Source organism: Pseudomonas sp. JUb42, from assembly GCF_024807945.1.
Classification (GTDB): domain Bacteria; phylum Pseudomonadota; class Gammaproteobacteria; order Pseudomonadales; family Pseudomonadaceae; genus Aquipseudomonas.
This window is the reverse complement of record NZ_JANUFD010000001.1, coordinates 56,456-287,141: the sequence shown is the minus strand read 5'-3', so window position 1 is coordinate 287,141 and position 230,686 is coordinate 56,456. Positions and strand designations below refer to the sequence as shown.

Below are 230,686 nucleotides of genomic sequence, written 5' to 3'. Positions count from 1 at the left end.
TAACAACAGCGGAAAATTTAGTGACATAGGACCTGACTATTCCAACCTGAGCACAGCAAGGAAGGCTTCCTGTGGAATTTCCACGTTGCCGACCTGCTTCATGCGTTTCTTACCGGCCTTTTGCTTTTCCAGCAATTTACGTTTACGGCTGACGTCGCCGCCATAACATTTAGCCAGTACGTTCTTTCTGAGCGCCTTGACGGTTGTCCGCGCAATGATCTGACCACCGATGGCGGCCTGAATCGCTACGTCGAACATCTGCCGCGGGATCAATTCTTTCATCTTTTCCGTCAACGCACGGCCTTTGTAGGCCGCGTTGTCGCGGTGCACGATCAATGCCAGGGCATCGACCTTGTCACCATTGATCAGTACATCCAGCTTCACCAGGTTGGCTGACTGGTAACGATCGAAATGGTAATCCAGCGAAGCGTAGCCACGGCTGGTCGACTTCAGGCGATCGAAGAAGTCCAGAACCACTTCGTTCATCGGCAGGTCATAGGTCACCTGGACCTGGGTGCCGAGGAACAGCATGTCGTGCTGGATACCGCGCTTTTCGATACACAGGGTAATAACGTTGCCCAGGTGTTCCTGCGGAACCAGGATATTGGCCCGCACGATCGGCTCGCGCATGTCTTCGATGCTGGACAGATCAGGAAGTTTGGACGGGTTATCGACGTAGATCGTTTCACCGGTCTTGAGCACCAGTTCGAAGATTACCGTCGGTGCCGTGGTGATCAGGTCCAGGTCGTACTCGCGCTCGAGGCGCTCCTGAATGATCTCCATGTGCAGCATGCCGAGGAAGCCGCAACGGAAGCCGAAGCCCAGTGCGTCGGAGCTTTCCGGCGCATATTGCAGCGACGAATCGTTTAGCGTGAGCTTTTGCAGGGCATCACGGAAGTCTTCGAAATCTTCGGAACTGACCGGAAACAGACCGGCATAGACCTGCGGCTGGATGCGTTTGAAGCCAGGCAGCACTTCAACGTCCGGCGTGGTGCTCAGGGTCAGGGTGTCACCCACCGGCGCACCGTGAATGTCCTTGATACCGGCGATGATGAAGCCTACTTCCCCGGCTTTCAGGTCGGCAGTGGCGCTGTGCTTGGGGTTGAATACACCAACGCTGTCCACCAGGTGGAGCTTGCCAGTGGACTTGACCAGGATCTTGTCGCCTTTCTTGACCCGGCCATGACGCACGCGCACCAGGGACACAACGCCCAGGTAGTTGTCGAACCAGGAGTCGATGATCAGCGCTTGCAGCGGGTCTTCGATGTTGCCGGTCGGGGCCGGAATGGTCTGGACCAGACGCTCCAACACCTCATCGACACCCATACCGCTCTTGGCGCTGCATGCAACAGCGTCAGTGGCATCGATGCCGATGATCTTCTCGATCTCTTCCTTGACGCGGTCCGGATCGGCCTGCGGCAAGTCCATTTTGTTCAGTACCGGCATGACCTCAAGGCCTTGCTCGATAGCGGTGTAGCAGTTGGCGACGGATTGCGCCTCCACGCCCTGACCGGCATCGACGACCAGCAACGCACCCTCGCACGCCGCCAGGGAACGGCTGACTTCATAGGTGAAGTCCACGTGACCGGGGGTGTCGATGAAGTTGAGCTGGTACGTCTTGCCGTCTTTGGCCGTGTAATACAGCGTAACGCTATGGGCCTTGATGGTGATCCCGCGCTCGCGCTCAAGGTCCATGGAGTCAAGTACCTGCGCTTCCATTTCGCGCTCGGTCAAGCCACCGCACATCTGAATGAAGCGGTCGGCCAGCGTCGACTTGCCATGGTCAATGTGGGCGATGATGGAGAAATTGCGGATATGACTCAAATCACTCACGGATCAACACTCAAAAAGGTTGCAGGCAGATTGCCCGCCGAAAAATAGCCGGGAATTGTACCTGAAGGAAGACTGGGGCGTCACGTCAAGTGGCGACCCTGACTGTCGGGATTCAGGCGACATGCACAAAAAAGGGCGGTCGCGCCGCCCTTTTTCGTACCTGTTACTCCGGCTAGTGTTACTCAGCCAGTTTGAAGGTGATGAAGCTTGCACGGCCCTGACGCAGTACGCGCATGGACACGGAGCGATTCTTCGGCAGATCCTTGGCGATATCGGTGAAGTTCTTCGCCGAGGCAATGGACTGGTTGTTCAGATGAGTGATGACATCACCTGGCTGCAGGCCGATCAGCGCCGCAGGACCATCCTGAACATCCTTGATGACCACGCCACCCTTGAGCTCGAGGGTTTTCTTCTGCTCGGCGGTCAGGTCGACCACGGAAACACCCAGGCGATTGCTGTTGCGCTCGACGCCCGGTGCCGAATCACCCATTTCCTGGCCTTCGTCCGGCAGTGCACCGACGGTCACGGTCAGGGTCTTGCGCTTGCCGTCACGGATGACTTCCAGGTCGGCCTTGGTGCCGTCCTTGAGGTTGCCGATCAGGTGCGGCAGGTCGGCCGACATCACGATAGGCTGGCCGTTGGCGCTGAGAATCACGTCACCAACCTGCAGGCCACCCTTGGCTGCGGGACCATCTTCCAGGACCTGGGCAACCAGGGCGCCGGCCGGCTTGTCGAGGCCGAAGGACTCAGCCAGGTCTTTGCTGACTTCCTGAATCACGACGCCCAACCAGCCACGATTGACCTTGCCGCTGGCCTTGAGCTGATTGGCCACGTCCATTGCCACGTCGATCGGAATCGCGAACGACAGGCCCATGAAGCCGCCGGAACGAGTGAAGATCTGCGAGTTGATACCCACGACTTCGCCAGCCATGTTGAACAGCGGACCGCCGGAGTTGCCCGGGTTGATCGCTACGTCGGTCTGGATGAACGGTACGTAGGTGTCGTTTGGCAGACTGCGGCCCTTGGCACTGACGATACCTTTGGTCGCCGAGTGGTCGAAGCCAAATGGCGAACCAATGGCCAGTACCCACTCACCGACTTTGAGCTTGTCGGAATTGCCCAGCTTGACGGTAGGCAGGTCCTTGCCGTCAATTTTCAGCACGGCCACGTCAGTACGCGGATCAGTGCCGACCAGCTTGGCCTTCAATTCGTTACGGTCGGACAGGCGCACGATAATTTCGTCAGCACCGTCGATGACGTGGTTGTTGGTGAGAATGTAACCATCTGCCGAAATGATGAAGCCCGAACCCAGGGACTGCGCTTCACGCTGGCGATCACCGCCACCACCGCCCTTGCCTGGCGCACGCGAGCCTGGCGGCATGCTGCGCTCGAGGAACTCACGGAGCATTGGCGGCAGGCCCTCGAGGTCTGGCTGGTTACCGGCGACTGAACGCTGGGGCATTTTCTGACGGGTACTGATGTTCACAACGGCAGGCGAGGCCTGCTCCACCAGGCTGGTGAAGTCCGGCAGGGCTTCTGCCTGGGCAGCGGCGACCTGACCCAGCATGAGCAGGGCGGCAACCAGAGAAAAGTAAGATTTCAAGCGTGGTATCGACATACGGCTCCCGTTCACAACGAGGATAAGTAAGCAGTACGCAGGCAAGAAGATATCCCGTGGATATCTTCTTGCCTGCGTTGAATGGACCCGGAAACAACAAAGGCCAGAGCTGCGAAGCTGTGACCTATAGAAGAAAAATTCTTACGATTTTGCAACGTGAAAACATCTCCAGACATTTCAACGTGGTAGCCCCAGGCCCTGCAAACGCCTGTCTTACGGCCACACAAGGGCAAAATGAAACCTTTTACATCTTGGCCTTTCAACCCCTTGCACCGACTACTTGCTAACCGGTGTATCGGCACTGCGCATCGATAGCGCGATGCGTTCAGCCGTTCCCAGGGGAATCTCGCCCACAACCGTAACCATTACGTCGCCCTTGGGCGTGGTCAGGCGGCGGGAAACTGCAACCGTCGGCCCCAACTGAGTACGGATATCCGTGACTGCGGCACCGCTCAACGCCTCAATGAACACCGAAAAACGCGCCAGGCCATCGTCATACATCATGCTGGTGACGGTGGACTTGGTCGCAGGCTCCTTGCGCACCGAACTGTTGGTCAGCTCAAAACCTGGCGGCAACCAGTCGGAACGCCAGCCCAGCGGCTTAGCGGCGGCGTTCGAACTCGCCTTGACGGATTCCACAGGCTTGCAGTCAGCACTGGCCTGTAGCATCGCATCGGTAGGCGGGTCGAAAGTATTAAGCCCGGTGAACTGGAAACGCTCCAGCAACTGACCCTTGTCGCCAAGCAACAGCGATTTGAGCAGCAAGCCGGTCTCGTTATCGATATGCAATTCGATACCGTAACGGTGCGGATCCTTGGGTGTCAGAGTGATAATGGTTGCCGGTCGGGCGGCCACTCGCGAGGTTCCGGCGACCTTTAGGTCGTACCAGTTCGCCAGTTTCCTGGCATCCAGACCATGGGCGGGAGAATCAGGCAGATTGCTCACGCCATCGGCAAGCGTGCCACTGACGCATTGAGTCACGCCATCGACACGCAAGAGTTCCTGGGCAGAGCCATCGAGCTGCAGAACGTGCTCACGGACCTTGCCGTCAGCGACGCGATGCCAGATCCGATGGCTGGAGAAGCTGCCATTGCGCTCGTAGACGAACGTACCCTGGAAGCTCTGCTGCTGCTCGGCCTGCGCAAGACGCTTGAGCATGTCCTGCGCATCATCGGCATGTACTGGGAGGACCAGCCATCCACTCAACAGCAAAGGCAATAGACGGATGGCTTGCATGATCCTCCTTAACGGTTTTCCAGGCTGGCAGCACGTGCGTAAGGCAGGGCGCTTTCAGTACCCTTCAATGCTGCTTGCTGAGCGTGCTGACGCAGATAGCCTGGCAGACGCTGATCCTGCCAACCGGCCTGACCCTGCATCACACCATTGACCATGGGGCCGCTGGCTTGCTCGGAGCTTTCAGTATAGCCAGCCAGTACAGCCGGACCTTTAACTTGTGGAACCGACAGATTGGCAGGCTGCGGAGCCTGTTGCGCCAACTGCGCACCAGCGATGTCGTCATGGTTGTACAGACGAACACCCGCCAGAACGGCGACAGTAACTGAAGCAGCGACGGCCAGGCGACCCAGGGTACGCCAAGGACCACGACCGGGCTTGAGCGGGCTGATTTCATCGGCGATAGCGGCAGATACAGCTGCCGAAATATCCAGATGAGGAACCAACAGCTCTTTATGCATTGCTGCACGAGCCAGCTGATAACGCGACCATGTGGCCCGTGTATCCGCATCGTCGATGGCACTCAGTACCCGACGTAATTCCAATTCGTCCGCTTCGTTATCCATCACCGCGGACAGCGATTCCTGCAGGGCTTCACGACTCATGGCGGTTTCCTCTCTTGGCTATCGCCGCTGTCTCAGGTTTCCTGCAACAAAGGTTGCAGGGCTTTATCGATGGCTTCCCGAGCGCGAAATATGCGAGAGCGCACGGTACCCACCGGACATTCCATGACGCTGGCAATGTCCTCATAACTCAGACCATCGAATTCGCGCAAAGTTAACGCTGTACGCAAATCTTCTGGTAGTAACTGGATAGTTCGATGGACAGTGCCTTCGATCTCATCCCGCAACAATGACCGTTCCGGTGACTCGATGTCCTTGAGGCCATGATCGCCGTCGTAGAACTCCGCGTCCTCAGACCTGACATCGCTATCCGGCGGCCGCCGACCGCGCGACACCAGGTAGTTCTTCGCCGTGTTGATGGCGATACGGTACAGCCATGTATAAAAGGCGCTGTCACCGCGAAAATTTCCAAGTGCACGGTAGGCCTTGATAAAGGCCTCTTGTGCGACGTCCTGGGCTTCATGGGTGTCGTGCACAAACCGCACGATCAACCCGAGAATCTTGTGCTGGTATTTCAGCACGAGCAGATCAAACGCTCGCTTGTCACCGCGCTGTACGCGCTCGACCAGCTGCTGATCCTCTTCCTGGGTTAGCATGAACACTCCTCATTGAGCTTGAAGGAGCATTGCCTCAGCGATTGTTCAGGCTTGCAAACATAGACTCGGGCTTTTGGCAAAAGTTCTCCCCCTTCAAGCAAGTTTCCTGCGGACACTGATTTGGCCTGCACGAAAAACGCAGCTCGACCTAGGTCGGCTGCGTCAATAATCTTGTCGTCGAATTCGCCGGCGGTGGCTGCTTTCGAGCCCCGCGTAAAGCCGACGCTGTCCCTTTATAGGCAACCGTCTATTGAACGTGGGCGCTCACGAAAAGTTCCCAGGTTTTGCAGTCGGTTGTAAAAACTCAGCGGTCCGATCGGATTACGCCCAAGTCATCGTACGACACCAGCACTTTTCTCCTCCGGAAAAACAATATGCAGGGTGTATCTGACTGGCGCACAATCCGAGCCCGCTGTGGCCTCACAATGCCAATAAAGCGCAGCTATTGTGCCGGTCCACCCCTACATATACTAGTGGCCGCGACTCGCGGAAATAAGAAATGAGCCAACATTTTCAGCACGACGTTCTAGTCATTGGCAGCGGTGCAGCTGGGCTCAGCCTGGCCCTGACCCTGCCCGGCCATTTGCGTATCGCGGTATTGAGCAAGGGCGACCTGGCAAACGGCTCCACCTTCTGGGCCCAGGGCGGCGTTGCTGCTGTGCTGGACAACGCCGATACCGTGCAGTCCCACGTCGAGGACACGCTCAACGCCGGTGGCGGCCTGTGCAATGAAGAAGCGGTGCGATTCACCGTCGAGCACAGCCGCGAGGCCATCCAGTGGCTGATCGACCAGGGCGTACCCTTCACCCGTGACGACCAGTCCACGGTGGAAGACGGCGGTTTCGAGTTTCACCTGACCCGCGAGGGCGGCCACAGTCATCGACGCATCATTCACGCGGCTGATGCCACCGGCGCGGCGATCTTCAAGACGCTGCTGGCCCAGGCCCGTACGCGATCGAATATTGAACTGCTGGAACAGCGCGTTGCCGTCGACCTGATCACCGAGCGGCGCCTGGGCCTGGAAGGCGATCGCTGCCTCGGCGCCTATGTGCTCAACCGCACCAGCGGCGAAGTCGATACCTACGGCGCGCGCTTCGTCGTACTGGCCTCGGGCGGGGCGGCAAAAGTCTACCTTTATACCTCCAACCCGGACGGTGCCTGCGGCGACGGCATCGCCATGGCCTGGCGCTCCGGCTGTCGGGTGGCCAATCTGGAGTTCAACCAATTTCACCCGACCTGCCTGTATCACCCGCAAGCCAAGAGCTTCCTGGTGACCGAAGCCCTGCGCGGCGAAGGCGCCTACCTGAAGCTGCCCAACGGCGAACGCTTCATGCAGCGCTTCGACGAGCGCGCCGAACTGGCCCCACGGGATATCGTCGCCCGGGCCATCGACCATGAAATGAAGCGCCTGGGCATCGACTGCGTCTATCTGGATATCAGCCACAAGCCCGCCGAATTCATCAAGAGCCACTTCCCGACGGTGTACGAACGCTGTCTGGAGTTCTCCATCGATATCACTCGTCAGCCAATCCCGGTTGTACCTGCTGCGCATTACACCTGCGGCGGCGTGGTAGTGGACAGCCATGGCCGCACCGATGTGCCCGGCCTGTACGCCATCGGCGAAACCAGTTTCACCGGCCTGCATGGCGCCAACCGCATGGCCAGCAACTCGCTGCTGGAGTGCTTCGTCTATGCGCGCTCCGCCGCCACCGACATCATCGGCAAGTTGTCGACGGTCGACGTACCAAAAAGCCTGCCGGGCTGGGATGCCAGCCAGGTCACCGATTCCGACGAAGACGTGATCATTGCGCACAATTGGGACGAACTGCGGCGTTTCATGTGGGATTACGTCGGCATCGTGCGCACAAACAAGCGTTTGCAGCGCGCCCAGCATCGGGTGCGTCTGCTGCTCGACGAGATCGATGAGTTCTACAGCAACTATAAGGTCAGCCGTGACCTCATCGAGCTGCGCAATCTGGCCCAGGTGGCCGAGCTGATGATTCAGTCAGCCATGGAGCGCAAGGAATCCCGCGGCCTTCATTACACCCTGGATTATCCGGACATGCTGCCCGAAGCGCTGGACACTATTCTGGTGCCGCCCACCTTCGTCGGCTGAACTTCAAACGCAGCCGCAGGCGCCGGTGATCGTCCGGCGCCAGGGCATCGGCCGGGATGCACACGCTACGCACCCTGCCCCGGCCCGCCAGACGAAAGCGCAAGACAATCAATAAAGGCAGGGCCAGGCTGTCGCGGCGTAACTGCACCGGTCGCCAACCCTGTTCTGCATTCCATAACTGCCAACCGTCACGGTCGCGGCGCAGGCCGGTAAAAGCCTGCGGACTACTGAATATGATTGCGCGCGCAAGCATGTAAGCCCCATGCAGCAGGCAGACAAAAACCCCGAGCACCAGGGCCCGGGGTGGAATATCAATCCAGAAGAGGGAAAACAGTGCCAGGCACTGGGCGCCCAGATAAGCCGTCAGCAGCCACCGCGAGGCGCGCCAACGGCACTGGAAGAAATCACTGCGGCTGGACACGATCCAGAATCATGCGAACCATGCGCTGCAGCTCAGCGTCTTCCGACTCAGCACGCTGCATGAACCAGCCGAACATATCCTGGTCTTCACAGGTCAATAGACGGCGATACAGATCGCGATCGACGTCGTTGAGGGTTGGATAGACTTCACGGACAAAAGGCACCAGCAGGCAATCCAGTTCGAGCATGCCGCGGCGGCTGTGCCAGTAAAGGCGATTGAGTTCGACTTCTTCGACCATGGAGGGGCTCCTCAAAATAGGCCGCGAGTATACAGCCACAAGGCGCTTGCGCGAATGGCCCAATGGTCGCAGCAGTTTTCATGTACCCATAATCAACACTCGGCACTATGATGTGCCCCAGACTTTTTTCCTGCGATGAACCATGGCCGACTCAGCTTTCTTCTGCCCGCTTTCCCACGAAGGGGTTCTTGCCGTTCGCGGCGTGGACGCCAGCAAATTCCTGCAAGGCCAATTGACCTGCAATATGGACTACCTGAGCGACGCCAAGGCGACCCTGGGTGCCCGTTGCACGCAAAAAGGCCGCATGCAGTCGAGCTTCCGCATTCTGCTGCAAGGTGACGGCTGCCTGCTGGCCATGGCCAGCGAACTGATCGAGGCACAACTGGCCGATCTGAAAAAATACGCAGTGTTCTCCAAATCCAAATTGACCGACGAAAGTGCCGCCTGGGCCCGCTTCGGTCTTCAGGATGGTGATGGGGCGCTGGTCAGCCTGGGTCTGGAACTGGCTCACGACACCGATGCCGTCACCCGCGCCAACGACCTGATCGCCATTCGTGTCTCGCCCAACCGCACCGAACTCTGGGTGCCGGTTGCACAGGCCGCCGACGTGCAGTCGCGCCTGGCCGCGCAATTGGCTGAAGGCTCGCTCAACGACTGGCTACTTGGGCAGATCCGCGCTGGCATCGGCCAGGTGTTCGCTCAGACCCGGGAAGAATTCATTCCGCAGATGATCAACCTGCAGGCCGTCGGCGGTGTCAGTTTCAAGAAAGGCTGCTACACCGGGCAGGAAATCGTTGCACGCATGCAGTACCTGGGCAAACTCAAACGCCGCCTGTATCGCCTGTCTCTGGACGGTAGCGACCTGCCGGAAGCGGGCGCTGCGCTGTTTTCCCCGGTGCATGCAAGCTCGGTAGGCAACGTGGTGATCGCCGCGCAAGGCGAGCAAGGTATCGAGCTGCTGGCCGTGTTGCAGGCAGACGCGGTGGAAAATGGTGATATCCGTCTCAACGCCGCCGACGGTCCGGCATTACACTTGAACGAACTGCCATACGCCCTGGACAGCAAACTCGAAACCCAGCGTTAAGCCAGCCATGGCCCCTGCCCGCCCCTGTCCGAGACCGGCGGGCATCTCACCACCCCAATGCCCAAGAGATGCAAGATGAGCAAGATGGCTGACGAGGTGCAGAGAAATTTGATCAAGGCCATCGATAGAGATGCCTTGTTCCTGCCGACCTTGCCTGAAGTAGCACTGAAAATCCGCCTCGCCGCAGAAGATACGGAAATCAGCGTCGCCGCCTTGAGTAAAGTCATTGGCAGCGATACCGCGTTGTCGGCGCGCCTGATCAAGGTGGTAAACAGCCCGCTGCTGCGCCCCAATTTCGAAGTCAGCGACGTCAATACCGCGATTACCCGGTTGGGGGTCAACTACACCTGCAACCTGGCCATCGGCCTGGTGGTGGAGCAGATGTTCCACGCCAAGTCCGGGGTTATCGAGCAGAAAATGCGCGATATCTGGAAGCAGAGCCTGCAAGTAGCGGGGATCAGCTATTCACTGTGCCTGAACATTCTCAACCTCAAGCCGGACCAGGCGACCCTGGCGGGTTTGATCCATCTGATTGGCGTACTGCCGATCCTGACCTACGCCGAAGACCATTTCGAATTACTGTCCGACCCGGTCAGCCTGAATCATGTGATCGAGCACATTCATCCGATCATTGGCGAGCGCCTGCTGCGCTCGTGGGATTTCCCCGAACATCTGGCCACAGTCCCGACGCAATACCAGAACTTCGAGCGAGTTTCGGCCAGCGCCGACTATATCGACCTGGTGCAGGTGGCGACGGTGCATACCTATCGCGACACGGGACACCCGTTCAGCCAGATCGATATCAGCAGCCTGCCCGCCTTCCATGCGCTGCATCTGGATCTGGCCGGCGGCCAGTTGGCGGCGCAGATGGACGAAGCCAAGGTCATGCTCTACTGAGCAGACCCGGCAAGGTCAGCTCAGGGATGCGGCGACGAAACTGACCCGCACCTTGAGCCCGTGGGGCTCGCCGTCATGCAGACTGATCTGGGCCAGATGCGCCCGGCAGATCTCGCCGACAATGGCCAGGCCCAGCCCCGAGCCAGCGCTCTGCGGGTTGCGCCGATAAAAGCGCTCGAACACCCGCGCACGATCGGCCTCCGGAATACCGGGGCCATCGTCCTCCACCTCAAGAATCCCCGGCGCATAGACCCGCAGAATCACATTGCCACCCACTGGCGTGTGAGCCAGGGCATTGTCAATCAGGTTGCTCAAAAGCTCGTTGAGCAACGTCGGCTCACCGCGCAGCCAGACCGGCTCGTCAGCCTCCAGCGCCAGGGAAACGCCGCGACCGTAGGCCAACGGTGCCATGGCCATGCCCAGTTCACGCGCCAGTTGAGACAGATCCAGACTCTGGGCACCGCCCTCGGCAATCGCCCTGGCACCATTCTCGATGCGGGCCAGAGACAGTAGCTGATTGGCCAGATGAGTCAGGCGGTCCGTGCCCTGGGCAGCCGCTTCAAGGGTCGTACGCCAATGGCTCGGCTCCGGGTCGCGCAACCCCAGTTCGACCCGGGCCTTGAGCGCAGCCAGGGGGGTTCGCAGTTCATGGGAGGCATCGGCGATGAACTGCCCCTGCCGCTCGAATTGCAGGCGCAGGCGCTCGGTAAAATGGTTCAGCGCGCTGACCAGCGGACGCAATTCATGCTGCACTTCGACCATGGGCAAGGCGCGCAAGTCATCCGGTTGACGCTCTTCTACTGCGGTACGGATCCGTTCGAGTGGACGCAATGCGGCGCTGACAGTAAACCAGACCAGCAGCAACGCCCCCGCGCCGAGCATGCCCAGACGCAGCAAGGTATCGGCCATCAGGCTGCGGGCCATCTTCACTCGCGCTTCTTCCGTCTCGGCGACCCGGATCTCCGCCATGCCCTGCATGTCCGGCTCGCTGACCGGCTTGAGCAGGCTGACCACGCGCACGTCCTGCCCTTGATAGCGGGCGCTGTAGAAACTGGCCAGGGCCGGATAATCGTCGGTGCGCAGGGTGCCCGGCGGTGGCGGCGGCAGGTTCTCATAGCCGGAAATCAGCTTTTTATTGATGTCATTCACCTGGTAGTAAATCCGCCCTTCGCTGTCGTAGGCAAAGGTATCCAGGGCGATATAAGGAACGTCGGCACTCAGGGTGCCATCGCGCTGCGAGACCCCGGCCGCAATGGTCCGGGCCGAGGCCAGCAGAGTCCGGTCATAGGCTGTGTCGGCCGCCTCACGACCATTCCAGTAAGCACTCAAGCCACTGGCCAGCATCAATACTGTCAACAACAGCCCCAGGTTCCACAGCAGCCGCCAGCGCAGGCTGTCCTGATTAAGCATCGCGGCTTTCCAGGAGGTAACCGAGACCGCGGAAGGTCACGATGGCAATCGGCTGACCGTCGAGTTTTTTACGCAGGCGGTGAACATAGATTTCGATGGCGTCGGCACTGGCTTCTTCGTCCAGGCCAAATACTTGAGCCGCCAGTTGCTCTTTGCTCATCACCCGCCCTGGCCGGGCGATCAGCGCTTCCAGCACCGACTGCTCGCGGGAGGTCAGGGTCAGCAACTCATCGCCCAGGCTGAAGCGCCGGGTGTCCAGGTCATAGACCAGTACACCGCAACGCTGCTGTCGCTCGCCGCCGAGTACACTGCGCCGCAGCAAGGCCTTGACCCGCGCTTCCAGTTCGGAAAGCTCGAACGGTTTGGCCAGGTAATCGTCGGCACCCAGGTTCAGGCCATGGACCCGATCCTTGACATCGCTGCGTGCGGTCAGCATCAGCACCGGCAGATTCTGCCCACGGCTGCGCAGGCGAGCGAGCACTTCGAAGCCGTCCATGCGCGGCAGGCCGACATCGAGAATCGCCACGGCATATTGTTCGCTGCTCAGGGCCAGATCGGCGGCGACGCCATCGTGCAGCACATCGACGGTCAGCCCCGCGCCCTTGAGCGCCTGGGCCACGCTATCGGCCAGTTGCAGATGGTCTTCGACGAGAAGAACACGCATCGACGTCTCCTGTTTTATAGGTGTGTGGGGAGATTGCCCGGTGGCGGAGTTTACCGTCGTGCTCCGGCCTGTGAAGCCCGTCAGCAAGTAAAATCGGATTCGCGGTGTTTGCAAGGTAGCTGAAAGGTTTGCGAAAGCTTCGCCACTTAACATCAAGAAACAGAAGGTGCCGCAGATGCGCTTTCGTTAATAAAAACAATAAACGGAGTTATCAAATGATGCAGATCCTGCACTCTCGCCCCCGTTCATCCGTGTCTACCTCAAGCCTTACCCGCCTCATTCAGTCCGCCACTCTGGCCGTCGGCTGCGTGCTGTTCGCTTCCCAACTGTCCGCCGCCGAACCCAAGCGGCCTGAATGCATCGCCCCGGCAGCGCCGGGTGGTGGCTTCGACCTGACCTGCAAGCTGGCCCAAAGCGCACTGGTCAACGAGAAAATCCTGACCAAACCCATGCGCGTGACCTACATGCCCGGCGGCGTCGGCGCAGTAGCCTACAACGCCGTGGTCGCCCAGCGCCCGGCCGATGCTGGCACGCTGATCGCATGGTCCAGCGGTTCGCTGCTCAATCTGGCCCAGGGCAAGTTCGGTCGTTTCGATGAAAACGCCGTGCGCTGGCTGGCCGCCGTCGGCACCAGCTATGGCGCCATCGCCGTGAAAAGCGACTCGCCGTACAAAAACCTCGACGATCTGGTCAAGGCCCTGAAAGCCGATCCGAGTAAAGTCGTGATCGGCTCCGGTGGCACCGTCGGCAGCCAGGACTGGATGCAGACCGCCCTGATCGCCAAGGCCGCCGGGATCAACCCGCGTGACCTGCGCTACGTCGCCCTCGAAGGCGGCGGCGAGATCGTCACCGCCCTGCTCGGTGGTCACATCCAGGTTGGCAGCACCGACATTTCCGACTCCATGCCGCACATTCTCAGCGGTGACATGCGTCTGCTCGCGGTGTTCTCCGAGAAGCGCCTGGAAGAACCTGAAATGAAGAACATTCCTACCGCCAAGGAACAGGGCTACGACATCGTATGGCCTGTGGTTCGCGGCTTCTACCTCGGCCCGAAAGTGACCGACGAAGAGTACGACTGGTGGAAGGCTTCGTTCGACAAACTCCTCGCCTCGGAAGACTTCGCCAAGCTGCGCGACCAGCGTGAGCTGTTCCCCTTCGCCATGACCGGCCAGGAACTGGACACCTACGTCAAGAAACAGGTCGCCCAGTACAAGAGCCTGGCCAAGGAATTTGGCCTGATTCAGTAAGCACTGATCTCTGTGGAAGCAAATTCATTCGCGAATAGGCCGGAACATTCAATGCATCTTCATTGTTTGAATACCGCTTTCGCGAATGAATTCGCTCCCACAAAAATCTCATCCCAAATCATGGGCTGATTTTTTAGCTCAGGAGTTTCCATGGTCCTGCAAAGAATCTTCACCGGCGCCCTGCTGCTGGTGTGCATCGCCCTGGCCGTCATGGCCTGGCCCTACAAAGCGTCGTTTTCCTACGAACCCGTCGGCCCGCGGGCCTTCCCCTTGCTGATGCTGGGGTTGATGGGCCTGGCGCTGCTGTACCAGCTGATTCGCCCGACGCCCATCGTCCACAGCGAAGACGAACCGGCACTGGACCGCGAGACCCTGATCAAAATCAGCGTCTGCGTCGTCCTGCTGCTGGTTTTCGCCGGCCTGTTCGAACCCCTGGGCTTCATTCTCAGCAGCATCCTGATCGGCATCCCGATGGCCCGTCTGTATGGCGGCAAATGGCTGGCGAGCACCGTGGTCGTCATCCTGATGAGCATCGGCCTGTACCTGTTGTTCGACAAAGCCATGGACGTTCCATTGCCCTTGGGCCTGCTCGAATTCCTGGAGAATTAATGTGGATACTTTTGGTTATCTCGGCCAAGGCTTCGGCGTTGCGCTGACCCCTTACAACCTCATCACCGCACTGTGCGGCACACTGATCGGCACCGTCGTCGGCCTGTTGCCGGGCCTTGGCCCGATCAACGGCGTGGCCCTGCTGATCCCCATCGCCTTCGCCCTGGGCCTGCCACCAGAGTCGGCGCTGATCCTGCTGTCGGCGGTCTACCTGGGCTGCGAATACGGCGGGCGGATCAGCTCGATTCTGCTGAACATTCCCGGCGAAGCTTCGACAGTCATGACCACCCTTGATGGCTACCCAATGGCCCGTCAGGGGCTGGCAGGCGTGGCCCTGTCGCTATCGGCCTGGAGTTCGTTCATTGGCGCGCTCATCGCCACGTGCGGCATGGTCCTGTTCGCGCCGCTGCTGGCGAAATGGGCGATTGCCTTCGGCCCGGCGGAATATTTCGTCTTGATGGTGTTCGCCATTGTCTGTCTTGGCGGCATGGCCGGTAACCGTCCGCTGAAGACCTTCATTGCGGCGTTGATCGGCCTGTTTCTGTCGAGTATCGGCATCGACGCCAACAGCGGCGTCTATCGTTTCACCGGCGACAGCGTGCACTTGGCCGACGGCATTCAATTCGTCGTACTGGTACTGGGCCTGTTCTCCATCAGCGAAATCCTGCTGTTGCTGGAGAAAACCCACCACGGCCAGGAAGCGGTCAAGGCCACCGGGCGCATGATGTTCAACATCAAGGAAGCGTCTTCGGTATTCGTGGTCAACCTGCGCTGCGGCTTGCTCGGCTTCATCATGGGCGTATTGCCGGGTGCCGGTGCAACCCTGGCCAGTGCCGTGGCCTACATGACAGAGAAACGCCTTGCGGGTAAATCCGGCAAATTCGGCCAGGGCGACATGCGCGGTCTGGCTGCGCCGGAAACCGCCATCGGCGGCGCAGCCTGTGGTGCTCTGGTGCCGATGCTGACCCTGGGTGTTCCGGGTTCCGGCACCACCGCTGTGATGATCGGCGCCCTGTCGCTGTACAACATCACCCCCGGCCCGATGCTGTTCCAGCAACAGCCAGACATCGTCTGGGGCCTGATCGCCTCGTTGTTCATCGCCAACGTTATGCTGGTGATCCTCAACATCCCGATGATCCGCGTCTTCACCCGCATCCTCGCCGTGCCGAACTGGGCACTGGTGCCAGTCATCGCGATCATCACCGGGATCGGTGTCTACGCCGTGCACGCCACCACGTTCGACCTGTTCATGATGGTTGGCATCGGCATCTTCGGTTACATCCTGCGCAAGCTGGACTTCCCGCTGTCGCCGATCTTGCTGGGCTTTATCCTTGGCGGCCTGATGGAGCAGAATCTGCGTCGCGCGCTGTCGATCTCCAACGGTGCGCTGGAAATTCTCTGGTCCAGCCCGATCACCCTGAGTGTCTGGGTACTGACGGCCATCATGCTGTTGATGCCAGTAATACGTATCTGGCGTAGGCGTTCGGTAAAGGCAGACGATGCGTTGAATAATGTCTGACAGGCCACTCAAGCTTTGGCTGGCCACCCCTCTGGTCGGCCTGGCGGGCGGTTATCTCGCCAGCCAGGTCGGCTGGCCACTGCCCTGGATGATCGGCTCGTTACTGGCGATCATCCTTGTGCGCTGTCTGACGCCCTGGCAACTGGCGGAAATTCCCGGCGGTCGCAAATGCGGGCAGTGGATTGTCGGCATCGGTATCGGCCTGCACTTCACCCCTGTGGTGATGGAGCAGGTGCTGGCTCACTTCGGCCTGATTTTCTTTGGCGCGCTGGTGACCAGCGTTTCCAGCGTGGTCGGCGTATGGTTGATGCGCCGCACCGGTGAGGACCGCGCCACGGCGTTCTTTTCCAGCATGCCAGGTGGTTCGGGGGAGATGGTCAACCTCGGCGCACGCAACGGCGCACAACTGAGCAGCGTCGCGGCGGCCCAGAGCCTGAGGGTACTGGCCGTGGTCTTGTGCGTGCCGGCCATCTTCAAATACCTGCTGGGCAATGGCGCACCGAACCCGCAAACGGGCACGGTGGACTGGACCTGGCTGGTGCTGCTATTCCCGGCAGGCGCCCTGCTGGCCTGGGGCTGGCAACGCCTGAAACAACCCAACCCCTGGCTGTTCGGCCCGCTGTTGCTCAGTGCCGCAATCAGTATTGCCTGGAACCTGCACATTGCTCTGCCACCGGGCGGCAGCCAGATTGGTCAGTGGCTGATCGGCAGCGGCCTGGGCTGCCACTTCAACCGCTCGTTCTTCCGCCGTGCGCCGTCGTTCATGGCGCGCACCCTGCTGGGCACCGCCCTGACCATGCTTATCGCCGCCCTCGCCGCCCTGGCGTTGAGCGCCATGACCCATCTGGACCTGCGCTCACTGACCCTGGGCATGATGCCCGGTGGTATTGCCGAGATGAGCCTGACCGCGGAGGTGCTGCAACTGTCGGTGCCACTGGTGACGGCGATGCAGGTGATGCGTCTGCTGTTCGTACTGTTTCTCGCCGAACCGCTGTTCCGCTACTGGGATCGCGAACCTGGCTGATGACTCAGACCGGCGGCAAGCGCCAGTCAATCGGCGTCATGCCGTTCTGTTCCAGATAGGTGTTGGCCCGGCTGAAATGCCCGCAACCGAGGAAGCCCTTATAGGCCGACAGCGGTGACGGGTGCACCGACGTCAAGACCAGATGCTTGGTAGGGTCAACCAGCTTGCGCTTGCCCTGGGCATGGGCGCCCCAGAGCAGGAATACCAGGTGCGGCTGGTGGGCGCTGACGACCTCTATCACTTTGTCAGTGAAATGCTGCCAACCGCGACCGGCATGGGACGCGGCATTGGCGCGCTCGACAGTCAGCGTTGTGTTGAGCATCAATACGCCCTGATCGGCCCAGGATTGCAGGTGGCCGTGACTGGGGATGTCGATATTCAGGTCGCGCTTAAGCTCTTTATAGATATTGACCAGCGAAGGCGGCGCAGGCACCCCCGGCTGCACCGAGAAGCACAGGCCGTGAGCCTGGCCTGGGCCGTGATACGGGTCCTGACCGAGGATCACCACCTTGACCTGATCCAGCGGCGTGGAATTAAGCGCGTTGAAAATCAGCGGCCCCGGCGGATAGATTTCCTTGCCCGCAGCGTGCTCCTGGCGCAGAAACTCGCGCAACTCAGCCATATAAGGTTTGTCGAACTCCTCACGCAGTGCGTGCTTCCAGCTGGGTTCGAGTTTGATACGGTCGTCGCTGGTCATGGTGGCATCCCTGAAACAATGGGCGCACCCTAGAAAACACAGACGCCAATGTCAAATGCCCGGCAACAAAGCAGTCATTTCCTACACTCAGATGCAAATAGCCCGTTCGCTTTCGGCTATCTGTATCGTTTCGATGAGGTCACGATGAATCTGCAATTCGAGGAAATACCCACTCAGGACGATGCCCGCATCGGCATCGCCACCCTGGACGCCGAGCAATCGCTCAATGCCCTGTCCCTACCCATGCTGATCACCCTTCAGGAACGCCTGGACCACTGGGCCAGCGATCCGCAAATCGTCTGCGTGCTCCTGCGCGGCAACGGCACCAAGGCCTTCTGCGCCGGCGGCGATGTGCGCAGCGTGATCCAGGCCGGTCGTACTCATCCCGGCGAAGTCCCACCTTTGGCGGCGCATTTTTTCGCAGCAGAATACCGTCTGGACTACAGCCTGCACACCTACCCCAAGCCGCTGTTCTGCTGGGGTCACGGCTATGTTCTGGGCGGCGGCATGGGCCTGCTGCAGGGCGCCAATGTACGTATCGTCACTCCGAGCAGCCGCCTGGGCATGCCGGAAATCAGTATCGGCCTGTATCCGGATGTCGGCGCCAGCTGGTTCCTCTCGCGTCTGCCCGGCAAACTGGGCCTGTTCCTCGGCCTGACCGGCGCCCTGATCAACGCCAAGGACGCCCTCGACCTGGGCCTGGCCGACCGTTTTATGCTCGACGAGCAACAGGACGCGCTGATCGACGGCCTGCAACAACTGAACTGGCAGGAGCAGACCGACATTCAGCTCAACAGCCTGCTCAAGGCCCTGCAACAGGAAGCCATCGGCCACCTGCCCGCCGCGCAATGGCTGCCTCGTCGTGAGCGTCTGGATGCTTGCCTGGACGTGGGCAACCTGCTCGGCGCCTGGAATGCCATCAGCCTGCTGCAACACAGCGACGACCCGCTGCTGGTCAAGGCGGGTAAAACCCTGTTCGACGGCTGCCCGCTGACGGCTCATCTGGTTTGGGAACAGATCGCCCGGGCCCGCAACAAATCCCTGGCTGAAGTGCTGCAGATGGAATACGCCATGAGCCTCAACTGCTGCCGCCACCCCGAATTCGCCGAAGGCGTACGCGCGCGCCTGATCGACAAGGATCACAAACCCCACTGGCACTGGCCGGAGGTCGGCAGCGTGCCACAGGCGGTGATCGATGCGCATTTCAGCAAGGCGTGGGAAGGACGGCATCCGTTGGCGGATTTGACCGAGTACTGAAACAAAAAGAGCTGAGGTCCGAAGACACTCAGCTCAATTGATCCGGCTGGCAATGGGCCTCAGCGATTCCCGCCCCCCGGCCCACCATGTCCCCCGCGCCCCTGATGCCCGGGCCCATCGGACTCATGCCCGCGACCGCTGTAGTTGTCATCGCGAGTGGGCGATGGACGATATTGCGGCGGTGGAGGTGCTGGCGGACGGCCAGGGTTGCCCTGGAAATGTCCACCGCCTCCGCCACCACCGCCCCAGTTGCCACCGCCTCCACCACTGCCACCGCCATTCCATCCGCGATCAGGGCGTGGCTGGTAATAACGCGGCGGAGGAGGAGCCTGGTAATAACGCGGTCCCGGCGAGTAGTAACGACGCGAAGGTTCTACGTAGATGCGTTCCTCCCGATACGGGCTGTAATAGCCGCCGTCGTAGACCGCACCGCCGTAAACCGGTTGTGAGTAGCTGGGTGATGAGTAGTAGCCGTCTGAGTAGCAACCGGCCAGAGACGAAGCCAACAAGGCAATAAGCAAGGGTCGTCGATACATGGCGGCCTCCTGGACCGCGATAGAGCACACACCAGCGACGCTGGCGGGCGTTCGCCATAATCTGGCGGACATGAAATAAGACCGGCTAACTGCCATCAAGTGCCACTCACCTAAAACAAAATTTAATAATTCCGACGACCTGCAACGGTGCGCGCGCGCACCAATTCAACGCAATCATCGCCCTTTTTTTATTCTTCCCATCCCGGTGAGGCCCGGAAACCGGTGCTTGCGGCGACTTGGCACAACTCTCGCTTAGCCCTTGGTGTGCAGGAGTCAACACGCTTCGCGGCACCACAATTTGCAATAGCTGACTAGGGTTCCGGCTCGCTTACACAGCGAGTGGCTGGTCCGAGAGTTGGCGACCTCCAGTAGAGGTTACACGGCGGGATAAAAGCCCGGGAGACAGGACACCTGTGGTGTCGCGTTGCTCCTGGCCGCCCCTTTTACTACTGGAGGTACTTCAATGCAAAAGTCCCGTCTGTTCAGCCTCATCACCGCCGGCGTTTTCGCCGCTGTCTGCCTGGGCGCCAATGCTGCCGCCAAGAAAGACTTCAATGTCTGCTGGACCATCTACGCCGGCTGGATGCCTTGGGAATACGCAGGCAGCCAGGGAATCGTCGATAAGTGGGCGAAGAAGTACGGCATCACCATCAAAGTCACCCAGCTCAACGACTACGTCGAGTCGATCAACCAGTACACCGCCGGCCAGTTCGATGGCTGCACCATGACCAACATGGACGCCCTGACTATCCCTGCCGCAGGCGGCGTGGACAGTACCGCCCTGGTGGTCAGCGATTTCTCCAACGGTAACGACGGCATCGTCATCAAGGGTAGCGGCAAGAAGGTCGCCGACTTGAAGGGCATGAACGTCAATCTGGTCGAGCTGTCGGTTTCCCACTACCTGCTGGCCCGGGCCCTGGACAGCGTCGATCTCACCGAGAAAGACCTGAAAGTGGTCAACACCTCCGACGCCGACATCTCCGCCGCCTTCAACACCGACGACGTCAAGGCCGTGACCACCTGGAACCCGATGCTCGCCGATATCAAGGCCAAGCCCGGCGTGACCGAAGTGTTCGACTCGAGCAAGATCCCCGGCGAGATCATGGACATGATGGTGGTCAACAGCGAAACCCTGAAAGACAACCCGGCCCTGGGCAAAGCCCTGACCGGCGCTTGGTTCGAAGTGGTCGCGCTGATGAACGCCAAGTCGGCTGAGAGCAAGCTCGCGCTTGAGCATATGGCCAAGGCCTCCGGCACTGACCTGGCCGGTTTCCAGTCGCAACTGGACACCACCAAGCTGTTCGCCACGCCCAAAGAAGCCCTGGAGTTCGCCAACAGCGCGCAGTTGCCGAAGACCATGCGCAAGGTCGCCGACTTCTCCTTTGAACACGGCCTGCTCGGCCAGGGTGCCAAGGACTCCAGCGCCATCGGCATGTCTTTCGCCAAGGGTGTGATCGAGGGCGACAAGGCCAACGTCAAGCTGCACTTCGACCCTGGCTACGTGCAGATGGCCGCCGACGGCAAGCTGTAAACCGCGTCCCGGACAAAGGTCTTTGCCATGCGTTTGATAAACCGCCGCCCGGATCGCGCCAGCCGTTTGATTCTGGTGATCCTGCCGTTCGCCCTGTTGCTGTTCGCCTATTTCATGGGCTCGGCCACGCGGCTGACGGAGAACCCCAACGACAAGCTGCTGCCCAGTGCCGTGCAAATGACCGACTCGATCAAGCGCATGGCCCTGATGCCTGACACCCGCACCGGCGAATACCTGTTGTGGGCGGACACTGCGTCCAGCCTGCAACGCCTGGCGATTGGCCTGGGGATCAGCGCGCTGTTGGGCCTGTGCCTAGGCATCGCCTCGGGGGTGCTGCCGCTGTTTGGCGCGCCTCTGTCGCCGCTGCTGACGGTGCTGTCCATGGTGCCGCCACTGGCGATTCTGCCGATCCTGTTCATTGTCTTTGGTCTTGGCGAGCTATCGAAGGTGATGCTGATTGTCATCGGTATCACCCCGGTACTGGCCCGGGACCTGGAACAGCGCGCGCGGGAAATCCCGGTGGAGTTGCTGATCAAGGCACAGACCCTCGGCGCCTCGACCTGGACCCTGATCCTGCGGGTGGTGCTGCCGCAATTGCTGCCGCGCCTGTTGATCGCTCTGCGTCTGGTATTGGGTTCGGCCTGGCTGTTCCTGATCGCGGCTGAAGCCATTGCTTCCACCGATGGCCTGGGCTACCGGATCTTCCTGGTCCGGCGTTATCTGGCGATGGACGTGATCCTGCCCTACGTGGTGTGGATCACCCTGCTCGCCTGGCTGATGGACTGGGGCCTGAAACTGCTTACGCGCAAGGCTTTCCCCTGGTACGAGGGAGCGCGGCCATGAGCTTTATTTCGGTCAATAACGTCTGGCAACAATACGACGATCAGGTGGTGCTCGAAGGCCTGAACCTGAGCGTGGCCGAGGGTGAGTTCTGCACCCTGGTCGGCGCCTCGGGCTGCGGCAAATCGACCTTTCTGCGCCTGCTGCTGGGCCAGGAAGTACCGAGTCGCGGCAGCATTCTGCTCGACGGCCAGGCCCTGGCCAGCGAGCCGGATGCCAGCCGTGGCGTGGTCTTTCAGCGTTACTCGGTATTTCCCCATCTGTCGGTGCTGGATAACGTCGCTCTGGGCCTGGAACTGCCCCGTTCGGCGCTGCTCGGCCGGCTTTTCGGCAGTGCCAAGCGCGAAGCGCGGGAACAGGCATCGGTGCTGCTGCACAAGGTCGGCCTTGGCCATGCGCTGGACAAGTACCCGTCGCAGCTGTCCGGCGGCATGCAGCAACGTCTGGCAATTGCCCAGGCGCTGATCATGAAGCCCCGCGTGTTACTGCTCGACGAACCCTTCGGCGCCCTCGACCCCGGCATTCGCAAGGACATGCATACCCTGCTGCTGGAGCTGTGGCGCGAGACCCGGCTGACCGTGTTCATGGTCACCCATGACCTGTCCGAAGGCTTCAACCTCGGCACGCGCCTGATGGTGTTCGACAAGGTCCGCCACGACCCTCACGCACCCGGCGCCTATGGCGCGCGCATCACCTACGACATTCCCCTGAACATCGACCGCCGCGCCGCTCGCGCGGCGATCGAAGCCCTGCAAACGGCTTAAAGGACCTTACACATGACTGCATCAACCACGCTCTTTCCGGTATTCGCCGAAGAATTGCTGCCCGCTGGCGGCCACCGCTCTTTCGTGCTCAAGCGCGGCGAACTGCTGCGCCTGACTGACCTCAACGGCAACGCCAATGTCAGCCTGACAATGCTCAACGCCAACGAAAAAACCGAGCGTCTGAACCTGCCCGACAGCCTCAAGTGCCAGCACACCGCCAAGCTCACCAACGGCCACTGTCTGTACTCGGACATGGGCCGCGTCCTCGCCGCCATTACCGCTGATACCTGCGGCTGGAGCGACAGCATCGGTGGCGTGCTGTGTGCCGAAGAAGTCGAAGAAAAATACGGCCAGGGCCGCTATCAGGAACTGCGCAACGGCTTCTTCCGCAACGGCGCCGACAACCTGCTCGTAGAACTGGGCAAATGGGGCCTGGGCCTGTCCGACCTGTTGATGACCCTGAACCTGTTCAGTCGGGTCAACGTCGACGACGCCGGGCTGCTGCATTACGTACCAGGCAATTCCAAGGCCGGCGACTACATCGAGCTGTACGCGCCCATGGACACTCTGGTGGTGCTGACCGCCCTGCAACATCCCATGGACCCGAACCCGCAATACGCCCCGCAACCGGTGCAACTGACCTGGATGAAAGCCGACGCCAGCGTCGCTGAACACTGCCGTACTTCGCGCCCGGAAAATGAGCGCGGCTTTATCAACACCGACCGTCTGTTCGCCTGAGGAGCCTTGTCATGATCCATAAATACGCCAATCAGCATGCCGCTTCGCAGATCCTCGCGCCCAAGCTCGCCCGTGCCCCGATATACCGCGCCACCATCCCGGCCGGCGAGCCGTGGATGAAAGAGATCAAGGCCGGGCAAACCCTGCGCATCCTCGATCTGGAAGGCAACCAGGCCGTAGACACCCTGTTCTACAGCGCCGCCAATCCGCGTGAACGCTATGACGTACAACGGACATTGCGTCGCCAGGGCCGGATCTACCTGAGCACCGGCAGCGTGCTGTATTCCAACCTGGGCCACGCCATGCTGACCATCGTCGACGACACTTGCGGTCGCCACGACACCCTTGGCGGCGCCTGCGCCCAGGAGAGCAACACCGTGCGCTACGCCCTGGACAAACGCCACATGCACAGCTGCCGCGATAACTACCTGCGCGCCTGTGCCCATGACGGGCGCCTGGGCAAGGGCGACATCGGGCCGAACATCAACTTCTTCATGAATGTGCCTGTCACCGCCGACGGCGGCCTGACCTTCGAAGACGGCATCTCGGCACCGGGCAAATACGTGGAACTGCGCGCGGAAATGGACGTGATCCTGCTGATCTCCAACTGCCCGCAACTGAACAACCCGTGCAACGGCTACAACCCGACGGCGGCTGAATTGTTGATCTGGAACTAAGCCAAGGCAAATTCCGGAGCTGCTCTGGCTATTGCGTTCGCGGATGAATCCGCTCCCACAAAGATATCCGTTTCCTGTGGGAGCGGATTCATCCGCGAAAGGAGCACCACAGATCTACCAGAACACGCCATGACGGACGACCGTCATGCAGCACCACCCATAGCGGGACGGCCCGCTTCCCATAGCGAGACCAACGATGATTGGTCTGCGGGGGTTATGCCATGTTCGACAAACTGCTGATTGCCAATCGCGGCGCCATTGCCTGCCGCATCCTGCGCACCCTGCGTGACCTCAAGGTTCAGGGCGTTGCGGTGTATTCCGAAGCCGACGCCGCCAGCCTGCATCTGCTCCAGGCCGACGAAGCCCATAGCCTGGGCGAAGGCGCGGCAGCGGGCACTTACCTGGCCGTGGACAAGATCCTCGCCATCGCCAAGGCCACGGGCGCCAGGGCCATTCATCCCGGCTACGGTTTTCTCTCGGAAAACGCCGCCTTTGCCCAGGCCTGCGAAGACGTCGGCATCGCCTTCGTCGGCCCGACGCCCGAGCAACTGAGGGTGTTCGGCCTCAAGCACACCGCACGCGCCCTGGCCAAGGCCCACGGCGTGCCGATGCTTGAAGGCACCGAATTGCTCGACAGCCTGGCCGACGCCCTGACGGCCGCCCAAGCCATCGGCTACCCAGTGATGCTCAAGAGCACCGCAGGCGGTGGCGGCATCGGCATGCGCGTGTGCCGCGACGCCGACGAGTTGAGCGAATCCTTCGAAGCGGTCAAGCGCCTGGGCCAGAACAACTTCAGCGACGCAGGCGTGTTCATCGAGAAATACATCCAGCGCGCCCGCCATCTGGAAGTACAGGTGTTCGGCGACGGCCGGGGTGAAGTCATCGCCCTGGGCGTGCGCGATTGCTCGGTGCAGCGGCGCAATCAGAAAGTCCTCGAAGAAACCCCGGCCCCTAACCTGCCTGAAGGCATGGGCGAAGCGCTGTGCGCGGCGGCGATCAAGCTGGCCAAGGCAGTCAGCTATCGCAGCGCCGGAACCGTGGAGTTTGTCTTCGACAGTGATGATCAGCGGTTCTACTTCCTCGAAGTGAACACCCGCCTGCAGGTCGAACACGGTGTCACCGAACAAGTCTGGGGTGTCGATCTGGTCAGCTGGATGGTGCAACTGGCCGCCGGTGACCTGCCACCTTTGCAGCAACTCAGGGCCGGATTGCAACCCGGTGGCCACGCCATTCAGGCGCGGTTGTACGCGGAAGATCCGGGCAAGGATTTCCAGCCAAGCCCCGGCCTGCTGACCGCCGTCGAATTCGCCCCGGCAGACGGCAAGCATCTACGCATCGATACCTGGGTCGAAGCCGGTTGCGAGATCCCGCCGTTTTTCGATCCGATGATCGCCAAGGTCATCAGCTGGGCGCCAACCCGGGAGCAGGCGCGCCTGGATCTCGGCAAAGCCCTGCACGACAGCCGCCTGTATGGCGTGGAAACCAACCGCGACTACCTGCGGCAGATCCTCGATGATCAGCCCTTCGCCAACGGCCAGCCGTGGACCCGCTGCCTGGAAGGGCTGGTCTATCAGGCCAGCACCTTCGAAGTGCTCAGCGGTGGCACCCAGACCAGTGTGCAGGACTACCCTGGCCGCCTCGGCTATTGGGCAGTCGGTGTACCGCCGTCCGGGCCGATGGACAGCCGCGCCCTGCGCCAGGGCAACCGTCTGCTGGGTAACGCAGAGGGTTGCGCTGCCCTGGAAATCACCATGAGCGGCCCGTTGCTGCGCTTCAATTGCGACGCCGTGGTGGCCGTGACCGGCGCAACCATCGAGCTGACACTGGATGGACAACCCCAGACCATGAACACGGCCCTGCTGATCCCGGCCGGTGCAACCCTGGCTTTAGGCAGCATCAGCGGCGCCGGAGCGCGCAGCTACCTGTGCCTGCGCGGCGGTCTCGACGTACCGGATTATCTGGGCAGTAAAAGCACCTTCACCCTCGGTCAGTTCGGTGGTCATGGCGGTCGCGCCCTGCGTGCAGGCGACGTGCTGCATATCCAGCCACTGCATGAGCGGAGCGCCGGGCAGAGCATTCCTGCCGATCAGCTCGAAGACCTCGCCGAGGTACGCAGCATCCGGGTGATCTACGGCCCCCACGGCGCACCGGAATACTTCACCGAAGCCTACATCGCCACCTTCTTCGCCACGCAATGGGAAGTGCACTTCAACTCCAGCCGCACCGGCGTACGCCTGATCGGCCCGAAACCGGAATGGGTCCGCGCGGACGGCGGCGAAGCCGGGTTGCACCCCTCGAACATCCATGACAACCCCTATGCCATCGGCGCCGTGGACTTCACCGGCGACATGCCCGTGATCCTCGGCCCGGACGGCCCGAGCCTGGGAGGCTTTGTCTGCCCGGTGACCATTATCGAGGCCGACCTGTGGCAGCTCGGCCAGCTCAAGGCCGGGGATAAGGTGCAGTTTTGCGCAGTGAGTGTCGCCGAGGCCCGCAGGATTTTTGCAGCCGCCACAGTACCCTGTGGGAGCGGATTTATCCGCGAAGAGGCCGGCACATTCAATCCATCCCTATCGCCTGAAATGCCACCTTCGCGGATAAATCCGCTCCCACAGATTTCCCACACCCCACACATGACTGAACTGGTTTCACCCATCGTTTTGGATATCGGCACCGCCGACACCCGCCTCGTCGCCCGCCTCAGCGGCGACACCCACCTGTTGCTGGAAATCGGCGCGCCGGAGCTGGACCTGGTCCTGCGCTTTCGCGGCCATGCTCTGATGCAGGCGCTGGAAGCCAAGGCCCTGACCGGGGTGATCGACCTGACGCCGGGGATTCGCTCGTTGCAAGTGCATTACCAACCCGAACAACTGCCGTTGGCCGAACTGCTGGCCATCGTCAGCGGCGAATGGGACGCAGTGTGTGCCAGTCGCAACCTGGAGGTGCCCTCGCGCATCGTTCACTTGCCGCTGTCCTGGGACGATCCGGCCTGCCAGTTGGCCATCGAGAAATACATGACCACCGTGCGCAAGGACGCGCCGTGGTGCCCGAGCAATCTGGAGTTCATACGCCGCATCAACGACCTGCCCAATCTCGATGAAGTGCAACGCGCAGTATTCGAGGCCAGCTACCTGGTCATGGGCCTGGGTGACGTCTACCTCGGTGCACCGGTGGCTACCCCCCTGGACCCACGCCACCGTCTGGTGACAACCAAGTACAACCCGGCACGCACCTGGACCGCGGAAAACTCCGTGGGCATCGGTGGCGCCTATATGTGCGTGTACGGCATGGAAGGCCCCGGCGGCTATCAATTCGTCGGTCGCACCCTGCAGATGTGGAATCGCTACCGCGCCGTGGCCGCTTTCGATGGCAAGCCCTGGCTGCTGCGCTTCTTCGACCAGATCCGCTTCTACCCGGTCAGCGCCAATGAGCTGCTGCGCATCCGCCGGGATTTCCCCCTCGGTCGCTACCCGCTGTCCATCGAGCACAGCACCCTGAACCTTGCCGACTATCAGGACTTCCTCAGCGCCGAAGCTCAGGGCATCGCCGCGTTTCGTCAGCAACAACAGGCTGCGTTCCATGCCGAGCGCGAACGCTGGATCGCCAACGGCCAGGCGGATTTTGTCAGCGAAGAAGGGGTTGCACCTGCCGCCGATGAAGTGCCACTCGAAGCGGGCCAGTACGGCGTCGAAAGCCCGATTGCCGGCAACCTATGGCAAGTGCAGGTCGAGGCCGGGCAGCGGGTCGCGGCGGGCGATGTGCTGGTGATTCTGGAGTCGATGAAGATGGAAATCCCGGTACTGGCCTCCATGGCCGGTGTGGTCCGGGAAGTCCGGGTGCAACCCGGTTCGGCGGTGCGTGCCGGGCAACGGGTCGTCGTACTCGACAGCGAATGACACGGATTACTTCTTATGACTTTTCAACGGAATTTTGCCATGAGCCATGACTTGCCCAACCTGCAACTGGATACCGTGCGCGCCGCCTACCGGTCCGGCGAGCTGACCCCGCGCCAGCTGATCCTGGCACTGCAGGAAAAAGCCTCAGCGCTGAACCCCGAGTACAACCTGTTCATCTACCTGCTCAGCCGCGCCGAGCTGGAGCCTTATCTCACGGCGCTGGAAGGCAAAAGCGTCGATGATCTGCCGCTGTTCGGCGTGCCGTTCTCGATCAAGGACAACATCGACTTGGCCGGTATTCCTACAACCGCCGCGTGCCCGGCCTACACCTACACGCCAGAACGGTCGGCCACCGTGGTCGAGCGCCTGCTTGCCCTGGGTGCAATCCCCATGGGCAAGACCAACCTCGATCAATTCGCCACCGGCCTCAACGGCAGCCGCTCGCCCTACGGCGCTTGCCCCAACAGCGTGCTCAAGGACTACCCATCGGGCGGCTCCAGCGCCGGTTCATCCCTGGCGGTGGCCCTTGAAGTCAGCAGCTTTGCCCTCGGCACCGACACTGCCGGTTCCGGTCGCGTGCCCGCCGCGCTGAACAATCTGGTGGGTATGAAGGCCAGTGTTGGCCTGATCTCCACCGGCGGCGTGGTCCCGGCCTGCCGCACCCTGGATTGCGTCACCACCTTTACCGCCACCGCCCGGGAAGCCAGCCAGCTTCTGGGCTTGACGGCGCAACCCGACCCGCGTGACGCCTACAGCCGCAGCAACCCGCTGTGGAACGCACCCTCAGCCTTCGGTGCACCCAAGCCGTTTCGCTTTGGCGTACCTCGTGATGAAGACTTGGAGTTTTTCGGTTGCACCGAAGGGCCACAACTATTTGCCGACGCCATCGCCCACTTCTCCGCCCTCGGTGGCGAAGCCGTGCCCCTCGATCTGTCGCCGTTCCTCGAAGCCGCACGGCTGTTATACGAAGGCCCGTGGGTTTGCGAGCGCTACAGCGTCGCCGGTGAATTGATGGAAAATGATCCCGAGGCGGTGCTGCCGGTAATCCGCGCGGTCCTGGCCAAAGCCCCAAGCGTGACCGGGGTGGACACCTTCCGGGCGCAATACCGTTTGCAGGAACTCAAGGCCATCTGCGACAAGGCCCTGCAAGGCCTGGATTGCGTCATCACCCCAAGCATCGGCCGCCCGGTCAGCTGCGCCGAGCTGCAAGCCGAGCCAGTGCTGCGCAACTCCGAATTGGGTTATTACACCAACTTCGTCAACCTGCTGGACTACGCCGCCGTCGCTGTCCCTAGCGGTTTCATGGCCAACGGCCTGCCCTGGGGCGTGACCCTGTTCGGTCGGGTCTTCACAGATCAATACCTGCTCAGCCTGGCCGACGCCCTGCAACGCCAGACTGCCTTGCCGTTGATTGGCGGACAGGCAAGCACGCTGAGCAAACCGGCGACCGGCGCGCAGCATGACAGGGCTCGGCTCGTGGTCTGCGGCGCGCATCTGGATGGCCTGGCGCTCAACTGGCAACTCAAACAGCGTGGCGCCCACCTGCTGGAAAGCACCCTCAGCTCACCCGACTATCAACTGTATGCCCTGGCAGGCGGCCCGCCGCTGCGCCCTGGCATGGTCCGGGTCGATCAGGGCGGCGTCGCCATTGCCGTGGAAGTCTGGGAACTACCGAGCAGCGAACTGGGCTCGTTCCTCACCGGTATTCCGGCGCCCCTGGGGCTGGGCAAGGTGCAACTGGCCGACGGCCGCTGGGAAACCGGCTTTATCTGCGAACCCTACGGCCTGCAAGGTGCAACCGATATCAGCCACCTGGGCGGCTGGCGTGCCTACCTGCAACAGCGCTGAGTCCTACACGGCGCGTCCGTAGACGCGCCGAACAAAATACATAATTAGCCTTTTTCGTGCGTGTCGAGCGCCATAGTGCAGGACCATTTCTCACCGTCATCGGCCACCATGCAAGAACACTGGAAACCCGCGCCCAAGGATCGGGCACTGCATCTGCTTGGCGAACACAGCCTAGAACTCGACCCGCGGATCGACCCTTCAACCGCTCAAGGCCCAAGCACCGACGCACTTGACCCGGATCAACTACGCGCCCTGCAACGACTCAAATCCCTGCGCAAAAGCCCCGGTTTCAAGCTGATCGCCCATTCGGTGCTGTTCCTGCAAGCCTGGCAACTGGACATCGATTACCCACCGTCCCTGCGCGCCTACGTGCGCAAACGCCTGCGGCACATGCTCGAAGACCACAGACCTGAATCACCCTCGCCCGACGACACCCACATAACCTTCATCACCGAGGACGATCCGGCTATCAGCAATGACGGCAGCGAACAGTTCAGCCTGCGCCTGTCCCTGACCGAACTGGGCATGACCTGTTTCGACACACCCAGCTTCGTCGCCCTGACCCGTTGCCCGATCGAAGACGACGAGCTATCTCCTGCAATACCTGGCCTGCCCGCCTCAAAACTGATCGATCTGCTGCGCGACAGCACCTGGCAGGCCGACTATGACACGTGCTTCCAGAATTTCTGGCACCGTCATGAAAAGACCTACCGCGCATTAAGCAAACTGGCATTTCTCGATCAACTGGCCCGCCAGCTCGCACGCAAAAGGATCAGTCGCGACGGTTACCTGCTCGCCCTGGATGCCATGGGTCTGAACAGCTTCCCGACCTCACCCGCCTGCCTGACCGAAGTCGCCCGCGGGCAATTGGCCGAACTGCACATGCTGTCGGTGAACGGTAATCCGGTGCCGGGCCTTTTTCAGCTCAGGTCGAAAAACACCTCCCACTGCTTCATTCATGTACTTGGCAGCAAGAGCGTCGTCGAATACATCAGCGACGACCCTCGGCATATGGCCGCAAGGCTGCTTGAAGCCCTGAGAGCGGCACGCGGTCTAGTACCGCTGCCAGATGACTCAGCCATCACCGAATACCGCGCGACCCTCGTGCAGGGTGATCTGTTCGATAACCTGACCCGCCTGCAGAAACAACGCTCACTCACAGAAGACAGCGGTGATCCCCTGGAGCCGCCGAGCAGCGTCGATCTGCTCAGGCCCATCAAGCGCAGTCTGGCCCTGATCAGCGCCGCCGATCTGTGGAATGTGCAGCCGGATATCCTCAGGCACCTCCCCGTCGTGCAGCGCAGCGCCGCCAAGGCCATACGCAGCGCCCTGTTTGATCGCTACGGCCTGCTGCTCAACCCCTATCATGTGTTTATCCGTTATCTGCCAGGCACCTCGACCACGCCCCTGGGCAACGCGCGCCTGCCAAGCAACTTCGTATATGTGCCCGATACCAAACCCATCAGCCTGGGCAAGGCGCTGATCAACAATTATCGGGTCGAACAATCTCTGGGCTATCTCGATAACGGCGGGCGCAGCGTGGTTTACCTCGACGCCACCGGCAAAGGTGAATGGGCGCCTGAGCGCCTGCTATCGATCAGTCCCGAGGCCATAGAAGACACGGTCAAGAGCATCGACTTTCTTGCCTTGATGTCCGCACAGGTCATTCACTTCTGGGAGCAGCACAAAGACAGTATCGAGCAGGCATTTCAGGCAGGACTTGTCGCCCAGGCGGTCATCGCACTCAAACGTGGCAACCTCACCCGAAGCGGATTCGACGCAGTGGTCCAAGCTCTCGCAGGCAACGAAGGGGCGCAATGGCAGGCACTGGGTTTCAATGTTTTCAGCCTGTTGTTCGAAGGCGTCGAACGGCAATATTGCGCCGGGTTGCTGGTTCTTGAAGAGCAGGACAAACCGCGCAGAATTCTCTATCAGGCAGGCAGTGCCAGGGCATTCATGGAGTTTCAGAGCCCTGCACAACTCGTCGATCATCTACGCAGCAGTGCAGCGGACGAGCAATGGCGCCAGTCGGTTCTGGACTACATCCCCGCCCGCCATCAAACACGCCTCGATTACCTGCTGAGGATATGGGGCGGTGTGCAACCCTGCGACGATGCCGTCTCCCTGCTCAGGCCCTGGGCCGAGGGTATCTACAACCCCGATGTGCAGGACGCCAAGGCATACAAGCTGTACGAAACCACGCTTATTGATTCGCCCTTTGCCTTCATGCACCGAACGCTGAGGGACAACCAGTTGCAAGAAGCGCAGACGCAGATCGTTACGTCACGAGAAGTGTCCCTGCGCTACTGGACCCGTCACCTCAGCCACCTGCAACTGCTGCTCGCGCCCATGTCGCTGCTGCTGACTCCGGTAGCGCTCGCGTCCCTGGCGATAGAGGTCGCGCTGCTGTCGCTGCATGTTGCTTCGGCTGCCCTGCCCGGCTATCGCGGCTCGGAAAAACAACAGGCGATATTGGCCGCACTGAGTCTGGGTTTACTGGACTTGTCACCGGCGACGCCACGGCTGTTGCAAGCGCTAAGAAGGTTGCACCGGGCACCCGGGAGAACCTCCGTGGCACCGGTTTTAACCCGCAGATCGCCCTCCCGGCTGAAGCCGGTCCTACAGAAAAACACTGATGAGCCCATTGGCCAGATTGAGAAAGGAGGCTTCACCGCCATCCTCAATCACTGGACGCACTCACGCCGAACCCGCCTGGAGCGCTTCTTTCACACTGACAGCCTGCTCAAGAGCTGGACGGTGCCGGGGAACCCGTCGATGCGGCGTCTACCGGTAAAAGTCTGGAAGCTGGGGCGCAAATTCCTGCTCTGGACCTCAAACAAGCACCAGGCCACAACCCTGCTGGTCAGCACCCATGGTTACTACCTGCCCTGGAGCCGCACCGTCGCGCTGCCCAACGGCACTCATGTCTACACCTATGCGCCTCATGGTTCTGCCCTGGTCGACCCAGGCCTGCGTCAAGTTGCTCACCGCCGGATAAGGCCCTATGCGACTTCCAACAGTGCAGGCAATACGCCATTATCACTGCCGCCGCTGGTCCTGACCGACAAAATGATGGCCGGCACAGCAAAGTCCGGCCATATGAAAAACTACGTCCTGGCGAAGTTTCAGGGCCGCTGGGAAACCTACGATGACATCAGCGAAGTCGTCAGCAGCACCCACCAATCGCCATTCAAAGGCCAATTGCCGGCTACGCCGACGGATGTGCTGACAGTCAGAAATCGCTTCGGCATGACGGCGCCTGATCTGGAAGAGCTGTTCACGCGGCTGTTCGACACAGGCATCCATTACGACAAGATCCTGCTGGTGCACTGCCGTTGCACAGCGCTCGACACGCTGCTCAAGCAAGGACCGTCCTACACTGCGCCAAATCTGCCACCTCGGGTCATTCCATGATCTGGCAGGAATGCCGCCCATTATCGGATGTCATACGAAATATCGATCAACCGATAAGAAATGAGATGGCGCGAGGCGGTAGCGACGAGCTAGCATTCGCCCCTTCAAAAATGCTCACAACACCGGGTCCGTCATGCCTTTTCGCTCCTCGATCACATCACAACGCTCATTGATGCTGACGTTGCTGATTCTCCTGGGAAGCGGCTTCATGGCGACTTCGCTGCTCAGCTACAACGCTTCCCGCGACTCGATCCGCAACAACATCGTTAACACCGAGCTGCCGCTGACCTCCGATACCGTGTACTCGGAGATTCAGAAGGACTTGGTGCGGCCGGTGCTGATCTCCTCGATGATGGCCCGGGACACCTTCATGCGTGACTGGGTGGTCAACGGCGAAAAAGACACCGACCAGATGACCCGCTATCTCAAGGAGGTCATGGATCATTACGGCGCCTACACCTCGTTCTTCGTCTCCAACGCCAGCCTGACCTACTACCAGGCCAAGGGCGTGCTGAAAAAGATCAGCGCCACCGAACCCCGGGACACCTGGTACTACCGCGTACGCGACATGGCCGCGCCTTATGAAATCAACGTCGACCCGGACATGGCCAACAAGGACAGCCTGACTTTTTTCATCAACTACAAGGTCATGGACTACAACGACAACTTCATCGGCGCCGCCGGTGTCGGTCTGACCGTGGATGCGGTGATCAAGCTGATCGACCGCTACCAACAGCGTTATCAGCGCAGCGTCTACTTCGTCGACAACTTCGGCCGCCTGGTCCTGACCGGTGAAGAAGGCGGCCCCCAGGGCGCGACAGTGGGCCAGTCCATCTATCGGCTGCCGGATATGGAGGACCTCAAGAACAAACTGCCCAAGCCCATCGGCGGCAGCTATGAGTATGAAAGTCAGGGCCAGAGCCATTTTCTCAATGTGCGCTATATCCCCGAGCTGAACTGGTATCTATTTGTCGACAAGCGCGAAGACGGCGCACTCACCGCAGTGCGGCAATCGTTGTACCTGAACCTGCTGATCTGCCTGATCGTGACCGGTGTGGTGATGTTGCTGCTGCACCGCATCGTGCGCCGCTTCCAGTTCAAGATCGCAACCCAGGCTACCCTCGACAGCCTTACCGGACTGCCCAACCGGCGCGGCTTCGACGTCATGGCCATGCGTGCGCTCAAGCAGGCGCAACGGGACGGCAAGCCACTGACCGCCGTGCTGCTCGACCTCGACAACTTCAAACAGTTGAACGATACCCATGGACATCTGGCGGGTGATGCCGTGTTGATGGGCTTTGCCGATGACCTGAAGAGCTGCCTGCGCCAGTCCGACATCATCTGTCGCTGGGGCGGCGAGGAATTCATCATCCTGCTCAAGGACAGCGACCGCGAAGGCGCCCGCCGGGTGGCAGAGAGTATTCGCGTGCTGGTCGAGCACCATGCCTACGCCTTCTCCGGCAGCACCCTGAACGTCACCGTCAGCCTCGGCCTGGCCCAACTGCAGGCCGACGACAGCCTGCAAAGCCTGATCGCCCGGGCTGACAGAGCGCTGTACCATGCCAAGCAGAGCGGACGTAACCGCGTCAGCGACGATATTGCGCAACTGGCATGAGCACTCAAACGAGCCCTCCATCGAAGACCCCACAGAACTGCCCGGTCTGCGGTTTCAGCAACAGCTGCATCCTGGCCGACCCACGCACGGTGGCACAGCCCTGCTGGTGCTTTTCAGTCAGTATCGAGCCGGAGCGACTGGCCCGGCTGCCCGCTGATCTGCGTGACAAAGCCTGCCTTTGCCCACGCTGCGCCGGCATCGAACAAGTCGCCGCCCAAGTCATCGAAGCGCCCGATGCGCCTTGACCGCTTCCTCAGCAATCTGCCGCGCCTCAATCGCAAGGATGTGCGCCTGGCACTGGCCACCGGGCGTGTGCAGGTCGACGGGCAGCCCGTCAACAATCCTCATCACGAAGTGCGCGAGTTCAGCAGCATTCAGCTCGACGGTGAAACCCTGCAAGCCGCAAAGGCCGCCCGCTATTTCATGCTGCACAAGCCCCAGGGTTGCGTCAGCGCCACCCGCGACCCTGTACACCCTACCGTGCTCGACCTGCTCAACGAGCCGGACAAGGACGAACTGCACATTGCCGGACGTCTGGACTTCAACACCACCGGGCTGATGCTGATCACCAACGACGGCCAGTGGTCCCGCCGCCTGACCCAACCCCAGACCAAACTGCCCAAGGTCTACTACGTCGAAACCGAGCAGGTGATCGACGAGCGCTACGTGGAAAAATTCGCCGAAGGGTTCTACTTTGCCTTCGAAGATCTCACCACCCAGCCTGCGCAACTGACCCTGCTAGGACCGTACGTCGCCCGGCTGAGCATCGTCGAAGGACGCTACCACCAGGTCAAACGCATGTTCGGCCACTTCGACAACAAGGTCCTGCGCCTGCACCGCGAAAGCATGGGCCCATTGCTGCTGGACCCCGCGCTAGAGCCCGGGCACTACCGTGCCCTGCACGCCGCAGAAATCCTGCTGGTCTGACGACTGGCGACCGCCCGGCAGAACGATCCGATCAATGTACGAACGGCACTTGCGGGTTCCGGATACGGCTGCTTGAATCCAACCGTCGGTCCTCATGTGACCGCCGAGTCATGAACATACTCTAAGAAATCCTTTTGCCACCCGAGACCCGGTCCGGATGGCAAATCGCCCGCCAATAACAATACCTGTCGGACAGCTTGTTCCGGATCGACACAGGGCCATTCCCAGGCGCATGCCTACCTGTCACGAAAACCCGTGCAATTTCGGTTGCGCGCTAATCCGTCCACGTCAGGAGACATACGATATGAGGCCAGAAATTTCTGTGCTTGATATACAGGGCCAGTTCCGGGTCTACACGGAGTTTTATCGCGCAGAGGCGGCGGAGAAGACCATTGTCATGGTCAATGGGTCATTGGCCACGACCGCATCCTTTGCCCAGACCGTCCGCAACCTGCATCCGCAATTCAACGTCGTGCTGTACGACCAACCCTATGCAGGCAAATCCAAGGCCCACAACCTGCACGAAAAGCCGCTGACCAAAGAAATGGAAGGCCAGATCCTGCTGGAGCTGATCGACCACTTCGCCGCCGAACATGTGATGTCCTTTTCCTGGGGCGGCGCCGCCACCCTGGTCGCCCTGGCACATCGCCCACGGCGTATCGAAAAGGCGGTGATCAGCTCGTTCTCCCCGGTGATCAACGCACACATGCGCGACTACCTCGAGCGTGGCGTGAAACACCTGGGCGCGCGGGATCGTTTTGAGGTAGGCAACCTGGTCAACGACACCATCGGCAAGCACCTGCCCTCATTGTTCAAGCGCTTCAATTACCGGCATGTCAGCAGCCTGGACCTGCACGAGTACGACCAGATGCACTTCCATATCAGCGAAGTCCTGACCCTCAATGAAAGCAACTACCTGAGCACCGCCAGCAACATCAACGTGCCGGTAATGTTCATGAACGGTGAGTGGGACGAATACACCGCCGCCCAGGACGCCCGATTGTTCGGGCAATGCGTGCAGAAGAGCACCTTCAGCACCATCCAGAGCACCGGCCACTTCCTTGACATGGAACACAAAGCCGCCTGCCGCGACTCACGCAACGCCGTACTGGACTTCCTCAAGACCGATCAACCCGGCAGCCAGCCAAGCCGCCACCGCCTCCATCAACCTCAGGAGCAACATGCATTTGCACTCTGAATCAACCGCCCGACCGAGCACCGGAATCATTCGCCAACGAGCCACCCAAGGCACTTGGCGAATGACTTCCGCGCGGCGACACCGATCAACGAGGCAAAATTAGCGCTTCAAATAATGGGCCGCTTCTGGTACAAAGTCAGCCGCTCAAAGCGGGTGTCGTATAATGGCATTACTCCAGCTTCCCAAGCTGATAACGAGGGTTCGATTCCCTTCACCCGCTCCAATTTTCAAACGTCTCCAGCGCAGTCCCCGGACATCCAATAGCGGTTGGTGACGACTCCCCCCTTAGCAGTATTCCCTCCGATTCTCCCCGCGTCCTCCAAGCTGCACGCCTCTTCTGAAAAACTTGTAACCTTTTTATATGAGCGTCGGGCCGTTTGTATCACCCGATTTTCAGTGAGCTGCTGCGGTAATCTTTAAGCACTTTTTGACTGGACATCCCGCTAGGTCAGGTTCAACCCGCCATCTGACAGGAGTATCTCGCCGGTCAGGTAGTCCGAATCAATTAACATTGCTACCGCCTTGGCGATGTCGTCCGGGCTGGCGCTCCTGCGCATCGGAGCGCGAGTTCGCCACAACGCTTGGGCATCGGTCCACTCTGCGGTCAGAGGCGTATCGACCAAGCCAGGCGCTACAGCATTGACGCGGATATCGGGCCCAAGCGACACCGCGAGTAAACGGGTCATGTGATTAAGCGCAGCTTTGCTTACCGCGTAGGGTATCGATGCGCCTTTAGGACGGACACCGGCATGCGAACTGATGTTTACGACGCTACCCGCCCGGCGGTAACGGGCGGCTTCACGCAATGCCGGCTCGGCCAGTGCGATCAGATGGAATGGCGCCACGACATTAACCTCGTTAAGTTCGCGCCACACCGCCGAAGTGGCAGAGGTAAGGTCGTCATGCGCAATGACTTTACTGATACCGGCGTTATTAACCAGTACGTCGAGTTGCCCCCACTCGGCGATAGCCTCATTGATAAGCCTGACCCTGTCAGCCTCTAAAGCAAGATCAGCCTGCACGTAAACAGCCTGCTTCATTTCGGCAGCCATAGCGCGCCCCGTATCCGCAGAACTTCGCGAATGGAGCACCACCGCATAGCCTGCCCGACTTAGCGCACGGGCAATGGCCGCACCGATACCGGAAGTGGATCCTGTAACCAACGCGACGCGTAGCACGTTATCAATTGTCGAATTGGGCTCCATAGGGATATCTCGATATTGGTTGCCAGAGAGCCATCACCGTAGCACCAAGCGGGCCGGATCGGCGCCGGGCGATCGCAAGAAATACGCTTTAGTCCTCTGTCTTTTCTGTCCGCAGCTTCCCGGTTAACGCAACAAGCCCCCCACCAACCGCGCCCAAAAAGACCCGCGCATAGCCTCCCCCTGAACCTGCACCAACTCCGGCAAATCCCGCATTTTCAGCCACAGCTCCCCTCGCCATCGCAGGGCGTTCATCACACCGCCCTGCCAACGCATTTCAACCGATGCCGGCCCCGTCTTTGAGCGTTCGGCATCCAGTGCGGGCAGGACGTCCTGTGCCAGCCAGCGGCGCAGGGCGCGGATTTCCGGGATGTAGTGGTGGATCAGCAAGGCGAAGACGCCGGACTCGCTGATCATCAGGCATTTCTCCCAATGCCCACTGGTCAGCAGCCAGGCCATGCGGCGTTGATCGGCATCGAGCTTGAGGGTGCTGCGCTCACACAGGCGTATGCCCATCAGACGGGCGATATCGATCAGGGGGAACCAGGCCTGGGCGTCCAGGGTGATGGCGCGCAGCATGCGGTGGTGGCGGATAAAGAGCGTGGGCTCGAAGGTGTCGGTGCAGGGTTGGTAGGGTATCTGAGGGTCCATAAGGGCGAGGCTCCTGAGTCGGGCCACCCGTTACGTGATTGTTTGTATAAGGGTGGCAACTGTGTGGCGGTTAGCGAACCGGCCTTAGAGCAAGCAATCACCGGCAGACCCGAAGGTCTCCGACACACAGTCACCATAAAACATGCTTCAGGCGTGATCGGCCCAATGCAGACAGTGGATGCTTGCTCAAGATTCGGATCGCTAAATCCGGTCGCTGATTTTGCAGCGACGGCGCACCATAGATCGCCTGATCACCTCAAACAATAGGGTGGAACAAACTCGGAAATTTCACTCAAGGCGCAACGAGTTTCCTCTCGTCCACCAACATAGCGTTCATGAAAAAAACACTGCTTTGCCCCGCGTTTTCACCACACCCACAGCGGTGTTTCCTACACTCAACGTCCCCAACAGGCCGTTGTATCGCTCGATGTATGACCTAGAATTAATGTACGCCATTGACGTATAGTGGGCATCGCATGATCTTCATCGAGACACCCATTTTTACATCGGACGTACGGGAGCATTTGGCCGATGAAGAGTACGGCAATTTGCAGCAGCACCTCGCGGCGCACCCTGAGTCAGGCTTGGTCATTGAGGATACCGGGGGACTACGAAAAGTCCGCTGGTCAGCACGTGGTAAGGGCAAGAGTGGTGGCGTCAGGGTGATTTACTATCACGTCGCGTCGGTGCACCAGATACGTATGATATTGATCTATCGAAAGGGGATCACGGACACCCTGACCGATAAGCAGAAGGCACAGCTCCGCTCAATCAATAAAGGATGGAAATGATGGAAAAACATCTCTTTGATCGCCTCGTGGAAAGTATGACGCAGATGGATGAGATTGACCGTGGTGAGCGTCAGCCATCACGGGAATTCCATATCGATGCAATCCAGGTAAAAAAGATTCGCCAGGCCACCGGTCTCTCTCAAGTCAATTTCGCCAAGCGAATTGATGTAGCGGTTGGCACCCTACGCAACTGGGAACAAGGCCGACGTGAGCCCGAAGGGCCTGCTCGTGCGCTACTGCGCGCCATACTCAACGACCCTGTGCATGTTCTTGCGGCTCTGAGTTGAGCTGCGCCCTTTACAGGCGTGTGGCAAATTTTGGTTAGATTATAAATTATGGACGACTCTACGGAAGCTCAGCCAGTGAGCAAACGGATTTACATCATCGGCGCCTCTGGAGCCGGCGTTAGCACCCTGGGAGCGGCCTTGGCATTTCGGCTTCAGGCCCCGCACGTCGATGTTGATGACTATTACTGGTACCCCACCGATCCGCCCTTCGAACAGCCGCGCTCCGCCACTGACAGAATCGCTCTGCTCAAGACTGATCTTGCAGTTGGCCAATGGGCGCTGTCCGGCTCCCTGGATGGCTGGGGCGACGAACTGATTCAGGACGCCGACCTGGTCGTATTTATCGATACGCCCACAGAAGTTCGAATTGAACGGCTAAAAGCGCGCGAATCTCAGCGCTATGGTGAGCGGATCCTGCCCGGTGGAGATATGCACGCCAATCACATGGCGTTCATATCGTGGGCCGCTGATTACGACCAAGGCACCCAGTTTGGCCGCAACCGCCCACGGCATGAGCGCTGGCTCGAACAGCTGGTGCTGCCGTTTATTAGGATTAATGGCGCGCTGCCAACTGAGCAGTTGCTAGAACGAGTGATGGCTGCAATTTCGGACTGACGACTGCATCGGTGTTGTAGGGAAAACCCCCAGCCTGCTGGGCTACTCCAATGAACTAATACGCCTTTTCGCGGCCAAGATGGAGACCCCACCCAACGCGCAGAGCCCGTCATGCCACGCTCAAGCCCGAAAAAAAACTTCCCCGTTGCCAATATCCGCCACTTCCTCGAGCCCGGTCCGATTGTGCTGATCTCGTCGAAATGGCAGGGCCAGACCAATATCATGACCATGGGCTGGCATATGGTCATGGAGTTCACGCCGTCGCTGGTCGGTTGCATCATTGCGGGCGGCAATCACAGTTATGAAATGGTGCGCAATAGCGGCGAATGCGTGATCAATCTGCCAAGCGCTGAAATGGTGGATACCGTAGTTGGCATCGGCAATTGTTCGGGCGCCGACGTCAACAAATTTGCCCAGTTCAAATTGACCGCAGATAAAGCAAGTAAGGTCGACGCGCCGTTGATTCGTGAGTGCCCTGCGAACTTCGAGTGCCGCCTTTATGACGACTCGATGCTGGAGCGTTACAACCTGTTTATCTTCGAAGTGGTGAAAGCCCATGTCAGTGCTGCGGCCGAGAAGATCGAGTCGCTGCATTATCAGGGGATGGGGCAGTTCATGTTGTCGGGCAGGACGACTGATCGTGCAGGGTTGTTCAAGCCGTCCATGTTGACCTGAGCAGCGTGGCCCGTGATGCGCCTAAGCAAAAAATCACTTCATATCGAACTGGAATGCGATATCGGTAGGACTGGTTTTAGCCGGGAGGACACCTATGAGGCAGGTGACGCTCTCCCGGCTAAAGCCGGTCCTACAGTCGGGTGTTGCGCAATTTCTCCAGGCGCATCCCGGCGGCCCTGACACCGATTCAGTTCTGCTCCTCATGACAAACCGCCTCGATATTATGCCCATCCGCATCCCGCACAAATGCGCTGTAGTAATTAGGATGGTAGTGCGGCCTCAGGCCCGGCGCTCCGTTGTCGATGGCGCCAGCGGCCATCGCGGCCTGATAGAAGGCGTCGACCGTGGCCCGGTTTTTTACGCGAAAGGCCACATGCATCGGTGGCTGGTTGGGGGTTCCGCCGCTGACCCAGAAGTCGGGCTTGCCCTCTTCGCCGAAGCCGGCGAAGTCTTTGCTGCCAGACTGGGCTGCGGTTACTTGCATCAGCAATTCGTAGCCGATGGCAGCCAGCGCTTTGCTGTAGAACGCCTTGCCCTGTTCGAAATCGCTGACGATAACGCCGGTGTGGTCAATCATGAGAACTCCCTTATCAATATAACCCGCTAAACAAACGCATTTTCGTTGTGATGACCGAGCAGAGCCATTGGTAAAATTAACGAATGTTCTTGTATAGATCTAATAGACCCCAACTGCCAGTCCATAAATCGCCAGACCATGGGCTAAAGTGGCGGCGAGCAGGCCCGAGCGCCAATGGACGAAGCCGGCGACCCAACCTTCCAGCCCAGTAAATATCAGATCACGATCACCCCGCCGGCTTGATAGAGATCAGATAACTGAACAGTGCTGGCATCCATGAACATCATGGTCAATAACGCGATTTATTAGCCTTAAATTTTCGAGCCGAGTTTCAATATTCCGGTCGCGAGGAATCAGCCTGCTATCCTCCTTGATAACCCCTTGCAACATACCTCACCTGCAAACAAAGACATCACCTGAAGTCGTTATTCAAGCACTATGGTGCGGGCACGCTTGATGCTTCTGACGAGGAAAAAACATGTCGATTAGAAATGTGAACATCGCACCACGGGCCTTTATCAGTTTTGCCCTGATTGCGGCCCTGGTCGTGCTGTTGGGTGTATTTGCCCTGATGCGCATGAGTCAGATCTACAACGCGTCCACCGCCATGGCGACCAACTGGCTGCCGAGTATCGGCTACCTGGGCGACATTTCAGAAAGCACCCTGCGTTTGCGTATCACCTCGCTGAGAGTGGCGATGAACCGCGATGCAACGACCCTGACCGACACTTATAAGCGCCTGGACGAACTCAGCGACAAGCTCAAGGGTTTCCAGGGCAAATATGCGGCGTTGATCGACTCCCCGACGGAAAAAACCGAGTACGAAACCTTCAAAAGCGTGCTGGCTGAATACCTGCAACTGCAAGGGCAACTGGTCGACTTTTCACGCCAGGACAATCAGCAGGAAGTGCTGTCGCTGCTCAATAACAAGATGCGCGTCGCTTCGCTGAAGATGAGCGAGCAGATCAGCAAGCTGGTCGAGTTGAACAAGTCCGCCGCTAATGCCTCAGCCAGCAACGCGAAAAATCAGTACGACAGCGCATTTACCGGTGTCGTCGTGGTGATTGTGGTGACGGCGGCCTTGACCATCTTGCTTGCCTGGCTGCTGACCCGAAGTATCGTCGCGCCCATCGGCAGTGTGCTCAAAGCCGCCGAAGGCATGGCCGCAGGCGATTTCACCCGCACGATTGATATTCAAGGCAAAGACGAATTGTCCCGCCTGCTGAGCGCCCTGGCCGGGATGCGCAATAATCTTCGCGACACCATCAAGCAGATTTCCAACTCGGCCCTGCAACTGGTCGACGCCTCGGAGAAACTCAGCCAGGTCACCGATCAGGCGGCCCATGGCATGCAACGCCAGAACGGTGAAATCGAGCAGGCGGTGACTGCCGTGACCGAAATGACCGCAGCCGCCGAAGAAGTGGCGCGCAATGCGGTGTCCACTTCGGAATCGTCGAAGCATTCCACCCTTGCCGCTCGCCAGGGCCGCGAGCAGGTCATGGCGACGGTCAATGCCATCAAGCGCATGAGCGAGGAAATGCAGGCGTCGACGCAACTGGTAACCGGGCTGGCCACGCAGGCGCAAGACATTGGCCAGGTGCTGGATGTGATTCGCTCCGTGGCCGAGCAGACCAACCTGCTGGCGCTCAATGCGGCCATTGAAGCTGCCCGTGCTGGCGAGGCTGGCCGGGGCTTTGCCGTGGTCGCCGACGAGGTCCGCGCCCTTGCCCATCGCACACAGAAGTCCACTCAGGAAATCGAGCAGATGATCAGTGCGATCCAGAGCAGCAGCGGTCAGGCTGTGGAGTCAATGCAATTGAGCAGCAGCTTCAGCCAGACCACACTGGAAACCGCTACTGCGGCAGATACGGCTCTGGATCAGATCGCCCGGACCATTGGCCAGATCAACGAAAGCAACCTGATCATCGCCAGTGCTTCCGAAGAACAGGCGCAGGTTTCGCGGGAAGTGGATCGCAACCTGGTCAATCTGCGTGAGGTGGCGATTCAGTCCCAGGCAGGGTCGGATCAAACCCGGTCGGCGAGTCATGATCTGTCGCGCCTGGCGGCGGATTTGCGCGCTACTGTGGCGCGGTTTGTGATTTGAGCCACAAAAGCACACATCTCCTGTAGGAGCCGGGCTTGCCCGCGAAGGCATCAACGCGGTGTGCCTGATGTATCGCGTCGCCCAATTCGCGGGCAAGCCCGGCTCCCACATAACAGCGCCGACTCACTTCAAGCCTTGAGCGTTCGTTCCACCACTATCTGCGGCAAATCAGTGCGGCGCATATACACCCGCAACGGTTCGGTAATGCGCAAACGGTCGTCGATATTCTGCTCGAACAGAATGCCAAGGCGCTGACGATCCAGGCTCATCAACCCTTCATGAGCTTGGGACCAGACAAACTCGCTGGCTGGCGTGATGTCATCGTCGGCGACGTCCATGCCGAAGGAATCCTCACTGAAACGCACGATGTAATGCTGTGCCTTACGGTGATAGCCGACAAAACCTTGAAGGTTGTCGGCGGCTTCGCAGATGTCGCTGGAGCTGGTTTTTATCATGGTCTGCCCTCTGGAAAAGTGCGCCCGCAACCCCGCCGATCGCAGGCGCCATATGGTCAAAGCGCCCGGCGGAAAATACCTTCGATCTGTGCCTGATCGGCCTTGCGTGGATTGGTCAGGCCGCAAGCGTCTTTCAGCGCGTTGGCGGCGAGGATCGGGAAGTCTTCCTCGCGCACACCCAGGGCAGTCAGGCCCGCCGGAATATCGATATCCCGGGACAGGTTACGTATGGCGTTGATAGCTGACCGGGCGCCGTCTTCGGGCGACAGGCCGCGAGTGTTTTCGCCCATGGCGTGGGCGACATCAGTCAAACGGCTCGGGCAGACGCTGGCGTTGAAGCTCTGTACATGGGGCAGCAATACCGCGTTACAGACGCCATGGGGCAAGTCGTAGAAACCACCCAATTGGTGAGCCATGGCATGCACGAAGCCCAGGGACGCGTTGTTGAACGCCATGCCCGCAAGGAACTGGGCATAAGCCATGTTTTCCCGCGCGGCCATGTTCGAACCATCGTTCACCGCCTTGCGCAGATTGCCCGCGATCATGGAGATCGCCTTTAGCGCACAGGCATCGGTAATCGGGTTGGCGGCAATGGAGACGTAGGCTTCCACGGCGTGGGTCAGGGCGTCCATGCCGGTGGCCGCGGTCAGCGACTTGGGCATCGCGGCCATCAGCGCCGGGTCGTTGACCGACAACAGTGGGGTGACGTTGCGGTCGACGATGGCCATTTTGATGTGGCGCACTTCGTCGGTAATGATGCAAAAGCGGGTCATCTCACTGGCAGTACCCGCTGTGGTGTTGATGGCGATCAGCGGCAGCTGGGGCTTTTGCGAGCGGTCCACGCCCTCGTAATCGCTGATATGGCCGCCGTTGGTGGCGACCAGGGCGATGCCCTTGGCGCAATCATGGGGCGAGCCGCCGCCCAGGGAGATAACGAAGTCGCAGCGATGAGCAGCCAGCATCTCCAGGCCCTTCTCGACATTGCCCACAGTCGGGTTGGGCCGCGCGCCATCGTAAATCACAGAGTCGATGCCCTGTTCGACCAGCAGCCCGGCAATCTGCTGCGCCAGCCCGGCTTTGGCCAGACCGGCGTCGGTGACGATCAGGGCCTTGAGATAACCATATTTGCGAATCGCCTCCATGGCTTCGTCCAGGCAATCGATGCCCATCATGTTCACAGGGGGAATGAAAAAGGTGCTGCTCATGACTGATCCTCATCGCTACGCTGCAGTCGACTTCGGGTGACATCCGACGCCGGGAAGTTCCTTAAGCATCGGCGTTGCAGCAGCGCGGCGACTTGATCCAGCGCAACGAATCATCCGCCAGAGTCCGGCACTGGAGCCTTGCCCGGACAACTGAGCAGATGCAGGGCCTTGAAGTCGAATTTCGATCTGGTTTTCGTCAATTGCCCGGTGTGATCAAAGTAGAAGCTGTAGAGCAGCTGCATGCCGGGTTCGCAGCCTTTATAGCGCTCCGGTGAAGGCACGGGATTGCTGTAAGTCCACAAACGCGTGACCACGCAGTTCATGAGCGTGTCGGAATACAAGGCGTTGCAAACGCCAGCGTTGTCATGAAACAGCTCTTCGATTTCCTCCCGGCGCTTATCTCTGATCAGGTCAAAGGAAAGTTTGTACCCCGCCCCCAGATTGCCGGACTGATAGCCCGAATGGCCCCGTACTTTCTTGAACACGGGGGTGAAAACATCCTGCGGCAGTTGCGAGAAATCGGGACGCTGCGCTGGCGTGTGGGTGCAGCCCATGAGGATAAAAAGGGTCAGTATTGCGGCTGAAATCCTGTACATGGCGGATTTGAATTCCTTGTCCGGCTGAATAAAAGCGTTTGGTGAAAAGCAGAAAAACTCTGAACGAGAAGCACACGACTGCCCACCCCGACAGATGTCGGAATATCGCGCCAACGCGCTATTTAGAGGTGGCAATTAAATATTTAAGAACGCTCTTACAAACTGTACGGACGATTCTGTCAGCAACTGTCATTTCAGCCGGCAAGACTTTGCGGCTAGATTCATTGTTCCTCTTTCTGACATAACAAAAAACGAGCTTTAATCATGTCTTCCCGTGAAAACACCGGCATGGTCCTGGGCCTGCTGGGCGTAGTGATCTTCAGCCTTACCCTGCCCATGACCCGCATCGTCGTGCATGAAGTAAACCCCTTGCTCAATGGCCTGGGCCGCGCCCTGTTCGCGGCGATCCCGGCGGCGGCGCTGTTGCTGTGGCGACGTGAGAAGTGGCCGAACCGCGCCCAAATCAAGGGACTGTGCCTGGTGATCCTCGGCGTGATCATCGGCTTCCCGGTACTGTCGTCGTGGGCCATGCAGAGCCTGCCCGCCTCCCACGGCGCCCTGGTCAACGGGCTGCAACCGCTGTTCGTGGCGATCTATGCGGCGTGGCTGTCCCACGAACGGCCGTCAAAAGCCTTCTGGGCCTGTGCGGCATTGGGCAGTGCATTGGTACTGGGCTATGCGGTGATCAGCGGTGCGGGCAGCATTCAGACCGGCGACATATTGATGGTGGCTTCCGTGGCCATCGGTGGTCTGGGTTACGCCGAGGGCGGACGCCTGGCCAAGGAACTGGGCGGCTGGCAGGTGATCTGCTGGGCACTGGTACTGTCTGCCCCGCTGTTGCTGGGGCCGGTGGTGTACCTGGCGTCGCAGCATCAGGGCCCGATCTCCAGCGGCGCCTGGTGGGCATTCGCCTATGTGGCGATGTTCTCCCAGTTCATCGGCTTCTTTGCCTGGTATGCCGGGCTGGCCATGGGCGGTATTTCCCGGGTCAGCCAGGTCCAGCTGCTGCAAATTTTCTTCACCATGGCGTTTTCAGGGCTGTTCTTCGGTGAACATATCGAGCCCATCACCTGGATCTTCGCCGTGGGCGTGATCATCACCGTGATTCTTGGGCGCAAGACCACGGTCATTGCACCCAAGCCAGTCAGCCAGACGATTTAAGCGGCGTCGCCAAGAAATCCGTCGGCCAGGAGCAGGCTTTCCAGACACTGCTCCTGAATGCCGTAAAAGGTTTTCAACTCCTGGATCCGCGCCAGCAACTCGGCAGGCTTGGCCGCTTCTGCGCGTTTCACGGCCAGGATCATCTTGTTCTTGTTGGTGTGCTCCAACGAGATGAACTCGAAAACTTTGGTTTCATAGCCACAGGCCTCCAGCAGTAACGCGCGCAGGCTGTCGGTGACCATCTCGGCCTGCTGGCCCATATGCAGGCCGTATTGCAGCATCGGACGCAACAGGCTCGGGCTCTGGATCTGCAAGCGAATCTGCTTGTGGCAGCACGGCGAGCACATGATGATCGACGCCCCGGAGCGTATGCCCATGTGAATGGCGTAGTCGGTGGCGATATCGCAGGCGTGCAGGGCGATCATCACGTCGAGGGCACTGGGCGCGACGCTGCGCACGTCACCATGCTGGAAATCCAGGCCCGGATGCTCAAGTCGGGCGGCTGCGGCATTGCACAGGGTCACCATGTCTTCGCGCAGTTCGACGCCAGTCACCTGACCTTCGGCGCTCAGGGTGTTGCGCAGGTAGTCATGGATGGCAAAGGTCAGGTAGCCCTTGCCCGAACCGAAGTCCGCCACTTTGATCGGCTGATCCAGCTGCAACGGCGAGGACGTCAGGGCGTGGGAAAACACCTCGATGAACTTGTTGATCTGCTTCCACTTGCGCGACATCGCCGGAATCAGCTCATGCTGTTTATTGGTCACGCCCAGGTCGGTCAAGAACGGTCGGGTCAGTTCCAGATAGCGTTTCTTCTCTCGATCATGACCGGCCGACGGCGCCTCGCGAAGTTGCTGCGCCTTGCTGGTGAACAGCGTGCTCTTGCCCTTCTTGCCGAACTCCAGCTGCACTTCTTCGGTGAGGGAGAGCAAATGGGCGTTCTTGAACGACTCCGGCAGCAGCCCGGCAATCATCTGCATGGCTTCGGCCAGGGGCAGGTTTTTGGTGATATCGCGGGTCTTGTAGCGATAAACGAAGGACAGGCAAGGCTGCTGCTTGATGGTGGTCGGCTTGATGATCAGCCGTTGCAGCTCGGCCTCGGTGCCAACATAGCGGGCCAGCACCAGCTTGATAAAGGCGTTTTGCGACAGACTGGTGTCCAGCAGGTCGAGAAATTGCGCACGATGATCCGGCGCGGACTGAACAGCAGAATCGGGTGTGGCCGACATGACGAGGTGCCTTTGGTCCCTTGGGACTTGGAAAATAACAGGCGTGCATTCTAAGCGTAAAACGCACTCGTTGGAGCGAGGCTTGCCCGCGAAAGCCTCGTCGCGGTCCGGCAGAGACACCGCGTCGGCTGATTCGCGGGCAAGCCTCGCTCCAACGGTCCCAAGGCACCCGCGTTCTAAAACTTCACCTGCGGCACCTTCTGCGCATCGGCACTGGTCGCCTCGAAGGTCGGACGCAGTTGCAGATCGCTGTACATCATGCGATGCCACAAACTGCCGGGAAAGGTGCGGATTTCGGTGTTATAGCGCGCCACGGCGGCAATGAAATCACGCCGAGCCACGCTGATACGGTTCTCGGTGCCTTCCAGCTGGGATTGCAGGGCGAGGAAGTTCTGGTTGGATTTCAGATCGGGATAACGCTCCGAGACCACCATCAACCGGCTCAACGCACCGCTCAACTGGCTCTGGGCTTCCTGGAACTGCTTGAGTTGTTCCGGATTGTTCAGGGTATTGCCATCGATTTGGATCGAGGTGGCCTTGGCCCGGGCCTGAACCACCGCAGTCAGGGTTTCCTGCTCCTGTTTCGCGTAAGCCTTGACCGTTTCCACCAGGTTGGGGATCAGGTCGCTGCGCCGCTGGTACTGGTTCTGCACCTGAGCCCACGCCGCCTTGGCCTGCTCGTCGTAGGTCGGAATGTTGTTGATCCCGCACCCGGCCAGCACGGTACTCAACAGCATCAGCAGGCTGGTGGCCCAGGTATAGCGACGCCCCCTGAAATGTTCACAGCGCTCGATTTGCATCTTGTATTTCTCTCCCCGTTACATTTTGACATCCGCCGATCGTCGTCACTTTAGCCAAAACAACAGATCCCCGGCATAATCCGTCGCCAACACTGGCTACCCGGCGCGCAATCGGCTAAAACACGCTGCGCTGAGAACCTGGCACGGATAAAGAGTTCAGCGGTCCAACGACCCGGAACAACAATAAATACCGAAGGTTTAACCCTAATAATCGGCTGTCCAGCATTCGACGTCTGTTACTGGCATATGCCTTGAGAAAATCATTCATGAATAAACTGTGTGTACTCGGTCTTCTGGTCAGCCTGGCCAGCCAGTCGGTTTTGGCCGACAACAATGCCAACAGCACCGCAGCTGCGACGTTGCAAGGCAAGAACGCTTTTATCACTAATCTGATGAAGCAAATGACCCTCGACGAGAAAATCGGCCAATTGCGCCTGATCAGTATCAGTTCCGAGATGCCACAGCCCAAGATTCTCAAGGAAATCGCCGCCGGCCGGATCGGCGGCACTTTCAACTCCGTCGTACGCCGGGAAAACCGCCCGATGCAGGACGCCGCTGTCGTACAGAGCCGCCTGAAGATTCCGATGTTCTTCGCCTATGACGTGATCCACGGCCACCGCACCATTTTCCCGATTCCCCTGGGCATGGCGGCCAGCTGGGACATGGACGCGATTGCCAAGACCGGCCGTATCTCGGCCATCGAGGCCAGTTCCGACAGCCTGGACATGACCTTCGCGCCAATGGTCGATATTTCCCGTGACGCCCGTTGGGGCCGCAGCTCCGAAGGCTTCGGCGAGGACACTTACCTGGTCTCGCGCATTGCCGACACCATGACCCGCTCCTTCCAGAACGACAACCTCGCTGCTCCCGACAGCCTCATGGCGGTGGTCAAACACTTCGCTCTGTATGGCGCCGTCGAAGGCGGTCGCGACTACAACAGCGTCGACATGAGCCCGCTGCGCATGCAGCAGGATTACCTGCCGCCGTACCACGCCTCGATCAAGGCCGGCGCCGGGGGCGTGATGATCGCCCTGAACTCCATCAATGGCGTGCCGGCCACCGCCAGCACCTGGCTGTTGCAGGACCTGCTGCGCAAGGACTGGGGCTTCAAGGGCGTAACCGTCAGTGACCACGGGGCGATCAAGGAACTGATCGAGCACGGCGTCGCCAAGGACTACCGCGAAGCAGCCAAGCTGGCGATCAAGGCCGGCGTGGACCTGAGCATGAATGACCAGGCCTACGGCAATGAGCTGCCGGGTCTGGTCAAGGATGGCGAAGTGTCGATGCAGGAAATCGACAGCGCCGTGCGCGAAGTACTGGGCGCCAAGTGGGACATGGGCCTGTTCGCCGACCCGTACCGCCGCATCGGCGTGGCCTCTCAGGACCCGGTCGACACGGCCGCCGACAGCCGCCTGCACCGCGCAGAAGCCCGCGACGTCGCGCGCAAGACTCTCGTACTGCTGTCGAACAAGAACCAGACCCTGCCATTGAAGAAACAAGGCACCATCGCCGTGATCGGCAGCCTGGCCCAGAGCAAGCTGGACATGCTCGGCAGCTGGTCGGCCCGTGGTCTGCCTGATCAAGCGGTGACTGTTTTTGAAGGCCTGGCCAATGCCGTCGGCGACAAAGCCAAGTTGCTGTATGCCCGCGGCGCCAATGTCAGCGACAACCCGGAAACCCTCGAATACCTGAACTTCATCGAGCATGAAGTCGAAGTCGATCCGCGCTCTGCTGACGATATGATTGCCGAAGCGGTGAAGACTGCGCAGCAGGCTGACGTCGTAGTGGCGGTGGTCGGTGAGTCCCGTGGCATGTCCCATGAGTCGGCCAGCCGTTCGACCCTGAACCTGCCGGGCCGTCAGCAGGACCTGGTCAAGGCCCTGAAAGCCACTGGCAAACCGGTGGTACTGGTACTGATGAACGGTCGACCGCTGGTCCTGGGTGACGAGCTGGCAGGCACCGATGCCATGCTGGAAACCTGGTTCCCCGGCACCGAAGGCGGCAACGCCGTAGCCGACGTGCTGTTCGGCGACTACAACCCGTCCGGCAAGCTGGCCGTGTCCTTCCCGCGTTCCATCGGGCAACTGCCGGTCTATTACAACCACCTGAACACCGGTCGCCCGTTCATCGAAGGCAAACCCGGCAACTACACCTCGCACTACTTCGAGGAGCCCAACGGCCCGCTGTTCCCGTTCGGTTATGGCCTGAGCTACACCCAGTTCGACGTCTCGGACATCAGCCTGTCGGCCAAGGACATGTCCCGCACCGGTCACCTGACCGCCAGCGTCAAGGTCAAGAACACCGGCAAGGTCGCCGGCGCTACCGTGGTTCAGCTGTACCTGCACGACGTCGCCGCGTCGGTGAGCCAGCCGGTCAAGCAACTGAAGAACTTCGAGAAGATCACCCTGCAACCGGGTGAAGAGAAAGTCGTCAGCTTTACCCTGAGCGAGGACGATCTGAAGTTCTACAACCAGGCGATGCAACGGGTTGCCGAGCCGGGCGCGTTCGATGTGATGATTGGCCTGGATTCGGCCTCGGTGAAAAAAGCCAGTTTCAATCTGTTGTAACGGAGCCCCAAAGGCTGTGAGAGAGATACAACATCTTTCATAGCCTTCGCAATTTTTATCAGACGCCCCAAAATCAACTGATAGAAAAGCGCTTTTGTGGGAGCGAATTCATTCGCGAAAGAGGTGTTGCAGGCGATGAAGATGCGTCGAATGTACCGGCCTATTCGCGAATGAATTCGCTCCCACAGATTTGCCACCTGCCCCGGTTAGTGTTTGCTGCGTGACGGTGTCGCAGACGGGTCGGGATCTCCCACAGACTCGTTCCCACGTTGGCCTGACAATGCCCTCTATCCCCCGCCCCCTGCGCATCTCGCTCTATACCCTGCTAATCCTGGCCGGCGCCCTGCTGGCCGCAGGCGTGGCCATGCAGCAGGCACGCCAGCAGGCCCTGGTCGATGATGCCGCGCAGGCGGGTCTGCAGTTGTCGCTGTACGCCAACAGCCTGCACACCTTGATCGAACGCTACCGTGCCCTGCCCGCCGTGCTGGCCCTGGACCCGGAACTGCGCGATGCCGTCAGCGCACCGATCAATGCCGAACAGCAACTGGCGCTCAATCAGAAACTGGAACGTATCAACGATGCGGCCCATTCATCCACTCTGCAGCTGATCGACCGGGATGGCCTGGCCATCGGCGCCAGCAACTGGCAATTACCCAGTAGTTATGTAGGAAACAACTACGGCTTCCGTCCGTACTTTCTGCAAACCCAGGCCTCGGGTAGCGGACGTTTTTATGCCGTTGGTGTGACCAGTGGCATACCCGGTTATTTTCTTTCCAGCGCCGTGCTGGACAACGCCAACCAGTTCATTGGCGCCATGGTGGTCAAGCTGGAGTTTCCCGAACTGGAACACGAATGGGCGCAGAGCAATGACCTGCTGCTGATCAGCGATGCCAAGGGCATTATCTTTCTGGCCAACCAGCCCGGCTGGAATTACCGGGAGTTGCTGCCGATCTCGGCCACCGATCGCGCCGAACTGGCCAGTACCCGACAATATGACAAGCACCCGTTGCAGCCCCTGTCGCGTCAGACCTTGCGCGAGTTCGGCGAGCACGGGCAGTTGAGCCGGGTCGACGGCCCGGACGGCAAGGTCGATTACTTGTGGCAGTCGCTGCCTCTGGCCGCCGAAAACTGGACCCTGCACCTGTTGCGCAAGCCGCGCCTGGCTGACGATGAAACCCGCAATGCCGGGCTTGCCGCAGCAGGAGTGTGGCTGACGCTGGTGTTCCTCGGGCTGTTCCTTTATCAACGCTGGCGCCTGGCGCGGATCCGCGAGCGCAGTCGTGACGAGCTGGAACGCTTGGTCGAAGAACGTACCCAGGCGCTGAAAACCGCTCAGGACGGTCTGGTGCAATCGACCAAGCTGGCGGCGCTGGGGCAGATGTCTGCGGCCCTGGCCCACGAAATCAACCAGCCGTTGACCGCCCAACGCATGCAACTGGCCAGCCTGCGCCTGCTGCTGCAACAGGGCCGCCTCGATGCCGCCGACAAGGCCTTGAGCGCCCTGGATCAGCAACTGATGCGCATGGCCGGACTGACCGGACACCTCAAGACCTTCGCCCGCAAAAGCCCCGGTGGCCTGCGCGAGCGTCTGGAATTGGCCGCCGTGGTCGATCAGGCCATGCTGCTGCTCGATGCCCGTCTGCGCGATGAAGACGTCACCTGCGTGTTGCATCTGGCTCGCCCGGCCTGGGTCCGCGGCGATGCGATCCGCCTGGAACAGGTGCTGATCAACCTGCTGCGCAACGCCCTGGACGCCATGCACGACAAACCGCTCAAGCGTCTTGAGGTGCGTATCGAAGCCCAGGCCGAGCGCTGGCAGATCAGCGTGCGCGACAGTGGTGGCGGTATTGCCCCGGAACATCTGGGCCAAGTGTTCGATCCGTTCTTCACCACCAAACCGGTGGGCGAAGGGCTGGGCCTTGGCCTGGCGGTGTCCTACGCCATCGTTCATGAGTTGGGCGGACACCTGTCGGTCGAGAATGACGACCAGGGCGCGGTGTTTTGCTTTAGCCTGCACAACGACACCCTGGAAGCGGAACCTGCACAGTGAACTCAGTCATAGTAGTGGACGACGAAGCGCCGATTCGTGAAGCGGTCGAGCAATGGCTGAGCCTGTCCGGTTTCGACGTGCAGGTTTTCAGTCGCGCCGAAGACTGCCTGGCGAATTTGCCGGAGCACTTTCCCGGTGTGATCCTCAGCGATGTGCGCATGCCGGGCATGAGCGGCCTGGAACTGCTAGCCCAGGTACAGGCGCGCGATGCCGACTTGCCGTTGATCCTGCTTACCGGCCACGGCGACGTACCCATGGCCGTGGAAGCCATGCGTGATGGCGCCTATGACTTTCTGGAAAAACCCTTCGGCCCCGAAGCGCTGATCCTCAATTTGCGCCGGGCTTTGGAAAAACGTCGACTGGTTCTGGAAAACCGTCGCCTGCACGAACAGGCCGACACCCGTACTCAGCTCGAAGCCACCCTGCTCGGCGTATCTCCGGCCCTGCTGGCCCTGCGCCGCCAGGTCCTGGACTTGTCGCAGTTGCCGGTCAATGTGTTGATCCGTGGGGAAACCGGCAGCGGCAAGGAACTGGTCGCCCGTTGCCTGCACGATATGGGCCCCCGCGCCGACAAGCCCTTCGTCGCGCTGAACTGCGCGGCCATTCCCGAGCAACTGTTCGAGGCGGAGTTGTTCGGTCACGAAAGCGGCGCCTTTACCGGGGCGCAGGGGCGGCGCATCGGTAAGCTGGAGTACGCCAGCGGCGGCACTCTGTTTCTCGATGAGATCGAAAGCATGCCCCTGGCCCAGCAGGTCAAGTTATTGCGAGTGCTGCAGGACCAGCGCCTTGAACGTCTGGGCTCGAACCAGAGCCTGACGGTGGACCTGCGCATCATCGCCGCGACCAAGCCCGACCTGCTGGAGGAAGCCCGGGCCGGGCGCTTTCGCGAAGACCTCGCCTACCGCCTGAACGTCGCCGAACTGCGCCTGCCGCCGTTGCGCGAGCGCCGCGAAGACATCCCCCTGCTGTTCAGCCATTTCGCCCGCACCGCCGCCGAACGCCTCGGCCGCCCGGTGCCGGAGTTGAGCGGCCAGCAGCTGGCGCAACTGCTTGGCAGCGACTGGCCCGGCAATGTCCGGGAACTGGCCAACGCCGCCGAACGCCAGATCCTCGGCCTCGGCACCCCCGCCGCAGATCTGCCCCAGGCCGGGCAATCCCTGGCCGCCCAGCAAGAAGCCTTCGAAGCCCACTGCCTGCGCTCAGCCCTGAGCCGGCACAAGGGCGACATCAAAGCGGTGCTCAACGAACTGCAACTGCCGCGCCGCACCTTGAACGAGAAGATGCAGCGCCATGGGTTGTTGCGCGAGATGTTTACCTGACATCAGCCAAGCAGCGAGCGTGGGTTGCCCGCGAGAGGCCATTACATCCGATAAAAGTCTGGCGGCAGAGTTACCGCCTTCGCGGGCAAGCCTCGCTCCAACGCCAGCAGTGAGGAATCGGCGACTTTTCGCTTACAACGTCGCTGACGATAAGCGGAAACCCGCTTACAAAATCGACTAAACCCCTCTAAACCGGGCCTTTCAAGTCTGGCACAGCTCCTGCTATAGCCCTTTCAAGGCCGCCTCGAAGCAGCCCACTCTAAAAACAATGATTGAAAGGAACATGATGGATACCTCACAGACTCTTTCGACAGCAGCGGTCGGTACGCCTGCCGCTGAAAAAACCACTGCCAGCCGAATCAAATCCATTTTCAGCGGCTCGGTCGGCAACATGGTCGAGTGGTACGACTGGTACGTCTACGCCGCCTTCTCCCTGTACTTCGCCAAAGCCTTCTTCCCCAAGGGCGACAGTACCGCCCAATTGCTCAACACCGCAGCGATCTTTGCCGTCGGCTTTCTGATGCGCCCGATCGGTGGCTGGCTCATGGGCCTGTATGCCGACCGCAAGGGCCGCAAGGCTGCGCTGATGGCATCGGTGCTGTTGATGTGCTTCGGTTCGCTGGTCATCGCCCTGACTCCCAGCTACGAAACCATTGGAGTCGGTGCACCGATCCTGCTGGTACTGGCGCGCCTGATGCAAGGTTTGTCGGTGGGGGGCGAATACGGCACTTCGGCTACTTATCTCAGCGAGATGGCGACCAAGGAACGTCGCGGCTTCTACTCCAGCTTCCAGTACGTGACCCTGATTTCCGGTCAGCTCATCGCCCTTGCAGTACTGATCGTGCTGCAACAGTTCCTCACCACCGAGGAGTTGTATGCCTGGGGCTGGCGTATTCCGTTCGTGATCGGCGCGCTGTGTGCGGTGATCGCGCTGTTCCTGCGTCGCGGCATGGAAGAGACCGAGTCTTTCACCCGCAAACAAGACAAGGAAAAGCCCAAGACCAGCCTGATGCGTACCCTGCTTCAGCACCCTAAAGAGCTGATGACCGTGGTCGGCCTGACCATGGGCGGCACCCTGGCTTTCTATACGTACACCACCTATATGCAGAAATACCTGGTGAACACCGTCGGCATGAGCATCACCGACTCCACCAGCATTTCCGCCGCCACCCTGTTCCTGTTCATGCTGCTGCAACCGGTGGTGGGCGCACTCTCGGACAAGATCGGCCGTCGTCCGATTCTGATCGCCTTCGGTGTACTGGGCACCCTATGCACCGTGCCGATCCTGACCTCGCTGCACACCGTACAAAGCTGGTGGGGCGCGTTCTTCCTGATCATGGCGGCACTGATCATCGTCAGCGGCTATACCTCGATCAACGCTGTGGTCAAAGCCGAACTGTTCCCGACAGAAATTCGTGCCCTGGGCGTAGGCTTGCCCTATGCCCTGACGGTGTCGATCTTCGGCGGCTCGGCGGAATTCATTGCCCTGAAGTTCAAGGAAGCAGGGATCGAGACCGGCTACTACTGGTACGTCACGGCCTGCATCGCCTGCTCGCTACTGGTGTACGTGTTCATGAAGGACACCCGTAAACACTCGCGAATCGATACCAACTAAGGCAAAAACCGCGACTCATCGTGGTGCAAAAAACGCCAGCCAACTCTGTTGACTGGCGTTTTTTTTGGAAAAATGCATGCCATAGAAAATATGTCAACTGAAAAAAACCTTACATATAAACAATTACGCACCAAAATAGAACAAAAACGAATAAGACGCCCGAAATCCGGGCCCTGTAGAGAACTATCATTTTCAGCGATGATCGTTAGCAACCTTATTAACTTCTGCTTAATCCGTGGGCGCGTAACATTCACTCCATACCTAGCGACAAACATATTTCTAGCGGTGGAGTAACTACCATGAAAACCAACAAACTGATCTTCGGTCTGGCCTTCTCTCTTCTGGCATCGAGCGCATTCGCTCTGCCGACCGTAGTCGCTGAAGGCGGCTCGGCTCACACTAACGCTCGTCACGTTTCGGTTGATGTTGACCACGTAGGCGCTGCAAGTCTGGCCGCTGACGGCGCTGACCGCGTAGGCGCAAATCGCCAAGCCGCTGATGGCGCTGACCATATCGGTGCCAATCGTCTGGCCGCTGACGGCGCTGACCGCGTCGGTGCAAATCGTCAAGCCGCTGATGGCGCTGACCATATCGGTGCCAATCGTCTGGCCGCTGACGGCGCTGACCGCGTCGGTGCAAATCGTCAAGCCGCTGATGGCGCTGACCATATTGGTGCCAATCGTCTGGCCGCTGACGGCGCTGACCGTGTAGGCGCAAATCGTCAGGCTGCTGATGGCGCTGACCATATTGGTGCCAACCGTCTAGCCGCCGATGGCGCTGATCGCGTCGGTGCAAACCGCGTAAGCTGATCAATCAGCGACACCTGTCAAACCCGGCCCTTGGCCGGGTTTGGTCGTTTATGGCGTCGTGAAACTCTGGAAATTCCCGACCAGCCCCAGCACTATGGCGCTTTGTGCTGTAGCCACCAGGACGTTCGCATGTCAGACGATATTCACTTCTACGAACCCGCCAAAGGCCACGGCCTGCCCCACGATCCGTTCAACGCCATCGTCGGTCCGCGGCCCATTGGCTGGATCTCTTCGCAAAGCGCCGAAGGCCAGCTGAATCTGGCGCCTTACAGCTTCTTCACAGCCTTCAACTACGTCCCGCCAATCATTGGTTTCAGCAGCATTGGCCGCAAGGACAGTCTGAACAATATCGAGCAGACCGGTGAGTTCGTCTGGAACCTGGCCACCCGCTCCCTGGCCGACGCCATGAACCAGAGCTGCGCGCCGGTGGCGGCTGAGGTCAATGAATTCGAACTGGCCGGCCTGACGCCGGTGGCCTCGAAAGTAGTGGCCGTGCCGCGTGTACTGGAGACTCCAGTGTCGTTCGAGTGCAAAGTCACCCAGATCATTCAACTGCAACGTGCTGACAAAGAAGTCGTGCCGACCTGGTTGATCCTGGGGGAAGTGGTGGCGGTGCATATCGCCAAGGCGCTGCTCAAGGACGGCGTCTACGACACGGCCGCTGCCGGGCATATCCTGCGTGGTGGTGGCCCGGCGGATTACTTCCAGCTGGGGCCGGAATCGCTGTTCAGGATGTTCCGGCCGAAGGCCTGATGCTGAATCGATGCAATAGTGTGGGACCGGCTTTAGCCGGGAAGGCGATATTTCAGACACAGATACGGGGTGGTACTGACGCCCTCCCGGCTAAAGCCGGTCCTACCCTGCGTGATCAGTTACTGGCGGGAAACACCAACTGCCCCTCGGCATCCACACCGATCAGCCGTGCCAATTGCTGATTTGCGGCTTGGTCGGCCTCAAGTGCGGTCTTGAATTTCTGTCCGGCCAATACCTTGTGGAAGGTCGGTGAACCGGCGAAGTGAAGGGGTTTTACAGCGATTGCGGCGTCATAGCCTTCTGGGCTCGGAACCATTGCGGAAACGGCTTCAAACTCGTCGAACTCTCTGCGTGCCATGGGTCATTGATCCTGCTGGGCATTGAAAGCCCGGGATTCTACCACTCAGGCCACGCACAGCTGCTCCATCGCGGTATCACCTGCTGCGGCGAAGGTGTGGAAGTCCAGGCTGCGCACGATCATTTCATGCACCAGCGCGGAAAACACCTGCAACTCCGGCGAGGCAAACCAGGCATTCATCGCCTGTTCGCTGCTCCAGGAGCCGGAGATCGACCATAAGTCCGCATCCTGCATGGATTGCTGCAAGGCAAAGCGCAGGCAACCCGGCGCGCTGAGAGACGGCTTGATCAAGTTCTGTAAACGCTGGCCCAGCTCGCTGCTGCGACCGGCCATGGAACGGACAAAGACGAGATGACTGACGGGGGTGGATAAAGCCATGATCTGCGCTCCTTGGTAAGCCGCGTAAGAAATGTCGCGATGCGGCTACGGGAACAGAGATTAAGGCCTGAGGGAATATTGCGTTAGCTAGTTCCTGCGAGGTTCTTGCCTAATCCTGCTCGTGGTCGCACGGTCACGATTCACCATAACGCCTGTATTGGCGCGGATAGGTATAGGTTGATTGCTGGTTCCTGCCGGACACCTGAACTGCCGACAGGATCAGGCAAGGATTCGACAGGATCGGCCTAACACTTGCCGCCCGCCTCGAATAACCTTCATGGCATCGCTCAGCAGCAGAGGAACCCACGGCATGTCGCAACTGGACGGAGCACAGCAACAGTCACGCGAACAGTTCTGTTCCGATATCGAGCGACAGCGTGCCGAGCTGGCGGCGCTGATCGACCGCTATGCACCGCGCAACGGTTCCTACCAGAGCGTGATCGCCCCGCTGTTTCTGGTGCGTTATAACGAGCCCGTGCATTCGTTCCCGTCCCTGACCCGCCCGGCTTTGTGCATTTTGGCCCAGGGCAGCAAGGAAGTGCAGCTTGCCGACGAGTCCTACACTTACGATCCGCTGAATTACCTGGTTGTGTCGGTGGAAATGCCGGTGCGTGGCAAGATCGTCAACGCCAGTGAAGAGCGCCCCAACCTGGCCCTGCGCCTGGATATCGACCCGGCGGAAATCAACGCCCTGATCGCCGAAGCCGGCCCGATGAGCGTGCCGACGCGTCCCCGGTCCAGTGAACGCGGCCTGTACACCGACAAGATCGACACGCAACTGCTGGATGCGGTGTTACGCCTGGTGCGTTTGCTCGATACACCGAAAGACATTCCCATGCTGGCCCCGCTGATCCGCCGCGAAATCCTCTACCGCCTGATGCGCGGGAAACAGGGATATCGGTTGTATGAAAGCGCGATCAGCAACTGCCAGACCCATCGTGTCACCCAGGCGATCAAGTGGCTGAACAGCAACTATGAACAGCCCCTGCGCATCGATGATATGGCCCGGGAAGTGAACCTCAGTGTGTCTACTCTGCACCACCGCTTCAAGGCGGTTACCGGCATCAGCCCATTGCAGTATCAGAAACAACTGCGCCTGCAGGAAGCCCGGCGGCTGATGCTCAACGATGGCCTGGAAGCGGCAGCGGCGGGTTACCGGGTCGGCTATGAAAGCCCGTCCCAGTTCAGCCGCGAGTACAGCCGGTTGTTTGGCGCGCCGCCGTTGCGGGATCTGGCGCGGTTGCGTCAGCAGGTGTGAACACAATCCCACGGTGAGAGCGAACTGTGGGAGCGAATTCATTCGCGAAAGCGGTGTCTCAGACGCTACATATGCGTGGAGTCCCCCATCCCCTCGCGAATGAATTCGCTCCCACAGAATTCACTCCCATGGAATTCGCTCCCACAGTTCACTCCTACCCCGGCCAGGGCCACCGGGTTCAGGCGCCCAACACCCGGCAAGCCTCGGCCGGCAAGGTAATCGAGACCGGATGCCCGACGCCCAGGCCAAAGGCCTGGCTCGGTGTAGTCAGGGAGGTCAGCGAAACGCCGCCGCACTCCACCGTGGTTTCAATGGTCGCGCCGATATCGCGAATAAAGGTCACGGTGCCTGCCAGGCGATTGCCCTCGGGCGCCTGATGCGGCGACAGCTGCACGTCCTCGGGGCGAACCAGCATCTTGATCGCCGCCCCCGCCACCAACGGTGCGCTGCCTGGCACCTCCAGGGTCCCGCCACCTGGCAAGCCGACCTGACCATTGCCAAGAGCGACTGCCGCAAAGATATTGCCCGAGCCAATAAAGTCAGCGACGAATTCGTTGGCCGGGTTGCGATAGATCTCGATGGGCGTGCCCACCTGCTGCACCCGATGCTCACCCAACACGACGACGATATCAGCCATGGTCATGGCTTCACGCTGGTCGTGGGTGACGAGGATGGTGGTGATGTTCAGACGCTGTTGCAGCTGACGAATTTCCACCTGCATCGACTCACGCAACTTGGCATCCAGGGCCGACAACGGCTCATCGAGCAACAGCAGTTTCGGGTGTGCAGCAATGGCCCGGGCAATCGCCACGCGCTGACGCTGACCGCCTGACAGCTTGGCCACCGGCCGGTCGAGCATCTGTTGCAACTGGATCATCTCCAGCAACTCAACGACACGGGCCTGTTGCCCGGCCTTCCTCACGCCGCGCAGTTTGAGCGGGTAGGCAATGTTCTCGCCCACGGTCATGTGCGGGAACAGCGCCAGGGACTGAAACACCATGCCGAAATTGCGCTCATGGGCCGGGGTGTGGCTGACGTCCTCGCCATCCAACAGAATCTCGCCGCTGCTCAGGCTTTCCAGCCCGGCGATCATGCGCAGCAAGGTGGTCTTGCCGCAGCCTGACGGGCCAAGAAAGCACACCAGTTTGCCGGCCGGAAGGTGCAGGTTGACGTCTGTCACCGCACAAGCCGAGCCGTAGTATTTTTCGACGTTTTGCAGAATCAAGCCTGTCATCTTGCACCCCGGATCAGAAAGAAACCCCGCCCTCGCCCACCAGTTTTTCCAGCGCCCAGATCAGTGCGAAATCGATCAGCACGATCAGTACGGCAAAGGAAAAAACGGTCGGATCGAGGGAGGACACCGTGCGGCTGTACATCCAGATCGGCACAGTCATCACATCGATGTTGTAAAGGAAGTAGGTCACGGTGAATTCGTTGAACGAGACGATAAAGGCCAGCAGCATCCCGGCCAGAATCCCCGACTTCATCAACGGCACCACCACATCGACAATCGCCCGTGTCGGCGAGGCGCCGAGCATTTGCGCGGCCTCTTCGACTTCGCTGCCGATGGAAACCATGGCCGCCGTGCAGTTCTTCACCACGAAGGGCAACGCCAGAATCACATGGGCGATCACCAGACGCGATACGTCCATATGGAACGGCAGGCTGTCGAAGACCAGCAGCAGCGCCAGGCCCAGCACGACCATGGGGAAGACGAGTGGCAGCGACATGAGTTGCAGCGCCACTGCCTTGCCGCGGAACTCGCACCGGGTCAGGGCATAGGACGCCGGCACCGCCACCAGAGTGGCGAGAATCATGGTCAGACAGGACACCCACAGGCTGGTGCCCAGGGCCTTGCCGAGGCTGAGTACGTCGCTGGAATCCGGCGAAACAAAGGTGTGCCAGGCCGCCTGATACCACTTGAGGCTGTAGCTGGCTGGCGGGAAGTCGAGGTTGGACGCGCCGCTGAAGGACATGACGATCATGGTCAGGATCGGCATCACCGCCAGCAGCAGAATGAGCCAGGACAGGGTCGAGGCAAAGCGTCCGGTTTCGCCGGGCAGGAGCATGCGGGTTTTCATAAGGCCACCTCTGGCTGACAGGGTTCCCACAGGTTCGGCAGGTATCTGAGGATTTTTCATTGCGAAGCCTCCAACCGCCGCCGACGACGCCCGGTGAACAATTCAGAAAGGCTCATGATCAACAAGGTCGTGATGATCAGCACCACCCCAGCCGCCGACGCCGCCGGCCAGTTCATCAGCGGGGCGATCTGGTCATGCACCATCACCGCCAGCATTGGCACGCGACGACCGCCCAGCAGCAAGGGCACGACAAAGCTGCTGGCGTTGTAGGCAAATACCAGGGTCGCGCCGGTGATAATGCCCGGCAGGCTCATGGGCAGAATCACCTGCCGGAACACCTGGAAGCGGCTTGCACCAAGGGTCGCGGCGGCCTCTTCGTAGCTGCGCGACACGCCGCGCATGGCGCTGGCAATGGGCAACACGGCAAGGGGGAACGCGGTCTGCACCAGCCCCATCAGCACGCCGTTTTCGTTGTAGAGCATCATCACCGGCCGGGTGATCAGGCCCAGGCCCTTGAGCGCCTGATTGAGCATGCCGGCTGGCCCCAGGATCACCAGCCAGCCATAGCTTTGCAGCAGCAGGTTGACCAGCAACGGCAGCAGTACGGCAGCGAGGAAAATCCTGCGCAGTAATGGCGATTGCAGACGCGCCATGGTGTAGCCCACCGGGATCGCCAGGACCACGGCAATCACCGCACTGATCAGCGCCAGACGCAGAGTCAGCAGCAGCGATTTCAAATAATAGGGTTCCAGCAACTGGGCATAACTGGCCAGGCTGAAACCGCTCCATTCCGCGCCCTTGGTTCCGACGCTCATGCGCAACACCAACAGGCTGGCCGTGATCAGCACGGCGAGAAACAACATCGACGGGGTCAGGAACAGCCAGGCCCGCAGGGTCGGGGATGAGCGCTTCGGGGAGGATGTAGTCATGGGTCATCTCAGCACAGAAGCCCGTGGGCACGACCGCTTTAACGGCCACGCCCACGGGTGATTACGGGATCATCAGGAAGAGAAAATCTCGGTGTAGCGGCGAATCCACTGCTCATGCACCGTCGCCAGGAAGGCGTTGTCGTGCATGATCGCCTTATCGGCAATCTGCTCGGGCGTGAGGATGTACGGGCTCTTGCGCGCTTCGGCAGAAATGATCGCCTTGGCGTTGACCGGGCCGTTGTAGATGTCTTCGGCCATCTTGCCCTGCACCAGCGGGTCCAGGGAGTGGTTGAGGAAGGCGTAGGCCAGGTCGGTGTCGCCGGGGCGATGCTTGGGCATGACCGACTGCATCAGGTCGGTGTAGAAGCCTTCTTTCATGCCGAAGGTCGCACCCAGGCCGTAAGCCGGGTCGCGGATCTGGTTGGGGAAGAACGCCGGCGCATACAGGCCGCCCATATCCAGAGAGCCGGTGCGGAACAACTCGGCAATCTGATTGGGGTTTTCGCCCAGGGTCACCACACGGTCCTTCAGCTCGGCCAGCTTCTTGAAGCCCGGCTCGATATTGTGCTCGTCACCACCGGCCAGTTTCGCAGCGATGATGATCAGGTCCATGGCCTCGGTCCAGTTCGGCGGCGGCAGGAAGATATTCGGCGCCATGTCCTTGTCCCACAGCGCGGCGTAGCTGGTCGGCGCTTCTTTGACCGTGCGCGTACTGTAGATCAGGCTGTTGCACCAGAGCAGGTAACCGATGCCGTGGCCGTTGGCGCCGGTGCGGTATTTCTCCGGGACGTCGACGATATTGGGGATACGGTTCAGGTCCGGCTTTTCCAGCAGCCCGGCAGCCGCCAGGCCCTCGGCGCCGACTCCGGCCAGGGTGATGATGTCGTATTGTGGACGATCACCACCGGCCTTGAGCTTGGCGACCATTTCCGAGGTGCTGCCGGTGCGGTCGGCAATGACCTTGGCGCCGGTCTTGGCTTCGAAGGTCGCGGCGATATTGCGTAATGCAGCCAGGCCCGTGTCGTCGGACCAGGTCAGCAGGCGCAGGGTCTTGCCCTGGAACTTGGTGTCGCTGGCGTTGGCCCGGATAAAGGGCATCGACATCGTTGCGGCCGCCACCGAAGCGACGCCCACTGACTTGATGAACTGCCTTCTGTTCAGATCATGCTGGCCCATTCAGGACTCCATGTTTTTGCTGCTGCATGTTGAGGGGCATCGCCTCTGCGATGGCGCGGTCGTGTGGCCGCCAGCCCCGTAATCCGGGAACAGCGCGTTGGCGGCGGGGTCATCCTGCGATGACGGACCACCCTCAACAATCGAAAAAAAGTCATTGAAGCCATGTGCTTCGTGCATGCCTTGCAACGAGGCATGCACGAGCCATTTTCGGTCAGTCAGACCGAGCGAATGACGTGCTTGAGTTCCTGGAAAGCCGCCAGCCCCCAAGGCCCCAACTCACGTCCCAGACTGCTCTGTTTGTAGCCGCCCCAGGCTGCCTGGGGGAAGATCACCTGGGGTGCGTTGATCCACACCAGCCCCGCCTGCAAGGCATTGGCGACCCGCTCGGTGGCCTCGGCATCGCGCCCGACCACACTGGCCACCAGGCCGAAGTCACTGTCGTTGGCCAGGGCGATGGCCTCGCGCTCGGAGGTGAAACGGCGCACGCATAACACCGGGCCGAAAATCTCCTCCCGCCACAGCGCACTATCGAGGGGCACATCGGTGAAGACCGCAGGCCGTAAAAAATAACCGACCGTGCGTTCAACAGGCCGCTCGCCACCACACAGCAGGCGCGCACCGGCCTTTTTCCCGACATCGATATGGGCCATGACACGCAGGTATTGCGCCTGGCTCGCCAGGGGACCCATCTCGGTGCCGTCCTCCAGCGGATTACCGACTTGCACGGACTGGGCCTTTTGCGTCAGACGCTGGAGGAACTCATCGAATAGAGGCTCGGCAACCAACACCCGACTGGTCGCCGAACACATCTGCCCGGCATTGAAAAAGCCGCCGCCACTGGCCAGGTCCACAGCCAGGTCGAGATCGGCGTCCGCAAGCACGATCAGCGCGGATTTGCCACCCAGTTCCAGGCTCACGCCCTTCACCGTTTCCGCTGCCCGTTGCATGACCTGCACGCCCACGGCATTGCTGCCGGTGAAAGAAATCTTCGCCAGCCCCGGATGCCCGGACAACGCAGCACCGACCGCACGCCCCGTGCCGCAGACCAGATTGAACACGCCCTTGGGCAGGCCGCTTTCGGCAATGATTGCCGCCAGTTCCAGCTCCGGCAGCGGCGTGACTTCCGAAGGCTTGAGCACCACGCAGCAACCCGCAGCCAGGGCCGGTGCCAGTTTCCAGGCCGTGGTGACCATGGGGAAATTCCACGGCACGATCAGGCCGACCACGCCACAGGGTTCACGGCGAATACGCGCGGCAAAATCCTCACTGGGCAAGACCAGCGCCTGATCCTGCTGCCCGTCCAGGGCTTCGGCGAGACCGGCGTAGTATTCAAAGGTAGCGATCACATCATCGACGTCGATGGCCGCTTCGCTCAGGGGTTTACCGCTGTTGCTCGATTGCAGATGCATCAGGCGCTCACGGCGCTCTGCTACGCCAAGGGCAATGGCGCGCAGGACTTTGGCCCGTTGCGCGCCGCTGGTTTGTGCCCAGTCGGCAAACGCACTGCGCGCGGCCTGCACCGCCGTGTCCACCGCTTCGGCATCGCCGCTGGCCACCTGGGCCAGGCAAATTTCTGTGGCCGGATTGATCGCGCTGAGCAGTTCATGCCCCGACTGCCACTGCCCATCGATAAACAGGCCCGGCAGGATTTGCGGCATCAATGCCGCACCGCTCAACATGCTGCGGCCTCGCGCCAGGACGCCATCCAGTTGTGCTGGTCGATCTCGATCAGGGTCGGGCCCTGATGGTCATTGGCAGCCAGGAGTGCGGCCTTGAGTGAGTCGGCAGAGTTCGCGGTAGCTGTGGCGCAGCCGAAGGACTTGGCAATGCCGATAAAGTCCGGGGTGTAGATATCCACGCCCACGGGTTCGATGGCGCGGTTGACCATGTATTTCTTGATCTCTTCGTAGCCCTGGTTATTCCACAGCAGGACGATGACCGGGGTGCGCGCTTCCACGGCACTGGCCAGTTCCGGCAGGGTAAATTGCAGGCCGCCATCACCAATCAGGCAGGCCACCGGCTTGCGTTGCCCGGCATCCACCGCACCGAGCCAGGCACCGATGGCGGCAGGCAGGGCATAACCCAGGGTGCCGTAGCCGGTGGATGAGTTGAACCAGCGCCGTGGTTGGTCGAGGTTCAGGGTCAGGTTGCCGGAGTACACCGGCTGAGTTGAATCGCCGACCAGCACTACCTCTGGCAGCACGTCGAGAACGGTTTGCAGAAAGGCAGTCTGACCGAGCATCGGCTCATCCCATGACGCCTCATTGATCGCCCGCAGGCTGGCAGCACGCTTGTGGCCCCAGTCATCACGGCGCGGCGCCAGGCTATGCCCGGCCAGTTCCGCCAGTAGCGCCTCGGCGGCGATGGTCGAATCGGACACCAGGGCGACTTTCGGCGGGTAGTTGCGCACGGTCTGATCGGGGTCGATATCGATGCGCAGCAGGGTGCCAGGAATCTCGAAGCCACCGGCAAAAGTGATGTCGTAGTCGGTTTCCGCCAGCTCCGTGCCAATGGCCAGGACCACATCGGCCTCCGCCACCAGTGCCCGGGTCGGCACCAGGGATTGAGTGGAGCCGATCAGCAAAGGATGGCGCGACGCCAGCATGCCCTTGGCGTTGATGGTCAGTGCGACCGGCGCATCCAGTTGTTCGGCCAGCCGGGTCAACGCCGGGGCCGCATCGATGGCACCGCCACCGGCAAGGATCAACGGACGCTGGGCAGTGGCCAGCAGGCGGGCCATCTGCGCAATGGCGGCCGGCGCGGCACCGGCAGGCGAAATACTGACCGGCTCGCTGTCGAGCAAGGCGTCGGCGTTTTCCACCAGAACGTCCAGGGGAATCTCGATATGCACCGGGCGTGGCCGCCCGGCCTGGAACACGGCAAAGGCCCGGGCCAGCACGGCGGGCAGCTCGGCAGCGGACATCAGCGTGTGGGAAAACGCCGCGACCCCGGCCACCAAGGCGCCCTGAGAAGGCAGCTCATGCAGCTTGCCACGTCCGCCGCCCAGCTGGCTGCGCGATTGCACGCTGGAAATCACCAGCATCGGGATCGAGTCGGCATAGGCCTGGCCCATGGCGGTGGTGATGTTGGTCATGCCGGGGCCGGTAATGATGAAACACACCCCCGGTTTGCCTCGGGTACGGGCATAGCCGTCGGCCATGAAGCCAGCGCCCTGCTCATGGCGCGGGGTGACGTGGTTGATCGTCGAGCTGGCCAGGCCGCGATACAGCTCCACGGTATGCACGCCGGGAATGCCGAATACCTGCTCGACGCCATAGCCTTCCAGTAACTTGACCAGCACTTCACCGCACGTTGCCATTTTGCAAATCCTTGATCGATTCCGTATGGGCTAATTGGACAGTGCCCACATATCTGTGACAACGTAAAAAATGTCATGCTTAGGCATGTCCTCCATGCATGCCTGATGACTGACTCGATGAAACGCCTGCCCCCGCTACCCGCCCTGCACACGTTCCTGATCACTGCCCAGTGCTGCAATTTCACGCGGGCGGCGGAGCTGTTGCATATCACCCAAGGCGCGGTCAGCCGGCAGATTTCCGGGCTGGAGAGCCATCTGGGCTACCCACTGTTCCAGCGCCAGGCCCGGGGCTTGAGCCTGACGGCACAGGGGCGGGAACTGTTTCCACGGATCCAGCAAGTGTTCGCCCTGATCGATGAAGCGGTGGAACAGGTCGGGGTCAAGCGCGACGCCCTGCAACTCAAGGCCCCCACCTGCATGATGCGCTGGCTGCTGCCGCGCTTGTTGCAGTGGCAGAAGGAACGCCCGGATGTGCCGGTGGAGCTGACGACCACCGTGCAGCACGCGGTGGATTTTCGCCGCGAGCAGTTCGATGCCGCTGTGGTCTACGGGGCGCCGCCAGACAACGCCATGGAAGTGCACCATATCTTCGATGAGCTGCTGACCCCGGTCTGCTCGCAACAATTGCTCGACGGCCCGGTGCCAATCCAGGACCTCAGCGACCTGGAACAGCACATGCTGCTGCACCCGACCCGGGACCAGCGTGACTGGGAGCAGTGGCTCAAGGTCGCGGGCACCACCCTGAGCAATATCAGCAAGGGCCAGCATTTCGACACCCTGGACTTGGCCATGTCGGTCGCCTCCCAAGGCACGGGCGTAGCTATTGGCGACTGGTCGCTGATCGGCGAAGACCTGGGCGCCGGGCGCCTGGTCATGCCGTTCGAACTCAAGGTGCGGACCGGCGCGGCTTATTATTTCGTCTTCCCGTCACGGCCCGACGCCTCGCCGCAGTTGCGCGAGTTGATTGACTGGTTGTTGGTGCAGGCCAGGGAGCGGGTGGTTGGCTGACGAGTAGCAGCGATTTCGGGGACGCTATTGTGGGAGCGAATGTGGGAGCGAATTCATTCGCGAAAGCGGTGTGCCAAGCGATGAAGATGCGTCTAATGTACCGGCCCCTTCGCGAATAAATTCGCTCCCACGCGATTTGCCACCTGCCCAGATTAGTGATTACTGCGTGACTGCGCGGCGTCGTAGGCGGGGCGGGATCTCCCAAAGAGTTTGCTCCAGACTTTCTCTACTCAGACTCTAACGAGTGACGGAATTCAAGTGACCGATCGTCTGCTTCTTTCCTACACCCGCGCAAATCCTGTCCTACAATTTCCTTAGGTCGTTTCTCAAGCAAGATCGAGGAAAACGTCATGAGGATAACAACAAGAAAATGCTTGGCCGTCATCGCTGCAACTGCCGTCCTGGCCATTTACGGTGCCGGTGCCTACCGGATTGAGATGGCGCGCCAGAGCCCGCATCTGGCCAGCTGCAATTTCGGGCATTGTTACCCGACGTCAGCAACCTTCGCCGCCCTGCGATGACGTAAAAAAACCGGATTTCGCGGTGCCAAGGCAGCTACCGATTAGCCTGCTATCGGATTAGACTGGCATGACTTCTCCCGCCCTTTTGCGGGTCATTGTCTGCCGAGTCCTGCCTTGACCAACCTCAATCAGACCACGCCCTCCATCCGCAGCGTTCTGTTCGCGTTGATGATGGCGGTGTTTCTCAGCGCCCTCGATCAAACCATCGTTGCCGTGTCGATACCGGCTATTTCCGCGCAGTTCAGGGATTTTGACCTTCTGGCCTGGGTGATTTCCGCCTATATGGTTGCGCTGACCGTGGCCGTGCCGATTTACGGCAAGCTCGGCGACCTGTACGGGAGGCGCAAGATCATGTTGTTCGGCCTGGGCCTGTTTACCCTGGCCTCGCTGTTCTGCGGCATGGCGCAAAGCATGGAGCAACTGGTGTTGGCGCGGGTGCTACAGGGGGTCGGCGCGGGCGGCATGGTGTCGATCAGCCAGGCGATCATTGGCGACATCGTGCCGCCTCGCGAACGTGGCCGTTATCAGGGCTACTTCAGCGGCATGTACGCCCTGGCCAGTGTCGCCGGGCCAGTGCTGGGCGGGGTCATGACCGAGTATGTGTCCTGGCGCTGGGTATTTCTGATCAACCTGCCGCTGGGCCTGCTCGCCTGGATCACTGCCCAGCGCACGCTGCGCGGCCTGCCAGTGCCCAATCGCAAACCGGTGATCGACTACGTCGGCACACTGTTGATGATCGTCGGCCTGACCGCCCTGCTGCTGGGCATCACCGAAATCGGTCAGGGCCATGACTGGCGTGATCGGCAGGTGCTCGCCCAACTGGGCGTGGCGCTGCTGGCGCTGATCGTCTTCGTGACGTTTGAACGGCGTACCCGCGAACCGCTGCTGCCCATGCACCTGTTCGCCAATCGCAGCGCGGTGTTGTGCTGGTGCACGGTGTTCTTCACCAGTTTCCAGGCCATTTCCCTGATCGTGCTGGTGCCGCTGCGCTTCCAGACCGTAACCGGCGGTGGCGCTGACAGTGCGGCCATTCACCTGCTGCCGCTGGCTCTGGGCATGCCCATGGGCGCCTTCATGGGCGGGCGGCGCACATCGCTGACCGGGCGCTATCAGCCAATCATCCTCACCGGCGCCCTGCTGATGCCCCTGGCCATCCTCGGCATGGCCTTTACCCCACCGGAGTCGGCCCTGCTGACCGGGCTTTTCATGCTGCTGACGGGCATCGCCTGCGGTTTGCAGTTCCCGACCTCACTGGTCGGTACACAGAACTCGGTGGCGATACAGGACATGGGCGTCGGCACCAGCACCACCAATCTGTTCCGCTCCCTGGGCGGCGCCGTGGGCGTGGCCTGCATGTCGACGATTCTGCTGGCGATGTTGCAGGGCACCGACCTGGCTCATCTGACGGGAGCAGGCATTGGTGTCGAGGGCAGTTCAGGGAATGTACTGATGGACAGCCTCAATGCCGCCAGCGGTCCGGCATTGCTGCATTTGCGCGAGGAACTGGGCATAACGTTTCGCCAGTTGTTCATGATCAACGCCGGTATTGCCCTGCTGGGTCTGGCAGCGGCGCTGGCAATGCCGAATAACCTGCTGCGTGGGAGAGGTCACAAGGATAACTGACGCCGTTGGAGCGAGGCTTGCCCGCGAATAAAGCAATGCGGTGTGTCAGGTATACCCTGTCATCGCTCTTCGCGGGCAAGCCTCGCTCCAACGGATTGTGATACCGCATTCGTCACTGGCTGTAATACCCCACTGCCACCAGGTAATGGCCCACCTTGCGAATATAGGCATGCTTGTTCTCGACCTTACCGGTCACCGGGTTGCGCCAGTGGTATTCGTACTGCCCTTCATCCTGCTTACGCGCCAGCGCGAGGATCGGCGCCCCTACCGGCTTACCCTGAGGATCCTTGACCTTATTGAAGTCGGTATTGACCAGGCGCAGATTGGTGCCGTGGGCGACATAGCGGTTGTCGTCGAGATTGACCACAAACACGTAGAGATCGTCCTGGATAAAGCCGCCACTGAGGTTGTTGATCGCTGCCAGGGTCGCGCTTTCGTCGCGCTTGAGGGCATCGCTGGCTTTGTCCAGCAGGACCCGGGCCTGCTCGGCCGAAGCACGAGGTACGTAGTAACCCACCGCAAGGATGCGTTCACCCACGCGCTGGAAATACACGCGTTTGCGCTCGACTTTACCGTCAGCCCAATTATTCCAGCGGTACTCGGCCTGCTGGATGCCCTTGCTTTCCGGGGTCTGCAACACGTCCTTGAAGGCTTTCTGCAAGTCCGGCTCGAGCACCTGGGATACATCGCGCCCGATCAAGGCCACTGATGGACCGCCGCTGGCCAACATCACACCCTTGGTATCGACTACGAAGACATAGCGCTCACCATCAATGAATTCGCCCTGGCGGCTGAAAGCGGCAAACGCCTTGTCGCCGTCGTTCTGATAACGCGCCACCGCCCGCTCCAGCAACGCCTTGGCCGCTGGCGCCTGGTCGGGGCTCGCAGCCCCGGCCACAGCAGGCCCCGCCAGGACAAGACCCAGCCAGCTCAAGACAGAGGTGAGAACGACATTTCGTGACAGCCGCCGCATGGCAAATCCTCAAGGGTAGGTTTGCGCAACAGCTTAGCCGCAGGCGTTCTATGGGGAAGCATTCACACGGAGGGGCGACGGCTTTCGGCTGGAGTTTGTCTCGAATGCCGCTTTGGAACGCAGAATATTCCTACAGATGTATCAGAAGATTTCCTGAATATTCACTGAAGATTCTACGAAAACCTATAGCCTGCGGGGCATTGTCCGCGAACATGAAGATAGGTAAGGACTGGGTAAAGCCGCTGTCTCAATGCTCCATACTTAGATATAGATGCAGACGAAGCAGCATAAGGCTATATTGGCCAATCGCTGCCATGGCAGCGATTATTCGGTCAGTCACGCAAGGCTGGACTCAGGCGCAACATATCGAGCCCGGCATCCACCAGCCGTTCGGCGTCCTGACACAGGCAATAGGCATCACCGATCAGCAACCATTGGCGCAGGATGCCGTCGATGTAAGCGTGCAGGCAGATCGAGGCACGCGCGGTATTCAGGGAAGCGGGCAACTGGCCCTTGCGTACGGCATTACTCAGCGCCAATCCAATCCGGCAGTTGCCTTCGAGCAAAGCCGCCTGACGCTGGCGACGCAGGTCACACATCTCATCGGTAAATTCGCATTTATGGAACAGGATTTCATTGATGCGACGGGTTTTCGGGTCCAGGGCAACTTGATGAAACAGGTGAATCAGCAGTTTTTTCATACAGCCAAGCGGGTCGGCTTCGTCTTCGCTTTCGCTGGCCTGGGCAAGCGCCTCCAGGGGTTCGTGAATGCTGTCGAGCATCGCCTGGACCAGATCCGCCTTGTTACTGAAATGCCAATAGATAGCACCACGGCTGACGCCCGCGAGGTTGGCGATATCGGCAAGCGTGGTACGGGAAACCCCGCGCTCATAGAACGCTTGCTCGGCAGCTTCGAGAATCTGGCTGCGGGTAGCCTGCGCTTCCTCTTTGGTACGTCGGACCATGGCAGTAAAACCTCAATGAAAATGCCGCACGCTGCCTCTATGGGTAACGTCGGAGTAACGCGAGCGATGCTAAATGATGCCCGCCCGGCTATTTACAAACAACCGTGAATGTAAGTATATTCATTAGCATGCTACTTATCCAGTTTCAATTTCTGCCCTATCACTTTTCTTGAGCACCAGGCTCCTGACCCGAGGATCTTCATGCAATTCAAGCCAGCTGTTACCGTACTGGTCACCGCCGTCGCCTTGGCATCACTGCTCAGCGGATGCGGCAAAAAAGAAGAAGCGGCTCCCGCTTCGGCACCCCCGCCTCCTCAGGTCGGCGTAGTCACCCTCAAGGCTCAGTCCTACACCCTGACTTCCGAGCTGCCGGGGCGTACCACCGCCTTCCGCATCGCTGAAGTCCGGCCGCAGGTCAACGGCATCATTCTCAAGCGTCTGTTCACCGAAGGCAGCGACGTCAAGGCCGGTCAGCAGCTGTATCAGATCGACCCTGCTCTGTATGAAGCCACCGCCAACAGTGCCAAGGCCACGCTGCAATCGGCCAAGTCCCTGGCTGATCGCTACAAGCAACTGATTGCCGAACAGGCCGTCAGCCGCCAGGAACTGGACAACGCCCAGGCCACCGCACTGGAAGCCCAGGCAGCCCTGCAAACCGCCGAGATCAACCTGCGCTACACCAAGGTGCTGGCGCCGATTTCCGGCCGTATCGGTCGCTCTTCGGTGACTGAAGGTGCCCTGGTTAGCAGCTCCCAGGCCGATGCCATGGCAACCATCCAGCAACTGGACCCTATCTATGTCGACGTCGTGCAGTCTTCGGCTGACATGCTGCGCCTGCGCGCCGACCTGGAAAGCGGCAAGTTGCAGAAAGCCGGTGACAACGCCGCCAAGGTCAAGCTGACCCTGGAAGACAACAGCGTCTACGGCCAGGAAGGCAAGCTGGAGTTCTCGGAAGTCTCGGTTGACCAGACCACCGGCTCTGTCACTCTGCGCGCCGTGTTCCCCAACCCTGACCATCGCCTGCTGCCCGGTATGTTCGTCCACGCCCGCCTGCAGGCCGGTGTGAATGACTCGGCCATTCTGGTTCCGCAACAAGGCGTGACCCGCGACCTCAAGGGCACTCCGACCTCGCTGATCGTCAACAAGGACAACAAGGTTGAGTTGCGTACCCTGGTCGCCAACCGCACCGTCGGCAGCGAATGGCTGGTGGAGAAAGGTCTGGATGCCGGTGATCGTGTCATTACCGAAGGCCTGCAGTTCGTCAAGCCAGGCGCGGAAGTGAAAGTCACCGAAGCGAGCAACGTGGCCAAGCCAGCGGCCCCTGCCTCGGCATCTGAAAAAGCCTCAGGCAGTAAAGCGGAGTAATTCATGTCGAAATTTTTTATCGACCGCCCCATTTTCGCCTGGGTAATTGCCCTGGTGATCATGCTGGTCGGGGCTCTGGCAATCTTCAATTTGCCGATCAACCAATACCCGGCCATTGCGCCACCGGCCATTGCCATTCAGGTGACCTACCCAGGTGCGTCTGCACAGACCGTGCAGGACACCGTGGTTCAGGTGATCGAGCAGCAACTTAACGGTATCGATAACCTGCGTTATGTCAGCTCGGAAAGTAACTCCGACGGCAGCATGACCATTACTGCGACCTTCAATCAGGGCACCAACCCCGATACGGCCCAGGTTCAGGTGCAGAACAAGCTGAACCTGGCCACCCCGCTGCTGCCGCAAGAAGTGCAGCAGCAGGGTATCCGTGTAACCAAGGCCGTAAAGAACTTCCTGATGGTGATCGGCCTGGTGTCCGAGGATGGCAGCATGGCCAAGGAAGACTTGGCCAACTACATCGTTTCCAACATGCAGGACCCGATCTCGCGGACCTCCGGCGTGGGTGACTTCCAGGTCTTCGGTGCCCAGTACGCCATGCGTATCTGGCTCGATCCGGCCAAGCTGAACAACTTCCAGCTGACGCCGGGTGACGTGAAGACAGCGGTTGCCGGCCAGAACGTGCAGATCTCGTCCGGTCAATTGGGCGGCCTACCTGCGGTGAAGAACCAGCAGCTCAACGCCACGATCATCGGCAAGACCCGCCTGCAGACTGCCGAGCAGTTCGGCAACGTATTGCTCAAGGTCAACCAGGACGGTTCGCAAGTGCGTATCCGTGATGTCGGCACCGTCGGCCTGGGCGCTGAAAACTACAGCGTCGATGCTCAGTTCAACGGTAAGCCTGCTTCCGGTCTGGCGATCAAGCTGGCCACCGGCGCCAACGCCCTGGACACCGCCAAGGCCATCCGTGCCACGGTTGCCAAGCTGGAGCCGTTCTTCCCGCCGGGCATGAAAGCGGTTTATCCGTATGACACCACGCCCGTGGTCAGCGAATCGATTACCGGGGTCGTCCATACCCTGGGTGAAGCGATCATCCTGGTGTTCCTGGTGATGTACCTGTTCCTGCAGAACATTCGCGCCACGATCATCACCACCATGACCGTACCGGTGGTACTGCTGGGCACCTTCGGCATCCTTGCCGCAGCCGGCTTCACCATCAACACCCTGACCATGTTCGGCATGATCCTGGCCATCGGCCTGCTGGTGGACGACGCCATCGTTGTGGTGGAGAACGTCGAGCGGGTGATGGCCGAGGAAAAACTTTCGCCCCGCGATGCGACGATCAAGTCCATGGGCCAGATCCAGGGCGCTCTGGTCGGTATCGCCATGGTGCTTTCGGCGGTACTGCTGCCGATGGCGTTCTTCGGCGGCTCCACCGGTGTGATCTACAAACAGTTCTCCATCACCATCGTCTCGGCCATGGCCCTCTCGGTACTGGTAGCGCTGATCTTCACTCCAGCCCTTTGCGCCACCATGCTGGCGCCGATCGACCACGAGAAACACGGCCAACCCCGCCGCGGTTTCTTCGGCTGGTTCAACCGTACCTTCGACCGCAGCGTACTGAGCTATGAGCGCGGCGTGGGCAACATGCTCAAGCACAAGATCCCGGCGCTGTTGGTCTATGCGCTGATCTTCGCCGGCATGATATGGATGTTTACTCGCATCCCGAGCGCGTTCCTGCCGGAAGAAGACCAGGGCGTTATTTTCGCCCAGGTACAAACCCCAGCAGGTTCCTCCGCTGCCCGAACCCAGGACGTTCTGGACAAGGCGCGCGAGTACCTGCTCACCGAAGAGAGCGGCGCGGTCAAGTCGGTATTTACGGTAAACGGTTTCAACTTTGCCGGTCGCGGTCAAAGCTCGGCACTGGCCTTCATCCTGCTCAAGCCGTGGGATGAGCGTAATTCAGACAACAGCGTATTTGCCTTGGCCAAACGCGCTCAGGCGCACTTCGGCACCTTCCGCGACGCCCTGTCCTTCGCCGTGGTTCCGCCGTCGGTACTGGAACTGGGTAACGCCACCGGCTTCGACCTGTACTTGCAGGATCAGGGCGGCGTGGGTCACGCCAAGCTGATGGAAGCGCGCAACATGTTCCTCGGCATGGCTTCGCAAAGCAAAATCCTCGCAGGTGTGCGTCCGAACGGCCTGAACGATGAGCCCCAGTACCAACTGGTGATCGATGACGAACGCGCCAGCGCCCAGGGCGTCTCGCTGACCGATATCAACACCACACTGTCCATCGCCTTCGGCGGCAACTACGTCAACGACTTCATCGACCGTGGTCGGGTGAAGAAGGTGTACGTACAGGGCCAACCCAATGCGCGGATGAAGCCTGAGGACCTGAAGAAGTGGTACGTGCGCAACAGCGCCGGGACCATGGTGCCGTTCGACTCCTTCGCCACCGGGCAATGGGTCTACGGCTCGCCGAAGCTGTCGCGCTACAACGGCGTACCGGCCGAGGAAGTCCTGGGTACTCCGGCACCGGGCTACAGCTCCGGCCAGGCCATGGCGGAAGTCGAAGCCATCGTCAAGAAACTCCCGGCGGGCATCGGCTACTCCTGGACCGGCCTGTCGTACGAAGAGCGCCTGTCGGGCTCCCAGGCGCCAGCGCTGTATGCCATTTCGATCCTGATGGTGTTCCTCTGCCTCGCGGCCCTGTATGAAAGCTGGTCGATTCCGATCGCGGTCATCCTGGTCGTACCGCTGGGGGTTATCGGTGCGTTGATGGCCACCAGCCTGCGCGGCCTGTCCAACGACGTGTTCTTCCAGGTGGGTCTGTTGGTGACGGTGGGTCTGGCGGCGAAAAACGCCATCCTTATCGTCGAGTTCGCCAAAGAACTGCATGAACAGGGCAAAGGTCTGGTCGAAGCGACCATCGAGGCCTGCCGGATGCGTCTGCGTCCGATCATCATGACCTCCATGGCGTTCATCCTTGGCGTTGTGCCACTATCGATCTCCACAGGCGCCGGTTCGGGTAGCCAGCACTCCATCGGTACTGGTGTAATTGGCGGTATGATCACCGCCGTTGTCCTGGCGATCTTCTGGGTACCGCTGTTCTTCGTGGCGATCTCCAGCCTGTTCAAGGGCAAGCAGAAACAGCACGCAATTTCACACGATGAGGCTGGCCAATGAGCAAGTCCCTGATCTCTCTGGCAGTCACCGCGTTCATTCTCGGCGGCTGCTCACTGATCCCCGAATACAACCAGCCCAAGGCGCCGGTCGCCGCGCAGTACCCGCAAGGTCCGGCCTACTCGCCGACCGAGTCGGCCAACGTCGCGGCGGCCGAACAGGGCTGGCGGCAGTTTTTCCATGACGCGGCCCTGCAACAGTTGATCCAGACGGCCCTGGTCAATAACCGCGACCTGCGTGTCGCGGCCCTGAACATCGACGCCTACCGCGCGCAGTACCGCATCCAGCGTGCCGATCTGTTCCCGGCCGTGTCCGCCGATGGCAGCGGCAGCCGCCAGCGGGTTCCGGCAGATCTGTCGACCAGCGGTAAAGCCGGCATTACCAGTCAGTATTCGGCTACCGTAGGCGTCAGCGCCTACGAGCTGGATCTGTTCGGTCGTGTGCGCAGCCTCAGCGAGCAGGCACTGGAAACCTACTTCTCCAGTGAAGAAGCCCGTCGCAGCACGCAGATCAGCCTGGTGGCCAACGTCGCCAACGCTTATCTGACCTGGCAGGCGGACAAGGAGCAGCTCAAGCTCACCGAAGACACCCTCGGTGCCTTCGAGCAGAGCTTCAAGCTGACCTCGCGCAGCAATGAAGTCGGTGTCGCTTCGGCGCTGGACCTGGCCCAGTCACGGACCTCGGTGGAAAGCGCCCGGGTCAAGCTGGCCCAGTACCAACGCCTGGTGGCCCAGGACCTGAACAACCTGACCCTGCTCTTGGGCACCGGCCTGCCAGCCAACCTGCCAGCAGCGCAGCCGTTAAGTGCTGACCTGCTGACGCCACTGCCAGCAGGCCTGCCGTCGGAGCTGCTGCAACGTCGTCCAGACATCCTCCAGGCCGAGCACCAGCTCAAGGCCGCCAACGCCAATATCGGCGCGGCGCGGGCTGCGTTCTTCCCGAGCATCAGCCTGACCGCCAACGCCGGTACCCTCAGCCCGGATCTGTCCGGGTTGTTCAACGGCGGTTCCGGCACCTGGTTGTTCAAGCCGAGCATCAGCCTGCCGATCTTCAACGCCGGTAGCCTGCGTGCCAGCCTGGACTACTCCAAGATCCAGAAAGACATCGGCGTGGCCAACTACGAAAAATCCATCCAGACCGCCTTCCAGGAAGTCTCCGATGGCCTGGCCGCACGCAAGACCTACAGCGAACAGCTGCAGGCCCAGCGTGATTTCGTCAACGCCAACCAGGACTACTACCGTCTGGCCGAGCGTCGCTACCGCATCGGGATCGACAGCAACCTGACCTTCCTCGATGCCCAGCGCTCGCTGTTCAGCGCCCAGCAGTCGCTGATCAGCGACCGCCTGTCCCAGCTGACCAGCGAGGTCAATCTGTACAAGGCCCTGGGTGGCGGCTGGAACGAGCAGACGCAGAAGGTCCAGCCGATCTCTACCGAGAAGCCGGCAGTGCAACTGTTCTAATTCATGGTTGTTGATTAAAGCTGTAACCAAAATGCCCCGACTTGTTCGGGGCATTTTGGTTTGTGCCGGATGACAACAACCACCGTTGGAGCGAGGCTTGCCCGCGAATGATTCACCGCAAGGCATCTGACAATCCACATCGTCTGGTTCGCGGGCAAGCCTCGCTCCAACGAGTATCCCCATCCCCAAAAAAAACCCACCTGACTCGGTGGGTTTTCTTATTTCTGCCTACCGCTCAGATCAATGATCGTGATGCAGGTACGCCGGTTGTTTCGGCAGGCGCAGGCTGAACAGGAAGGCCACGGCCATCATCACCGTCACGTACCAGTAGAAGTTGTTTTCCACCCCCTGGGCCTTCAGGCTCAGGGCCACGTATTCAGCCGAACCGCCGAATGCGGCGTTGGCCACCGCGTAGGAAAGGCCAACACCCAGGGCGCGGATCTGTGGCGGGAACATCTCGGCTTTTACCAGGCCGCTGATAGAGGTGTAGAAGCTGACAATGGCCAGGGCCAGGGTGATCAGCAGGAACGCCATGAACGGGTCGGTGGTGGTCTTGAGAGTCATCAGCAACGGTACGGTGCAGAGAGTACCCAGGCCGCCGAACAGCATCATTGAGTTACGCCGACCGATGCGGTCAGCCAGCATGCCGAACAGTGGCTGCATGCACATGTACACGAACAGCGCACCGGTCATGACGTAGCTGGCGGTCTTGGCATTCATGCCGCCGGTGTTGACCAGGAACTTCTGCATGTAAGTGGTGAAAGTGTAGAAAATCAGCGAGCCGCCAGCGGTGTAGCCCAGCACGGTAATGAAGGCGGCTTTATGGTTGCGGAACAATGCCGCCATGCTGCCTGCGTCCTTGTCCTGACGGGTTTCCTTGCTGGTGGTTTCCTTGAGCGAGCGACGCAGGAACAGGGAGATCACCGCCGCAATGGCGCCGACCACGAACGGGATGCGCCAGCCGTAGGCCTTGAGCTCTTCAGTGCTGAGGAATTGTTGCAGGATCACCACGGTCAACACTGCCAGCAACTGGCCGCCGATCAGGGTCACGTACTGGAACGAGCCGAGGAAGCCGCGCTGACCGCGCATGGCAACTTCACTCATATAAGTTGCAGTAGTGCCGTATTCGCCACCGACCGACAGGCCTTGCAGCAGTCGCGCCAGCAGCAACAGCGCTGGAGCCAGGGCACCAATGGAGGCATAGGTCGGCAAACAGGCGATGATCAGCGAGCCGCCGCACATCATCAGGACCGAGATCATCATCGAATTCTTGCGCCCGTGCTTATCGGCCACACGACCGAACAGCCAGCCACCGATCGGCCGCATCAGGAAGCCTGCGGCAAACACACCGGCCGTGTTGAGCAACTGCACAGTCGGGTCGTCGGACGGGAAGAAAGCCGGTGCAAAGTAAATCGCGCAAAAGGCGTAAACGTAAAAGTCGAACCACTCGACAAGGTTGCCCGAAGAAGCACCCACGATCGCAAAGATTCTGTTCTTGCGCTCTTCAGAGGTATACGGCGTTGTCGTTGTCATTATTTTCCCCAGTTTTATTTAATCGCACGTTCCTGGATACAATCTGTAACATCCTTGCGCCACCAGCACAATCGCCCAGACCATCGCGCTGCCCTTTCGTGGAGGCAGCCCGATAGCCCGGGCGGTTGTAACGATGTGGGTTGTGCAGGCCTATCGCTCGATAGCCAAAGCCAACCCCTGTCCTACTCCTACACACATAGTGGCAAGGCCTTTACGCCCGCCGGTTTTTTCCAATTGATGCAGCGCGGTCAAGACCAGACGTGCACCGCTCATGCCCAGTGGATGCCCCAACGCGATGGCCCCGCCATTCGGATTGACCTGGGGTGCATCGTCCGCCAGGCCCAGTTCGCGCAGCACCGCGAGCCCTTGGCTGGCAAAGGCTTCGTTGAGTTCGATGACATCGAAATCGCTCACCGCCAGGCCCAGACGCTCGACCAGCTTGCGCACCGCCGGGACCGGGCCGATGCCCATGACCCGAGGCGCCACGCCTGCGCTGGCCATACCGAGAATCTTCGCGCGCGGCGTCAGACCGTGTTTCTTCACCGCGTCGGCCGAGGCCAGGATCAAGGCGGCGGCGCCATCATTGACGCCAGAAGCGTTGCCTGCGGTGACGGTCTTGTCCGGGCCGTTGACCGGTTTCAATTTGCTCAGGGCTTGCAGGGTCGTGTCAGCCCGTGGATGCTCATCCTGCTCGACGATGGTCTCGCCCTTCTTGTGGGCAACCCGCACCGGCACGATCTCGTCAGCGAAAAAACCTGCGGTCTGAGACGCTGCCGCGCGCTGTTGGCTGCGCAAGGCAAAGGCATCCTGATCGGCGCGGGAAATGCCAAAGTCATCGGCCACGTTATCGCCAGTCTGCGGCATCGAATCGACGCCATACTGAGCCTTCATCAACGGGTTGATAAAGCGCCAGCCGATGGTGGTGTCTTCCAGCTTCATAGTGCGCGAATAAGCCGAGTCGGCCTTGCCCATGACGAATGGCGCACGGGACATCGACTCCACGCCACCGGCAATCGCCAGTTCCATCTCGCCGCTGGCAATGGCGCGGAACGCCGTACCGATGGCGTCCATGCCCGAGGCGCACAGACGGTTCAACGTCACCCCAGGGATAGTCTCCGGCAGGCCAGCCAACAAGGCGGCCATGCGCGCGACGTTGCGGTTGTCCTCGCCCGCCTGGTTGGCGCAACCGAGGAACACCTCGTCCACGTCATTCCAGTTCACCGACGGGTTGCGCTCCATCAACGCCTTGATCGGCACGGCGGCCAGGTCATCGGCACGGACCGTGGCCAGGCCACCGCCAAAGCGGCCGATGGGGGTGCGAATGGCATCGCAGATAAAGACGTCACGCATCAGGCTTCTCCCGGCGCTTGGCCGTGGGCGGCAGCGGTGCGCGCTTCCAGATCACGCAGGGCACTCAGCTCGGTTTCGGTTGGCTCGACGGAGTACACCACTTCGTCGGCAAAGCGCACGGCCCAACCGGTGGCGGCGACGACCTGTTCGCGGGTCACGCCCGGATGCAGTGTCGTCACGACAAATTCATGGGTACCGGCTTCCGGCTCCATCACACAGAGGTCGGTGATGATGCCCACCGGCCCGGCGCCAGGCAGGCCGAGGCGTTTGCGCGAGTCGCCGCCTTCGCCGTGGCCAACCGAAGTCATGAAGTCCAGCTTGTCGACGAACGAACGCGACGACTGCTTGAGGATGATCAGCACCGACTTGGCGGAACCGGCAATTTCTGGCGCGCCACCGGCACCCGGCAGGCGCACTTTCGGGTTGTGGTAATCGCCGACCACGGTGGTGTTGATATTGCCGAAACGGTCGACCTGAGCCGCACCGAGAAAGCCCACATCAACACGGCCGCCCTGCAACCAGTAACGGAAGATTTCGCTGGTGGCGACCACAGTATCAGCGGTTTCCGCCAGCTCGCCGTCACCAATGGACAGCGGCAGCACATTGGGCTTGGCACCAATCGGGCCCGATTCGTAGATCAGCACCACGTCAGGAGCCGAGGTCAGGCGGGCCAGGTTGGCGGCCTTGGAAGGCAGGCCGATGCCGACAAAGCACACCGCGCCATTGCGCAGGCGACGGGCAGCAGCCACGGTCATCATTTCATTAGTCGTGTAAGTCATTACTTTGCCTCCGCAGCAGTGGCCGCCAACTTGCTCTGGAATTCGCTGAAATCCTTGGTGCCGTGAATGTATTCGTTGATCCAGGCGGTAAAGGTCTCGCGGTCACGGGCGATCGGGTCCCACGCCTGATAGAACGGGTTATCACGCTCGTAGTAGCCGTGAGCGTAGGACGGATGTGCGCCACCAGGGACATGGCAGACCGCGCTCAAGGCCCAGGTCGGCAGCACGCAGGCGTTCATCGGTGCCTTGAGGTCGTCGACTATTTCTTCCACGGTGACGATGCAGCGCTTGGCGGCCAGGGCGGCTTCTTTCTGCACACCGAGAATCCCCCATAGCAGCACATTGCCCTTGCGGTCGGCTTTCTGCGCATGGATCACGGTGACATCAGGGCGCACGGCAGGCACGGCGGCCAGCACTTCACCGGTAAACGGGCAGGTCACGGTCTTGATCAACGGGTTGACCTTGGGCAGGTCCGAACCGGCGTAGGCACGCAGCACCGCGAATGGCAGTCCGGACGCACCGGCAACATAGGCATTGGCCAGGTCGGCATGGCTGTGTTCTTCGATTTCCAGGGCGTGGGGCCATTGTTTTTCCACGGCATCGCGCAGGCGATGCAGCGAACCGACACCTGGGTTACCGCCCCACGAGAAAATCAGCTTTTTCGCACAGCCCGCGCCGATCAACTGGTCATAGACCAGATCCGGCGTCATGCGTACCAGGGTCAGGTCTTTCTTGCCCTGGCGAATGATTTCGTGGCCAGCGGCGTTGGGGATCAGATGGGTGAAGCCTTCCAGTGCAACGGTGTCGCCATCGTTGACGAATTGCTTCACGGCATCGTGCAGAGAAATGACTTCAGCCATGAGGTGCTCCCAAACTCAACATCACAATCAGTGGATGGCGCAGGTGCGCCGGGATGTGATTGAGGTTAAGCCTGGGCTGGCGGCTGGACAATCCGATAATCGACTAAGTGTTCGTTAATCGCACAATTCTATTCGAGCAACCCGTTGGAGCGAGGCTTACCCGCGAAGGCTTCGACACGGTGTACCTGCTATATCGCGTCGAAGCCTTCGCGGGCAAGCCTCGCTCCCACAGGGCTGGTTCAATCAGCCAGAGGTTGTCCCCAATATCAGGTAAACAACTGCGTACTCAAATCGCGACTGGCATCAAGCATGATAGGCAGAAAACGTTGTTCCAACTCGCTGCGCGCCACGCGTCCGGCGCTGGTACTGACATTCAGCGCCGCCAGCACCTGGCCCGAAGCGTCGTACACCGGTACGGCAATCGAACGCAGGCCCTGCTCCAGCTCCTGATCGACGATGCACCAACCCTGCTGGCGCACCAGTTGCAGGCATTCCAGCAAGGCTTCGGGCGTGCGCAGGGTGCGGCTGGTCTTGGGTTGCAGGTCGACGTGGTCGAGGTATTCGTGCAGGGACACATCATCCAGCGCCGCCAGCAAAATCCGCCCCATGGACGTGCAATACGCCGGCAAACGGCCGCCGACTGACAGATCCACCGAGATCAGGCGCTGGGTCGTGGCTGAACGGGCGATATAAAGGATGTCGTCGCCCTCAAGGGTCGCCATGTTGCAGGCTTCGTGCAGCTCGTCGCTCATGCGGTCCAGATAGGGCTGCGAGGACACCGCCAGGGGCGTGGAGGACAGATAGGCATGACCCAGGGTCAAGACCTTGGGCAACAGCGAGTAAGTCCGCCCGTCGGTGGTGGCATAACCGAGCTTGATCAGGGTATGCAGGCAGCGCCGCACGGCCGCACGGGGGATCTCGGTGCGGTGGCTGATCTGGGCGATGGTCAGATGCCGTTTGCGCTCCTGGAAGGCATGGATGACCGCCAGACCACGGGCCAGCGAGGTCATGAAATCCGGGTCACCGGTCAGTGCCTGGATCCGCTTGGCGGGCGATGCCACGATGGGCGGCGCCAGAGAAGCAAAAGAATTTCGCAGTTCATCGTTCATCCCGACACCTCATCACGTCCACGCAGGCCCTGTAAACAGGGGCTTGCAGGATTTTTATGCTAATGCCCCGCATTCGCTTTGGGCGATTATCGAACGACTGGCCGATAATCGCAATTGACCCGTTGCAGAGATGCTTATACCTTTACACCTGCCTTACAGTGACTTCTTGGAAATACTGGTCAGGTACCCACTGAGAAGTCCAAGGCACGGCCTTGCTCATGAAGCAAGGCCGTTTTTCTTCCCTCGGCCAACTCCGGCCGCGCCAGGCGCAATTTCTTGCCTTTAATACTGGCTAGTCCATCGTCCTGAAACCCTTGTCAGAATGTTGCCATCGCGCGCCAATATTTCGTGGGTAAAAGTTTTGTCATATCTATCAGCTGACCAAAACTTCAGAAACGTCGTACAGAAAAACAGTACCCCGGTAACTCATGCAGTAGTCCGGCAACATATAGAGTTGACGTCAACCAAGTTCTTGGAGATAGTGACAAGCACTTGACTGGCTATTACTCCTGCCGGAATTGCGTCCGCATCTATGCCGGACGTGGTGCAGATCGATTGTATCGAAGTCGCTACACAGCGAATTCGCCGTCACCCGGCCAGAACCTCCAGTCAGGCAGCCCCAAATGAATGATTGTCGCTACGACAACGGTATGTTCTGGTGCCCGTAGCCGCGAGCTGCAAGAACGTGTTCGCCCTGTCGCGAGAAGGTCCGCCAGCCGGGATTGTTCAACGAACTCCCCGGCTCAATATGAAAATGGTCTTCCTGCGACGCGACACTTCCCGCGCTCTGCGTTAACACCGGATTAAACTCGACTTAATCAGGTAACAAAGTGACTAAAGATGAACTGCGCGCGGAACTTGAGCGCCAGGAACAACGCTACAAGGAAGTATACGGCGGGGAAATCACCACCTACGCCGCGCAACCCGAACCCGAACGCAAGCCATGGCGCAAAAAAGCCAGCGTGCTGGATCAGGCATTCAAGAATGAACTGCAGAAAATGGAACAGGATCTGAAAGAAGAATCCTGATTCAGGCTGCTTGCGAGAAGCCCGGGCAACTCGGACGGACACGAGGGTCGTCGGCTCTGCATTGGTTTTACACAAAACCACTGCACTGCCACCTGCTCATTCAACGCAGGACGGCCGCCGGGCGTTGTATACAAAAGTTGTTATCGCGTGATTTCCCACGCGTCTTGACGACTGACCCTGATCAAAAAAGCGCACGGTCGGCAGATACCAATCAGCGGCTGTCATATCGGTCTGTATTTTTTCTGTCATAATCCCGCCCCCTTCAGACCGGGTCAGAAAACCTTCATGATCGATTTATTCAGCGGGCTAGATGCTTGGGTGCTTGTGAGCCTGTTGCTCGCCCTGGCCTTCGTCCTCACCTTCGAGTTCATCAACGGCTTTCATGACACCGCCAACGCGGTGGCGACAGTCATTTACACCAAGGCAATGCCCCCGCACCTGGCGGTGTTCTTTTCGGGCGTGTTCAACTTCCTTGGTGTGCTGCTGGGCGGTGTTGGCGTCGCTTATGCCATCGTCCATCTGTTGCCGGTCGAGTTGCTGATCAACGTCAACACCGGCCACGGCCTGGCCATGGTGTTCTCCCTGCTGGCGGCGGCCATTGCCTGGAACCTGGGCACCTGGTATTTCGGCATTCCGGCTTCCAGCTCCCATACGCTGATCGGCTCGATCCTCGGTGTCGGTCTGGCCAATGCCCTGATCAACGATATTCCGCTGTCCGAGGGCGTGAACTGGCAGAAAGCGATTGATATCGGTGCGTCCCTGGTGTTCTCGCCATTGGCCGGTTTCATCGTTGCCGGCCTGGTGCTGCTGGCCCTGAAAGCCTGGCGCCCGCTGTCGAAGATGCACAAGACCCCGGATCAGCGTCGCAAGCTGGACGACAAGAAACACCCGCCGTTCTGGAATCGCCTGGTTCTGGTGATCTCGGCCATGGCCGTCAGCTTCGTGCACGGCTCCAACGACGGCCAGAAAGGTATCGGCCTGATCATGCTGGTACTGATCGGCATCGTTCCGGCGCAGTTCGTCCTCGACCTGAGCAGCACCACCTATCAGATCGAGCGCACCCGTGACGCGGCTCAACATATGAGTCAGTTCTATCAGCGCAACAGCGATACCCTGGGTGAATTCCTGGCGCTGGGCAAAGCCCCTGCCGGTGACCTGCCAGGGCGATTCAGCTGCAACCCGGAGCAGACCGAAGCGACCATCGCGGCCCTGCTGACGACCCTCAACGGTGTGACCGATTACCACTCGCTGACCGCTGAGCATCGCATCGAAGCCCGTCGCTACCTGCTGTGCCTGGATGACACCGCACGCAAGGTCGGCAAGCTGCCCGCCCTGGCGGCACGGGAAAAATCCGACCTGGACAAACTGCGCAAGGACCTCACTGCGCCTACCGAATACGCGCCCTTCTGGGTGATCCTGGCCGTAGCCCTGGCCCTGGGCGTCGGCACCATGGTCGGCTGGAAACGCGTCGTCCTGACCATCGGCGAGAAGATCGGCAAGCAAGGCATGACCTATGCCCAGGGCATGTCGGCGCAGATCACCACGGCAAGCGCCATCGGCTTGGCCAACGTGTTCAGCCTGCCGGTGTCGACGACCCATATCCTGTCGTCCGGCGTCGCCGGGACCATGGTGGCGAACAAAAGCGGCCTGCAGGGCGGCACCATCCGCAACATCCTCATGGCCTGGGTCCTGACCCTGCCCGTGACCATCGGCCTGGCCGCCGGCCTGTTCTGGCTGGCTTCCAAAGTCCTGGCCTGATCAGTGACCGCAAGGCGATGCCCACGGGCATCGCCTTGTTGCTTCAGCGCCGCCGCTTGCTGCCCAGCAACGAACCCATCAAGCCCCTGACCAATTCGCGGCCAATCTGACTGACGGCCTGACGCATAGCCGATTTCAGCGCCTGTCCGGCCACCCCGCCCAGAAACTCCCCGGCCATATCGCCCAGTCCCTTCTCCTCGGGCACCGCTACCTCAGGCTTGGCCACCGACGCTTTGCGAGCCAGCAGCTCATAAGCCGACTCACGATCAAAGGCCTGATCGTAACGTCCGGCCAGGGCCGACTGACGCATCAGCGTCGCTCGCTCTTGCTCGCTCAACGGGCCGATACGCGACTGCGGCGGCGCAATCAGCACCCGCTGGACCATGGCGGGCGTGCCCTTCTCTTCCAGAGTGCCGACCAACGCCTCGCCGGTGCCCAATTGAGTCAATGCGGCCAAGGCATCGATGGCCGGATTGGGCCGAAAACCGTCGGCTACGGCGCGCAGGGACTTCTGTTCCTTGGCAGTAAATGCCCGCAAGCCATGCTGAATGCGCAGGCCCAATTGTGCGAGCACGTTGTCCGGCAAATCGCCGGGAGACTGGGTAACAAAAAACACCCCGACGCCCTTCGAGCGAATCAACCGCACCACCTGTTCCAATCGTTCGCGCAAAGCCACCGGGGTCCCGGTAAACAGTAAATGAGCCTCGTCAAAAAACAGCGCGAGCAACGGCTTGTCGGCGTCGCCGCGCTCCGGCAATTGCTCGAACAACTCCGCCAACAGCCATAACAGGAACGTGGCATAAACCTTGGGCGACTCATGCACCAGGCGACTGGCTTCCAACAGATGAATACGCCCCCGGCCACTGCTGTCCGGATGCAGCAGGTCTTCGAGTTGCAACGCTGGCTCGCCGAACAAGGCTTCAGCGCCCTGCTGCTCAAGTACTGCCAGGCGCCGCAGTAACGCCTGGCTCGAACCGGTGGTCATCAGCGCGCTGTCTTCCCCCAACAGTTGCGGGTTGTCCTTGAGGTGATTGAGTAGCGCCTTGAGGTCCTTTATATCCAGCAGCAACAGGCCCTCGCGATCCGCGACCTTGAAGGCGGCGTACAGGGTCGATTGCTGGCTGTCGGTCAGCTCCAGCAGATTGCCCAGTAGCAACGGCCCCATATCCGACAAAGTGGTGCGCAAAGGATGTCCTGACTGACCGTGCACATCCCACAAGGTCACCGGATAAGCCCGGGACTCATAATCCAGCCACGGCATGCCGGCAATCCGCTCGGCCACTTTGCCCTGAGGCGCACTCGGCGCGCCCAGGCCGCACAGGTCACCTTTTATATCGGCGGCGAACACTGCGACACCGGCATCACTGAAGGCTTCCGCCAGGCGTTGCAGGGTGACGGTCTTGCCGGTCCCGGTCGCCCCCGCGATCAGGCCATGACGGTTACACAGGCGCAGGGCCTGACTCACCGCCAGCCCGTCAGGACCGGCACCAAGGACAACAGAAAGAGACTCAGACATGACATCACCCATATTGAGCCGTGGAAGATTGGTCAAGTATTGACCAGCTTTGCCAAGGTCACACGCGCTCCTGCTGCTCGTCCCCTGTGGCGAACCATCTATTCTCAACGGTGGTCAACCCTTGAACCCTGCGTTGCAGCAGGCCGCCCTGGAGGATCGATTCCCGTGCACATCGCCGACATGACCATGTTCTACGCCCCGGCCAGCGGCGGCGTGCGTACCTATCTGGATGCCAAGCATCGCTGTCTGGAGCGCTACCCGGATGTGCGTCACAGCCTGTTGATTCCTGGCGCCCGGCTGAGCCAGCACGACGGCATCTATCAGGTGCCGACCGCCGCCGTGCCCTTCGCCAACGGCTATCGTTTCCCGATGCGCATGCACCAGTGGCGCAAGGCAATTGAGGCCCTGCAGCCCGACCTGATCGAAGTAGGCGACCCGTACCTGACCGCTTGGGCCGCCCTCGATGCCCGGCGACAACTGGACGTGCCGGTCATCGGCTTCTATCACTCGGACTTGCCCATGCTGGTCAGCAATCGCGTCGGCCATTGGCTGGGCAGCAACGCCGAAACCTATATCAGCAAGCTCTACGGCCATTTCGACCGGGTGCTCACGCCCAGTAGCCTGATGGCGGAAAAGCTGATCGAAATGGGCATCAATAACGTCCATGTGCAGCCGCTGGGCGTCGATCTTGAGACCTTCAACCCGGACAAATACGACCCGACCCTCAGACGCGGCCTCGGCCTGGACGAAGACACGCGCCTGCTGGTGTTCGCCGGGCGTGGCGCAAAAGAGAAGAATCTGCCGGTGCTGCTGGAGTGCATGAAGCTATTGGGGCCCAATTACCACCTGCTTTTGATCGGTTCCCATATGCCGGGGCAAGTGCCGGATAACGTCTCGGTACTGGAACGCTTTCGTCCGGTCGAAGACGTCGCCCGACTACTGGCCAGCGCAGATGCGTTGTTGCACGCCGGCGATCAGGAAACCTTCGGCCTGATCGTGCTCGAAGCCATGGCCAGCGGCATTCCGGTGGTTGCCGTGGCGGCCGGGGCCTTCAATGAAATCGTGCCGCCTGCCTGCGGCATGCTCTGCGAGCCGAACCAGCCTGATGCCATGGCCAGTGCCGTGCGCGAGCTGTTCGCCAACGGTGCGAAAAACAAAGGTGAAGTGGCCCGCGCCTATGTCGAAAATCACTTCGCCTGGGACAAGGTGGTCGAAGGCCTGATGGGCCACTATCAGGATGTCCTTGGCAGCAGCCTGCCGGAACGGGTCCGTGTCTGACGACCGTAGCGTCCTGCTGGTCCTGCATGACGTCAGCCCGGCGAGCTGGGCTGATTATCGCGACTTCGTCCATGAGGTCGATGCACTCGGCAGCATTGCGATCACTTGGCTGGTGGTGCCGAACTTTCACAAGCGCCACGCCCTGGAACAGGACCCCGGGTTCTGCCAAATGCTTGAACAGCGCCTGAACCGGGGCGACGAACTGGTGCTGCACGGCTATTACCATTGTGACGACCAACCCTCCCCACGCACACCACGCGACTACTTCATGCGTCGCGTCTACACCTGGGAAGGCGAGTTCTACAAACTGACAGCAGCACAGGCCCGAACGCGACTGGAGGCAGGGATCGAGCTTTTTCAACGGTTTGGCTGGCCATTGCATGGCTTCGTCGCACCGGCCTGGTTGATGAGCCAGGGTTGCCGCGAAGCCCTGCGCCACCTGCCATTGGATTACACCAGTGACGCGCGGCACTTTTACCGGCTGGCAGATTTCCAGGCGCTGCCAGCACCCGGCATCGTCTGGAGCGCAGGCACAGCCTGGCGCCGGAGCCTGTCAAAAGTTATCGGGGACTTTCGCGAAATGCGGCTGAAACAGGCCGCAACCCTGCGTCTGGGCCTTCACCCAGTGGACATGCGTCATGATTTTTCCCGCCGCTACTGGCTGCAATTGCTGCAACGGTTGCTGGAAGACGGTCGTCAGCCCATGACCAAGTTTGGCTGGTTGCAGACTCAAGGCTTTTGCTTGCCCGACGCTTCATCGCTGGCGTCTGCCACAGGCTGCAAGCTCTCCCAGAGTTCGGCAGCGCCTTCGAATTCAGTGCCGTTTTCCGGCGTCAAGGCATCGGGGTCATAACGGCTCAGACAGCCCTCGCCGAGAGTGGCCGGGGCGCTGGAGGTGGCTTTGTCGAGTGGGTCGGACATCCAGGATCTCCTGGCACATTATGTTGTGGGAGCGGATTCATCCGCGAAAGCGTCGGCACATGCGGCCACTATGTCGCATGTGGATCCGACTTCGCGAATGAATTCGCTCCCACACAAAATCAATCAGGTCAGTACAGATCAGTCAAAAACCACAGTCTTGTTGTCGTGCACCAACACACGGTCTTCCAGATGCGCACGCAGGCCGCGCGCCAGGACCATCTTCTCTACGTCACGACCGAAGCGCACCATGTTTTCAATGCTGTCGCGGTGGCTGACGCGAACGACGTCCTGCTCGATGATAGGACCTGCATCCAGCTCTTCGGTCACATAGTGGCAAGTAGCGCCGATCAGCTTGACGCCGCGCAACGACGCCTGATGGTACGGTTTGGCGCCGACGAAAGACGGCAGGAAGCTGTGGTGGATGTTGATGACCTGATGAGCATAGTCACGGCACAGTTGCGGCGGCAGGATTTGCATGTAGCGCGCCAGAACCACAACATCGGCCTGATGGTGCCCGACCAGACGCGAGACTTCGGCAAATGCCGGCTCCTTGTCCTGAGGGTCGACCGGAACATGGTAATAAGGAATGTCGTGCCACTCCACCATACTGCGCAAGTCCTGGTGGTTGGAGATCACGCAGGCAATCTCGCAGTCCAGTTCATCGCTGTGCCAGCGGTGCAGCAGGTCGGCCAGGCAATGGGACTCACGGCTGGCCATCAGCACCACACGCTTTTTCTGCGCGGAGTCGGTAATGCGCCAGTCCATGGCGAACTCTTCGGCAATCGGCGCAAACGCCTCACGAAAGCCTTCTAGTTCAAATGGCAATGTATCGGCACGAATCTCATGGCGCATAAAAAACCAGCCGCTGAGATTGTCCGAATGGTGGCTCGCTTCGGTAATCCAGCCGTTATGGGACGCCAGAAAATTACTGACTTTGGCAACGATGCCAACACGGTCCGGGCAAGCAATCACCAGACGAAAAGTGCGCATGAGGGAAACTCCAGAACTTCGCAAAGGCGGCCATTCTAGCGAGTGCGCGGCAAAACTGCACAGTACTCCTTCGGTTCTGACGATGTGAGGCCCTGGCATACCAGCCACGGGCGAACAAGCAGGCCTGGCCCAAGGCCGCTGCCGGGCATTTAAGAACCTCGGAACGGGACTATCTTTCGTACGTAAAGGTCTGACGTCTAGTTCCTCAGCGCTGTAGGACCGCTCTATATTTCTAAATAATTCAAATAAAACTTTTATTTAATGTTTACTTGGACAAAGAGCATGACTATTATTGCCCCACAGATCCCTGCCCACATCACAACATAAGGTCTTCCTCATGTCTCTGATCAACGAATACCGCGCCACAGAAGAAGCTATCAAAGAACTGCAAGCCCGTTTGAAGAACCTGTCGGAAGACGACAAACTGCAAAAAGAGCTGGAATTCGAAGGCAAACTGCGCACCCTGATGGCTGAGTATCAGAAGTCCCTGCGCGACATCATCGCCCTGCTCGATCCTGACGCTAAAGTTAATAAAGCCCCTCGCGGCATCGTCAAGACTACCGGCACCAAGCGTGCACGCAAAGTCAAGCAATACAAAAACCCGCACAACGGTGAAGTCATCGAAACCAAAGGTGGCAACCACAAGACTCTGAAAGAGTGGAAAGCCAAGTGGGGCGGTGACGAGGTTGAAAGCTGGGCAACTCTGCTGGGCTAAGCCCGGACAAGATCGCCGATCTTTCGCCACACCCGAAAACGCCAGCCTGCTGGCGTTTTTTATTGCCCACGAAATATCCGATGGAGGTCAGAGCCCCAGCCGCTGACGCAATAACTGCACATGCTGCTGCCATTCGCCCAACACCTGGAGTTGCGCAGGAGTCGCAGCAGGAGACAACTCGGCCAACGCTTGGGCAAAACCTTGCAAAGTATTAGGCGCGCCCTTCCCGGCGTCTGTCAGGCGCTCCTGACAGAAAACCCGCCAGCGCTGCAGCTCTTGCGCAGTCAAGGTGTCAGAGAAGTTGCGAGCCCGGTAACGAAACAATAATTCAGGTAGCCGCGCATCATCAAAAGGCCACGCGCCGCTCGCCAACTGTTCTGGCTCGGCAATGCGCACTTGTTCACATAAACGACGATCCCGATCACCAATAAAGCCGTCATACAACTGTTGTTCAGGATCCTCGGTGCCCGCGAACTCCTCGGGGCCATAAACGACCTGGAGTTTTTCCTGCCATAGTTCCCGGGTCTCGGCCAAGCGTTGTGCACGCTGCTGATAGCCCGCCATATCCAGTTGCAGGCGCTGAATATCTTCGCTGCGCAGGACGCCCAGCGGCGCCACCACCGGGCAGCGATTTATATGCAGCAATTTTAGCGGCACCGGCAGTTCGCCTTCTGCCAGATCCTCACGTCGCGTATATAACCGCTGTCTTAATATTGGCGCCTGCTCTTGCAACAGCGGAGCATGATCCAGATGCAAGTCGCAGACAATCAACGCATTACGGTTTTTCGGATGCCACGCCAGCGGCAACACGACGCCCAGGTAGTTACGCGCCGCAGAGAAACGTCCGGAAATATGCACCAACGGCTGCAACAGGTGAATCTGCTCCTGAACCTTCTGTTTACTGCGAAGATGAAATAAAAAGTCATAAAGCCTGGGTTGTTTTTCACGAATCAAGCGCGCAAGTGCAATGGTTGCGCGAACATCGGATAAAGCGTCATGCGCCTGACCATGGTCAATACCGTTGGCTGCAGTCAAACGCTCCAGTTTCAAGGTGACCCGCCCATCCTCCTCAGGCCAGACAATCCCTTCAGGCCTCAGCGCATAAGCCGTGCGCACTACATCAATCAAATCCCAACGACTGTTACCGCCCTGCCATTCACGACCATACGGATCGAAAAAGTTGCGATACAGGCTGTAGCGCGTCACCTCATCGTCAAAGCGCAGCGTGTTGTAACCGGCGCCACAAGTACCCGGCTCGGCAAGTTCAGCGTGCACCCGGGTCATGAACTCGGCCTCGCCCAACCCCTGTTCGGCCAGGCGCGAGGGAGTGATGCCGGTAATCATGCAGGCTGCCGGATGGGGCAGGATGTCATCACTGGGCTGGCAATAAAGATTCACCGGTGCGGCGATCTCGTTGAGTTGGTCATCGGTGCGAATACCGGCAACCTGCAAGGCCCGGTCATTGCGCGGGTTGATGCCGGTGGTTTCGTAGTCGTACCAGAAAATGCTGGAAGTCACGGGCTGATCCTGAACAGAAGACCGCCGAAGTGTAGGGCCGAGTTCAGGCAAATGGCGAATTGGATAACGTGCTGATACATATATCAGACGTTTCCTAACGGTCATGGCGGCGCAATGACAGAAAAATTAATAGTCATTTTCATGACTCACCACTAGGATCAGTCTTTCCCCCAGGAATACCCATTCCCGACAATGTCATCCCCGCACGCTTTGCCAAGGACTGCGCCATCGCCTGCGCCGCTGGACACCCGCATCCGCATCGAGACCCCGGAAGGTATCGATCTGATCTTGCGCCCTGCGGGCCTGGTTCCGCGAGCCATGGCATTCGCCATTGACCTGGGCATTCGCGGCATCACCCTGCTGATCCTCGCCGTGCTGCTGCACCCTCTGGAAAAGTTCGGCGCGGGCCTCACCGCCCTGGCCCTGTTTCTGGTGACCTGGTGGTATGCCGTGTTGTTCGAGATGCTCAATCAGGGCCGCACACCCGGCAAGCAGATCATGGGCCTGCGGGTGATCCACGATGATGGCACCCCCATCGGCTGGACCGCTTCACTGATCCGCAACCTGCTGCGCTTTGTCGACATGCTGCCGGTGGGTTATTGCGTGGGCGCCGTTGCCTGCCTGCAACAATCCATGTTCAAGCGCCTGGGCGATCTCGCCGCCGGCACGCTGGTGGTCTATCGCGACATCCCGGTCAAACGCCCGAGTCTGCCCGAGGCCAGCGCACAGATCGCTCCCTTCGCCCTGAGCCTGGACGAACAACGCGCCGTGCTCGGTTTCGCCGAACGCCAGGGCGAACTGAGCAAGGAGCGTACTGAAGAACTCGCCAGTATCGTGGCCAAGCCCTTGCGCGTTCATCCCACCCAGGCGGTCACCCGACTCAACGGCATCGCCCGTGGACTGTTGGGCCCACCATGAAGCAGAGCGTGTTTGAAAGTCGTCATCAAGAAGACTGGCTGCGCTTCGCCACGCAACTGGATGCCCTCGAGCGCGGCAAAACCAAGGGCAAATCCCATGATGCCTTTAGCGCAGACTACCGGCGCCTCTGCCAACAACTGGCTTTGGCGCAGGAGCGCGGCTACAGCAGCCATATCATCGACCCGCTGCAACAACTGGCCATGCGTGGTCACCAGCAGTTGTATCGTCATCGCAGCCAGATGGGCGGCAAACTGCTGAGTTTTGTCCTCGCCGACTTCCCGCGCCGGGTACGCACTGAATGGCGTTTCGTATTGGTCGCCAGCCTGCTGTTCTTCGCCAGCCTGATCGTCATGGCCGCGCTGGTCTACGGCTTTCCCAATCTTGTCTACAGCGTCGTCAGCCCCGAACAGGTGGCCGAGATGGAAAGCATGTACGACCCGTCGGCAGCCAGAATCGGCCAGGCCATCGAGCGCGAATCCAGCGACGACTGGCAGATGTTCGGTTACTACATCATGCACAACATCGGCATCGGTTTTCAGACCTACGCCTCGGGGCTGCTGTTCGGCCTGGGCAGCCTGTTCTTCCTGCTGTTCAACGGCCTGATGATCGGCGCGGTTGCCGGGCATCTGACCGGCATCGGCTTCGGCCAGACCTTCTGGTCATTTGTCGTCGGCCACGGCGCCTTTGAACTGACCGCCATAGCCCTGGCCGGTGCCGCCGGCCTGAAACTCGGCGCCGCCCTGCTCGCCCCCGGCCCCAGGCCGCGCGGCGAAGCCCTGCGTCTGGCGGCCAAAGACAGCGTGGAACTGATCGGCGGCGTCATTCTGTTGCTGTTGATCGCGGCCTTTATAGAAGCCTACTGGTCCTCCATGGCCTGGCCCTCGCCCACGCTGAAATACAGTGTCGGCGGCGGCCTGTGGCTGTTGGTACTGAGTTACCTGACCCTTGCCGGACGCACCCGCCATGCGCCTGACTGACGCCAGCGTGGCCATTCGCCCGCGCAACCCGTGGGAGTCCATCGACCTGGGCGTCCTGCTGGCTCGGGAGCATCGCGGCCTGCTAATGGGCAGTTGGGCTCTGGTGACGCTGCCGATCTTTTGCCTGCTCAGCGCCGTGTTCTGGGAATACCCGTCCATTGCCCTGTTTGTGTTCTGGTGGCTCAAGCCGCTGTATGACCGCCTGCCGCTCTTGATTCTTTCGCAGGCTCTGTTCGGCAATACACCGAGCCTCAAGGAGGCGCTGAAAGCCTGGCCACGCACGCTCAAATCGCAATGGCTGGCCAGCCTGACCTGGCGCCGCCTGGGTGCCAGCCGAAGCTTCCTGCTGCCGGTCCAACAGCTCGAACACTTGAATGGCGCACCTCGCGCCCAACGCATCGGCGTGTTGAGCCGCAAGGACATGCGTGCCGCGCGCTGCCTGACGTCGGTCGGCGCGAGCCTGGAAACCGTCCTCTGGATCGGCATGATCACGCTGTTCTACGCCATGATCCCGGAGCAGATCGAAATCGACTGGAGCTGGCAGAAACTGCTTCTTGCCGAAGGCCAGTGGAATTGGCTGGAACATCTGACCAACGCCTTCTACGCCATGGTGCTGGTGTTCTGGGAACCCATCTATGTCGCCTGCGGCTTCACCCTCTACCTCAATCGACGCACGCAGCTGGAAGCCTGGGATATCGAACTGGTGCTGCGCCGCCTGCGCCAACGGCTGATCGGCAGCGCCTATGTTCTGCTGATCGGCGGGGGCGTGGCGTTAATGACGATCTCGTCGACCAGTTGGGCTGACGAACCACCCGAGCAGAGTTGCCCGATCCCTGAACAGAGCCCGGTCAAGGCCGGTCAGCAGGAAGCCGGGCCGATGAGCCCGCGCCTGACCCACCAGCCCGTGACCAGCCAGGACTCGGCCAAACAGATCGGCAGTGTGCTGGATCAGCCGCCCTTTAAGAACATGAAGAGCGAAACCCGCTGGCGCTGGAAGAATCCGGACGAGGCCAAACCGGCCAGCGAACATGCCCGTCAGGCCGCGCCATCCCCCTGGCTGATGCGCCTGCTCAATGCTGCCAGGACCCTGGCCAGCACCTTCGAAGTATTGCTCTGGGGAGCGCTGCTGGCCGTGGCCTGCCTGCTGGCATGGCGCTACCGCAGCTGGGTGGGCACCTTTGTCAGCCGTCGAAGCGCAAAAGAAAAACTGCCGCTGCGCGACATGCCCGAACAATTGTTCGGCCTGCAGATAAGCAGCGCCAGCCTGCCGGACGACGTCGCCGGCCACGCGCAACAGCTCTGGGCCAGCCAGCCCCGTGAGGCCCTCGGCCTGCTCTACCGGGCGCTGCTCAATCGCCTGCTGATTGACTATCAGCTGCCCCTTAAAGAGGCCGATACTGAAGGCCAGGTTCTGCTCAGGGTTGCCAGCCTGGCTGAACCTTCACTGACTATTTTCAGCCGCAACCTGATGCGCCATTGGCAAAACCTCGCATACGGTCACCAACTGCCGCCGCAGCAGGCTTGCCAGGAGCTGTGTGACGGCTGGCGCAACCTGGGCAAGCCGGGGGCACCGTCATGACCCGGCGCACCGCGATCCTGCTCGGTCTGTTGATCCTGGCGCTGCTGCTTCTGGCCGCTCAGCGCAGCTACGACCACATCGAGCGCTATACCGTCAGCATCGACCAGGGGCCGTCACCGGAAGCCCGCAGCAATCCGTATCTGGCGGCTCAGGAGTACCTGCGTCAACGCTCGATCCCGGTCAATGTCATTACCAACATCAACCACCTGCCCGACCCCAACCCGCAGCTGCCCGCCAAAACCCTGATCCTGCTCGACAGCCGGGAAAACATGACGCCCGGCCAGGCCGACGAGGTGTTGCAATGGGTACTGGACGGCGGTCACCTGATCTTTGTCGCCGAACAGCTCTGGGACGAGAAGAAGGGCCGTAGTGGCGATCTATTGCTGGATCGCCTGCATCTGCGCCAATACCTGAGCAAAGACCTGCAAAAGCAGGATCTGCAAGAGAGCAACCAACGCGTCAGGCCGATGATTCCCATGCGCGCCGCGCCGATTTCCGACACGCCGAATCTGCCCTGGCCGGAACTGACCCGCTTATATATCGAAAACGAAAGCGCCCCGGCCTATATCGGCTTCGACACCGCCTTCCACCTCGATGACCCGCAGGACGTTGCCCAGGCCTGGGCCAACAGCGCCGATTCCACCCATATGCTGCAACTCACCCGGGGCCAAGGCATTATTACCGTGGTCACCGACGCCGACCTGTGGAAAACCCGCGCCATCGGCAAATACGACAATGCCTGGCTGCTGTGGTATCTGGCCCAGGACAGCGAAGTGACCCTGGTCCTGCGCACCGATCATGACAACCTGTTTGGCCTGCTGCTGCATAACTTTCCCCTGGCCCTGACCGTCCTGGCCTTGCTGATTGTGCTCAGCCTCTGGCATTTCGGGCTGCGCCACGGCCCCTTGCAGGCCCCGGCTTCCCGCGCCCGCCGTCAATTGACCGAACACCTGCGCGCCAGTGCCGATTTCCTCCTGCGCCACAGCGGTCAACAAACCCTGCTGCGCGGCCTGCAACAAGACATTCTGCGCCGCGCCCGCCAACGCCATCCCGGCTTCGAACAACTCGGTGTGGCCGATCAATGGCAAGTGCTGGCCCGGCTCACGCGCCAGTCCACCAGTGCCGTCGGCCAGGCCATGCGCCCGCGTCCGGCCAAACGCCTTTCCAGTGCCGACTTCACCCGTCAGGTTGCCCACCTGCAAGCCCTCAGGAATGCCTTATGAGCGATCACCCGACCGAGCCTTCGAGCCAACAACCCGTCGAGTTCAACATCGATATACCGACCGAGCCCGTCGATCAGGCTGAACACTCTGTTGCGGGAGAGGAGCACTCAACGGATGAGCAAGCGACTGTGGGACCGGCTTCAGCCGGGAATATGCCTTCCCGGCTGAAGCCGGTCCCACAGGACAGCGCAAGTCCGGGCCGTTATGTGTTGATCCAAAAGCGCGTAATCGCTCCCGCCGCCGACGAAGTCAGCGCCGCCGTCGATACACCGGTCGAGACCGAACCAGCCAGAGAAACCAGCGAACCGGTCGCCGTCGAACCGCCTGCGCCAACGGCACCCGACCCCGACCATCAAACCAGGCAGCGCCAGCGCGCCAGCCATCTGGCCCAGGCTATTCGCCATGAATTGCGCAAGGCGGTGATCGGTCAGGATGCGGTGATCGACGATGTACTGACCGCTCTCATCGGTGGTGGTCACGTCCTGCTCGAAGGGGTGCCGGGGCTGGGCAAGACGTTGCTGGTCCGGGCCCTGGCCCGTTGCTTCGGCGGCGACTTCGCGCGGATCCAGTTCACCCCGGACCTGATGCCCAGCGATGTCACCGGCCACGCCGTGTATGACCTGCAGACCGAGCAGTTCAAGCTGCGCAAGGGTCCACTGTTCACCAACCTGCTGCTGGCCGACGAGATCAACCGCGCACCGGCCAAGACCCAGGCCGCCCTGCTCGAAGCCATGCAGGAGCGTCAGGTCACCCTGGAGGGTCGCGCCTTGCCGATCGCCCAGCCGTTCATGGTGCTGGCAACCCAGAACCCCATCGAACAGGAGGGCACTTACCCGCTGCCGGAAGCCGAGCTGGACCGCTTCATGCTCAAGCTGCGCATGGATTACCCCCAGGCCAACGAAGAGCTGGCCATGGTCCGCCAGGTCACCCGCTCCAGCCGCGCCGACATGCTCGATGTACAACCTCTGCGCGTGCTGATGCATGCGAGGGAAGTGCAGGCCTTGCAGCGCATTGCCAGCGAACTGCCACTGGATGAGCAAGTCCTCGACTACGCCGTGCGCCTGGCCAGGGCCACCCGTACCTGGCCGGGTTTTACCCTGGGGGCCGGGCCGCGGGCCTCGATTGCCCTGGTCCGCGGCGCCCGGGCCCGGGCCTTGCTGCGTGGCGGCGAGTTCGTTGTTCCCGACGACGTCAAAGGCTGCGCCCTGGCGGTGCTGCGCCACCGCGTACGGCTGTCGCCGGAGCTGGATATCGAAGGCTTGTCGGTGGATCAGGTACTGCGCCAGATGCTTGATCAGGTTCCGGCACCGCGCCTGTGAAACAGCTCCTCAAGCCCTCGCGCAGCCTGCTGGGCATTCTGCTGGCGCTGCTGGGCCTGGCCATTGTCCTGGGCAGCCTGAATGCGCTGGAGATCGCCGTGCCCGCCAAGACCGCCAGTGGCTTCGTCGCCGTGCTGGTGGCGGTGGCCTTATTGGGGCTGCTCGATGCCGTCTGGCTCCTGCGCCGCCCTTCTCCGCGCCTGCAACGGCAGATGCCGGGCAGCCTGGCGTTGGGGCGCTGGAGCGAAGTGCGCATGGATATCGAACATGACAGCCCGGCCACTCTGACCCTGAGCCTGCATGACCATGCTCCCGCAGGCCTGGCCACCGAGAACCTGCCACAAAGCATCACCCTGCGTCCCGGCCAGCGTGGCGAACTGGGTTATCGCCTGCGCCCACTCAAACGCGGGCGATTCCAGTTCGAACGCTGCGAAATCAACCTGCCCAGCCCCTTGCGCCTGTGGCAATCACGCCGCTATCTGGACGTGCCTGGCAGCACCCGCGTCTACCCGGACTTCGCCCGGTTGTACGGCGGCCAGTTGCTGGCTGTGGATAACTGGCTGAGCCAGATCGGCGTAAGACAGCGCCAACGACGCGGGCTGGGTCTGGAATTCAACCAGTTGCGCGAGTTTCGCGAGGGCGACAGCCTGCGCCAGATCGACTGGAAAGCCACCGCCCGGCAACGCACGCCGATTGCCCGGGAATATCAGGATGAACGCGATCAGCAGATTGTCTTCCTGCTCGACTGCGGTCGGCGCATGCGCAGCCAGGACGGCGACCTCAGCCACTTCGATCACGCCCTCAATGCCTGCCTGTTGCTGAGCTACGTGGCCTTGCGCCAGGGTGACGCCGTCGGGCTGTGCACTCTGGCCAGCGAGCAGCGCCGCTACCTGGCGCCGGTCAAGGGCCAGAGCCAACTGAGCCAGTTGCTCAACGGCGTCTATGATCTGGAGTGCAGCCAGCGCCCGGCCGACTACAGCCAGGCGGTGCGCGAACTGCTGGTCAGGCAGAAACGACGAGCCTTGATCGTCCTGATTACCAACCTGCGCGACGAAGATGACGAAGAGCTGCTGGCCGCCGCCAAACAATTGGGCCGCCAGCACCGGGTACTGGTGGCGAGCCTGCGCGAAGATGTGCTCGATACGTTGCGCCAGACCAGCGTGCAGACCCACGATGAAGCGCTGGCCTACTGCGCCGCCGTGGACTTTCTCAACGCCCGTGCCGGATTGCACGAACGCCTGAGCGCCCATGGCATTCCGGTATTGGATGTACGCCCCGGCGAGCTGGGGCCGCAACTGGTCAGTCGGTACTTGAGCTGGAAAAAGGCCGGGGCGTTGTAAGCAGGCGGGTGGATATCTATGTGGGAGCCGGCTTGCTGGCGATAGCGGCAGATCAGTCAACCGCTGTTGCGAGCGCTGCGCACTCGATTGCCACCAAGGCGGCTCCCACAGGATCCCATTTCAGATCAATGGATACTCAGGCTGAAGCCTCTACCGCATAGAAACTGAAGTAATACTTCAACGCCTCGATCAATTCGAAATATTCCGTCGGGGCTATTTCCAGGGAAAACCCCGAGTCGAAATGACCGGGCGTTTCATCTTCATGGGACCACAGGCAACGGGCACTGACATCCAGCGTACGTCGACCGCTCTCATCGCCTGGCACTTGCAGGGACAGGGCAAAGACTGCGCCCACCAGTAATGGCAAATCGCTGATCAGCATCAAGCCTTCTTCGGAGATATTGCCGAGAAATCCAAGGGTCTTGCCGGTATATCGGTTGGAAACCTGAAGAAAACAAGGCAATTGATGCCGTTCGATTCGTCGATTGAGCATGGAAAGATCGCCATCGAGGACCATTGAGCATGGCCGCGCTAATGCTTTGAACTCACCACGTATCAAAAGTGGAAAGCCCCGGAGGGTGTCCGGGGCATTTACGCTGCCCTTTGTTCTCACCCGCGTTACAGAGCCTAGCGCAAAGATGGCAGACAGCCACTCAAATTAATGGCCGTTCATCCAATCGGGTGTAAACACTCTGTCACTTCAAAGAGGAGCCGGCCGGGTGACCGCAGCTGGCGCATTGCCGCGGTAATAACCCAGCTGGGCCAGCGTATCCAGACGTGCACGTGCCCGGAAAGCATACTCGCTGTAAGGGAACTGCGTCATGATGTATTGATAGGTTTGTGCAGCATCGACGTAAAGTTTTTGGCGCTCAAGGCACTGCCCGCGCAACATCGATACCTCCGGCTGGATGTATCGCCGCGCACGACTCTGCCGATCGACCTTGGACAGGTCCAGCATGACGGCATCGCAGTCGCCGCGCTCGAAATCACGGTAGGCGCTGTTGAGGTTGGAATTCATCGACCAACGGGTACAACCGCTGACAGCAGCCAGCAATACTAAAATCATCACGATACGCATGGGACTCTCCTGTGCTCTGCACGCTATCGGCCTGCGCCGCAATTTCTACAGGGCTGATTGATTGCCAATCGTCTGCCATTTGCCCGGTTGATCATCTTCGAGGTAGTGCAAAGGAACAATGACTACAGCCCAAGACAGTAGTAGCCTCTCGCTGCGCTTCAATTAAGGAGTTTGTGCATGACCGTTCGCCGTACCAAAATCGTTGCCACACTTGGCCCTGCCAGTAACTCGCCCGAAGTCATCGAGCAACTGATCCTGTCGGGTCTGGATGTTGCCCGCCTGAACTTTTCCCACGGAACCCCGGACGAGCACAAGGCTCGCGCCAAGCTGATCCGCGAGATTGCCGCACGGCACGGTCGCTTCGTTGCCCTGCTGGGTGACCTGCAAGGCCCGAAAATCCGTATCGCCAAATTCGCTGACAAGCGTATTGAACTCAAAGTCGGTGACAAATTCACCTTCTCCACCGCGCATCCCCTGACCGCAGGCAACCAGCAGATCGTCGGCATCGACTATCCGGACCTGGTCAAGGACTGCGGCGTGGGCGACGAACTGCTGCTTGATGACGGTCGCGTGGTCATGCGCGTCGACACCCAGACCGCTGACGAACTGCACTGCACCGTGCTGATCGGCGGCCCGCTGTCGGACCATAAAGGCATTAACCGTCGCGGTGGCGGCCTGACGGCCCCGGCCCTGACAGAAAAAGACAAGCAAGACATCAAGCTCGCTGCAGAAATGGACCTGGACTACCTGGCCGTTTCTTTCCCACGCGATGCCGCAGACATGGAATACGCCCGCCAACTGCGTGACGAATCCGGTGGCACTGCCTGGCTGGTGGCCAAGATCGAACGCGCCGAAGCCGTGGCCGACGACGAAGTCCTCGATGCCCTGATCCGCGCCAGTGACGCGGTCATGGTTGCCCGTGGTGACCTGGGTGTGGAAATCGGCGACGCCGAGCTGGTGGGCGTACAGAAGAAAATCATTGCCCACGCGCGCACCCTGAACAAGGCCGTGATCGTCGCTACGCAAATGATGGAATCGATGATCACCAACCCGATGCCGACCCGCGCCGAAGTGTCCGACGTGGCCAACGCCGTGCTCGACTACACGGACGCCGTGATGCTCTCGGCCGAAAGCGCTGCCGGTTCCTATCCGGTTGAAGCCGTGCAGGCCATGGCTCGCATCTGCATGGGTGCCGAACGTCATCCGACCGGCAAGAGCTCCAAGCATCGCATCGGTGAGTCCTTCACCCGTTGCGACGAAAGCATCGCCCTGGCGGCCATGTACACCGCCAACCACTTCCCGGGCGTGAAAGCGATCATCGCCCTGACGGAAAGCGGTTACACCCCGCTGATCATGTCGCGCATCCGTTCCTCGGTGCCGATCTACGCGTTCTCCCCGCACCGTGCCACCCAGGCCCGTGCCGCCATGTTCCGTGGCGTCTACACCGTGCCATTCGATCCGGCCAACCTGCCACCAGGCCAGGTCAGCCAGTCGGCGGTAGACGAGCTGCTCAAGCGCGGTGTGGTCGAGCAAGGTGACTGGGTCATCCTGACCAAGGGCGACAGCTACCACACCATCGGCGGCACCAATGGCATGAAAATCCTGCACGTTGGCGACCCAATGGTTTAAGGCTCAGGCCTTATAGAAAAGCCCCGGCTCAGTGATGAGACCGGGGCTTTTTCATTAGTAGAGATATCTTCAACATTTGACTGTGTGGGAGCGAATTCATTCGCGAAGACGGTATTCCAGGCGAAGGGAATTTATCGAATGTACCTGCCTCTTCGCGAATGAATTCGCTCCCACAGTTCGCACGCACTGGATTCGCTCGGCCCGTCAGGAACCCGCCTGCTCCGTAAACATATCCGCTAATAGCTGATTCCTCGGCAACCCTGCCAGGTACAACCGTTTGGCAAACATCTCGACCCGAGCGGGGCTGCCGCACAGCAGGCCCATGGTCTGCCGCGGCAGCAGGCGCAACCCATCGAGCGTCGAAGGCAGTTGCTCGGGTGTCACCAGTTGCACCGTCAGGTTGCCATGGGCCGCCGCCAGAGCCTGCAACTCGCTCTCTAGATAATGCTCAGTCGCCAGATGAGTCAGCCGGATCGCACCTTGATGATCCTGACGCAGCGCTTCGCGCAACAGCCCCCACAGCGGCGCCAGGCCTGTACCCGAAGCCATCAGCAGCAAGGGTCGCTCCTGCCAGTCCGGGTCGTAACGCAGGGCGCCACCGCGCAGTTCCCCCAGGCGCAACTTGTCACCGGGTTGCAGTTGTCGGGCGACGTCGATAAAGGCACCCGGCTGGCGGCAGTCCAGATGAAACTCCAGCCAGGGATCCTCCCCCGGCAGGCTGGCCAAGGAATACGGCCGGGCCACGCCACTGGCCGTCCACAGTACCAAATGCTGCCCGGCGCGATAGCGTAGCGGGCGTTCGGCCTCCAGGCGCAGGCGCAGCACCGCCGGCGTCAGCCAGTCGCAGGCGGCGACATGGGCAGGCAAGCCGTCGCGCAAGGGATCGAAAATTTCCACGGCCAGGTCTTCGACGACCCGGCACTGACAGGCCAGACGCCAACCCTGCTGGCGTTTGCCCGCATCCAGCGCGTCAGGCAGGGCATCCAGCGGCTCGCCCTGCACGCAGCGCACCAGACAGGCATGACAACTCCCCGCCCGACAGCTGTAAGGCACAGCAATACCCGCCTGATTCAGGGCGTCCAGCAGATTGCTCGCAGCCGCGACCGGCCAGTGCCGGTCGCCTACATGCAGTTCAGGCATTGACCTGATCCCAGCCCGCGACGCAACGATTACGCCCGTCGCGCTTGGCCTGATACAGCGCCTGATCGGCACGCTGCAGGGCGGTGTCCAGATCATCGCCCCATTGCAACAGGGTCATGCCCACCGACAGGCTCAGCTCCACATCAAGCAGGCCTTCCAGTTCAACCTCGGCAAACACCAGGCGCACGCGCTCGCAGCACTCGCTCAACTGCTGTTGGCTACAACGGGGAATCAACATCACGAATTCTTCGCCTCCATAACGCGCCAGGATATCGCTCTCGCGCAGGCTGCCCTGGGTGACCGTGGCAAAGGTCTGCAACACTCGATCACCAACCGCATGGCCATAGGCATCATTGATGCGTTTGAAGTGATCCAGGTCGATCAGGGCCAGGCCGTGGGTCTGCTCTTCGTGCATCCCGTGCAACTCACGAGAGGCCATGCGCAGAAAATAGCGGCGATTGTACAGATTGGTCAGCTCATCGGTGGCGGCGACTTCTTCGAGCTGACGCATCATGCCGCGCAGCGTGTCCTGATGCGCCTGCAAGGCATAGCGGCGCTGACGCATACGACCGCGTTGGGCCTGGACATAACCGGCAAACACACTCAGCCACGCCAGCATGACAAACAGCACACAGATCTGCACCAGGACATGGCCGAACGGCGCAGGCGACGGCAGCATCAGCCACTCACGGGCGTTGATCCCGAGAAAGCACAGAAACACGATGACCGCGCAACGGGCGAACACCCTGGCATCGAGCTGGAACAGGCCGAACAGCAGAATCGGCGCATAAAGCGCCAGGAAAGTACCGCGCGAGCCATCCAGCCAGGCCAGCAACCAGGTCAGCCAGGCAATGGCCAGCAACACCTGAAACTCGGTCAGGCTCGGATCGGCAAAGCGCTGATTCCAGCCGCTGACGAAAACCGCCAGCAGTGCCAGCTGGCTAACCAGCACCAGGCTGCTGCTCACCAGCGCCACAGGCAGCGGCTGGGCCAGGTCGCCGGTACAAATCGCCAGCCACGTCAAGGCCAGCACCACGACATAAGTCAGGGCGGCCATAGCGAAGCGCTGAAGAATAAGGGACTGCCGAGTGTTGACGATCAACCTGCCACGGGGTGTGCTCAAAAGGATTCCTTCCCGTAGTGGCACGAAGCATCCACTCTAGCGTTACGCCTGCGGGTTGCCTAGTGCGCATTGTCAAAGCACACATTAACTGAATTGAAATGCGATTCCGCAGGAGGAGGAGCAAATCCTGTAGGAGCGAATTCATTCGCGAAGAGGCCAGTAAATCCGAAGCATTTGTATCGCCTGTAATACCGCTTTCGCGAATAAATTCGCTCCCACGGAGTTCCGGTGATTCAGCAGATGTTGCGTTGTTTGATAAGAAGGCGATGTGTGCCAGGCGACCGCCCAAGACACAAATCCATCTCCACCCCACCGCCTTATCACCCATCACAACAGTCTCTTGCACAACCGGTGGATGGACCGTAGCTGTTCAAGGGGTATACTGCCGCGCCCTGTTTGCAACCGCGACCTGACAGCTCTGCTACACCCATTGCAGCTGTGCGGATGCCAGCACATAAAATGTTCCCGTCCTTATCAGAGGAGCGCTCCCCGTGACCGTGATCAAGCAAGATGACCTGATTCAGAGCGTTGCCGACGCCCTGCAATTCATTTCCTACTACCACCCCGTGGACTTCATCCAGGCCATGCACGAGGCCTATCTGCGCGAAGAATCGCCAGCCGCACGCGACTCCATGGCCCAGATCCTGATCAACTCGCGCATGTGCGCCACCGGTCATCGCCCGATCTGCCAGGACACCGGCATCGTCACCGTCTTCGTACGCGTCGGCATGGACGTGCGCTGGGATGGCGCCACCATGGGCCTGGACGACATGATCAACGAAGGTGTGCGTCGCGCCTACAACCTGCCGGAAAACGTCCTGCGTGCATCCATCCTCGCCGACCCGGCAGGCGCGCGCAAAAACACCAAGGACAACACCCCGGCGGTCATCCACTACTCCATCGTCCCGGGTAACACCGTGGAAGTGGACGTGGCGGCCAAAGGCGGCGGTTCGGAAAACAAATCGAAGATGGCCATGCTCAACCCGTCCGACTCGATCGTTGACTGGGTTCTGAAGACCGTGCCAACCATGGGCGCCGGCTGGTGCCCACCGGGCATGCTCGGCATCGGCATCGGCGGCACCGCCGAGAAAGCCGCGGTCATGGCCAAGGAAGTGTTGATGGAATCCATCGACATCCACGAGCTGAAAAAACGCGGCCCGTCCAACCGTATCGAAGAGATGCGTCTGGAGCTGTTCGAGAAGGTCAACCAACTGGGCATCGGCGCCCAGGGCCTGGGTGGCCTGACCACCGTGCTCGACGTCAAGATCATGGACTACCCGACCCACGCCGCGTCCCTGCCGGTGTGCATGATCCCCAACTGCGCCGCCACTCGTCACGCCCACTTCGTGCTCGACGGTTCCGGCCCAGCCTCCCTGGAAGCGCCACCGCTGGACGCCTACCCGGAAATCGTCTGGGAAGCCGGCCCCTCGGCCCGCCGCGTCGACCTCGACACCCTGACCCCGGAAGACGTGCAGAGCTGGAAGCCGGGCGAAACCGTCCTGCTCAACGGCAAAATGCTCACCGGTCGCGATGCGGCGCACAAGCGCATGGTCGAGATGCTGAACAAGGGCGAAACCCTGCCGGTGGACCTCAAGGGTCGCTTCATCTATTACGTCGGCCCGGTTGATCCGGTGCGCGAAGAAGTCGTCGGCCCGGCGGGCCCGACCACGGCGACGCGCATGGACAAGTTCACCCGGCAGATCCTCGATCAGACCGGCCTTTTGGGCATGATCGGCAAATCCGAGCGCGGCCCGACCGCCATCGAAGCGATCAAGGATTACAAGGCCGTCTACCTGATGGCCGTCGGCGGCGCCGCCTACCTGGTGGCCCAGGCGATCAAGAAATCCAAAGTCGTGGCCTTTGCCGAACTGGGCATGGAAGCGATCTACGAGTTCGAAGTCAAGGACATGCCAGTGACAGTCGCGGTGGACAGCAAGGGCGAATCCGTCCACGTCACCGGACCGCAGATCTGGCAGAAGAAGATCAGCGACAGTTTGGCGGTGGAAGTGCAGTAAGGCTGCCACCCCGTAACAACAAAACCCGGTCTTGATGGCCGGGTTTTTGTTTTTCTGAAAACACACAACTTAGAAGTTGGAATGAAATGCTTTGTGGGAGCGAATTCATTCGCGAAACGGTATTTCAGACGATAAAGAGGCATTGAATGCACCGGCCTCTTCGCAAATAAATTCGCTCCCACCCGAAAGTACTACGCTGGATGCCCTACAGGCTGATCTCGGTCCCCAGCAACTTCAGAAACCCCGCCAGCCAGGCCGGATGCGCAGGCCATGCCGGTGCAGTCACCAGATTGCCTTGGGTGTGAGCAGCCGTGACCTCGATTTCCATGAAGGTGCCTGCGGCCAGTTTCACTTCCGGCGCACAGGCCGGGTAAGCACTGCATTCACGCCCTTCCAGCACACCCGCCGCTGCCAGCAATTGCGCACCGTGGCAGACGGCGGCGATGGGCTTACCGGCCTTGTCGAAAGCTCTTACCCACTCAAGGATGGTTTCATTCAAGCGCAGGTATTCCGGCGCACGTCCGCCGGGGATCAGCAGCGCGTCGTAGTCTTCGGCCTTGACCTTGGCGAAGTCGAAGTTGAGGGCAAAGTTATGCCCCGGCTTTTCGCTGTAGGTCTGATCGCCCTCGAAGTCATGAATCGCCGTGCGAACGGTCTGGCCAGCGGACTTGCCGGGGCAAACGCCGTGGACGGTGTGACCGACCATTTGCAGGGCCTGAAACGGCACCATGACTTCGTAATCTTCGACGTAATCACCGACCAGCATCAGAATTTTCTTGGCAGCCATCAACGTTCTCCTTGTGGGTGTGAGTGACAGGAGTATCGGCTCACTGCAAGAGAGCTGGGTAACAGCCTAGTACTACATTGAAGTCGACGCGGTCGGGTAGGAGCGAATTTGTTCACGAGAAGGCCAATGCGCAGTGTCAGGTAGGACGCTTGCCAGGTGAGCTGTGGGAGCAGGCTTGCCTGCGAAAGCGCCAACACATTCGATGCCCGGTCAAGCCGACGAAATACTGTGATCTAAACTCAAAATCCGATTTGTAGGAGAGGCTGGCGATTGCGTCGGGTCAGTCGCCGACGCTATGCGAGCGCTGCGCACTCGATCACCAACATGTTGGCTCCTACCGGTTCTGCGTCATCTATTGGAATGTATTCGCAGGACGCATCCCTTTCTATTTGAAGGAAATTTCTGAGAAAATCCCGACCTATTGCGCCTCTTCATTCAGGTCTCTAGTCTGCGCCGGTCGCTGCACAATCAGCGATCAGGTTTGGTAGACCTGAGTGAACTATGGCGTGATGCGTCACCTATGGTGGCCGTACGCTCGGCGTCTTCGGACGCACCGGCTTTGCCAGTTCACCCGGTCTACCAACTTGCGTACGGCCGCCACCCTCATCGTTTGGTAGCGATGCGCAGGCGGCTAATCACTACTGAACTGGAAGTAAAAATATGACCGATACCCCCCTCTTCACCATCCACCCCGACGTCACTCAGGAACAGGCCCTCAACTACGCCTCGGACCTGGTGCGCTGCCTAATCACCCTCACCCACGAATCCTGCGACAGTGACCTGCAAACCAGCCGCGCGCTGAACTGTTCGGCGTTGCATCTGGCGACCATGACCAAAGCCTTCGTCGATCATTCGGTGGAGCGCCGCTAAGCGGTCAGTCAGTTGCGCCGGTCGAGCAGGTTCACCACCAGGCGGTCGATCCAGCCCCACAGGCGCTGTTTGACCCGGCTCCACAGGGGCCGGGCTTTCCAGGCGTCGAGGGTGATTTCCCGGCTCACGGCAAAGTCCTTCTCGAAGCTTGCAACCACGTCCCGGGTCAGGCCCGGGTCGAGGGCTTCGAGGTTGGCTTCCAGATTGAAGCGCAGGTTCCAGTGATCGAAGTTGCACGAGCCGATGCTGACCCAATCGTCGATCAGGACCATTTTCAGGTGCAGGAAGCACGGCTGGTATTCGAAGATTTTTACCCCGGCACGCAGCAAGCGCGGGTAGTAGCGATGCCCGGCGTAACGTACCGAGGGGTGATCGGTGCGCGGCCCGGTCAGCAGCAGGCGTACGTCGATACCCCGTGACGCAGCCCGACGCAGGGCGCGGCGGACTTTCCAGGTCGGCAGGAAATATGGCGTCGCCAGCCAGATCCGCTGCTTGCCACTGTTCAGGGCCCGGACCAGGGATTGCAGAATGTCGCGATGCTGACGCGCATCGGCATAGGCCACGCGACCCTGGCCTGTGCCGACCGTCGGCGGTCTGGGCAGGCGCGGCAGGCCAAAATTCTCATTGGGGCGCCACGCGGTGCGGCGCGGGTTGGCGTGGAACTGGCGGTCGAACAGCGCCTGCCAGTCGATCACCAGAGGCCCGGTGATTTCCACCATGACTTCATGCCATTCGCTGACCGGCTCGCCCGGCGTCCAGAATTCGTCGGTGACCCCGGTGCCGCCGACCACGGCCAGGCGCTTGTCGACCAACAGCAGCTTGCGATGGTCGCGGTAGAAATTGCGGATGCCCCGGCGCCAGTGGATGGCGTTATAGAAACGCAGGATCACCCCGGCATCGGCCAGACGCCTGCGCAAACGCAGGGTGAAGGCCTGGGCGCCGAAATCATCGAACAGGCAGCGCACGATCACGCCCCTCTGCGCGGCATCCACCAAGGCCCGTACCATCGCCTCGGCACAGGCACCGGCCTCGACCAGATACAACTCCAGTTCAACCTGCTGCTGCGCCGCGTCAATGGCCGCGATCATGCGCGGAAAGAACGCCGGGCCGTCGACCAACAGCTGGAACTGGTTGTCACTGCGCCACGGAAAAATCGCTCCGCCCATGTCAGCGCGTCACGCAAAGCAGAGAGGTCGGGTACATGCAAACTCCGGAGGGGGGCCAGGGCGAGGTACCTTAGCTGTGCGTCTGACCGCTGGCAAACGCTTGGGTTCGCAGGGGCGCTTGGCATGGGATAAGAGAACAGATTGCAGGAGCCAATTGTGGGAGCAATGTGGGAGCGAATTCATTCGCGAAGAGGCCGGTGCAGTCGACGCATGCTTTGCGCCTGATATACCGCTTTCGCGAATGAATTCGCTCCCACAGGATTCGCGCGCGAAGGCCCCACTCTCTCAGTGATTCGCTCCCTGAGAGGTTATTTCCACAATGGCCATTCCCACCCTCAAGGTGCATCCGGCTCCAGCACACAGCCCTGTCGCGGCCCGCGCCACACGGCCATGGCGCTTTCGCCCATACCCTCGGCACTGACGCTTTTGGTCTCGGGCTCATCGACCAGACTGGCCGGCACGTACTGCTTCACGTAGCCCCGGCAGTACTCGGCCGGGTTGCCCATCACATAACGGCACGAGCAGTACTCCTTGGCGGTGTAGGCGCTGATGATGTGCGGGAAGGCATTGAGCGCCAGGCGGTTGTGCCATAGCAGTGCGGCGAGGGCCAGCACCAACAGCATCAACAGGCTGACAACGGGGCGTCGTACGACAAAAGCACGTTGCTCGCTCATGGCCGCGCCTCCCCCGGGAAAGCCGCCAGGGCCAGTTGCAGCAGGCGGTCGTGGGCGAAGCTGGCGTCGCGGTCATCGCCGTAGCGCACGATCACCAACCCGGCGCTGGGGATCACGTACAGCGCCTGGCCCCAATGGCCCAGCGCGGCGAAAGTGTCGGCGGGGGCCGAAGGCCAGGGGCCGCGCGAGCCGTCCTGGGATTTGTTGAGCCACCATTGGCCGCCGGGGATTTCTTCGGCGGATTTGATCTCGCGCCCGGCAAACGGCGTGAGGTTGAAATAGATCCAGCTCTTGGGCACCAACTGGCGCCCCTGCCACTGCCCGGTGCGCTGCATCAGCAGGCCGATGCGAGCCAGGTCACGGGCGGTCATATAGGCGTAGGACGAGCCGACAAACGTGCCGCTGGCATCGCGTTCCCACACTGCACTGCGGATGCCCAGGGGTTCGAATAGCGCAGTCCAGGGGTAATCGCCGTAGGCCTGTTCGCCAACCATTTTTTTCAGCGAAGCCGCGAGCAGATTGCTGTCGCCACTGGAATAGCGGAACACCGTGCCCGGCTTGGCGAACACGCCATGGCCTGCGGTGAAGCGCGCCATGTCGTCGTGACCGCGGGTATAGAGCATGGCTACTACCGAGGAGTTGAGCGGCGCGTATTCATAGTCTTCCTGCCAGTCCAGGCCCGAGGCCCAGTGCATCAGGTCTTCGAAGCGGATATCGGCGTGACTGGCCATGGTCGGGTAGAACTTCGCCACTGAATCGAGCAGCTCAAAGCGCTTCTCGCCAAAGGCTACGCCCAGCACCGTGGCCATGATGCTTTTGCTGATGGACCAGGTCAGGTGCGGGGTCTGGGCGGTGGTAGGGGCGGCGTAGTGCTCGTAGATGATCTGGCCGTCGCGGATCACCAATAACGCATCGCTGCGGATGCCCTTGCGGCTGTTGTCGTCGCGCGGCGGGAAGGCGTAGTCCTCGAGCGCCTTTATGGCGGGGGTCGCAGCGACTGGCGCGCTGGCCCAGTCGGTGCCTGGCCAGGTGTCGGCGGCGAAGGTCGAAGCGGCGCTGATGCCGATGGAGCAGGCCAGGCAAAAACGGAGCAAGCGATCACGCATGTAGCCACCTCTTATCGAACACGCATAACCAGCTGATTGATTATTTTTTGGTGGGAGCGAATTCATTCGCGAAAGCGGTATTCCAGGCGACGAATGTCTATTGGATGTACCGGCCTCTTCGCGAATGAATTCGCTCCCACAGACACATCCCGAAACCCTAGCAGGGAATCGTGACAATGCGCCTTTCGTCGCCCATGTAACGGCGTCACATAACCATCACCAAAGGTTCACGGCCGTGACACGGGGTCTACCTAGCCTGCATCTGTACAGCAACGCGCTTGAATAATCAGTCGACCGGCCCATTGCATGGCTGGCTTACGGAGACTCGCATGACCCGGATCGCCCGCATTCGTGACACCAGTACCGAACGCCGCCTGCAGGCCGAACGCCTGATCGGCAGCGCCGCCTTGGAAGAAGCACAAGCCCTGCGTTTCAGCGTATTCAGCGGCGAGTTCAACGCCAAGCTCAAGGGCGCTGAACTGGGTCTGGATATCGACGATTACGACGTCCATTGCATGCACATCGGCGTGCGCGACCTGAGCACCGGCCAACTGGTCGCCACCACTCGCCTGCTCGATCACAAGGCGGCCAATACCCTGGGCCGCTTCTACAGTGAAGAAGAATTCAGCCTGCATGGCCTTGGCCATCTGCAAGGCCCGATTTTGGAACTGGGCCGCACCTGCGTCGACCCGGCCTACCGTAACGGCGGCACCATCGCCGCGCTCTGGAGCGAACTGGCCGAAGTGCTCAACGAAGGCGGCTACAGCTACCTGATGGGCTGCGCCAGCATCCCGATGCAGGACGGCGGCATCCAGGCCCACGCCATCATGCAGCGCCTGCGTGAACGCTACCTGAGCACCGAACACTTGCGTGCCGAACCCAAGAACCCGCTGCCGAGCATGGATCTGCCGAGCAACGTGATCTGCGAAATGCCGCCGCTGCTCAAGGCCTATATGCGTCTGGGCGCGAAGATCTGCGGCGAGCCGTGCTGGGATGAAGACTTCCAGGTCGCCGACGTGTTCATCCTGCTCAAGCGCGACGAGCTGTGCCCACGCTACGCCCGCCACTTCAAGGCAGCAGTGTAATGAGTCGGGTGCGCGGCTATGCGCGAGTTGCCAGGGTGTTGCTGGTCATCGCCCTGGGCCTGACGATTGCCGGGGTGTTCGCCCTGATGGAGCGCCTGCGCGTCGGCAACTCCATGGCCCGGCGCCAGCGCTGGAGCCGCTGGTTCATGGCGCGCCTGACCAACGCCCTGCCCTTTCGCGTGACGGTCAGCGGCAGCCTGCCGACTCAACCGATGCTGTGGCTGAGCAACCATGTGTCATGGACCGACATTCCTCTGCTGGGCATGCTGGCGCCGCTGTCGTTCCTGTCCAAGGCCGAAGTACGCACTTGGCCGATTGCCGGCTGGCTGGCGTTGAAGGCCGGGACACTGTTCATTCGTCGCGGTTCAGGTGACAGCCGCCTGTTGCAAAAGCAGATGTGCAATCACCTGCAGCAAGACACCGATCTGCTGATCTTCCCGGAAGGCACCACCACAGATGGCCGCGCCCTGCGCACTTTCCACGGCCGTCTGCTGTCCAGCGCCATCGAGGCCGGGGTGATGTTGCAGCCGGTGGCGATCAAGTACACCCGCGACGGCAAGGCGGACCCTATTGCGCCCTTCATTGGCGATGACGACCTGCTGTCACATCTCAAGCGTCTGTTCGCCAATGAGCAGGGTGACGTGCATATCCAGTTGCTGACACCGATTGCCACTGCGGGTCAGGAGCGCGCGGCCCTGGCGTTCCAGGCGCAACAGGCGGTGCAGATGGCGCTGTTCGGCGAACCTGCACAAGCGCCTCAGACGTCGCGTTCGACTGCTTCAACAGCCGCCAGGGCTGCCTGAGCAAAGTCCTGCAACAACGGATAGAACTCGGCGAAGTCGTCACTCAAGGGTTGGTAGAGGTCGGGCAGTTCCTGCGCGGCATCTAGCAACCCTTGTGGTTTTGACAGGCGTCGGGAAATGCCTCTAATCACGTCGCTGACAATCTCGAACTCACGGTACGAACCCAGCCAGTCCTGAGCCGCCATGCGCGGTGCAATCACGGCCAGGTGCCCCGGCAATTGCGGTTCAGCCGCCAGCACGCCGTAGACCCTGCGGGTGAAGCTGTGCAGGGGCACATCGGCGTAGCGGGACCAGTCCCGGGCCAGGCAATGGTCGAAAAACACATCCAGCACAATCCCGGCATAGCGCCGTCGTTCGGCAGGAAAGCGGCCGAGGGATTGCTTGACCAACGGGTGGCTGTCGGTGAAGGCGTCGATGCTGCGGTGCAACTGGATGGCCGCTGCAAGATCACTGGGGAAGCGCCCGGCCAGCGGCCCTTTGACGAAGTCGCCGTAGAGGCTGCCGAGCAATTGCGCGGGTTTATCGCCGCCGAGGTGGAGGTGTGCAAGGTAGTTCATGACGCCTAGCCTACGCCGTTTTACTGCGCCCGGCCTGTATATCGATATAACCCGATATACCGATTTATGCGGGCCTTAGCGCGACTTAATATTTGTATATCGCGAATTATCGATATAAAGTTCGCTCCATCGCGATATAGCGCTATACACCTGAGTTTTCCATGCCTATCGACCTCGACGAAATAATAAAAGCCCTGGCCCACCCTGTCCGCCGCGACATCCTGGTGTGGTTAAAGGACCCCGTGACTTGCTTTCCCGATCAGGAACATTCGGTCGGCCATGGCGTGTGCGCCGGGCAGATCGACCAACGCGCCGGGCTGTCCCAGTCCACCGTGTCGGCCCACTTGGCGACCCTGCAACGCGCTGGCCTGATCACCAGCAAGAAAATCGGCCAATGGCATTTTTTCAGCCGCAACGAAGAGACCATCCAGGCCTTCGTCGACACCCTGGTGCTGGAGCTCAGCCCACCGCTCTAACTCTCCAAGGAGATGCATCTTGCCTCTTTCATTACTGGTGCTCGCGCTGAGCGCTTTCGCCATCGGCACGACGGAATTCGTGATCATGGGCCTGTTGCCCAACGTTGCGGCTGACCTGGGCGTATCGATTCCCGGCGCCGGCTGGCTGGTAACCGGCTACGCCCTGGGCGTGGCCATCGGCGCGCCGATCATGGCCCTGGCTACCGCCAAGTTGCCGCGCAAGGCCGCGCTGGTCTGGCTGATGGTGATTTTCATCGTCGGCAACATGCTTTGCGCCCTGTCCACCGGCTACAGCATGCTGATGATTGCGCGGGTTGTGACCGCTCTGTGTCACGGCGCCTTCTTCGGCATTGGTTCGGTGGTGGCGGCCAATCTGGTTGCGCCCAATCGCCGGGCGTCGGCGGTGGCGATGATGTTCACCGGCCTGACCCTGGCCAACGTGCTGGGCGTGCCACTGGGCACCGCATTGGGTCAGGAAGCCGGCTGGCGCTCGACCTTCTGGGCCGTGACTGTGATTGGCGTGCTGGCGCTGATCGGCCTGATGCGCTTCCTGCCGTTCAAGCATGACGAAGAAAAACTCGACATGCGCGCCGAGCTGGCCGCCCTCAAGGGCGCCGGAATCTGGCTGTCCCTGAGCATGACCGTGCTGTTCTCGGCCTCGGTATTCGCCCTGTTCACCTATGTGGCGCCGCTGCTCGGCGAAGTCACCGGCGTGTCGCCACGCGGCGTGACCTGGACCCTGCTGCTGATCGGCGTCGGCCTGACCCTGGGCAATGTCATCGGCGGCAAACTGGCCGATCGTAATGTGCAGCGCACCCTGCTCGGGGTGTTCCTGGTGATGGCGGTGGTCTCGGCGATCCTCAGTTGGACCAGCGTGGCGCTGATCCCGACCGAAGTCACCCTGCTGCTTTGGGCGGTCGCCTGTTTCGCTGCGGTACCGGCCCTGCAAGTCAACGTAATGACGTTCGGCAAGGCCGCGCCCAACCTGATTTCGACCCTGAATATCGGCGCCTTCAACGTCGGCAACGCCCTGGGCGCCTGGATTGGCGGCAGTGTGATCGCTCATGGAATGGGCCTGACCAGCGTGCCTCTGGCCGCTGCGGTACTGGCAGTGCTGACCCTGCTGGTGACCCTGATTACTTTCCGCCAGAGCGTCAATCCCGAGCTGGCCCCTGTTACCAACTGATCAATTTCAAGAGGGTTTTACCATGACCACTATCTTTGACCCGATCACCCTGGGCGACCTGCAACTGGCCAACCGCATCGTCATGGCGCCGCTGACCCGCTGCCGCGCCGACGAGGGCCGTGTGCCCAACGCGATGATGGCCGAGTACTACGTACAGCGCGCCTCCGCCGGCCTGATCATCAGCGAAGCCACTTCCGTTACGCCCATGGGCGTCGGCTACCCGGACACCCCGGGCATCTGGTCCGCCGCCCAGGTGCGTGGCTGGAGCAATATCACCAAGGCCGTACACGCCGCGGGTGGCAAGATCGTCCTGCAACTGTGGCATGTAGGCCGCGTCTCCCACAGCTCGTACCTCAATGGTGAAGCGCCAGTTGCCCCGAGCGCGGTCAAGCCGGCCGGTCACGTCAGCCTAGTGCGTCCGCTGGCTGAATACCCGACGCCCCGCGCCCTGGAACTGGAAGAAATCGCCGATATCGTCGACGCCTATCGCAACGGCGCGGAAAACGCCAAGGCCGCCGGTTTCGATGGCGTGGAAATCCACGGTGCCAATGGCTACCTGCTCGACCAGTTCCTGCAAAGCAAAACCAACCAGCGCACCGACGCCTACGGTGGCTCTGTGGAGAACCGTGCGCGGCTGATGCTGGAAGTGACTGACGCAGTGGTGGAAGTCTGGGGCGCCGGCCGGGTCGGCATGCACCTGGCACCCCGTGCCGACGCCCACGACATGGGCGACGACAACCTGACCGAGACCTTCAGCTACGTCGCCAGCGAGCTGGGCAAGCGCGGTATCGCGTTTATCTGTGCCCGTGAGCGCGAAGCCGATGACAGCATCGGACCGATCCTTAAGGAAGCCTTCGGCGGCGCCTTTATCGCCAACGAAAAGTTCACCAAGGACAGCGCCAATGCCTGGCTGCAATCGGGCAAGGCCGATGCCGTGGCCTTCGGGGTGCCGTTCATTGCCAACCCGGACCTGCCAGCACGCCTGGCAGCCGATGCGCCGCTCAATACGCCAGTGCCTGAGACCTTCTACGGCAAGGGGCCTGAGGGTTACCTCGACTACCCGACGCTGTAACGGTTGCTGAAATAAAAACACCCCGCCTTGGCGGGGTGTTTTGTTTTGCGCCGGGTATTGCAAGGCACATCATGCAGGAGCCATTGTGGGAGCGACTGTGGGAGCGAATTCATTCGCGAAGAGGCCGGTGAAGTCAATACATCTTCATTGCCTGAAACTCCGTTTTCGCGAATGAATTCGCTCCCACAGAATTTGCTGCCACTGAGTTCCCTCCCGCAAAGTTAGATCCCACACATTACGGTTCAACGCGGTGCATTCACCTGCTGCGCCAGGTTCTGGATCTGGCTGTTGAGGGTGTTGATGCTGCGTGTCACCTGGGCGCGGTAGGCGTCGAACTCTGCGGTGCTTGGCCCGTTGCTGTTGGCCGACGACGTCGGGGCGCGGTCCTGCTCGCTTTTGAGTGCAACCAGTTCCTGCTCGATACGGTCGATGGCCTGGCTGGAGTTATTCTTCTTCAACGTCGCGATATCGGCACTCAGGGCTTTGAGCTGGCCATCGAGACGGTCCTGACTCGCCTGAATGTTTTTTACATCCGGCAGGGCGGCCTGCACGCTGGGCATGGCTGACTTGAGGGTGGTCATCTCCAGCGCCACGTTTTTCAGGTCTTCCTGCAATTGCGTGCTGGTGGCCTGTTGCTGGGCATTCTGCTCGGTAAGCTGGGCGAGGCGTTTTTCCAGGTCGGCTTTCTGCCCGGTGCTGCCTTCCTGCTGTTTGTCCTGATCAGCCAACTGGTCTTCGATCAGCTTGATACGCTGGCGCAGGGCCTCGCCTTCGCTGACCACCGACTCGGTCGCCACCACTTTGCCGGAGATATCCTGCAGGCGCCCCGCCGCTTCTTCGCTGATCCGCGCGAAGCTTTCCTGAGTTGCCACCAGTTGCTGGCCCATCAGGGTGATCTGCTGGAAGCTCCACCAACCCAGGCCGCAGAAGGCAATGGCCAGTGCACCAATCAATGCCCATAGCGGGCCGGTGCTCGGCGCCTTGACCTTGACCACCGGCGAGGTGCGCGAATAAACAGTGGTGCGCTCACGGGCGCCGGACGACAGCTCGAAATCGTCATCGTCATCTTTGGCGGTGAGGCTCGGGACGTCATCGACGTCGTCGTAGGGATCGTTGCGCATGAATAGCCCTTCAAAAAAAACCGTAAAAGCGAAGCTGAAAAATGCAAAGCCTCGAAGTATAACCAGTGCCCGCCACAGCACTCATTGCGGCTGTTGCGTCTGCCACCAGGCACAGAACTCATCCAGCGCCGTCCACAGGCTGACCTTGGGCTCGTACTCCAGATAATGCCGGGCGCGGCTGATATCCAGGGTGAAGTCCTTGCTCATCACCTGCATGCCCAGGCGCGACAATGTCGGCTCCGGGCGCCCTGGCCAGAGCATGCACGCCGCCTCGTTAAGGGCCGCGGCGCTGTAGGCCAGGCCGTAGGAACGGTAGCGCGTTACCTGTGGCACTTGCATGCGCCGCATCACGTAATTCACCGCATCCCACAACGGCACCGGCGTACCGTTGCTGATGTTATAGGCCTTGCCCAACGCCGAACCCATGGCGAGCAAGCTGCTGAGCATGGCCTCGTTGAGGTTCTGCATGCTAGTGAAATCCACTTTATTCAGGCCGTTGCCCACGATCGACAGACGCTTTTTGCGCTGCATATTGAGCAAGCGCGGGAAAATGCTGGTGTCGCCTGCCCCGGTCACGAAACGCGGGCGCAGGGCGATCACTTCCAGGCCGAACTCCATGGCGCCGAACACCTTCTGCTCGGCCAGGTACTTGGTGGCCGCATAGTGGTTGTTGAACCGACGCGGGACCTGGTCTTCCTTGATGTTCAGGTGCGAATGGCCATCAAAATAGATCGACGGCGATGACAAATGGACCAGCCTGCGCACCCGTTGTTTCAAACAGCCTTCGACAATGTTTTCGGTGACCTGCACATTGCCCAGCATAAAGTCCTGTTTACGCCCCCACACACCCACGGCGCCGGCGCAGTGCACCACGGCTTCGACGTCATGGCACAGTTCGCGGACCAGTTCGGGGTCGGTCAGGTCGCCGGGAATGAATTCGGCGCCACGACGTACCAGATGCTCGACGCTCTGCGCCCGCCGTCCGTTGACCCGTACGCTCAGGCCCTGCTCCAGGGCGAAACGCGCAAAGCGCCCGCCAACAAAGCCGCTCGCGCCGGTGACCAGAATCTTCATTTACCACTCCGTAAAGTCTCATTGCCCTGACACCTCCGCAATCGCGTGGCAATCGGGAAACCGTGGGAGCGAGGCTTGCCCGCGAAGGCGATAGGCCAGATTCAAAACATGTGGCGGATGTACCGTCCTCTTCGCGGGCAAGCCTCGCTCCTACAAATCGTGTGAATGATGTCGAATACCGATACCCAGTCCTCACTGACGTTCAGAATCACGTCAACGGCACCAACCATTGCCCCGCCTTGCGCGCCAGGTGTTCAGTCAGACGGGTCAGCAACTGGCCGCCATTGCGCCAATGATGCCAGTACAACGGCACATCGATGACCTGCCCATCCAGCAACTCCACCAAAGTGCCGCGCTGCAACTGCTCGTGCACCTGCAATTGCGGCACCAGCCCCCAGCCCAGTCCGGCCTCGGTCATGCGAATAAAACCTTCGGACGAAGGACACAGGTGATACTCGAAACTGCCTTCGCTGCCCAATGACGCCAAGTAGCGATGCTGTAGAAAATCGTCCGGCCCGTAAACCAGCGCCGGGGCCCGGGCCAATGACGCGGCGTCGACACCGCCAGGGAAATAACGGCTGACAAAGGCGGGGCTGGCCAGGGCACGATAGCGCATGGCGCCGAGCAACTGGCTGCGCGCCCCGGCCACCGGGCGTTCGCTGCCGCACAGGCACGCGGCCACTTCCCCGGCGCGCATGCGCTTGAGGCCGACATCCTGATCTTCCACCACCAGATCCAGCAACAGATGGTGTTCGGCGCAAAAATCCCCTACCGCGCTCACCCACCAGGTCGCCAGGCTGTCGGCGTTAAGGGCGATACGCAGACGCTCGGGCAGGCCCTCCTCATCAAGCGCAGGCACCTGACTGAGCAAATCACGCTCAAGCAGGCGCACTTGCTGCACATGGTTAAGCAGGCGGCGGCCGATATCGGTCGGGCTTGGCGGCGTGGCGCGGACCAGCACCGGCTGGCCGATGCGCGCCTCCAGCAACTTGATGCGCTGGGATACCGCCGACTGCGACAGCCCCAACACCTGGGCCGCGCGCTCGAACCCGGCCTGCTCGATGACCGCCGCGAGGGCGGAGAGCAATTTGTAGTCGAACATCAGTTTTCCTAATGAGCAATCAGCAACATTGTTTTTTCTTATACAACGCCAGGCCGCACAATCGCCACATCAACTTTAAATGCAGACAAGGAACGGCGATGACCGGCGAAACCTCATTGAACACGCTGCTGCGCAGCATGAGCCCGGAGCTGAACGACGGCGACTATGTGTTCTGCACCCTCGCCGATGCTTCTCTGCTCAAGGGTGCCGAGGTGCTGGGCAGCTTCCGCGAGCGCGAGGGGCTGACAGTGATCATCGAACGCCAACAGGCCCAAGACCTGGGCTTGAACTTTGAGTACGTCGCCGCCTGGATCACCCTCACCGTGCATTCGTCCCTGGCCGCCGTAGGCCTGACTGCCGCCTTCGCCACGGCGCTGGGTAGCGCCGGAATCAGCTGCAACGTGATCGCCGGCTATTACCACGACCACCTGTTCGTCGCCAAAGACGACGCACACCAAGCTCTGGCGGTCTTGCAACTATTGGCCGCCCAGGCCTAGTCACGCACTTTTTGGAGTAAACCCTGATGTGGCAAAGCTACCTCAACGGCCTGCTGGTCGCCGCCGGGCTGATCATGGCCATTGGCACCCAGAATGCGTTTGTTCTGGCCCAGAGCCTGCGCCGCGAGCATCATTTGCCGGTGGCCTTTTTGTGCATCGCCTGCGACGCCATTCTGGTTGCCGCCGGGGTGTTCGGCCTGGCCAATGTACTGGCCCATAACCCGACCCTGCTGGCGGTGGCGCGCTGGGGTGGCGTGGTGTTTCTACTCTGGTACGGCATCCAGGCCCTGCGCCGCGCCTGCTCCCGGCAGAGCCTGCAACAGGGCGAGATTAGCGGCGTGCGTTCGCGCCGGGCGGTACTGCTCAGTGCATTGGCGGTGACCTTGCTCAACCCCCATGTCTATCTCGACACCGTACTTCTGATCGGCTCCCTCGGCGCCCAGCAAACCGTGCCCGGCGCCTATGTGGTCGGGGCCGCCAGCGCGTCGCTGCTGTGGTTCTCGGCCCTGGCCATCGGCGCCGCCTGGCTGGCGCCGTGGCTGTCGCGCCCGGCCACCTGGCGCCTGCTGGACCTGATGGTCGCGGTGATGATGTTCAGTGTCGCTGTGCAGTTGATTCGTAGTGCCTGAGCCGGATAAGCATTTGCAGTAGCGCAATTTGTGGGAGCGCGGCTTGCCCGCGAATAGGCCGGGACATCCGCTGCATTTGTGCGATCTGGGCTATCGCATTCGCGGGCAAGCCTCGCTCCCACAGGATTCAGGCGCGCAGCCAGGATCCTCCGACAACCGGCGCAAAGGCTCTGGAACCTCTATCCCACACAGTTGTTGCGTGGTTAACAGGCAGGGCCGGTGCTATGATCCCGAGCCTGCGCCGCAAAGAGTACAAACTCCCCGGCGCATGTTCTGTCTGGCCGCCCGTGATCGGCCTTGCGCTCACCGCAACTGACCTGATTAGGAGAATTACCATGGCTTTTGAACTGCCGCCGCTGCCATACGCGCACGATGCACTGGCTCCGCACATCTCCAAGGAAACCCTGGAGTATCACCACGACAAGCACCACAACACCTATGTCGTGAACCTGAACAACCTGGTGCCTGGCACCGAGTTCGAAGGCAAGACCCTGGAAGAAATCGTCAAGACTTCTTCCGGCGGTATCTTCAACAACGCCGCTCAGGTCTGGAACCACACTTTCTACTGGAACTGCCTGGCGCCAAACGCCGGTGGCCAGCCGACTGGCGCCCTGGCTGATGCAATCAATGCAGCTTTCGGTTCCTTCGACAAGTTCAAGGAAGAGTTCAGCAAGACTTCCATCGGCACCTTCGGTTCCGGTTGGGGCTGGCTGGTGAAAAAGGCTGACGGTTCCCTGGCTCTGGCCAGCACCATCGGCGCAGGCAACCCGCTGACCGGCGGCGACACTCCGCTGCTGACCTGCGATGTCTGGGAACACGCCTACTACATCGACTACCGTAACCTGCGTCCAAAATACGTTGAAGCATTCTGGAACCTGGTTAACTGGAACTTCGTTGCCGAGCAGTTCGAAGGCAAAACCTTCACCGCTTGATCGACGCTCCAGACAAAAAACCCGGCTTGCCGGGTTTTTTTTCGCCTGACGGTCATACTTTGGGTATTGTCAGAAGGCGATAGCAGACTAATATCACCCACTGGCTTTCATTAAAAATTGCTCAAGTTCACGCCAGTACTAACCGATACATCGGCAACAGCCTGACCCTTGCCCAAGGGCGGCGAGCAAAAATCGACACTGGCAGGCAGCCAAAGGGCGACATCTGCGTGTTCAGGTCCGGTTCTTGCTGTTCACACGCAGATATACAAGGGTCACACGCTCCCAGCACGGATTGAAGGAATAGCCATTTGAAGCTGGAACTCAAGAACAGCTTGTCTGTGAAGATGTTGCGCGTGGTGTTGCTTTCGGCGCTGATCGTCGGCGTCGTGCTCAGCTGTGCGCAAATCGTGTTCGACGCATACAAGACTCGTCAGGCCGTGGCCAGCGATGCCGAGCGCATCCTTGACATGTTCCGTGACCCTTCCACGCAAGCGGTGTACAGCCTGGACCGCGAAATGGGCATGCAGGTCATTGAAGGCCTGTTCCAGGACGACGCGGTGCGCATGGCCTCCATCGGCCATCCCAATGAAACCTTGCTGGCGGAAAAGGAACGCGCCCTCAAGACTTCCTCGACCCGCTGGCTGACCGATCTGATTCTCGGCCAGGAACGTAGCTTCACCACCCAATTGGTAGGCCGCAGTCCCTACAGTGAGTATTACGGTGACCTGCGCATCACCCTCGACACCGCCACCTACGGCGAAGGCTTCATCATCAATTCCTTCATCATTTTCGTTGCCGGCGTGCTGCGCGCCCTGGCCATGGGTCTGGTGCTGTATCTGGTCTATCACTGGTTGCTGACCAAACCGCTGTCGAAAATCATTGAGCACCTGACCAATATCAACCCGGATCGCCCCAGCGAGCATCAATTGCCGGTGCTCGAAGGCCACGAAAAGAACGAGCTGGGTATCTGGGTCAGCACCGCCAACCAGTTGCTGGCGTCCATCGAACGTAATACGCACCTGCGCCACGAAGCGGAAAACAGCCTGTTGCGCATGGCCCAGTACGACTTCCTCACCGGCCTGCCCAACCGTCAGCAACTGCAACAGCAACTGGACAAGATCCTTGTCGATGCCGGGCGCCTGCAGCGTCGGGTTGCAGTGATCTGCGTCGGCCTGGATGACTTCAAGGGCATCAACGAACAGTTCAGCTATCAGACCGGCGACCAGTTGCTGCTAGCCCTGGCCGATCGCCTGCGCGGCCACAGCGGCCGGCTCGGCGCCCTGGCGCGTCTGGGCGGCGACCAGTTCGCCCTGGTCCAGGCCGATATCGAGCAACCTTACGAAGCTGCCGAGCTGGCGCAGAACATTCTCGACGACCTGGAAGCACCGTTTGCCCTCGATCAGCAGGAAATCCGCCTGCGCGCGACCATCGGCATCACGCTGTTCCCGGAAGACGGCGACAGCACCGAGAAGCTGCTGCAAAAAGCCGAACAAACCATGACCCTGGCCAAGTCGCGCTCGCGCAACCGTTACCAGTTCTATATCGCCAGCGTCGACAGTGAAATGCGCCGCCGCCGCGAACTGGAAAAAGACCTGCGCGAAGCCATGCCGCGTAACCAGCTGTATCTGGTCTATCAACCGCAGATCAGCTACCGCGATCACCGCGTGGTCGGGGTTGAGGCGCTGATTCGATGGCAGCACCCGGAACATGGCCTGGTGCCGCCGGACCTGTTCATCCCTCTGGCGGAACAGAACGGCACTATCATCGCGATCGGCGAGTGGGTGCTGGACCAGGCCTGCCGCCAATTGCGCGAATGGCACGATCAGGGCTTCAGCGATCTGCGCATGGCGGTCAACCTCTCCACTGTGCAGTTGCACCACTCCGAGCTGCCAAGGGTGGTCAACAATCTGCTGCAGATCTACCGCCTGCCACCGCGCAGTCTCGAACTGGAAGTGACCGAAACCGGCCTGATGGAAGACATCAGCACCGCCGCCCAGCATCTGCTCAGCCTGCGCCGCTCCGGTGCGCTGATCGCCATTGATGACTTCGGCACTGGCTACTCGTCCCTGAGCTATCTCAAGAGCCTGCCGCTGGACAAGATCAAGATCGACAAGAGTTTCGTGCAGGACCTGATGGACGACGACGATGACGCCACTATCGTGCGCGCCATTATCCAGCTGGGCAAAAGCCTCGGCATGCAGGTCATTGCCGAGGGCGTGGAGACCATCGAACAGGAGAACTACATCATCTCCGAGGGTTGCCATGAGGGTCAGGGCTACTTCTACAGCAAACCGTTGCCGGCCCGGGAACTGCTGGCGTACCTGAAACAGGCGCAACGGACGAATGCTGCGATCCTCTAGAGACTATCTCCATCGTTGGAGCGAGGCTTGCCCGCAAATACGGCATTACTAACGATAGATATGTATCGAATGTACCGGCCTCTTCGCGGGCAAGCCTCGCTCCAACGCAATCGACCGCCTCATCGAAATCACTTGTTACAACCCCACCCCGCCAAACCCCCGCCCCGCCGGCCTTTCGCCTTTACATCGAATGCAACTCTTTCGCATTATGTCGCAGCTTTTTCTGGCGCCCCGCGCCTTCAACTTCTCGACGCAGGATTCCGTCATGATTCGTATGCCTCTGGCCACGGCCAGTCTGCTGGCCATCGCTGTTTCCCTCGCTGGATGTGGCGAAGGCAAGGATAAAGCCGCCGCTCCGACTGCTCCGGCACCTGCTGCAGCACCGGCCCCGGCACCCGTCGCAGCACCTGCAGCCCCGACCGCAGCCGCAGCGCCCGCCGCCAGCCAGACCAACGATGCCGCCGCCAAGGCAGTGGTGGCGAACTATGCCGGCATGGTCTTCGCCGTGTTCAGCGACGCCCAAGACAGCGCCAAGACGCTGCGCACCGCCGTCGACACCTTCCTCGCCAACCCCAACGACACCACACTCAAGGCCGCCCGCGAGGCCTGGCTGGCGGCGCGCGTACCGTACATGCAGAGTGAAGTCTTCCGCTTCGGCAACACCATCATCGACGACTGGGAAGGCCAGGTGAACGCCTGGCCTCTGGACGAAGGCCTGATCGATTACGTGGCCAAGGACTACCAGCACGCCCTGGGCAACCCTGGCGCCACCGCCAATATCATCGCCAACACGGAAATCCAGATCGGCGAAGACAAGGTCGACGTCAAGGAGCTGACTCCCGAGAAACTCGCCAGTCTCAATGAACTGGGTGGCTCCGAAGCCAACGTCGCCACCGGCTATCACGCCGTCGAATTCCTTCTGTGGGGCCAGGACCTGCACGGCAATGCTGCCGGTGCCGGCGAACGTCCGGCGTCGGACTACGTCGAGGGTACAGGCGGCACCGGCGGCCATAACGACCGCCGTCGCGCCTACCTGAAAGCCGTTACCGACCTGCTGGTCAGCGACCTCGAGCAGATGGTCAACAACTGGAAGCCGGGCGTGGCCGACAACTATCGCGCCACGCTCGAAGCCGAGTCCGGCGAAAGCGGCCTGCGCAAGATGTTCTTCGGCATGGGCAGCCTGTCGCTGGGTGAGTTGGCCGGCGAGCGCATGAAGGTCGCACTGGAAGCCAACTCCAGCGAAGACGAGCACGACTGCTTCAGCGACAACACCCACAACTCGCACTTCTACAACGCCAAGGGCATCCAGAACGTTTACCTGGGCGAGTACACCCGCATCGACGGCACCAAGGTCAGCGGGCCGAGCCTGTCGTCCCTGGTCGCCAAGGCCGATCCGGCCACCGATGCCACCCTGCGCGCCGACCTGGCAGCCACCCAAGCCAAGATGCAGGTATTGGTCGACCGCGCCAACAAGGGCGAGCACTTCGATCAGTTGATCGCGGCGGGCAACACCGAAGGCAACCAGATTGTGCGCGATGCCATCGCTTCGCTGGTCAAACAGACCGGCGGGATCGAACAGGCCGCAGCCAAGCTGGGCATCACCGACCTGAACCCGGATAACGCTGATCACGAGTTCTGATCAGTCCGGGATCGGTATGAACCCTGTGGGACCGGCTTTAGCCGGGAAGACGCCAGTACAGTCGACGGATGATTACCGTTTGTACCAATGCCTTCCCGGCTGAAGCCGGTCCCACAACGCTCCCGGTCGCGGGCAGCAAATCGTTACAAGCCATTTCTACACCCCCCATTCAAACGATAACCCCTCTTATTGGCTGATAAGCTTGCTCGCCCCAATTTCCGGTGTTGCAGAACCTGTATGACCACGCGGTTGCGCCTTTCATTTGCCCTGTTCTCGGCTCTGGCCTTGAGTGCATGCGATGACGCCCCACGCTTCACCCAGGCCGAGCCGGGGGAAGCGCTGTCGGGTGGGCGCACGACCGTCAATAAACAGGATCAGAATGCCTTCTCCCTGCCATCGGCCAACCTCTCGCCGACCCGGCGGCTGGACTTCAGCGTCGGCAACAGTTTCTTCCGCAGCCCCTGGGTGATCGCCCCGTCCACCACAACTGCCCGTGATGGCCTTGGCCCGCTGTTCAACACCAACGCCTGCCAGAACTGCCATATCAAGGATGGCCGCGGTCATCCGCCCGAGAATGGCGCCGATAACGCCGTGTCGATGCTGGTGCGCCTGTCGATCCCCGATGACCCGGCCCAGGCCGAACTGATCAAGCGTACCGGCGTGCTGCCTGAACCAAGCTATGGTGTGCAGTTGCAGGACATGGCGATACCCGGCGTAGCCCCCGAGGGCCGGGTGCGGGTGGAATACGACTACCTGCGCGTAGCCTTTCGCGACGGCACCCAGATCGAGCTGCGCGAACCGACCCTGCAGATCACCCAGCTGGGCTACGGTCCGATGCATCCCGAAACCCGCGCTTCCGCACGCATCGCCCCGCCGATGATTGGCCTGGGCCTGCTCGAGGCGATCCCCAACAGGGCGATTCTCGACAATGCCGACCCGGACGATCAGGACGGCGATGGCATTTCCGGGCGAGCCAACTGGGTGTGGGACGACGCCCTGCAAAAAGTCGTCCTCGGCCGTTTCGGCTGGAAGGCCGGGCAACCGACCCTGAATCAGCAGAACGTCCACGCCTTTGCCGGCGACATGGGCCTGACCACATCGCTGAACAGAAACGACGATTGCACGCCAGTACAGACTGACTGCCGCAACGCGCCCAACGGCAACGGCCCCAATGGCGAGCCCGAAGTCAGCGACAATATCCTGCGTCTGGTGCTGTTCTACAGCCGCAACCTGGCCGTCCCGGCGCGGCGCAACGTCGGCGATGCCGAGGTGCTCAAGGGCAAGAACCTGTTCTATCAGGCCGGTTGCCAGGGTTGCCACGTCGCGCAATACACCACCCGCGCCGACGCCGCCGAGCCGGAGCTGGCCAATCAGACCATCCGCCCTTACACCGACCTGCTGTTGCACGACATGGGCGCGGAGCTGGCCGATAACCGCAGCGAATTCCAGGCCTCCGGACGTGAGTGGCGCACGCCGCCGCTGTGGGGCATCGGGCTGACCCAGGCGGTCAGCGGCCATACCCAGTTTCTCCATGACGGCCGCGCCCGCAACCTGATGGAAGCGATCATCTGGCACGGTGGCGAAGCACAGGCGGCGCAGCGTCAGGTACTGGCCTTCGACGCCCAACAACGTCAGGCGCTGCTGGCCTTTCTCAATTCGTTATGACTTTTCCTCTTCGATAGGAGCCGGACATGTTCCGCCCCAAACTGCTGTTCACCAGCCTCGCCGCGTTGGCTCTGGGCGCCTGTGCGCCAGCCGACCCGCAAGCCGTCACCTCGGCGGCCATCGCCAAGCAAGTGATCCTGCCGACCTACAGCCGCTGGGTCGAAGCGGACCGCAAACTGGCCGTCAGCGCCCACGCGTTCTGCCAGGGCACGGTCGACTTGCAGACTGCCCGCGCAGACTTTCTCCATGCGCAGAAAACCTGGGCTGAGCTGCAACCTCTGCTGATCGGTCCGCTGGCCGAGGGCAATCGTGCCTGGCAGGTGCAGTTCTGGCCGGACAAAAAGAACCTGGTCGGCCGTCAGGTCGAGCAACTGCTGGCCGCCAAGCCCCAGGTCAGCGCTGATGAACTGACCAAGGCCAGCGTCGTCGTGCAGGGTTTGTCGGCCTACGAATACATCCTGTTCGACGCCGAGATCGATATGGCCTCGGCTGAGCAGAAGGCGCGGTATTGCCCGCTGCTGCAAGCCATTGGTGAACGGCAGAAAGCCTTGGCAGAGGAAATCCTCGGCAGTTGGAACAGCACCGACGGCATGCTGGCGCAGTTGAGCAAATTCCCCAACCCGCGCTATGCCGATTCCCACGAAGCCATCGCCGAGTTGCTGCGGGTACAGGTCACCGCACTGGACACCTTGAAGAAGAAGCTTGGCACGCCTCTGGGTCGCCAGACCAAGGGCATTCCCCAGCCGTTCCAGGCCGAGAGTTGGCGCAGCAAGGCGTCGATCGGCAGCCTGGACGCCAGCCTCAGCGGCGCCGAGACCGTCTGGGTCGGGGTCGACAACAAGGGCCTGCGCGGGCTGTTGCCCGCCGAACACAAAGCCCTGGCCGAGAAGATCGACGCCGCCTATGCCAACAGCCATAAACTGCTGAGCGGGCTGACATTGCCGCTGGCGGATCTGCTGGCCAGCGAAGCCGGACGCCAGCAGCTCAATGCCGTCTACGACAGCCTCAACGCCGTGCATCGTCTGCATGATGGCGAGCTGGCCAAGGCACTGGGTATCCAGTTGGGTTTCAACGCCAACGATGGCGACTGATCGAGGTATCCGATGATGTTGCGACGCCAGGCACTCGCCCTTGGCAGCCTGCTGCTCAGCGCCGTTACGCTGGGGGGCTGGACCCTGTTTCGGTCAAAAGGCCAGGAGCCGCTGCTGCTCTCCGCCCGTGACGACAGCGATGGTCAACATTACGCCGTGGGTTACCGGCTCGATGGCAAGCAGGTGTTCGCCACCCAGGTCACCCAGCGTTGCCACGACATCATCAATCACCCGACGTTGAATCTGGCGCTATTCGTCGCCCGCCGTCCGGGCACCGAGAGTTATCTGATCGATCTGCGTGATGGGCGACTGCTCCAAACCATCACCGCGCAAGCCAATCGGCACTTCTACGGCCACGCAGTGATTCACAAAAGCGGTGAATGGCTGTACGCCACCGAGAACGACACCACCGATCCGGGTCGCGGCCTGCTCGGCGTCTATCGTTTCGTCGATGAGCGCCTGGTCCATAGCGGCGAGATTTCCACCCATGGCATTGGCCCGCATCAGGTCTCGTGGATGCCGGATGGCGAGACGCTGGTCGTAGCCAACGGCGGCATCCGCACCGAAGCCGAAAGCCGGGTCGAGATGAATCTCAATGCCATGCAGCCCAGTCTGGTCCTGATGCAGCGCGACGGCACGCTGCTGAGCAAGGAAACCCTGACCCAACAGATGAACAGCGTGCGCCATCTGGGTATCGCCAGCGACGGCACCATCGTTGCCGGGCAACAGTTCATGGGCGATGCGTTTGAGCGTTCCGAACTGCTGGCGATCAAACGTCCGGGGCAGCCGTTCCAGGCGTTTCCGGTTGCCGATCAACAATTGGCCGCCATGGGCCATTACACCGCCAGCGTCGCCGTGCACAGCGGCCTGCGCCTGGTCGCCCTCACCGCCCCTCGGGGCAACCGGTTCTTTATCTGGGATCTGGACAGCGGCGCCCTGCGCCTGGATGCCGCTCTGCCCGACTGCGCCGGTGTTGGTGCAGTGGCCGACGGCTTCGTCGTGACGTCGGGCCAGGGCCGCTGTCGTTTCTACGATTGCCGCCAAAGCGAGCTGCTGCCCAAGCCGCTGGACCTGCCCACAGGGCTGTGGGACAACCATCTGCATCTGGCCTGATTCAAACCCGCGAGCGATGGCGTAATATTTGGCAATACAGCCACGCTGCACCAAAACAGCGCCAGGATTAAGGTGCTCGGCTGTTTCACGGTCTTTCCAAGGAAAAGGATATGTTGCGTCGCCGGATGCTGATCATGCTGGGCGTGGTAGTGCTCGTTGTGCTGTTGCTCGCGGGCTATAAAGCCTGGTCGATTTACCAGCAGATCCAGCAATTTTCTGCGCCCAAGCCCGCCGTTGCCGTGCCGGTCGCCGTCGCCACCGAGCAGCCCTGGCAGAGCCGTCTGCCCGCTATCGGCAGCCTCAAGGCCCTGCAAGGCGTGGACCTGAGCCTGGAGATCGCCGGGACGGTCAAGGCCGTACTGTTCGAGTCGGGCCAACAGGTCAAGGCCGGTCAAGCGTTGCTGCAACTGGACAGCGACGTGGAAAAAGCCCTGCTCGGCACCGCCGAAGCCGACCTTGGCCTGGCCCAGGTCGAACACGGGCGCGGCAGCAGACTGGTGGGCGATCAGGCCATTTCCAAAGGCGACTTCGACAAGCTCGCCGCCCAACTGAAAAAATCCAGCGCCACCGTCGCCCAGCTCAACGCCTCGCTGGCGAAGAAGCGCATTCTCGCGCCCTTCAGCGGCACCATCGGCATTCGTCAGGTGGACGTCGGCGACTATCTGGCCAGCGGCAAGGTCATCGCGACCCTGCAAGATCTGAGCAGCCTGTACGTCGACTTTAATGTGCCGGAGCAGGCCCTGCCGAAGCTGGCTGTCGGCCAGGTCGCGCAAATCAGCGTTGCGGCCTACCCGCAGCAGACCTTCGACGCAAAAATCAGCGCGATCAACCCCAAAGTCGATGACGCCACCCGCAACGTATTGATTCGCGCCACCCTGCCCAACCCCGACAGCAAACTGCTGCCGGGCATGTTCGCCAGTGTCCAGGTGCTGCTGCCGGGGGCAAAGAGCCAGATCGTCGTACCGGAAGGCGCCATTACCTACACCCTCTATGGCAATTCGGTGTACGCGGTGGTGGCGAAGAAAGACGCCAAGGGCGAGTCGCAGTCAGTGGTCGAGCGGCGCTTTGTCGAGACCGGCGAGCACCGCGATGGGCATGTCATCGTCAGCAAGGGCCTCAAGGCCGGGGAACAGGTGGTCAGCGGTGGCCAGCTCAAGCTCAACGAAGGCAGCCATGTCGCGGTCACCCCGGACCAGAACCTTGCGCCCGCACAGAACAGCCCCTCCGGCGCGAACTGATCAAGGAATTCTTCCATGGCTTTTACAGATCCGTTCATTCGCCGACCGGTGCTGGCCACCGTGATCAGCCTGCTGATCGTGCTGCTGGGCTTTCAAGCGTTCAGCAAACTGACCATCCGTCAGTACCCGCAAATGGAAAACGCCCTGATCACGGTGACCACGGCTTACCCCGGCGCCAACGCGGAAACCATCCAGGGCTATATCACCCAGCCGCTGCAACAGAGCCTGGCCAGCGCCGAAGGTATCGACTACATGACCTCGGTCAGCCGGCAGAATTTCTCGATCATCTCCGTCTATGCGCGGATCGGCGCCAACAGCGATCGGCTGTTCACCGAGCTGCTGGCCAAGGCCAACGAGGTCAAGAACAAGCTGCCCCAGGATGCCGAAGACCCGGTACTGAGCAAGGAAGCCGCCGACGCCTCGGCGCTGATGTATGTCAGCTTCTACAGTTCCGAGCTGAATAACCCGCAGATCACCGATTACCTGTCCCGGGTGATCCAGCCAAAACTGGCGACCCTGCCGGGTATGGCCGAAGCCAAGATCCTCGGCAACCAGGTGTTCGCCATGCGCCTGTGGCTGGACCCGGTACGCCTGGCCGGTTTCGGCCTCACCGCCGCAGACGTCACCGATGCCGTGCGCCGCTACAACTTCCTGGCGGCGGCGGGCGAGGTCAAGGGCGAGTACGTGGTGACCAGCGTCAACGCCAGCACCGACCTAAAGTCCGCCGAGGCCTTCGCCGCGATCCCGCTCAAGACCGCCGGTGACAGCCGGGTCCTGCTCGGCGATGTCGCGCGGGTGGAAATGGGCGCGGAGAACTACGACACCATCAGCTCGTTCGACGGCACGCCCTCGGTCTATATCGGCATCAAGGGCACGCCCAGTTCCAACCCGCTGGATGTGATCAAGGAAGTGCGGCGGATCATGCCGGAACTGGAAAGCCAGTTGCCGCCGAACCTGAAGGTCTCCATCGCTTACGACGCCACGCTGTTCATCCAGGCCTCCATCGACGAAGTGGTGAAGACCCTGATCGAAGCGGTGCTGATCGTGATTGTGGTGGTGTTCCTGTTCCTCGGCGCCCTGCGTTCGGTACTGATCCCGGTGATCACCATTCCGCTGTCGATGATCGGCGTGCTGTTCTTCATGCAGTTGATGGGTTACTCGATCAACCTGTTGACGCTACTGGCCATGGTGCTGGCAATCGGTCTGGTGGTGGACGATGCGATTGTCGTGGTCGAGAACATCCATCGACATATCGAAGAGGGCAAGACACCCTTCGATGCCGCCCTGGAAGGCGCGCGGGAGATAGCCATGCCGGTGGTATCGATGACCGTCACCCTCGCGGCGGTGTACGCCCCCATCGGCTTCCTCGAGGGCCTGACCGGCGCCCTGTTCAAGGAGTTCGCCCTGACCCTGGCCGGGGCCGTGGTGATTTCCGGGATCGTCGCCCTGACCCTGTCGCCGATGATGTGCGCCCTGCTGCTGCGCCATGACCCGAACCCCAGCGGCCTTGCCCATCGTCTGGACCAGATTTTCGAAGGCCTCAAGCGCCGCTATCAGCACATTCTGCACGGCACCCTCAATACCCGGCCGGTGGTCATGGTGTTTGCCGTGATCGTGCTGTGCCTGATTCCGGTACTGCTCAAGTTCACCAAGTCGGAACTGGCCCCGGACGAAGACCAGGGCATCATTTTCATGATGTCGTCCTCGCCGCAGACCGCCAATCTGGACTACCTGAACAGCTATACCGACCGCTTTATCGAGATCTTCAAGGCTTTCCCCGAGTACTACTCATCGTTCCAGATCAACGGTTTCAATGGCGTGCAGACCGGGGTCGGCGGCTTCCTGCTCAAGCCGTGGAACGAGCGCCAGCGTACCCAGATGCAGATCCTGCCCGAGGTCCAGGCCAGGCTGGCGGACATTCCCGGCGTGCAGGTGTTCGGCTTCAACCTGCCGTCACTGCCGGGCACAGGTGAGGGCCTGCCGTTCCAGTTCGTGATCAACACACCCAACGATTACGCCGCCCTGCTGGAAGTGGCCGAGCGAGTGAAAAAGCGTGCAGAAGAGTCCGGCAAGTTCGCCTTCGTCGACCTCGACCTGGCCTACGACAAACCGGAAGCGGTGATCGAGATCGACCGGGCCAAGGCGGCGCAGATGGGTGTCTCCATGGCGGATCTGGGCGGCACCCTGGCGACGCTACTGGGCGAGGCGGAGATCAATCGGTTCACCATCGACGGACGCAGCTACAAGGTCATCGCCCAGGTTGAACGGCCTTACCGGGACAACCCGCAGTGGCTGAACAACTATTACGTGAAGAACAGCGAAGGCAAGCTGCTAGCGCTGTCGACCCTGATCACCGTCAGCGACCGCGCCCGGCCGCGTCAGCTCAATCAGTTCCAGCAACTCAACTCGGCGATCATCTCCGGCTTTCCCTTGGTCAGCATGGGCGAGGCAGTCGATACGGTACGGCAGATTGCTATCGAAGAAGCGCCGCCGGGCTTTGCCTATGACTATGCCGGGGCCACGCGCCAGTTAGTGCAGGAAGGCAGCGCGTTGTGGGTCACCTTCGGCCTGGCCCTGGCGATCATTTTCCTGGTTCTGGCCGCGCAGTTCGAAAGCTTCCGCGACCCGCTGGTGATTCTGGTCACGGTGCCGCTGTCGATCTGCGGCGCGCTGATCCCGCTATTCCTCGGTCTGTCGAGCCTGAATATCTACACTCAGGTCGGCTTGGTGACCCTGATCGGCCTGATCAGCAAGCACGGCATCCTGATCGTCGAATTTGCCAACCAGTTACGCCGCGACAAGGGCCTGTCGCCACGGGAGGCCGTGGAAGAAGCGGCGGCGATTCGCCTGCGGCCAGTGCTGATGACCACGGCGGCCATGGTGTTCGGCATGGTGCCGCTGATTCTGGCCAGTGGCGCTGGCGCAGTGAGTCGCTTCGATATCGGCACAGTGATCGCCACGGGGATGTCGGTGGGGACGCTATTTACCCTGTTTGTGTTGCCGTGCGTGTATACGTTGTTGGCCTCAAGAAAATCTCAAACCTAGCTCCAACAAAAGATCGTCACCGCAAAAAGAAAAGCCCCGACAAGCGGGGCCTTTCAGGTTAGCGGTGATTTCAATTTTGCGGCCCCGTTCCCTGAGCCAGACCGAACATGAACAGCAGCAAATCCTGATCGGGTTTGACTGCTGCATGGTGCTTCGCAACCCGAGGCAAAAGGCAATGGCCTTCGCCCTGTACCGTGCTCAATATCTTTGTACCAGGCTGTTCCCACGCGGCCAGGGCAACGGCAGTAATCGCCAGCGACCCCAGCAGAAACAAACCTCGTGCTATTTCTAGCTTCATCTATCTAAACCTTTGATAGCGCTGCCAAACGCCGCTTCATAAAGGTAGATGAACTTCTGCCAGTCTGCTGGCTTGAACGACGAGTGGCGACGCAACTGCTTGATGTCGTGCTGGGCGGCGCCGTAGGCGGTCCAGCGGCGGCGACATTTCTCCAGATCGAGCAGGGCGACCTCGGCTTTGGCGGTCTCGCCCTCCCCTGTAACCCGCACGAAAACGTGCTTGATATACAGGCAACTGTGCTGCCAGCGGCCCAGGTGCATACGCGCCAGGTTCTGCGCCAGTTCAGCAAGAATCTGGTCATGGACTACTTCGCCGTACTGTTCGCGGCCGCCAGCGGCGTACCAGTTCTCGATTTCATCGAAGCCGTCCAGCGAGGCGGTGACCAGCAGGGCCTGCCATTGGTGATTTTCATCGCGCTGGGCGCCGCTGAAGATCATTTTCGGCACATTGACATGAAGCTGGCGCAGGCCTTCGAGGGCATCACGCTCGCGCAGTACCGTCGGGCGGCCGAATGGGTGCAGCCAACTGCGGTAGATATGCCCGGTCTGGCGCTTGATGTAGATCAGACGACCGTTTTCAGTGAACACACGTTGTACGCCACTTTCGCCACCTCGACGCACGTTGGGTTCTTCCACCCACTCGCCGCGCTGGCTCCAGAAGTAATTGAAGCGATCGCCCTTGCTGCCTGTCGATTCTGCTACAACATCCACGCCCATTCTCTGACCTCTTGTGTAAGGACTCACTTACCCTGCGGTATGAACGGCAGGTCGTCACGAATGCAGACGCGGTCAGTAATAAACACACGCCGTAACTGCAAGGATCGTTCTGACAACCTCAGGGGCCATGAGTGCGGTATCACGGTAAATTTTTAGTTCGATACCCGTGTAAATCCGGGCTCTCGATAAGCCTTATCTGGCACAGCCAAAAATTGTACGCCCTTAGGCAGAGTTATTTCCGGGTTTTACAGAGGCTTTACAAGCCAAACACCATGGCGAAGCGCCACTTAGTCCGCCTTCAACACCACACTGAATCGGCAGCCATTGGGCTGCATCGGGCTCAGCTCGACCGTCCAGCCCTGGTTTTCGCAGATCCGCTGTACCAGTGACAGGCCCAGCCCCAGGCCCTCTCCTCGCTGCTCGTTACCGCGCACAAAGGGCTGAAACATGGCTTCGCGTTTTTCCTCGGGGATACCTACGCCGCTGTCTTCGACCAGAAAACCATTACTGCGCAGGGTCAGGGCGATAAAACCTTCATCGGTATAGTGCAGCGCATTGCGCAACAGGTTACCCATGACCGCCAGCAGGAACGTGGCGTTGTAGCTTTCCTGAGAGACGTCTTCATGGGTGTTGACCACCAGTTTCAAGCCTTTGCTTTCGATGGGCTTGCGCCATAGCGAGAGCAAATGTTCCGCAGCCTGGCCGACCATGAGCCGGGGCGTCATGCTCGCGTCGTCGCGCTGGGTGCGGGCCAGCATGAGGAAGGTCTGCACCAGATCGCGCATTTCCTCGCACGCCCTGGCAATACGTTCGACCTGGGCCCGCGCACGCTCATCAAGAGCCGAGTTTTCCAGCAGCAGCTCGCAGGAACTGGCGAGCACCATCAAGGGCGTGCGCAATTCATGGCTGACGTCACTGGTGAACATGCGCTCGCGGGTCAGGGCCTGGCGCAGGCGCCCGAGGGTGGCATCGAAGGCCACTGCCAGCTCACCCACCTCGTCAGAGGCGTAATCCGGGGCAAGCGGTGGTGCTAGCCCCAGCAGTTGATCGCGATGGCGAACCTGCCGGGCCAGGCGCACCACCGGTGCCATGACCCGCCGCGCCAGGATCCAGCCAAGAAACACGGCCAAAGCCAGGGCCAGCACGAAACCCACCAGAACCACGGCGAACAGGACCTGCTCACGCTCTTCGAAGTCGCTCTGATCCTGCAACAGTACATAACGGCGGCCATCCACCACTTCGACCATCGCGTGGTACGACAGCGGGCCGCGAAACACCTCATGGAAACCGGGCTCCAGATGGCGCAAGTCCTTGGGCAGATCGAAATCGCCAGGGCCGCCGCTGAAATAGAACAACTGATCGGGCTCTGGCCGGTGGCTCCAGTCGCTGACGCTGTCCATCAACAACATGCGATTGAGGTCGCCGCCCAGGCCAGCCGAAATCAGCTTTTCCTCGACCAGATGCACGGTCGCAACGATACCCAGAGCGAAGGACCCGGCTACCAGTGCACTCATCAAGGCAAAGGCGATGATGATGCGCTGGGCAAGGCTTTGCTTAAACTCCATCCCGGCCCTCGGCCAGGCGATAACCCACGCCGTGCACGGTCTGCAACAGCGGCTTGGCGAACGGTTTGTCGATCACCTGGCGCAGCTGGTGGACGTGGCTGCGCAGGCTGTCGCTGTCGGGGCAGTCGTCGCCCCACAGGGCTTCTTCGAGAATTTCGCGGCGCAACACATGCGGGCTTTTCTGCATCAGTACCGCCAGCAGCTTGAGGCCGACCGGGTTGAGCTTGAGCAGGCGGCCTTCACGGGTGACTTCCAGGGTGTCCAGGTCGTAGATCAGGTCGGCGACCTGCAAGGTGCGGCGGCCGCCGCCCTGGGCCCGGCGCAACACCGCTTCGATGCGCGCCGCCAGTTCTGACAGGGCAAATGGCTTGAGCAGGTAATCATCGGCACCGGAGCGGAAACCCTGGAGGCGATCATCCAGCTGGTCACGCGCAGTGAGCATGATCACCGGCGTATCCCGGCGCGCATCTTCACGCAGGCGTTTGCACAAGGTGTAGCCATCGATGCCGGGCAGCATGATATCGAGCACGATCAAGTCGTAGTGCTCGGTCGCAGCCAGGTGCAGGCCAGACAGGCCGTCCTGGGCGCAATCGACGGTGTAGCCCTTCAAACCCAGGTAATCCGCCAGGTTGGCCAGGATATCGCGGTTATCTTCGACCAGAAGAATTCGCATGGAAATTGTCTCCAGATACAGTTTCGCTGGCGCAGCTTAAGGCCAACAGACGCCAAGGGCCAGCGGCGAATCGCTTGACGTTTTTTTCACTATCGGTTCACGGTCCGACGACAGCCCGGCGCCCAGACTGCGCGATCCTCGGCCCTTGTGCCGGGTATCTTCTCCCCTTCGAGCTGGATCAGCCATGTCGACAGTCACTGACCTCCCGTATTCCCGTCCGTTGAATTTATGGCTCTACCTGGGCATTCCCGCCATTACCGCGGTTGTCCTGCTGTTGCTGGAACTGACCTCCCTGGATATGGATATCGCCAAACTGGCCTATGACCCGGTCGGTAACGACTTCATCGGCAAGCACAGCTACTTTCTGGAAAACGTACTGCACGACCGCGCCAAGCAAGCCGTGATTGCCATGGGCGTATTCGCCGGGCTGGGATTCATCGCCTCCTTTATGGTCAAGCGCCTGATGCCATGGCGCAAGGAACTGGGTTGCCTGGTGCTGTCGATGGCCCTGTCGACCAGTTTCGTGACGCCGATGAAAGCCGTGACCGCGGTGCAATGCCCGTGGAGCCTGGAAGAGTTCGGCGGCAAAGAGGTCTACAGCGAATTGCTCAGCAAGCGCCCGGACACCGACAAACCCGGCCGGTGCTGGCCCGGCGGCCATGCTGCTACCGGCTTCACCCTGTTCGCCCTGTTCTTTATCTTCCGCGACCGCCGCCCACACTGGGCCAAGGCAGGGTTTATTTTTGCCTTCAGCCTCGGCACGGTGTTCTCCGTGGGCCGCATGCTGCAGGGCGCGCACTTCTTCTCCCACAACGTCTGGACGGCGGTGTTCTGTTGGCTGATTTGCATGGGGGCCTACTACGCAGTGCTGTATCGGCCGGCGCCGAAGGTGGCGGCTGAACCCGTCACTGCCACGTAACGCTGGACGCGTAGGGATCGCGCCCTGCCCTCGACGCATCGATCACTTGGCAGGGTGCCAGAACAAATCCTGTGGGAGCGAATTCATTCGCGAAGGCGGTTTTTCAGACGCTAAATGAGCGTCGGATGTCCTGGCCTATTCGCGAATGAATTCGCTCCCACAAAGTTCCGGTGATGGCGCAGGTTTTGCGTTTCTTGATAAGAGCCAACTTCCCCCCCCTGAAACAAGCTCTCTGATGTTCCCAGACATAAAAAAACCCCGCACAAGGCGGGGTTTTTTATGGGGGTAAGGCTGGCTTACATCATGCCGCCCATGCCACCCATGCCGCCCATGTCTGGCATGCCGCCGCCTGCTGGCTTGTCGTCAGCCACGTCAGCGATCATCGCTTCGGTGGTGATCATCAGGCTGGCAATGGAGGACGCTGCCTGCAGAGCAGAGCGAGTCACTTTGGCCGGGTCCAGGATACCCATTTCGATCATGTCGCCGTATTCGCCGCTGGCAGCGTTGTAACCGAAGTTACCGGTGCCTTGCTTGACCTTGTCGACCACGACGCTTGGCTCGTCGCCGGAGTTGGCAACGATCTGGCGCAGAGGGGCTTCAACAGCACGACGCAGCAGAGCGATACCGACGTTCTGGTCAGCGTTGTCGCCACGCAGTTCGGAGATAGCCTGCAGGGAGCGAACCAGTGCTACGCCACCGCCGGGTACCACGCCTTCTTCAACGGCTGCGCGGGTTGCGTGCAGGGCGTCTTCAACGCGGGCTTTCTTCTCTTTCATTTCAACTTCGGAACCGGCACCGACTTTGATCACTGCAACGCCGCCGGACAGCTTGGCCAGACGCTCTTGCAGTTTTTCCTTGTCGTAGTCGGACGAAGTGTCGCCGATCTGCTGACGGATCTGAGCGATACGCGAGTCGATGTCGCCACGAACGCCAGCACCGTCGATGATGGTGGTGTTTTCTTTGTTCAGCACGACGCGCTTGGCATTACCCAGGTGTTCCAGGGTAGTGCTTTCCAGGCTCAAGCCGATCTCTTCGGAGATAACGGTACCGCCAGTCAGAACAGCGATGTCCTGCAGCATTGCCTTGCGGCGGTCGCCGAAGCCTGGAGCCTTGACGGCTGCAACCTTGACGATGCCACGCATGTTGTTCACAACCAGAGTCGCCAGGGCTTCGCCTTCAACGTCTTCAGCAATGATCAGCAGTGGACGGCCGGCTTTGGCAACGGCTTCCAGGACTGGCAGCATTTCGCGGATGTTGGAGATCTTTTTGTCGACCAACAGCAGCAGCGGGCTGTCCAGCTCGGCAACCATGGTGTCCGGCTTGTTGATGAAGTACGGGGACAGGTAGCCACGGTCGAACTGCATGCCTTCTACGACAGACAGTTCGTTTTCCAGGCCAGTGCCTTCTTCAACGGTGATAACGCCGTCTTTGGTCACTTTTTCCATGGCTTCGGCAATGATGTCGCCGATGGAATTGTCAGAGTTGGCCGAGATGGTACCGACCTGGGCAATTGCCTTGGTGTCGGTGCATGGCTTGGACAGCTTCTTCAGCTCGGCAACGATGGCGATGGTCGCCTTGTCGATACCGCGCTTCAGATCCATCGGGTTCATGCCGGCAGCGACGGCTTTCAGGCCTTCGTTGACGATGGCCTGGGCCAGAACGGTAGCAGTGGTAGTACCGTCACCGGCGTCGTCGTTGGCACGGGAGGCAACGTCTTTGACCAGCTGCGCGCCCATGTTTTCGAAGCGATCTTTCAGCTCGATTTCTTTGGCAACCGACACACCGTCTTTGGTGATCAGCGGAGCGCCGAAGCTTTTTTCGATGATGACGTTACGGCCTTTCGGGCCCAGTGTTGCTTTAACTGCGTCGGCCAGGACGTTTACACCAGCCAGCATCTTTTTACGGCCAGCGTCGCCGAATTTAACTTCTTTAGCAGCCATGATCGTTATTCCTTGAATACTTGGTTCGTATGGAAATTCGCGGGATTACTTAAGCTTCGACGACAGCGAGGATTTCGTTCTCGCTCATCACCAGCAAGTCTTCACCGTCCACTTTCACAGTGTTGCTGCCGGAGTACGGACCAAACACCACTTTGTCGCCTACTTTGACGGCCAGTGCGCGCACTTCACCGTTGTCCAGAACGCGGCCGGTTCCCACTGCGAGGATTTCGCCACGGTTTGGCTTTTCAGCAGCCGAACCCGGCAGAACGATACCGCCAGCAGTTTTCGATTCTTCTTCGCTGCGACGGATTACGACGCGGTCATGCAGAGGACGAAGCTTCATTGTCGATCTCCTAATTATGGTTTTGAGCGGCTGGCGAACGACACCAGCGAGTTAAAAAATCCGGTCTTGCCGGTTACGGTCCGCCATGCGAACCGCAGAATACGGTCCGGCGAATTCGCCAGAAACCTTGCGGTGACCCATACATAAGGGCGGGCGATGCCATTACAAGGCTTGGCCGAAGATTTTTTTGCAGTAAAAACAGACGCGGCACCCCGAAGGGTGCCGCGTATAGGCCGCCGGGCCTACTTGTTGTCGCGGTGCTCGAACTCACCTTCGATGATGTCCGGCTCGCGGGTCGGGGCGTGGATATTGCCCGAAGGACCGGCCTGACCACCGTAGGCGGGTCCGCCACGGCTTTGCATGTCTTCGGCGAAAGCGCGCTGGCGCTGCGCCTGGGCTTCGGCACGACGACGCAGGGTGCCGACCAGCAGGCGACGGGTGATCGGCAGCAGGCAGATCATGCCCAGCACGTCGCTGATGAAGCCCGGCAGCAGCAACAGGCCACCACCGACCGCAATCATCAGCCCCTCAAGCATCTGCTGCGCAGGCAGCTCGCCACGAGACAGGCTCTCACGGGCGCTCAACGCAGTGGCGAAGCCCGCCACGCGGATGACGAACAGGCCGAGCATGGAGGTGGCAACCACCAACAGGAAAGTCGGGAAGAAGCCTATGGCCATGCCGACCCGGACCAAAATGAACAGCTCCAACACCGGAAACAGCAGAAAGAGCAGCAAAAAAACGCGCATCGAATGAGTTCCTCAACGGAAGAAAGTCTTCCAGTAGATCCTACGTGCCGTCGCAGGATCGTGAATTCAAGCCTCTTGGGCTTCGCGATCAGGCCATTTTTCTGCGCGGGCCAGTTGAACCAAGGCTTCGCGCACTTGTGTCGGGGTATTACAGGTCTGGCTGAACGGCAGCCAGTGGATGCCCTGACCGATGCGCAGGTGCATGCCTTCGCTGTCGATGCCGACCAGTTGCACCGGCTCGTCGGCGGGCAAGCCGCTCAGTTCAACGTAATGGGCAATGGCCTTGGCGTGGTCCTGATTCATGTGCTCGACCATGCCGGTCTCGACCGCACCGGCAAATGGATTGGCCAGAGCGACGTTATCAAGCCAGTGAATCGCGCCGAAGCCACCGATATAGCGGTAGCGCACCGGATTGAGTACCCAGAAGTCGAAGTCATGGGCCTGGTGATAGTCGGCCGACTCAGGGAAATAGCGATCATAGCGCCGGGCCGCCGCTTCTATGGCCGCCGGATCGGTCAATTGCACAGCCTCGGCCAGCACGGTGATACGGCCCACTGACTGGATATCCTCGGCCTCGCGCTCGCCGATCAGCAGCGAGCACTTGGGGTCGAGTTTGAGGTTATGGGTGTGCTGGGCGATGCGGCTGATCAGGATCAGCGGACGGCCCTGATCATCGAGGCAATAAGGCACTACCGAACCGAACGGGAAACCGGGCATGGATTTGGAATGGGTGGACAAGGCACCCCGATATTCCTTGAGCAACAGTTCCCGGGCATTCCTTGCGGCTTTGGCGGTCATTGAGTGACTCCTGATCAAAGAAGCACACGTTAATCATTATCAGCAGCCGATGCCAGAGGCCATCTGGATGACCTGTAGGAGCTGCCGCAGGCGGTGAATCGCCTCTACACCGCTTTCGCAGCCTGCGGCAGCTCCTACAGGTTTCCATTCCAGATTGTGACCAGTCTTACCAGGTCACACCAAAGCCTGCTGTGTAGCGAGTCTTGTCCAGATCACTCTGGTCGGAGCCATTAATAGTGTTCTTCTCGGCCTTGAGATTGAGGGACGCCCAGTCGGTGACTTTGTAGCGCAGGCCCACTTCGGCATCCAGGCTGTAGCTGGCAACGCCGCTGAGTGGCCGACCGGCCTCGCCGTTGGTGAAGAATTCGAACTTCTTGCCAATCAGGTAGCGGTTGTAGTCCCAGCGCAGAGTGGTGGAATAGAAGTTGTCCTTCTTGCCATCGCGGTATTCGAAGTCGGTGCGGTTGAGCAGCGTGGTCATGGAGAACGCACCCAACTCGTCATCCCAGAACTGGTAGCCCGGACCGGTACCGACGGTGCGCTGGCGATCCAGGTCTTCGATCTTGTCGCGCTTGTAGGTGATACGGCCATCCCAGAAAAATTTCTCGGTCAGGAAGCGGTCGATCGAGTATTCGGCGCTCCAGTTATCGGTCGCGACCACATCATCCTGAGTCTCGCGGTTGTACTCGCCCTTGGCGTTATGGCGCCAGTCGCCATGACGGGCCGTGGTCTTGAAGGCGATGTTGTAATCATCGGTATCGTTTTCCGCATGCTGGAAATCCAGGGCGGCATCGATATTGCCCTTCCACACCAGGTCAGTAATGATCGGCTTGGGCTTGATGATCTGCGAAATACTGGCCAGTTCGACGGTCCGTGGCGCATCGGCACCAGCGACAATCACTTTTCCGTCGTCGGTAGGCTTGAGCCCTTTGACAACTTCCTCATCGGACTTGCCTTGCTTGACCAACAGCTTCTGGTCGCTTTCCAGGGTCTTGATCTGCTTCCAGTCCAAGGGGATTGAGCCACCATAGGAGGTTTCGATCATCATCTTGCCGCCGTCCAGCACCTTGATCGTGCCGGTCAGCCGGTCGCCGTTCTTCAACCAGACGGTATCGGCAAGAAGAGGAGTGGAAGCGCAGGTAACGGCGAGGCACAACAGGGTTCTGGACAACATAGGGACGTCTAGTCTCATATCAGCGGAAAAGTCAGGCATCATCCCGAAAGACGACATCGAGGCAATCTGAGACTACCTACGGCACAGTAAGCACAGACCGTAGGACTTTTCTCTAGTTCCTTATGGGTTTTATTCGCATTTATCTCGGTAAAAAACAGGAATAGTCGTGAGCGAGACGATTTCGCCCCTGCATGACCCTGCTGGGCTCTCCCCCGCCGACGCCCGGCGCAATGCGCTATACCTGACCCTGCATCAAGTGCCGGAGGGCAAAGTGGTCAGTTACGGGCAGTTGGCCGAACTGGCCGGGCTGGGCCGGGCGGCACGCTATGTAGGCCGTACTCTGAGCCAGTTGCCCGACGGCACGACCCTGCCCTGGCACCGGGTTCTGGGCGCTGGCGGGCGTATCAGCCTGCCTCTGGGAACCGTCTCAGGCGATGAACAGCGCGCGCGTTTGCGGGCCGAAGGCATTACCGTCCGGAACAATCGGGTAGATATGCAGCGTCATGGCTGGCGCCCGATAGAGCACAGCGGTTAGAGTGCGCCCTTTGTTTTCGTAACCTGAGGCAGATTCCAGCCCATGCCCCGTAAAACCTGGCGCGCCGCGCTCGCCGCATATGCCAGCCCATCGACGTTCGTTCTGCTGCTGCTCGGCTTCGCTGCGGGCATGCCTTACATGTTGGTCTTCTCTACCCTGTCAGTCTGGTTGCGCGAAGCCGGCGTGGCTCGCGAAACCATAGGCTATGCCAGCCTGATCGGCCTGGCTTATGCCTTCAAGTGGGTCTGGTCCCCGCTGCTGGATCAGTGGCGCCTGCCTTTATTAGGCAAGTTGGGCCGCCGCCGCTCGTGGCTGGTGCTGTCCCAGAGTCTGGTCATCCTCGGTTTGATCGGCATGGGCTTCTGTGACCCGCAGCAACACTTGTCGTGGTTGATTGCCATTGCCGTGGTCGTGGCCTTTTCTTCGGCCACCCAGGACATCGCCATCGATGCCTATCGCCTGGAAATCGCCGGGGACAGCCAGCAGGCCGCCCTCGCCGCCAGCTATATGTCCGGCTACCGGGTCGCAGCGCTGCTGGCGACAGCGGGTGCGCTGTATTTCGCCGAAGGGTTCGGCTCCACCGGTTTTGCCTACAAGCATTCGGCCTGGACCGGCACCTATGTGCTGTTCGGTCTGCTGATGGTGCCCGCGCTGATCACCACGTTGGTCATGCGCGAATCGCCCGTGCCATTGCGCACCCAGCTGTCGGCGGCGCGATACGGCTTCATGCACCAACTGGCCTCGGTGTTCGTGCTGATCATCCTGCTGGTATCGGTACCGGCGATGTGCACCCAGTTGTACAACACCAACTTCGCCAGCGTACTGTTCGAAGGCAACAGCTGGATGGACCTGCTGCTGGAAGACCGCGCATTTCTGCGGGCGATCCTCTACATCATCCTGACCACCGCCTGCCTGTCGTCCTTCGGCCGCAAGGGCCTGGCGCCGGTGCTGACGCCGATCAACGACTTCATTATCCGTTACCGCTGGCAGGCCTTCCTGCTGCTGGGCCTGATCGCGACCTATCGCATGTCGGACACGGTCATGGGCGTCATGGCCAACGTCTTCTACATCGATCAGGGTTTCACCAAGGATCAGATTGCCAGTGTCAGCAAGATCTTCGGCCTGGTCATGACCCTGGTCGGGGCCGGTTTCGGCGGGCTGTTGATCGTACGCTTCGGCATTCTGCCGATCCTGTTCGTCGGCGGCCTGACCTCGGCGGCGACTAACCTGCTGTTCCTCATGCTGGCGGACATGGGCCCGAACCTGAAGATGCTGATCGTGGCCATCTCACTGGATAACTTCAGTTCAGGGTTGGCGACATCGGCGTTCGTCGCCTACTTGTCGAGCCTGACCAACCTGAAGTTCTCGGCCACCCAATACGCCCTGCTCAGCTCGATCATGCTGCTGTTGCCGCGCCTGATCGGTGGCTATTCAGGGGTGATGGTGGAGAAGTTCGGCTACCACAACTTCTTCCTGATCACCGCCCTGCTCGGCGTACCGACGCTGGTGATGATCCTGTTGCAGTGGGCCAAGGAAGCGCGGGATGCGCGGCGTGAAGAAGAGGCAAAGGAACAGCTTGAATAGGATTGAGATTGTTGCAGGAGCTCATGTGGGAGCGAATTCATTCGCGAAAGCAATATTGCGAATGACAAACATCTAAGGGATGTTCCGGCCTCTTCGCGAATGAATTCGCTCCCACAAGTTGATCTGTGATTATTCCTGCACCATCCGGATCACTCGCTGCGACTGCGCGACACTGATCCCCGCCTCTTTCAGACGATCACGCGCCTCGACGTTGAACTGCGAGCTGACTGCGCCCATGTCGCCGGTCTTGGTCCAGACGCCCAGGGACAGCGTCACCGAATTCTCGTTGAGCGCCGCCACGACTGCCGCTGGCGCCGGATCTTCCAGTACACGCGAATCCTTGGCCATTTCCATCAACACTTCCAGGCCCTTGCGCAGGTCGCTGTCGGGATCAACGTTGATGTTGAAAATGATCTTACGGGTCGCCTGTCGGTTGGTGTTGGTGATGATGCCGTTGGACAGGTTGCCGTTGGGCAAGATCACGGTCTTGTTGTCGCCGGTACGCAGCACGGTGTGGAAAATCTGGATGCTGTCCACGGTCCCCGCCACGCCCTGGGCTTCGATCCAGTCACCAATGCGGAACGGGCGAAACAGCAGGATCAGCACGCCACCGGCGAAGTTCGCCAGGCTGCCCTGCAATGCCAGACCAATGGCCAGGCCTGCGGCACCAATGGCGGCGACGAAGGACGTCGTCTCGATGCCGATCATCGAGGCTACGCTGACGATCAGCAGTATCTTCAGAATGATGTTGGCCAGGCTGCTGATAAAACCCTGCAAGGCCAGATCAGCGTTGCGCAGGGCCAGCAAGGCGCCGACCCGCGAGGTCAGCTTGTTGATCAGCCACCAGCCGACGATCAACGTCACGGCGGCCAGCAGCACACGGCTGCCGTACTGCATGACCATGGGAATCCACGCCTGGGACAGCTTCACCAGGTGGTCGACTTCGTTGCTCAAATCCATCTTTGTTTCTCCTGCCGTTCGCGAACTGACGTGAAACGACCGCCTGAGCAAATCGTTTCAACGTTTAACATGGCCTCCGACGCCCTTGGGCAACGGAGGTTCCCGCCACCAATCAGTCGCGGAAGTTATTGAACTGCAAGGGCATACCAAACTCGTGGGTACGCAGGGCAGCGATGGCGTCCTGCAAATCATCACGCTTTTTGCCGGTGACACGGACCTGCTCACCCTGAATGGCGGCCTGCACCTTGAGCTTGGCGTCCTTGATATGGGCAACGATCTTCTTCGCCAGCTCTTTATCGATACCTTCCTTGAGCGTAGCTTCCTGCTTCATCAACTTGCCGGAAGCGAAAGCGTCCTTGACCTCAAGGCACTTGATATCGATCTTGCGCTTGACCAGGGCCAGCTTGAGGATCTCGATCATCGCTTCCAGCTGAAAGTCGGCTTCAGCGGTGAGGTTGATGGTCAGTTCCTTGAATTCGAAAGTACCTTTACCTTTGAGGTCATAGCGGCGATCCAGCTCTTTGATGGCGTTATCGACGGCATTAGTGACTTCGTGTTTATCCAGCTCGGACACTATGTCGAACGAGGGCATGTCATTTCTCCAGTGACTGGGCGCACCCGATATCGAGTTTCGGGGACACCTTATGTGACGATTTAAAAGAGGCGTTAGTATAACGAGACTTTTCAAAGCTTCACGGTGAGCCTGCAATGCCGATTCGCTATTTATCCTTCACTTACAGCGCAACAAGCCTCTAATGCCGGTTATCTGGCATATCCTCGGCGCTGGCAGCCTCGGCAGTTTATGGGCCGCACGCCTGGCACGCAGCGGCTTGCCGGTGCGGCTGATCCTGCGTAACGACGCACGTCTGGCGGACTATCAGGCCCAGGGCGGCTGCCTGAAGCTGATTGAAGACGGTCGCGAGCAGCCCATTGCCATCAGCGCGCAAACCCTTGCCAGCGACGAGCCGATCCAACGCCTGTTGGTCGCCTGCAAGGCCTACGATGCGTTGCCTGCCGTGCAAAGCATTGCCAACCGCCTGACCGCAGACGCCGAGGTGATCCTGTTGCAGAACGGGCTCGGCAGCCAGGACGCCGTTGCCGCCGCCCTGCCCCATGCCCGTTGCATCTTTGCCTCAAGCACCGAAGGCGCCTTCCGCCCGCAGGACTGGCAGGTGGTGTTCGCCGGGCGCGGGCATAACTGGCTGGGCGATCAAACTGAGCAACCCCCACCCCGGTGGTTGAGCGAACTCAGTGACAGCGGCATTGCCCACGAATGGAGCGGCAATATCCTCGCCCGTCTGTGGCGCAAACTGGCGCTGAACTGCGCGATCAATCCGCTGACAGTGTTGCATGATTGCAAGAACGGCGGCCTGCTGGACTATGCCGAAGAGGTCAGCGGGCTGTGCGACGAACTCGGCGGCCTGTTACAGGCCTGTGGCCAATCTGAAGCGGCCCAGGGCCTGCACGACGAGGTGCAGCGGGTTATCCTGGCCACCGCCGCCAACTATTCGTCGATGTATCAGGACGTGGCCCACGGGCGGCGCACCGAGATTCGTTATCTGCTGGGCCATGCCTGCGCCGAGGGTCAGCGCCTGGGTCACCCCCTGCCCCGGCTGAACCAGTTGCAGGCGCGCCTGATCGAGCGACTGGGCCAACGTGGCGTGCGTACCGACTAGAACAGCGCTACCCTGCCTGCTTGTTCTCTTGTGGGTGACGTCACCTCATGCCATTGCGCCAGCGTCTTGAAAACCTGCCGGTCGGCCAGAAGCTTCTCGCCGCCCTGCTGGTCTTGCTGACCACCGTTCTGTTGGTGGCCAACCTGACCTTTATCAGTGCCGCCTACTACATCTCTCAGGAAGCCATGGCGCCACAGGCGTTGCAAACCATCGGCCGCCTGATCAGCAATCCGGGCCTCGCCAGCCAGGCCCTTGATTCGGCCGAAGACGCCCAGAGCCTGCTCAAGGAGCTGAACAACTACAGCCCCCTGCGCGCCGCCGCCCTCTACGACAATAACGGTGAGCGCCTGGCGCAGTTGCAGGAAGGCAACAAGATCAAGCTACCCGAGCACTATCACAACATCGAAGCCTGGCGCATGACCGAGTTTCGCAGCACCCAACTGGTCCAGGTGCCGCGCCCCGGCAAGGCGCCGGGGCATCTGTTGCTGGTTGCCAGCAGCGAATTGCCGACGGCTTTCTATACCGGCACCCTCACCGCCAGCCTTGGCATCCTGATTTTCAGCGTGCTGTTGTGGCTGGTCGTGGCCCGGCAGATTCGCCGCCTGATCACCGAGCCCATTTATCAACTGGAAGAGTTGTCACGCCAGGTCACCCGGGAAGAGAACTACGCATTGCGCGCCGAGCGCGGCAATCACGACGAGATCGGCAGCCTGGCCGCCGCGTTCAACACCATGCTGTCGCGCATCGAAGCCCGAGAGCAGCAACTCAAGCGCGCCCGCGACGAATCCCAGGACGCCTACTCCCAGGCCCAGGCCCTGGCCGAGGAAACCCGCCACACCAACCGCAAGCTGGAACTGGAAGTCAAGGTTCGCAGCAAGATCGAGAAGAAGCTCACCGGCTTTCAGAACTACCTCAACAGCATCATCGACTCCATGCCATCGGCCCTGATCGCGCTGGACGAACAGCTCTATGTCACCCAATGGAACCAGGAAGCTGGCGCCCTTTCCGGCACGCCCCTGGATGAAGCGCTGAATCAGCCGATTTTCCTCGCCTTCGAGCCGATGAAAGCCTTTCTGCCGCAGATCAAGCACACGGTCGAAAGCCACAGCGTGACCAAGATCGAGCGGGTCACCTGGATTCGCAACGACGACCCACGCCATTACGCCCTGACCTTCTACCCACTGACCGGTGGTGCCGGGCGCGGCGTGGTGATCCGCATCGACGACATCACTCAGCGCTTGTCTCTGGAGGAGATGATGGTGCAGTCCGAGAAAATGCTGTCGGTGGGCGGGCTGGCGGCGGGCATGGCCCACGAGATCAACAATCCGTTGGGGGCGATCCTGCATAACGTGCAGAACATCCGCCGCCGACTGTCCCCGGATCTGCCGAAGAACCTGGAACAGGCCGAACAGACCGGCATTACTCTGGACGCCGTCAATCTGTACCTGGAAAGCCGCGAAGTGCCCAAGCTCCTCGACGGCATCCAGCAGGCCGGTGGCCGGGCGGCGAAGATAGTCAGCCATATGCTCAGCTTCAGCCGCCGCAGCAAGCGGGAAATGGCGCCCTGCGATCTGCCGGCGCTGATCGATCAGGCCGTGGAAATCGCCAGTAACGACTTTGACCTGGCCATCGGCTTCGACTTCAAGGGCCAAGCGATCGTTCGCCAGTTCGACCCGGAACTGGGCCCGGTGCCCGGCACTGCCAACGAACTGGAACAGGTGCTGCTCAACCTGCTGAAAAACGCCGCCCAGGCGATTCATCAGCGCGACGACGACAGCGAGCCGGGGCGCATCATCATGCGTACCCGGCTCAATCCACCGTGGGCCGAGATTCAGGTCGAGGACAATGGCGTCGGCATGCCCGAACAGGTGCGCAAGCGCATCTTCGAGCCGTTCTTCACCACCAAAGAAGTCGGCCAGGGCACCGGTTTGGGCCTGTCAGTGTCGTATTTCATCATCACCAACAACCACAAGGGCCAGATGGAAGTGCAGTCGACCCAGGGCCAGGGCACTTGCTTCACGTTGCGCCTGCCTCTGTCCGGCAGCACCTTCAATGTGCCCCTGGCCATTATTTCCCAGGTTTGAACAGGAGTCGGCTACATGGGTTTTCGCTTGTCGAAGATTTACACACGCACCGGAGACAAAGGCGAAACCGGCCTCGGCGACGGCCGCCGGGTGGCCAAGGACCATCCGCGGGTCGAGGCCATTGGCGAAGTCGATACACTGAACAGCCAGTTGGGGCTGTTGTTGGCCGGGCTGGCGGAACAGGCTGAAGCCGTAACGGGGTTGCGCGAGCTAATCACGGTTCTGGCGCCATGCCAGCACCGCTTGTTCGATCTCGGCGGCGAACTGGCGATGCCGACCTATCAGGCGCTGAATCAGGCAGAAGTCGAACGTCTGGAAGCGGCCATCGATCTGTGGAACGAAGAACTCGGCCCGCTGGAAAACTTCATCCTGCCCGGCGGCTCAAGCCTGATCGCCCAGGCTCACGTCTGCCGCAGCCTGGCACGGGGCGCCGAACGGCGTTGCCAGCAACTCAATGCCGTCGAACCCTTGGGTGAAGTGGGATTGGCTTATATCAATCGCCTGTCTGACCTGCTGTTCGTTGCCGCGCGGCTGATCGCGCGGCGCCAGGGGATTGCCGAGATATTGTGGGAAGCGGCGAAGAAGCCGTAGACAGGAAATACGACGCACTGCAGGAACAAACTCTGCAGTGGGATCAAAATTGTGGGAGCGAATTCATTCGCGAAGGTGGTGTTCCGGGCGATGAAGATGCGTCGAGTTCACCGGCCTCTTCGCGAATGAATTCGCTCCCACAAGATTTGCTCCCTGCCCCGGTTAATGTTTGCTGCGCGACAGCGCGGCGTCGTAGACGGGGCGGGATCTCCCACTGTAATCGCCTCCACAATTCATTACCGCAGTTCACCGCCGAATATCGGGTTACTCCCCGGGCCAGAAGGCCCTGATACCCGCCACACCCTGCGCTCCAATGTCCCACGCCCGGCTTCGTTCATCCGGGCCAACCCCACCGAGCAGAAACACCGGTTTGCTGAAGCCCCCGATCAGTTCGCTTACCAGCTCCCAACCCAGAGGCACGGCCTCGGGGTGGGTCTGGGTCGGCTGGACCGGCGACAGGGTGACGAAATCCACGCCCATCTGCTCGGCCAGGGTCAGTTCTTCGGCGTTATGGCAGGACGCCGCCAGCCAGCGCTCTTCAGGGAAAGGACGGCCTTTGCTGGCGTACTTGCGCAGTTGCTCGGCGGTCAGGTGCCAGCCAGCGGCCGGGAAGTCGCCCAGCCACTCCAGCGGGCCTTTGAGCATCAGTTGCGCCTTGCCGGCACACAGGCCGACCGCATCCACCGCCAGATCGCGGTATTGCGGGTCATAGCGGTTCGGCGCACGCAGCTGGATCAGCTTGATGCCACTGGCAACGGCCTTCTGAATACCGCGCAGCAGCTCGCCGTTGTCCAGATCGTCCGGGGTAATCAAGTAATCGGCAGGCAGGCGCGCGGCAGCGACGATCGGCTGATTGGCCGCCGGGAAATCATAATTGACCAATTCGCGGTTGCTGACCCAGGCCAGCGGCTGGCCTTCGGCGCCGTGGGGCTCGCCCGTGAAGGACGAGACTTCCCAGACATCCAGCAACACCTGCTTGTCCGGGTAGTCGTGCTGGATTTTGATCAGCGGTCGGGCACTGCGCACGGCAATGCCCAACTCTTCCTTGAGTTCACGAGCCAGGGCCGCCTGCACGCTTTCGCCTGCCTCGACCTTGCCACCGGGAAACTCCCAGAGACCGCCCTGATGCTGGGTATCGGCACGGCGGGCGATGAGAATCCTGCCGTCAGTGCCGCGAATGACCGCCGCCGCTACATGAACTCGCTTCACAATTAACCTTCCTCTAGAGCAGCCTGTTGCCAGCGCTTGAAGGCCGGCCACTGGTAGATCGTTTCAACATAAGCCGCCGCCTCAGGGGGCAACGACACATGGTAGCTGCGCAGGCGCACGGCTACCGGAGCAAAGAACGCGTCGACAATGCCGGGCTTGCCGAACAGGAACGGACCACTTTCAGCGCACGCCTCACGGCACTCGGCCCACAGGGTAAATACCCGTTCGATATCGGTCTGGGTATTGACCGAGATGAACTCAGGCTCGGCGTCATGCTGCAAATCCATGGGCATATTCGAGCGCAGGCTCGGGAAGCCGCTGTGCATCTGTGCCGCTGCCGAACGCGCCTGGGCACGGGCGGCGACATCCTTGGGCCACAATTCGGCGTCCGGGAAGCGCTCGGCCAGGTATTCGCAGATCGCCAGAGAGTCGGCGATAAGTCCGTGCTCGCACTTGAGCGCAGGAATCTTGCCCGACGGCGAGTGTTCGAGAATCCGTTGCAGAGTATCTATCTGCTTCAGACGGATGATCTGCTCGGTGTAGGTCGTGCCGAGCATTTCCAGCACCAACCACGGGCGCAGGGACCAGGAGGAGTAACGTTTGTCGCCGATGAACAGGTGCAGGCTCATATTTAAAGCTCCCTTTTCAAGCCGCAAACCCTGTAGGAGCTGCCGCAGGCTGCGAACCTGTTCAATCGCTTCGCAGCCTTCGGCAACTCCTACAGGCCAGTTACGCGCATATAGTTACGTGCGGTATTCCGCGTTGATCTTCACGTATTCGTGGGACAGATCAGTGGTCCAGATGGTTTCGCTGCAATCACCACGGCCCAGTTCGATGCGGATGGTGATTTCTGCTTCGGCCATCACAGCCGAGCCTTGCTCTTCCGTGTAGGTAGTGGCACGGCAGCCCTGACGGGCGATGCAGACGGTGCCGAGGAACACGTCGATCTTGCTCACGTCCAGGTCCGACACACCGGCACGGCCGACAGCGGCGAGGATGCGGCCCCAGTTCGGGTCGGAAGCGAACAGCGCGGTCTTGATCAGCGGCGAGTGGGCGACGGTGTAGCCGACATCCAGGCATTCCTGGTGGTTGGCGCCGCCGTTGACTTGCACGGTAACGAACTTAGTCGCGCCTTCGCCGTCACGGACGATGGCCTGGGCCACTTCCATGCACACTTCGAAGACAGCCTTTTTCAACGCTTCGAAGACCGGGCCCTTGGCTTCGGTGACTTCTGGCAGCTTGGCCTGACCGGTGGCGATCAGCATGCAGCAGTCGTTGGTCGAGGTGTCGCCGTCGATGGTGATGCGGTTGAACGACTTGTTGGCACCGTCGCGGATCAGATCCTGCAACACGCTCTGGCTGACTTTGGCATCGGTGGCGATGTAGCCGAGCATGGTCGCCATGTTCGGCCGGATCATGCCCGCGCCCTTGCTGATGCCGGTCACAGTGACGGTCACGCCGTCATGCTGGAACTGGCGGCTGGCGCCCTTGGGCAGGGTATCGGTGGTCATGATGCCGGTGGCTGCGGCCGCCCAGTTATCTACAGAGAGGTCGTCGAGGGCCGCTTGCAGGGCGCCTTCGATCTTTTCCACAGGCAGCGGCTCGCCAATCACTCCGGTGGAATACGGGAGTACGGCAGTGGCATCGACGCCGGTCAGCTCGGCCAGCTTGGCGCAGGTACGGGTCGCGGCGATCAGGCCCGGCTCACCGGTGCCAGCGTTGGCGTTACCAGTATTGGTCAGCAGATAGCGCACAGGCCCTTGCACACGTTGCTTGGCCAGGATCACCGGCGCTGCGCAGAACGCATTGAGAGTGAAGACACCGGCGACGCTGGAGCCTTCGGCACAGCGCATGACCACGACGTCCTTGCGGCCTGGGCGCTTGATGCCCGCCGAGGAAATGCCAAGTTCAAAACCGGGGACCGGGTGCAGTGTCGGCAAAGGACCAAGACCAACAGCCATGAAGTGCGCTCCTTGAGAATCAGCTGGCGCCGTCCAGTGACGGCAATCGATGAAAAAACGCCGCGACGGCAGGGCCGGTCGCGGCGCGGGTATAGCTTTATCCGATCAGAAACTTAGCTGATCTGACCATGACAGTGCTTGAACTTCTTGCCCGAACCACACCAGCACAGCTCGTTACGACCCAACTTCTGATCATTGCGAACCGGCTCGGTGGCCACTGCGACATCATCACCCTCTTCAGCAGCCAGGGCCTGTGGTTGGTCCAGGCCTGGCGCAGACGGATGCTCGAACTGCATGCGCTGGGCCAGCTCTTCAGCTTCCTGGCGCAGACGGGCCTCTTCTTCGGCCGGGTCTTCGCGACGAACCTGAACGTGGGACAGGACGCGGATGGTGTCGCGCTTGATCGAGTCCAGCAGTTCCTGGAACAGGGTAAACGACTCGCGCTTGTATTCCTGTTTCGGGTTCTTCTGGGCATAACCACGCAGGTGAATACCGTGACGCAGGTGATCCATGGTCGACAGGTGATCTTTCCACAGGTCGTCCAGTACACGCAGCAGGATCTGCTTCTCGAAAGTACGCAGCGCCTCGGCACTGGCCTGCTCTTCCTTCTCGTTGTAGGACAGCAGCAGCTCTTCGAGCAGTTTGGTGCGCAGGGTGTCTTCGTGCAGGTGATCGTCTTCGTCGAGCCATTGCTGGACCGGCAGTTTCACGCCGAAGTCGCTGCTGATGGCCGCTTCCAGACCGGCGATATCCCACTGCTCCGGCAGCGATTGCTCAGGGATATGCTGGCTGATCAGGCTGTTGAGGACTTCTTCGCGGAACTCGGCAATGGTGTCACCAATGTTCGTCGCAGCCAGCAGGCTGTTACGCATGTGGTAGATCACTTTGCGCTGTTCGTTGGAAACGTCGTCGAACTCGAGCAGTTGCTTACGAATGTCGAAGTTGCGGCCTTCAACCTTGCGCTGAGCCTTTTCGATAGCGTTGGTCACCATGCGGTGCTCGATCGCCTCGCCGGACTGCATGCCCAGGGCCTTCATGAAGTTCTTCACCCGGTCAGAGGCGAAGATGCGCATCAGGCTGTCTTCCAGGGACAGGTAGAAGCGGCTGGAACCGGTGTCACCCTGACGACCGGCACGACCACGCAGCTGGTTGTCGATACGGCGCGATTCATGACGCTCGGACGCGATCACATGCAAGCCGCCGGCTTCGATGACCTGCTGATGACGCTTCTGCCAGTCGGCCTTGACCTGAGCGATCTGCTCCGGGGTCGGGTCTTCCATGTTGGCGACTTCGACTTCCCAGTTACCGCCCAACAGGATGTCAGTACCGCGACCAGCCATGTTGGTGGCGATGGTCAGGGCACCCGGACGACCAGCCTGGGCAATAATCTCGGCTTCTTTTTCGTGGAACTTGGCGTTGAGAACCTTGTGCTCGATACCTTCCTGGTTAAGCAGGGCGGACATGCGCTCGGAGGTCTCGATGGTCGCCGTACCGACCAGTACCGGACGGTTCTCGGCCAGACAGGCCTTGATGTCGGTAACGATGGCTGCGTACTTCTCGTCCGCAGTCAGGTAGACCAGGTCGTTGAAGTCCTTGCGCGCCAATGGCTTGTTCGGCGGGATGACCATCACGGCCAGGCTGTAGATCTGGTGGAACTCGAACGCTTCTGTATCGGCGGTACCGGTCATGCCGGACAGCTTGTTGTACAGGCGGAAGTAGTTCTGGAACGTGGTCGAGGCCAGCGTCTGGCTTTCGGCCTGGATGTTCAGGTGTTCCTTGGCTTCGATGGCCTGATGCAGGCCTTCGGACAGGCGACGGCCCGGCATGGTACGACCGGTGTGCTCGTCGACCAGCAGAACCTGACCGTCCTGAACGATGTATTCAACGTTGCGATGGAACAGCTTGTGCGCGCGCAGACCGGCGTAGACGTGGGTCAGCAGGCCCAGATTGTGCGCCGAGTACAGGCTTTCACCGACGGCCAGCAGGCCGACTTCGGTGAGCATCTCTTCGATGAACTGGTGACCGGACTCGTTCAGCTCGACCTGACGCGATTTCTCGTCGATGGAGTAGTGACCGGCCTTGGTGACCTGACCTTCCACTTCCTCGATGTGCTGCTCGAGTTTCGGGATCAGGCGGTTGATCTCGGTGTACAGCTTGGAACTGTCTTCGGCCTGGCCGGAGATGATCAAAGGCGTACGGGCTTCGTCGATAAGGATTGAGTCCACTTCGTCGATCACAGCGAAATTCAGCTCGCGCTGGAATTTTTCATCCAGGGCGAAAGCCATGTTATCGCGCAGGTAATCGAAACCGAATTCGTTGTTGGTGCCGTAGGTGATGTCGGATGCGTAGGCGGCACGCTTCTCTTCCGGCGGCTGGAACGGCGAGACGATGCCGACGCTCAGGCCGAGGAATTCGTACAGCGGGCGCATCCAGTTGGCGTCGCGACGAGCCAGGTAGTCGTTGACCGTGACCACATGCACGCCCTTGCCGGACAGTGCATTGAGGTAGACCGCCAGCGTACCCACCAGGGTCTTGCCTTCACCAGTGCGCATTTCCGCGATCATGCCTTCGTGCAGGGTAATACCGCCGATCAACTGAACGTCGAAGTGGCGCATGCCCATGACACGCTTGCCCGCTTCCCGCGCGACAGCGAAGGCTTCAGGAAGGAGGTTATCGAGGGTCTCGCCTTTGGCTATACGGGCCTTGAACTCTTCGGTCTTGGCGCGCAGTTGCTCGTCCGAAAGGGCCACCATTTGCTCTTCGAAGGCATTGACGATCTGTACCGTCTTGAGCATGCGTTTGACTTCACGCTCGTTCTTGCTTCCAAAAAGTTTTTTTAACAAAGGCGCAAACATATCGACAGGATCTTCCACACATAGGAATGGAGGGCGGCCCCGTGAGTCGCCCGTGCAGCCATCATGGCCGCATGCGAACGAGCATTCTACCCGGAAACGATGGTGAGGAAAGTGGCGTTATTCCACGATGCTGGCACAGCGCTGTAACGGGGCAGATCTACAATAGGGCCATTTCTTCGGACTTCAACCCATCAAAGGATGAAAGCACGTTATTGATTTACCGGTAAAAATACAGGAAAGCCGCGAAATCAGCAGGTCCCGGGCTTTCTGCTAACATGGGCTCCCACTTTTCCAAGGTGCCGTGTCATGGCTTTTCGTCCTCATTCCGCTCGTCTGCCCGCCGTGCTGCTGCGTGAAGCCAAGCCGCTGAAAGCCATTTTTCGTCACGCCCAGCGCCTCGGCCAGTTGCAAAGCCTGGTGGAAAGCCAGCTGCAACCGGCTGCCCGCGAGCATTGCCATGTGGCGTCCTGGCGCGAAGGCTCCTTGTTGTTGATTGTAACCGACGGCCACTGGGCCACTCGTCTGCGCTATCAACAGAAGCGTCTGTTGCGCCAGCTTCAGGCTTTCGACGAGTTCATCAATCTGGATCGCATCCTGTTCAAGGTACAACCGCCGACGGTGCCTCAGGGTGCCGCAGGTCATACCATCGATCTTTCCAGCGTCGCTGCCGAGAGTATCCAGGCCACCGCCGAGGGCATCACAGACCCGAAATTGCGCGCGGCGCTGGAGCGGTTGGCCAGTCACGCCAAGGCGCGGACCTAGCGCGGCCTTCCTGACGCGGGACCGGCCTGCTCCCGCTCGACGCTGATCCCTAACGGCTCATGCCAGTGCCTGGTGCTTACTTTGCTGTAAGAAACGGCAGCAACGCCTTTAACATCTCTTGCGGTGCTTCCTCCTGAGGATAGTGTCCTGCCCCCGGGATTACGCGGGCTGTCACATTGGCGGCGACCGGCGCCAACATATCCTTCAAGCCACCAGCGCGTGCAAATTCGCCGCCCACCGTCAGTACGGGCATCTTCAATGGGGTAAGCCCATGCTTTTTATTCTGCTCGATAGTTTGTGGGATGGCCCGGTAGTAGGCAAAACCTGCGCGCATTGCTCCAGGTTTTGAATAGGCACGAATATATTCTTCGGTCGCCAGATCAGTCGGCCGGTAAGCGAAGCTGTTAAACAGCCACTCCAGATAAATCCGCTCCTTGCCTTCGATCAGCGCCTCCGGCAAATCCACTAACTGGTTAAAAGCGAAATGCCAGGAACGCAGTGGATCAAGGCCCGGAATACCGGCCTCGGACAACACAATGCGGGAAATTTCGTCAGGGTAGTTGGCAGCCATGGAATAACCGATCCACATACCCACATCATGGCCAACCACGCTGTAAGCCGAATGTCCCAGTGATTGCATCAACTCGTGCAGATCCCGAGCGACGTTGTCCGTGTCATATCCGGACAGAGGTCGATTCGAATCTCCCAGACCACGCGGGTCAACGGCAATGACAGTGAAGTGCCGGGCCAGCTCCGGCATGATTTTATGCCAGGTATAAGCCGTTTGCGGCCAGCCTGGAATCAGCAGCAATGCAGGCCCTTTACCGCCCACGACATAATGCAAGCGGACGCGATCCTCATTCACGACGGCGTAGCCATCTTGAAAGTTGCAGGTTTCGCAGGATGCGTTGTTGGATGCGGCCTCAGCCGCAACGGAGTTCATCGGCAGCACGCCTGACAACAGATTCAGGCCCAAGGATAAAGATAATGTCGAAAGCAGGCTGCTGCCTTTCAGGGGGAACGATTTCATAGCGCGGTCTCCATCTGGAGCAAACTCATGAGAAGTATCAAAGGCAGACCAAGCTGCCTGATACGCCAAACGAGCAACTCTGAACGAAAGCAGACCTGAAGAATGCGCGAAATCACGTCCACTTGCGTAGGACACTTCTCTTTTAACGCTAGCACAGACACAGGGCCCAAGAAGCCGTGCCGAAAGCCTATAAAAAAAGGCCGTCCGAAGGCAGCCTTTGAAAAGCAAAAGGAAAGAGGGTGTTGCAGTCTTACACGGCCGCGACAGGACGCATGTAAGAAATAGGTGCCGTACTGGCATCTTCGAAGGTCACGACTTCCCAGGCGTCTTTCTGCTCGATCAACGTGCGCAGCAGACGATTGTTCAGTGCATGCCCCGATTTGAAGCCACGGAACTCACCAATCAGGCTATTGCCCAGCAGGTAGAGATCGCCGATGGCATCGAGAATCTTGTGTTTGACGAATTCGTCCTCGTAACGCAGGCCGTCTTCGTTGAGTACACCATCCTTGTCTACAACGATGGCGTTTTCCACACTGCCGCCGAGTGCGAGGTTGTGCTTGCGCAGGTATTCGATATCACTCATGAACCCGAAGGTCCGGGCGCGGCTGACTTCCTTGACGAAGGAAGTGCTGGAAAAATCCACGCTCGCACTTTGGGTGCGATCCTTGAAAACCGGGTGATCGAAATCGATCTCGAAACTCACCTTGAAACCTTCGAAAGGCACGAAAGTAGCGCGCTTGGCACCATCTTCCACTGACACTTCCCGCAGGATCCGGATGAATTTCTTCGGCGCGTCCTGTTCTTCCAGGCCTGCCGACTGAATCAGGAATACGAAGGGTCCCGCGCTGCCGTCCATGATGGGGACTTCGGAGGCAGAGAGTTCGACGTAGGCGTTATCGATGCCCAGGCCAGCCATGGCCGAGAGCAAGTGTTCTACGGTGTCGACTTTGACATCACCGCTGACCAGAGTGGTCGACAGTGTGGTGTCACCGACATTTTCCGCACGCGCAGGGATTTGCACCACGGGGTCGAGGTCAGCACGACAAAACACGATGCCGGTATTCACAGGCGCAGGCTTGAGGGTCAGGTAAACCTTTTCCCCCGAGTGCAGGCCTACACCTGTGGCACGGATAATATTCTTCAGGGTGCGTTGTTTAATCATGGCATGGGCCGCTTCAGCGCAAGTTGCGAACTGGTATCAACAAAGGCTGGCGATAATAGCAGACCCGGCCTTTGCTGAACACCAATCACCCGAATACCCCTGATACATTTCATCAATCGGCCTGACGACGCAGGAAAGCTGGGATGTCCAGATAGTCCAGGTCATCGTTCGGGTTCATCTTCGCAGCCGTGGTAGCGCCTGCATGAGCCTGGTTACGCATCACGGTAGGACGCTCCAGATCGCGATAGTTCACCGTTCCGGTTTCCTGACGAGCAGGCTGAGCCGACGCGGCTTGCGTGGTCTGCATGGTGTTGTCGATGACCTTCATCGGCTTCTCGATTTTCGCGCCAAGGCCGGTGGCAACAACAGTCACGTGCAACTCGTCACGCATGTCCGGATCGATAACAGTACCGACCTTGACCATCGCGTGCTCGGAAGCGAACGCTTCGATGATGCTACCCACGTCCGAGTACTCACCCAGAGACAGGTCAGGACCGGCAGTGATGTTGACCAGGATGCCGCGTGCGCCCTGCAGATTGACGTCTTCCAGCAACGGGTTGCGGATGGCGGCTTCTGTGGCTTCACGTGCACGGTTAGGACCGCTGGCTGCGCCAGTGCCCATCATGGCCATGCCCATTTCGCTCATGACAGTACGTACGTCAGCGAAGTCAACGTTGATCATGCCCGGACGTTTGATGATGTCGGAGATACCGCGAACGGCACCGGCCAGTACATCGTCAGCCTTGGCGAAAGCCGACAAGAGGCTTGCGTCTTTACCGAGGATGGTCAGCAGCTTCTCGTTGGGGATGGTGATCAACGAGTCGACGCTTTCCGACAGCAGGCGGATGCCTTCGTCGGCGATCTGCATGCGCTTGCGACCTTCGAACGGGAACGGACGCGTCACCACCGCAACGGTGAGGATGCCCATCTCCTTGGCCACTTCAGCGATGATCGGCGCTGCACCGGTACCGGTACCACCGCCCATGCCTGTGGTGATGAACACCATGTTGGTGCCTTGCAGGACTTCTGCAATGCGCTCACGGTCTTCCATGGCAGCCTGACGGCCGACTTCCGGATTGGCACCTGCACCCAGACCCTTGGTAACGCCGGTACCCAACTGCAGAATGGTCCGCGCGCCGATGTTTTTCAGGGCTTGAGCATCAGTGTTGGCGCAGATGAATTCGACGCCTTCGATGTTGCTCTTGACCATGTGGTTAACAGCGTTGCCGCCGCCACCACCCACGCCGATAACTTTGATTACCGGGCTTTGCGGGACGTTGTCTACGAGTTCGAACATTTTCCCTCTCCTTTCATTTTTCTGGTTGTTTCGCCTACTACCTGCCGCTACCACTTTTGAAGCTTTGAAACTGAATCAGAAGTTGCCCTGAACCCAACGCTTGAGTCGCTCCAGCACCGGCGCCTTGGCTTCATCGCTGTAGCCGCCGCCGCTGTTGTGGTGACTCATGCCGGACAGGGAAATACCGTCGGACTGCTTTTGCAGCCCGTACAGCAACAGGCCGACACCTGTGGAATAGATAGGGTTGCGCACCACATCGGCGAGCCCCTTGACGCTATGCGGCACACCGAGGCGTACCGGCATGTGGAAGATTTCCTCGGCCAGCTCCACCGCACCTTCCATTTTCGAGGTGCCACCGGTCAGCACGATGCCGGCCGGGATCAGGTCTTCGTAGCCGCTGCGACGCAGCTCGGCCTGGATCAGGGTGAACAGCTCGTCGTAACGCGGCTCGACCACTTCGGCCAGGGCCTGGCGCGACAGTTCGCGCGGTGGACGGTCGCCAACGCTTGGCACCTTGATGGTTTCACCGGCACCAGCCAGCTTGGCCAGGGCGCAGGCATAACGGATCTTGATTTCTTCGGCGTACTGGGTCGGCGTACGCAGGGCCATGGCGATGTCGTTGGTGACCTGGTCGCCGGCAATCGGGATCACCGCCGTGTGACGAATGGCGCCTTCGGTGAAGATGGCAATGTCAGTCGTGCCGCCGCCGATATCCACCAGGCACACGCCCAGCTCTTTCTCGTCATCGGTCAGCACCGAGTAGGCCGAGGCCAGTTGCTCGAGAATGATGTCGTCGATTTCCAGACCGCAGCGACGCACACATTTTTCGATGTTCTGCGCCGCGTTCACCGCGCAGGTCACGACGTGAACCTTGGCTTCCAGACGCACGCCCGACATGCCCAGGGGCTCGCGAACGCCTTCCTGGTTATCGATTACGTAGTCCTGGGGCAGCGTGTGCAGCACGCGCTGGTCGGCAGGGATCGCCACGGCCTGGGCCGCATCGAGTACCCGTTCCAGATCCGCTGCGCTGACTTCACGGTCGCGAATGGCGACGATGCCGTGGGAGTTCAGGCTGCGGATATGGTTGCCCGCCACGCCGACGAACGCCGAGTGGATCCGGCAACCGGCCATCAGCTGCGCTTCTTCTACGGCGCGCTGGATCGATTGCACGGTGGATTCGATGTTCACCACCACGCCCTTCTTCAGGCCGCGGGATGGATGCGTACCGATACCGACGATTTCCACCGTGCCATCGGCCGCGACCTCGCCTACCAGTGCCACCACCTTGGAGGTACCGATATCCAGTCCGACGATCATTTTGCCGCTTTGCACGTTTGCCATGGTCCTGCCTCTTGTCAATTCTTCGCGACGGCGGGTTTGTCCGTCGTAGCCGCTGCCTGCTCACGCCATCCGACAGCAAGGCCGTTGGAATAACGCAGGTCGATGCGGGCAATATTCGTAATCTGTTCCTTGAGCGTTTTTTCGTATATCGCGATAAAACGGCGCATTTTCTCGACGAGATGATCTCGTCCCAGCAACAACTCGATACCCGGGCCTGAACTGCCGGCCCCGGTAGTCAGGAACCAGCTGCCGCGCTCGCGCAACTCCAGGCGCGCGATCGAGAAGCCCAGTGGACGCAACATCTGGCTCAACACCTGATACTGCTGCATCACCTGCTGCTGCGCGCGCTGCGGGCCGAACAACTGCGGCAGATGCTCGTAGTTGGCCAACTCCCGTGGCGCGAACGCCTGGCCCTGGTTGTTGAGCAAGGCGCCATCACCCCAACGGGCGACCGGCAGTTGCTCTTCAAGCCGGATCACCACCTGGTCAGGCCACACGCGACGCACTTCGGCGTGGGCGATCCAGGGCATGGTTTCCAGTTCGGTACGCATGCTGGTCAGGTCGATGGTGAAAAAACTTGCCGCCACATAGGGCGCAATACGTTGCTGCACAGCCTGCTGGCTGATGTAACTCAAATCGCCCTGCACGTTGATCTTGGTGATCGGCCGGTCGGCATAGGGCAGCAAGCGCTGCGCCGCCTCGTAGGCACCAAAGCCCAGCGCCACCAGCATCACCGGCCAGAACAGGCCCTTGAGGAACCCGAAACTCGGCTTGGGCATGCGCGCCGACAGTGGCTCCTTGGCCACCATGCGACTGGCACCACGCGGCACCGGCTTGCGGCCGGGAGCGGGTTGCTGTTGACGAGCCGACGCGCCTTGCATGCTTAACCTCGCGCCTCAACACTGTCGGCCAGAATCGCCAACACCAGTTGCTGGAAATCCAGCCCGACGCCGCGTGCGGCCATGGGAACCAGACTGTGATCGGTCATGCCGGGAACGGTGTTCACTTCCAGCAGCCAGAATTTGCCCTCGGTGTCCTGCATCACGTCGGTGCGTCCCCAGCCGGCAATACCGATGGCGTCGCAGGCCCGCGCGGTCAGGTCCATGAGTTCCTGTTCCTTTTCCACGGACAGCCCGCAGGGCATCCGGTACTGGGTATCGGAAGCCAGGTACTTGGCGTCGTAGTCGTAGAAAGTGTGGGGAGTGCCCAGGCCGATCGGCGGCAGGATCTGGTCGCGCAGCGAAGCGACAGTGAACTCTGGACCTTGAATCCATTGTTCGACCAAAACTTGCGAATCGTAGGTACTGGCTGCTTTCCATGCGGCGATCAATTCGTCGGCGCTGGTCACTTTGGCCATACCAATACTGGAACCTTCATGGGCCGGTTTGACGATCAAAGGCAGGCCCAGTTCCGCAACGGCAGAAATACAATCGTCTTCGCTGCCCAGAACGGCGTGAAGCGGGGTCGGCAGGCCGAGGCTTTGCCACACCTGCTTGGTCCGCAGCTTGTCCATCGCCAGGGCCGAAGCCAGTACGCCGCTGCCGGTGTAAGGGATCTCCAGGCACTCCAGCAGGCCCTGCATGGTGCCGTCTTCGCCGCCACGACCGTGCAGCACGATAAAGGCGCGGTCGATCTTCTCGCTGGCCAGACGCTGCAACAGGTCGTCGCCGACATCGATGCCAAAGGCCTCGACGCCCGCGTTCAGCAGCGCTTCAAGCACCGCCTTGCCGGACTTCAACGACACCGGCCGCTCGGAGCTCTTGCCACCGAAGAGCACGGCAACGCGGCCGAAGCTTTTCGGTTCGAGGGTCGAGATCAATGCGGCTTGCACGGCGTTGCTCATTTCAGCTTCCCTTCAGTCGGCGCAACCACGGCACCCGCGAACAGCGGGCTGCGCAGCAGGCTCGGCGCCAGACCACCAATGTCGCCCGCGCCCTGGCACAGCAGGATGTCGCCGGCACGCAGCAGTGGCTTGACCAGCGGCGCCAGTTCGACGCCACGTTCGATGTAGATCGGATCCAGTTGCCCGCGCTGACGGATGCTGTGAGCCAGTTGGCGGCTGTCAGCGCCGGGGATGGGCTCTTCGCCCGCCGGATAGACTTCCATCAACAGCAGGACATTGGCGTCGTTGAGCACCTGCACGAAGTCGTCGTAGAGGTCACGGGTACGGCTGAAACGGTGCGGCTGGTAGACCATCACCAGTCGGCGATCCGGCCAACCGCCACGTACGGCGTTGATCACTGCGGCGACTTCCCGCGGGTGGTGACCGTAGTCGTCGACCAGCATTACATGGCCGCCTTCGACCGGCAGCTCGCCGTACACCTGGAAGCGTCGACCGACGCCCTGGAAGCCCGACAGGCCCTGAACGATGGCTTCATCGCTGATGCCTTCGTCGGTGGCGATACAGATGGTCGCCAGGGAGTTCAATACGTTGTGGTTGCCCGGCATGTTCACCGACACGTCCAGCGGCTCACGGTCGCGACGCAGCACGGTGAAGAACGTTTGCATGCCCTCCTGACGCACGTTGATGGCACGCACGTCGGCGTTTTCATGGAAGCCGTAAGTCATGATCGGACGCTTGACCGACGGCATGATGTCGCGCACCACCGGATCGTCGATGCAGACCACGGCCAGGCCATAGAACGGCAGGTTGTGCAGGAACTCGACGAAGGTTTTCTTCAGTTTGTTGAAGTCGCCTTCGTAGGTCGCCATATGGTCGGCGTCGATATTGGTGACCACAGCCACCAGCGGTTGCAGGTGCAGGAAACTGGCGTCGCTTTCATCGGCTTCAGCGATCAGGTAGCGGCTGGTGCCCAGCTGCGCGTTGGTCCCGGCTGCGTTCAAGCGGCCACCGATGACGAACGTCGGGTCCAGGCCGCCAGCGGCGAACACCGAAGCGATCAGGCTGGTAGTGGTGGTCTTGCCATGCGTACCGGCAACGGCGATGCCGTGGCGATAGCGCATCAGCTCGGCGAGCATTTCGGCACGCGGTACCACGGGAATGCGACGCTCAAGGGCGCTGGCGACTTCCGGGTTGGAGGTGTTCACGGCGCTGGAAACCACCAGCACGTCGGCACCCACAGTGTTTTCGGCCTGATGACCGATAAAAATATGCGCGCCGAAGGATTGCAGGCGCTCGGTAACCGGCGAAGCCTTGAGGTCGGAACCGGAGACGTCATAGCCCAGGTTCAGCAGTACTTCGGCGATCCCGCACATGCCCACACCGCCGATACCGACGAAGTGAATACGACGGATACGGCGCATTTCCGGTTGTGGCATTGCCCGTTGATTCTCAACCATGGACCACCTCCAGGCAGGTATCGACGACAGTGTTGGTGGCGTTCGGCTTGGCCAGACGACGGGCCGTGCGGGCCATGGTGTTCAGTTGTTCGGGTTGCATCAAAACCTCTGTCAGGCGCGCCGCCATTTCGGCCGCGCCGGTTGTCGCTTGTGGCATGACGAAGGCTGCACCTTCGCGGGCCAGGTATTGGGCATTGCGCGACTGGTGATCGTCGATCGCATGGGGCAGCGGGATCAGCAACGAGGGCAGACCGGCCGCGGCCAGTTCGCTGATGGTCAGGGCACCGGCCCGGCAGACCACCAGATCGGCCCAGCTATACGCTTCGGCCATGTCCTGGATGAACGGCGCGACCTGCGCCTCGACACCGGCGGCGCGATAACGCTCGGCAGTGACGCCATCGTGTTTCTTGCCAGACTGGTGGAACACTTCAGGGCGCATGTCCGCAGGGACCAGCGCCAGTGCTTCAGGCAGCAGCTTGTTCAACGGCTCGGCACCCAGGCTGCCGCCCAGTACCAACAGACGCGCGCGGCGGCCGACCAATTCCTGCTTGGGCGTCTCGTAGAACAGCTCGGTACGCACCGGGTTGCCGGTGGTACGGCGCTTCGGCGAGACCGGGAAGGTATTCGGGAACGCCTCGCAAATTCGGCTGGCAAACGACGCCAGGCTACGATTGGCTGTGCCAGCCACGGCGTTCTGCTCATGGATCACCAAAGGCACTTTCGCCAACTTCGCCGCCAGGCCGCCAGGGCCGGTGACATAGCCACCGAAGCCAATGACGCACTGCGGCTTGAGCTCACGCATGACCTTGCGCGCCTGTTGCAGCGCCTTGAACAGCATGAACGGCGCCTTCAACAGCGACAGCTTGCCCTTGCCGCGCAAACCGGTGGCGTCGATCAGATGCAGAGGGATACCTGCGCCGGGCACCAGCTCGTTTTCGATGCCGCGCGGGGTCCCCAGCCAGTGCACTTTATAGCCACGGGCCTGGAATTCGCGGGCACAGGCCAGCGCCGGGAATACATGCCCGCCGGTGCCGCCCGCCATGATCAGTACGTTAGCGTCCATGGGGTGGCTCCTCGGCGAAGTCACTTTCGCTGAATTCGGTTTCTTCACTGCCCATGTTGTTGCGCGATTCCCATTCGATGCGCAGCAACAACCCCAGGCTGGCACAGCAGATCACCAGGGAACTGCCGCCGTAGCTGAGGAATGGAAGGGTCAGGCCCTTGGTCGGCAGCAGGCCGACGTTCACGCCGATGTTGATCAGGAACTGGCCGATCCACAGGAACGACAGGCCATAGGCGACATAAGCCGCGAAATACTGTTTGGCGCGCTCGGCCCACATGCCGATGTACATGCCACGGATACTGACGAAGACAAACAGCGCCACGGTGGCCAGGGAGCCAACCACACCCAGCTCTTCAGCGAGTACGGAGAATACGAAGTCAGTGTGCGCTTCAGGCAGATAGAACTGCTTCTGCACACTGTTACCGAGACCGACGCCGAACCACTCGCCGCGACCGAAAGCGATCAGGGCCTGGGTCAACTGGTAGCCGGAACCGAACTGATCGGCCCATGGGTCAGTAAAGGTGGTCAGACGCGCCATCCGGTAAGGCTGGGCCTGGACCAGGACGAAGACCGCACCGACCGCCAGCACCACCATCAAGGTGAAGCGGAACAGGCCGACGCCGCCGAGGAACAGCATCGCCGCCGCCGAGCCCATCATGACCACGGTGGCACCGAAGTCCGGCTCCATCAGCAATAGACCAGCCATGGGCAGCAGTACGATGAACGGCTTGAAGAAGCCCATCCAGCTTTCGCGCACTTCCTGTTGGCGGCGGACCAAATAGCCGCCGAGGAAAATCACCACGAAGACCTTGGCGATTTCCGAAGGCTGCACGTTGAACGCACCGAAGCCGATCCAGCGGATCGAACCGTTGACCTCACGGCCGATGCCGGGCACCAGAACCATCAACAGCAGGCCGAAGGCAGCGATCAGCATCAGCCAGCCCAGACGCTGCCAGGTGGCTACCGGAATCAGCATGGTCACGCCGCAGGCGACAAGACCGATCACCAGATAAATCAGGTGACGGATCATCATGTACAGCGGGTTGCCCGATTGCACGGCGGCCACTTCCGACGACGCAGAAGTGATCATCACCAGGCCCAGGCCGAGCAGCGCCAGGCAACCGGCGAGCATCGGGAAGTCGACATCGATGCCACGGCCACTGATCAGCGGCGACGGATACGGCTTGATGACTCCGAGAATCATGCCAAGCCCTCCACTGCCTGCGCGAACAACCGACCGCGCTCTTCGTAGTTCTTGAACATATCCAGGCTGGCGCAGGCAGGCGACAGCAATACGGCGTCCCCGCTCTGGGCGACTTCGGCGCTGCGTTGCACGGCTTCTTCCAGGCTAGTCACACGAATCAGGGGTACGGCATCACCCAGGGTCTGGGCGAGCCGTTCGGCATCGCGGCCCAACAGGACCACGGCGCGGCAGTGGGCGGTAACCGGCGTGCGCAGACCGCTGAAATCAGCGCCCTTGCCATCGCCACCGGCGATCAGCACCAGCTTGCCGGGAATATCGGCCCCCAGACCTTCGATGGCCGCCAGGGCCGCACCAACGTTGGTGGCTTTGGAATCGTTGTAATAGCTCACGCCTTCACGCTCGCGCAGCCACTGGCAGCGATGCTCGAGGCCAGTGAAGGAACGCAGGCTGCTGAGCATCGCATCCATCGGCAGGCCCACGGCATGACCGAGCGCCAAAGCAGCCAGGGCATTGGCCTGATTGTGTGCGCCGCGCATCTTCAGCTCGCTGACGGGCATCAGGTTGTCGAACTGGAAGGCGAGGTATTTCTCGCCGTTCTCTTCGCGCAGACCGAAGCCATGGAAGTCCGGTTTGTTCAGGCCGAAGGTCCAGCAGGGCTGGCCTTCGGTCATCAATGGCCGCGACAGGGCATCCTGACGGTTGACCACCACTTGCCGCGCGCCCTGGAAAATCCGGTGCTTGGCCAGGTGATAAGCCGGCAGGCCGCTGTAGCGGTCCATGTGGTCTTCGCTGATATTAAGCACAGTGGCCACTTCAGCACCGAGCTGAGTGGTGGTTTCCAGCTGGAAGCTGGACAGCTCCATAACGTACAGCTCGACGGCGTCGTCGAGCAGATCCAGGGCCGGTGTGCCGAGGTTGCCGCCCACCGCCACACGCTTGCCGGCCGCTGCGGCCATCTCGCCCACCAGGGTGGTCACGGTGCTTTTCGCATTGGAGCCGCTGATGGCAATGATCGGCGCCTTGGCGTTGCGCGCGAACAGGTCGATATCGCCGGACATTTTCACGCCCCGCGCGGCCGCCTGCTGCAACGCTGGAGTCGCCAGAGCCAGGCCCGGGCTGACATACAGCTCGTCGGCGCGGCAGAGGAATTCCACGTCCAGCTCACCACAACGCACGTCTACCTGCGGATAGTCACGACGCAAGGTCGCCAGTTCCGGCGGGTTCTCCCGCGTATCGGCCACGGCAAACGACACGCCCCGGTTCGCCAGGAAGCGAACCAGGGACATGCCGCTCTTGCCGAGACCGACAATGATGCGGAAGTGGTCAGACGCGATCAGAGACACTCGTTCTACCTCAACTTCAGCGTGGCAAGGCCGACCAATACGAGAATCACGGTGATGATCCAGAAACGGACGATCACGCGTGGCTCGGGCCAGCCCTTGAGTTCAAAGTGGTGATGGATGGGCGCCATGCGGAAAACACGGCGACCGGTCAGCTTAAAGGACGCAACCTGAATCACCACTGACAGGGTCTCCATCACGAACACACCGCCCATGATGAACAGGACGATTTCCTGACGAACAATCACGGCGATGGTGCCCAGTGCGGCGCCCAGTGCCAGGGCACCGACGTCACCCATGAAGACCTGGGCCGGATAGGTGTTGAACCAGAGGAAGCCCAGGCCCGCACCGATCAGCGCGCCGCAGAACACGATCAGCTCACCGGCGCCCGGTACATAAGGAATCAGCAGGTATTCGGCGAATTTCACGTTACCCGACAGGTAGGCGAAGATCCCCAGTGCGCCGCCGACCATGACCGTGGGCATGATGGCCAGGCCGTCGAGACCGTCGGTCAGGTTGACCGCGTTACTGGAGCCGACGATGACGAAATAGGTCAGGACAATGAAGCCGGCACCCAGAGGGATACCGACATCCTTGAGCATCGGGATCAGCAGGGTGGTTTCCACCGGCGATTGCGCAGTCATATAAAGGAAGATCGCCGCGCACAGGCCGAACACCGACTGCCAGAAGTACTTCCAGCGGCTTGGCAGGCCCTTGGAGTTCTTCTCGATCACCTTGCGATAGTCGTCAACCCAGCCAATCGCACCGAACAGCAGGGTCACGGCCAGCACGACCCAAACATAACGGTTGCTCAGGTCAGCCCACAACAGGGTACTGATGCCGATGGCCGACAGGATCAGCGCGCCACCCATGGTCGGCGTGCCGGATTTGGACAAGTGCGACTGCGGCCCATCGTTGCGCACGGATTGACCGATCTGCCGATTCTGCAGGGCGCGAATCATCCATGGCCCCAGGCACAGCGACAGCGACAGTGCCGTCAGCACGCCGAGAATCCCGCGCAGAGTCAGGTACTGAAAGACCGCAAAGCCTTTGTAGAACTGTTGTAGATACTCGGCCAACAGCAGCAGCATTAATGTTTCTCCAGGCTGGTAGCGCACAAGGCAGCAACGACGTTTTCCATTGCTGCGCTGCGCGAACCCTTGATCAAAATGGTTGTTTGAGTGTCCTGCTCGGCATCCAGAGCAGCAATCAGGTCAGCCTGATTGGCAAAATGGCGCGCATGCTCGCCGAAGGCGCGCACGGCGTGAACCATCAACGGACCAACGGCGTACAACGCCGAGACTTTGCCGGCGGCATAGGCGCCGACATCGTGATGACCCTGTTCGGCCCAGTCGCCCAGCTCACCGATATCACCCAGTACCAGTACGGTACGCCCGGCAAAACCGGCGAGGATATCGACGGCGGCGTTCACCGAAGTCGGGTTGGCGTTATAGGTGTCATCGATGACCCGCAGCCCTTTGCTCGACAGCTGGGCCACAGTGCGGCCCTTGACCGGCTGCACACTGTTCAGGCCTTCAACGATGCCGCTCAGGCTCACGCCCAGGGCGCTCGCGGCAGCGGCGGCGGCCATGGCATTGGTCACGTTGTGAGTGCCGAGCAGATTCAGTTGCACCGCCGCCGAGCCATCAGGGCTATGCAGGGTAAAGGCCGGGCAGCCGCGCGGATCCACATGCAGATCACTGGCATACAGGTCGGCCGCCGGGTTATTCAGGGAGAAACTCAGCAACGGCCGACCGCCTGCACGGGCCTTCCAGATCGGGAAAGCCTTGTCGTCCAGGTTGAGCACAGCGGTGCCGGTGGCATTGAGCCCTTCGATAATCTCGCCCTTGGCCTCGACAATCTTGTCCGGGCCGCCGAACTCGCCGACATGGGCGGTCCCGGCGTTGGTGATGATCGCCACATGAGGCTGAGTCAGGCTGACGGTAAAGGCAATTTCACCGACCCGCGAGGCGCCCAATTCGATCACGGCAGCGGCATAGTCGGTGTTCAGATCCAGCAGCGTCAGCGGCACACCCAACTCATTGTTGAGATTGCCACGGGTAGCCAGGACCGGACCGCGAGTGCGCAGGATGCTGGCAAGCATCTCCTTGACCGTGGTCTTGCCGCTGGAACCGGTGACCGCAGCCACTGGCCGGTCGATAAAGGCATTGCGACTCAGCGCGCCCATCTGGGCCAGGGCCTTGCGGGTATCCTGAACAACCAGTTGCGCCAACGGTGCATCGGCAATTTCGCGCTCGACCAGAGCTGCCACGGCGCCGCTGTCGCAGACCTGCTCCAGGTAATCATGACCGTCGAAACGCGGACCGGTCAGGGCTACGAACAATTGACCTGGCTTTATCGAGCGGCTGTCGATGCTGACGCTATCGAAGCTGCAATCGTCGCCAATCAGCCGGGCATCCAGAGGTGTGAGCAGTTCGTGCAGGAACAGTGGCTTAAGCATGAGCCACCTCCCACGCCGCCAGGGCCTTGGCCGCTTCTTCCAGATCGGAGAACGCATGGCGCTGGCCATTGATTTCTTGATAGTCCTCGTGACCTTTGCCCGCCAAGACCAGCACATCGCCAGCATTGGCAGCGGCGATCAGCTCGGCGATAGCCTGACCACGGCCCTCGACAAAACGCACTTTATCCACAGCGAGGAAGCCGGGGCGGATATCGTCGAAGATTGCCGTCGGTACTTCACTGCGCGGGTTGTCATCGGTGACCAGCACGCCATCAGCCAGACGCTCGGCGACTTCGGCCATCAACGGACGCTTGCCGCGATCACGGTCGCCACCACAGCCGAACAGGCACAGCAACTGGCCTTTGGCATGGGGACGCAAGGCTTCGAGAACTTTTTCCAGGGCATCGGGGGTGTGGGCGTAATCGACCACAACCAGTGGCTTCGCGCCGCCACCCAGACGCTGAATGCGGCCCGCCGGGCCTTCCAGCTTCGGAAGCACCGCAAGAATTTCATCCAGGGCGTAATCCATGCCCAACAAGGCGCCGACTGCGGCCAGCACGTTGCTCAGGTTGAAGCGCCCGAGCAGCGTACTGCGCAGGAAATGCTCGCCATGACGGGTTACCAGCGTGGCGCGCACACCATCATCGTCGAACTGCGCATCGCGGCAATAAAGAGAAGCGGCAGAATCCAGCAGGCTGTAGGTGATCAACCGCGACTCATGCTCTTCGTCAGCCAGGCGGCGACCGAACTCGTCGTCCAGGTTGATGACCCGGCAGGCCAGGTTCGGCCAGGCAAACAGTTTCGCCTTGGCATCGCCATAGGCCTGCATGGTGCCGTGGTAATCCAGGTGGTCCCGGGACAGGTTGGTCAGCACTGCAACATCGAAGGCCAGGGCCGCTACACGCCCCTGATCCAGGCCATGGGAAGACACTTCCATGGCTACGGCGCGAGCACCGGCTTTCTTCAATTCAGAAAGTGTGGCCTGTACCGAAATGGCGTCGGGCGTGGTCAGCATGCCGCTCTGCAGGGCGCCATGGAAACCGCTGCCCAAGGTGCCGAGCAAGCCGCAAGGCTGGCCGAGCAGATCAAGGGCCTGAGCCACAAGCTGGGTAACGCTGGTCTTGCCATTGGTGCCGGTAACGCCGACCAGATTCAGGCTGCGGCTCGGATCGCCGTAGAAGCGCCCGGCCACGGCGGACAACTGAGCCGCCAGGCTTTTTACCGGGATCAACGGTACATCGGTGATCGGCAGTACAGTCGCGCCCGCCGCCTCGTAGGCCACGGCGGCAGCGCCACGGTTCAGGGCATCGGCGATATGTTCACGACCATCGACCTTGCCACCGGGGACTGCCAGGAACAGATCACCGGCGCGCACCTTGCGGCTGTCGAGTGCCAGCTCGCGAATCAACAGATCGCGCTCGGCATGGGGAAACAGCTTGTTCAAATTAAGCGACATCAGCCACGTCCTCCTTTGACAGGAACCGGCACAGCATTGGCCGTTTCCTGCGGCTGGGCTGCCAGGTTGTCCGGCGTGACGTTCATCAAGCGCAGGGTGCCGGACATCACTTTGCTGAACACCGGAGCAGAAACCAGACCACCGAAGTAACCGCCTTTGCTCGGCTCATCGATCACGACCACGATGGCGTAGCGCGGATTGCTCATCGGCCCGAAGCCAGCGAACAGCGAGCGGTAGGCATTCTCTTCATAACCCTTGGTGCCGACAGACGTCTTACGTGCAGTACCACTCTTGCCAGCAACGTGATACGACGGAACACGGGCTCGATAGACGCCGCGCGGGTCTTCGATCACCTGTTGCAACATACCTTGCAGAGTCTTGGCGGTTGCTTCCGGAATCGCCTGCATCGCTGTCGGTGGCGCATCGGACTTGAGGATGGTCAACGGCACGATCCGGCCATTGTTAGCCAGCGCCGCATAGGCGTGCACCAGTTGCAGGGCCGTTACCGACAAACCGTAGCCGTAGGACAGGGTTGCGGTTTCTGCCTTGCGCCACTCGCGGTAGTTAGGCAGGTTGCCCACACGCTCGCCGGGGAACCCCAGACCGGTGTACTGACCCAGACCAACGCGCTGCATGGCGCGGAAAATCGCCTCGCCACCGACGTCGAAAGCCACCTTGCTCATCCCCACGTTACTGGAGTTGATCAGGATGCCGGTCAGGTCGAGAACCGGACCTTCGGTCTTGGTCACGTCGCGGATGGTGTATTTGCCGATCTGCAGAGTACCGGGGTACACCTCGACCTTGTCGCTCGGCTTCCAGCGGCCGCTGTCCAGCGCGGCGGTCATGGAGATCGGCTTCATGGTCGAACCGGGCTCGAACACGTCGATGATCGCGCGGTTACGCATGGCCGCAGGGACCATGGTGCGCCGATTGTTCGGGTTGTAGGTGGGCTGATTGACCATGGCAAGGACTTCACCGGTCTTCACATCCATGATCACCAGACTTCCCGCCTTCGCATCATTCTCGATGATGGCGTTGCGTAATTCACGAGTGGCCAGATATTGCAGGCGCAGATCAATAGACAAAGCCAAGGTCTTCCCGGCCTTGGCGTTTTTAGTGACCTGGACATCCTTGATAAGGCGTCCCTTTCGGTCCTTGATAACCTGTCGTCGACCGGGGACCCCGGCCAGCCAGTCATCGTAGGCAAGCTCGACCCCTTCCCGGCCGTGGTCATCCAGGTCGGTGAAGCCAACCATATGGGCGGTCACGTCACCGGCCGGATAGAAGCGGCGGAATTCTTCAATGGCGTAGACGCCCGGTACTTTCAAGTCGACGACCGACTGGCCCTGCTCCGGGGTCAGGCCGCGAACCAGATAGATGAATTCTTTGTTGGCCTGGCTATCAAGACGCTCGGTCAGGCTCTTCACGTCTTGGCCCAGGGCGGCAGCGAGAGCCGGCCACTTGGTTTTGTCCGCCTGCATTTCCTTGGGGTTGGCCCACAGGGTAGTCACCGGCGTACTGACGGCAAGAGGCTCGCCGTTGCGGTCAGTGATCAAGCCACGGTGCGCCGGAATCGGAATGTGCCGCACGCTGCGCGCATCACCCTGTTCCTTGAGGAAGGTGTGGTCGACGACCTGCAGGTCGATGATCCGCCAGGAAATCGCAGCAACCATGATGGTGAGCAGGCCCACCACGACGCGGAAGCGCCACGGGTAGAGTGCCCCTTCCAGCTTCATCATGGTGCGACCATCCGGATATCGGCCGCATTGGGAATGCGCATCTTCAACTGATCAGTAGCCAGTTGTTCGATACGACTGTGGGCGGTCCAGGTGCTCTGCTCGAGGATCAACCGGCCCCACTCGGCCTGCGCCTTGTCGCGCACGCTGAGTTCGGAATAGAGGGAGTTGAGCAGTTGCCGGTTCCAGTGGGCGCTGTAGGAAACGCCGATTGCCGACACCAGAACGGCAATAAACAACAGCAGCATGATAAAGCTGCCGGTTGGCAAAGGCTTGAGAAACAGCCGACTCATCGGAGCTTCTCCGCCACACGCATGACAGCGCTGCGCGAACGCGGGTTGGCACGGGTCTCTTCATCGGAAGCGAACTGCGCCTTGCCGACCAGACGGATCTTCGGTTCGAACACCTTGTGCTGGATCGGCAGGTTGCGCGGCATGTTGTCCGCCTCGCCCTTGACCAGCTTGCGCATGAACAGTTTGACGATACGGTCTTCCAGCGAATGGAAGCTGATGACTACCAGGCGGCCACCGACCTCCAGGGCCTCCAGGGCAGCTTCAAGACCGGCTTCCAGATCGCCCAGTTCGTTGTTGACGTGAATACGCAGGCCCTGGAACGCACGGGTCGCCGGGTTCTTGCCCTTTTCCCAGGCAGGGTTGGCAACCTTGAGCACTTCGGCCAGATCGCCAGTGCGCTCGAACGGCTGCACTGCGCGGCGCGCCACGACAGCACCGGCCATGCGCTTGGCAAAACGCTCTTCGCCGTATTCCTTGAAGACACGGGCGATTTCTTCAACAGGCGCGGTGGCGATGAACTCGGCGGCACTCATGCCCCGGCTCGGGTCCATGCGCATATCCAGAGGGCCGTCGTTCATGAAGCTGAAGCCGCGCTCAGGGTCGTCCAGTTGCGGCGACGACACGCCCAGGTCCAGCAGAATGCCGCCGACCTTACCTTCAAGACCGCGGGTTTGCAGCTCGCTGCCCAGCTCGGCAAAGCTGCGCTGCACAATGACAAAGCGGCCGTCTTCGGCCGCTAGCGCTTGCCCGGTGGCAATCGCTTGAGGATCCTTGTCGAACCCTAGCAACCTGCCATCAGGGCCCAAATGCTGGAGTATCAACCGGCTATGCCCGCCGCGCCCGAACGTGCCATCCAGATAGCAGCCACCAGAACGCACCGCGAGAGCCTCTACAGCCTCGTCGAGCAATACGGTGATGTGGGTAAAGCCGCTATTTATAGTCACAGAATCAGATCACGCAGTTCATCAGGCATCGCGCCAGGTTTTTGAATGGCCGCAAGATCCGCATCAGCAAGAGCGTTCCAGGCGTCCTCGTCCCACAATTGAAACTTGTTCAGTTGCCCCACCAACATCACGCGCTTATCCAGCTTGGCGTAGTCGCGCAAACGCGGAGGAACAACAAAACGACCGCTGCCATCCAGCTCCAGGTCGACGGCATTGCCGATCAAGAGTCGCTGCAAGCGGCGGTTCTCTTCGCGAAAAGTTGCCAGTTCGCGCAATTTGGCTTCGATCAGTTCCCACTCGGAAAGTGGGTAAAGGCATAAGCAAGGGTCTACAGCGTCAATAGTCACTATCAACTGGCCACCACTGCGCGAATCGAGCTCGTCGCGGTACCGGCTCGGCATAGCGAGACGTCCCTTGGCGTCGAGATTGATTGCGTTGGCACCACGAAACACGGCGCATTCTCCGAATTCTAACTATTTGCGCTGAAAAAACCCACTTCATGCCACTTTCTGCCACTTGCGCACACTATAGGAATGCGTCCACCACACCGTCAAGGCGCCGTCCTAAGGAAAACCCTTACAGAACGGAGATTTAGCAGCGGTTTCGGATGACGGAAGAGAATTTAGGTGAGGTTTTGCCAGATAAACTCGCGACAGCTCAGAAAGCTACGTGTCGAAGTTAAAGTGATTTGTCACATATAAGATTTTTTCGGTATTACCGACGAGCGCTTCTGCTTGCGAAAAACAGAAAGAGGGGAAAGGTGGAGAGTCGATCTGTAAGCCGGGTTCTGTCGAGGACAGTCATTCCTCTACGACGGCCATCACTGGACGTCTTTAGCAACCTACCCGGTTCCAGCGCGGGCCACGCCTAGGAACCCTATTTGGTCTTGCTCCGAGTGGGGTTTGCCTAGCCACGAACTGTTACCAGACGTGCGGTGCGCTCTTACCGCACCTTTTCACCCTTACCGGCGCCGAAGCGCTTAGGCGGTTATTTTCTGTGGCACTTTCCGTAGGCTCGCGCCTCCCAGGCGTTACCTGGCACTCTGCCCTATGGAGCCCGGACTTTCCTCCCCCCCTAAATGGCGAACCAAAAGGGGCAGCGACTGTCCAATCGACTCTCCACCGCCAAGGTTATCGACACCAAGGCTTCAGGACAAGCTTTTACTCCGTCCATTACCGTTTCGTTACAGCGACTTACTCGGGCTTTTGCTTGTCCAGGGCAACCTGGTAGAGCAGATTCTTGCGTACGCCAGTAATCTGCGCCGCCAATGCCGCCGCGCGCTTGAGGGGCATTTCCTCAAGCAGCAGATCGAGAATGCGCCGCGCTTCGGTGCCGATGACATCTTCGCCTTCCGGCTCCGTCCAACCCGCGACCAACACCACGCACTCGCCGCGTTGCTGATTGCTGTCGCCCTCAACAAAGGCACGCAGTTCGGCCAGCGGCAGCCCCTTGAGCGTCTCGAAGGTCTTGGTCAGCTCGCGACCCAGCACCGCCGCACGCTCGCCGCCGAAGACTTCTTCCAGATCCTGCAGACACTCAAGAATGCGATGCGGCGCCTCATAGAAGATCAGCGTGCGCGGTTCTTCCTTGAGCAATTCCAGACGAGCGCGACGCCCCACTGCCTTGGCAGGCAGGAAGCCCTCGAAAATGAAGCGGTCCGATGGCAGGCCGGCCGCCGAGAGCGCAGCGATCAGGGCGCAGGCACCCGGCACCGGCACCACAGGAATCCCCGCCGCCCGCGCCTGACGCACCAGGTGATAGCCGGGGTCGGAAATCAACGGCGTACCGGCATCGGAAATCAGCGCGACGTTATCCCCCGCCAGCAGACGCGCGATAAAGCGGCTGCCCTCGTCCCGTTCGTTGTGCTCATGGCAGGCCGCCAACGGCGTCGGGATACCAAAGTGTTGCATCAACCGTAACGAGTGCCGGGTATCTTCAGCAGCGATCAAGGCCACCTCGCGCAGTACCTTCAGGGCCCGAACGCTCATGTCATCCAGATTGCCGATGGGCGTCGCCACCACATAAAGCGAACCGGTCGTGGAATTCAAAGCACCTGTAGCAGTCAAAACGCCACCTCAATAGCTGTAGCCATGCATTTAAAAAAGAAAGCCATTGTACAGGCTAAGCTGCCGATACAAGGACATGCGGGCCATAACAAGGAGCAAGAACATGATTGAAACGCATTATCTTCACTTGAAACAAAAGAAAACCTGCGCAATTGCTCGGTCAAATCCAAGTCTGCGACTTATATCACCGCTTTAAACGCCACCAACGTCGCGCCCCGGCCAGTGCTTGGGTACAATTCCCCGCTAATTTGCTCGAGTATCAGGAACATATACATGATCGCTAGCTTGCGGCTGTTATCTGCCCTCTGCCTCGCTGCCCTGTTGGTAGCTTGTGCCGGTTCGCCTTCGTCCAGCCTTGGTGAACTGCCTCGCACCCCGGACGCCAGCATCGAGCAATTGCTCGACCAGGCCTCGACAGCCAAGACTCCGGAACAGGCCGCACTGCTCAGACTGAGCGCCGCCGACCTGTCCAACCAGCAAAACAATCCCGGTCGCGCCGCGCAGATCCTGGCCCAGGTGCCACTGGATCAGCTCAAGCCCGCACAACAGATCTTCGCCAGCACCCTGGCCGCAGAACTGGCGCTGGGCCGCAATCAGCCCCAGGCGGCATTGGCAGCCTTGAGCCATCCGAGCCTGCAACGCCTGGCCGAACTGCCGGTTGAACAGCAGATTCGCACCCACATGACCATGGCCCGCACCTTTGAAGCCAATGGCCAGAGCATGGCGGCCATTCGTGAGCGCGTCATGACCGGCCCGCTATTGCAAGGCCAGCCATTGGCCGCCAATAACGATGCCATCTGGGCTTCGGTTGCCGCACTGCCACTGGATCAGCTGCAAAGCACTGCCGACGACGACCTCGGCGGCTGGTTGAGCCTGGCTCGCAGCGTCAAGCAGGCCGGCACCCTGGAGCAGCAACAGGCCGCTATCGATACCTGGAAAGCCCAACATCCGAAGCACCCCGCTGCGCAGCAACTGCCGACTACCCTGGCGCAACTGCGCGCCCTGACCAGCGAACCTATCACCAAGATCGCCCTGCTGCTGCCGCAGGAAGGCTCGTTGGCTTCGGTCGCCAAAGCGCTGCGTGACGGCTTCATGGCTGCGCACTTCCAGGCCGAACAGGCCGGGCAGAAGCCGCCAGCCATCCAGGTTTTCGACAGCTCGCGCATCAATAACGTTGACGAGTTCTACCGCCAGGCCAAGGCCGCAGGCGTGCAACTCGTCGTCGGCCCACTGGAAAAACCGCTGGTCAAGCAACTCGCCAGCCGCCCAAGCCTGCCGATCACCACCCTGGCGCTGAACTACAGCGACTCCAACACTGACGGCCCGCCGCAGCTCTTCCAGTTCGGCCTCGCCGCCGAAGACGAAGCCCGTGAAGTTGCCCGTCGCGCCTGGGCCGATGGCAAGCGCAGCGCTGTGGCAATGGTGCCGAAAGGTGAATGGGGTGATCGCGTTCTCGACGCATTCCGTCAGAGCTGGCAAGCCAAGGGCGGCAAGATGATCGCTGCCGAACACGTCGATCAGCCGGTCGCACTGGCCGGACAAATCGCCGAGCTATTCCAGCTGCGCAACAGTGAAGGCCGCGCTCAGCGCCTGCAGAGCACCACCGGTGCCGCCATGGCCGCACAGCCGTCGCGTCGTCAGGACATCGATTTCATGTTCCTCGCCGCCACACCGCAACAGGCTCAACAGATCAAACCGACCATGGTCTTCCAGTACGCCGGTGATGTTCCGGTCTATGCCACCTCGCATCTGTTCACCAATAGCAACGACCAGGCCCAGTACGCCGACCTCAATGGCGTGATGTTCTGCGAAACACCTTGGCTGCTCAACGCCGAAGACCCACTGCGCGCTCAGGTCATCGCCCAATGGCCGCAAGCCGCCGGCCCGCTTGGCCGCCTGTATGCCATGGGTGTCGACGCCTGGCGCCTGGCTCCGCGCCTTGATCAGCTCAAGGCCTTGCCTGACAGCCGCATTGAAGGCCTGTCCGGCAGCCTCAGCCTGAACCCTAGCCGCCGCGTAGAGCGCCAGTTGCCGTGGGCCAAGTTCGTCGATGGCAAGATCCAGCGCCTGCCGAACACTGCTCCTTGATGACAGGCAATACCCGCAGGACCGCAGGGCGAGAAGCTGAAACTTTCGCCCTGCTGTATTTACAGCAACAGGGTTTGCAGACGATCACGCAAAACTGGTCGTGCAAACGAGGTGAGCTCGATCTGGTCATGCTCGACGGCGATACAGTAGTATTCGTCGAAGTTCGCTACCGACGCCACGCAGGCTGGGGCGGCGCGCGAGAAAGCGTGGATCGGCGCAAACAGGAAAAGCTCATCCTTGCCGCACAATTTTTTTTACAGAAAGAATCGCGCTGGAACCAGCACCCCTGTCGTTTCGACGTGGTGGCGATCGAGGGTGATCCTGGTCCCGACGCTCCGCTGCACTGGCTTAAAAACGCCTTCGACAGTTGATACAACGTTCCACAGCGCGGCACCAGACACTACCCAGATACCGATTTTGCTCTTTGCTATGCGGGCTGCACAGTTCTGTGCCGGGAAGCCGCTGAATCTTCAGAACGCTCCCCAATCGGCCGCAGCTTCTACTTAAGGTCACCCAGATGGACATGCAATCCCGAATTCGCCAGCTTTTCCAGGCCAGCATCGACACCAAGCAGCAGGCCATGGAAGTCCTTGCCCCCTATATCGAGCAGGCCAGCCAGGTCATGGTCAATGCCCTGCTCAACGAGGGCAAAATGCTGTCATGCGGCAATGGCGGATCGGCCGGTGACGCCCAGCACTTTTCCTCGGAGCTGCTAAACCGCTTCGAGCGCGAGCGCCCGAGCCTGCCGGCCATTGCCCTGACCACCGACAGCTCGACCATTACCTCGATTGCCAACGACTACAGCTACAACGAAGTGTTCTCCAAGCAGATCCGCGCCCTGGGCCAGCCCGGCGACGTCCTGCTGGCCATTTCCACCAGCGGTAACTCGGCCAACATTATTCAAGCGATCCAGGCCGCACATGATCGCGAAATGATTGTCGTAGCATTGACCGGTCGCGATGGTGGCGACATGGCGTCCCTGCTGTTGCCTGAGGACGTGGAAATCCGCGTACCGGCCAAGGTCACTGCACGAATTCAAGAAGTCCATCTGCTGGCGATCCATTGCCTTTGCGATCTGATCGACAGCCAACTGTTCGGGAGTGAAGAATGACCCCTAATCGCCTTAGCCTGCTGGCCCTGACGCTATGCCTGGGTATCAGCGGATGCAGCTCGGTTATTACTGCGACCCGCGAGTCTCCCATCGAGGATGACCGTGGCACCCGTACGCTGGGCAGCAAGATCGACGACTCACTGATCGAAACCAAGGTGGCGGTCAATGTGGCCAAGGCCAGCCCTGACCTGGATCAGAACTCGCATATTGTCGTGAGCAGCTACAACGGCATCGTCCTGCTTGCGGGCCAGACGCCACGCGCCGACCTCAAGACTCTGGCTGAACAGGCTGCCGGTCAGGTCCAGCGAGTGAAGAAGGTCAACAACGAGCTGCAGGTGCTGGAGCCCTCCTCCCTGCTGGCACGCAACAACGACGCCTGGCTGACCACCAAGATCAAGAGCCAGATGCTCACCGACGCCAGCATTCCCGGCTCGCGCATCAAGGTCGTAACCGAAAACGGTATCGTCTACCTGCTCGGCCTGGTGACTCAGGCAGAAGCCAACCAGGCCACGGCACTGGTGCAGGGCGTGTCCGGCGTGCAGAAGATCGTCAAGCTGTTTGAATATATCGATTGATCAATGATGGCAGGCAAAGTGGGAGCGAATTCATTCGCGAAGAGGCCAGAGCATTCGACGCATCGTCTTGTTTGAAATACTGCTTTCGCTCCCACAAAAAGCCCCACAAAAAACTGGGCCAGCAGAAAAAAAAGGCGACCCGAAGGTCGCCTTTTTTATTTCACTACCTTCAGGCTCGGCCTGCCGGATGGGCGCGGAGGCTCATCATCGGGCGGCGTCGAGTCATCGATATCGATCTCGTCATCCTCATCGCCCATGGGCGGCTCCAGATCGAAGACCATGCCCTGGCCATTCTCCCGGGCATAAATCCCCAGGATGGAACCGGTGGGCACGTACAGGGTGTGCGGCACACCACCGAAGCGACCCTCGAAGCTCACAGCCTCGTTATCCATGTGCAGATGACGCACCGCGCTGGGCGAAACGTTCAGGACAATCTGACCATCATTGGCAAAGCCCTGTGGGACCTGAACCGATGGGTATTCCGCATTGACCAGCATATGCGGGGTGCAATCGTTATCGACGATCCACTCATAAAGAGCACGAATCAGATAAGGGCGACTGGAGTTCATCAACGGCTCCTTAAGCCTTAGCGCATGTCACGTTCGACACCAGACAGACTTGCCTGGAATGCCTCCCGTGCAAATTGGCGCTCCATATAGTCAAGCAACGGCTTTGCCGGCCGTGGCAACTCGATACCCAGGATGGGCAAACGCCAGAGTATGGGTAATAGACAGCAATCGACCAGACTTTGCTCGTCACTGAGGAAAAAAGCCTTTTCCTGGAACAGTGGCGAAACACCGGTCAGACTTTCGCGCAGCTCCTTGCGGGCCTGCACACGTTCGGACTCTTTACTGCGCGGATTCAGAATCAGGTCCACAAGCCCACACCAGTCGCGCTGGATCCGATGGATCAGCAAACGGCTGTTGGCACGCGCCACCGGATAAACCGGCAACAGCGGTGGGTGCGGATAACGCTCATCCAGGTATTCCATCACGACCGTCGACTCGTACAACGCCAGATCACGATCGACCAGGGTGGGCACGCTGCCATACGGATTCACCTCGATCAATTTAGGCGGATGACGGCCCGCCTCCACATCAATGATCTCGGCGCTGACACCTTTCTCGGCGAGCACGATGCGCACGCGATGGGAATAGTGGTCGGCGGGGTCGGAGTAACAGGCCAACCGGTTGGTCACGCCCATGGCGATCCTCCTCGCTTGTTGAATTTATCGGATATACGGACACGAAAACGCCCCAAAGGACGCCTCCCGATAACGACTGCGCCAAGGCGTGTAGTCATCGCGGCCGACAAGATAGCTCATTTACCGCAAGTAAATTCGCAATCTTGTGATCACCACTATACTCGCCCCGCAATCGCTACCTGAAAGAGGCGCCCTGGGGCGCATTTGCAGACAACAGATTCAGCGTTTTATCAGTGCACATCCTTCCAGTATTCGCGCTTGAGCAAGTAGGCGAAGACGAAGAAGAAGGCCAGATACAACAGCACGTAGGTACCGATGCGCTGGTGCTCAAGCTTGACCGGATTGGCCGAGTAAGCGAGGAAAGTCACCAGATTCTTGACCTTCTCGTCGAACTGCTCCTCAGTCAGGCTGCCACTTTTCGGCACGATGGTCAGTTGGTCACAGGACTCGTGAGTCAGTGGCGCACCGGTCAACGGGTCATATTGTTTCTTGCCGTCGTCCACCACCTGAACCTGCTTGCAACCGACCACCTGACGGCCTTGCAGGCCCGCCAGCACGTTGGGCATGCCGACGTTAGGGAAGACCTTGTTGTTCACACCCCATGGCCGCGACGGATCTTCATAGAACGAACGCAGGTAGCCATACAGCCAGTCAGTGCCACGCACTCGCGCCACCAGGGTCAGATCAGGCGGCGCAGCGCCGAACCAGGCTTTGGCGTCAGCCGGCTGCATGCCGATGCTCATGTGGTCGCCGATCTTGGCGCCAGTGAACACCAGCTTGTCGAGCATGACGTCATGGGGAATCCCCAGGTCATCGGCAACCCGCTCATAGCGCTGGAACTTGGCGCTATGACAGCCCATGCAGTAGTTGGCAAAGGTCCGCGCACCATCCTGCATGGCGGCCTTGTCCGAGACATCGATATCGACCTTTTCCAGCTCCGGGCCACCATGCTCGGCGGCGAAAGACAACATGGGCAGAGCAGCAAGAATCAACACAGCAAAGAGCTTTTTCATCAGCCAGTCACCCTTTCTGGAACCGGTTTGGTCTTCTCGAGCCGGGTGTAGAACGGCATCAGAATGAAGTAGGCGAAATAAAGGAAGGTGCAGATCTGCGAGACCAGGGTACGTTCCGGGGTCGGCGGCAGAACCCCGAGGACCCCGAGAATCACAAAGGCGACGCAGAACAGCAGCAGCCAGATCTTGCTCAGCCAGCCCTTGTAGCGCATGGATTTGACCGGGCTACGATCGAGCCACGGCAGCACGAATAGCACCGCAATCGAAGCGCCCATCGCCATGACGCCCATGAGTTTGTCAGGGATGGCGCGCAGGATTGCGTAGAACGGCGTGAAGTACCAGACGGGGGCGATATGCTCCGGTGTCTTGAATGCGTTAGCCACTTCGAAGTTGGGTTTTTCGAGGAAGTAGCCGCCCATTTCCGGGAAGAAAAACACAATCGAGCAGAAAATGAACAGAAACACGACTACGCCGACAATGTCTTTCACGGTGTAGTACGGGTGGAACGGAATGCCATCCAGCGGGATGCCGTTTTCGTCCTTGTACTTCTTGATATCGACGCCATCAGGGTTGTTCGAACCGACTTCATGCAGCGCCAGGATATGCAGTACCACCAGGCCAAGAACCACGATTGGCAGGGCAATCACATGCAAGGCGAAGAAGCGGTTCAGGGTGATGCCGGAGATCAGGTAGTCACCGCGAATCCACTGGGTCAGGTCACCGCCTATCACCGGAATGGCACCGAACAGCGAGATGATCACCTGCGCCCCCCAGTAGGACATCTGGCCCCAAGGCAGCAGATAACCCATGAAGGCCTCGGCCATCAGCGCCAGGTAGATCAGCATGCCGAAGATCCACACCAGCTCACGCGGCTTCTGGTACGAGCCATAGAGCAGGCCGCGGAACATATGCAGGTAGACGACGATAAAGAACGCTGACGCTCCCGTAGAGTGCAGCAGGCGCAGGATCGAGCCGTACTCGACGTCACGCATGATGTATTCGACGGACGCAAAAGCCTCTTCGGCCGACGGTGTGTAGCTCATGGTCAGCCAGATACCGGTAACGATCTGATTGACCAGCACCAGCAGGGCCAGGGAGCCGAAGAAATAGAAGAAATTGAAGTTTTTCGGCGCGTAATACTTGCTGAGGTGGTCTTCCCACATTTTGGTGGCGGGGAAGCGGGCGTCCACCCAATCCATGAACTTGCTCATTACGCGTTCTCCTTATCGACGCCAATGACAATAATATTGTCCGACTCATAGGAATGCGGCGGCACTGGCAGGTTCAGGGGGGCAGGCTGGGATTTGTAGACTCGGCCGGCCAGGTCGTAGTGGGAGCCGTGGCAAGGGCAGAAATACCCCCCTACCCAATCCTTGCCCAAATCGGCGGGAGCAACTTCCGGACGAAAGGTCGGCGAGCAGCCCAGGTGGGTGCAGATGCCGATCAGCAGAAGAATCTCTGGTTTGATGGAACGTACTACCGGGTCAACGTAGGCAGGCTGAACAGAACTCTTGGATTCCGGGTCGGAAAGCTGACCCGTGAGCTTGCCAAGATTGCTCAGAATTTCCGGTGTGCGGCGAACAATGAAAACCGGCTGGCCCCGCCATTCAGCAATCATCTGCTGCCCTGGTTCAACCTTGCTGATATTCACCTTTACCGGTGCGCCCGCAGCTTTCGCCTTGGCACTGGGAAACCATGACCCTACGAACGGGACCGCAGCCCCCACCGCTCCCGCCGCGCCAACCACCGAGGTGGCTGCCACGAGGAAGCGGCGTCGGCCTGCATTCACGCCGTCTTTGCTCATTCCGTCCTCTCCCATCAGCTTTGTGGCCTGTTAAATCAGGCGTCTACTTAACTAAAGATTTAGCGTAAAAAAAATTCTGCCGAATGGTAGTGAGATAACCCTGCACAAACAAGGGACATAGATCAATGCAAACGCTAAAACCCTTGTATTCCGGGGCCCGCACCGATGAGTCACGTTGTCACACGCGGCACCCTGCAATAATAGACGTACAAAAGGCAGGCATAAAAAAACGCCCAGCTCCGAAGAGGCTGGGCGTTCTTTTTTGAACGAAGAAGCGAATTAACGCTTCGAGTACTGCGGACGCTTACGCGCTTTACGCAGACCGACTTTCTTACGTTCAACTTCACGAGCATCACGAGTGACGTAGCCTGCTTTACGCAGTGCGCCGCGCAGAGTCTCGTCGTATTGCATCAGAGCGCGAGTGATACCGTGGCGGATTGCGCCAGCTTGACCACTTACACCGCCGCCGATGACGGTAACGTAGATGTCGAATTTCTCAACAGTCTCGGTCAACTCCAGTGGCTGACGAACTACCATGCGGGCAGTTTCGCGGCCGAAGAAGTTATCCAGCGAGCGGTTGTTGATGGAGATGTTGCCAGTGCCCGGACGCAGGAAAACGCGTGCGGTTGCAGTCTTGCGACGGCCAGTGCCGTAATTTTGAGTCGCCGACATAATGAACTATTCCGTTAAAACTTCAGTTCTTGGGGCTGCTGAGCAGTATGAGGGTGTGCAGCGCCCGCATAGACTTTCAGCTTACGATACATGTCGCGACCCAGCGGGTTCTTAGGCAGCATGCCTTTTACCGCGGTCTCGATCACGCGCTCAGGAGCTTTGTCGATCAGCTTTTCAAAGTTGATCGACTTGATCCCGCCCGGAAAACCGGAGTGAGAGTAGTAGATCTTGTCGGTGGTCTTGGCACCGGTAACACGGATCTGCTCAGCATTGATAACGACGATGTAGTCGCCGGTGTCAACGTGCGGAGTGTATTCCGGTTTGTGCTTGCCACGCAGACGGCTCGCGATTTCGGTGGCCAGACGACCCAGGGTCTGACCAGCAGCGTCGACGACGAACCAGTCGCGCTTTACTGTTTCCGGTTTAGCGGTATAAGTTTTCATTACTTTATAGCCTCAAGGGCCGCCCTGAAAAATAGACGGCGGAGCATACTCATAAGTACGGTCTTTGACAAGTCAAAGGCCGCCGGGCACGAACGCTATAGGGGGCTCGGGTCAGCGCGTTCGATCGCAGCGGTATCTTGAGTCGCAGGGCATCACTCCCGCGACAAAGAGACGCGGAATTATGCAGATTGCGAAAAAAATTTCAACCTGCTTTTATGGTTCTCTTTCAAAGGAGATCCAAATGGACTACCGCCAACTGGGCAGAACCGACCTTAATGTCAGTGCAATCTGCCTCGGCACCATGACCTGGGGCGAGCAAAACAGCGAGGCCGAGGCCTTTGCCCAGATCGAACGTGCAAAGTCAGCCGGTATCAATTTCCTCGACACGGCGGAGATGTATCCGGTCCCACCCAAGGCTGAAACCTACGCCAGTACCGAACGAATCATCGGCAACTGGTTCAAGCACAACAAGGATCGCGCCGACTGGATCCTGGCCAGCAAGATCGCCGGCCCCGGCAACGGCATCGACTACATTCGCGGCGGCACCCTCAAGCACAACCGCGAGCACATCGTCGCCGCCCTGGACGCCAGCCTCAAGCGCCTGCAGACCGATTATCTGGACCTCTACCAGTTGCACTGGCCCGAGCGCAGCACCAACTTCTTCGGCAAGCTGGGCTACACCCACAAGGACGAAGACTTCACCCCGATCGAGGAAATCCTCGAAGCGCTGGATGAGCAGGTCAGGGCCGGCAAGATCCGCCACGTCGGCCTGTCCAACGAAACACCGTGGGGCACCATGAAGTTCCTGCAACTGGCCGAAAGCCGCGGCTGGCCGCGTGTCGCTTCAATCCAGAACCCCTACAACCTGCTCAACCGCTCGTTCGAAGTCGGCCTGGCCGAAATCGCCATTCGCGAGCAATGCGGTCTGCTGGCGTATTCGCCGATGGCGTTCGGCATGCTCTCGGGCAAATACGAAGGTGGCGCCCGTCCACCCAAGGGCCGCCTGAGCCTCTACAGCCGCTTTACCCGCTATTTCAACCCGCAATCGGAAGCGGCCTGCAGCCGCTACGTCGCCCTGGCCCGTGAACTCGGCCTCGACCCGGCGCAAATGGCCCTGGCCTTCGTCACCCAACAGCCGTTCGTGACCAGCAACATCATCGGCGCCACCACCCTGGAGCAACTGGACAGCAACCTGGCCAGCGCTGAGCTGGTGCTGTCCGAAGACGTCCTGGCGGCGATCGAAGCGATCCACAAGGATCAGCCGAATCCGGCGCCGTAAGCTCAGACTCCGCACAACCTATACGTTGTGCGGTTTTCCAGAAGCGAATTCTGTGGGAGCGAATTCATTCGCGAAGAGGGCATAACAATTCATGCACATTTATCGCCAGAAATACCGCCTTCGCGAATGAATTCGCTCCCACAAATACCCCACAAATCGCGCCCACTGATTTCTCCATCATCCCCCGCCTACATCGACACTGGACACATCCGCCAAAAAATAAGACGATCCAGCCGCTAGTTGACCACTTTCCCATATAAGAACAAAAGATCATGTCAATCCAAACGACCACGCCCCTGCGGCGTGTCAGCATCCTGGCTATCGACGGGGTGTTTGCCTCGACTTTGATGCAGGCCAAGGACTTTTTCCATCTGGCCAGCCTGCGCTACAGCCGTCAGCTCGGCCAAGGTCGCGTTCCTGCGTTCGAGACTCGCCTGGTCAGCCCTGGCGGCCTTCCTGTGCGCAGTTTCAGCGACGTAGTGATGCCGGTCGAAGGCGACCTGGGCAACACCGACATCATCGTCATACCGGCCTTCTGGGACGATTTCGACGCCCTGAACAAACGCTACCCGCAGATTCTGCCCTGGCTGCGCGAACAACACGCCCGTGGCGCGGTGCTTTGCGGCGAAGCCAGCGGTGTGTTCTGGCTGGCCCAGACCGGCCTGCTCGACGGCAAGGAGGCGACCACCTACTGGCGCTTCTTCGACGAATTCGCCCAGCGCTTCCCGAAAGTACTGCTCAATCAGGAAAAACACCTGACCGACGCCGACAACCTTTACTGCGCAGGCGGCACCACGTCAGCCTGTGATCTGTATATCTACCTGATCGAACGCTTCTGCGGCGCCAACGTGGCCCAGGCGGTCGCCCGGGACATCCTCTATGAAGTGCAGCGCAACTACGCGCCGGGAAGGATGGGCTTTGGTGGGCAGAAGCTGCATCAGGACGTGATCATCCTGCAGATCCAGCACTGGCTGGAGGAGCACTTCGCCGACAAGTTTCGTTTCGAGGATGTGGCTCGGGAACACGGCATGAGCATCCGCAACTTCATGCGCCGCTTCCAGACCGCCACCGGCGACAAGCCATTGCACTACCTGCAGCGCCTGCGCATCGAAACTGCCAAGGGCCTGCTGTCCGGTACGCGCAAGAGCATCAAGACCATCAGTTATGAAGTGGGCTACGACGACGCCAGCTTCTTCGCCCGGCTGTTTCGCCAGCATACCGAGCTGTCACCGAACCAGTATCGACAGCAGTTTCAGCAGGCCGCCTGACGGATACAGGGCGACACCGCAGCCATTTGTGGGAGCGAATTCATTCGCGAAGAGGCCAGTACAGCCGACACACTTTTGTCGTCTTAAATAGCGCCTTCGCGAATGAATTCGCTCCCACAAACAACAGATGGCTTAGAGCTTAGAGCTTAGGGCCTATGCGGCCGCGCCAGAAACTCGTGGGACTGCATTTCCAGCAAACGGCTCAGGGTGCGCTGGAACTCGAAGTTCAGGCGACCGCCGCTGTACAGGTCCTTGAGTTCCACTTGCGCCGAAATAATCAGCTTGACGTTGCGGTCGTAGAATTCGTCGACCATGTTGATGAAGCGACGGGCGATGTCGTCGGTGCTGACGCTCATCTGCTCGACGCCGCTGAGCAGCACGGCGTGGAAGATCTTGCCCAGTTCGATGTAGTCGTTCTGACTGCGCGGCCCGTCGCACAAGGCGCGGAAGTCGAACCAGGCGACGTCGTCGCAAGTGCGTATGGCGCGAATCTCGCGATTCTCGATCATCAGCACATCGTTTTCGATGGCCTTGGTGCACTCCGGCGTCAGGGCGCGGAAGCTCTTGCGCATGCTCTCTTCGGCCGCTTCGTTGAGCGGGAAGTGGAACAGCTCGGCCTGCTCGAGGTGACGCAGGCGATAGTCGACGCCGCTGTCGACGTTGACGATATCGGTGTTCTGCTTGATCAGGGCGATGGCCGGCAGGAACCGCGCACGCTGCAGGCCGTCCTTGTACAGGCCGTCCGGCACGATGTTCGACGTCGCGACCAGGGTCACACCATTCTTGAATAGCTCTTCCATCAGGGTGCCGAGGATCATGGCATCGGTGATGTCGGAGACGAAGAATTCATCGAAACAGATGACCCGGGCTTCATCGGAGAAACGCTTGGCGATGATGGTCAGCGGGTTGCGCTCACCCTTCAGGGTCTTCATCTCTTCGTGCACGCGCTTCATGAAGCGGTGGAAGTGAGTACGCACTTTCTCTTCGAAAGGCAGCGCTTCGAAGAAGGTGTCGACCAGGTATGTCTTGCCCCGGCCCACGCCGCCCCAGAAGTACAGGCCCTTGACCGGCGTGACTTCTTTCTTGCCGAACAGCTTGCCGAACAAGCCCGGCTTGCTGTTGTGCGCAACGATCAGGTCGTCGTACAGGCGTTGCAAATGGCGCACCGCCGTTTCCTGAGCGGCATCGTGGAAGAAGTCGGGACGCTTCAGATCAGCTTGATATCGTTCTAGGGGGGTCATATTCGTTAGCAAGGCAACAAAAACGGGCCGTCACTGTAGCGACGGCCCAATGGAATGGCAATCCGACAAAGGGCCGAGCCGCGAATTATTCGCTTTTAGGCTGCAGCGCCAGACGAAGGGCTGTCAATGCGGCCTCGCGCTCACTTTGCGCGGCAAATGTCGGGGTGGAGGCAACGGCCAGGTCATCGCCTTTGATGAAGACATCGAAACCTTCGCCATTGGCGCGGATCTCGTAATCCTGTGCTTCAGCCTGCAAAGCCTTGGTGACGGCACCGGCGCTCTTGCCATCGGCAAAGCCACGGGACAGCAGCAGTTGCTCGCCTTCAGCCGACAACAGACGGAACAGGAACTGGCCGTCTTCGCGGAAGCTGACGAAACGCGCGCCCTTGGCGGCTTTTTTCTTGCCACTGTCGGCGCTCTGCACCGAACTGCGGAAAGACCGCAGGCCAACCGCTTCGCGCAACTCGCCGAGGAACGGCGTGGCGACCTTGCGGGCTTTTTCTGCGCCGGCCTGAAGAATGTCCTCCAGATCAGCCGGACGTTCGATCAGGCGCAAGTAATTGTCCCGCGCTTCGCTCAGGTCAGCATCGAGCAGGTTGAACAGGCGGCTCTTGGCTTCGCCCCAACCCAGGCCCTGCAACAGGTCGGCGCGGAATTCGGCGCTCTGCTCGGCGCTGGCGAAGGCCTGATAGAGGGTGAACAGGTGCGAATTGTCCGGATCCTTGGCTTCGCCCGGAGCGCGGGAGTCAGTAACGATGCGCGAGATCGCGTCCTTCATGTCCTTGGCACTGCTGAACAACGGGATGGTGTTGTCGTAGCTCTTGGACATCTTGCGCCCGTCCAGGCCCGGCAGGGTCGCCACGCTCTCCTCGATCAGCGCTTCAGGCATGACGAAGAACTCGCGCCCCTTACCGAACAGGTGGTTGAAGCGCTGGCCGATATCACGGGCCATTTCCACGTGCTGGATCTGGTCACGGCCGACCGGCACCTGATGGGCATTGAACATCAGGATGTCCGCCGCCATCAGCACTGGGTAGCTGTACAGGCCCATGGTGATGCCGGCATCCGGGTCTTCGCCAGTCTCGACGTTCTTGTCCACCGAGGCCTTGTAGGCATGGGCACGATTGAGCAGGCCCTTGGCGGCAACGCAGGTCAACAGCCAGGTCAGCTCGGGAATTTCCGGGATGTCGGACTGGCGATAGAAGGTCACGCGCTCTACATCCAGACCGGCAGCCAGCCAGGTCGCAGCGATTTCCAGACGCGAGCGCTGAATGCGCAGCGGGTCATCGCATTTGATCAGGGCGTGGTAGTCGGCCAGGAAGTAGAACGAGTCGGCGTCACTGCGACGGCTGGCGACGATGGCCGGGCGAATCGCGCCCGCGTAGTTGCCCAAGTGAGGCGTGCCAGTGGTGGTGATGCCGGTCAGGATACGAGTGGTCATGGCAGATCGCTTATTGTCAGGGCTGCATTCAATTCGAGAGACGCGGCAGGACCAGATCCTTGAGATCGGTCAGCTTGCCGTGAAAAAAGTGTCCGCATTCTGCCACTTTCAGCAGCTCATGTGGACGCGGCAGCGCCGCCGACCAGGCGTAAACCATCTCGGGGTCGATCACTTCGTCGTTTTCCGGCTGGATCAGGGTGATCGGGCAGTTTTGCGGCAGCACGCTCTGATCCTGCAGGCGCGAGGCTGCTGCAGCGATCAAGAACAAGTGCTCAAGCTGCTCACCGGCCGCCTCAAGGCGTCCGCCGAGGTTGGCTGCCACATAGCCACCAAAGGAAAAGCCCAGCAGCGTCAGCGGCAGCACAGGCTGTTGCGCGCGCAGCCATTTGGCCGCAGCCACGGCATCTTCGATCTCGCCGGGGCCGGCCACGGAGGTCCCGGCACTGGCGCCGACGCCACGGTAATTGAAGCGCAGGGTGATAAAACCGGCATCGCGGGCGGTACGCTGCAGCGTCGACACCACTTTATTGAGCATGGTGCCGCCCTGGATCGGGTTAGGATGGCAAATCAGGGCAATGCCTTTGGCATCAGTCGCATCCTGATACAAAGCTTCGATCTGGCCTTCCGGGCCATCAATGAATACTGGGGTTTCGCGCATGAGCAGAATGGAACTCCGTGACCTTGGATTGGATCGACTCGTCTAGGCAATGCCTGGAAAAGTCTGTAGCTGACATGCCGACGACGCATCGTGGCTATACAGCGCAGGTTCGAGCCGTTAACGTAAAGCAAAGCCGTTTATAGAGGAAGGACTCGTGGAACACTCGCTCTTAGTTTGGTTGTTGCCGACCATCGCCCTGGTCGCCGGTGTTGTCATCGGTTTCTTCGTGGCGCGTCTGCTGCCCAACGCCGCCCCCAGCAGCACCCAGCGTCAGCTGGATGATGTGCAGGAGCGCTTCGATACCTATCAGAACGAGGTGGTCACTCACTTCAACAGTACGGCCAATCTGGTCCAGAAGCTGTCCCAGAGCTATCAGGACGTTCAGGAACACCTCGCCGAGGGCGCCAACCGTCTGGCCCTGGACGAATTGACCCGCCAACGCCTGCTGGCTGCCCTGCACCCGGAAGCCAACGCCCTGCCCCGCGACCGCCTGACGCCGCCGCGCACCACCGAGCCGCCAAAGGACTACGCCCCCAAGACCCCCAACTCCCCCGGCATGCTCGATGAGCATTACGGCTTGAAGAAGTGATGCGCTAATGCGCAACACACAAAACCCGCCCTGATTGCTCAAGGGCGGGTTTTTTAATGCCTGCAAAAGGTCGCAGACATCTGTGGGAGCGAATTCATTCGCGAAAGCGGTATCACAGACGATAGAAATGCGTCGGATATACTGGCGTATTCGCGAATGAACTCGCTCCCACAGTATTCGATCTACAAGACAATAGACCCGTTGCCTGACCTGCCGCCTTCGCGGGCAAGCCTCGCTCCCACACTGCTCACAGCCAAACAAAAAACCCACCGATCAAGGTGGGTTTTTCGTTATTGCCTCAACGCTTAGATCGCACCACGGCTGCGCAACAAGTCCAGCACCTGCTTGACGCCTTCCTCGACGTTCAGCGACTGGGTATCGATCACCAGATCGGCATCCAGCGGCACGTCGTACGGGAAGGACTCGCCGGGGATGTTGTCCTTGTCGGCGGCGTACAGGCCCTGTGGATCGCGTTCACGGCAGACCTGCGGCGAGGCCTGGACGTAGACGGTGATCAGACGATCGCTGCCGATCAGGCCCTTGGCGTTTTCACGGCCTGCGGCATCAGGGGCGACGAAAGCGGCCAGGGTGAGCAGGCCGGCTTCGTTGAACTGACGGGCGACGTGAGCCGCGCGACGCCAGTTCTCGGTACGCCCGGCACGGTCCTGCGGCAGACCTTTGTTCAGGTCGTGACGCAGGTTCTGGCCGTCGAGCACGTAGACCGCACGGCCCATATCGAACAGCTTGCGCTCGACCGCGTAGGCCAGAGTGCTCTTGCCCGCGCCCGAGAGGCCGCTGAACAGCACGGTCGCCGGCTTCTGGCCGAAACGCTGGGCGCGCTCCTCGACCGAAACGTGGGCGAGTTCGCCGTGATGGCTGGCACCACCAGCGCTGACCGGCTTGGCGATGATCATGCCCGCTGCCACAGTGCCGTTGGTCAAGCGATCAATGACGATGAAGGCACCGGTCGTACGGTTGCTGTCATAGCCATCCAGCGCGATGGGCGCATCGAGGCTGATCTTGACGCGACCAATCTCGTTGAGCTGCAACGCACTGGCCGGACCTTCTTCCAGGGTGTTCACATCAACGCGGTGAGTAATGCTGGCAATGGAGCCCGGCACATAGCTGGTGGCACGCTTGATGTCGTATTTCTTGCCCGGCAGCATCGGCTCTTCAGCCATCCACACCAGCATCGCGTCGAACGCGTCGCTGACTTGCGGGACGTTGTCGGCATGCACCAGCAGGTCGCCACGGGAGATATCGATCTCGTCTTCCATGGTCAGGGTCACGGCCTGGCCTGGGCCGGCGTGTTCCAGCTCACCCTCGAAGGTGACGATGGACTTGACCCGGCTGCTCTTGCCCGACGGCAGCACGACGATTTCATCGCCCTTGTGCACGACGCCGCTGGCCAGGGTGCCGGCGAAGCCGCGGAAGTTCAGGTTCGGACGGTTGACGTACTGCACCGGGAAACGCAGATCGGTGTAGTTGCGGTCGTTGGCGATCTCGACGGTCTCGAGGATCTCCATCAGCGACTGGCCGTTGTACCACGGCGAGCGCTCGCTCTTGCTGACGACGTTGTCGCCCTTGAGCGCCGACATCGGCACGAAGGCCATGGTGCTTGGCTTGAAGGCGATACCGTCGGCGAACTTCAGGTAATCAGCCTTGATCGACTCAAATACCTGCTCGTCGAAACCGTTGAGGTCCATCTTGTTGATGGCGACGACGATATGCTTGATGCCCAGCAACGAAGCGATGTAGCTGTGACGACGGGTCTGGGTCTGCACGCCATAACGGGCGTCGACCAGGATGATCGCCAGGTCACAGGTGGACGCACCGGTGGCCATGTTGCGGGTGTACTGTTCGTGGCCCGGGGTGTCGGCGATGATGAACTTGCGCTTGGCCGTGGAGAAATAGCGGTAGGCGACATCAATGGTAATGCCCTGCTCACGCTCAGCCTGCAGACCGTCGACCAGCAACGCCAGGTCAACGTCATCGCCGGTGGTGCCGGACTTCTTCGAATCACGGGTAATGGCTTCCAGGTGATCTTCATAGATCATCTTGGAGTCGTGCAGCAGACGCCCGATCAGCGTGCTCTTGCCGTCATCGACGTTGCCACAGGTAAGAAAGCGCAGCATTTCCTTGCGTTCGTGCTGGCCCAGATAGGCGAGGATGTCCTCGCTGATCAAATCAGATGCGTGCGACATGACAACCCCTTAGAAATAACCCTGACGTTTCTTTTCTTCCATGGAGCCCGCGCCATCGTGATCGATGACCCGGCCCTGGCGTTCGGAAGTTCGCGTCAGGAGCATTTCCTGAATGATGTCGGTCAGGCTGATGGCTTCGGACTCGACGGCGCCCGTCAACGGGTAGTCGCCCAGTGTGCGGAAGCGCACCTTCTTCTTGACGATGCGTGCGCGGTCGGCCTCGCTGAGGTGGTTACGCAGGCGATCGTCGTCGATCATGATCCAGGTGCCGTTCATCTCGATGACTTCGCGCTCGGCGGCGAAGTACAGCGGCACGATCGGGATGCCTTCAAGGTAGATGTACTGCCAGATATCCAGCTCGGTCCAGTTCGACAGCGGGAATACGCGGATCGACTCGCCTTTGTTGACGTTGCCGTTGTACACGTTCCACAGCTCGGGACGCTGATTTTTCGGATCCCAGCGGTGCTTGCTGTCGCGGAAGGAATACACGCGCTCCTTGGCGCGGGATTTCTCTTCGTCGCGGCGCGCGCCACCGAAAGCGGCATCGAAACCATGCTTGTCCAGGGCCTGTTTGAGGCCTTCGGTCTTCATGATGTCGGTGTGCTTGGAGCTACCGTGAGTCAGCGGGTTGATGTCCTGGGCGACGCCGTCCGGGTTGATGTGGACGATCAGGTCCAGACCCATTTCCTCGACCATGCGATCACGGAATTGATACATCTCCTGGAATTTCCAGCGAGTATCGACGTGCATCACCGGGAACGGCAACTTGCCCGGGAAAAAGGCCTTGCGTGCCAGATGCAGCATCACGGCAGAGTCTTTACCGACGGAGTACAGCATCACCGGGTTATCAAACTCGGCGGCGACCTCGCGGATGATGTGGATGCTTTCCGCCTCCAGCTGTTTCAGATGCGTCAGTTTGTCGACCATGGCTACTCACGGATTGCATTCGTTATGGACCGCAAGCATCAGCTTGCGGGGCGGCCTGCGGGCCGTGTTCGAGCCGCGCACTTTATCACGCAGCCTGCTTCTATTCAGCGGGGCGGATAGATCGAAACGATCTATGGATATAGCCTCTCGTTTGGGCGCAGGGTCTGTACGAGAAGTCGGCGAGAGAAGGTCAGGCAAGGCAAAAACAGGCGAGGAAGCGGAGTTTAGGCCTCTAAATGAGCATTCCGAGCCTGTTTTTAACGCAACATGACCGAGCGCAGCCACTTATCGTACAGAGCCTATATTGGATTCGGGCAGTCAATGAACAGATGTTCAACGGCAAAACGCCGGGCCAAATAGTCTCCCAGGGCCTGAACGCCGTAGCGCTCGGTCGCATGATGACCAGCGGCAATGAAGCTGATGCCGTTTTCCTGGGCGCTATGAAAGGTCTGTTCCGACGCTTCACCGCTGATAAACAGGTCGACGCCCGCGAGAATCCCCTGATCGATATAGCCCTGGCCACCGCCGGTGCACCAGCCGACCCGACGAATCATCTCGTTGCCTTCTATCAGCAACGGCTCGCGGCCGAGCACATCCTGCACCTTGCGCGCGAAATCCCGGGGCATCATCGGTTCGGCCAGGGAGCCGACCAGGCCGACGATCCGGGCGTTGTCCGGGTCCAGCGGGCCTTCGACAGTGATATCCAGTTGCCGGGCCAATTGCACGTTGTTACCCACTTCCGGATGCAGATCCAGAGGCAGATGGTAGGCCAGCAGGCTGATGTCGTGCTTGAGCAAGGTCTTCAGGCGACGCTGTTTCATGCCGACGACACAAGGGTTCTCGCCCTTCCAGAAATAGCCGTGATGGACCAGGATCAGATCGGCCTGCGCCTCGACAGCGGCATCCAGCAAGGCCTGGCTGGCGGTAACGCCGCTGACGATGCGCATCACTTGCGGACGTCCCTCGACCTGCAGGCCATTGGGGCAGTAATCCTGGATGCGGGCGCTGTTCAGATAGCGATCCGCTTCCTCGACCAGGGTGCTCAGGGCAACAGCCATAAAAGACTCCTAAATAGGCATTTCAGCAATGCGTGGTGCTCGTATAATGCCCGCCATTATGGCGCAGCTGTGGCAAAAATTTACCGCGCCTCTACCCCCTCAGGACTCGCTCAATGCTCAAGGCACTGCGTTTTTTCGGTTGGCCCCTGCTGACCGGTGTGCTCATCGCCCTGCTGATTATCCAGCACTACCCGCAATTGGTTGGCCTGCCGAATCAGGACGTCAACCTGCAACAAGCCCCGCAAACCACCAAGGTCCAGCAAGGCCCGGTGTCCTACGCTGACGCCGTGAGCATTGCGGCCCCGGCCGTGGCGAATCTGTACACCACCAAGATGGTCAACAAGACCAGCAAGCCGCTGTTCGAAGACCCGCAGTTCCGCCGCTTCTTCGGCGACAACCTGCCCAAGCAGAAACGCATGGAATCGAGCCTCGGCTCGGGCGTGATCATGAGCCCTGAGGGCTACCTGCTGACCAACAACCACGTCACCACCGGCGCCGACCAGATCGTCGTTGCCCTCAAGGACGGCCGCGAAACCATCGCCCGGGTCATCGGCAGCGACCCCGAGACCGATCTGGCGGTACTCAAGATCGACCTGAAAAACCTGCCCGCCATCACCATCGGCAGCTCGGACAACATCCGCATCGGCGACGTCGCCCTGGCCATCGGCAACCCCTTCGGTGTCGGCCAGACCGTGACCATGGGCATCATCAGCGCCACCGGCCGTAACCAGCTGGGCCTGAACACCTATGAGGACTTCATCCAGACCGACGCGGCGATCAACCCCGGCAACTCCGGCGGCGCACTGGTCGATGCCAACGGCAACCTGACCGGTATCAACACTGCGATCTTTTCCAAGTCCGGCGGCTCACAAGGCATCGGCTTCGCCATTCCGACCAAACTGGCACTGGATGTGATGAAGTCGATCATCGAGCACGGTCAGGTTATCCGAGGCTGGCTGGGTATCGAAGTTCAACCCCTGACCCAAGAGCTGGCGGAGTCCTTCGGCCTCAAGGATCGCCCAGGCATCGTCGTCGCCGGGATCTTCCGCGATGGCCCGGCACAAAAGGCCGGCCTGCAGTTGGGTGATGTGATTCTGAATATCAACGGCGAACTGGCCGGAGATGGCCGTCGTTCGATGAATCAGGTGGCCCGGGCCAAGCCCGGCGAGAAGATTGCCATTGGTGTGATGCGCAACGGCAAGGAGTTGAAGCTGACGGCCGAAGTCGGCCTGCGCCCGCCACCGGCGCCGGTGGCCAATGAGGAGCAGCAGTAAGAACAACTGCTGCAAACCTGTGGGAGCGGATTCATCCGCGAAGAGGCCAGCATGTCAGACACATGGTCTTGGTCCGGAATACTGCATTCGCGGATGAATCCGCTCCCACTGACTTTACCCTCACTTACGACATCAAAGCCCGTTCAGGCCATCCAGCAACGCCTGATTCTGCTCCGGCGTACCGATGCTGATCCGCAGGAACTGGGCAATCCGCTCCTGCTTGAAGTGGCGCACGATCACCCCTTGCTCACGCAGCCTGGCAGCAATCCCCGCAGCGTCGTGCTGTGGGTGACGGGCGAAGATGAAGTTGGCCGCCGACGGCAGCACCTCGAAACCCTTGCCCTGCAACTGCTCGACCAAGGCCTCGCGACTGGCGATCACGGCATTGCGAGTGAAGTCGAAGTGCTCGCGATCCTCGAAGGCCGCCGTGGCGCCGACAATCGCCAGGCGATCCAGCGGGTAGGAGTTGAAGCTGTTCTTGACCCGTTCCAGGGCCTCGATCAAGTCCGGATGACCCACCGCGAAACCTACCCGCAAACCGGCCAGTGAACGCGACTTGGACAACGTCTGGGCCACCAGCAGATTCGGGTAGCGATCAACCAGAGAGATCGCCGTCTCGCCGCCGAAGTCGATATAGGCTTCGTCGATAACGACGACCGAATCAGGGCTACCCTTGACCAGTTGCTCAATGGCATCCAGATCCAGCAGGCAGCCGGTCGGCGCGTTCGGGTTAGGGATGATGATCCCGGCATTGGGCTTGGTGTAGTCGCCGACCTGGATACGGAACTGCTCATCCAGCGGTACGGCGTCGTAGCCGATGCCATACAGGCCGCAGTAGACCGGATAGAAGCTGTAGCTGATGTCCGGAAACAGCAGCGGTTTGTCGTGGCGGAACAACGCATTGAAGATATGCGCCAGGACCTCGTCGGAACCGTTACCGAGGAACACCTGATTGCGCTGCACACCGTAGTAGTCCGCCACCGCCTGCTTGAGCAGGTCGCCGTTGGGGTCCGGGTACAGACGCAGATCGTCGGTCAGTTGCTCGCGCATGGCGGCCAGGGCCTTGGGTGACGGGCCATAGGGGTTTTCATTGGTGTTGAGCTTGGTCAGCTTGGTCAGCTTCGGCTGTTCACCCGGCACATAAGGCACCAGATCGCTAACGAAAGAACTCCAGAACTTACTCATTATTGGCCATCCTTATTTATTGGCAGCGATCCAGACCGGATCCGTGATGCGATATTCAGCACTGCGGGCGTGGGCCGACAGCGACTCGCCACGCGCCAGTACCGAAGCGGTCTGGCCGAGCACGGACGCACCTTCCTGCGAGCAGTAGATGATCGACGAACGCTTCTGGAAGTCATACACCCCCAGTGGCGAGGAGAAACGCGCGGTGCCGGAGGTCGGCAGGACATGGTTGGGACCGGCGCAGTAGTCGCCCAGGGCTTCGCTGGTGTGACGGCCCATGAAGATGGCACCGGCATGGCGAATCTGTGGCAGCCAGGTTTCCGGATCGGCCACCGACAACTCCAGATGCTCCGGCGCGATTCGGTTGGCCACTTCGATGGCCTGTTGCATGTCGGCCACCTTGATCAGGGCGCCACGGCCATTGATCGAGGTATTGATGATCTCGGCACGGTCCATGGTCGGCAGCAGACGGGCAATGCTTGCCGCCACGCGATCAAGGAATTCGGCATCCGGGCTGACCAGAATAGCCTGGGCGTCTTCGTCGTGCTCGGCCTGGGAGAACAGGTCCATGGCGATCCAGTCCGGATCGGTCTGGCCGTCGCAGACCACGAGGATTTCCGAAGGACCGGCGATCATGTCGATACCGACCTGACCGAACACATGGCGCTTGGCGGTGGCGACATAGATATTGCCGGGGCCGACCACCTTATCCACCTTCGGCACGCTTTCGGTGCCATAGGCCAGGGCAGCAACGGCCTGGGCGCCACCGATGGTGAAGACGCGGTCGACACCCGCGATGCAGGCAGCGGCCAGCACCAGCTCATTGATTTCACCGCGTGGCGTCGGCACGACCATGACCACCTCGGTCACGCCCGCGACTTTTGCCGGAATGGCGTTCATCAGCACCGACGACGGATAGGAGGCCTTGCCGCCGGGCACGTACAGGCCGGCGCGATCCAGCGGCGTGACTTTCTGGCCGAGCACCGTGCCGTCGGCTTCGGTGTAGGTCCAGGAGTCCTGCTTCTGCTTCTCGTGGTAAGTGCGCACGCGCTCGGCGGCCTTTTCCAGGGCTTCGCGCTGGGGCTCGGTGATACGGGTCAGGGCCAGTTCCAGGCGTTCGCGCGGCAGGATCAGCTCGCTCATGGACTGCACTTGCAGGCCATCGAAACGCTGGGTGAACTCCACCAGCGCGGCATCGCCACGCTCGCGCACGGCCTTGATGATATCCAGCACCCGCTGATTGACCGAGTCGTCGGACACACTTTCCCAGCTCAGCAGATGATCCAGATGTCGGGCGAAATCCGGATCAGCAGCGTCGAGTCGGCGAATGGCAGTGGAAGTGGTCATAGCGAGGGCCTCATTGATTGGCGAATGCTCAGGTGCCGTTAAGCTACCAAGCCGTCCGCGCGGGCACCTGAGAAATTTGGCTATGACACGGATAGCTGGGCGCGACGTAGCGTCGCGCGGGTCAGTCAGCCGCGGTGTCGCGACTCTACGGCAGTGCGCAGGGTGTCGATCAGCGCCTGGATGCGGGCGTGCTGCATTTTCATCGAAGCCTTGTTCACCACCAGGCGCGAGCTGATGGTTGCGATCAGCTCCTGGGGCTCAAGACCATTGGCGCGCAGGGTGTTGCCGGTGTCGACGACGTCGATGATCTTGTCGGCCAGGCCGATCAGCGGTGCCAGTTCCATGGAGCCGTACAGCTTGATGATGTCGACCTGACGACCCTGCTCGGCGTAATAGCGCTTGGCAACGTTGACGAATTTGGTCGCCACGCGCAGGCGGCCCTTGGGCTCCACCGCGCCAATGGCGCCGGCGGTCATCAGCCTGCACTTGGCAATTTGCAGGTCCAGCGGCTCGTACAGGCCCTGGCCGCTGTATTCCATCAACACGTCCTTGCCCGCGACACCGAGGTCGGCCGCGCCATGCTCGACGTAAGTCGGCACGTCGGTGGCACGCACGATCAGCAGGCGCACATCGTCCTGAGTCGTGGGGATGATCAGCTTGCGGCTCTTGTCCGGATTCTCGGTCGGCACGATGCCCGCTTCAGCGAGAAGCGGCAGGGTGTCGTCGAGAATGCGGCCCTTGGACAGTGCGATGGTCAACATGGAAAACGTAAGTCCTTATCAGGAAACGTATGCCCGAACGCAATCGGCGTCGAACAATACCCGGACCCGTGACGCGGCCCGGGGCAAAACGAATTCGGTCATCCGGTGCTGGCACCGGATGACGCACAGCTACTAGCCCGGAACGCGACGAATCTTGGCGCCCAGCATTTGCAGCTTCTCTTCGATGCACTCGTAACCACGGTCGATGTGGTAGATGCGGTCGATCAGGGTATCGCCCTGGGCAACCAGCGCCGAGATCACCAGGCTGGCCGAGGCCCGCAGGTCGGTGGCCATGACTGGCGCGCCCTTGAGGTGGTCGACACCGGTCACGATCGCCGTGTTGCCTTCGACCTGGATCTGAGCGCCCATGCGGTGCATTTCATACACGTGCATGAAGCGGTTTTCGAAGATGGTCTCGATCACTGCACCAGTACCTTCACCAATGGCATTGAGCGAGATGAACTGCGCCTGCATGTCGGTCGGGAACGCCGGGTACGGCGCGGTACGCACGTTAACGGCCTTGGGACGCTTGCCGTGCATGTTCAGCTCGATCCAGTCCGGACCGGTCGTGATTTCGGCACCGGCTTCCTGCAGCTTTTGCAGGACCGCCTCAAGAATGGTCGGATCGGTGTCCTTGACCTTGACGCGACCACCGGTCACGGCGGCGGCAACCAGATAGGTACCGGTCTCGATACGGTCAGGCATGACCTTGTAGGTCGCAGGGCCCAGACGCTCGACGCCATCGATAGTGATGGTGTCGGTGCCAGCACCGCTGACCTTGGCACCCATGGCATTGAGGAAGTTGGCCAGATCGACCACTTCCGGCTCGCGCGCGGCGTTCTGCAACACACTGCGGCCTTTGGCCAGGCTGGCCGCCATCATGATGTTCTCGGTACCGGTCACACTGACGGTATCGAAGAAGAAGTGCGCGCCACGCAGGCCGCCTTCTGGAGCGCGGGCTTTAATATAGCCGCCTTCGACGTCGATGATCGCGCCCATGGCTTCCAGGCCACGGATGTGCAGGTCAACCGGACGCGAACCGATGGCGCAACCGCCCGGCAGGGCAACTTCAGCCTCGCCGAAACGGGCAACCATCGGCCCCAGCACCAGGATCGATGCGCGCATGGTCTTGACCAGTTCGTACGGGGCGATCAGGGTCTTGATGGTGCGTGGATCGATTTCAACACTGAGCTTTTCGTCGATCACAGGCTCAATGCCCATGCGCCCGAACAGCTCGATCATGGTGGTGATGTCGTGCAGGTGCGGCAGGTTCTGCACCACAACCGGGCCATCGGCCAACAGGGTTGCAGCCAGAATCGGCAGGGCAGAGTTCTTCGCCCCGGAAATGCGGATTTCGCCATCAAGACGAACGCCGCCAGTAATAATCAGTTTATCCATTGGAATCTCGACGCCTTTTGGCTCAGGTGCGCTCGGCCCATGCAGCGCGGCTGAAAAATTTCATGGTGACCGCGTGGATACTGCCATCGGTAATCCAGGGGTTCAGGTGCGCATAAATCTGCTGCTGACGTTTTACCGGGCTCAAGGCAGCCAGTTCGTCACTGATGACATTGAGCTGGAAATTGCAGCCTTCGCCCTCAACTTCCACCTGAGTCTCGGCCAGCTTTGCTTCAAGAAAGCTCTTAACTTCTACGGCCTGCATGCTTAACCTCAATCGGCGCCCTACGCGCGCGGGTCGGCCATCATACAAAAAAGCCCGTGCAATGCGAACCCCGCAAAGCAGGACCCGGACAGAGGGCTTTTCAGTAGACGGCGATTATGAATGTTGCAGAAGCGCTTCCAGCTCCGAGACCTTGGCAATTTCGCGCATATCCAGCGGCAGTGCGCGCACGCTGACAGCCTTGCCCAGAGCAGCGCCATCACGCATGAACGCCAGCAGCAGGGCCAGGCCGACGCTGCTGGATTTCTCCACCGCCGAGCAGTCCAGTACCACGGACGGCGCCTGGCTCGAATTGATCAGCGCCGCACCCTGCTTGCGCAGGGCCGGGCCGGTTCGGTAGTCGAGCACGCCGACCAGTTCGATCTCTCCGGCTGCACCAAGGCGAACGAGTGACTCACTCACCTTGTGGCGCCTTCTGTGCTGCGTCGACGGTGGTTTCCTTGGCCTTGGCAACTTCGCCGGCCCAGCCATCGATGGTCTTGTCGAGGTCGTTGCCGTTACGCTGCATCGAATCGGCAAACTGGTCACGGAACAGCTTGCCGATATTGATGCCGTTGATAATCACGTTGCGCACCTTCCACTGGCCGTCGATTTTTTCGAGGGTGTAGGAAACCGGATAGACCGCGCCGTTATTACCCTTGACCTGCATATCCACGCTGGTCCGGTCGGCGCCTTCTTCCTTGGCCGGCGATACGGTAATGCCCTGGTTGTTGTACTCGAGCAAGGCATTGCCATAGAACTGGATCAGGCTGCGCTTGAAGTTTTCCTGGAAGCGCTGCATCTGCGCAGGCGTGGCCTTGCGCGAGTACTTGACGGTCATGATGCTCTTGGAAATGCCGTCGGCATCGATGGCCGGGCCGACGATACCGTTCAGCGCATCATAAAAAGCACTCGGGTTGCTTTTATAGGTTTCTTTGTTCGCAGCCAGGTCACTCAACAGCTGCTTGGTCGTGCGATCCACCAGGTCATGGGCGGACTGGTCTGCCGCAGCATTGGCCAGCATTGGCACTACAGCCAGCAGGACCAGCAGACCGCGGCGCAAGGTCGAGATCATGTCAGACATCCTCATTTAGCGTCTTTGCTCACAGTGTTGAGCAGGAATTTGCCGATCAGGTCTTCCAGTACAAGGGACGACTGGGTGTCGTGAATCACGCCGCCATCGGCCAACAGCTTCGAATCGCCGCCGACGCTGAGGCCGATGTATTTCTCGCCCAGCAGCCCCGCCGTCAGGATCGAAGCAGTCGAATCGATTGGCAGGTTGTTCACGCCTTTCTGCACTTCCATCGTCACCTTCCCGGTAAAACTTTCACGATCCAGATCGATTGCAGTGACCTTGCCGATGGTGACACCGGCCATGCTCACCTTCGCTCTGACAGTCAAACCGGCGATATTGTCGAAATACGCATAAAGTTTATAAGTATCGTTGGCCGTCGTAGCTGTCAGACCACTGACCCGCAGGGCCAGCAAGAGCAAAGCCAGCAGGCCGGCCAGCAGGAACAGGCCGACACCTGTTTCGATGGTGCGGTTTTGCATCAGAAATCTCCAAACATCAAGGCGGTCAAAATGAAGTCCAGGCCCAATACGGCCAAGGAGGAATACACGACAGTCTTGGTCGTGGCACGGCTGATCCCTTCTGAAGTGGGCTCACAGTCGTAACCCTGGAACACGGCGATCCAGGTCACCACAAAAGCAAAGACTATGCTTTTAATAACGCCATTGGCTACGTCATCTGTAAAAGAGACGCTGTTTTGCATGTTGGCCCAGAAGGAACCCTCATACACACCCAGCCAATCGATAGCCACCCAGGATCCGCCCCAGATACCCACCACATTGAAAATCAACGCCAGCACCGGCAAGGAGATGAAGCCCGCCCACAAACGCGGCGCGACGATGTACTTGAGCGGGTCGACCCCAATCATTTCCAGACTCGACAGCTGCTCGGTGGACTTCATGTTGCCAATCTCGGCGGTCAACGCCGAACCTGCGCGCCCGGCAAACAGCAAAGCCGTCACCACCGGACCCAACTCACGCAGCAAGGTCAATGCCACCATCTGCCCGACGGCCTGCTCGGAACCGTATTTGGCCAGAATGCTGAAACCCTGCAGCGACAGCACCATGCCGATGAATATGCCTGATACGACGATGATCGCCAGCGACAAGACACCCACCGAGTACAACTGTTTGATCAGCAGCTGAAAGCCGCCGCCAATCCCGCCACGGCCCAGCAGGGCGTGGACCAGGAACAAACCTGAGCGCCCCAGTATCGTGACGGTTTCAATGGCCCCCTGCCCCAGATGGGCAACGCGGTCCAGTAATGACTTTCTGCGCATCAGCGCTTCCCCAAAAGATCTTCGCGAAAATCCGGCGCCGGATAGTGGAACGGCACGGGGCCGTCCGGATCGCCGGTCATGAATTGGCGCAGGCGCGGGTTGTCCGAGTTCATCAGGTCCTGCGGCGTACCCTGGCCCAGCACCTGACCGTCGCCGACCACATAGAGGTAGTCGGCAATGCTCGCGGTCTCGGCCAGGTCATGGGAAACCACGACACTGGTGATCCCCAACGCATCGTTGAGCAGGCGGATCAGGCGTACCAGTACGCCCATGGCGATCGGGTCCTGACCAACAAAGGGTTCGTCGTACATCAGCACCTGAGGATCCAGGGCGATGGCACGGGCCAGGGCCACGCGCCGCTTCATGCCGCCGGACAACTCATCGGGCATAAGCTCGATGGCACCGCGCAACCCCACCGCCTGCAACTTGAGCAGGACAATGTCACGAATCATTTCTTCGGGAAGTTCGGTATGCACACGCAGCGGAAAGGCCACGTTCTCGAAGACATCGAGATCGGTAAACAAGGCACCGCTTTGAAAAAGAACACCCATTTGCTTGCGGGCATCGAACAGATCACTGCGCGACAGTTTCGGCAGATTCTGCCCATTGACCCAGACTTCACCGTTTGACGGACGAAGCTGTGCCCCCATCAGACGCAGCAAGGTGGTCTTGCCGCTGCCCGAAGGCCCCATGATGCCGGTGACCTTGCCCCTGGGAATTTGAATGTCGACATTATTGAAGATGCTGCGCGTACCGCGCTTGAAGGACACGCCCTTCAGCTCGATCGCGTAGGCGTTATCGGCGCTCATCTAGACTCCTTGCGATACAACCTCACTCTCAGCTGCCGAGCCCTATGGCAGGGGGACAGGCTATCTAGGTGGGTCGAACAAGCGGCGAACTATACCACCGCATGAGAGGGACGCCAAAGAGAGAACCCTGCTTCATTCAGCACGAGGACAGATATTTGATACATCCCTGATACATGCAGGGATATGGCAAATGGCCCGCATTTACGGCCTGTCGCACGCAAGAAATGTGCGCAAATTCAAAGTGCGACGATCAAGCGTGAGGGAATCGTGCATTACCGTTATAATCGCCGCCTTTTTACAGGCTGACCGATTTCCGCTATGAGCCAATCCAGCGACCTGATTCAATCCGCACAACGCACCATCCGCCTCGAAATGGAAGCCGTAGAAGGCCTGCTGGGCTTTATCGATGCGGAGTTCGTGCGCGCGTGCGAAATGATTCTGGCCAGTCGCGGCCGCGTCGTGGTGGTCGGCATGGGCAAGTCCGGGCATATCGGCCGCAAGGTCGCCGCAACCCTGGCCAGCACCGGCACCCCGGCTTTTTTCGTGCATCCGGCCGAAGCCAGTCATGGCGACATGGGCATGATTACCCGGGATGACATCATTCTGGCGCTGTCCAACTCGGGCACCACCAACGAAATCGTCACCCTGCTGCCGCTGATCAAGCGCCTGGGCATCAAGATGATCAGCCTGACCGGCAACCCCACCTCGACCTTGGCCAAAGCCGCCGACATCAGCCTGAACGCCCATGTCGAGCATGAAGCCTGCTCGCTGAACCTGGCACCGACCTCCTCGACTACTGCTTCGCTGGTCATGGGCGATGCCCTGGCGGTTGCCCTGCTCGATGCCCGCGGCTTCACCGCCGAAGATTTCGCTTTCTCCCACCCTGGCGGTGCACTGGGCCGGCGCCTGTTGCTCAAGGTGGAGAACGTCATGCACAGCGGCGCTGACCTGCCCCAGGTGCAGCGCGGCACCCTGCTGCGCGACGCGCTAATGGAAATGACCCGCAAGGGCCTGGGCATGACCGCTATCCTGGAAACCGACGGCCGCCTGGCCGGGATCTTCACGGACGGCGACCTGCGCCGCACCCTGGACCGCCCGATCGATATCCGCCAGACCACCATCGACGAAGTGATGACCGTGCACGGCAAGACCGCCAAGGCCGACATGCTCGCCGCCCAGGCCCTGAAAATCATGGAAGACCACAAGATTGGCGCGCTGATCGTCGTCGACGAAGACGACCGTCCGGTGGGCGCCTTCAACCTGCAGGACCTTCTGCGCGCGGGTGTCATGTAATGGAGAACGCCGAAATGAACGCAGATCTGCTGCAACGCGGCAAACAGATCAAACTCGCCGTGTTCGACGTCGACGGCGTGCTGACCGACGGCCGCCTGTACTTTCTCGAAGACGGCAGCGAATTCAAGACCTTCAACACCCTCGACGGCCAGGGCATCAAGATGCTCATGGCGGCAGGCGTTACCACGGCTATCATCAGCGGACGCAAGACTCCGGTGGTCGAGCGCCGGGCGAAGAATCTGGGCATCCCGCACCTGTATCAGGGCCGCGAAGACAAGCTGGTTGTACTCGACGAATTGCTCGGTCAACTCAACTTGAGTTACGAACAAGTCGCCTATCTGGGTGATGATCTGCCAGACTTACCCGTTATCCGTCGTGTCGGCCTGGGCATGGCCGTCGCCAATGCCGCAAGTTTCGTGCGCCAACACGCCCATGGCGTGACCCGGGCACGCGGTGGCGAAGGCGCTGCGCGCGAGTTCTGCGAGCTGATTCTCAGCGCTCAGGGCAGCCTCGAAGCGGCCAACGCCGCCTACTTATAGAAGCCATTTATGCTAAGCAAAAGATTTCGTACGTTCCTGGTCTTCGGAGTGCTGGCCCTGCTGCTGGCGGCCGCAGGCTACTGGAACATCAACCCGGAAAGCTTTCTGGACAAGACCAAGGCGAGCGTCGACGACACCGCCATCGACTTCTATGCGACCAACGCCCACACCGTGCAGTACCTGCCCGATGGCGGCGTGCAATATGAACTGACGTCCGACAAGGTCGAGCACCTCAAGGCCACCGACGTGAGCTGGCTGACCAACCCGGACATGTTCATGTATCGCGGCACGGCCTTCCCGTGGCACGTGCAGAGCAAACAGGCAGAAGTGTCTTCGGGCGGCGACCAGGTTGAACTGATCGACAATGTGCGCGTTGCGCGCACCGATGAAAGAAACCGCACCACCATCATTACCAGTAGCCGTATGACTGTATTCCCGCAGAAGCAATATGCGCAGACCGAGCAAGCCGTTAGAATCGACGGCGCTGGCGGTGTGACTACGGCCAAGGGAATGAAAGCGTACTTGAATGACAGCAAGATCAACTTGCTATCCAACGTAAGAGGGCAGTATGAGGCTCGTTAATACCCTTCCTTTTTTGCTTGGCCTGGGTGCAGCACTGGGAAGCGCGAGCGCCTGGTCCCTGCCGACCGACCGCGATCAGCCAATCCACATCCAGTCTGACGATGCTCAGCTCGATGACAAGCAGGGCGTTGCCACCTACAAGGGCAACGTCATCATCACTCAGGGCACCATGAAGATCACCGGCAACACCGTGACCATCACGCGTAACGCCCAGGGTGACGTCGACGTGTTCACCTCAGTCGGCAACCTGGCCTACTACGAGCAGAAGCCCCAGGTGGATAAACCCATCGTCCAGGCCTATGGCGTAACGATCCAGTACTTTGCCGCGCAGAACCGCATCGTGCTGATCGACAAGGCCAAGGTCATCAACGACGGCAACACGTCCGAAGGCGAAAAAATCGTCTATGACACCGTCAAGCAAGTGGTCAACGCCGGCCGTGCCAACGGTGCCAAGGTCACCGCGCCACGTCCGCGCATCGACATGGTTATCCAGCCGAAGAACAAGACCACTCCACCGACCACTCCGCAGAAGGCCCAGTAAATGGCAACGCTGAAAGCCCAGCATTTGGCTAAAAGCTATAAGGCCCGCCAAGTGGTGCGCGATGTGAGCCTGTCCATCGACAGCGGTCAGATCGTCGGCTTGCTCGGCCCCAACGGTGCGGGCAAGACGACCTGCTTCTATATGATTGTCGGCCTGGTTCAGGCCGATCAGGGTCGCGTGCTGATCGACGACCTCGACGTCAGCCACACCCCGATGCATGGTCGTGCCCGTGCCGGTATCGGCTACCTGCCCCAGGAAGCCTCGATCTTCCGCAAGCTCTCGGTAGCCGACAACATCATGGCCATCCTCGAGACCCGTAGCGAGCTGGATGCTGCTGCCCGCCGCAAGGAGCTTGAAAGCCTGCTGCAGGAGTTCCACATCAGCCACATCCGCGACAACCTGGGCATGAGCCTGTCCGGCGGTGAACGTCGCCGGGTCGAGATCGCCCGCGCACTGGCAACTTCACCGAAATTCATCCTGCTCGACGAACCTTTCGCCGGCGTGGACCCGATTTCGGTCGGCGACATCAAGCAAATCATTTACCACCTCAAGGCCAAGGGCATCGGCGTCCTTATCACTGACCACAACGTCCGTGAAACCCTGGATATCTGCGAAACCGCCTACATCGTCAACGATGGGCAACTGATCGCCGAAGGCGACTCGGCCACTATCATGGCCAACCAGCTGGTGAAAGAAGTCTACCTCGGACACGAATTTCGCCTCTGATGGCTGCGATGTTTCACTGTCCTGCAATGGGCAATGCCTGAGGGCCGGGGATGATGCAATTTTAATTGCATCACACTCTAGGCAAACACTTCGGTTTCAGGCATATAATTTGCTTATGTTGGCGCCCCGGCGCCCTGTAGTGGATGGCGCGTGTGCGCCGGCGAATAAGGTGTTTAGCCCCAGCCATGAAACCATCGCTAGTCTTGAGAATGGGCCAGCAGCTGACGATGACGCCGCAGCTGCAACAGGCCATCCGCTTACTTCAGTTGTCGACTCTGGACCTTCAACAGGAAATCCAGGAAGCGCTGGAGTCCAATCCCATGCTGGAACGCCAGGAAGAAGGCGACGACTTCGACAACGCCGACCCACTGGCCGACAACGTCGAAGCAAAAACCAGCACCGAGATCCAGGAGCCGACCTACCAGCAGGAATCCGCGCCAACCGTGGACAACCTGGAAGACGGTGAATGGGGCGAACGCATCCCCAACGAATTGCCGGTGGATACCGCCTGGGAAGACGTCTACCAGACCAGCGCCAGCAGCCTGCCCAGCAATGATGACGACGAGTGGGACTTCACCACCCGTACCTCGGCCGGGGAAAGCCTGCAAAGCCACCTGCTTTGGCAACTGAACCTGGCGCCGATGTCCGACACCGATCGCCTGATCGCCGTTACGCTCATCGACTGCATCAACAACCAGGGCTACCTGGACGAGACGCTCGAAGAAATCCTCGACGCCTTCGATCCCGAGCTGGACATCGAACTGGATGAAATAGAAGCGGTGCTGCACCGTATCCAGCAATTCGAGCCGGCCGGCATCGGCGCGCGCAACCTCAGCGAATGCCTGTTGCTGCAACTGCGCCAGCTGCCCGCAAAGACCCGCTGGCTGGCCGAGGCGCAGCGCCTGGTCACCGACTACATCGACCTGCTGGGCAGCCGCGACTACACCCAACTGATGCGCCGCATGAAGCTCAAGGAAGAGGAACTGCGCCAGGTCATCGAGCTGGTACAGAGCCTCAATCCGCGCCCAGGCTCACAGATCGAGTCCACCGAAGCTGAATACGTGGTCCCCGACGTGATCGTGCGCAAGGACAACGAGCGCTGGCTGGTCGAACTCAATCAGGAATCGGTGCCGCGCCTGCGCGTCAATCCGCAGTACGCCGGTTTTGTCCGCCGCGCCGATACCAGTGCCGACAACACCTTCATGCGCAATCAGTTGCAGGAGGCCCGCTGGTTCATCAAGAGCCTGCAGAGCCGCAACGAAACCCTGATGAAGGTCGCCACCCAGATCGTCGAGCACCAGCGCGGCTTCCTCGAGTACGGCGACGAGGCGATGAAGCCTCTGGTCCTGCACGATATTGCCGAAGCGGTCGGCATGCATGAATCGACCATTTCCCGCGTCACCACGCAGAAATTCATGCATACCCCCCGCGGCATCTACGAGCTGAAGTATTTCTTCTCAAGCCACGTAAGCACCTCCGAAGGCGGAGAATGCTCGTCCACGGCCATCCGCGCGATCATCAAAAAACTGGTTGCTGCGGAAAATCAGAAAAAGCCGTTGAGTGACAGCAAGATCGCTGGTTTACTGGAGGCACAAGGCATTCAAGTAGCCCGTCGCACAGTAGCCAAATACCGCGAATCACTTGGGATAGCACCGTCCAGTGAGCGCAAGCGCCTGATGTGACGATGGCAAGCTGGCAGCGTTCCAGTGGCAGGCATCAGCCTGCCTCTCTATGCACTGGCAATAAGGAGAAAGCGGTATGCAAGTCAACATCAGTGGACATCAACTGGATGTGACCGACGCCCTACGCGACTACATCACCGAGAAACTCGGACGACTGGAGCGCCACTTCGACAAAATCACCAATGTGCAGGTGATCATGGAGGTCGAGAAGCTGAAACAGAAAATCGAAGCCACCCTGCACATCCCCGGCGGAGAGGTGGTCGCCAACGCGGAACATGCCGACATGTACGCAGCGATCGACCTCCTGACCGACAAGCTCGACAGACAATTGCTCAAGCATAAGGAAAAACAGCAACGCAGCCTGCAAGGTGCAGCGGCGCGCTGATACCCCACCTACATGATCCGACTTGAAAATATCCTGACCCCTGGCCGTTCATTCGTGGACGTGCCAGGCACCAGTAAAAAAAAGGTGCTCGAAGAAATCGCCAGGCTGATTGCCAAGGGGACAACCCCTGAGATTGATCAGCAAGACGTTTACGAGCATCTTATTGCCCGCGAAAAACTCGGCTCGACCGGTTTTGGCAATGGTATCGCCATTCCACACTGCCGGCTGAGGGGCTTAACCTCACCGATCAGCGCAGTGCTTCATCTGAAAGAAAAGATAGAATTCGACGCTATTGATGGCGCGCCTGTCGACCTGTTGTTTGTTTTGCTCGTCCCCGAAGCGGCAACCGATGCCCATCTGGAGTTGCTGCGCCAGATCGCAGGCATGCTGGATAACGCCGATAACCGCAAAAAACTACGCAGTGCCAAAAGCAGCGAGCTGCTTTATCAAGTGGTACTGGACGTGCAGAACGGCCACTGATCATGCGCATGATCATCGTCAGCGGTCGCTCCGGCTCAGGCAAGAGCACGGCCCTCGATGTTCTGGAGGACAGCGGCTTTTATTGCGTCGACAACCTCCCCGCCGGCCTGCTGCCGGAGCTGGCTGAACGCGCACTGATCAATACCGAGCTGGCCGAGCCGATGCTCGCCGTGTCCATCGATGCACGCAACCTGCCCAGCCACCTGACCCGCTTTCCGCAAATGCTCGAAGAGGTGCGCTCGCGCAATATCCGCTGCGACGTTATCTACCTTGATGCGGACGAAGCCACCCTGTTCAAGCGCTTCTCGGAAACCCGTCGTCGCCACCCCCTGAGCAATGCCAACCGCTCCCTGGCTGAAGCGATACGTGACGAGAGCAAACTGCTGAGCCCGATCATCGACCTGGCTGACCTGTCCATCGACACGACCCACCTGAATCTCTACCAGCTGCGCGACACGCTGAAACTGCGGCTGCTGGACAAACCTGAGCCAGGCACCGCGATCCTGATCGAATCCTTCGGCTTCAAGCGCGGCATGCCCGTGGAAGCCGATGTGGTATTCGACGTACGCTGCCTGCCCAACCCTTACTGGAAACCCGAGCTGCGCGAGCAGTCCGGGCTTGATCAACCCGTTGCCGACTACCTCGCGGCCCAACCTGATGTCGAAGAGATGTTTCAGGACATCTTTGCCTACCTCAACAAGTGGCTGCCGCGCTTTGCCGCCAGCAATCGATCCTACGTCACCATTGCGATTGGCTGTACCGGCGGGCATCACCGCTCGGTCTATCTGACGGAACGCCTGGGCCGAGTGCTGCAACAATCCCTCAAGAACGTTCAGGTCCGCCACCGCGACCTCAGCTGAAAGGACTTTCACTGCGATGCCCGCTCGTCAAATCACCATCATCAACAAGCTCGGCCTGCACGCTCGTGCAGCGGCTAAATTCGTCGGCGTGGCGGGCAAATTCCCCTGTCAGATCAGGGTCGGGCGCACCCCGGAAAGCATGGTCGACGGCAAGAGCATCATGGCCGTCATGATGCTGGCAGCAGGCAAAGGCACCGACATCCACCTGCATACCGAAGGTGATGACGAACAGGCGGCACTGGATGGGTTGGTCGAGTTGATCAATAACTACTTTGATGAAGGCGAGTAAACGGCATCCTCCGATAGGGGATACGGCTTTTATCAAACAACGTAAAACCTGCTGAATGACCGAAACTCTGTGGGAGCGAATTCATTCGCGAAAGCGGTATTTCAAACGACTCATATGCGTTGGATGTACCGGCCCCTTCGCGAATGAATTCGCTCCCACCAGATTTACCCGCGCCCCTGCGCGATACGGATTTGTGTCCCCCTTTAGATGGGAGACACCCACCTCAGAACAACAGCCAGCCCAGCGCCCGGCCAATCAACAGTAAGACACCGAGCAAAAACACAATCAATCCTGCCGCCCGGCGAAACCTTCGCCCCCTGCCGACCTTATGAATATCCAGACGCATAAACTGCCTTAATTCTTGTTATATGAGATTCAGGCCACGGCGGCCAGATAACGCCTGGATACTTCGCCCCAGTTGATCACGTTATAGAAAGCGTTGATGTATTCAGGACGACGGTTCTGATACCGAAGGTAGTAGGCGTGCTCCCAGACATCCAGGCCGAGGATCGGCGTATTGCCATTCATCAGCGGGCTGTCCTGGTTGCCACTGCTTTCCACGACCAGCTTCTTCTGCGGGGTCACGCTCAGCCAGGCCCAGCCACTGCCAAAACGGGTCAGCGCAGCTTTGGTGAAGGCGTCCTTGAACGCATCGAAGCCACCCAACTGCTCATCAATGGCCCTGGCCACCTGGCCCTGTGGCAAGCCGCCAGCGGCAGGCGCCATTACCGCCCAGAACAGCTAGTGGTTGGCATGCCCGCCGCCCTGATTGATCACGGCCGGGCGCAGTTTTTCTGGAAGCTGCTGCACCGCTGCCACCAGCTTCTCGATCGGCCATTCAGCCCATTCGGTGCCTTCGACGGCAGCGTTGAGGTTGTTGATATAGGTCTGGTGATGCTTGCTGTAGTGGATTTCCATAGTCTGCGCGTCGATGTGCGGCTCCAGCGCGTCGTAGGCGTAAGGCAAGGCAGGCAAGGTATAAGGCATATCAATGAACTCCGTAATTGTGGCCGGGGTAGGTGGAATCGGGGATGGCCGCAGCATTGCGCTGCAGTGACATGCGCGATTGCTCGCCGCCACTGCTGAGCAGCCGGTGAGTACGTGGGTACTCGCCGTATTCGCTGATGAAACCGAGCAGCTCGGTGTAGGTTTTGCTGCTGTGACGCAGCGCCGCATGGCGCAAGGCCGGGGACAGGCGCTGCTCCTGCATGACCTGGAGCAAATGCTGATGAACCGCGCAGAGGTACTCCGCGCTCTCCTCCGGCTGCCCCAGAGCCAGGTGCAGATCCGCCAGGTTGTGGTGCGAGATGACAAAGGCGGCAACCGCCTCATCCACGTTCGCCCAACGCTCGAACAACACCTGGGCCAGCGCCAGCGCCTGCAGGTACAGCTCACGGGCATCAACCAGATCGCCGCGATTGAAACAGCGATTGGCCTCTTCAATGGTGCGTTTCCAATGCTGCATGACATACCTCCAGAGACGCTGACGGGTGTCGGTCAAAGACCGGCGGCTATGAGTTCATTGGGTGTGATCGAAGGCTGCAGGACGCAGGCGGCCAATTCGTGGACGCAGGCTTGATAGCGTTCATGGCGGGCCGGGGTTTGCGCCAGAGCGTGCAGGTCACGCAGCGGGCGCCAGGCCTGATCCAGACACAGGCAGCGCCAATGCCAGGGCAATACCGTGTCGCGCGCGGTATCGAGCAAAAGACGCAAGGTGGTTTCGGCGATCAGTGACTGGGGCGTGGCGGTGAAGCGTGCCAGATAGCGCCCTTCGGCAAGGTAATGTTCGATTGAGCGGGGTTCGTCAGCATCGAGGGCGCAGCGCACCCGTACACCCAGGAAACGCCAGTGGTCCAGATGCGCAGATTCGTGCAGAACAAGGCCCATGACTCAATCTCATCTTTGAAATGATATTCATTATTAAATGAGATTTATAATCACGACAAGCAGAAAGATGGATTGCTGCTATCCAGGGGACATCCCGTTGGAGCCGGGCTTGCCCGCGAAATGAACGCTGCGGTGTATCAGGTACACCGCGTCACCGCCCTTCGCGGGCAAGCCCGGCTCCAACGGATATGGGGTGGTATCAGCTCCCCGCCACGGTCATCCGCTCGATCAGCACCGAGCCCGTACGGATATTGCTGCGCAGCTCCAGGTCACTGCCCACGGCGACAATCTGTTTGAACATGTCGCGCATATTCCCGGCAATGGTCACTTCCTGCACCGGGAACTGAATTTCACCGTTCTCGACCCAGAAACCTGCCGCGCCACGGGAGTAATCCCCGGTGACCATATTCAGGCCGCTGCCCATCAGTTCAGTGACGAACAGGCCGCGGCCCATGCGGCGGATCAGGGCCGCCTGGTCTTCCGTGCCATGGGTAACGAATAGATTGTGCACGCCGCCGGCGTTGGCGGTGCTCGGCAGGCCCAGCTTGCGCCCGGAGTAAGTGCTGAGGATGTAGGACACCAGATCACCATTTTCGACGAACGGCTTGGCATAGGTGGCCAGGCCGTCGCTGTCGAACGCCGAGCTGCCCATGGCACGCATCAGGTGCGGGCGCTCGTCGATGGTCAGCCACTCGGGGAACAGGCGCTGGCCAATGGTGCCTTCCAGGAACGATGACTTGCGGTACAGGTTGCCGCCGGAAATCGCCCCAAGGAAGCTGCCGAACAAACCACCCGCCAACTCGGCGGAGAACAGCACCGGCACTTCGCAGGTCGGCACCGGCCGCGCACCCAGGCGGCTGGCAGCGCGTTCAGCGGCCTTGCGGCCGATGCTCAGTGGATCGGCCAGCAGCTCACCCTGGCGGCTGACGTCATACCAGTAATCGCGCTGCATCTGGCCGTCACCCTCGGCGATCATCACACAGCTCAGGCTGTGGCGAGTCGAAGCATAACCACCGACAAAGCCATTGCTGTTGCCATATACACGGCAGCCCTGGTGGGTATTTAGCGTGGTGCCGTCGGCGTTCTTGATCCGGCTGTCGGCATCGAACGCCGCCGCTTCACAGATCAGCGCCTTCTCGATGGCCTGCTCGGGGCTGATGTCCCAGGCGTGGTAAAGATCGAAATCCGGCAGGTCCTTGGCCATCAACGCGGCATCGGCCAGGCCCGAGCTTTCGTCCTCGGAGGTGTGTTTGGCGATGGCCAAAGCAGCGGCAACCGTCTCGCGAATAGCGTCGGCGCCACTGGCCGAGGTGCTGGCCGAGCCTTTGCGCTGGCCCACATACAAGGTAATACCGAAACCCTGGTCACGATTGAACTCGACCGTCTCAACCTCGCGCTGACGCACCGAAGTCGACAACCCCTGCTCCAGCGACACCGCTACCTCACAGGCGCTGGCGCCCTGGCGACGGGCTTCGGCGATGATTTGCTCGACCTGCTCCTGCAGTTCGGGCAGGGCCTGCGGGCCGACGCTTTGGGATGCACTCATGACTTTCTCCATCAAATTCTGCTTTCGGCACAGACCGAATACCGAGCGGGCCGGACAAGCGGCCCTCGACTGGTTATCATGGCGGCGTTTATTTTCGGACGGCCCCCATGGTTGATTCTTACGACGACTCCCTCGACGGGGAGAAAAGCAAAACCCAGATCAAGCGTGAACTTCACGCTCTCGTTGACCTGGGCGAGCGCCTGACCACACTCAAGGCCGATGTACTGGCCAAGCTGCCGTTGACCGATGCGCTGCGCAAGGCCCTGGCCGACGCGCCCAAGCACACGGCGCATATCGCGCGCAAACGGCACATCCAGTTCATCGGCAAACTCATGCGCGACCAGGACCTGGACGCCATTCTGGTGTTGCTCGACCAACTCGATGCCTCCACTCGCCAATACAACGAACGCTTCCACAATCTGGAACGCTGGCGTGATCGCCTGATCACCGGCGCCGACGATGTGCTGGAGAAGTTCGTTGCCGAATACCCCGAAGCTGATCGCCAGCAACTGCGCTCCCTGATCCGTCAGGCCCAGCACGAACTGGCCCAGAACAAACCGCCAGCTTCGACCCGCAAAATCTTCAAATACATCCGTGAGCTGGACGAGACACAACGCGGATTGCGTTGAGTCCTGCCTCACTTCCCACCGACAGTGGGATTTTGACTCTGTGGGACCGGCTTTAGCCGGGAAGACGTTCGTACATCCGATACATAAGTGTCGTCTGTCATGCTGCCTTCCCGGCTAAAGCCGGTCCCACACAAAAGCCAGTGCTCACGGTTCACCCCATCAGCCGCCAGTACCACCGACCGTGATCGCATCGATCTTCAACGTCGGCTGCCCCACGCCCACCGGCACGGACTGCCCGTCCTTGCCACAAGTCCCCACGCCGCTGTCCAGCGACAGATCGTTACCGACCATCGACACCTTGCTCATCGCCTCCGGGCCGTTGCCGATCAGAGTCGCGCCCTTGACCGGTGCGGTAATCTTGCCGTCTTCGATCAGGTAGGCCTCGCTGGTGGAGAAGACAAACTTGCCGCTGGTGATATCCACCTGACCACCGCCCAGGTTGGCGCAGTAGATGCCGCGCTTGACCGACGCGATGATCTCGGCCGGATCGCTCTGGCCACCCAGCATGTAAGTGTTGGTCATGCGCGGCATCGGCAGGTGCGCATAGGACTCGCGACGACCGTTGCCGGTGCGGGCTACGCCCATCAGACGGGCATTGAGCTTGTCCTGCATGTAACCCTTGAGCACACCGTTCTCGATCAGCGTGGTGCATTCGGTCGGAGTGCCTTCGTCATCGACGCTCAGGGAGCCGCGGCGCCCGGCCAGAGTGCCGTCGTCGACGATGGTGCACAGTTTGGAAGCCACCATCTCGCCGATCCGGCCGCTGTAGGCGGAACTGCCCTTGCGGTTGAAGTCGCCTTCCAGACCGTGGCCGACGGCTTCGTGCAACAGCACGCCGGACCAGCCCGAGCCCAGCACCACAGGCAGCGTACCCGCTGGCGCCGGAATCGCTTCGAGATTGACCAGCGCCTGACGCAGCGCTTCGCGGGCATAGCCCATGGCGCGGTCGTCCGTGAGGAAATAGCGATAGTCGGTACGCCCGCCGCCACCGTGACCACCGCGCTCGCGGCGGCCGTTCTGCTCGACGATGACGCTGACGTTGAACCGCACCAGCGGACGTACGTCGGCCGCCAGGCTGCCGTCGGTGGAAGCCACCAGAATCCGCTCCCAGACCCCGGCCATGCTCACCGAAACCTGTTGAATGCGCGGGTCCAGAGCACGGGTGGCGACGTCGATGCGCTTGAGCAGCTCGACCTTTTCCGCGCGGGTCATGACTTCCAGAGGATTATCCGGGGCATACAACTGAGCCACATCCTGACTGGTAAAGGCCTGGACAGTGCCGTGCTGCCCGGCGCGGGAGATCGAACGAGCCGCCTTGGCCGCCGAACTCAAGGCTTCCAGGGTGATGGCGTTGCTATAGGCAAAACCGGTTTTCTCGCCGGATTGCGCGCGCACGCCGACACCCTGGTCGAGATTGAAGCTGCCTTCCTTGACGATGCCGTCTTCCAGGGACCAGGACTCGGAAATCTGCCCCTGAAAATACAAGTCGGCAGCGTCGATACCCGGGCCGGCCAGTTCGCCCAGCACCGATTGCAGGCTGTCCAGGTTCAAGCCACCGGGCGCCAGAAGGTGTTCACTGACTGAGGAGACGTCGCTCATATTCACTCCGAAGCAGGCCGCACTGCGTCCTGCACAAAAAATCGCCGGTGACTGGACACCGGCATCCGCGCCCGGATGGACGCCTGTTCTTCAATGTCGCGCTGGGCCAGCAAGACCGCCTCGCCCTGGGCCTGCTCGGCCAGTACCCGACCCCAGGGGTCGATAATGGCGGCATGACCCCAGGTCTCGCGCGGGCCTGGATGAACCCCGCCCTGCGCGGCCGCCAGCAGGTAACACTGGGTTTCAATGGCGCGCGCCCGGATGAGGATGTCCCAATGCGCCGCGCCGGTCACAGCCGTGAAGGCCGACGGCGCGGTAATCAATTCGGCACCTGCGGCTCGCAGGGCTGTGTATAACTCGGGGAAGCGCAGGTCGTAGCAGACACTCAAGCCCAGGCGTCCCACCGGCGTATCCACCACCACAACGTCATTGCCGTGAGCATAGTCATCGGACTCGCGATAACGCCCGCGGCTATCGGCCACATCCACGTCGAACAGGTGCAACTTGTCGTAACGCGCCACCTGCTCGCCGTGTTCATCGATCAACAGCGAACAGGCCGTGACCTTGCCATCGGGCCGATCACTCGGCGGCAGCGGCAAAGTACCGGCAACTATCCATAACTTGAGGTCGCGGGCGGTGCTTTTCAACCATGGCAGGATCGGCCCTTGCCCCAAGGCCTCGGCGCGGCCGATATCAGCGACGTCGCGACGGCCCATGGCGGCGAAGTTTTCCGGCAACACGGCAAGCCTGGCGCCGGACGCAGCCGCCTGCTCGAGCAGACGCCGGGCCTGGGCCAGGTTGCCCAGGACATCGCTCTGGCTGACCATCTGGATAACGGCAAAAGACATGGGGCACTCCTTGTCGGTGATGACAGGCACTTTACTCCTTGCGGTATTCCCGCATCGCATTCGATCGCCAGCAAGCCGGCCCCTACAGGGGGCGTCTTTGTTACTGCGGCTTTTCGAAAGGCTTGTCGAAGGTGATCTTCGGCTCTTTCCACGGCCCTTCGACCTTGTACTGCACGCTGGCAAAGCGCGCCACGCGGTCACCCAGCAACTTGTCTACGAGGAACAACGCGCCGCCAATGGCCGGGGCACCGACGATCAGCGCGGCAATCGGCAGGTTGTTGGTCACCGGCAACGTCACCAGCAGCTTGGCGTCGACGCGGTCCTTGACCATGTCCAGGGTGCCGTCCAGTTCCAGGTTGCTCGACGGCCCGGCCAGCGTGATGGGTTTGCGAGTGACGTAGACGCCATCACTGGCGACCAGCAGGCCCTTGACCTTGTCATAGCTCAGGCCCTTGCCGAGCAGGTCGGAGAAGTCCAGGCGCAGGCGGCGACCGATGGAGTTGAAGTTGAGCAGGCCGAACACTCGCAACGCCTGGGCACCGCCCTCCACTTCGACGAACTGCCCGCGCTCAAGGGTGGCGTCGAGGCTGCCCGAGTAACGCTTGAGCCCGACCCAGGCCGGTGAGCCTGGCCAGCGACCATCGACGTTCAGTTCGAAACTCTCGCTGGTCACGGTCGGGGCAAAGCCCCAGCCCTTGAGCACATCGGCCAGGTTCTTGCCGTTGATCTTGCCCTTGTACCAACTGCTGGTGGACCCCGGCGCGCCTTCCCAGCCGCCGTCGCCGAGCAGCAACATGCCCTTGAGGCCCATGTTCAGGTCAGCCAGCTGGATACCGTTGGTGGTCGGGCGCACCTTGAGCGACCAGGCGCCGACCAGTTGATCGCCCTGGAACAGTTGGCTGATATTGATATTCAGCGCCGGAATCTGCCGGGGATCGACATCGGCCAGCGGGTCCGGCGCATTCTCGACCACTGCCGCAGCCGGGTCCGGCGCAGGCAGGCGCACGTACTGCATATCGATGCCGATGGGCGCGGCCTTAGCATCGGGCAGGCTGGCATTGCCCTTGGCTACGGTGCTGTCCAGGGTCAGGTTCCAGGCTGCGGTGTCGCGTTTGAGCTGCACCCGCGCCTGATCGAGGGTGGTGCCCATGGCGATCAGCTTGCCGATCTGCAGATCGACGCCGCTCAACAATTTGGCGCTGCCGCCCGGATCATTGCCAGCATAACGACCGGCAGTGGCTTTCCAGGTGTTCACATCCAGTTCCGACAAGCTGCCGCGAATGCGCAGGCCCTTGCCGTCCGGGACCGCAGCCGTACCGTCACCGAGCAGCAGCTCGCCACGGCCGTCGGCAGGCGTGCTCGCTGGCGCACTGTAGGCCAGGCTGGCCAGATTGCCGTAGAGCGCGTTATAGCGGCGCTCAGGGCCTTGCAGGCTCATACGGAACTCACTGTCGCGGGTTTCGTCGGCGGTCTTGCCAAAAGGCGCTGGCAGGTCCACCACCAGGCCCTTGAGACTGGAGTTGATCTTCAGCTGGCTGTCGGCGCCGCCCAGGGTCACTTGCAGTTGATAAGGCAAATCGCCGGACACCGGCAGCGGCTGGGTGATACCGAGCCAGTCGTTCAGGCGCTTCTGTGCCACCAGGCCGCTGGCATTGATCCGGGTGATCGGTGCGCCGGGCTTGCCGTCGGCAATGATCTCGGCCGTGATCGCCCGGTCGAAGGCCAGGGCCTTGATGTTCTTGCCGCTCAGCCCCTTGGTACTGTCAAAACGGAAGTCGCCCTTGAGCTGACTGAATTCCAGCACCGGATCGGCAATCTTCAAGCGCGCGTTATCGGTACTGAAATCAACACCAATCTTGGCTTCCTGGCCTTTGACCAGCGGCACATCGAGTTTCAGCTTGCCTTGCAGCGGGCCGTCGCCAGTCCAGCCGGCAAAGGTACTGGCCGTGCCGATCGGTGCGGTCTGCAGGATCTTCACGCCATCGGCCAGGGTGCCATTGAAGTCGCCATCGACGAACAGGTGGCTACTCTGCCCGGCAGGTACATGGGGAATATTGACCAGTACATTGCTGACCTGGGTGTTGAGCATCTGCGCCTTGCTGGCCTTGATGCGCACGCCGCTGTTTTCCACGAAGACATTGCCATCCACGCCGGTGAGCTGCGGCCAGCCGGGCTGGAAGTCGAGGGTGGCGTTGTGCACCTTGAAGAACAGGCTGATCACCCGCGCGGCATCCATGGCCCCGTGATCGAGCGAGCCCTGGTATTGGAAGAAGCCCTGATCCACCGCGCCGCCCAGCACCGCCGTGCGTAGCCAGCTGTCCAGCGCCGGGCTCAAGGCCGCAGGCAGGTACTTGCTGGTGTAACGGCCATCGCCATCGACCATTCCGACCCGCAGGTCCATGTAATCTTCCTGATCGTGGGTGAAGTGCAGGCGGATCAGAAAGTCGGCGGCAATCTTGCCCTCATCCCCAAGCACCTTGATATACGGGGCAATCAGGGTGAAGCCTTCCTTGTCCAGGTGCCAGGTCAGGCGCGCGTTGGCCTTGGTGTAGGTCCAGGGGTTGGCGAAGATCGGCGCCAGGTGCAGCATGAAATTGTCCGTGGCCAAACGCAGTTCGCCCTGACCAAGGTCGCCGCTGATGGCGCCGCTGACATTCCCGGCCGCCGGAGCGCCGTGATAGGCGTTGAAACCGAGCTTGTCGAGGTTGGCGGCGAACATCAGCTTCTTGTCCCCCTCCACACCCGGACGGAAATCCAGCAGCACGTTGGTCAGGGCACCGGTGAACTTGAGGTTGTCCAAGGCCACCTTCGCGCCGTCAGGCACCGGCACCAGGGCGTCGAACAGCGGCATCAGCGGGGTCAGGTCCAGGCGGTCGGCTTGTACATGCCACAGCTCGTCAGTACCGGCAGTGGCTTCTTCCTGGGTCAGTTGAATGCGGCTTTCCCAACGGTTGCTGCCCAGGCTCATCGCCAGGGAACCCAGGGTCAGGTTGAAGCCCTTGTCAGTGCGTTGCAGCCAGGCATTGAGCGCCAGGTTACCGATCTTGGCCGGTTTGCGATCGGCATAGGCGGCCTTGATGGTGGGTGCATTCAGACGCAGCGCAGCGCTCTGCATAGTGCCTTTGGCCCAGCTCAGCCACAGCTCGCCGCCGGCCTGCAGGGTGTCGAAATTCCACTGTTTGGTCAGGCTTTTTGGCAGCCAGTGCGCCCAGTCACTTTGCGGCAGGCTCAAGTAGAGGTCGGCGTTGCCCTCGCGCCACTCGCTGGCGCGGATATGCGAGCGCACATTCAGGGCCAGGGGCTGACCATCGGGCAAGGTTACCCGGGCATCCAGGCGCTGATTGACGCTGCCGGTCTTGAGACTGAGGCTGATGTACTTGAACGTCTGCGGCTGTTGTTCGAAGGGTTGCAGGGTCAACTGGCTGTCGAACAGCGTCAACCGCGAGATAACCTGCATTTGGGTCAGCAACTGCTGCGGATCGAAGGGTTTATCATCGCTGACCGGCAGACCCTGCAGCGCCCAGTGGCCGTCCTTGTCTTCCTTGAGGCTCAGTTGCAGGCCATCGAGTTCCAGACGGGCGATGCGCACCTGACGGGCGCGAACGCTGGCCCAAAAATCCGGCACAGCGCGCACATGCTCCAGGCGCATGGAATTGCTGCCCTGCCCCACCACCACATCGCGGGCGACGAATATCGGCGCAAAGCCGTGCCAGGTGCCTTCCAGGCCACCGATACTCACCGGCATTTGCAGCGCCGTGGCGACCTTGCTCTCGATATCAGTGCGATATTCAGCCACCAGGGGCGCCAATTGCCGCCCCAGGCTGACATACAACGCCGCCAGCACCAGAATCAGCGCGCAAAGGCTCAAGCCCCAACGGGTCAGCGTTGCCGAAAGGCGGGTCAGACGTTGCATATCAGAGCGCTCCCACAGAGGGATGGGATAACCCGGCTCGTTTTTGCAGACATCAATAGGTTCCGGGATTGCTCAATTGCCACGCATCGATCTCGTTATAAGGGCGTCCTTGCCACAGGTCCGTCGGCTGCTCAGGGTTCATGCTCGCGAGAGCGCTGCGAACTCAGAGCAAAACAACGTCGTATTGTTCCTGGGAATACATGGTTTCTACCTGAAAGCGGATGGTTCGGCCAATAAAGCCCTCCAATTCCGCGACATTGCCCGACTCTTCATCGAGCAGACGGTCCACTACCCGCTGGTTGGCCAGTACACGATAGCCCACGGCCTGGTAGGCGCGGGCCTCGCGCAGGATCTCACGGAAGATTTCGTAACAGATGGTTTCCGGGGTCTTCAGCTTGCCGCGCCCCTGGCAACTGTTGCACGGCTCGCACAGCACCTGCTCAAGGCTCTCGCGAGTGCGCTTGCGGGTCATCTGCACCAGGCCCAGTTCAGTGATACCGATGATGTTGGTCTTGGCGTGGTCGCGCTCCAGCTGTTTTTCCAGGGTGCGCAGGACCTGCCGCTGATGCTCGCCATCTTCCATGTCGATGAAATCGATGATGATGATCCCGCCCAGATTGCGCAGGCGCATCTGCCGGGCGATGGCGGTGGCCGCTTCGAGGTTGGTCTTGAAGATGGTTTCTTCGAGGTTGCGATGACCAACAAAGGCGCCGGTATTGACGTCGATGGTGGTCATGGCTTCAGCCGGATCTATCACCAGGTAGCCGCCGGACTTGAGCGGCACCTTGCGATCCAGGGCTTTCTGGATTTCGTCCTCAACGCCATACAGGTCGAAGATCGGCCGCTCGCCGGGGTAGTGCTCCAGGCGGTCGGCGATTTCCGGCATCAGCTCGGCGACGAACTGCGTGGTCTTCTGGAAGGTTTCCCGCGAATCAATACGAATTTTCTCGATCTTCGGGCTGACCAGATCGCGCAGGGTGCGCAGGGCCAGGCCGAGGTCTTCGTAGATCACATTGGGCGGGCTGATGGTCTTGATCTGCTCGCCGATCTGGTCCCACAGGCGCCGCAGGTAGCGGATGTCCATGAGAATTTCATCGGCACCGGCGCCTTCGGCGGCCGTACGCAGGATAAAGCCACCGGCTTCCTTGATCCCCTCCAGGGCCACGCAGTCGCTGACGACTTTCTTCAGCCGCTCGCGCTCGCCTTCGTCTTCGATCTTCAGCGAGATACCGACATGGGCGGTGCGCGGCATGTACACCAGATAGCGCGACGGGATCGACAACTGAGTGGTCAGGCGTGCGCCCTTGCTGCCAATCGGATCTTTGGTGACCTGCACCACCAGGCTCTGGCCCTCGTGCACCAGGGAAGCAATGCTCTCCACGGCCGGGCCTTCGCGCATGGAAATTTCCGAGGCGTGAATGAACGCCGCCCGGTCCAGGCCAATATCGATAAACGCCGCCTGCATGCCAGGCAACACCCGCACTACCTTGCCCTTGTAGATATTGCCGACGATCCCGCGACGCTGGGTCCGCTCGACATGGACTTCCTGCAAAACACCGTTTTCCACCACAGCCACGCGTGATTCCATCGGCGTGATGTTGATCAGAATCTCTTCACTCATGGCTTTTCACCTTCCAGGCATTGCCAACAGGGTATGCCGAAACGGCTCAGCAGTTCTGCGGTTTCACACAAAGGCAGGCCGACCACCGCCGAATAACTGCCTTGCAGCGCCTCGACAAAGATCGCCGCCAGGCCCTGAATGGCATAACTGCCGGCCTTGTCGCGGGGTTCACCACTGGCCCAGTAGGCCTGAATTTCCTCGGCGCGGATCGGCCGAAAACGCACGCGACTGCTCACCACCCGCGCCTCGCTGCCCTGGCGATTGGCCACGGCCACGGCGGTCAGGACTTGGTGTTCGCGCCCGGAAAGCGCCGTGAGCATGGCGCGGGCGTCGGCCTCGTCCAGCGGCTTGCCGAGAATGCGCCCGTCCAGCACCACCGCCGTATCGGCACCGAGCACACAGGCTTGGGATGCAGCACTCAGCGACGCCAGCCCGGCCTGGGCCTTGCCGCGCGCCAGGCGCTCGACGTAAGCCAGGGGCTGTTCATCAGCAAAAGGGGTTTCATCGATTTCGGCGCTCAGAGCGGTGTAAGGCACACCGATCTGGGTCAGCAGCTCACGGCGACGTGGCGAGCCGGAGGCAAGATAAAGGGAGGGCATCTAGACATCTCCATGTCAGGGGTCATGGTGACGGCCAGCCTCATGCCAGCCGTAACCACGCAGCGCTCAATTGATTTTCAAACGCTTGCGCAGGCCACGCATACCGTAGCTCACCCAAGGCCACAGCAGGACACTGACCAGTGCTGGCAACAGCAACGCCAGCGTCGGCTGACGATTACCGGTCAAGGCGCTGAGCCAGAGTTGCGCCAATTGCGCCAGGCCGAAGATAACCAGCAGGATCAGGCATTGCTGCCACATGGGGTACATGCGCAAGCGTTGCTGCAAGGACATTACCAGGAAGGTGATCAGGCTCAGGATCAGGGCGTTCTGCCCCAGCAACGTGCCATACAGCACGTCTTCCATCAGGCCCAGCACCCAGGCCGTGGTCATGCCAACCTTGTGCGGCAGGGCCAGGGTCCAGAAGGTCAGTAAAAGCGCCAGCCACAGTGGCCGAAAGATTTCCATGAACTGCGGCAGCGGCGAAACGCTCAGCAACAGCCCCAGCAAAAACGTGAACCACACAACCCAACCATTGCGTGAAGGTGCCAGACTAACCATCGTTTCGCTCCCGGGTACCGGTCGCCGGCGCTGTGCCCGGCGCCGCAGGCGGCCGGCTCGCCGCAGGTCGGGCCGGCTTGCGCGCAGGCTTGACCGGAGCCGCAGCCGGAATCAGGGTCACCGTCGGGATCTCGGGGATGGTCAACGGCGCAGTACCCGGCACCACATGGTTGGCCGGGGAACTCGCCGGCGCCGGCGCCGTCACGGGCGTCGCCGCTGCCGCAGGGGCTGCCGACGTGCCCGGCTCCGCGCCGCGCTCGATATTTTCCTGGGCCTTGGCCGCATCGGCAGCGCGCTCTTCCGGCGAGCGGCCGTCGGAGAACACCAGCAGCAGGTAACGGCTGCGGTTCAGGGCCGCAGTCGGCACGGCGCGGACAATGGCGAAAGGCTGGCCGGAGTCATGAATCACTTCCTTGACCGTCGCCACCGGGTAACCGGCAGGGAAACGCTGGCCAAGGCCGGAACTCACCAGCAGGTCGCCTTCCTTGATGTCGGCGGTATCCGCCACATGGCGCAACTCCAGGCGCTCCGGGTTACCGGTGCCACTGGCGATGGCGCGCAGGCCGTTACGGTTGACCTGTACCGGAATGCTGTGGGTCGAATCGGTCAGTAGCAGAACCCGCGAGGTATACGGCATCAACTCGACCACCTGGCCCATCAGGCCACGGGCATCAAGCACCGGCTGCCCCAGCACGACGCCATCGCGCTCACCCTTGTTGATGATGATGCGATGGGTAAAGGGATTGGGGTCCATGCCGATCAGCTCGGCCACTTCGACCTTCTCGTTGACCAGTGCCGAGGAGTTGAGCAACTCGCGCAGACGCACGTTCTGCTCGGTCAGGGCCGCCAGCTTCTGCAGGCGCCCCTGCAACAGCAGAGTCTCGGTTTTGAGTTTTTCGTTTTCGGCGATCAGTTCAGTACGGCCGCCAAACTGGCTGGCAACGTTTTGATACAGACGCGAGGGCAGATCGACCACCCAGTAGGACTGCATCAGCACCAGT

General features: G+C 60.4%; 209 protein-coding genes, 1 tRNA gene, 1 other RNA gene, 3 pseudogenes and 1 riboswitch (2 of these 215 cut by a window edge). Of the genes and pseudogenes, 95 read left to right on the top strand and 119 right to left on the bottom strand.

The genetic code is table 11. From position 1 onward, the window contains the following. The 6 genes from lepB to rpoE form a co-directional block, all read right to left on the bottom strand. Positions 1 to 27: the beginning of a signal peptidase I gene (gene lepB / locus M2401_RS01350; protein ID WP_259098612.1), read on the bottom strand. Its footprint begins 828 nt before the window's first position; the window shows 27 of its 855 coding nt (coding positions 1-27); the start codon lies at positions 25 to 27; the stop codon falls past the left edge of the window. 9 nt (positions 28 to 36) lie between these two features. Beyond that, entirely contained in the window at positions 37 to 1,833 is a 1,797-nt protein-coding gene (gene lepA / locus M2401_RS01345) for a translation elongation factor 4 (RefSeq protein ID WP_259098610.1), read from the bottom strand. A 178-nt stretch (positions 1,834 to 2,011) separates the two neighbouring features. Further along, positions 2,012 to 3,451 (bottom strand): DegQ family serine endoprotease, encoded by a 1,440-nt coding sequence (locus M2401_RS01340; protein WP_409033862.1) that lies wholly within the window; start codon positions 3,449 to 3,451, stop codon positions 2,012 to 2,014. Between the two features lie 276 nt (positions 3,452 to 3,727). After that, a complete protein-coding gene (locus tag M2401_RS01335) occupies positions 3,728 to 4,687 on the bottom strand; it encodes a MucB/RseB C-terminal domain-containing protein (RefSeq protein ID WP_259098608.1) in 960 nt (319 codons plus the stop codon). 8 nt (positions 4,688 to 4,695) lie between these two features. Then, positions 4,696 to 5,289, bottom strand: a complete 594-nt coding sequence (locus tag M2401_RS01330; protein WP_259098606.1) for an anti sigma-E factor RseA C-terminal domain-containing protein — start codon at positions 5,287 to 5,289, stop codon at positions 4,696 to 4,698. A 32-nt stretch (positions 5,290 to 5,321) separates the two neighbouring features. Continuing rightward, the gene (gene rpoE, locus M2401_RS01325; protein WP_259098605.1) at positions 5,322 to 5,903 is read right to left on the bottom strand and encodes an RNA polymerase sigma factor RpoE; all 582 of its coding nucleotides are present in this window, start codon (positions 5,901 to 5,903) and stop codon (positions 5,322 to 5,324) included. A 499-nt stretch (positions 5,904 to 6,402) separates the two neighbouring features. On the opposite strand from rpoE, the gene nadB reads away from it, so the two are divergent. Next, positions 6,403 to 8,019 (top strand): L-aspartate oxidase, encoded by a 1,617-nt coding sequence (gene nadB, locus M2401_RS01320; protein ID WP_259098603.1) that lies wholly within the window; start codon positions 6,403 to 6,405, stop codon positions 8,017 to 8,019. On the opposite strand, the gene M2401_RS01315 is transcribed toward nadB, so the two are convergent. Continuing rightward, positions 7,988 to 8,440: a protein YgfX gene (locus tag M2401_RS01315; RefSeq protein ID WP_259098602.1), complete on the bottom strand. Its 453-nt coding sequence runs from the start codon at positions 8,438 to 8,440 to the stop codon at positions 7,988 to 7,990. The two genes, nadB and M2401_RS01315, sit on opposite strands and share 32 nt — an antisense overlap. Next, positions 8,424 to 8,678, bottom strand: coding sequence for a succinate dehydrogenase assembly factor 2 (locus M2401_RS01310; protein ID WP_259098600.1), 255 nt, complete (start codon positions 8,676 to 8,678; stop codon positions 8,424 to 8,426). Before M2401_RS01310 ends, M2401_RS01315 begins: the two co-directional genes overlap by 17 nt. A gap of 142 nt (positions 8,679 to 8,820) precedes the next feature. Between M2401_RS01310 and M2401_RS01305 the strand changes: the two genes are divergently transcribed. Continuing rightward, the gene (locus tag M2401_RS01305) at positions 8,821 to 9,762 is read left to right on the top strand and encodes a folate-binding protein YgfZ (RefSeq protein WP_259098599.1); all 942 of its coding nucleotides are present in this window, start codon (positions 8,821 to 8,823) and stop codon (positions 9,760 to 9,762) included. Positions 9,763 to 9,837: 75 nt separating this feature from the next. Continuing rightward, positions 9,838 to 10,659 (top strand): HDOD domain-containing protein, encoded by an 822-nt coding sequence (locus M2401_RS01300; protein ID WP_259098597.1) that lies wholly within the window; start codon positions 9,838 to 9,840, stop codon positions 10,657 to 10,659. A 15-nt stretch (positions 10,660 to 10,674) separates the two neighbouring features. On the opposite strand, the gene M2401_RS01295 is transcribed toward M2401_RS01300, so the two are convergent. Continuing rightward, positions 10,675 to 12,069 carry a sensor histidine kinase gene (locus M2401_RS01295; protein WP_259098596.1) on the bottom strand — a complete coding sequence of 465 codons (1,395 nt, stop codon included), beginning with the start codon at positions 12,067 to 12,069 and terminating at the stop codon, positions 10,675 to 10,677. Then, positions 12,062 to 12,733 (bottom strand): response regulator, encoded by a 672-nt coding sequence (locus tag M2401_RS01290; protein ID WP_259098593.1) that lies wholly within the window; start codon positions 12,731 to 12,733, stop codon positions 12,062 to 12,064. Before M2401_RS01290 ends, M2401_RS01295 begins: the two co-directional genes overlap by 8 nt. Before the next feature lie 215 nt (positions 12,734 to 12,948). On the opposite strand from M2401_RS01290, the gene M2401_RS01285 reads away from it, so the two are divergent. The 4 genes from M2401_RS01285 (at position 12,949) to M2401_RS01270 (ending at position 17,132) form a co-directional block, all read left to right on the top strand. Beyond that, positions 12,949 to 13,980 carry a Bug family tripartite tricarboxylate transporter substrate binding protein gene (locus M2401_RS01285; RefSeq protein ID WP_409033861.1) on the top strand — a complete coding sequence of 344 codons (1,032 nt, stop codon included), beginning with the start codon at positions 12,949 to 12,951 and terminating at the stop codon, positions 13,978 to 13,980. A 150-nt stretch (positions 13,981 to 14,130) separates the two neighbouring features. Continuing rightward, positions 14,131 to 14,589 carry a tripartite tricarboxylate transporter TctB family protein gene (locus M2401_RS01280; RefSeq protein ID WP_259098591.1) on the top strand — a complete coding sequence of 153 codons (459 nt, stop codon included), beginning with the start codon at positions 14,131 to 14,133 and terminating at the stop codon, positions 14,587 to 14,589. 1 nt (position 14,590) lies between these two features. Then, positions 14,591 to 16,108: a tripartite tricarboxylate transporter permease gene (locus M2401_RS01275; protein ID WP_259098590.1), complete on the top strand. Its 1,518-nt coding sequence runs from the start codon at positions 14,591 to 14,593 to the stop codon at positions 16,106 to 16,108. Next, complete coding sequence (locus tag M2401_RS01270) at positions 16,101 to 17,132, top strand: AbrB family transcriptional regulator (protein WP_259098589.1); 1,032 nt, start codon at positions 16,101 to 16,103, stop codon at positions 17,130 to 17,132. Before M2401_RS01275 ends, M2401_RS01270 begins: the two co-directional genes overlap by 8 nt. 4 nt (positions 17,133 to 17,136) lie before the next feature. Here M2401_RS01270 and ung read toward each other — a convergent pair whose 3' ends face one another. Then, entirely contained in the window at positions 17,137 to 17,829 is a 693-nt protein-coding gene (gene ung, locus M2401_RS01265) for a uracil-DNA glycosylase (protein ID WP_259098588.1), read from the bottom strand. 144 nt (positions 17,830 to 17,973) lie between these two features. On the opposite strand from ung, the gene M2401_RS01260 reads away from it, so the two are divergent. Next, a complete protein-coding gene (locus M2401_RS01260; RefSeq protein WP_259098586.1) occupies positions 17,974 to 19,086 on the top strand; it encodes an enoyl-CoA hydratase/isomerase family protein in 1,113 nt (370 codons plus the stop codon). Between the two features lie 59 nt (positions 19,087 to 19,145). Here the strand turns inward: M2401_RS01260 and M2401_RS01255 are convergent, their stop codons facing one another. After that, complete coding sequence (locus M2401_RS01255; protein WP_259098585.1) at positions 19,146 to 19,622, bottom strand: hypothetical protein; 477 nt, start codon at positions 19,620 to 19,622, stop codon at positions 19,146 to 19,148. Positions 19,623 to 19,922: 300 nt separating this feature from the next. Next, a riboswitch (guanidine-I (ykkC/yxkD leader) is annotated at positions 19,923 to 20,026 on the top strand. A gap of 59 nt (positions 20,027 to 20,085) precedes the next feature. Between M2401_RS01255 and M2401_RS01250 the strand changes: the two genes are divergently transcribed. The 13 genes from M2401_RS01250 to M2401_RS01190 all read left to right on the top strand — a co-directional run bounded on the left by M2401_RS01250 (position 20,086) and on the right by M2401_RS01190 (position 37,293). Continuing rightward, a complete protein-coding gene (locus M2401_RS01250) occupies positions 20,086 to 21,153 on the top strand; it encodes a putative urea ABC transporter substrate-binding protein (RefSeq protein ID WP_259098583.1) in 1,068 nt (355 codons plus the stop codon). A gap of 27 nt (positions 21,154 to 21,180) precedes the next feature. Beyond that, positions 21,181 to 21,996: an ABC transporter permease gene (locus M2401_RS01245; protein WP_259098582.1), complete on the top strand. Its 816-nt coding sequence runs from the start codon at positions 21,181 to 21,183 to the stop codon at positions 21,994 to 21,996. Next, on the top strand, positions 21,993 to 22,757 hold the full coding sequence (locus tag M2401_RS01240; protein ID WP_259098580.1) for an ABC transporter ATP-binding protein: 765 nt from the start codon (positions 21,993 to 21,995) through the stop codon (positions 22,755 to 22,757). Before M2401_RS01245 ends, M2401_RS01240 begins: the two co-directional genes overlap by 4 nt. Positions 22,758 to 22,769: 12 nt before the next feature. Further along, the gene (locus M2401_RS01235; protein WP_259098577.1) at positions 22,770 to 23,495 is read left to right on the top strand and encodes an urea amidolyase associated protein UAAP1; all 726 of its coding nucleotides are present in this window, start codon (positions 22,770 to 22,772) and stop codon (positions 23,493 to 23,495) included. A gap of 11 nt (positions 23,496 to 23,506) precedes the next feature. Further along, complete coding sequence (locus tag M2401_RS01230; protein ID WP_259098575.1) at positions 23,507 to 24,172, top strand: urea amidolyase associated protein UAAP2; 666 nt, start codon at positions 23,507 to 23,509, stop codon at positions 24,170 to 24,172. Between the two features lie 221 nt (positions 24,173 to 24,393). Beyond that, a complete protein-coding gene (uca, locus tag M2401_RS01225; RefSeq protein ID WP_259098572.1) occupies positions 24,394 to 28,068 on the top strand; it encodes an urea carboxylase in 3,675 nt (1,224 codons plus the stop codon). 39 nt (positions 28,069 to 28,107) lie between these two features. Next, positions 28,108 to 29,916, top strand: coding sequence for an allophanate hydrolase (gene atzF, locus M2401_RS01220; protein ID WP_259098570.1), 1,809 nt, complete (start codon positions 28,108 to 28,110; stop codon positions 29,914 to 29,916). Between the two features lie 108 nt (positions 29,917 to 30,024). Next, complete coding sequence (locus M2401_RS01215) at positions 30,025 to 33,330, top strand: dermonecrotic toxin domain-containing protein (RefSeq protein ID WP_259098567.1); 3,306 nt, start codon at positions 30,025 to 30,027, stop codon at positions 33,328 to 33,330. Positions 33,331 to 33,463: 133 nt separating this feature from the next. Next, complete coding sequence (locus M2401_RS01210; protein WP_259098565.1) at positions 33,464 to 34,945, top strand: sensor domain-containing diguanylate cyclase; 1,482 nt, start codon at positions 33,464 to 33,466, stop codon at positions 34,943 to 34,945. After that, positions 34,942 to 35,190 (top strand): cysteine-rich CWC family protein, encoded by a 249-nt coding sequence (locus tag M2401_RS01205; RefSeq protein ID WP_259098562.1) that lies wholly within the window; start codon positions 34,942 to 34,944, stop codon positions 35,188 to 35,190. The genes M2401_RS01210 and M2401_RS01205 overlap by 4 nt, the downstream gene beginning before the upstream one ends. Beyond that, the gene (locus tag M2401_RS01200; protein WP_259098561.1) at positions 35,180 to 35,872 is read left to right on the top strand and encodes a pseudouridine synthase; all 693 of its coding nucleotides are present in this window, start codon (positions 35,180 to 35,182) and stop codon (positions 35,870 to 35,872) included. Before M2401_RS01205 ends, M2401_RS01200 begins: the two co-directional genes overlap by 11 nt. A gap of 304 nt (positions 35,873 to 36,176) precedes the next feature. Beyond that, a complete protein-coding gene (locus M2401_RS01195; protein WP_259098560.1) occupies positions 36,177 to 37,070 on the top strand; it encodes an alpha/beta fold hydrolase in 894 nt (297 codons plus the stop codon). A 149-nt stretch (positions 37,071 to 37,219) separates the two neighbouring features. After that, positions 37,220 to 37,293 (top strand) — tRNA-Gly (locus M2401_RS01190). Positions 37,294 to 37,513: 220 nt separating this feature from the next. Here the strand turns inward: M2401_RS01190 and M2401_RS01185 are convergent. Further along, entirely contained in the window at positions 37,514 to 38,275 is a 762-nt protein-coding gene (locus M2401_RS01185; protein WP_259098558.1) for an SDR family NAD(P)-dependent oxidoreductase, read from the bottom strand. 123 nt (positions 38,276 to 38,398) lie between these two features. Next, a complete protein-coding gene (locus tag M2401_RS01180) occupies positions 38,399 to 38,923 on the bottom strand; it encodes a Bro-N domain-containing protein (RefSeq protein WP_259098556.1) in 525 nt (174 codons plus the stop codon). A gap of 476 nt (positions 38,924 to 39,399) precedes the next feature. Between M2401_RS01180 and M2401_RS01175 the strand changes: the two genes are divergently transcribed. The 4 genes from M2401_RS01175 (at position 39,400) to M2401_RS01160 (ending at position 41,291) form a co-directional block, all read left to right on the top strand. After that, positions 39,400 to 39,714 carry a type II toxin-antitoxin system RelE/ParE family toxin gene (locus M2401_RS01175; protein ID WP_259098555.1) on the top strand — a complete coding sequence of 105 codons (315 nt, stop codon included), beginning with the start codon at positions 39,400 to 39,402 and terminating at the stop codon, positions 39,712 to 39,714. Next, positions 39,714 to 40,001, top strand: coding sequence for a DNA-binding transcriptional regulator (locus tag M2401_RS01170; protein ID WP_259098554.1), 288 nt, complete (start codon positions 39,714 to 39,716; stop codon positions 39,999 to 40,001). Before M2401_RS01175 ends, M2401_RS01170 begins: the two co-directional genes overlap by 1 nt. Before the next feature lie 75 nt (positions 40,002 to 40,076). Continuing rightward, positions 40,077 to 40,616, top strand: coding sequence for an adenylate kinase (locus tag M2401_RS01165; RefSeq protein WP_259098551.1), 540 nt, complete (start codon positions 40,077 to 40,079; stop codon positions 40,614 to 40,616). A 111-nt stretch (positions 40,617 to 40,727) separates the two neighbouring features. Continuing rightward, positions 40,728 to 41,291, top strand: coding sequence for a flavin reductase family protein (locus M2401_RS01160; protein ID WP_259098549.1), 564 nt, complete (start codon positions 40,728 to 40,730; stop codon positions 41,289 to 41,291). A 187-nt stretch (positions 41,292 to 41,478) separates the two neighbouring features. On the opposite strand, the gene M2401_RS01155 is transcribed toward M2401_RS01160, so the two are convergent. Further along, positions 41,479 to 41,868, bottom strand: coding sequence for a VOC family protein (locus M2401_RS01155; RefSeq protein ID WP_259098547.1), 390 nt, complete (start codon positions 41,866 to 41,868; stop codon positions 41,479 to 41,481). Between the two features lie 478 nt (positions 41,869 to 42,346). Between M2401_RS01155 and M2401_RS34405 the strand changes: the two are divergent. Further along, positions 42,347 to 43,117: pseudogene (locus M2401_RS34405) on the top strand (MCP four helix bundle domain-containing protein); the annotation flags it as partial. Continuing rightward, positions 43,109 to 43,972: a methyl-accepting chemotaxis protein gene (locus M2401_RS34400; RefSeq protein WP_409033872.1), complete on the top strand. Its 864-nt coding sequence runs from the start codon at positions 43,109 to 43,111 to the stop codon at positions 43,970 to 43,972. The pseudogene M2401_RS34405 and the gene M2401_RS34400, both read left to right, overlap by 9 nt. A 128-nt stretch (positions 43,973 to 44,100) precedes the next feature. On the opposite strand, the gene M2401_RS01145 is transcribed toward M2401_RS34400, so the two are convergent. The 3 genes from M2401_RS01145 to M2401_RS01135 all read right to left on the bottom strand — a co-directional run bounded on the left by M2401_RS01145 (position 44,101) and on the right by M2401_RS01135 (position 46,228). Beyond that, positions 44,101 to 44,424: a DUF2025 family protein gene (locus M2401_RS01145; protein ID WP_259099848.1), complete on the bottom strand. Its 324-nt coding sequence runs from the start codon at positions 44,422 to 44,424 to the stop codon at positions 44,101 to 44,103. Between the two features lie 59 nt (positions 44,425 to 44,483). Further along, positions 44,484 to 45,632 (bottom strand): L-threonine dehydrogenase, encoded by a 1,149-nt coding sequence (yiaY, locus tag M2401_RS01140; RefSeq protein ID WP_259098544.1) that lies wholly within the window; start codon positions 45,630 to 45,632, stop codon positions 44,484 to 44,486. 110 nt (positions 45,633 to 45,742) lie between these two features. Then, positions 45,743 to 46,228, bottom strand: coding sequence for a hypothetical protein (locus M2401_RS01135; protein WP_259098543.1), 486 nt, complete (start codon positions 46,226 to 46,228; stop codon positions 45,743 to 45,745). Between the two features lie 264 nt (positions 46,229 to 46,492). Here M2401_RS01135 and M2401_RS01130 point away from each other — a divergent pair, with 264 nt between their 5' ends. Continuing rightward, a complete protein-coding gene (locus tag M2401_RS01130; protein ID WP_259098541.1) occupies positions 46,493 to 47,389 on the top strand; it encodes a DMT family transporter in 897 nt (298 codons plus the stop codon). Here the strand turns inward: M2401_RS01130 and M2401_RS01125 are convergent. Together M2401_RS01125 and M2401_RS01120 are read right to left on the bottom strand one after the other, a co-directional pair. Beyond that, a complete protein-coding gene (locus tag M2401_RS01125) occupies positions 47,386 to 48,615 on the bottom strand; it encodes an SAM-dependent methyltransferase (RefSeq protein ID WP_259098540.1) in 1,230 nt (409 codons plus the stop codon). The two genes, M2401_RS01130 and M2401_RS01125, sit on opposite strands and share 4 nt — an antisense overlap. A gap of 176 nt (positions 48,616 to 48,791) precedes the next feature. Then, positions 48,792 to 49,415: a LemA family protein gene (locus tag M2401_RS01120; RefSeq protein WP_259098538.1), complete on the bottom strand. Its 624-nt coding sequence runs from the start codon at positions 49,413 to 49,415 to the stop codon at positions 48,792 to 48,794. A 266-nt stretch (positions 49,416 to 49,681) separates the two neighbouring features. On the opposite strand from M2401_RS01120, the gene bglX reads away from it, so the two are divergent. The 6 genes from bglX (at position 49,682) to M2401_RS01090 (ending at position 58,528) form a co-directional block, all read left to right on the top strand. Further along, positions 49,682 to 51,982, top strand: coding sequence for a beta-glucosidase BglX (bglX, locus tag M2401_RS01115; RefSeq protein WP_259098536.1), 2,301 nt, complete (start codon positions 49,682 to 49,684; stop codon positions 51,980 to 51,982). 280 nt (positions 51,983 to 52,262) lie between these two features. Beyond that, positions 52,263 to 54,032, top strand: coding sequence for an ATP-binding protein (locus tag M2401_RS01110; RefSeq protein WP_259098534.1), 1,770 nt, complete (start codon positions 52,263 to 52,265; stop codon positions 54,030 to 54,032). Continuing rightward, entirely contained in the window at positions 54,029 to 55,351 is a 1,323-nt protein-coding gene (locus M2401_RS01105) for a sigma-54 dependent transcriptional regulator (RefSeq protein ID WP_259098533.1), read from the top strand. Before M2401_RS01110 ends, M2401_RS01105 begins: the two co-directional genes overlap by 4 nt. Before the next feature lie 286 nt (positions 55,352 to 55,637). Further along, on the top strand, positions 55,638 to 56,966 hold the full coding sequence (locus M2401_RS01100; protein ID WP_259099846.1) for an MFS transporter: 1,329 nt from the start codon (positions 55,638 to 55,640) through the stop codon (positions 56,964 to 56,966). A 299-nt stretch (positions 56,967 to 57,265) separates the two neighbouring features. Continuing rightward, complete coding sequence (locus M2401_RS34315) at positions 57,266 to 57,775, top strand: hypothetical protein (RefSeq protein WP_310504104.1); 510 nt, start codon at positions 57,266 to 57,268, stop codon at positions 57,773 to 57,775. A gap of 129 nt (positions 57,776 to 57,904) precedes the next feature. Then, entirely contained in the window at positions 57,905 to 58,528 is a 624-nt protein-coding gene (locus M2401_RS01090; RefSeq protein WP_259098530.1) for a flavin reductase family protein, read from the top strand. A 115-nt stretch (positions 58,529 to 58,643) separates the two neighbouring features. On the opposite strand, the gene M2401_RS01085 is transcribed toward M2401_RS01090, so the two are convergent. Together M2401_RS01085 and M2401_RS01080 are read right to left on the bottom strand one after the other, a co-directional pair. Continuing rightward, complete coding sequence (locus M2401_RS01085) at positions 58,644 to 58,886, bottom strand: hypothetical protein (RefSeq protein WP_259098528.1); 243 nt, start codon at positions 58,884 to 58,886, stop codon at positions 58,644 to 58,646. Between the two features lie 45 nt (positions 58,887 to 58,931). Further along, positions 58,932 to 59,264, bottom strand: coding sequence for an antibiotic biosynthesis monooxygenase family protein (locus M2401_RS01080; RefSeq protein WP_259098526.1), 333 nt, complete (start codon positions 59,262 to 59,264; stop codon positions 58,932 to 58,934). 310 nt (positions 59,265 to 59,574) lie between these two features. On the opposite strand from M2401_RS01080, the gene M2401_RS01075 reads away from it, so the two are divergent. Further along, entirely contained in the window at positions 59,575 to 60,522 is a 948-nt protein-coding gene (locus tag M2401_RS01075; RefSeq protein WP_259098525.1) for an AraC family transcriptional regulator, read from the top strand. A 178-nt stretch (positions 60,523 to 60,700) separates the two neighbouring features. On the opposite strand, the gene M2401_RS01070 is transcribed toward M2401_RS01075, so the two are convergent. The 6 genes from M2401_RS01070 to M2401_RS01045 form a co-directional block, all read right to left on the bottom strand. Continuing rightward, entirely contained in the window at positions 60,701 to 61,756 is a 1,056-nt protein-coding gene (locus tag M2401_RS01070) for an ABC transporter ATP-binding protein (protein ID WP_259098522.1), read from the bottom strand. A gap of 13 nt (positions 61,757 to 61,769) precedes the next feature. After that, positions 61,770 to 62,603, bottom strand: a complete 834-nt coding sequence (locus M2401_RS01065) for an ABC transporter permease (protein ID WP_259098521.1) — start codon at positions 62,601 to 62,603, stop codon at positions 61,770 to 61,772. A gap of 56 nt (positions 62,604 to 62,659) precedes the next feature. Next, the gene (locus M2401_RS01060; RefSeq protein WP_259098519.1) at positions 62,660 to 63,532 is read right to left on the bottom strand and encodes an ABC transporter permease; all 873 of its coding nucleotides are present in this window, start codon (positions 63,530 to 63,532) and stop codon (positions 62,660 to 62,662) included. A 72-nt stretch (positions 63,533 to 63,604) separates the two neighbouring features. Then, entirely contained in the window at positions 63,605 to 64,708 is a 1,104-nt protein-coding gene (locus tag M2401_RS01055) for an extracellular solute-binding protein (RefSeq protein ID WP_259098518.1), read from the bottom strand. Positions 64,709 to 64,923: 215 nt separating this feature from the next. Further along, the gene (locus M2401_RS01050) at positions 64,924 to 66,387 is read right to left on the bottom strand and encodes an aldehyde dehydrogenase family protein (protein ID WP_409033860.1); all 1,464 of its coding nucleotides are present in this window, start codon (positions 66,385 to 66,387) and stop codon (positions 64,924 to 64,926) included. Continuing rightward, the gene (locus tag M2401_RS01045; RefSeq protein ID WP_259098517.1) at positions 66,381 to 68,027 is read right to left on the bottom strand and encodes a 5-guanidino-2-oxopentanoate decarboxylase; all 1,647 of its coding nucleotides are present in this window, start codon (positions 68,025 to 68,027) and stop codon (positions 66,381 to 66,383) included. The genes M2401_RS01050 and M2401_RS01045 overlap by 7 nt, the downstream gene beginning before the upstream one ends. 117 nt (positions 68,028 to 68,144) lie before the next feature. Here M2401_RS01045 and M2401_RS01040 point away from each other — a divergent pair, with 117 nt between their 5' ends. Both M2401_RS01040 and M2401_RS01035 read left to right on the top strand, forming a co-directional pair. Beyond that, positions 68,145 to 69,035, top strand: a complete 891-nt coding sequence (locus tag M2401_RS01040; protein WP_259098515.1) for a LysR substrate-binding domain-containing protein — start codon at positions 68,145 to 68,147, stop codon at positions 69,033 to 69,035. 635 nt (positions 69,036 to 69,670) lie between these two features. Next, positions 69,671 to 71,179 carry an MDR family MFS transporter gene (locus tag M2401_RS01035; RefSeq protein WP_259098513.1) on the top strand — a complete coding sequence of 503 codons (1,509 nt, stop codon included), beginning with the start codon at positions 69,671 to 69,673 and terminating at the stop codon, positions 71,177 to 71,179. Between the two features lie 112 nt (positions 71,180 to 71,291). Here the strand turns inward: M2401_RS01035 and M2401_RS01030 are convergent, their stop codons facing one another. Both M2401_RS01030 and M2401_RS01025 read right to left on the bottom strand, forming a co-directional pair. After that, positions 71,292 to 72,152, bottom strand: a complete 861-nt coding sequence (locus tag M2401_RS01030; protein ID WP_259098512.1) for a cache domain-containing protein — start codon at positions 72,150 to 72,152, stop codon at positions 71,292 to 71,294. A 332-nt stretch (positions 72,153 to 72,484) separates the two neighbouring features. After that, positions 72,485 to 73,117, bottom strand: a complete 633-nt coding sequence (locus tag M2401_RS01025; protein WP_259098510.1) for a TetR family transcriptional regulator — start codon at positions 73,115 to 73,117, stop codon at positions 72,485 to 72,487. 201 nt (positions 73,118 to 73,318) lie between these two features. On the opposite strand from M2401_RS01025, the gene M2401_RS01020 reads away from it, so the two are divergent. From M2401_RS01020 to adeC, 3 genes are read left to right on the top strand one after another with little or no spacing between them, the layout of a single operon-like run. Further along, on the top strand, positions 73,319 to 74,482 hold the full coding sequence (locus M2401_RS01020) for an efflux RND transporter periplasmic adaptor subunit (RefSeq protein ID WP_259098509.1): 1,164 nt from the start codon (positions 73,319 to 73,321) through the stop codon (positions 74,480 to 74,482). Positions 74,483 to 74,485: 3 nt separating this feature from the next. Further along, the gene (locus tag M2401_RS01015) at positions 74,486 to 77,626 is read left to right on the top strand and encodes an efflux RND transporter permease subunit (protein ID WP_259098506.1); all 3,141 of its coding nucleotides are present in this window, start codon (positions 74,486 to 74,488) and stop codon (positions 77,624 to 77,626) included. Then, positions 77,623 to 79,083: an AdeC/AdeK/OprM family multidrug efflux complex outer membrane factor gene (gene adeC / locus M2401_RS01010; RefSeq protein ID WP_259098504.1), complete on the top strand. Its 1,461-nt coding sequence runs from the start codon at positions 77,623 to 77,625 to the stop codon at positions 79,081 to 79,083. Before M2401_RS01015 ends, adeC begins: the two co-directional genes overlap by 4 nt. A 240-nt stretch (positions 79,084 to 79,323) precedes the next feature. On the opposite strand, the gene M2401_RS01005 is transcribed toward adeC, so the two are convergent. From M2401_RS01005 to pcaR, 5 genes are all read right to left on the bottom strand, one after another. Then, on the bottom strand, positions 79,324 to 80,616 hold the full coding sequence (locus tag M2401_RS01005; protein WP_259098501.1) for an MFS family transporter: 1,293 nt from the start codon (positions 80,614 to 80,616) through the stop codon (positions 79,324 to 79,326). Between the two features lie 150 nt (positions 80,617 to 80,766). Continuing rightward, complete coding sequence (pcaF, locus tag M2401_RS01000) at positions 80,767 to 81,969, bottom strand: 3-oxoadipyl-CoA thiolase (protein ID WP_259099842.1); 1,203 nt, start codon at positions 81,967 to 81,969, stop codon at positions 80,767 to 80,769. Beyond that, positions 81,966 to 82,745: a CoA-transferase subunit beta gene (locus tag M2401_RS00995; RefSeq protein WP_259098499.1), complete on the bottom strand. Its 780-nt coding sequence runs from the start codon at positions 82,743 to 82,745 to the stop codon at positions 81,966 to 81,968. Before M2401_RS00995 ends, pcaF begins: the two co-directional genes overlap by 4 nt. Then, complete coding sequence (locus tag M2401_RS00990; RefSeq protein WP_259098498.1) at positions 82,745 to 83,605, bottom strand: CoA transferase subunit A; 861 nt, start codon at positions 83,603 to 83,605, stop codon at positions 82,745 to 82,747. The genes M2401_RS00995 and M2401_RS00990 overlap by 1 nt, the downstream gene beginning before the upstream one ends. A 266-nt stretch (positions 83,606 to 83,871) precedes the next feature. After that, positions 83,872 to 84,714: a pca regulon transcriptional regulator PcaR gene (gene pcaR, locus M2401_RS00985; protein WP_259098496.1), complete on the bottom strand. Its 843-nt coding sequence runs from the start codon at positions 84,712 to 84,714 to the stop codon at positions 83,872 to 83,874. Between the two features lie 830 nt (positions 84,715 to 85,544). On the opposite strand from pcaR, the gene M2401_RS00980 reads away from it, so the two are divergent. Further along, positions 85,545 to 85,742 (top strand): hypothetical protein, encoded by a 198-nt coding sequence (locus tag M2401_RS00980; protein ID WP_259098494.1) that lies wholly within the window; start codon positions 85,545 to 85,547, stop codon positions 85,740 to 85,742. Positions 85,743 to 86,027: 285 nt separating this feature from the next. Then, positions 86,028 to 87,500, top strand: coding sequence for an inorganic phosphate transporter (locus M2401_RS00975; protein ID WP_259098493.1), 1,473 nt, complete (start codon positions 86,028 to 86,030; stop codon positions 87,498 to 87,500). Positions 87,501 to 87,543: 43 nt separating this feature from the next. Here M2401_RS00975 and M2401_RS00970 read toward each other — a convergent pair whose 3' ends face one another. Continuing rightward, positions 87,544 to 89,016, bottom strand: coding sequence for a DUF853 domain-containing protein (locus M2401_RS00970; protein ID WP_259098491.1), 1,473 nt, complete (start codon positions 89,014 to 89,016; stop codon positions 87,544 to 87,546). Between the two features lie 186 nt (positions 89,017 to 89,202). On the opposite strand from M2401_RS00970, the gene M2401_RS00965 reads away from it, so the two are divergent. Next, positions 89,203 to 90,294: a glycosyltransferase family 1 protein gene (locus tag M2401_RS00965; protein WP_259099840.1), complete on the top strand. Its 1,092-nt coding sequence runs from the start codon at positions 89,203 to 89,205 to the stop codon at positions 90,292 to 90,294. Then, positions 90,287 to 91,027, top strand: a pseudogene (locus M2401_RS00960) (DUF2334 domain-containing protein); the annotation flags it as partial. The gene M2401_RS00965 and the pseudogene M2401_RS00960, both read left to right, overlap by 8 nt. On the opposite strand, the gene M2401_RS00955 reads toward M2401_RS00960, so the two are convergent. Together M2401_RS00955 and purU are read right to left on the bottom strand one after the other, a co-directional pair. Next, on the bottom strand, positions 91,024 to 91,215 hold the full coding sequence (locus M2401_RS00955; RefSeq protein WP_259098490.1) for a hypothetical protein: 192 nt from the start codon (positions 91,213 to 91,215) through the stop codon (positions 91,024 to 91,026). The pseudogene M2401_RS00960 and the gene M2401_RS00955 sit on opposite strands and share 4 nt — an antisense overlap. 138 nt (positions 91,216 to 91,353) lie before the next feature. After that, the gene (gene purU / locus M2401_RS00950; RefSeq protein WP_259098487.1) at positions 91,354 to 92,205 is read right to left on the bottom strand and encodes a formyltetrahydrofolate deformylase; all 852 of its coding nucleotides are present in this window, start codon (positions 92,203 to 92,205) and stop codon (positions 91,354 to 91,356) included. 337 nt (positions 92,206 to 92,542) lie between these two features. Between purU and mvaT the strand changes: the two genes are divergently transcribed. Next, a complete protein-coding gene (mvaT, locus tag M2401_RS00945) occupies positions 92,543 to 92,920 on the top strand; it encodes a histone-like nucleoid-structuring protein MvaT (protein WP_259098485.1) in 378 nt (125 codons plus the stop codon). Between the two features lie 87 nt (positions 92,921 to 93,007). Here mvaT and sbcB read toward each other — a convergent pair whose 3' ends face one another. Next, entirely contained in the window at positions 93,008 to 94,438 is a 1,431-nt protein-coding gene (sbcB, locus tag M2401_RS00940; protein WP_259099837.1) for an exodeoxyribonuclease I, read from the bottom strand. Positions 94,439 to 94,630: 192 nt separating this feature from the next. Between sbcB and M2401_RS00935 the strand changes: the two genes are divergently transcribed. The 6 genes from M2401_RS00935 (at position 94,631) to M2401_RS00910 (ending at position 101,794) form a co-directional block, all read left to right on the top strand. Then, positions 94,631 to 95,356, top strand: coding sequence for an RDD family protein (locus tag M2401_RS00935; protein WP_259098483.1), 726 nt, complete (start codon positions 94,631 to 94,633; stop codon positions 95,354 to 95,356). Beyond that, the gene (locus M2401_RS00930) at positions 95,353 to 96,333 is read left to right on the top strand and encodes a stage II sporulation protein M (RefSeq protein WP_259098482.1); all 981 of its coding nucleotides are present in this window, start codon (positions 95,353 to 95,355) and stop codon (positions 96,331 to 96,333) included. The genes M2401_RS00935 and M2401_RS00930 overlap by 4 nt, the downstream gene beginning before the upstream one ends. Next, positions 96,320 to 97,912, top strand: a complete 1,593-nt coding sequence (locus M2401_RS00925; protein ID WP_259098480.1) for a DUF4129 domain-containing protein — start codon at positions 96,320 to 96,322, stop codon at positions 97,910 to 97,912. The genes M2401_RS00930 and M2401_RS00925 overlap by 14 nt, the downstream gene beginning before the upstream one ends. Then, positions 97,909 to 99,135, top strand: a complete 1,227-nt coding sequence (locus tag M2401_RS00920; RefSeq protein ID WP_259098479.1) for a DUF4350 domain-containing protein — start codon at positions 97,909 to 97,911, stop codon at positions 99,133 to 99,135. Before M2401_RS00925 ends, M2401_RS00920 begins: the two co-directional genes overlap by 4 nt. Positions 99,136 to 99,362: 227 nt before the next feature. Then, the gene (locus M2401_RS00915) at positions 99,363 to 100,454 is read left to right on the top strand and encodes a MoxR family ATPase (RefSeq protein WP_259099835.1); all 1,092 of its coding nucleotides are present in this window, start codon (positions 99,363 to 99,365) and stop codon (positions 100,452 to 100,454) included. Next, on the top strand, positions 100,451 to 101,794 hold the full coding sequence (locus M2401_RS00910; RefSeq protein ID WP_259098477.1) for a DUF58 domain-containing protein: 1,344 nt from the start codon (positions 100,451 to 100,453) through the stop codon (positions 101,792 to 101,794). Before M2401_RS00915 ends, M2401_RS00910 begins: the two co-directional genes overlap by 4 nt. 136 nt (positions 101,795 to 101,930) lie before the next feature. Here M2401_RS00910 and M2401_RS00905 read toward each other — a convergent pair whose 3' ends face one another. Then, positions 101,931 to 102,287, bottom strand: coding sequence for a PilZ domain-containing protein (locus tag M2401_RS00905; RefSeq protein WP_259098476.1), 357 nt, complete (start codon positions 102,285 to 102,287; stop codon positions 101,931 to 101,933). Positions 102,288 to 102,494: 207 nt separating this feature from the next. Beyond that, entirely contained in the window at positions 102,495 to 102,872 is a 378-nt protein-coding gene (locus tag M2401_RS00900; protein WP_259098475.1) for a tetratricopeptide repeat protein, read from the bottom strand. A 177-nt stretch (positions 102,873 to 103,049) separates the two neighbouring features. Here M2401_RS00900 and pyk point away from each other — a divergent pair, with 177 nt between their 5' ends. After that, complete coding sequence (gene pyk / locus M2401_RS00895; protein WP_259098473.1) at positions 103,050 to 104,501, top strand: pyruvate kinase; 1,452 nt, start codon at positions 103,050 to 103,052, stop codon at positions 104,499 to 104,501. 204 nt (positions 104,502 to 104,705) lie between these two features. Here the strand turns inward: pyk and M2401_RS00890 are convergent, their stop codons facing one another. Both M2401_RS00890 and M2401_RS00885 read right to left on the bottom strand, forming a co-directional pair. Then, positions 104,706 to 105,641 (bottom strand): iron-sulfur-binding ferredoxin reductase, encoded by a 936-nt coding sequence (locus M2401_RS00890; protein WP_259098472.1) that lies wholly within the window; start codon positions 105,639 to 105,641, stop codon positions 104,706 to 104,708. Then, positions 105,634 to 106,743 carry a diguanylate cyclase domain-containing protein gene (locus M2401_RS00885; RefSeq protein ID WP_409033871.1) on the bottom strand — a complete coding sequence of 370 codons (1,110 nt, stop codon included), beginning with the start codon at positions 106,741 to 106,743 and terminating at the stop codon, positions 105,634 to 105,636. The genes M2401_RS00890 and M2401_RS00885 overlap by 8 nt, the downstream gene beginning before the upstream one ends. Before the next feature lie 512 nt (positions 106,744 to 107,255). Here M2401_RS00885 and M2401_RS00880 point away from each other — a divergent pair. Further along, a complete protein-coding gene (locus tag M2401_RS00880; protein ID WP_259098470.1) occupies positions 107,256 to 108,779 on the top strand; it encodes a fumarate hydratase in 1,524 nt (507 codons plus the stop codon). A 205-nt stretch (positions 108,780 to 108,984) separates the two neighbouring features. Here M2401_RS00880 and M2401_RS00875 read toward each other — a convergent pair whose 3' ends face one another. Then, positions 108,985 to 109,569 (bottom strand): DJ-1/PfpI family protein, encoded by a 585-nt coding sequence (locus M2401_RS00875; RefSeq protein ID WP_259098468.1) that lies wholly within the window; start codon positions 109,567 to 109,569, stop codon positions 108,985 to 108,987. Between the two features lie 657 nt (positions 109,570 to 110,226). Between M2401_RS00875 and M2401_RS00870 the strand changes: the two genes are divergently transcribed. Beyond that, a complete protein-coding gene (locus M2401_RS00870) occupies positions 110,227 to 110,436 on the top strand; it encodes a DUF3077 domain-containing protein (protein ID WP_259098467.1) in 210 nt (69 codons plus the stop codon). A gap of 8 nt (positions 110,437 to 110,444) precedes the next feature. Here M2401_RS00870 and M2401_RS00865 read toward each other — a convergent pair whose 3' ends face one another. The 3 genes from M2401_RS00865 to M2401_RS00855 form a co-directional block, all read right to left on the bottom strand. Beyond that, positions 110,445 to 111,602: a phosphatidylserine/phosphatidylglycerophosphate/cardiolipin synthase family protein gene (locus M2401_RS00865; RefSeq protein ID WP_259098465.1), complete on the bottom strand. Its 1,158-nt coding sequence runs from the start codon at positions 111,600 to 111,602 to the stop codon at positions 110,445 to 110,447. 335 nt (positions 111,603 to 111,937) lie between these two features. Further along, positions 111,938 to 112,276, bottom strand: coding sequence for an amidase (locus M2401_RS00860; protein ID WP_259098464.1), 339 nt, complete (start codon positions 112,274 to 112,276; stop codon positions 111,938 to 111,940). Further along, positions 112,273 to 113,382, bottom strand: a complete 1,110-nt coding sequence (locus tag M2401_RS00855) for a serine hydrolase (protein ID WP_259098462.1) — start codon at positions 113,380 to 113,382, stop codon at positions 112,273 to 112,275. The genes M2401_RS00860 and M2401_RS00855 overlap by 4 nt, the downstream gene beginning before the upstream one ends. Before the next feature lie 329 nt (positions 113,383 to 113,711). Here M2401_RS00855 and olsB point away from each other — a divergent pair, with 329 nt between their 5' ends. After that, on the top strand, positions 113,712 to 114,467 hold the full coding sequence (olsB, locus tag M2401_RS00850; protein WP_259098461.1) for an L-ornithine N(alpha)-acyltransferase: 756 nt from the start codon (positions 113,712 to 113,714) through the stop codon (positions 114,465 to 114,467). Continuing rightward, the gene (locus M2401_RS00845) at positions 114,467 to 115,270 is read left to right on the top strand and encodes a 1-acyl-sn-glycerol-3-phosphate acyltransferase (RefSeq protein WP_259098459.1); all 804 of its coding nucleotides are present in this window, start codon (positions 114,467 to 114,469) and stop codon (positions 115,268 to 115,270) included. The genes olsB and M2401_RS00845 overlap by 1 nt, the downstream gene beginning before the upstream one ends. Here the strand turns inward: M2401_RS00845 and M2401_RS00840 are convergent. Continuing rightward, positions 115,225 to 115,827, bottom strand: coding sequence for an ACP phosphodiesterase (locus M2401_RS00840; protein WP_259098456.1), 603 nt, complete (start codon positions 115,825 to 115,827; stop codon positions 115,225 to 115,227). The genes M2401_RS00845 and M2401_RS00840 overlap by 46 nt on opposite strands. 161 nt (positions 115,828 to 115,988) lie before the next feature. Between M2401_RS00840 and M2401_RS00835 the strand changes: the two genes are divergently transcribed. From M2401_RS00835 to M2401_RS00825, 3 genes are read left to right on the top strand one after another with little or no spacing between them, the layout of a single operon-like run. Next, positions 115,989 to 116,303 (top strand): helix-turn-helix transcriptional regulator, encoded by a 315-nt coding sequence (locus M2401_RS00835; protein WP_259098455.1) that lies wholly within the window; start codon positions 115,989 to 115,991, stop codon positions 116,301 to 116,303. Positions 116,304 to 116,322: 19 nt separating this feature from the next. After that, the gene (locus M2401_RS00830) at positions 116,323 to 117,489 is read left to right on the top strand and encodes an MFS transporter (protein WP_259098453.1); all 1,167 of its coding nucleotides are present in this window, start codon (positions 116,323 to 116,325) and stop codon (positions 117,487 to 117,489) included. Between the two features lie 22 nt (positions 117,490 to 117,511). Beyond that, positions 117,512 to 118,561: an alkene reductase gene (locus M2401_RS00825; protein WP_259098452.1), complete on the top strand. Its 1,050-nt coding sequence runs from the start codon at positions 117,512 to 117,514 to the stop codon at positions 118,559 to 118,561. A gap of 242 nt (positions 118,562 to 118,803) precedes the next feature. Here M2401_RS00825 and M2401_RS00820 read toward each other — a convergent pair whose 3' ends face one another. The 3 genes from M2401_RS00820 to M2401_RS00810 form a co-directional block, all read right to left on the bottom strand. Continuing rightward, positions 118,804 to 119,682 carry an ATPase gene (locus M2401_RS00820; RefSeq protein WP_259098450.1) on the bottom strand — a complete coding sequence of 293 codons (879 nt, stop codon included), beginning with the start codon at positions 119,680 to 119,682 and terminating at the stop codon, positions 118,804 to 118,806. Between the two features lie 81 nt (positions 119,683 to 119,763). Then, positions 119,764 to 120,756: an NAD(P)-dependent oxidoreductase gene (locus M2401_RS00815; protein ID WP_259098449.1), complete on the bottom strand. Its 993-nt coding sequence runs from the start codon at positions 120,754 to 120,756 to the stop codon at positions 119,764 to 119,766. A 208-nt stretch (positions 120,757 to 120,964) separates the two neighbouring features. Then, entirely contained in the window at positions 120,965 to 121,858 is an 894-nt protein-coding gene (locus M2401_RS00810) for a LysR family transcriptional regulator ArgP (RefSeq protein WP_259098447.1), read from the bottom strand. 98 nt (positions 121,859 to 121,956) lie between these two features. Here M2401_RS00810 and M2401_RS00805 point away from each other — a divergent pair, with 98 nt between their 5' ends. The 10 genes from M2401_RS00805 (at position 121,957) to M2401_RS00760 (ending at position 136,067) form a co-directional block, all read left to right on the top strand. Continuing rightward, positions 121,957 to 122,355, top strand: a complete 399-nt coding sequence (locus M2401_RS00805; RefSeq protein ID WP_259098446.1) for an ACT domain-containing protein — start codon at positions 121,957 to 121,959, stop codon at positions 122,353 to 122,355. Positions 122,356 to 122,381: 26 nt separating this feature from the next. Further along, entirely contained in the window at positions 122,382 to 122,984 is a 603-nt protein-coding gene (locus M2401_RS00800; protein WP_259098444.1) for a LysE/ArgO family amino acid transporter, read from the top strand. Between the two features lie 335 nt (positions 122,985 to 123,319). Continuing rightward, a complete protein-coding gene (locus tag M2401_RS00795) occupies positions 123,320 to 123,916 on the top strand; it encodes a superoxide dismutase (protein WP_259098442.1) in 597 nt (198 codons plus the stop codon). Between the two features lie 344 nt (positions 123,917 to 124,260). Next, on the top strand, positions 124,261 to 126,276 hold the full coding sequence (locus tag M2401_RS00790; RefSeq protein WP_409033870.1) for a putative bifunctional diguanylate cyclase/phosphodiesterase: 2,016 nt from the start codon (positions 124,261 to 124,263) through the stop codon (positions 126,274 to 126,276). Positions 126,277 to 126,541: 265 nt separating this feature from the next. Continuing rightward, positions 126,542 to 127,915, top strand: coding sequence for an imelysin family protein (locus M2401_RS00785; protein WP_259098436.1), 1,374 nt, complete (start codon positions 126,542 to 126,544; stop codon positions 127,913 to 127,915). A gap of 237 nt (positions 127,916 to 128,152) precedes the next feature. Further along, the gene (locus tag M2401_RS00780) at positions 128,153 to 129,580 is read left to right on the top strand and encodes a di-heme oxidoredictase family protein (RefSeq protein WP_259098434.1); all 1,428 of its coding nucleotides are present in this window, start codon (positions 128,153 to 128,155) and stop codon (positions 129,578 to 129,580) included. 26 nt (positions 129,581 to 129,606) lie between these two features. Continuing rightward, complete coding sequence (locus M2401_RS00775) at positions 129,607 to 130,671, top strand: imelysin family protein (protein WP_259098433.1); 1,065 nt, start codon at positions 129,607 to 129,609, stop codon at positions 130,669 to 130,671. A 15-nt stretch (positions 130,672 to 130,686) separates the two neighbouring features. Continuing rightward, positions 130,687 to 131,784 carry a DUF1513 domain-containing protein gene (locus M2401_RS00770; protein WP_259099829.1) on the top strand — a complete coding sequence of 366 codons (1,098 nt, stop codon included), beginning with the start codon at positions 130,687 to 130,689 and terminating at the stop codon, positions 131,782 to 131,784. Positions 131,785 to 131,894: 110 nt separating this feature from the next. Continuing rightward, positions 131,895 to 133,022: an efflux RND transporter periplasmic adaptor subunit gene (locus M2401_RS00765; RefSeq protein ID WP_259098431.1), complete on the top strand. Its 1,128-nt coding sequence runs from the start codon at positions 131,895 to 131,897 to the stop codon at positions 133,020 to 133,022. Between the two features lie 15 nt (positions 133,023 to 133,037). Beyond that, positions 133,038 to 136,067: a multidrug efflux RND transporter permease subunit gene (locus tag M2401_RS00760; RefSeq protein WP_259098430.1), complete on the top strand. Its 3,030-nt coding sequence runs from the start codon at positions 133,038 to 133,040 to the stop codon at positions 136,065 to 136,067. Positions 136,068 to 136,137: 70 nt separating this feature from the next. On the opposite strand, the gene M2401_RS00755 is transcribed toward M2401_RS00760, so the two are convergent. The 4 genes from M2401_RS00755 to colR form a co-directional block, all read right to left on the bottom strand. After that, positions 136,138 to 136,365, bottom strand: a complete 228-nt coding sequence (locus tag M2401_RS00755) for a hypothetical protein (protein WP_259098428.1) — start codon at positions 136,363 to 136,365, stop codon at positions 136,138 to 136,140. Continuing rightward, a complete protein-coding gene (locus M2401_RS00750) occupies positions 136,362 to 137,081 on the bottom strand; it encodes a lipopolysaccharide kinase InaA family protein (protein ID WP_259098426.1) in 720 nt (239 codons plus the stop codon). Before M2401_RS00750 ends, M2401_RS00755 begins: the two co-directional genes overlap by 4 nt. Before the next feature lie 287 nt (positions 137,082 to 137,368). Beyond that, positions 137,369 to 138,646, bottom strand: coding sequence for a HAMP domain-containing sensor histidine kinase (locus M2401_RS00745; protein WP_259098425.1), 1,278 nt, complete (start codon positions 138,644 to 138,646; stop codon positions 137,369 to 137,371). Beyond that, positions 138,636 to 139,319 carry a two-component system response regulator ColR gene (gene colR / locus M2401_RS00740; protein WP_259098423.1) on the bottom strand — a complete coding sequence of 228 codons (684 nt, stop codon included), beginning with the start codon at positions 139,317 to 139,319 and terminating at the stop codon, positions 138,636 to 138,638. Before colR ends, M2401_RS00745 begins: the two co-directional genes overlap by 11 nt. Positions 139,320 to 139,503: 184 nt before the next feature. On the opposite strand from colR, the gene M2401_RS00735 reads away from it, so the two are divergent. Further along, positions 139,504 to 140,238, top strand: coding sequence for a phosphatase PAP2 family protein (locus M2401_RS00735; protein ID WP_259098420.1), 735 nt, complete (start codon positions 139,504 to 139,506; stop codon positions 140,236 to 140,238). 296 nt (positions 140,239 to 140,534) lie between these two features. Here M2401_RS00735 and groL read toward each other — a convergent pair whose 3' ends face one another. The 5 genes from groL to M2401_RS00710 form a co-directional block, all read right to left on the bottom strand. After that, positions 140,535 to 142,178: a chaperonin GroEL gene (gene groL, locus M2401_RS00730; protein ID WP_259098417.1), complete on the bottom strand. Its 1,644-nt coding sequence runs from the start codon at positions 142,176 to 142,178 to the stop codon at positions 140,535 to 140,537. A gap of 49 nt (positions 142,179 to 142,227) precedes the next feature. After that, positions 142,228 to 142,521, bottom strand: a complete 294-nt coding sequence (locus tag M2401_RS00725; protein ID WP_020292988.1) for a co-chaperone GroES — start codon at positions 142,519 to 142,521, stop codon at positions 142,228 to 142,230. Positions 142,522 to 142,763: 242 nt separating this feature from the next. Then, positions 142,764 to 143,267: an FxsA family protein gene (locus tag M2401_RS00720; RefSeq protein ID WP_259098413.1), complete on the bottom strand. Its 504-nt coding sequence runs from the start codon at positions 143,265 to 143,267 to the stop codon at positions 142,764 to 142,766. Between the two features lie 66 nt (positions 143,268 to 143,333). Then, on the bottom strand, positions 143,334 to 144,065 hold the full coding sequence (locus tag M2401_RS00715) for a HugZ family protein (protein WP_259098412.1): 732 nt from the start codon (positions 144,063 to 144,065) through the stop codon (positions 143,334 to 143,336). Positions 144,066 to 144,231: 166 nt separating this feature from the next. Beyond that, on the bottom strand, positions 144,232 to 145,239 hold the full coding sequence (locus tag M2401_RS00710; RefSeq protein WP_259098410.1) for a DUF481 domain-containing protein: 1,008 nt from the start codon (positions 145,237 to 145,239) through the stop codon (positions 144,232 to 144,234). Positions 145,240 to 145,405: 166 nt separating this feature from the next. Between M2401_RS00710 and M2401_RS00705 the strand changes: the two genes are divergently transcribed. Both M2401_RS00705 and M2401_RS00700 read left to right on the top strand, forming a co-directional pair. Continuing rightward, positions 145,406 to 145,774 (top strand): MGMT family protein, encoded by a 369-nt coding sequence (locus tag M2401_RS00705; protein WP_259098409.1) that lies wholly within the window; start codon positions 145,406 to 145,408, stop codon positions 145,772 to 145,774. A gap of 42 nt (positions 145,775 to 145,816) precedes the next feature. Continuing rightward, a complete protein-coding gene (locus M2401_RS00700; protein ID WP_259098405.1) occupies positions 145,817 to 147,358 on the top strand; it encodes an AmpG family muropeptide MFS transporter in 1,542 nt (513 codons plus the stop codon). A gap of 129 nt (positions 147,359 to 147,487) precedes the next feature. On the opposite strand, the gene M2401_RS00695 is transcribed toward M2401_RS00700, so the two are convergent. Further along, entirely contained in the window at positions 147,488 to 148,318 is an 831-nt protein-coding gene (locus tag M2401_RS00695) for a mechanosensitive ion channel family protein (protein WP_259098403.1), read from the bottom strand. A 112-nt stretch (positions 148,319 to 148,430) separates the two neighbouring features. Then, positions 148,431 to 148,910 carry a YajQ family cyclic di-GMP-binding protein gene (locus M2401_RS00690; RefSeq protein ID WP_259098401.1) on the bottom strand — a complete coding sequence of 160 codons (480 nt, stop codon included), beginning with the start codon at positions 148,908 to 148,910 and terminating at the stop codon, positions 148,431 to 148,433. A gap of 163 nt (positions 148,911 to 149,073) precedes the next feature. Between M2401_RS00690 and M2401_RS00685 the strand changes: the two genes are divergently transcribed. The 3 genes from M2401_RS00685 to M2401_RS00675 are packed head-to-tail and all read left to right on the top strand — an operon-like array spanning position 149,074 to position 152,669. Beyond that, the gene (locus M2401_RS00685) at positions 149,074 to 149,994 is read left to right on the top strand and encodes a putative 2-dehydropantoate 2-reductase (RefSeq protein ID WP_259098399.1); all 921 of its coding nucleotides are present in this window, start codon (positions 149,074 to 149,076) and stop codon (positions 149,992 to 149,994) included. Between the two features lie 47 nt (positions 149,995 to 150,041). Then, complete coding sequence (locus M2401_RS00680; protein WP_259098397.1) at positions 150,042 to 152,078, top strand: ATP-binding protein; 2,037 nt, start codon at positions 150,042 to 150,044, stop codon at positions 152,076 to 152,078. A 15-nt stretch (positions 152,079 to 152,093) separates the two neighbouring features. Then, a complete protein-coding gene (locus M2401_RS00675) occupies positions 152,094 to 152,669 on the top strand; it encodes a cob(I)yrinic acid a,c-diamide adenosyltransferase (RefSeq protein ID WP_259098396.1) in 576 nt (191 codons plus the stop codon). 264 nt (positions 152,670 to 152,933) lie between these two features. Here the strand turns inward: M2401_RS00675 and M2401_RS00670 are convergent, their stop codons facing one another. From M2401_RS00670 to secA, 4 genes are all read right to left on the bottom strand, one after another. Further along, positions 152,934 to 153,878, bottom strand: coding sequence for a Nudix family hydrolase (locus M2401_RS00670; protein ID WP_259098395.1), 945 nt, complete (start codon positions 153,876 to 153,878; stop codon positions 152,934 to 152,936). Positions 153,879 to 153,880: 2 nt separating this feature from the next. Then, a complete protein-coding gene (locus M2401_RS00665; RefSeq protein WP_259098394.1) occupies positions 153,881 to 154,507 on the bottom strand; it encodes a glutathione S-transferase family protein in 627 nt (208 codons plus the stop codon). Between the two features lie 114 nt (positions 154,508 to 154,621). Next, positions 154,622 to 155,839: a bifunctional glutamate N-acetyltransferase/amino-acid acetyltransferase ArgJ gene (gene argJ / locus M2401_RS00660; protein ID WP_259098393.1), complete on the bottom strand. Its 1,218-nt coding sequence runs from the start codon at positions 155,837 to 155,839 to the stop codon at positions 154,622 to 154,624. A gap of 113 nt (positions 155,840 to 155,952) precedes the next feature. Continuing rightward, complete coding sequence (secA, locus tag M2401_RS00655; protein ID WP_259098392.1) at positions 155,953 to 158,694, bottom strand: preprotein translocase subunit SecA; 2,742 nt, start codon at positions 158,692 to 158,694, stop codon at positions 155,953 to 155,955. Between the two features lie 306 nt (positions 158,695 to 159,000). Between secA and M2401_RS00650 the strand changes: the two genes are divergently transcribed. Further along, positions 159,001 to 159,456 (top strand): DUF721 domain-containing protein, encoded by a 456-nt coding sequence (locus tag M2401_RS00650; protein WP_259098389.1) that lies wholly within the window; start codon positions 159,001 to 159,003, stop codon positions 159,454 to 159,456. Between the two features lie 76 nt (positions 159,457 to 159,532). Here the strand turns inward: M2401_RS00650 and M2401_RS00645 are convergent, their stop codons facing one another. The 19 genes from M2401_RS00645 to rsmI all read right to left on the bottom strand — a co-directional run bounded on the left by M2401_RS00645 (position 159,533) and on the right by rsmI (position 180,131). After that, positions 159,533 to 160,486 (bottom strand): alpha/beta fold hydrolase, encoded by a 954-nt coding sequence (locus tag M2401_RS00645; RefSeq protein WP_259098387.1) that lies wholly within the window; start codon positions 160,484 to 160,486, stop codon positions 159,533 to 159,535. Between the two features lie 250 nt (positions 160,487 to 160,736). Beyond that, positions 160,737 to 161,648, bottom strand: coding sequence for a UDP-3-O-acyl-N-acetylglucosamine deacetylase (lpxC, locus tag M2401_RS00640; protein ID WP_259098385.1), 912 nt, complete (start codon positions 161,646 to 161,648; stop codon positions 160,737 to 160,739). 112 nt (positions 161,649 to 161,760) lie between these two features. Then, positions 161,761 to 162,945: a cell division protein FtsZ gene (ftsZ, locus tag M2401_RS00635; protein ID WP_259098383.1), complete on the bottom strand. Its 1,185-nt coding sequence runs from the start codon at positions 162,943 to 162,945 to the stop codon at positions 161,761 to 161,763. Between the two features lie 75 nt (positions 162,946 to 163,020). Next, complete coding sequence (gene ftsA / locus M2401_RS00630) at positions 163,021 to 164,286, bottom strand: cell division protein FtsA (protein WP_259098382.1); 1,266 nt, start codon at positions 164,284 to 164,286, stop codon at positions 163,021 to 163,023. A 14-nt stretch (positions 164,287 to 164,300) separates the two neighbouring features. After that, on the bottom strand, positions 164,301 to 165,167 hold the full coding sequence (locus M2401_RS00625) for a cell division protein FtsQ/DivIB (RefSeq protein WP_259098380.1): 867 nt from the start codon (positions 165,165 to 165,167) through the stop codon (positions 164,301 to 164,303). Positions 165,168 to 165,169: 2 nt separating this feature from the next. Further along, positions 165,170 to 166,129 carry a D-alanine--D-alanine ligase gene (locus M2401_RS00620; RefSeq protein ID WP_259098378.1) on the bottom strand — a complete coding sequence of 320 codons (960 nt, stop codon included), beginning with the start codon at positions 166,127 to 166,129 and terminating at the stop codon, positions 165,170 to 165,172. Next, entirely contained in the window at positions 166,126 to 167,586 is a 1,461-nt protein-coding gene (murC, locus tag M2401_RS00615) for a UDP-N-acetylmuramate--L-alanine ligase (RefSeq protein WP_259098376.1), read from the bottom strand. The genes M2401_RS00620 and murC overlap by 4 nt, the downstream gene beginning before the upstream one ends. Beyond that, positions 167,579 to 168,649, bottom strand: a complete 1,071-nt coding sequence (gene murG / locus M2401_RS00610) for an undecaprenyldiphospho-muramoylpentapeptide beta-N-acetylglucosaminyltransferase (RefSeq protein WP_259098374.1) — start codon at positions 168,647 to 168,649, stop codon at positions 167,579 to 167,581. The genes murC and murG overlap by 8 nt, the downstream gene beginning before the upstream one ends. Beyond that, positions 168,639 to 169,850: a putative lipid II flippase FtsW gene (gene ftsW, locus M2401_RS00605; protein ID WP_259099827.1), complete on the bottom strand. Its 1,212-nt coding sequence runs from the start codon at positions 169,848 to 169,850 to the stop codon at positions 168,639 to 168,641. The genes murG and ftsW overlap by 11 nt, the downstream gene beginning before the upstream one ends. Further along, positions 169,850 to 171,196: a UDP-N-acetylmuramoyl-L-alanine--D-glutamate ligase gene (murD, locus tag M2401_RS00600; protein WP_259098372.1), complete on the bottom strand. Its 1,347-nt coding sequence runs from the start codon at positions 171,194 to 171,196 to the stop codon at positions 169,850 to 169,852. The genes ftsW and murD overlap by 1 nt, the downstream gene beginning before the upstream one ends. A 5-nt stretch (positions 171,197 to 171,201) precedes the next feature. Beyond that, complete coding sequence (mraY, locus tag M2401_RS00595) at positions 171,202 to 172,284, bottom strand: phospho-N-acetylmuramoyl-pentapeptide-transferase (RefSeq protein ID WP_259098369.1); 1,083 nt, start codon at positions 172,282 to 172,284, stop codon at positions 171,202 to 171,204. Then, positions 172,284 to 173,654: a UDP-N-acetylmuramoyl-tripeptide--D-alanyl-D-alanine ligase gene (gene murF, locus M2401_RS00590; protein ID WP_259098368.1), complete on the bottom strand. Its 1,371-nt coding sequence runs from the start codon at positions 173,652 to 173,654 to the stop codon at positions 172,284 to 172,286. Before murF ends, mraY begins: the two co-directional genes overlap by 1 nt. After that, positions 173,647 to 175,110 carry a UDP-N-acetylmuramoyl-L-alanyl-D-glutamate--2,6-diaminopimelate ligase gene (locus tag M2401_RS00585; protein ID WP_259098366.1) on the bottom strand — a complete coding sequence of 488 codons (1,464 nt, stop codon included), beginning with the start codon at positions 175,108 to 175,110 and terminating at the stop codon, positions 173,647 to 173,649. Before M2401_RS00585 ends, murF begins: the two co-directional genes overlap by 8 nt. Continuing rightward, on the bottom strand, positions 175,110 to 176,846 hold the full coding sequence (locus M2401_RS00580; RefSeq protein WP_259099825.1) for a penicillin-binding protein 2: 1,737 nt from the start codon (positions 176,844 to 176,846) through the stop codon (positions 175,110 to 175,112). The genes M2401_RS00585 and M2401_RS00580 overlap by 1 nt, the downstream gene beginning before the upstream one ends. After that, positions 176,846 to 177,139 (bottom strand): cell division protein FtsL, encoded by a 294-nt coding sequence (gene ftsL, locus M2401_RS00575; RefSeq protein WP_259098364.1) that lies wholly within the window; start codon positions 177,137 to 177,139, stop codon positions 176,846 to 176,848. Before ftsL ends, M2401_RS00580 begins: the two co-directional genes overlap by 1 nt. Then, positions 177,136 to 178,083, bottom strand: coding sequence for a 16S rRNA (cytosine(1402)-N(4))-methyltransferase RsmH (gene rsmH / locus M2401_RS00570; RefSeq protein WP_409033859.1), 948 nt, complete (start codon positions 178,081 to 178,083; stop codon positions 177,136 to 177,138). Before rsmH ends, ftsL begins: the two co-directional genes overlap by 4 nt. Next, positions 178,080 to 178,535: a division/cell wall cluster transcriptional repressor MraZ gene (gene mraZ / locus M2401_RS00565; protein WP_259098363.1), complete on the bottom strand. Its 456-nt coding sequence runs from the start codon at positions 178,533 to 178,535 to the stop codon at positions 178,080 to 178,082. Before mraZ ends, rsmH begins: the two co-directional genes overlap by 4 nt. A 308-nt stretch (positions 178,536 to 178,843) precedes the next feature. After that, an RNA gene (gene rnpB / locus M2401_RS00560) (RNase P RNA component class A) lies at positions 178,844 to 179,201 on the bottom strand. Between the two features lie 75 nt (positions 179,202 to 179,276). Continuing rightward, positions 179,277 to 180,131 (bottom strand): 16S rRNA (cytidine(1402)-2'-O)-methyltransferase, encoded by an 855-nt coding sequence (gene rsmI, locus M2401_RS00555; RefSeq protein WP_259099821.1) that lies wholly within the window; start codon positions 180,129 to 180,131, stop codon positions 179,277 to 179,279. A 291-nt stretch (positions 180,132 to 180,422) separates the two neighbouring features. On the opposite strand from rsmI, the gene M2401_RS00550 reads away from it, so the two are divergent. From M2401_RS00550 to M2401_RS00535, 4 genes are all read left to right on the top strand, one after another. Next, positions 180,423 to 182,237 carry a penicillin-binding protein activator gene (locus M2401_RS00550; RefSeq protein ID WP_259098361.1) on the top strand — a complete coding sequence of 605 codons (1,815 nt, stop codon included), beginning with the start codon at positions 180,423 to 180,425 and terminating at the stop codon, positions 182,235 to 182,237. After that, positions 182,237 to 182,608, top strand: a complete 372-nt coding sequence (locus M2401_RS00545; protein WP_259098359.1) for a YraN family protein — start codon at positions 182,237 to 182,239, stop codon at positions 182,606 to 182,608. Before M2401_RS00550 ends, M2401_RS00545 begins: the two co-directional genes overlap by 1 nt. 146 nt (positions 182,609 to 182,754) lie before the next feature. Next, a complete protein-coding gene (locus M2401_RS00540) occupies positions 182,755 to 183,348 on the top strand; it encodes a phosphoheptose isomerase (RefSeq protein ID WP_259098358.1) in 594 nt (197 codons plus the stop codon). Beyond that, positions 183,345 to 183,923, top strand: coding sequence for a BON domain-containing protein (locus tag M2401_RS00535; RefSeq protein ID WP_259098357.1), 579 nt, complete (start codon positions 183,345 to 183,347; stop codon positions 183,921 to 183,923). The genes M2401_RS00540 and M2401_RS00535 overlap by 4 nt, the downstream gene beginning before the upstream one ends. A 155-nt stretch (positions 183,924 to 184,078) precedes the next feature. Here the strand turns inward: M2401_RS00535 and M2401_RS00530 are convergent, their stop codons facing one another. The 7 genes from M2401_RS00530 to rplM all read right to left on the bottom strand — a co-directional run bounded on the left by M2401_RS00530 (position 184,079) and on the right by rplM (position 189,059). Further along, entirely contained in the window at positions 184,079 to 184,492 is a 414-nt protein-coding gene (locus M2401_RS00530; protein ID WP_259098354.1) for a ClpXP protease specificity-enhancing factor, read from the bottom strand. 17 nt (positions 184,493 to 184,509) lie between these two features. Then, the gene (locus M2401_RS00525; protein WP_259098353.1) at positions 184,510 to 185,127 is read right to left on the bottom strand and encodes a glutathione S-transferase N-terminal domain-containing protein; all 618 of its coding nucleotides are present in this window, start codon (positions 185,125 to 185,127) and stop codon (positions 184,510 to 184,512) included. Between the two features lie 230 nt (positions 185,128 to 185,357). Beyond that, positions 185,358 to 186,140 (bottom strand): cytochrome c1, encoded by a 783-nt coding sequence (locus tag M2401_RS00520; RefSeq protein WP_259098351.1) that lies wholly within the window; start codon positions 186,138 to 186,140, stop codon positions 185,358 to 185,360. After that, on the bottom strand, positions 186,140 to 187,351 hold the full coding sequence (locus M2401_RS00515) for a cytochrome bc complex cytochrome b subunit (RefSeq protein ID WP_259098349.1): 1,212 nt from the start codon (positions 187,349 to 187,351) through the stop codon (positions 186,140 to 186,142). Before M2401_RS00515 ends, M2401_RS00520 begins: the two co-directional genes overlap by 1 nt. Further along, the gene (gene petA, locus M2401_RS00510; protein ID WP_259098348.1) at positions 187,351 to 187,944 is read right to left on the bottom strand and encodes a ubiquinol-cytochrome c reductase iron-sulfur subunit; all 594 of its coding nucleotides are present in this window, start codon (positions 187,942 to 187,944) and stop codon (positions 187,351 to 187,353) included. Before petA ends, M2401_RS00515 begins: the two co-directional genes overlap by 1 nt. Before the next feature lie 279 nt (positions 187,945 to 188,223). After that, the gene (gene rpsI / locus M2401_RS00505; protein WP_259098346.1) at positions 188,224 to 188,616 is read right to left on the bottom strand and encodes a 30S ribosomal protein S9; all 393 of its coding nucleotides are present in this window, start codon (positions 188,614 to 188,616) and stop codon (positions 188,224 to 188,226) included. 14 nt (positions 188,617 to 188,630) lie between these two features. After that, the gene (gene rplM, locus M2401_RS00500) at positions 188,631 to 189,059 is read right to left on the bottom strand and encodes a 50S ribosomal protein L13 (protein WP_259098345.1); all 429 of its coding nucleotides are present in this window, start codon (positions 189,057 to 189,059) and stop codon (positions 188,631 to 188,633) included. 241 nt (positions 189,060 to 189,300) lie between these two features. On the opposite strand from rplM, the gene M2401_RS00495 reads away from it, so the two are divergent. Both M2401_RS00495 and M2401_RS00490 read left to right on the top strand, forming a co-directional pair. After that, positions 189,301 to 190,338: an NADP(H)-dependent aldo-keto reductase gene (locus tag M2401_RS00495; RefSeq protein ID WP_259098343.1), complete on the top strand. Its 1,038-nt coding sequence runs from the start codon at positions 189,301 to 189,303 to the stop codon at positions 190,336 to 190,338. A gap of 371 nt (positions 190,339 to 190,709) precedes the next feature. Then, on the top strand, positions 190,710 to 191,606 hold the full coding sequence (locus M2401_RS00490) for a GlxA family transcriptional regulator (protein WP_259099819.1): 897 nt from the start codon (positions 190,710 to 190,712) through the stop codon (positions 191,604 to 191,606). A gap of 146 nt (positions 191,607 to 191,752) precedes the next feature. On the opposite strand, the gene zapE is transcribed toward M2401_RS00490, so the two are convergent. The 3 genes from zapE to M2401_RS00475 form a co-directional block, all read right to left on the bottom strand. Further along, the gene (zapE, locus tag M2401_RS00485) at positions 191,753 to 192,847 is read right to left on the bottom strand and encodes a cell division protein ZapE (RefSeq protein ID WP_259098341.1); all 1,095 of its coding nucleotides are present in this window, start codon (positions 192,845 to 192,847) and stop codon (positions 191,753 to 191,755) included. An 85-nt stretch (positions 192,848 to 192,932) separates the two neighbouring features. Beyond that, a complete protein-coding gene (locus M2401_RS00480; protein ID WP_259098338.1) occupies positions 192,933 to 194,288 on the bottom strand; it encodes a tryptophan--tRNA ligase in 1,356 nt (451 codons plus the stop codon). 28 nt (positions 194,289 to 194,316) lie between these two features. After that, the gene (locus M2401_RS00475) at positions 194,317 to 194,946 is read right to left on the bottom strand and encodes an alpha/beta hydrolase (RefSeq protein WP_259098336.1); all 630 of its coding nucleotides are present in this window, start codon (positions 194,944 to 194,946) and stop codon (positions 194,317 to 194,319) included. Positions 194,947 to 195,100: 154 nt separating this feature from the next. Between M2401_RS00475 and M2401_RS00470 the strand changes: the two genes are divergently transcribed. After that, positions 195,101 to 195,535 (top strand): YhcB family protein, encoded by a 435-nt coding sequence (locus tag M2401_RS00470; RefSeq protein ID WP_259098334.1) that lies wholly within the window; start codon positions 195,101 to 195,103, stop codon positions 195,533 to 195,535. Positions 195,536 to 195,840: 305 nt separating this feature from the next. On the opposite strand, the gene cysN is transcribed toward M2401_RS00470, so the two are convergent. From cysN to M2401_RS00455, 3 genes are all read right to left on the bottom strand, one after another. Then, positions 195,841 to 197,739, bottom strand: a complete 1,899-nt coding sequence (gene cysN, locus M2401_RS00465) for a sulfate adenylyltransferase subunit CysN (RefSeq protein ID WP_259098332.1) — start codon at positions 197,737 to 197,739, stop codon at positions 195,841 to 195,843. 9 nt (positions 197,740 to 197,748) lie between these two features. Then, on the bottom strand, positions 197,749 to 198,666 hold the full coding sequence (gene cysD, locus M2401_RS00460) for a sulfate adenylyltransferase subunit CysD (protein ID WP_259098330.1): 918 nt from the start codon (positions 198,664 to 198,666) through the stop codon (positions 197,749 to 197,751). 299 nt (positions 198,667 to 198,965) lie between these two features. Then, entirely contained in the window at positions 198,966 to 199,724 is a 759-nt protein-coding gene (locus tag M2401_RS00455) for a Nif3-like dinuclear metal center hexameric protein (protein WP_259098328.1), read from the bottom strand. A 113-nt stretch (positions 199,725 to 199,837) separates the two neighbouring features. On the opposite strand from M2401_RS00455, the gene algW reads away from it, so the two are divergent. After that, positions 199,838 to 200,998: a Do family serine endopeptidase AlgW gene (algW, locus tag M2401_RS00450; RefSeq protein ID WP_259098327.1), complete on the top strand. Its 1,161-nt coding sequence runs from the start codon at positions 199,838 to 199,840 to the stop codon at positions 200,996 to 200,998. 132 nt (positions 200,999 to 201,130) lie between these two features. On the opposite strand, the gene hisC is transcribed toward algW, so the two are convergent. The 10 genes from hisC to M2401_RS00400 form a co-directional block, all read right to left on the bottom strand. Next, positions 201,131 to 202,183, bottom strand: coding sequence for a histidinol-phosphate transaminase (gene hisC, locus M2401_RS00445; RefSeq protein WP_259098325.1), 1,053 nt, complete (start codon positions 202,181 to 202,183; stop codon positions 201,131 to 201,133). 12 nt (positions 202,184 to 202,195) lie between these two features. Continuing rightward, positions 202,196 to 203,530 (bottom strand): histidinol dehydrogenase, encoded by a 1,335-nt coding sequence (gene hisD, locus M2401_RS00440; RefSeq protein WP_259098324.1) that lies wholly within the window; start codon positions 203,528 to 203,530, stop codon positions 202,196 to 202,198. Between the two features lie 125 nt (positions 203,531 to 203,655). After that, positions 203,656 to 204,291 carry an ATP phosphoribosyltransferase gene (gene hisG / locus M2401_RS00435; RefSeq protein WP_259098322.1) on the bottom strand — a complete coding sequence of 212 codons (636 nt, stop codon included), beginning with the start codon at positions 204,289 to 204,291 and terminating at the stop codon, positions 203,656 to 203,658. A 132-nt stretch (positions 204,292 to 204,423) separates the two neighbouring features. After that, positions 204,424 to 205,689, bottom strand: coding sequence for a UDP-N-acetylglucosamine 1-carboxyvinyltransferase (gene murA / locus M2401_RS00430; protein WP_259098321.1), 1,266 nt, complete (start codon positions 205,687 to 205,689; stop codon positions 204,424 to 204,426). Between the two features lie 22 nt (positions 205,690 to 205,711). After that, a complete protein-coding gene (locus M2401_RS00425) occupies positions 205,712 to 205,951 on the bottom strand; it encodes a BolA family protein (protein WP_259098319.1) in 240 nt (79 codons plus the stop codon). 114 nt (positions 205,952 to 206,065) lie between these two features. After that, entirely contained in the window at positions 206,066 to 206,371 is a 306-nt protein-coding gene (locus tag M2401_RS00420) for a lipid asymmetry maintenance protein MlaB (protein WP_259098318.1), read from the bottom strand. Continuing rightward, the gene (locus M2401_RS00415; RefSeq protein ID WP_259098316.1) at positions 206,364 to 207,023 is read right to left on the bottom strand and encodes a phospholipid-binding protein MlaC; all 660 of its coding nucleotides are present in this window, start codon (positions 207,021 to 207,023) and stop codon (positions 206,364 to 206,366) included. Before M2401_RS00415 ends, M2401_RS00420 begins: the two co-directional genes overlap by 8 nt. A gap of 11 nt (positions 207,024 to 207,034) precedes the next feature. After that, a complete protein-coding gene (gene mlaD, locus M2401_RS00410) occupies positions 207,035 to 207,502 on the bottom strand; it encodes an outer membrane lipid asymmetry maintenance protein MlaD (RefSeq protein ID WP_259098314.1) in 468 nt (155 codons plus the stop codon). After that, a complete protein-coding gene (mlaE, locus tag M2401_RS00405; protein ID WP_259098313.1) occupies positions 207,502 to 208,299 on the bottom strand; it encodes a lipid asymmetry maintenance ABC transporter permease subunit MlaE in 798 nt (265 codons plus the stop codon). Before mlaE ends, mlaD begins: the two co-directional genes overlap by 1 nt. Next, positions 208,299 to 209,108: an ATP-binding cassette domain-containing protein gene (locus M2401_RS00400; protein ID WP_259098311.1), complete on the bottom strand. Its 810-nt coding sequence runs from the start codon at positions 209,106 to 209,108 to the stop codon at positions 208,299 to 208,301. Before M2401_RS00400 ends, mlaE begins: the two co-directional genes overlap by 1 nt. Positions 209,109 to 209,426: 318 nt before the next feature. On the opposite strand from M2401_RS00400, the gene M2401_RS00395 reads away from it, so the two are divergent. The 10 genes from M2401_RS00395 (at position 209,427) to M2401_RS00350 (ending at position 216,485) form a co-directional block, all read left to right on the top strand. Next, a complete protein-coding gene (locus M2401_RS00395; protein ID WP_259098309.1) occupies positions 209,427 to 210,401 on the top strand; it encodes a KpsF/GutQ family sugar-phosphate isomerase in 975 nt (324 codons plus the stop codon). 14 nt (positions 210,402 to 210,415) lie between these two features. Beyond that, positions 210,416 to 210,940, top strand: a complete 525-nt coding sequence (locus M2401_RS00390; protein ID WP_259098307.1) for an HAD family hydrolase — start codon at positions 210,416 to 210,418, stop codon at positions 210,938 to 210,940. Between the two features lie 9 nt (positions 210,941 to 210,949). After that, positions 210,950 to 211,522: an LPS export ABC transporter periplasmic protein LptC gene (lptC, locus tag M2401_RS00385; protein WP_259098306.1), complete on the top strand. Its 573-nt coding sequence runs from the start codon at positions 210,950 to 210,952 to the stop codon at positions 211,520 to 211,522. Then, on the top strand, positions 211,509 to 212,063 hold the full coding sequence (gene lptA / locus M2401_RS00380; RefSeq protein WP_259098304.1) for a lipopolysaccharide transport periplasmic protein LptA: 555 nt from the start codon (positions 211,509 to 211,511) through the stop codon (positions 212,061 to 212,063). The genes lptC and lptA overlap by 14 nt, the downstream gene beginning before the upstream one ends. Beyond that, positions 212,064 to 212,789, top strand: a complete 726-nt coding sequence (gene lptB / locus M2401_RS00375) for an LPS export ABC transporter ATP-binding protein (RefSeq protein WP_259098302.1) — start codon at positions 212,064 to 212,066, stop codon at positions 212,787 to 212,789. 185 nt (positions 212,790 to 212,974) lie between these two features. Beyond that, positions 212,975 to 214,471: an RNA polymerase factor sigma-54 gene (locus M2401_RS00370; RefSeq protein WP_259098300.1), complete on the top strand. Its 1,497-nt coding sequence runs from the start codon at positions 212,975 to 212,977 to the stop codon at positions 214,469 to 214,471. A 76-nt stretch (positions 214,472 to 214,547) separates the two neighbouring features. Next, a complete protein-coding gene (gene hpf, locus M2401_RS00365; RefSeq protein WP_259098298.1) occupies positions 214,548 to 214,856 on the top strand; it encodes a ribosome hibernation-promoting factor, HPF/YfiA family in 309 nt (102 codons plus the stop codon). Positions 214,857 to 214,868: 12 nt separating this feature from the next. Next, positions 214,869 to 215,336 carry a PTS IIA-like nitrogen regulatory protein PtsN gene (gene ptsN, locus M2401_RS00360; protein ID WP_259098296.1) on the top strand — a complete coding sequence of 156 codons (468 nt, stop codon included), beginning with the start codon at positions 214,869 to 214,871 and terminating at the stop codon, positions 215,334 to 215,336. 2 nt (positions 215,337 to 215,338) lie between these two features. Beyond that, positions 215,339 to 216,196 carry an RNase adapter RapZ gene (rapZ, locus tag M2401_RS00355; RefSeq protein ID WP_259098295.1) on the top strand — a complete coding sequence of 286 codons (858 nt, stop codon included), beginning with the start codon at positions 215,339 to 215,341 and terminating at the stop codon, positions 216,194 to 216,196. Between the two features lie 16 nt (positions 216,197 to 216,212). Next, positions 216,213 to 216,485: an HPr family phosphocarrier protein gene (locus tag M2401_RS00350; protein ID WP_259098293.1), complete on the top strand. Its 273-nt coding sequence runs from the start codon at positions 216,213 to 216,215 to the stop codon at positions 216,483 to 216,485. A gap of 375 nt (positions 216,486 to 216,860) precedes the next feature. Here M2401_RS00350 and M2401_RS00345 read toward each other — a convergent pair. The 4 genes and pseudogenes from M2401_RS00345 to pmbA form a co-directional block, all read right to left on the bottom strand. Beyond that, positions 216,861 to 217,472, bottom strand: a pseudogene (locus M2401_RS00345) (superoxide dismutase). A gap of 1 nt (position 217,473) precedes the next feature. Then, positions 217,474 to 217,950: a DUF2753 domain-containing protein gene (locus tag M2401_RS00340; RefSeq protein ID WP_259098292.1), complete on the bottom strand. Its 477-nt coding sequence runs from the start codon at positions 217,948 to 217,950 to the stop codon at positions 217,474 to 217,476. 32 nt (positions 217,951 to 217,982) lie between these two features. Continuing rightward, positions 217,983 to 218,372: a FagA protein gene (locus M2401_RS00335; RefSeq protein ID WP_259098290.1), complete on the bottom strand. Its 390-nt coding sequence runs from the start codon at positions 218,370 to 218,372 to the stop codon at positions 217,983 to 217,985. Between the two features lie 199 nt (positions 218,373 to 218,571). Next, positions 218,572 to 219,918, bottom strand: coding sequence for a metalloprotease PmbA (gene pmbA / locus M2401_RS00330; protein ID WP_259098288.1), 1,347 nt, complete (start codon positions 219,916 to 219,918; stop codon positions 218,572 to 218,574). Between the two features lie 107 nt (positions 219,919 to 220,025). On the opposite strand from pmbA, the gene yjgA reads away from it, so the two are divergent. Continuing rightward, a complete protein-coding gene (gene yjgA / locus M2401_RS00325; protein WP_259098286.1) occupies positions 220,026 to 220,547 on the top strand; it encodes a ribosome biogenesis factor YjgA in 522 nt (173 codons plus the stop codon). Positions 220,548 to 220,706: 159 nt separating this feature from the next. Here yjgA and tldD read toward each other — a convergent pair whose 3' ends face one another. From tldD to mreC, 7 genes are all read right to left on the bottom strand, one after another. Further along, a complete protein-coding gene (gene tldD, locus M2401_RS00320; RefSeq protein WP_259098284.1) occupies positions 220,707 to 222,146 on the bottom strand; it encodes a metalloprotease TldD in 1,440 nt (479 codons plus the stop codon). A 2-nt stretch (positions 222,147 to 222,148) separates the two neighbouring features. Continuing rightward, the gene (locus M2401_RS00315; protein ID WP_259098282.1) at positions 222,149 to 222,994 is read right to left on the bottom strand and encodes a carbon-nitrogen hydrolase family protein; all 846 of its coding nucleotides are present in this window, start codon (positions 222,992 to 222,994) and stop codon (positions 222,149 to 222,151) included. A gap of 100 nt (positions 222,995 to 223,094) precedes the next feature. Further along, positions 223,095 to 226,907 carry a YhdP family protein gene (locus M2401_RS00310; RefSeq protein ID WP_259098280.1) on the bottom strand — a complete coding sequence of 1,271 codons (3,813 nt, stop codon included), beginning with the start codon at positions 226,905 to 226,907 and terminating at the stop codon, positions 223,095 to 223,097. A 163-nt stretch (positions 226,908 to 227,070) separates the two neighbouring features. Next, entirely contained in the window at positions 227,071 to 228,528 is a 1,458-nt protein-coding gene (rng, locus tag M2401_RS00305) for a ribonuclease G (RefSeq protein ID WP_259098279.1), read from the bottom strand. Then, on the bottom strand, positions 228,525 to 229,127 hold the full coding sequence (locus M2401_RS00300) for a nucleoside triphosphate pyrophosphatase (protein ID WP_259098277.1): 603 nt from the start codon (positions 229,125 to 229,127) through the stop codon (positions 228,525 to 228,527). The genes rng and M2401_RS00300 overlap by 4 nt, the downstream gene beginning before the upstream one ends. Positions 229,128 to 229,193: 66 nt before the next feature. Then, the gene (gene mreD, locus M2401_RS00295; RefSeq protein WP_259098276.1) at positions 229,194 to 229,685 is read right to left on the bottom strand and encodes a rod shape-determining protein MreD; all 492 of its coding nucleotides are present in this window, start codon (positions 229,683 to 229,685) and stop codon (positions 229,194 to 229,196) included. Next, a protein-coding gene (gene mreC, locus M2401_RS00290; protein ID WP_409033858.1) for a rod shape-determining protein MreC crosses the window boundary here: on the bottom strand, positions 229,678 to 230,686 show its 3' portion. Its footprint extends 92 nt past the window's final position; the window shows 1,009 of its 1,101 coding nt (coding positions 93-1,101); the start codon falls outside the window, past its right edge — the gene reads right to left on this strand; it ends in the stop codon at positions 229,678 to 229,680. The genes mreD and mreC overlap by 8 nt, the downstream gene beginning before the upstream one ends.

Bases quoted from the DNA above. Each gene is read 5' to 3' on its own strand.
- petA (WP_259098348.1), bottom strand. From the start codon at position 187,944: ATGAGCAAAGACGGCGTGAATGCAGGCCGACGCCGCTTCCTCGTGGCA.
- M2401_RS00810 (WP_259098447.1), bottom strand. From the start codon at position 121,858: ATGTTCGACTACAAATTGCTCTCCGCCCTCGCGGCGGTCATCGAGCAG.
- olsB (WP_259098461.1), top strand. From the start codon at position 113,712: ATGACCCGGATCGCCCGCATTCGTGACACCAGTACCGAACGCCGCCTG.
- M2401_RS00930 (WP_259098482.1), top strand. From the start codon at position 95,353: ATGAAGCAGAGCGTGTTTGAAAGTCGTCATCAAGAAGACTGGCTGCGC.
- zapE (WP_259098341.1), bottom strand. From the start codon at position 192,847: ATGACCCCCCTAGAACGATATCAAGCTGATCTGAAGCGTCCCGACTTC.
- M2401_RS00700 (WP_259098405.1), top strand. From the start codon at position 145,817: ATGCCCCGTAAAACCTGGCGCGCCGCGCTCGCCGCATATGCCAGCCCA.
- ptsN (WP_259098296.1), top strand. From the start codon at position 214,869: ATGATCCGACTTGAAAATATCCTGACCCCTGGCCGTTCATTCGTGGAC.
- M2401_RS00750 (WP_259098426.1), bottom strand. From the start codon at position 137,081: ATGGGCGTGGATGTTGTAGCAGAATCGACAGGCAGCAAGGGCGATCGC.
- ung (WP_259098588.1), bottom strand. From the start codon at position 17,829: ATGACCAGCGACGACCGTATCAAACTCGAACCCAGCTGGAAGCACGCA.
- M2401_RS00620 (WP_259098378.1), bottom strand. From the start codon at position 166,129: ATGAGCAACGCCGTGCAAGCCGCATTGATCTCGACCCTCGAACCGAAA.
- M2401_RS01285 (WP_409033861.1), top strand. From the start codon at position 12,949: ATGATGCAGATCCTGCACTCTCGCCCCCGTTCATCCGTGTCTACCTCA.
- M2401_RS01050 (WP_409033860.1), bottom strand. From the start codon at position 66,387: ATGTTGAGCGGTGCGGCATTGATGCCGCAAATCCTGCCGGGCCTGTTT.
- M2401_RS00690 (WP_259098401.1), bottom strand. From the start codon at position 148,910: ATGCCCTCGTTCGACATAGTGTCCGAGCTGGATAAACACGAAGTCACT.
- algW (WP_259098327.1), top strand. From the start codon at position 199,838: ATGCTCAAGGCACTGCGTTTTTTCGGTTGGCCCCTGCTGACCGGTGTG.
- hisC (WP_259098325.1), bottom strand. From the start codon at position 202,183: ATGAGTAAGTTCTGGAGTTCTTTCGTTAGCGATCTGGTGCCTTATGTG.
- uca (WP_259098572.1), top strand. From the start codon at position 24,394: ATGTTCGACAAACTGCTGATTGCCAATCGCGGCGCCATTGCCTGCCGC.
- M2401_RS00545 (WP_259098359.1), top strand. From the start codon at position 182,237: ATGACAGGCAATACCCGCAGGACCGCAGGGCGAGAAGCTGAAACTTTC.
- M2401_RS00390 (WP_259098307.1), top strand. From the start codon at position 210,416: ATGAACGCAGATCTGCTGCAACGCGGCAAACAGATCAAACTCGCCGTG.
- lptA (WP_259098304.1), top strand. From the start codon at position 211,509: ATGAGGCTCGTTAATACCCTTCCTTTTTTGCTTGGCCTGGGTGCAGCA.
- M2401_RS00855 (WP_259098462.1), bottom strand. From the start codon at position 113,382: ATGCGTGATCGCTTGCTCCGTTTTTGCCTGGCCTGCTCCATCGGCATC.
- M2401_RS00350 (WP_259098293.1), top strand. From the start codon at position 216,213: ATGCCCGCTCGTCAAATCACCATCATCAACAAGCTCGGCCTGCACGCT.
- mvaT (WP_259098485.1), top strand. From the start codon at position 92,543: ATGTCTCTGATCAACGAATACCGCGCCACAGAAGAAGCTATCAAAGAA.
- M2401_RS01305 (WP_259098599.1), top strand. From the start codon at position 8,821: ATGGCCGACTCAGCTTTCTTCTGCCCGCTTTCCCACGAAGGGGTTCTT.
- M2401_RS00865 (WP_259098465.1), bottom strand. From the start codon at position 111,602: ATGGGCGGAGCGATTTTTCCGTGGCGCAGTGACAACCAGTTCCAGCTG.
- M2401_RS01060 (WP_259098519.1), bottom strand. From the start codon at position 63,532: ATGACTACATCCTCCCCGAAGCGCTCATCCCCGACCCTGCGGGCCTGG.
- hpf (WP_259098298.1), top strand. From the start codon at position 214,548: ATGCAAGTCAACATCAGTGGACATCAACTGGATGTGACCGACGCCCTA.
- M2401_RS00770 (WP_259099829.1), top strand. From the start codon at position 130,687: ATGTTGCGACGCCAGGCACTCGCCCTTGGCAGCCTGCTGCTCAGCGCC.
- M2401_RS01240 (WP_259098580.1), top strand. From the start codon at position 21,993: ATGAGCTTTATTTCGGTCAATAACGTCTGGCAACAATACGACGATCAG.
- M2401_RS00520 (WP_259098351.1), bottom strand. From the start codon at position 186,140: ATGAAAAAGCTCTTTGCTGTGTTGATTCTTGCTGCTCTGCCCATGTTG.
- M2401_RS00585 (WP_259098366.1), bottom strand. From the start codon at position 175,110: ATGTCGCTTAATTTGAACAAGCTGTTTCCCCATGCCGAGCGCGATCTG.
- M2401_RS00745 (WP_259098425.1), bottom strand. From the start codon at position 138,646: ATGGAGTTTAAGCAAAGCCTTGCCCAGCGCATCATCATCGCCTTTGCC.
- M2401_RS00905 (WP_259098476.1), bottom strand. From the start codon at position 102,287: ATGCTCAATCGACGAATCGAACGGCATCAATTGCCTTGTTTTCTTCAG.
- M2401_RS00495 (WP_259098343.1), top strand. From the start codon at position 189,301: ATGGACTACCGCCAACTGGGCAGAACCGACCTTAATGTCAGTGCAATC.
- adeC (WP_259098504.1), top strand. From the start codon at position 77,623: ATGAGCAAGTCCCTGATCTCTCTGGCAGTCACCGCGTTCATTCTCGGC.
- argJ (WP_259098393.1), bottom strand. From the start codon at position 155,839: ATGGCTGTTGGTCTTGGTCCTTTGCCGACACTGCACCCGGTCCCCGGT.
- M2401_RS00760 (WP_259098430.1), top strand. From the start codon at position 133,038: ATGGCTTTTACAGATCCGTTCATTCGCCGACCGGTGCTGGCCACCGTG.
- M2401_RS00535 (WP_259098357.1), top strand. From the start codon at position 183,345: ATGACCCCTAATCGCCTTAGCCTGCTGGCCCTGACGCTATGCCTGGGT.
- M2401_RS00965 (WP_259099840.1), top strand. From the start codon at position 89,203: ATGTTCTACGCCCCGGCCAGCGGCGGCGTGCGTACCTATCTGGATGCC.
- M2401_RS01020 (WP_259098509.1), top strand. From the start codon at position 73,319: ATGCAATTCAAGCCAGCTGTTACCGTACTGGTCACCGCCGTCGCCTTG.
- M2401_RS01245 (WP_259098582.1), top strand. From the start codon at position 21,181: ATGCGTTTGATAAACCGCCGCCCGGATCGCGCCAGCCGTTTGATTCTG.
- M2401_RS01030 (WP_259098512.1), bottom strand. From the start codon at position 72,152: ATGCGGCGGCTGTCACGAAATGTCGTTCTCACCTCTGTCTTGAGCTGG.
- M2401_RS00775 (WP_259098433.1), top strand. From the start codon at position 129,607: ATGTTCCGCCCCAAACTGCTGTTCACCAGCCTCGCCGCGTTGGCTCTG.
- M2401_RS01200 (WP_259098561.1), top strand. From the start codon at position 35,180: ATGCGCCTTGACCGCTTCCTCAGCAATCTGCCGCGCCTCAATCGCAAG.
- M2401_RS00340 (WP_259098292.1), bottom strand. From the start codon at position 217,950: ATGCAGCATTGGAAACGCACCATTGAAGAGGCCAATCGCTGTTTCAAT.
- M2401_RS01080 (WP_259098526.1), bottom strand. From the start codon at position 59,264: ATGGCTTTATCCACCCCCGTCAGTCATCTCGTCTTTGTCCGTTCCATG.
- colR (WP_259098423.1), bottom strand. From the start codon at position 139,319: ATGCGAATTCTTCTGGTCGAAGATAACCGCGATATCCTGGCCAACCTG.
- M2401_RS00800 (WP_259098444.1), top strand. From the start codon at position 122,382: ATGTGGCAAAGCTACCTCAACGGCCTGCTGGTCGCCGCCGGGCTGATC.
- yiaY (WP_259098544.1), bottom strand. From the start codon at position 45,632: ATGAGCAGCACCTTTTTCATTCCCCCTGTGAACATGATGGGCATCGAT.
- M2401_RS00755 (WP_259098428.1), bottom strand. From the start codon at position 136,365: ATGAAGCTAGAAATAGCACGAGGTTTGTTTCTGCTGGGGTCGCTGGCG.
- M2401_RS00300 (WP_259098277.1), bottom strand. From the start codon at position 229,127: ATGCCCTCCCTTTATCTTGCCTCCGGCTCGCCACGTCGCCGTGAGCTG.
- mlaD (WP_259098314.1), bottom strand. From the start codon at position 207,502: ATGCAAAACCGCACCATCGAAACAGGTGTCGGCCTGTTCCTGCTGGCC.
- M2401_RS00975 (WP_259098493.1), top strand. From the start codon at position 86,028: ATGATCGATTTATTCAGCGGGCTAGATGCTTGGGTGCTTGTGAGCCTG.
- murA (WP_259098321.1), bottom strand. From the start codon at position 205,689: ATGGATAAACTGATTATTACTGGCGGCGTTCGTCTTGATGGCGAAATC.
- M2401_RS00805 (WP_259098446.1), top strand. From the start codon at position 121,957: ATGACCGGCGAAACCTCATTGAACACGCTGCTGCGCAGCATGAGCCCG.
- M2401_RS01085 (WP_259098528.1), bottom strand. From the start codon at position 58,886: ATGGCACGCAGAGAGTTCGACGAGTTTGAAGCCGTTTCCGCAATGGTT.
- M2401_RS01295 (WP_259098596.1), bottom strand. From the start codon at position 12,069: ATGCTTAATCAGGACAGCCTGCGCTGGCGGCTGCTGTGGAACCTGGGG.
- M2401_RS01100 (WP_259099846.1), top strand. From the start codon at position 55,638: ATGGATACCTCACAGACTCTTTCGACAGCAGCGGTCGGTACGCCTGCC.
- M2401_RS00395 (WP_259098309.1), top strand. From the start codon at position 209,427: ATGAGCCAATCCAGCGACCTGATTCAATCCGCACAACGCACCATCCGC.
- cysN (WP_259098332.1), bottom strand. From the start codon at position 197,739: ATGTCGCACGCATCTGATTTGATCAGCGAGGACATCCTCGCCTATCTG.
- M2401_RS00675 (WP_259098396.1), top strand. From the start codon at position 152,094: ATGGGTTTTCGCTTGTCGAAGATTTACACACGCACCGGAGACAAAGGC.
- M2401_RS01290 (WP_259098593.1), bottom strand. From the start codon at position 12,733: ATGCGTGTTCTTCTCGTCGAAGACCATCTGCAACTGGCCGATAGCGTG.
- M2401_RS01340 (WP_409033862.1), bottom strand. From the start codon at position 3,451: ATGTCGATACCACGCTTGAAATCTTACTTTTCTCTGGTTGCCGCCCTG.
- M2401_RS01090 (WP_259098530.1), top strand. From the start codon at position 57,905: ATGTCAGACGATATTCACTTCTACGAACCCGCCAAAGGCCACGGCCTG.
- M2401_RS00335 (WP_259098290.1), bottom strand. From the start codon at position 218,372: ATGGGCCTTGTTCTGCACGAATCTGCGCATCTGGACCACTGGCGTTTC.
- M2401_RS00400 (WP_259098311.1), bottom strand. From the start codon at position 209,108: ATGAGCGCCGATAACGCCTACGCGATCGAGCTGAAGGGCGTGTCCTTC.
- rplM (WP_259098345.1), bottom strand. From the start codon at position 189,059: ATGAAAACTTATACCGCTAAACCGGAAACAGTAAAGCGCGACTGGTTC.
- M2401_RS00645 (WP_259098387.1), bottom strand. From the start codon at position 160,486: ATGAAATCGTTCCCCCTGAAAGGCAGCAGCCTGCTTTCGACATTATCT.
- M2401_RS00665 (WP_259098394.1), bottom strand. From the start codon at position 154,507: ATGAGCCTGCACCTGTTCATCGGCGACAAACGTTACTCCTCCTGGTCC.
- M2401_RS00790 (WP_409033870.1), top strand. From the start codon at position 124,261: ATGTTGCGCGTGGTGTTGCTTTCGGCGCTGATCGTCGGCGTCGTGCTC.
- rpoE (WP_259098605.1), bottom strand. From the start codon at position 5,903: ATGCTAACCCAGGAAGAGGATCAGCAGCTGGTCGAGCGCGTACAGCGC.
- purU (WP_259098487.1), bottom strand. From the start codon at position 92,205: ATGCGCACTTTTCGTCTGGTGATTGCTTGCCCGGACCGTGTTGGCATC.
- M2401_RS00970 (WP_259098491.1), bottom strand. From the start codon at position 89,016: ATGTCTGAGTCTCTTTCTGTTGTCCTTGGTGCCGGTCCTGACGGGCTG.
- pmbA (WP_259098288.1), bottom strand. From the start codon at position 219,918: ATGAGTGCATCCCAAAGCGTCGGCCCGCAGGCCCTGCCCGAACTGCAG.
- M2401_RS00580 (WP_259099825.1), bottom strand. From the start codon at position 176,846: ATGAAGCTGGAAGGGGCACTCTACCCGTGGCGCTTCCGCGTCGTGGTG.
- lptC (WP_259098306.1), top strand. From the start codon at position 210,950: ATGCTAAGCAAAAGATTTCGTACGTTCCTGGTCTTCGGAGTGCTGGCC.
- M2401_RS00475 (WP_259098336.1), bottom strand. From the start codon at position 194,946: ATGCGCGAAACCCCAGTATTCATTGATGGCCCGGAAGGCCAGATCGAA.
- M2401_RS01230 (WP_259098575.1), top strand. From the start codon at position 23,507: ATGATCCATAAATACGCCAATCAGCATGCCGCTTCGCAGATCCTCGCG.
- M2401_RS01250 (WP_259098583.1), top strand. From the start codon at position 20,086: ATGCAAAAGTCCCGTCTGTTCAGCCTCATCACCGCCGGCGTTTTCGCC.
- mreD (WP_259098276.1), bottom strand. From the start codon at position 229,685: ATGGTTAGTCTGGCACCTTCACGCAATGGTTGGGTTGTGTGGTTCACG.
- M2401_RS01135 (WP_259098543.1), bottom strand. From the start codon at position 46,228: ATGTACAGGATTTCAGCCGCAATACTGACCCTTTTTATCCTCATGGGC.
- cysD (WP_259098330.1), bottom strand. From the start codon at position 198,666: ATGGTCGACAAACTGACGCATCTGAAACAGCTGGAGGCGGAAAGCATC.
- rng (WP_259098279.1), bottom strand. From the start codon at position 228,528: ATGAGTGAAGAGATTCTGATCAACATCACGCCGATGGAATCACGCGTG.
- M2401_RS00550 (WP_259098361.1), top strand. From the start codon at position 180,423: ATGATCGCTAGCTTGCGGCTGTTATCTGCCCTCTGCCTCGCTGCCCTG.
- murC (WP_259098376.1), bottom strand. From the start codon at position 167,586: ATGGTTGAGAATCAACGGGCAATGCCACAACCGGAAATGCGCCGTATC.
- ftsA (WP_259098382.1), bottom strand. From the start codon at position 164,286: ATGGCAAACGTGCAAAGCGGCAAAATGATCGTCGGACTGGATATCGGT.
- M2401_RS00315 (WP_259098282.1), bottom strand. From the start codon at position 222,994: ATGTCTTTTGCCGTTATCCAGATGGTCAGCCAGAGCGATGTCCTGGGC.
- M2401_RS00530 (WP_259098354.1), bottom strand. From the start codon at position 184,492: ATGAACTCCAGTCGCCCTTATCTGATTCGTGCTCTTTATGAGTGGATC.
- M2401_RS01215 (WP_259098567.1), top strand. From the start codon at position 30,025: ATGCAAGAACACTGGAAACCCGCGCCCAAGGATCGGGCACTGCATCTG.
- rpsI (WP_259098346.1), bottom strand. From the start codon at position 188,616: ATGTCGGCGACTCAAAATTACGGCACTGGCCGTCGCAAGACTGCAACC.
- M2401_RS00825 (WP_259098452.1), top strand. From the start codon at position 117,512: ATGACCACTATCTTTGACCCGATCACCCTGGGCGACCTGCAACTGGCC.
- M2401_RS00720 (WP_259098413.1), bottom strand. From the start codon at position 143,267: ATGCGCGTTTTTTTGCTGCTCTTTCTGCTGTTTCCGGTGTTGGAGCTG.
- M2401_RS00680 (WP_259098397.1), top strand. From the start codon at position 150,042: ATGCCATTGCGCCAGCGTCTTGAAAACCTGCCGGTCGGCCAGAAGCTT.
- hisD (WP_259098324.1), bottom strand. From the start codon at position 203,530: ATGACCACTTCCACTGCCATTCGCCGACTCGACGCTGCTGATCCGGAT.
- M2401_RS01070 (WP_259098522.1), bottom strand. From the start codon at position 61,756: ATGACAGGCTTGATTCTGCAAAACGTCGAAAAATACTACGGCTCGGCT.
- M2401_RS00455 (WP_259098328.1), bottom strand. From the start codon at position 199,724: ATGGCTGTTGCCCTGAGCACCCTGGTCGAGGAAGCGGATCGCTATCTG.
- M2401_RS00835 (WP_259098455.1), top strand. From the start codon at position 115,989: ATGCCTATCGACCTCGACGAAATAATAAAAGCCCTGGCCCACCCTGTC.
- M2401_RS00845 (WP_259098459.1), top strand. From the start codon at position 114,467: ATGAGTCGGGTGCGCGGCTATGCGCGAGTTGCCAGGGTGTTGCTGGTC.
- M2401_RS01180 (WP_259098556.1), bottom strand. From the start codon at position 38,923: ATGGACCCTCAGATACCCTACCAACCCTGCACCGACACCTTCGAGCCC.
- M2401_RS01210 (WP_259098565.1), top strand. From the start codon at position 33,464: ATGCCTTTTCGCTCCTCGATCACATCACAACGCTCATTGATGCTGACG.
- lpxC (WP_259098385.1), bottom strand. From the start codon at position 161,648: ATGATTAAACAACGCACCCTGAAGAATATTATCCGTGCCACAGGTGTA.
- M2401_RS01255 (WP_259098585.1), bottom strand. From the start codon at position 19,622: ATGTATCGACGACCCTTGCTTATTGCCTTGTTGGCTTCGTCTCTGGCC.
- M2401_RS01110 (WP_259098534.1), top strand. From the start codon at position 52,263: ATGCCCTCTATCCCCCGCCCCCTGCGCATCTCGCTCTATACCCTGCTA.
- M2401_RS01270 (WP_259098589.1), top strand. From the start codon at position 16,101: ATGTCTGACAGGCCACTCAAGCTTTGGCTGGCCACCCCTCTGGTCGGC.
- M2401_RS01040 (WP_259098515.1), top strand. From the start codon at position 68,145: ATGAAACGCCTGCCCCCGCTACCCGCCCTGCACACGTTCCTGATCACT.
- M2401_RS00920 (WP_259098479.1), top strand. From the start codon at position 97,909: ATGACCCGGCGCACCGCGATCCTGCTCGGTCTGTTGATCCTGGCGCTG.
- M2401_RS01065 (WP_259098521.1), bottom strand. From the start codon at position 62,603: ATGAAAACCCGCATGCTCCTGCCCGGCGAAACCGGACGCTTTGCCTCG.
- M2401_RS00525 (WP_259098353.1), bottom strand. From the start codon at position 185,127: ATGGGCGTGACCAACCGGTTGGCCTGTTACTCCGACCCCGCCGACCAC.
- M2401_RS00990 (WP_259098498.1), bottom strand. From the start codon at position 83,605: ATGGCTGAAGTCATTTCTCTGCACGATGCCGTGAAGCAATTCGTCAAC.
- M2401_RS01025 (WP_259098510.1), bottom strand. From the start codon at position 73,117: ATGGTCCGACGTACCAAAGAGGAAGCGCAGGCTACCCGCAGCCAGATT.
- M2401_RS00415 (WP_259098316.1), bottom strand. From the start codon at position 207,023: ATGATCTCGACCTTGCGCCGCGGTCTGCTGGTCCTGCTGGCTGTAGTG.
- groL (WP_259098417.1), bottom strand. From the start codon at position 142,178: ATGGCTGCTAAAGAAGTTAAATTCGGCGACGCTGGCCGTAAAAAGATG.
- M2401_RS00540 (WP_259098358.1), top strand. From the start codon at position 182,755: ATGGACATGCAATCCCGAATTCGCCAGCTTTTCCAGGCCAGCATCGAC.
- M2401_RS00815 (WP_259098449.1), bottom strand. From the start codon at position 120,756: ATGAAGATTCTGGTCACCGGCGCGAGCGGCTTTGTTGGCGGGCGCTTT.
- M2401_RS00685 (WP_259098399.1), top strand. From the start codon at position 149,074: ATGCCGGTTATCTGGCATATCCTCGGCGCTGGCAGCCTCGGCAGTTTA.
- M2401_RS01175 (WP_259098555.1), top strand. From the start codon at position 39,400: ATGATCTTCATCGAGACACCCATTTTTACATCGGACGTACGGGAGCAT.
- ftsZ (WP_259098383.1), bottom strand. From the start codon at position 162,945: ATGTTCGAACTCGTAGACAACGTCCCGCAAAGCCCGGTAATCAAAGTT.
- M2401_RS34315 (WP_310504104.1), top strand. From the start codon at position 57,266: ATGAAAACCAACAAACTGATCTTCGGTCTGGCCTTCTCTCTTCTGGCA.
- M2401_RS00725 (WP_020292988.1), bottom strand. From the start codon at position 142,521: ATGAAGCTTCGTCCTCTGCATGACCGCGTCGTAATCCGTCGCAGCGAA.
- M2401_RS00650 (WP_259098389.1), top strand. From the start codon at position 159,001: ATGGCTTTTCGTCCTCATTCCGCTCGTCTGCCCGCCGTGCTGCTGCGT.
- M2401_RS00480 (WP_259098338.1), bottom strand. From the start codon at position 194,288: ATGACCACTCGTATCCTGACCGGCATCACCACCACTGGCACGCCTCAC.
- M2401_RS00795 (WP_259098442.1), top strand. From the start codon at position 123,320: ATGGCTTTTGAACTGCCGCCGCTGCCATACGCGCACGATGCACTGGCT.
- M2401_RS01260 (WP_259098586.1), top strand. From the start codon at position 17,974: ATGAATCTGCAATTCGAGGAAATACCCACTCAGGACGATGCCCGCATC.
- M2401_RS00735 (WP_259098420.1), top strand. From the start codon at position 139,504: ATGTCGACAGTCACTGACCTCCCGTATTCCCGTCCGTTGAATTTATGG.
- atzF (WP_259098570.1), top strand. From the start codon at position 28,108: ATGAGCCATGACTTGCCCAACCTGCAACTGGATACCGTGCGCGCCGCC.
- M2401_RS01310 (WP_259098600.1), bottom strand. From the start codon at position 8,678: ATGGTCGAAGAAGTCGAACTCAATCGCCTTTACTGGCACAGCCGCCGC.
- hisG (WP_259098322.1), bottom strand. From the start codon at position 204,291: ATGTTGACCATCGCACTGTCCAAGGGCCGCATTCTCGACGACACCCTG.
- tldD (WP_259098284.1), bottom strand. From the start codon at position 222,146: ATGAGCGACGTCTCCTCAGTCAGTGAACACCTTCTGGCGCCCGGTGGC.
- M2401_RS00820 (WP_259098450.1), bottom strand. From the start codon at position 119,682: ATGCGCAACGATCCCTACGACGACGTCGATGACGTCCCGAGCCTCACC.
- M2401_RS34400 (WP_409033872.1), top strand. From the start codon at position 43,109: ATGCGCAATAATCTTCGCGACACCATCAAGCAGATTTCCAACTCGGCC.
- M2401_RS01280 (WP_259098591.1), top strand. From the start codon at position 14,131: ATGGTCCTGCAAAGAATCTTCACCGGCGCCCTGCTGCTGGTGTGCATC.
- M2401_RS01235 (WP_259098577.1), top strand. From the start codon at position 22,770: ATGACTGCATCAACCACGCTCTTTCCGGTATTCGCCGAAGAATTGCTG.
- M2401_RS01015 (WP_259098506.1), top strand. From the start codon at position 74,486: ATGTCGAAATTTTTTATCGACCGCCCCATTTTCGCCTGGGTAATTGCC.
- pcaR (WP_259098496.1), bottom strand. From the start codon at position 84,714: ATGAACGATGAACTGCGAAATTCTTTTGCTTCTCTGGCGCCGCCCATC.
- M2401_RS00890 (WP_259098472.1), bottom strand. From the start codon at position 105,641: ATGCCTGAACTGCATGTAGGCGACCGGCACTGGCCGGTCGCGGCTGCG.
- secA (WP_259098392.1), bottom strand. From the start codon at position 158,694: ATGTTTGCGCCTTTGTTAAAAAAACTTTTTGGAAGCAAGAACGAGCGT.
- pyk (WP_259098473.1), top strand. From the start codon at position 103,050: ATGACCGTTCGCCGTACCAAAATCGTTGCCACACTTGGCCCTGCCAGT.
- M2401_RS00370 (WP_259098300.1), top strand. From the start codon at position 212,975: ATGAAACCATCGCTAGTCTTGAGAATGGGCCAGCAGCTGACGATGACG.
- M2401_RS01330 (WP_259098606.1), bottom strand. From the start codon at position 5,289: ATGAGTCGTGAAGCCCTGCAGGAATCGCTGTCCGCGGTGATGGATAAC.
- M2401_RS00955 (WP_259098490.1), bottom strand. From the start codon at position 91,215: ATGTCCGACCCACTCGACAAAGCCACCTCCAGCGCCCCGGCCACTCTC.
- M2401_RS01170 (WP_259098554.1), top strand. From the start codon at position 39,714: ATGGAAAAACATCTCTTTGATCGCCTCGTGGAAAGTATGACGCAGATG.
- M2401_RS00840 (WP_259098456.1), bottom strand. From the start codon at position 115,827: ATGAACTACCTTGCACACCTCCACCTCGGCGGCGATAAACCCGCGCAA.
- bglX (WP_259098536.1), top strand. From the start codon at position 49,682: ATGAATAAACTGTGTGTACTCGGTCTTCTGGTCAGCCTGGCCAGCCAG.
- murF (WP_259098368.1), bottom strand. From the start codon at position 173,654: ATGCTTAAGCCACTGTTCCTGCACGAACTGCTCACACCTCTGGATGCC.
- M2401_RS00935 (WP_259098483.1), top strand. From the start codon at position 94,631: ATGTCATCCCCGCACGCTTTGCCAAGGACTGCGCCATCGCCTGCGCCG.
- M2401_RS01160 (WP_259098549.1), top strand. From the start codon at position 40,728: ATGCCACGCTCAAGCCCGAAAAAAAACTTCCCCGTTGCCAATATCCGC.
- M2401_RS00785 (WP_259098436.1), top strand. From the start codon at position 126,542: ATGATTCGTATGCCTCTGGCCACGGCCAGTCTGCTGGCCATCGCTGTT.
- ftsL (WP_259098364.1), bottom strand. From the start codon at position 177,139: ATGAGTCGGCTGTTTCTCAAGCCTTTGCCAACCGGCAGCTTTATCATG.
- yjgA (WP_259098286.1), top strand. From the start codon at position 220,026: ATGGTTGATTCTTACGACGACTCCCTCGACGGGGAGAAAAGCAAAACC.
- M2401_RS00860 (WP_259098464.1), bottom strand. From the start codon at position 112,276: ATGAGCGAGCAACGTGCTTTTGTCGTACGACGCCCCGTTGTCAGCCTG.
- M2401_RS01130 (WP_259098541.1), top strand. From the start codon at position 46,493: ATGTCTTCCCGTGAAAACACCGGCATGGTCCTGGGCCTGCTGGGCGTA.
- M2401_RS00710 (WP_259098410.1), bottom strand. From the start codon at position 145,239: ATGTTGTCCAGAACCCTGTTGTGCCTCGCCGTTACCTGCGCTTCCACT.
- murG (WP_259098374.1), bottom strand. From the start codon at position 168,649: ATGGACGCTAACGTACTGATCATGGCGGGCGGCACCGGCGGGCATGTA.
- M2401_RS01195 (WP_259098560.1), top strand. From the start codon at position 36,177: ATGAGGCCAGAAATTTCTGTGCTTGATATACAGGGCCAGTTCCGGGTC.
- M2401_RS00715 (WP_259098412.1), bottom strand. From the start codon at position 144,065: ATGACCGCCAAAGCCGCAAGGAATGCCCGGGAACTGTTGCTCAAGGAA.
- M2401_RS01300 (WP_259098597.1), top strand. From the start codon at position 9,838: ATGAGCAAGATGGCTGACGAGGTGCAGAGAAATTTGATCAAGGCCATC.
- M2401_RS00780 (WP_259098434.1), top strand. From the start codon at position 128,153: ATGACCACGCGGTTGCGCCTTTCATTTGCCCTGTTCTCGGCTCTGGCC.
- M2401_RS01185 (WP_259098558.1), bottom strand. From the start codon at position 38,275: ATGGAGCCCAATTCGACAATTGATAACGTGCTACGCGTCGCGTTGGTT.
- M2401_RS01205 (WP_259098562.1), top strand. From the start codon at position 34,942: ATGAGCACTCAAACGAGCCCTCCATCGAAGACCCCACAGAACTGCCCG.
- nadB (WP_259098603.1), top strand. From the start codon at position 6,403: ATGAGCCAACATTTTCAGCACGACGTTCTAGTCATTGGCAGCGGTGCA.
- M2401_RS01045 (WP_259098517.1), bottom strand. From the start codon at position 68,027: ATGGCAACGTGCGGTGAAGTGCTGGTCAAGTTACTGGAAGGCTATGGC.
- mraY (WP_259098369.1), bottom strand. From the start codon at position 172,284: ATGCTGCTGCTGTTGGCCGAGTATCTACAACAGTTCTACAAAGGCTTT.
- M2401_RS00425 (WP_259098319.1), bottom strand. From the start codon at position 205,951: ATGCAGGCCGTAGAAGTTAAGAGCTTTCTTGAAGCAAAGCTGGCCGAG.
- M2401_RS01075 (WP_259098525.1), top strand. From the start codon at position 59,575: ATGTCGCAACTGGACGGAGCACAGCAACAGTCACGCGAACAGTTCTGT.
- M2401_RS00765 (WP_259098431.1), top strand. From the start codon at position 131,895: ATGTTGCGTCGCCGGATGCTGATCATGCTGGGCGTGGTAGTGCTCGTT.
- mlaE (WP_259098313.1), bottom strand. From the start codon at position 208,299: ATGCGCAGAAAGTCATTACTGGACCGCGTTGCCCATCTGGGGCAGGGG.
- M2401_RS00995 (WP_259098499.1), bottom strand. From the start codon at position 82,745: ATGACTTACACGACTAATGAAATGATGACCGTGGCTGCTGCCCGTCGC.
- M2401_RS00870 (WP_259098467.1), top strand. From the start codon at position 110,227: ATGACCGATACCCCCCTCTTCACCATCCACCCCGACGTCACTCAGGAA.
- M2401_RS01155 (WP_259098547.1), bottom strand. From the start codon at position 41,868: ATGATTGACCACACCGGCGTTATCGTCAGCGATTTCGAACAGGGCAAG.
- M2401_RS00900 (WP_259098475.1), bottom strand. From the start codon at position 102,872: ATGCGTATCGTGATGATTTTAGTATTGCTGGCTGCTGTCAGCGGTTGT.
- M2401_RS01120 (WP_259098538.1), bottom strand. From the start codon at position 49,415: ATGCAAATCGAGCGCTGTGAACATTTCAGGGGGCGTCGCTATACCTGG.
- M2401_RS00625 (WP_259098380.1), bottom strand. From the start codon at position 165,167: ATGCAAGGCGCGTCGGCTCGTCAACAGCAACCCGCTCCCGGCCGCAAG.
- M2401_RS00310 (WP_259098280.1), bottom strand. From the start codon at position 226,907: ATGCAACGTCTGACCCGCCTTTCGGCAACGCTGACCCGTTGGGGCTTG.
- rapZ (WP_259098295.1), top strand. From the start codon at position 215,339: ATGCGCATGATCATCGTCAGCGGTCGCTCCGGCTCAGGCAAGAGCACG.
- M2401_RS01335 (WP_259098608.1), bottom strand. From the start codon at position 4,687: ATGCAAGCCATCCGTCTATTGCCTTTGCTGTTGAGTGGATGGCTGGTC.
- M2401_RS00695 (WP_259098403.1), bottom strand. From the start codon at position 148,318: ATGGATTTGAGCAACGAAGTCGACCACCTGGTGAAGCTGTCCCAGGCG.
- M2401_RS00515 (WP_259098349.1), bottom strand. From the start codon at position 187,351: ATGAGCAAGTTCATGGATTGGGTGGACGCCCGCTTCCCCGCCACCAAA.
- lptB (WP_259098302.1), top strand. From the start codon at position 212,064: ATGGCAACGCTGAAAGCCCAGCATTTGGCTAAAAGCTATAAGGCCCGC.
- M2401_RS01005 (WP_259098501.1), bottom strand. From the start codon at position 80,616: ATGACAACGACAACGCCGTATACCTCTGAAGAGCGCAAGAACAGAATC.
- M2401_RS00925 (WP_259098480.1), top strand. From the start codon at position 96,320: ATGCGCCTGACTGACGCCAGCGTGGCCATTCGCCCGCGCAACCCGTGG.
- M2401_RS01125 (WP_259098540.1), bottom strand. From the start codon at position 48,615: ATGTCGGCCACACCCGATTCTGCTGTTCAGTCCGCGCCGGATCATCGT.
- M2401_RS01055 (WP_259098518.1), bottom strand. From the start codon at position 64,708: ATGGGCCAGCATGATCTGAACAGAAGGCAGTTCATCAAGTCAGTGGGC.